Annotated in this window: 203 protein-coding genes, 4 tRNA genes and 7 pseudogenes (2 of these 214 only partly in view); 72 read left to right on the top strand and 142 right to left on the bottom strand. The window is 71.3% G+C overall.

Features of this window, described 5'->3' with window-relative positions; translation table 11 throughout:
* Positions 1-217, top strand: the 3' end of a protein-coding gene (locus tag AB5L52_RS29935) for an MFS transporter (protein WP_369367183.1). It extends 1,235 nt beyond the left edge of the window; 217 of the gene's 1,452 nt are visible here — the last part of the coding sequence; the start codon falls outside the window, past its left edge; it ends in the stop codon at positions 215-217.
* A gap of 168 nt (positions 218-385) precedes the next feature.
* On the opposite strand, the gene AB5L52_RS29930 is transcribed toward AB5L52_RS29935, so the two are convergent.
* Positions 386-1,264, bottom strand: a complete 879-nt coding sequence (locus AB5L52_RS29930) for a helix-turn-helix transcriptional regulator (protein ID WP_351020491.1) — start codon at positions 1,262-1,264, stop codon at positions 386-388.
* 161 nt (positions 1,265-1,425) lie between these two features.
* Here AB5L52_RS29930 and AB5L52_RS29925 point away from each other — a divergent pair, with 161 nt between their 5' ends.
* The 4 genes from AB5L52_RS29925 (at position 1,426) to AB5L52_RS29910 (ending at position 4,377) form a co-directional block, all read left to right on the top strand.
* On the top strand, positions 1,426-1,932 hold the full coding sequence (locus AB5L52_RS29925) for a hypothetical protein (RefSeq protein WP_369367182.1): 507 nt from the start codon (positions 1,426-1,428) through the stop codon (positions 1,930-1,932).
* A gap of 94 nt (positions 1,933-2,026) precedes the next feature.
* Complete coding sequence (locus tag AB5L52_RS29920; protein ID WP_369367181.1) at positions 2,027-3,454, top strand: MFS transporter; 1,428 nt, start codon at positions 2,027-2,029, stop codon at positions 3,452-3,454.
* Between the two features lie 136 nt (positions 3,455-3,590).
* Positions 3,591-3,815, top strand: coding sequence for a hypothetical protein (locus AB5L52_RS29915; RefSeq protein WP_023550947.1), 225 nt, complete (start codon positions 3,591-3,593; stop codon positions 3,813-3,815).
* A 133-nt stretch (positions 3,816-3,948) separates the two neighbouring features.
* On the top strand, positions 3,949-4,377 hold the full coding sequence (locus tag AB5L52_RS29910) for a hypothetical protein (protein WP_369367180.1): 429 nt from the start codon (positions 3,949-3,951) through the stop codon (positions 4,375-4,377).
* 18 nt (positions 4,378-4,395) lie between these two features.
* Here AB5L52_RS29910 and AB5L52_RS29905 read toward each other — a convergent pair whose 3' ends face one another.
* On the bottom strand, positions 4,396-4,992 hold the full coding sequence (locus AB5L52_RS29905; protein ID WP_369367179.1) for a TetR/AcrR family transcriptional regulator: 597 nt from the start codon (positions 4,990-4,992) through the stop codon (positions 4,396-4,398).
* Positions 4,993-5,018: 26 nt separating this feature from the next.
* On the bottom strand, positions 5,019-6,029 hold the full coding sequence (locus AB5L52_RS29900; RefSeq protein WP_351020481.1) for an aldo/keto reductase: 1,011 nt from the start codon (positions 6,027-6,029) through the stop codon (positions 5,019-5,021).
* Between the two features lie 172 nt (positions 6,030-6,201).
* Here AB5L52_RS29900 and AB5L52_RS29895 point away from each other — a divergent pair, with 172 nt between their 5' ends.
* A complete protein-coding gene (locus AB5L52_RS29895; RefSeq protein WP_369367178.1) occupies positions 6,202-7,335 on the top strand; it encodes a hypothetical protein in 1,134 nt (377 codons plus the stop codon).
* 76 nt (positions 7,336-7,411) lie between these two features.
* Here the strand turns inward: AB5L52_RS29895 and AB5L52_RS29890 are convergent, their stop codons facing one another.
* The gene (locus AB5L52_RS29890; RefSeq protein ID WP_351020477.1) at positions 7,412-8,794 is read right to left on the bottom strand and encodes a glycine--tRNA ligase; all 1,383 of its coding nucleotides are present in this window, start codon (positions 8,792-8,794) and stop codon (positions 7,412-7,414) included.
* 172 nt (positions 8,795-8,966) lie between these two features.
* On the opposite strand from AB5L52_RS29890, the gene AB5L52_RS29885 reads away from it, so the two are divergent.
* From AB5L52_RS29885 to AB5L52_RS29870, 4 genes are all read left to right on the top strand, one after another.
* Positions 8,967-9,926, top strand: coding sequence for a metal ABC transporter substrate-binding protein (locus AB5L52_RS29885; protein ID WP_351569558.1), 960 nt, complete (start codon positions 8,967-8,969; stop codon positions 9,924-9,926).
* Positions 9,927-9,946: 20 nt separating this feature from the next.
* Positions 9,947-10,714 (top strand): metal ABC transporter ATP-binding protein, encoded by a 768-nt coding sequence (locus tag AB5L52_RS29880; protein ID WP_351569561.1) that lies wholly within the window; start codon positions 9,947-9,949, stop codon positions 10,712-10,714.
* On the top strand, positions 10,714-11,616 hold the full coding sequence (locus AB5L52_RS29875; protein WP_351020472.1) for a metal ABC transporter permease: 903 nt from the start codon (positions 10,714-10,716) through the stop codon (positions 11,614-11,616). Before AB5L52_RS29880 ends, AB5L52_RS29875 begins: the two co-directional genes overlap by 1 nt.
* Positions 11,617-11,679: 63 nt before the next feature.
* The gene (locus AB5L52_RS29870) at positions 11,680-12,090 is read left to right on the top strand and encodes a transcriptional repressor (protein ID WP_351569564.1); all 411 of its coding nucleotides are present in this window, start codon (positions 11,680-11,682) and stop codon (positions 12,088-12,090) included.
* A gap of 19 nt (positions 12,091-12,109) precedes the next feature.
* Here AB5L52_RS29870 and AB5L52_RS29865 read toward each other — a convergent pair whose 3' ends face one another.
* The 5 genes from AB5L52_RS29865 to AB5L52_RS29845 are packed head-to-tail and all read right to left on the bottom strand — an operon-like array spanning position 12,110 to position 15,477.
* A complete protein-coding gene (locus AB5L52_RS29865; protein ID WP_369367177.1) occupies positions 12,110-13,447 on the bottom strand; it encodes a histidine-type phosphatase in 1,338 nt (445 codons plus the stop codon).
* A gap of 40 nt (positions 13,448-13,487) precedes the next feature.
* Positions 13,488-14,336, bottom strand: a complete 849-nt coding sequence (locus AB5L52_RS29860) for an isoprenyl transferase (RefSeq protein ID WP_351020466.1) — start codon at positions 14,334-14,336, stop codon at positions 13,488-13,490.
* 17 nt (positions 14,337-14,353) lie between these two features.
* On the bottom strand, positions 14,354-15,103 hold the full coding sequence (recO, locus tag AB5L52_RS29855; protein WP_351020464.1) for a DNA repair protein RecO: 750 nt from the start codon (positions 15,101-15,103) through the stop codon (positions 14,354-14,356).
* Positions 15,100-15,231, bottom strand: a complete 132-nt coding sequence (locus AB5L52_RS29850; RefSeq protein WP_369369093.1) for a hypothetical protein — start codon at positions 15,229-15,231, stop codon at positions 15,100-15,102. The genes recO and AB5L52_RS29850 overlap by 4 nt, the downstream gene beginning before the upstream one ends.
* Before the next feature lie 30 nt (positions 15,232-15,261).
* Positions 15,262-15,477, bottom strand: a complete 216-nt coding sequence (locus AB5L52_RS29845) for a hypothetical protein (protein ID WP_351020971.1) — start codon at positions 15,475-15,477, stop codon at positions 15,262-15,264.
* 212 nt (positions 15,478-15,689) lie between these two features.
* Between AB5L52_RS29845 and AB5L52_RS29840 the strand changes: the two genes are divergently transcribed.
* The 6 genes from AB5L52_RS29840 to AB5L52_RS29815 all read left to right on the top strand — a co-directional run bounded on the left by AB5L52_RS29840 (position 15,690) and on the right by AB5L52_RS29815 (position 23,749).
* The gene (locus AB5L52_RS29840; RefSeq protein WP_369367176.1) at positions 15,690-17,048 is read left to right on the top strand and encodes an AMP-binding protein; all 1,359 of its coding nucleotides are present in this window, start codon (positions 15,690-15,692) and stop codon (positions 17,046-17,048) included.
* A 218-nt stretch (positions 17,049-17,266) separates the two neighbouring features.
* Positions 17,267-18,895, top strand: a complete 1,629-nt coding sequence (locus AB5L52_RS29835) for an ABC transporter substrate-binding protein (RefSeq protein ID WP_369367175.1) — start codon at positions 17,267-17,269, stop codon at positions 18,893-18,895.
* Positions 18,896-18,899: 4 nt separating this feature from the next.
* Positions 18,900-19,856 (top strand): ABC transporter permease, encoded by a 957-nt coding sequence (locus AB5L52_RS29830; protein ID WP_351569580.1) that lies wholly within the window; start codon positions 18,900-18,902, stop codon positions 19,854-19,856.
* Entirely contained in the window at positions 19,856-21,820 is a 1,965-nt protein-coding gene (locus tag AB5L52_RS29825) for a dipeptide/oligopeptide/nickel ABC transporter permease/ATP-binding protein (RefSeq protein WP_369367174.1), read from the top strand. The genes AB5L52_RS29830 and AB5L52_RS29825 overlap by 1 nt, the downstream gene beginning before the upstream one ends.
* Positions 21,817-22,821 carry an oligopeptide/dipeptide ABC transporter ATP-binding protein gene (locus AB5L52_RS29820; RefSeq protein WP_369367173.1) on the top strand — a complete coding sequence of 335 codons (1,005 nt, stop codon included), beginning with the start codon at positions 21,817-21,819 and terminating at the stop codon, positions 22,819-22,821. The genes AB5L52_RS29825 and AB5L52_RS29820 overlap by 4 nt, the downstream gene beginning before the upstream one ends.
* 1 nt (position 22,822) lies before the next feature.
* The gene (locus AB5L52_RS29815) at positions 22,823-23,749 is read left to right on the top strand and encodes a dihydrodipicolinate synthase family protein (protein ID WP_369367172.1); all 927 of its coding nucleotides are present in this window, start codon (positions 22,823-22,825) and stop codon (positions 23,747-23,749) included.
* Positions 23,750-23,778: 29 nt separating this feature from the next.
* Here AB5L52_RS29815 and AB5L52_RS29810 read toward each other — a convergent pair whose 3' ends face one another.
* The 4 genes from AB5L52_RS29810 to AB5L52_RS29795 all read right to left on the bottom strand — a co-directional run bounded on the left by AB5L52_RS29810 (position 23,779) and on the right by AB5L52_RS29795 (position 27,149).
* Positions 23,779-25,071, bottom strand: a complete 1,293-nt coding sequence (locus AB5L52_RS29810; protein ID WP_369367171.1) for an exo-alpha-sialidase — start codon at positions 25,069-25,071, stop codon at positions 23,779-23,781.
* A 97-nt stretch (positions 25,072-25,168) separates the two neighbouring features.
* Positions 25,169-25,852 carry an ABC transporter ATP-binding protein gene (locus AB5L52_RS29805; RefSeq protein ID WP_369367170.1) on the bottom strand — a complete coding sequence of 228 codons (684 nt, stop codon included), beginning with the start codon at positions 25,850-25,852 and terminating at the stop codon, positions 25,169-25,171.
* Positions 25,849-26,067 (bottom strand): hypothetical protein, encoded by a 219-nt coding sequence (locus AB5L52_RS29800; protein ID WP_369367169.1) that lies wholly within the window; start codon positions 26,065-26,067, stop codon positions 25,849-25,851. The genes AB5L52_RS29805 and AB5L52_RS29800 overlap by 4 nt, the downstream gene beginning before the upstream one ends.
* Positions 26,064-27,149, bottom strand: a complete 1,086-nt coding sequence (locus AB5L52_RS29795) for an ABC transporter permease (protein WP_369367168.1) — start codon at positions 27,147-27,149, stop codon at positions 26,064-26,066. Before AB5L52_RS29795 ends, AB5L52_RS29800 begins: the two co-directional genes overlap by 4 nt.
* Before the next feature lie 268 nt (positions 27,150-27,417).
* Between AB5L52_RS29795 and AB5L52_RS29790 the strand changes: the two are divergent.
* Positions 27,418-28,629, top strand: a pseudogene (locus tag AB5L52_RS29790) (sensor histidine kinase); the annotation flags it as partial.
* 386 nt (positions 28,630-29,015) lie between these two features.
* Complete coding sequence (locus AB5L52_RS29785; protein ID WP_351020445.1) at positions 29,016-29,651, top strand: response regulator transcription factor; 636 nt, start codon at positions 29,016-29,018, stop codon at positions 29,649-29,651.
* 8 nt (positions 29,652-29,659) lie between these two features.
* Here AB5L52_RS29785 and AB5L52_RS29780 read toward each other — a convergent pair whose 3' ends face one another.
* The gene (locus AB5L52_RS29780; RefSeq protein ID WP_351020443.1) at positions 29,660-30,355 is read right to left on the bottom strand and encodes a TerB family tellurite resistance protein; all 696 of its coding nucleotides are present in this window, start codon (positions 30,353-30,355) and stop codon (positions 29,660-29,662) included.
* Between the two features lie 184 nt (positions 30,356-30,539).
* Entirely contained in the window at positions 30,540-32,261 is a 1,722-nt protein-coding gene (gene leuA, locus AB5L52_RS29775; protein ID WP_351020441.1) for a 2-isopropylmalate synthase, read from the bottom strand.
* A gap of 336 nt (positions 32,262-32,597) precedes the next feature.
* Here leuA and AB5L52_RS29770 point away from each other — a divergent pair, with 336 nt between their 5' ends.
* The 6 genes from AB5L52_RS29770 to AB5L52_RS29745 all read left to right on the top strand — a co-directional run bounded on the left by AB5L52_RS29770 (position 32,598) and on the right by AB5L52_RS29745 (position 38,900).
* Positions 32,598-33,659: a M4 family metallopeptidase gene (locus AB5L52_RS29770; protein ID WP_369367167.1), complete on the top strand. Its 1,062-nt coding sequence runs from the start codon at positions 32,598-32,600 to the stop codon at positions 33,657-33,659.
* A gap of 102 nt (positions 33,660-33,761) precedes the next feature.
* A complete protein-coding gene (locus AB5L52_RS29765) occupies positions 33,762-34,028 on the top strand; it encodes a protealysin inhibitor emfourin (protein WP_369367166.1) in 267 nt (88 codons plus the stop codon).
* Positions 34,029-34,086: 58 nt separating this feature from the next.
* On the top strand, positions 34,087-35,412 hold the full coding sequence (locus AB5L52_RS29760; protein ID WP_369367165.1) for a GH1 family beta-glucosidase: 1,326 nt from the start codon (positions 34,087-34,089) through the stop codon (positions 35,410-35,412).
* Complete coding sequence (locus tag AB5L52_RS29755; RefSeq protein WP_369367164.1) at positions 35,409-36,668, top strand: MFS transporter; 1,260 nt, start codon at positions 35,409-35,411, stop codon at positions 36,666-36,668. Before AB5L52_RS29760 ends, AB5L52_RS29755 begins: the two co-directional genes overlap by 4 nt.
* 169 nt (positions 36,669-36,837) lie before the next feature.
* Positions 36,838-37,692: a helix-turn-helix transcriptional regulator gene (locus AB5L52_RS29750; protein WP_369367163.1), complete on the top strand. Its 855-nt coding sequence runs from the start codon at positions 36,838-36,840 to the stop codon at positions 37,690-37,692.
* A gap of 86 nt (positions 37,693-37,778) precedes the next feature.
* Entirely contained in the window at positions 37,779-38,900 is a 1,122-nt protein-coding gene (locus tag AB5L52_RS29745) for an IS630 family transposase (protein WP_369362352.1), read from the top strand.
* 30 nt (positions 38,901-38,930) lie between these two features.
* Here AB5L52_RS29745 and AB5L52_RS29740 read toward each other — a convergent pair whose 3' ends face one another.
* Together AB5L52_RS29740 and era are read right to left on the bottom strand one after the other, a co-directional pair.
* Entirely contained in the window at positions 38,931-39,248 is a 318-nt protein-coding gene (locus tag AB5L52_RS29740; protein WP_369362351.1) for an Imm51 family immunity protein, read from the bottom strand.
* A gap of 631 nt (positions 39,249-39,879) precedes the next feature.
* Positions 39,880-40,833 carry a GTPase Era gene (era, locus tag AB5L52_RS29735; protein WP_351020429.1) on the bottom strand — a complete coding sequence of 318 codons (954 nt, stop codon included), beginning with the start codon at positions 40,831-40,833 and terminating at the stop codon, positions 39,880-39,882.
* A gap of 246 nt (positions 40,834-41,079) precedes the next feature.
* Here era and AB5L52_RS29730 point away from each other — a divergent pair, with 246 nt between their 5' ends.
* Positions 41,080-41,418: a P-II family nitrogen regulator gene (locus AB5L52_RS29730; RefSeq protein ID WP_351020427.1), complete on the top strand. Its 339-nt coding sequence runs from the start codon at positions 41,080-41,082 to the stop codon at positions 41,416-41,418.
* Here the strand turns inward: AB5L52_RS29730 and AB5L52_RS29725 are convergent.
* The 5 genes from AB5L52_RS29725 to AB5L52_RS29705 all read right to left on the bottom strand — a co-directional run bounded on the left by AB5L52_RS29725 (position 41,312) and on the right by AB5L52_RS29705 (position 45,873).
* Positions 41,312-42,343 (bottom strand): DUF916 domain-containing protein, encoded by a 1,032-nt coding sequence (locus tag AB5L52_RS29725; RefSeq protein ID WP_369367162.1) that lies wholly within the window; start codon positions 42,341-42,343, stop codon positions 41,312-41,314. The genes AB5L52_RS29730 and AB5L52_RS29725 overlap by 107 nt on opposite strands.
* 70 nt (positions 42,344-42,413) lie before the next feature.
* Positions 42,414-43,751, bottom strand: a complete 1,338-nt coding sequence (locus tag AB5L52_RS29720) for a beta-xylosidase (protein ID WP_369367161.1) — start codon at positions 43,749-43,751, stop codon at positions 42,414-42,416.
* 173 nt (positions 43,752-43,924) lie between these two features.
* A complete protein-coding gene (locus AB5L52_RS29715; protein WP_351020421.1) occupies positions 43,925-44,401 on the bottom strand; it encodes a hypothetical protein in 477 nt (158 codons plus the stop codon).
* A 229-nt stretch (positions 44,402-44,630) separates the two neighbouring features.
* Positions 44,631-44,984: a cytidine deaminase gene (locus tag AB5L52_RS29710; protein WP_351020419.1), complete on the bottom strand. Its 354-nt coding sequence runs from the start codon at positions 44,982-44,984 to the stop codon at positions 44,631-44,633.
* 28 nt (positions 44,985-45,012) lie between these two features.
* A complete protein-coding gene (locus tag AB5L52_RS29705; RefSeq protein ID WP_369368998.1) occupies positions 45,013-45,873 on the bottom strand; it encodes a helix-turn-helix transcriptional regulator in 861 nt (286 codons plus the stop codon).
* A gap of 110 nt (positions 45,874-45,983) precedes the next feature.
* Between AB5L52_RS29705 and AB5L52_RS29700 the strand changes: the two genes are divergently transcribed.
* A complete protein-coding gene (locus AB5L52_RS29700; protein ID WP_351020417.1) occupies positions 45,984-47,414 on the top strand; it encodes an MFS transporter in 1,431 nt (476 codons plus the stop codon).
* On the opposite strand, the gene AB5L52_RS29695 is transcribed toward AB5L52_RS29700, so the two are convergent.
* From AB5L52_RS29695 to AB5L52_RS29660, 8 genes are all read right to left on the bottom strand, one after another.
* Entirely contained in the window at positions 47,399-48,418 is a 1,020-nt protein-coding gene (locus AB5L52_RS29695) for a S66 peptidase family protein (RefSeq protein WP_351020415.1), read from the bottom strand. The two genes, AB5L52_RS29700 and AB5L52_RS29695, sit on opposite strands and share 16 nt — an antisense overlap.
* Before the next feature lie 40 nt (positions 48,419-48,458).
* Positions 48,459-48,818 (bottom strand): MmcQ/YjbR family DNA-binding protein, encoded by a 360-nt coding sequence (locus tag AB5L52_RS29690; RefSeq protein ID WP_351020413.1) that lies wholly within the window; start codon positions 48,816-48,818, stop codon positions 48,459-48,461.
* Positions 48,815-50,101: a hemolysin family protein gene (locus AB5L52_RS29685; RefSeq protein ID WP_351020411.1), complete on the bottom strand. Its 1,287-nt coding sequence runs from the start codon at positions 50,099-50,101 to the stop codon at positions 48,815-48,817. Before AB5L52_RS29685 ends, AB5L52_RS29690 begins: the two co-directional genes overlap by 4 nt.
* Positions 50,102-50,111: 10 nt before the next feature.
* Entirely contained in the window at positions 50,112-50,609 is a 498-nt protein-coding gene (gene ybeY / locus AB5L52_RS29680) for an rRNA maturation RNase YbeY (RefSeq protein ID WP_351020409.1), read from the bottom strand.
* 15 nt (positions 50,610-50,624) lie between these two features.
* A complete protein-coding gene (locus AB5L52_RS29675) occupies positions 50,625-51,698 on the bottom strand; it encodes a PhoH family protein (protein WP_351020407.1) in 1,074 nt (357 codons plus the stop codon).
* A gap of 134 nt (positions 51,699-51,832) precedes the next feature.
* Positions 51,833-52,972, bottom strand: a complete 1,140-nt coding sequence (locus AB5L52_RS29670) for a carbohydrate kinase family protein (protein WP_369368997.1) — start codon at positions 52,970-52,972, stop codon at positions 51,833-51,835.
* Positions 52,973-53,065: 93 nt separating this feature from the next.
* The gene (locus tag AB5L52_RS29665; protein WP_369367160.1) at positions 53,066-54,355 is read right to left on the bottom strand and encodes a glucarate dehydratase family protein; all 1,290 of its coding nucleotides are present in this window, start codon (positions 54,353-54,355) and stop codon (positions 53,066-53,068) included.
* Positions 54,352-55,248, bottom strand: coding sequence for a 5-dehydro-4-deoxyglucarate dehydratase (locus AB5L52_RS29660; protein ID WP_351020965.1), 897 nt, complete (start codon positions 55,246-55,248; stop codon positions 54,352-54,354). Before AB5L52_RS29660 ends, AB5L52_RS29665 begins: the two co-directional genes overlap by 4 nt.
* A 277-nt stretch (positions 55,249-55,525) precedes the next feature.
* On the opposite strand from AB5L52_RS29660, the gene AB5L52_RS29655 reads away from it, so the two are divergent.
* Positions 55,526-56,761, top strand: a complete 1,236-nt coding sequence (locus AB5L52_RS29655; RefSeq protein ID WP_369367159.1) for an MFS transporter — start codon at positions 55,526-55,528, stop codon at positions 56,759-56,761.
* Here AB5L52_RS29655 and AB5L52_RS29650 read toward each other — a convergent pair.
* From AB5L52_RS29650 to hrcA, 10 genes are all read right to left on the bottom strand, one after another.
* Positions 56,713-57,717, bottom strand: a complete 1,005-nt coding sequence (locus AB5L52_RS29650; RefSeq protein ID WP_351020401.1) for an adenosine deaminase — start codon at positions 57,715-57,717, stop codon at positions 56,713-56,715. The genes AB5L52_RS29655 and AB5L52_RS29650 overlap by 49 nt on opposite strands.
* A gap of 20 nt (positions 57,718-57,737) precedes the next feature.
* Entirely contained in the window at positions 57,738-58,643 is a 906-nt protein-coding gene (locus AB5L52_RS29645; protein WP_351020399.1) for a ribonuclease Z, read from the bottom strand.
* Between the two features lie 6 nt (positions 58,644-58,649).
* Positions 58,650-59,003: a histidine triad nucleotide-binding protein gene (locus AB5L52_RS29640; protein WP_351020398.1), complete on the bottom strand. Its 354-nt coding sequence runs from the start codon at positions 59,001-59,003 to the stop codon at positions 58,650-58,652.
* A gap of 49 nt (positions 59,004-59,052) precedes the next feature.
* Positions 59,053-62,196, bottom strand: coding sequence for a PDZ domain-containing protein (locus AB5L52_RS29635; protein ID WP_369368996.1), 3,144 nt, complete (start codon positions 62,194-62,196; stop codon positions 59,053-59,055).
* Positions 62,197-62,330: 134 nt separating this feature from the next.
* Entirely contained in the window at positions 62,331-62,885 is a 555-nt protein-coding gene (locus AB5L52_RS29630; RefSeq protein WP_351020396.1) for a hypothetical protein, read from the bottom strand.
* Positions 62,886-63,110: 225 nt separating this feature from the next.
* A complete protein-coding gene (locus tag AB5L52_RS29625) occupies positions 63,111-63,503 on the bottom strand; it encodes a VOC family protein (RefSeq protein WP_351020394.1) in 393 nt (130 codons plus the stop codon).
* A gap of 15 nt (positions 63,504-63,518) precedes the next feature.
* Positions 63,519-64,271, bottom strand: a complete 753-nt coding sequence (locus AB5L52_RS29620; RefSeq protein ID WP_351020392.1) for a 16S rRNA (uracil(1498)-N(3))-methyltransferase — start codon at positions 64,269-64,271, stop codon at positions 63,519-63,521.
* Positions 64,268-65,386, bottom strand: coding sequence for a nitronate monooxygenase (locus AB5L52_RS29615; protein ID WP_369367158.1), 1,119 nt, complete (start codon positions 65,384-65,386; stop codon positions 64,268-64,270). The genes AB5L52_RS29620 and AB5L52_RS29615 overlap by 4 nt, the downstream gene beginning before the upstream one ends.
* Before the next feature lie 112 nt (positions 65,387-65,498).
* On the bottom strand, positions 65,499-66,635 hold the full coding sequence (dnaJ, locus tag AB5L52_RS29610) for a molecular chaperone DnaJ (protein ID WP_351020388.1): 1,137 nt from the start codon (positions 66,633-66,635) through the stop codon (positions 65,499-65,501).
* Positions 66,636-67,652, bottom strand: coding sequence for a heat-inducible transcriptional repressor HrcA (gene hrcA, locus AB5L52_RS29605; protein ID WP_351020386.1), 1,017 nt, complete (start codon positions 67,650-67,652; stop codon positions 66,636-66,638). It abuts the gene before it with no gap.
* 162 nt (positions 67,653-67,814) lie between these two features.
* Here hrcA and AB5L52_RS29600 point away from each other — a divergent pair, with 162 nt between their 5' ends.
* Together AB5L52_RS29600 and AB5L52_RS29595 are read left to right on the top strand one after the other, a co-directional pair.
* The gene (locus AB5L52_RS29600) at positions 67,815-68,537 is read left to right on the top strand and encodes an MBL fold metallo-hydrolase (protein ID WP_351020384.1); all 723 of its coding nucleotides are present in this window, start codon (positions 67,815-67,817) and stop codon (positions 68,535-68,537) included.
* Between the two features lie 34 nt (positions 68,538-68,571).
* The gene (locus AB5L52_RS29595; protein WP_351569668.1) at positions 68,572-69,387 is read left to right on the top strand and encodes a DUF3097 domain-containing protein; all 816 of its coding nucleotides are present in this window, start codon (positions 68,572-68,574) and stop codon (positions 69,385-69,387) included.
* On the opposite strand, the gene AB5L52_RS29590 is transcribed toward AB5L52_RS29595, so the two are convergent.
* From AB5L52_RS29590 to lepA, 5 genes are all read right to left on the bottom strand, one after another.
* Positions 69,365-69,943: a Uma2 family endonuclease gene (locus AB5L52_RS29590; protein WP_351020380.1), complete on the bottom strand. Its 579-nt coding sequence runs from the start codon at positions 69,941-69,943 to the stop codon at positions 69,365-69,367. The genes AB5L52_RS29595 and AB5L52_RS29590 overlap by 23 nt on opposite strands.
* A gap of 99 nt (positions 69,944-70,042) precedes the next feature.
* Positions 70,043-71,275: a radical SAM family heme chaperone HemW gene (hemW, locus tag AB5L52_RS29585; protein ID WP_369367157.1), complete on the bottom strand. Its 1,233-nt coding sequence runs from the start codon at positions 71,273-71,275 to the stop codon at positions 70,043-70,045.
* Positions 71,276-71,302: 27 nt separating this feature from the next.
* A complete protein-coding gene (locus AB5L52_RS29580; protein ID WP_369368995.1) occupies positions 71,303-73,126 on the bottom strand; it encodes a SpoIIE family protein phosphatase in 1,824 nt (607 codons plus the stop codon).
* A gap of 180 nt (positions 73,127-73,306) precedes the next feature.
* Entirely contained in the window at positions 73,307-75,181 is a 1,875-nt protein-coding gene (locus AB5L52_RS29575) for an AMP-dependent synthetase/ligase (protein ID WP_351020376.1), read from the bottom strand.
* Positions 75,182-75,463: 282 nt separating this feature from the next.
* Positions 75,464-77,338, bottom strand: a complete 1,875-nt coding sequence (gene lepA / locus AB5L52_RS29570) for a translation elongation factor 4 (RefSeq protein WP_351020374.1) — start codon at positions 77,336-77,338, stop codon at positions 75,464-75,466.
* Between the two features lie 233 nt (positions 77,339-77,571).
* Here lepA and rpsT point away from each other — a divergent pair, with 233 nt between their 5' ends.
* Positions 77,572-77,838 (top strand): 30S ribosomal protein S20, encoded by a 267-nt coding sequence (gene rpsT, locus AB5L52_RS29565; protein ID WP_351020372.1) that lies wholly within the window; start codon positions 77,572-77,574, stop codon positions 77,836-77,838.
* 334 nt (positions 77,839-78,172) lie between these two features.
* On the opposite strand, the gene holA is transcribed toward rpsT, so the two are convergent.
* The 9 genes and pseudogenes from holA to leuS form a co-directional block, all read right to left on the bottom strand.
* Positions 78,173-79,162, bottom strand: coding sequence for a DNA polymerase III subunit delta (gene holA, locus AB5L52_RS29560; RefSeq protein WP_351020370.1), 990 nt, complete (start codon positions 79,160-79,162; stop codon positions 78,173-78,175).
* Between the two features lie 87 nt (positions 79,163-79,249).
* Positions 79,250-79,495: a hypothetical protein gene (locus AB5L52_RS29555; RefSeq protein WP_351020368.1), complete on the bottom strand. Its 246-nt coding sequence runs from the start codon at positions 79,493-79,495 to the stop codon at positions 79,250-79,252.
* 74 nt (positions 79,496-79,569) lie between these two features.
* The gene (locus AB5L52_RS29550) at positions 79,570-80,451 is read right to left on the bottom strand and encodes a YceI family protein (RefSeq protein WP_369368994.1); all 882 of its coding nucleotides are present in this window, start codon (positions 80,449-80,451) and stop codon (positions 79,570-79,572) included.
* A gap of 126 nt (positions 80,452-80,577) precedes the next feature.
* A pseudogene (locus AB5L52_RS29545) lies at positions 80,578-80,909 on the bottom strand (arylamine N-acetyltransferase); the annotation flags it as partial.
* Positions 80,906-83,650 carry a ComEC/Rec2 family competence protein gene (locus AB5L52_RS29540; RefSeq protein WP_369367156.1) on the bottom strand — a complete coding sequence of 915 codons (2,745 nt, stop codon included), beginning with the start codon at positions 83,648-83,650 and terminating at the stop codon, positions 80,906-80,908. The pseudogene AB5L52_RS29545 and the gene AB5L52_RS29540, both read right to left, overlap by 4 nt.
* Positions 83,647-84,942, bottom strand: coding sequence for a helix-hairpin-helix domain-containing protein (locus tag AB5L52_RS29535; RefSeq protein ID WP_369367155.1), 1,296 nt, complete (start codon positions 84,940-84,942; stop codon positions 83,647-83,649). Before AB5L52_RS29535 ends, AB5L52_RS29540 begins: the two co-directional genes overlap by 4 nt.
* Before the next feature lie 102 nt (positions 84,943-85,044).
* Positions 85,045-85,890, bottom strand: coding sequence for a DegV family protein (locus AB5L52_RS29530; RefSeq protein WP_351020362.1), 846 nt, complete (start codon positions 85,888-85,890; stop codon positions 85,045-85,047).
* 70 nt (positions 85,891-85,960) lie between these two features.
* Positions 85,961-86,695: a hypothetical protein gene (locus tag AB5L52_RS29525; protein ID WP_369367154.1), complete on the bottom strand. Its 735-nt coding sequence runs from the start codon at positions 86,693-86,695 to the stop codon at positions 85,961-85,963.
* 187 nt (positions 86,696-86,882) lie between these two features.
* The gene (gene leuS / locus AB5L52_RS29520; RefSeq protein ID WP_369367153.1) at positions 86,883-89,765 is read right to left on the bottom strand and encodes a leucine--tRNA ligase; all 2,883 of its coding nucleotides are present in this window, start codon (positions 89,763-89,765) and stop codon (positions 86,883-86,885) included.
* Between the two features lie 436 nt (positions 89,766-90,201).
* On the opposite strand from leuS, the gene AB5L52_RS29515 reads away from it, so the two are divergent.
* Positions 90,202-91,476: a cytochrome b/b6 domain-containing protein gene (locus tag AB5L52_RS29515; RefSeq protein ID WP_369367152.1), complete on the top strand. Its 1,275-nt coding sequence runs from the start codon at positions 90,202-90,204 to the stop codon at positions 91,474-91,476.
* Complete coding sequence (locus AB5L52_RS29510) at positions 91,473-93,083, top strand: NADH-ubiquinone oxidoreductase-F iron-sulfur binding region domain-containing protein (protein ID WP_351020354.1); 1,611 nt, start codon at positions 91,473-91,475, stop codon at positions 93,081-93,083. The genes AB5L52_RS29515 and AB5L52_RS29510 overlap by 4 nt, the downstream gene beginning before the upstream one ends.
* Positions 93,084-93,207: 124 nt before the next feature.
* Here AB5L52_RS29510 and AB5L52_RS29505 read toward each other — a convergent pair.
* The 11 genes and pseudogenes from AB5L52_RS29505 to AB5L52_RS29455 form a co-directional block, all read right to left on the bottom strand.
* Positions 93,208-93,280, bottom strand: a tRNA-Ala gene (locus tag AB5L52_RS29505).
* A 400-nt stretch (positions 93,281-93,680) separates the two neighbouring features.
* The gene (locus AB5L52_RS29500; protein WP_006136074.1) at positions 93,681-93,914 is read right to left on the bottom strand and encodes a hypothetical protein; all 234 of its coding nucleotides are present in this window, start codon (positions 93,912-93,914) and stop codon (positions 93,681-93,683) included.
* A gap of 3 nt (positions 93,915-93,917) precedes the next feature.
* Positions 93,918-94,091: a hypothetical protein gene (locus tag AB5L52_RS29495; RefSeq protein ID WP_351020352.1), complete on the bottom strand. Its 174-nt coding sequence runs from the start codon at positions 94,089-94,091 to the stop codon at positions 93,918-93,920.
* Between the two features lie 69 nt (positions 94,092-94,160).
* A pseudogene (locus AB5L52_RS29490) lies at positions 94,161-94,406 on the bottom strand (MFS transporter); the annotation flags it as partial.
* Positions 94,407-94,615: 209 nt separating this feature from the next.
* A tRNA-Ala gene (locus tag AB5L52_RS29485) sits at positions 94,616-94,688 on the bottom strand.
* A 92-nt stretch (positions 94,689-94,780) separates the two neighbouring features.
* A complete protein-coding gene (locus tag AB5L52_RS29480) occupies positions 94,781-95,449 on the bottom strand; it encodes a histidine phosphatase family protein (RefSeq protein ID WP_369367151.1) in 669 nt (222 codons plus the stop codon).
* Positions 95,449-95,892: a ribosome silencing factor gene (gene rsfS / locus AB5L52_RS29475; protein ID WP_351020346.1), complete on the bottom strand. Its 444-nt coding sequence runs from the start codon at positions 95,890-95,892 to the stop codon at positions 95,449-95,451. The genes AB5L52_RS29480 and rsfS overlap by 1 nt, the downstream gene beginning before the upstream one ends.
* A gap of 101 nt (positions 95,893-95,993) precedes the next feature.
* Complete coding sequence (locus AB5L52_RS29470; protein WP_369367150.1) at positions 95,994-97,718, bottom strand: LCP family protein; 1,725 nt, start codon at positions 97,716-97,718, stop codon at positions 95,994-95,996.
* 16 nt (positions 97,719-97,734) lie between these two features.
* Positions 97,735-98,421 carry a nicotinate-nucleotide adenylyltransferase gene (gene nadD, locus AB5L52_RS29465; protein WP_351020342.1) on the bottom strand — a complete coding sequence of 229 codons (687 nt, stop codon included), beginning with the start codon at positions 98,419-98,421 and terminating at the stop codon, positions 97,735-97,737.
* Positions 98,422-98,476: 55 nt separating this feature from the next.
* Positions 98,477-98,632: a hypothetical protein gene (locus AB5L52_RS29460; protein ID WP_351020340.1), complete on the bottom strand. Its 156-nt coding sequence runs from the start codon at positions 98,630-98,632 to the stop codon at positions 98,477-98,479.
* Between the two features lie 202 nt (positions 98,633-98,834).
* On the bottom strand, positions 98,835-98,999 hold the full coding sequence (locus AB5L52_RS29455; protein WP_351020338.1) for a hypothetical protein: 165 nt from the start codon (positions 98,997-98,999) through the stop codon (positions 98,835-98,837).
* Positions 99,000-99,100: 101 nt separating this feature from the next.
* On the opposite strand from AB5L52_RS29455, the gene AB5L52_RS29450 reads away from it, so the two are divergent.
* A complete protein-coding gene (locus tag AB5L52_RS29450; protein WP_351020336.1) occupies positions 99,101-100,192 on the top strand; it encodes a M48 family metallopeptidase in 1,092 nt (363 codons plus the stop codon).
* Between the two features lie 173 nt (positions 100,193-100,365).
* On the opposite strand, the gene AB5L52_RS29445 is transcribed toward AB5L52_RS29450, so the two are convergent.
* The 16 genes and pseudogenes from AB5L52_RS29445 to AB5L52_RS29370 all read right to left on the bottom strand — a co-directional run bounded on the left by AB5L52_RS29445 (position 100,366) and on the right by AB5L52_RS29370 (position 118,369).
* On the bottom strand, positions 100,366-101,439 hold the full coding sequence (locus tag AB5L52_RS29445) for a hypothetical protein (protein ID WP_351569713.1): 1,074 nt from the start codon (positions 101,437-101,439) through the stop codon (positions 100,366-100,368).
* A gap of 89 nt (positions 101,440-101,528) precedes the next feature.
* Positions 101,529-102,101 carry a hypothetical protein gene (locus AB5L52_RS29440; protein WP_369367148.1) on the bottom strand — a complete coding sequence of 191 codons (573 nt, stop codon included), beginning with the start codon at positions 102,099-102,101 and terminating at the stop codon, positions 101,529-101,531.
* A gap of 119 nt (positions 102,102-102,220) precedes the next feature.
* Positions 102,221-103,507 (bottom strand): glutamate-5-semialdehyde dehydrogenase, encoded by a 1,287-nt coding sequence (locus AB5L52_RS29435; protein WP_351020330.1) that lies wholly within the window; start codon positions 103,505-103,507, stop codon positions 102,221-102,223.
* Between the two features lie 72 nt (positions 103,508-103,579).
* On the bottom strand, positions 103,580-104,005 hold the full coding sequence (locus AB5L52_RS29430; RefSeq protein WP_351020328.1) for a hypothetical protein: 426 nt from the start codon (positions 104,003-104,005) through the stop codon (positions 103,580-103,582).
* A 168-nt stretch (positions 104,006-104,173) separates the two neighbouring features.
* Positions 104,174-105,280 carry a glutamate 5-kinase gene (proB, locus tag AB5L52_RS29425; RefSeq protein ID WP_351020957.1) on the bottom strand — a complete coding sequence of 369 codons (1,107 nt, stop codon included), beginning with the start codon at positions 105,278-105,280 and terminating at the stop codon, positions 104,174-104,176.
* Between the two features lie 78 nt (positions 105,281-105,358).
* The gene (locus tag AB5L52_RS29420; RefSeq protein ID WP_369367146.1) at positions 105,359-105,487 is read right to left on the bottom strand and encodes a hypothetical protein; all 129 of its coding nucleotides are present in this window, start codon (positions 105,485-105,487) and stop codon (positions 105,359-105,361) included.
* A gap of 302 nt (positions 105,488-105,789) precedes the next feature.
* A pseudogene (locus tag AB5L52_RS29415) lies at positions 105,790-106,695 on the bottom strand (hypothetical protein); the annotation flags it as partial.
* A 50-nt stretch (positions 106,696-106,745) separates the two neighbouring features.
* The gene (locus AB5L52_RS29410; RefSeq protein ID WP_369367144.1) at positions 106,746-108,293 is read right to left on the bottom strand and encodes an alkaline phosphatase; all 1,548 of its coding nucleotides are present in this window, start codon (positions 108,291-108,293) and stop codon (positions 106,746-106,748) included.
* Between the two features lie 275 nt (positions 108,294-108,568).
* Positions 108,569-110,017, bottom strand: coding sequence for a GTPase ObgE (obgE, locus tag AB5L52_RS29405; RefSeq protein ID WP_351569725.1), 1,449 nt, complete (start codon positions 110,015-110,017; stop codon positions 108,569-108,571).
* A gap of 155 nt (positions 110,018-110,172) precedes the next feature.
* Positions 110,173-110,427 carry a 50S ribosomal protein L27 gene (gene rpmA / locus AB5L52_RS29400; protein WP_023550764.1) on the bottom strand — a complete coding sequence of 85 codons (255 nt, stop codon included), beginning with the start codon at positions 110,425-110,427 and terminating at the stop codon, positions 110,173-110,175.
* Between the two features lie 14 nt (positions 110,428-110,441).
* The gene (rplU, locus tag AB5L52_RS29395; protein WP_009188585.1) at positions 110,442-110,762 is read right to left on the bottom strand and encodes a 50S ribosomal protein L21; all 321 of its coding nucleotides are present in this window, start codon (positions 110,760-110,762) and stop codon (positions 110,442-110,444) included.
* 232 nt (positions 110,763-110,994) lie between these two features.
* The gene (locus AB5L52_RS29390) at positions 110,995-115,410 is read right to left on the bottom strand and encodes a ribonuclease E/G (protein WP_369367141.1); all 4,416 of its coding nucleotides are present in this window, start codon (positions 115,408-115,410) and stop codon (positions 110,995-110,997) included.
* Positions 115,411-115,673: 263 nt separating this feature from the next.
* The gene (locus AB5L52_RS29385; RefSeq protein WP_351569731.1) at positions 115,674-116,450 is read right to left on the bottom strand and encodes a TIGR03936 family radical SAM-associated protein; all 777 of its coding nucleotides are present in this window, start codon (positions 116,448-116,450) and stop codon (positions 115,674-115,676) included.
* Between the two features lie 46 nt (positions 116,451-116,496).
* Positions 116,497-117,609: a hypothetical protein gene (locus AB5L52_RS29380; RefSeq protein WP_369368993.1), complete on the bottom strand. Its 1,113-nt coding sequence runs from the start codon at positions 117,607-117,609 to the stop codon at positions 116,497-116,499.
* Positions 117,610-118,111: 502 nt separating this feature from the next.
* Positions 118,112-118,209 (bottom strand): annotated as a pseudogene (locus tag AB5L52_RS29375) (peptide-methionine (S)-S-oxide reductase); the annotation flags it as partial.
* Positions 118,196-118,369, bottom strand: a complete 174-nt coding sequence (locus tag AB5L52_RS29370) for a hypothetical protein (protein ID WP_351569734.1) — start codon at positions 118,367-118,369, stop codon at positions 118,196-118,198. The pseudogene AB5L52_RS29375 and the gene AB5L52_RS29370, both read right to left, overlap by 14 nt.
* 29 nt (positions 118,370-118,398) lie before the next feature.
* On the opposite strand from AB5L52_RS29370, the gene AB5L52_RS29365 reads away from it, so the two are divergent.
* A complete protein-coding gene (locus AB5L52_RS29365; RefSeq protein WP_351569737.1) occupies positions 118,399-118,692 on the top strand; it encodes a hypothetical protein in 294 nt (97 codons plus the stop codon).
* A gap of 291 nt (positions 118,693-118,983) precedes the next feature.
* On the opposite strand, the gene AB5L52_RS29360 is transcribed toward AB5L52_RS29365, so the two are convergent.
* The 11 genes from AB5L52_RS29360 to AB5L52_RS29310 form a co-directional block, all read right to left on the bottom strand.
* The gene (locus AB5L52_RS29360; protein WP_369367138.1) at positions 118,984-120,945 is read right to left on the bottom strand and encodes a TIGR03960 family B12-binding radical SAM protein; all 1,962 of its coding nucleotides are present in this window, start codon (positions 120,943-120,945) and stop codon (positions 118,984-118,986) included.
* A gap of 70 nt (positions 120,946-121,015) precedes the next feature.
* On the bottom strand, positions 121,016-122,524 hold the full coding sequence (locus tag AB5L52_RS29355) for a CHAD domain-containing protein (protein ID WP_369367136.1): 1,509 nt from the start codon (positions 122,522-122,524) through the stop codon (positions 121,016-121,018).
* 191 nt (positions 122,525-122,715) lie between these two features.
* The gene (gene rodA, locus AB5L52_RS29350) at positions 122,716-123,912 is read right to left on the bottom strand and encodes a rod shape-determining protein RodA (protein ID WP_351026512.1); all 1,197 of its coding nucleotides are present in this window, start codon (positions 123,910-123,912) and stop codon (positions 122,716-122,718) included.
* Entirely contained in the window at positions 123,909-126,158 is a 2,250-nt protein-coding gene (gene mrdA / locus AB5L52_RS29345) for a penicillin-binding protein 2 (RefSeq protein ID WP_369367133.1), read from the bottom strand. Before mrdA ends, rodA begins: the two co-directional genes overlap by 4 nt.
* Positions 126,159-126,325: 167 nt before the next feature.
* Positions 126,326-127,003, bottom strand: a complete 678-nt coding sequence (gene mreD / locus AB5L52_RS29340; protein WP_369367131.1) for a rod shape-determining protein MreD — start codon at positions 127,001-127,003, stop codon at positions 126,326-126,328.
* Positions 127,004-127,015: 12 nt separating this feature from the next.
* Complete coding sequence (gene mreC / locus AB5L52_RS29335) at positions 127,016-127,954, bottom strand: rod shape-determining protein MreC (protein WP_351026518.1); 939 nt, start codon at positions 127,952-127,954, stop codon at positions 127,016-127,018.
* A gap of 165 nt (positions 127,955-128,119) precedes the next feature.
* Positions 128,120-129,139, bottom strand: coding sequence for a rod shape-determining protein (locus tag AB5L52_RS29330; protein WP_020940056.1), 1,020 nt, complete (start codon positions 129,137-129,139; stop codon positions 128,120-128,122).
* 313 nt (positions 129,140-129,452) lie between these two features.
* Positions 129,453-129,866: a nucleoside-diphosphate kinase gene (gene ndk / locus AB5L52_RS29325; RefSeq protein ID WP_351026520.1), complete on the bottom strand. Its 414-nt coding sequence runs from the start codon at positions 129,864-129,866 to the stop codon at positions 129,453-129,455.
* Positions 129,867-129,933: 67 nt separating this feature from the next.
* The gene (locus AB5L52_RS29320) at positions 129,934-130,296 is read right to left on the bottom strand and encodes a DUF4233 domain-containing protein (protein WP_369367128.1); all 363 of its coding nucleotides are present in this window, start codon (positions 130,294-130,296) and stop codon (positions 129,934-129,936) included.
* 9 nt (positions 130,297-130,305) lie between these two features.
* Positions 130,306-131,820 (bottom strand): folylpolyglutamate synthase/dihydrofolate synthase family protein, encoded by a 1,515-nt coding sequence (locus tag AB5L52_RS29315; protein WP_369367126.1) that lies wholly within the window; start codon positions 131,818-131,820, stop codon positions 130,306-130,308.
* A 189-nt stretch (positions 131,821-132,009) separates the two neighbouring features.
* A complete protein-coding gene (locus AB5L52_RS29310; RefSeq protein ID WP_369367124.1) occupies positions 132,010-134,640 on the bottom strand; it encodes a valine--tRNA ligase in 2,631 nt (876 codons plus the stop codon).
* Between the two features lie 137 nt (positions 134,641-134,777).
* Between AB5L52_RS29310 and AB5L52_RS29305 the strand changes: the two genes are divergently transcribed.
* Positions 134,778-135,776: a hypothetical protein gene (locus AB5L52_RS29305; protein ID WP_351569753.1), complete on the top strand. Its 999-nt coding sequence runs from the start codon at positions 134,778-134,780 to the stop codon at positions 135,774-135,776.
* Positions 135,777-135,911: 135 nt separating this feature from the next.
* Here AB5L52_RS29305 and clpX read toward each other — a convergent pair whose 3' ends face one another.
* From clpX to AB5L52_RS29280, 5 genes are all read right to left on the bottom strand, one after another.
* Positions 135,912-137,198, bottom strand: a complete 1,287-nt coding sequence (gene clpX / locus AB5L52_RS29300; protein WP_069780904.1) for an ATP-dependent Clp protease ATP-binding subunit ClpX — start codon at positions 137,196-137,198, stop codon at positions 135,912-135,914.
* Positions 137,199-137,369: 171 nt separating this feature from the next.
* Entirely contained in the window at positions 137,370-138,035 is a 666-nt protein-coding gene (locus AB5L52_RS29295) for an ATP-dependent Clp protease proteolytic subunit (protein WP_351026531.1), read from the bottom strand.
* A 69-nt stretch (positions 138,036-138,104) separates the two neighbouring features.
* Positions 138,105-138,710, bottom strand: coding sequence for an ATP-dependent Clp protease proteolytic subunit (locus tag AB5L52_RS29290; RefSeq protein ID WP_351026752.1), 606 nt, complete (start codon positions 138,708-138,710; stop codon positions 138,105-138,107).
* Positions 138,711-139,055: 345 nt separating this feature from the next.
* Entirely contained in the window at positions 139,056-140,444 is a 1,389-nt protein-coding gene (gene tig / locus AB5L52_RS29285) for a trigger factor (protein ID WP_369367121.1), read from the bottom strand.
* Between the two features lie 178 nt (positions 140,445-140,622).
* A tRNA-Pro gene (locus AB5L52_RS29280) sits at positions 140,623-140,699 on the bottom strand.
* Positions 140,700-140,860: 161 nt separating this feature from the next.
* Between AB5L52_RS29280 and AB5L52_RS29275 the strand changes: the two genes are divergently transcribed.
* Positions 140,861-140,931, top strand: a tRNA-Gly gene (locus AB5L52_RS29275).
* A 245-nt stretch (positions 140,932-141,176) separates the two neighbouring features.
* On the opposite strand, the gene AB5L52_RS29270 is transcribed toward AB5L52_RS29275, so the two are convergent.
* From AB5L52_RS29270 to AB5L52_RS29195, 16 genes are all read right to left on the bottom strand, one after another.
* A complete protein-coding gene (locus AB5L52_RS29270; protein WP_351026535.1) occupies positions 141,177-141,407 on the bottom strand; it encodes a hypothetical protein in 231 nt (76 codons plus the stop codon).
* Between the two features lie 192 nt (positions 141,408-141,599).
* Complete coding sequence (locus AB5L52_RS29265) at positions 141,600-141,872, bottom strand: hypothetical protein (protein ID WP_369367119.1); 273 nt, start codon at positions 141,870-141,872, stop codon at positions 141,600-141,602.
* Between the two features lie 35 nt (positions 141,873-141,907).
* Positions 141,908-142,102: a hypothetical protein gene (locus AB5L52_RS29260; protein ID WP_351026539.1), complete on the bottom strand. Its 195-nt coding sequence runs from the start codon at positions 142,100-142,102 to the stop codon at positions 141,908-141,910.
* A gap of 482 nt (positions 142,103-142,584) precedes the next feature.
* Positions 142,585-144,009 carry a DUF6177 family protein gene (locus AB5L52_RS29255; protein WP_351026541.1) on the bottom strand — a complete coding sequence of 475 codons (1,425 nt, stop codon included), beginning with the start codon at positions 144,007-144,009 and terminating at the stop codon, positions 142,585-142,587.
* Positions 144,010-144,047: 38 nt separating this feature from the next.
* Positions 144,048-148,025 (bottom strand): type VII secretion protein EccCa, encoded by a 3,978-nt coding sequence (gene eccCa / locus AB5L52_RS29250; protein ID WP_369367117.1) that lies wholly within the window; start codon positions 148,023-148,025, stop codon positions 144,048-144,050.
* Positions 148,026-148,073: 48 nt separating this feature from the next.
* Positions 148,074-149,447 carry a hypothetical protein gene (locus AB5L52_RS29245; RefSeq protein WP_369367115.1) on the bottom strand — a complete coding sequence of 458 codons (1,374 nt, stop codon included), beginning with the start codon at positions 149,445-149,447 and terminating at the stop codon, positions 148,074-148,076.
* A gap of 25 nt (positions 149,448-149,472) precedes the next feature.
* Entirely contained in the window at positions 149,473-150,828 is a 1,356-nt protein-coding gene (gene eccD / locus AB5L52_RS29240) for a type VII secretion integral membrane protein EccD (protein WP_369367113.1), read from the bottom strand.
* 13 nt (positions 150,829-150,841) lie between these two features.
* Complete coding sequence (locus AB5L52_RS29235; protein ID WP_023550737.1) at positions 150,842-151,135, bottom strand: hypothetical protein; 294 nt, start codon at positions 151,133-151,135, stop codon at positions 150,842-150,844.
* A gap of 62 nt (positions 151,136-151,197) precedes the next feature.
* A complete protein-coding gene (locus tag AB5L52_RS29230; RefSeq protein ID WP_351569776.1) occupies positions 151,198-151,650 on the bottom strand; it encodes an HD domain-containing protein in 453 nt (150 codons plus the stop codon).
* Between the two features lie 165 nt (positions 151,651-151,815).
* Positions 151,816-152,526 carry a DUF6508 domain-containing protein gene (locus AB5L52_RS29225; protein WP_369367111.1) on the bottom strand — a complete coding sequence of 237 codons (711 nt, stop codon included), beginning with the start codon at positions 152,524-152,526 and terminating at the stop codon, positions 151,816-151,818.
* A gap of 5 nt (positions 152,527-152,531) precedes the next feature.
* Positions 152,532-152,834: a hypothetical protein gene (locus tag AB5L52_RS29220; RefSeq protein ID WP_369367109.1), complete on the bottom strand. Its 303-nt coding sequence runs from the start codon at positions 152,832-152,834 to the stop codon at positions 152,532-152,534.
* Positions 152,835-152,976: 142 nt separating this feature from the next.
* On the bottom strand, positions 152,977-155,652 hold the full coding sequence (locus AB5L52_RS29215) for an ADP-ribosyltransferase (RefSeq protein ID WP_369367107.1): 2,676 nt from the start codon (positions 155,650-155,652) through the stop codon (positions 152,977-152,979).
* Positions 155,649-156,089: a DUF6507 family protein gene (locus AB5L52_RS29210; protein ID WP_369367105.1), complete on the bottom strand. Its 441-nt coding sequence runs from the start codon at positions 156,087-156,089 to the stop codon at positions 155,649-155,651. The genes AB5L52_RS29215 and AB5L52_RS29210 overlap by 4 nt, the downstream gene beginning before the upstream one ends.
* An 81-nt stretch (positions 156,090-156,170) precedes the next feature.
* Positions 156,171-156,485: a pore-forming ESAT-6 family protein gene (locus AB5L52_RS29205; RefSeq protein WP_351026754.1), complete on the bottom strand. Its 315-nt coding sequence runs from the start codon at positions 156,483-156,485 to the stop codon at positions 156,171-156,173.
* Positions 156,486-156,526: 41 nt separating this feature from the next.
* Complete coding sequence (locus AB5L52_RS29200) at positions 156,527-156,859, bottom strand: hypothetical protein (protein WP_351026556.1); 333 nt, start codon at positions 156,857-156,859, stop codon at positions 156,527-156,529.
* Between the two features lie 170 nt (positions 156,860-157,029).
* Complete coding sequence (locus tag AB5L52_RS29195; protein WP_351026557.1) at positions 157,030-158,208, bottom strand: PP2C family protein-serine/threonine phosphatase; 1,179 nt, start codon at positions 158,206-158,208, stop codon at positions 157,030-157,032.
* A 175-nt stretch (positions 158,209-158,383) separates the two neighbouring features.
* Here AB5L52_RS29195 and AB5L52_RS29190 point away from each other — a divergent pair, with 175 nt between their 5' ends.
* Positions 158,384-159,625: a GNAT family N-acetyltransferase gene (locus AB5L52_RS29190; RefSeq protein WP_369367103.1), complete on the top strand. Its 1,242-nt coding sequence runs from the start codon at positions 158,384-158,386 to the stop codon at positions 159,623-159,625.
* Positions 159,626-159,656: 31 nt separating this feature from the next.
* On the opposite strand, the gene AB5L52_RS29185 is transcribed toward AB5L52_RS29190, so the two are convergent.
* Both AB5L52_RS29185 and AB5L52_RS29180 read right to left on the bottom strand, forming a co-directional pair.
* Positions 159,657-160,466: a DNA-formamidopyrimidine glycosylase family protein gene (locus AB5L52_RS29185; RefSeq protein ID WP_351574770.1), complete on the bottom strand. Its 810-nt coding sequence runs from the start codon at positions 160,464-160,466 to the stop codon at positions 159,657-159,659.
* 219 nt (positions 160,467-160,685) lie between these two features.
* Positions 160,686-161,171, bottom strand: a complete 486-nt coding sequence (locus tag AB5L52_RS29180; RefSeq protein WP_351026561.1) for a ribose-5-phosphate isomerase — start codon at positions 161,169-161,171, stop codon at positions 160,686-160,688.
* 261 nt (positions 161,172-161,432) lie between these two features.
* Between AB5L52_RS29180 and AB5L52_RS29175 the strand changes: the two genes are divergently transcribed.
* Together AB5L52_RS29175 and AB5L52_RS29170 are read left to right on the top strand one after the other, a co-directional pair.
* Positions 161,433-162,860, top strand: a complete 1,428-nt coding sequence (locus tag AB5L52_RS29175; RefSeq protein WP_351026563.1) for an amino acid permease — start codon at positions 161,433-161,435, stop codon at positions 162,858-162,860.
* Positions 162,861-162,936: 76 nt separating this feature from the next.
* Positions 162,937-164,244, top strand: coding sequence for an FAD-binding oxidoreductase (locus AB5L52_RS29170; protein ID WP_369367100.1), 1,308 nt, complete (start codon positions 162,937-162,939; stop codon positions 164,242-164,244).
* A 24-nt stretch (positions 164,245-164,268) separates the two neighbouring features.
* Here the strand turns inward: AB5L52_RS29170 and AB5L52_RS29165 are convergent, their stop codons facing one another.
* Entirely contained in the window at positions 164,269-164,730 is a 462-nt protein-coding gene (locus AB5L52_RS29165; RefSeq protein ID WP_369367098.1) for a nuclear transport factor 2 family protein, read from the bottom strand.
* Between the two features lie 99 nt (positions 164,731-164,829).
* Between AB5L52_RS29165 and AB5L52_RS29160 the strand changes: the two genes are divergently transcribed.
* Positions 164,830-165,012, top strand: coding sequence for a hypothetical protein (locus tag AB5L52_RS29160; RefSeq protein ID WP_369367096.1), 183 nt, complete (start codon positions 164,830-164,832; stop codon positions 165,010-165,012).
* A 19-nt stretch (positions 165,013-165,031) separates the two neighbouring features.
* Here the strand turns inward: AB5L52_RS29160 and AB5L52_RS29155 are convergent, their stop codons facing one another.
* Complete coding sequence (locus tag AB5L52_RS29155) at positions 165,032-165,613, bottom strand: biotin transporter BioY (protein ID WP_369367094.1); 582 nt, start codon at positions 165,611-165,613, stop codon at positions 165,032-165,034.
* A gap of 509 nt (positions 165,614-166,122) precedes the next feature.
* On the opposite strand from AB5L52_RS29155, the gene AB5L52_RS29150 reads away from it, so the two are divergent.
* The 9 genes and pseudogenes from AB5L52_RS29150 to AB5L52_RS29110 all read left to right on the top strand — a co-directional run bounded on the left by AB5L52_RS29150 (position 166,123) and on the right by AB5L52_RS29110 (position 175,293).
* The gene (locus AB5L52_RS29150; RefSeq protein ID WP_369367092.1) at positions 166,123-167,322 is read left to right on the top strand and encodes an ROK family protein; all 1,200 of its coding nucleotides are present in this window, start codon (positions 166,123-166,125) and stop codon (positions 167,320-167,322) included.
* 205 nt (positions 167,323-167,527) lie between these two features.
* Complete coding sequence (locus AB5L52_RS29145; protein ID WP_351574755.1) at positions 167,528-168,571, top strand: ABC transporter substrate-binding protein; 1,044 nt, start codon at positions 167,528-167,530, stop codon at positions 168,569-168,571.
* On the top strand, positions 168,568-169,413 hold the full coding sequence (locus AB5L52_RS29140) for an ABC transporter permease (RefSeq protein WP_351026574.1): 846 nt from the start codon (positions 168,568-168,570) through the stop codon (positions 169,411-169,413). The genes AB5L52_RS29145 and AB5L52_RS29140 overlap by 4 nt, the downstream gene beginning before the upstream one ends.
* A complete protein-coding gene (locus AB5L52_RS29135) occupies positions 169,389-170,123 on the top strand; it encodes an ABC transporter ATP-binding protein (RefSeq protein ID WP_369367089.1) in 735 nt (244 codons plus the stop codon). Before AB5L52_RS29140 ends, AB5L52_RS29135 begins: the two co-directional genes overlap by 25 nt.
* Positions 170,120-171,454, top strand: a pseudogene (locus tag AB5L52_RS29130) (LLM class flavin-dependent oxidoreductase); the annotation flags it as partial. The gene AB5L52_RS29135 and the pseudogene AB5L52_RS29130, both read left to right, overlap by 4 nt.
* A gap of 27 nt (positions 171,455-171,481) precedes the next feature.
* Positions 171,482-172,378 (top strand): TauD/TfdA family dioxygenase, encoded by an 897-nt coding sequence (locus tag AB5L52_RS29125; RefSeq protein ID WP_351026755.1) that lies wholly within the window; start codon positions 171,482-171,484, stop codon positions 172,376-172,378.
* A 145-nt stretch (positions 172,379-172,523) separates the two neighbouring features.
* Positions 172,524-173,912 carry an amino acid permease gene (locus AB5L52_RS29120; RefSeq protein ID WP_369367087.1) on the top strand — a complete coding sequence of 463 codons (1,389 nt, stop codon included), beginning with the start codon at positions 172,524-172,526 and terminating at the stop codon, positions 173,910-173,912.
* A 120-nt stretch (positions 173,913-174,032) separates the two neighbouring features.
* Positions 174,033-174,680, top strand: coding sequence for a superoxide dismutase (locus AB5L52_RS29115; RefSeq protein WP_351026578.1), 648 nt, complete (start codon positions 174,033-174,035; stop codon positions 174,678-174,680).
* Between the two features lie 178 nt (positions 174,681-174,858).
* On the top strand, positions 174,859-175,293 hold the full coding sequence (locus AB5L52_RS29110) for a DUF3887 domain-containing protein (protein ID WP_351026580.1): 435 nt from the start codon (positions 174,859-174,861) through the stop codon (positions 175,291-175,293).
* Positions 175,294-175,501: 208 nt separating this feature from the next.
* Here AB5L52_RS29110 and AB5L52_RS29105 read toward each other — a convergent pair whose 3' ends face one another.
* Entirely contained in the window at positions 175,502-176,146 is a 645-nt protein-coding gene (locus AB5L52_RS29105) for a DsbA family protein (protein WP_351026581.1), read from the bottom strand.
* 161 nt (positions 176,147-176,307) lie between these two features.
* Here AB5L52_RS29105 and pepN (AB5L52_RS29100) point away from each other — a divergent pair, with 161 nt between their 5' ends.
* The 4 genes from pepN (AB5L52_RS29100) (at position 176,308) to AB5L52_RS29085 (ending at position 181,926) form a co-directional block, all read left to right on the top strand.
* On the top strand, positions 176,308-178,899 hold the full coding sequence (gene pepN / locus AB5L52_RS29100) for an aminopeptidase N (protein WP_369367085.1): 2,592 nt from the start codon (positions 176,308-176,310) through the stop codon (positions 178,897-178,899).
* A 227-nt stretch (positions 178,900-179,126) separates the two neighbouring features.
* On the top strand, positions 179,127-180,164 hold the full coding sequence (locus AB5L52_RS29095) for a hypothetical protein (protein ID WP_369367083.1): 1,038 nt from the start codon (positions 179,127-179,129) through the stop codon (positions 180,162-180,164).
* Positions 180,165-180,444: 280 nt separating this feature from the next.
* Positions 180,445-180,972, top strand: a complete 528-nt coding sequence (locus tag AB5L52_RS29090) for a GNAT family protein (RefSeq protein ID WP_351026586.1) — start codon at positions 180,445-180,447, stop codon at positions 180,970-180,972.
* Positions 180,973-181,116: 144 nt separating this feature from the next.
* Positions 181,117-181,926 carry an SGNH/GDSL hydrolase family protein gene (locus AB5L52_RS29085; protein ID WP_351574736.1) on the top strand — a complete coding sequence of 270 codons (810 nt, stop codon included), beginning with the start codon at positions 181,117-181,119 and terminating at the stop codon, positions 181,924-181,926.
* Positions 181,927-181,966: 40 nt separating this feature from the next.
* Here the strand turns inward: AB5L52_RS29085 and AB5L52_RS29080 are convergent, their stop codons facing one another.
* The 6 genes from AB5L52_RS29080 to AB5L52_RS29055 form a co-directional block, all read right to left on the bottom strand.
* The gene (locus AB5L52_RS29080) at positions 181,967-183,160 is read right to left on the bottom strand and encodes a glycosyltransferase (protein WP_369368992.1); all 1,194 of its coding nucleotides are present in this window, start codon (positions 183,158-183,160) and stop codon (positions 181,967-181,969) included.
* A gap of 152 nt (positions 183,161-183,312) precedes the next feature.
* Entirely contained in the window at positions 183,313-184,446 is a 1,134-nt protein-coding gene (locus AB5L52_RS29075; protein WP_351026590.1) for a serine hydrolase domain-containing protein, read from the bottom strand.
* 94 nt (positions 184,447-184,540) lie between these two features.
* Positions 184,541-186,304, bottom strand: a complete 1,764-nt coding sequence (locus AB5L52_RS29070; protein ID WP_369367080.1) for a TIGR03767 family metallophosphoesterase — start codon at positions 186,302-186,304, stop codon at positions 184,541-184,543.
* Positions 186,305-186,504: 200 nt separating this feature from the next.
* Positions 186,505-186,990, bottom strand: coding sequence for an NUDIX hydrolase (locus AB5L52_RS29065; RefSeq protein ID WP_369367078.1), 486 nt, complete (start codon positions 186,988-186,990; stop codon positions 186,505-186,507).
* 9 nt (positions 186,991-186,999) lie between these two features.
* Complete coding sequence (locus tag AB5L52_RS29060) at positions 187,000-187,983, bottom strand: pyridoxamine 5'-phosphate oxidase family protein (protein ID WP_369367076.1); 984 nt, start codon at positions 187,981-187,983, stop codon at positions 187,000-187,002.
* 2 nt (positions 187,984-187,985) lie between these two features.
* Positions 187,986-188,432, bottom strand: coding sequence for a VOC family protein (locus AB5L52_RS29055; protein ID WP_369367074.1), 447 nt, complete (start codon positions 188,430-188,432; stop codon positions 187,986-187,988).
* A gap of 109 nt (positions 188,433-188,541) precedes the next feature.
* On the opposite strand from AB5L52_RS29055, the gene AB5L52_RS29050 reads away from it, so the two are divergent.
* Positions 188,542-189,084 (top strand): CGNR zinc finger domain-containing protein, encoded by a 543-nt coding sequence (locus AB5L52_RS29050; RefSeq protein WP_369367072.1) that lies wholly within the window; start codon positions 188,542-188,544, stop codon positions 189,082-189,084.
* Positions 189,085-189,126: 42 nt separating this feature from the next.
* On the opposite strand, the gene AB5L52_RS29045 is transcribed toward AB5L52_RS29050, so the two are convergent.
* Positions 189,127-190,089 carry a hypothetical protein gene (locus tag AB5L52_RS29045; RefSeq protein WP_369367070.1) on the bottom strand — a complete coding sequence of 321 codons (963 nt, stop codon included), beginning with the start codon at positions 190,087-190,089 and terminating at the stop codon, positions 189,127-189,129.
* 1 nt (position 190,090) lies between these two features.
* Positions 190,091-190,642, bottom strand: coding sequence for a sigma-70 family RNA polymerase sigma factor (locus tag AB5L52_RS29040; protein WP_351026758.1), 552 nt, complete (start codon positions 190,640-190,642; stop codon positions 190,091-190,093).
* 367 nt (positions 190,643-191,009) lie between these two features.
* Here AB5L52_RS29040 and AB5L52_RS29035 point away from each other — a divergent pair, with 367 nt between their 5' ends.
* A complete protein-coding gene (locus tag AB5L52_RS29035; protein WP_369367068.1) occupies positions 191,010-192,029 on the top strand; it encodes an aspartate-semialdehyde dehydrogenase in 1,020 nt (339 codons plus the stop codon).
* Between the two features lie 413 nt (positions 192,030-192,442).
* Here AB5L52_RS29035 and AB5L52_RS29030 read toward each other — a convergent pair whose 3' ends face one another.
* Together AB5L52_RS29030 and pepN (AB5L52_RS29025) are read right to left on the bottom strand one after the other, a co-directional pair.
* Positions 192,443-193,063, bottom strand: coding sequence for a chloramphenicol phosphotransferase CPT family protein (locus AB5L52_RS29030; protein ID WP_369367066.1), 621 nt, complete (start codon positions 193,061-193,063; stop codon positions 192,443-192,445).
* Between the two features lie 104 nt (positions 193,064-193,167).
* Entirely contained in the window at positions 193,168-195,741 is a 2,574-nt protein-coding gene (pepN, locus tag AB5L52_RS29025) for an aminopeptidase N (protein WP_351026606.1), read from the bottom strand.
* 112 nt (positions 195,742-195,853) lie between these two features.
* On the opposite strand from pepN (AB5L52_RS29025), the gene AB5L52_RS29020 reads away from it, so the two are divergent.
* Complete coding sequence (locus AB5L52_RS29020; RefSeq protein WP_369367064.1) at positions 195,854-196,330, top strand: DUF1203 domain-containing protein; 477 nt, start codon at positions 195,854-195,856, stop codon at positions 196,328-196,330.
* 15 nt (positions 196,331-196,345) lie between these two features.
* Here the strand turns inward: AB5L52_RS29020 and AB5L52_RS29015 are convergent.
* From AB5L52_RS29015 to AB5L52_RS28995, 5 genes and pseudogenes are all read right to left on the bottom strand, one after another.
* Positions 196,346-196,435: pseudogene (locus AB5L52_RS29015) on the bottom strand (methyltransferase type 11); the annotation flags it as partial.
* A 79-nt stretch (positions 196,436-196,514) separates the two neighbouring features.
* On the bottom strand, positions 196,515-197,435 hold the full coding sequence (locus AB5L52_RS29010) for a LysR family transcriptional regulator (RefSeq protein ID WP_351765929.1): 921 nt from the start codon (positions 197,433-197,435) through the stop codon (positions 196,515-196,517).
* A 16-nt stretch (positions 197,436-197,451) separates the two neighbouring features.
* The gene (locus AB5L52_RS29005) at positions 197,452-198,300 is read right to left on the bottom strand and encodes a DMT family transporter (RefSeq protein ID WP_369368991.1); all 849 of its coding nucleotides are present in this window, start codon (positions 198,298-198,300) and stop codon (positions 197,452-197,454) included.
* 141 nt (positions 198,301-198,441) lie between these two features.
* Positions 198,442-199,383, bottom strand: a complete 942-nt coding sequence (locus AB5L52_RS29000) for an EamA family transporter (RefSeq protein ID WP_369367062.1) — start codon at positions 199,381-199,383, stop codon at positions 198,442-198,444.
* Positions 199,380-200,735 carry an MFS transporter gene (locus AB5L52_RS28995; protein ID WP_369367060.1) on the bottom strand — a complete coding sequence of 452 codons (1,356 nt, stop codon included), beginning with the start codon at positions 200,733-200,735 and terminating at the stop codon, positions 199,380-199,382. Before AB5L52_RS28995 ends, AB5L52_RS29000 begins: the two co-directional genes overlap by 4 nt.
* Before the next feature lie 107 nt (positions 200,736-200,842).
* On the opposite strand from AB5L52_RS28995, the gene AB5L52_RS28990 reads away from it, so the two are divergent.
* Positions 200,843-201,361 (top strand): MarR family transcriptional regulator, encoded by a 519-nt coding sequence (locus AB5L52_RS28990; protein ID WP_351574698.1) that lies wholly within the window; start codon positions 200,843-200,845, stop codon positions 201,359-201,361.
* 78 nt (positions 201,362-201,439) lie between these two features.
* On the opposite strand, the gene AB5L52_RS28985 is transcribed toward AB5L52_RS28990, so the two are convergent.
* A complete protein-coding gene (locus AB5L52_RS28985) occupies positions 201,440-202,432 on the bottom strand; it encodes an ArsR family transcriptional regulator (RefSeq protein ID WP_369367059.1) in 993 nt (330 codons plus the stop codon).
* A gap of 138 nt (positions 202,433-202,570) precedes the next feature.
* Here AB5L52_RS28985 and AB5L52_RS28980 point away from each other — a divergent pair, with 138 nt between their 5' ends.
* Entirely contained in the window at positions 202,571-202,960 is a 390-nt protein-coding gene (locus tag AB5L52_RS28980; protein WP_351026618.1) for a hypothetical protein, read from the top strand.
* Positions 202,961-203,166: 206 nt separating this feature from the next.
* On the opposite strand, the gene AB5L52_RS28975 is transcribed toward AB5L52_RS28980, so the two are convergent.
* Positions 203,167-204,675 (bottom strand): FAD-dependent monooxygenase, encoded by a 1,509-nt coding sequence (locus tag AB5L52_RS28975; RefSeq protein ID WP_369367057.1) that lies wholly within the window; start codon positions 204,673-204,675, stop codon positions 203,167-203,169.
* 143 nt (positions 204,676-204,818) lie between these two features.
* Here AB5L52_RS28975 and AB5L52_RS28970 point away from each other — a divergent pair, with 143 nt between their 5' ends.
* Positions 204,819-205,400, top strand: a complete 582-nt coding sequence (locus tag AB5L52_RS28970; protein WP_351574687.1) for a TetR family transcriptional regulator — start codon at positions 204,819-204,821, stop codon at positions 205,398-205,400.
* 164 nt (positions 205,401-205,564) lie between these two features.
* Here AB5L52_RS28970 and AB5L52_RS28965 read toward each other — a convergent pair whose 3' ends face one another.
* The gene (locus AB5L52_RS28965; protein ID WP_369367056.1) at positions 205,565-206,506 is read right to left on the bottom strand and encodes a helix-turn-helix domain-containing protein; all 942 of its coding nucleotides are present in this window, start codon (positions 206,504-206,506) and stop codon (positions 205,565-205,567) included.
* A gap of 248 nt (positions 206,507-206,754) precedes the next feature.
* On the opposite strand from AB5L52_RS28965, the gene AB5L52_RS28960 reads away from it, so the two are divergent.
* Positions 206,755-208,260 (top strand): MFS transporter, encoded by a 1,506-nt coding sequence (locus AB5L52_RS28960; RefSeq protein WP_369367055.1) that lies wholly within the window; start codon positions 206,755-206,757, stop codon positions 208,258-208,260.
* 83 nt (positions 208,261-208,343) lie between these two features.
* Here AB5L52_RS28960 and AB5L52_RS28955 read toward each other — a convergent pair whose 3' ends face one another.
* A complete protein-coding gene (locus AB5L52_RS28955; RefSeq protein WP_369367053.1) occupies positions 208,344-209,204 on the bottom strand; it encodes an immunity 49 family protein in 861 nt (286 codons plus the stop codon).
* A complete protein-coding gene (locus AB5L52_RS28950) occupies positions 209,201-212,137 on the bottom strand; it encodes a hypothetical protein (protein WP_369367052.1) in 2,937 nt (978 codons plus the stop codon). Before AB5L52_RS28950 ends, AB5L52_RS28955 begins: the two co-directional genes overlap by 4 nt.
* Positions 212,138-212,498: 361 nt before the next feature.
* Here AB5L52_RS28950 and AB5L52_RS28945 point away from each other — a divergent pair, with 361 nt between their 5' ends.
* On the top strand, positions 212,499-212,645 hold the full coding sequence (locus AB5L52_RS28945; protein WP_351026629.1) for a hypothetical protein: 147 nt from the start codon (positions 212,499-212,501) through the stop codon (positions 212,643-212,645).
* Between the two features lie 134 nt (positions 212,646-212,779).
* Here the strand turns inward: AB5L52_RS28945 and AB5L52_RS28940 are convergent, their stop codons facing one another.
* The 4 genes from AB5L52_RS28940 to AB5L52_RS28925 form a co-directional block, all read right to left on the bottom strand.
* Entirely contained in the window at positions 212,780-213,061 is a 282-nt protein-coding gene (locus tag AB5L52_RS28940; RefSeq protein ID WP_351026631.1) for a hypothetical protein, read from the bottom strand.
* Between the two features lie 4 nt (positions 213,062-213,065).
* The gene (malQ, locus tag AB5L52_RS28935) at positions 213,066-215,237 is read right to left on the bottom strand and encodes a 4-alpha-glucanotransferase (protein WP_369367051.1); all 2,172 of its coding nucleotides are present in this window, start codon (positions 215,235-215,237) and stop codon (positions 213,066-213,068) included.
* Complete coding sequence (locus tag AB5L52_RS28930) at positions 215,238-215,471, bottom strand: hypothetical protein (protein WP_351026634.1); 234 nt, start codon at positions 215,469-215,471, stop codon at positions 215,238-215,240.
* A 315-nt stretch (positions 215,472-215,786) separates the two neighbouring features.
* Complete coding sequence (locus AB5L52_RS28925) at positions 215,787-216,323, bottom strand: HNH endonuclease (RefSeq protein WP_351026635.1); 537 nt, start codon at positions 216,321-216,323, stop codon at positions 215,787-215,789.
* Between the two features lie 326 nt (positions 216,324-216,649).
* Between AB5L52_RS28925 and AB5L52_RS28920 the strand changes: the two genes are divergently transcribed.
* The 11 genes from AB5L52_RS28920 to AB5L52_RS28870 all read left to right on the top strand — a co-directional run.
* Positions 216,650-217,759, top strand: coding sequence for a mechanosensitive ion channel family protein (locus AB5L52_RS28920; protein WP_369367050.1), 1,110 nt, complete (start codon positions 216,650-216,652; stop codon positions 217,757-217,759).
* A gap of 137 nt (positions 217,760-217,896) precedes the next feature.
* A complete protein-coding gene (locus tag AB5L52_RS28915; protein WP_351026638.1) occupies positions 217,897-218,514 on the top strand; it encodes a Uma2 family endonuclease in 618 nt (205 codons plus the stop codon).
* Positions 218,515-218,727: 213 nt separating this feature from the next.
* Positions 218,728-219,939 carry an ROK family protein gene (locus AB5L52_RS28910; protein WP_369367049.1) on the top strand — a complete coding sequence of 404 codons (1,212 nt, stop codon included), beginning with the start codon at positions 218,728-218,730 and terminating at the stop codon, positions 219,937-219,939.
* Positions 219,940-219,990: 51 nt separating this feature from the next.
* Positions 219,991-221,334: an ABC transporter substrate-binding protein gene (locus tag AB5L52_RS28905; RefSeq protein ID WP_369367048.1), complete on the top strand. Its 1,344-nt coding sequence runs from the start codon at positions 219,991-219,993 to the stop codon at positions 221,332-221,334.
* Between the two features lie 3 nt (positions 221,335-221,337).
* A complete protein-coding gene (locus AB5L52_RS28900) occupies positions 221,338-222,279 on the top strand; it encodes a carbohydrate ABC transporter permease (RefSeq protein ID WP_369367047.1) in 942 nt (313 codons plus the stop codon).
* A gap of 2 nt (positions 222,280-222,281) precedes the next feature.
* A complete protein-coding gene (locus tag AB5L52_RS28895; RefSeq protein WP_369367046.1) occupies positions 222,282-223,175 on the top strand; it encodes a carbohydrate ABC transporter permease in 894 nt (297 codons plus the stop codon).
* A gap of 6 nt (positions 223,176-223,181) precedes the next feature.
* Positions 223,182-224,447 (top strand): 6-phospho-beta-glucosidase, encoded by a 1,266-nt coding sequence (locus tag AB5L52_RS28890; RefSeq protein WP_351574651.1) that lies wholly within the window; start codon positions 223,182-223,184, stop codon positions 224,445-224,447.
* Entirely contained in the window at positions 224,438-225,409 is a 972-nt protein-coding gene (locus AB5L52_RS28885; protein WP_351026648.1) for a BadF/BadG/BcrA/BcrD ATPase family protein, read from the top strand. Before AB5L52_RS28890 ends, AB5L52_RS28885 begins: the two co-directional genes overlap by 10 nt.
* Positions 225,410-225,556: 147 nt before the next feature.
* The gene (locus AB5L52_RS28880; protein WP_369367045.1) at positions 225,557-226,990 is read left to right on the top strand and encodes a hypothetical protein; all 1,434 of its coding nucleotides are present in this window, start codon (positions 225,557-225,559) and stop codon (positions 226,988-226,990) included.
* Positions 226,991-227,004: 14 nt separating this feature from the next.
* On the top strand, positions 227,005-228,036 hold the full coding sequence (locus AB5L52_RS28875; protein WP_351026651.1) for a glutamate ABC transporter substrate-binding protein: 1,032 nt from the start codon (positions 227,005-227,007) through the stop codon (positions 228,034-228,036).
* A gap of 41 nt (positions 228,037-228,077) precedes the next feature.
* Positions 228,078-229,168, top strand: the 5' portion of a protein-coding gene (locus AB5L52_RS28870) for a hypothetical protein (protein WP_369367044.1). 184 nt of this gene lie beyond the right edge of the window; 1,091 of the gene's 1,275 nt are visible here — the first part of the coding sequence; its start codon is at positions 228,078-228,080; its stop codon lies off the right edge, out of view.

Here is a 229,168-nt window from a genome sequence, read left to right as displayed (position 1 = left end):
GGTGCTGGCCGCCGGCATCAACTCCTCCGCCTACCGCGACACCTTCGTCCCGGCGGCCCGCCCCGGCTGGTGGATCCTCAGCGCCTGCGGCCTGTCCGTCCTCGTCCTCGGCCTCCTGACCAGCGGCCGCTGGGCACGCGACACCGCCGAGCGCACGGCGCAGAGCTTGTCGTCACCGGAGGTACGGGAAGCCGCGGGGACCGGGGCGCGGGCCTGAGGGCCGGGAGAGACGAGGCTGCCTGGACGCGGGAAGCGAGGCCGAACTCGGCCAGGAGCCGGGGCAAGTCGCCCGTCGCGGCGGGCGGGGACCGAGTCGTCCCCGCGCCCGCCGGCCACGCGAGGCCGCTCGTCCGCGACCGTACGAGTGGCTTCGCCCGTCGCGGACCTACCGCTGCGCCATCTCGTACAGCTTCTCCAGCCGCTCGCGGGACTCCTCGTCGGCGGGGGTGTACGTCACCATGCGGGCCCCCGACTCCGGGCCCAGCCAGAGGTCCGTGTGCTCCAGCCTGAGACGACCCACGAGGGCGTTGCGGAACTCCTTGGTCTTGGAGCGGCTGTCGACCACCTCGTAACGCTCCCAGTTCTCGCGGAACTCGGGGGACACCGTCTTCAGTCGCTTCAGGAGCATCTTCCAGGCCGGCTCGCCGAGATGACCGGCCATCGAGGCGCGCAGCTTGGCGGCCATCAGACGCTGGCTCTCCTCCAGGTGGACGACCGAGTCCTGCCACTCCCTGTTGGTGTACACGAGGAGCAGGCAGTTGAGGTCCTCCGCCGGCAGGGCGTCCAGGTCGCACAGGAGGCGGCCGTAGGTGCGGTTGTAGGCGAGGATGTCGTACCGGCTGTTCTGGACGCAGGCCGGGAGCGGCTCCAGCCGGCGCAGCATCTCGCGCAGGGCCGAGGTGACGCTCGGGCAACTCGCGGCGGGGGTCGGGTCGGTGGCGCCGGCCAGCTGGAAGAGGTGCGCGCGTTCGCTGGCGTCCAGCATCAGGGTGCGGGCGAGCGCGTCCAGGACCTGGACGGAGACCTGGATGTCACGGGCCTGTTCGAGCCAGGTGTACCAGGTGACGCCGACCGCGGAGAGCTGCGCGACCTCCTCCCGGCGCAGTCCGGGCGTACGGCGTCGGGCCCCGCGCGGCAGGCCCACCTGCTCGGGGCTGATGCGCTCACGGCGGCTGCGCAGGAACGCGGCCAGTTCGTGCCGCCGGATCTCCGAGCCCCGGACCGGCCGCGGGGCGGTCTCCTGAGCCATGGCCGTCGTCGTCATGGCTCCAGGGTGCCTTCCCTCTCATCCTGTTGCCAGGTGGTTCTGCTACCAGGATGAAGACGCGCCACGCAAAGGAAAGGAAAGGAGCGAATAAAGTAAAAGCAATGCGTCGCCATGCAGAGACGTCATACAGAGAGACGTCATACAGAAGGGATCACCAGGTGCCTCGCGCCTTCCGCTCCGCACTGGTCGCCTGCGGCCTCGTCCTCGCCACGGCCGCGACCGCCGGGGCCGCCGTGGCCGACGACTCGCCGCCCGGCCGGAGCGCGCCCTCGGCCACGCTCTCCGTCGACATGGGGAGACCGGGCAGCGAGGTCGAGGTCTGGTGGCTGGACGAGTGGAACTCTCCGCAGGACAAGGTCGAGGTGTCCTCGTCCGCCTTCGAACAGCCGGTCCGGCTGTCCTGGTCCGGGCGCCAGTACGGCGGCAAGGCCCGGCTCCGCGCGGCGGCGCCGACCGGCTCCGCCACGGCGCGTGTGGTGAGCCACGGCGGGCACGATGTCAGGGAGAAGCGGTTCTGGATAGCTGAGGAGCCGTCAGTCGCCGAGGAAGTGCGGCACGGTCTCACGGCTCACCCGCAGTGGGGGCTCGTCGGAGGCGTCGGCCTGCTGGGGGGCTGCTGTCTCCTCGCCGCCCGGATGCGGCGAAGGCCGGGACGGTCCCGCTGACGCGACCGCGCGCCGCATCCTGTTGCCAGGTAGTTCCGCTACCAGGATGAGGACACTCTGGTACCAGGCTCAGCGATGGCGCAGGCTCGGGGACATGAGTGAGACCGTCACCACCCGGGCCGTCCCCACGACGGCCGCACCGCCCGCACTCGGCGGGCTCGGACTGTTCACCGTTCTCCTGGCCGCGGCGCTGCCGCTGGTCGACTTCTTCATCGTCAACGTCGCCCTGCCCACCATCGGTGCCGATCTCCACGCGGGCGAGGCGGTACTGGAGCTGGTCGTCGCCGGGTACGGCGTCGCCTACGCCGTACTGCTGGTGCTCGGCGGCCGGCTCGGGGACCTGTTCGGGCGGCGCCGGCTGTTCCTCGGCGGGATGGCCGCGTTCGGGCTGACCTCACTGGCCTGCGGGCTGGCGCCCGGCGCCTGGAGCCTGGTCGCGGCGCGGGTCGCACAGGGCGCCGCGGCCGCCGCGATGCTGCCGCAGGTGCTCGCCACCATCCAGTCCGCGACGCACGGCGCGCGCCGCGCGAAGGCCATGAGCCTGTACGGCGCCACGGCCGGACTGTCCATGGTGGCCGGGCAGATACTCGGCGGGGTGCTCGTCGCCGCCGATGTCGCGGGCACGGGCTGGCGGTCGGTGTTCCTCGTCAACGTCCCTGTCGTCGTGGTCGGGTTGATCCTGGCCGTGCGCGTCATGCCCGAGACCCGGTCGCAGCATCCCGAGCCCGTCGACGGCCTGGGCACCGTCCTGCTCGCGGTGTCCCTGCTGACGCTGCTCGCCCCGCTCACCGAGGGCCGGGCGACGGGCTGGCCGCTGTGGACGTGGCTGTCGCTGGCCGCGTTCCCGTTCGCCGCCGGCGCGTTCTGGGCGGTGGAGCGGCGGGCCGACCGGGCGGGGCGGACCCCGCTGGTGCCGCCGAGTCTCATGGCGCTGGCCTCGCTGCGGCGCGGTCTGGTGCTGATGGTGCCGTTCTCGATCGGCTTCAGCGGGTTCATGTTCGTCATCGCGCTGGCGCTGCAACGGGGCGCCGGGCTGGGTCCGGTGCCGGCCGGGCTCGCGCTCGCGCCGATGGCCGTGGCGTTCCTGTTCGTCTCCCTCGCCGGGCCCCGGCTGATCGGCCGGTACGGCACCCGCGTCGTCACCGCGGGCTCCGCGGTCCAGGGTGTGGGCATCCTGCTGATCGTGCTGGCCGCCTGGCGGGACTGGCCGCATCTGGACGTCGGCTCGCTGCTGCCGGGCGCGGCCGTCGCCGGCGCCGGACAGGCGCTCCAACTGCCCAACGTCCTGCGGCTCGTGATGTCGGAGGTGCCGCCCGCCCGGGCCGGTGTCGGCAGCGGCGTGATGGTCACCACCCAGCAGTCCGCGCTCGCCCTCGGCGTGGCGACACTCGGCACCCTGTTCCTCACCCTCGTGCCTCACCTGGGCATGCGCGACGCGCTGATCACCACGCTGCTGCTCCAGCTGGCCGGAATCGCCCTGACCGGCCTGCTCAGCCTGCGCCTGCCCCGCCATGTCGGCTGAGCCGGAGGGTTCGGCGGTTCAGGTCGCGGGGCACGGCTTGGACAACTCCATGTGAAGCTCCCCCTGTTGATGTTCGTCTTGTTGCACACTCCTGTCCCGGTCGGGGTGTGCCCGACGCGAGGAGGCGCGAGGCGTCATGCCGCAGGGCAACAGCACGAGCAAGGTCAGCCGCTGGGACCAGCACGGCCGGGAGCACGTCGTGCGGGTGCACCGCACGGGAGTGCAGCGCACCATCCGGTGCGACACGTGCGGCTGGCGCCGGGGCGCCCAGTTCCTGCCGTGGCTGAAGGCCGAGGAGCATCTGGCCGAGGCCCATCAGGCGACGATCGACCCGGCGGCCGCCCGGCAGCCCTCAAGGTAAGAACATCGGCCCTCAACACCGCGCTTGATCTGCGCTCTTACCAACCGAGGACACGCTCCGTCACCTCTCGAGTGGCCGCTTTCCCCCGGCGGGTTCAGCCTGGGAGACGTCCATCGAGCGACAGGAGACACACATGACCTCGGTACTCCGCCATCGCTACGGCCGCGCGCTCGGCGCCGGTGCTCTCTCCGTGGCGCTACTCTCCGGCGGAACGGCCGGAGCCTTCGCCGCCACGCCCACACCGACACCGACCGCGACCTCCACGAGCCACATGGCCGCCAAGGCCTCGATCACCCTGACGGCCAACAAGACCTCGGTGAAGGCCGGCGAAGCGGTGAAGCTCACCGGGCGTACCAAGGGCCTGAAGGTCGGCAGCCCGCTGGCGCTCCAGCACCTGGCGTCCGGCAAGTGGACGAATCTGAAGGCGACCACGACGGTCAAGAAGGGCAGCTCGTACGCCCTGGTGGCCAAGCTCCCCAAGGGCACCCACCAGCTTCGGGTCGTGTCCGCGAACAAGACCGGCAAGGTCGTCTCGCCCACCGTCACGGTGAAGGTGAGCTGAGCCCCACCGGGCACACTCTCACCGCGAAGGTGACGCAAGTCCCCGTATCAGCAGGTCCACTACGGCCGTGAACTCCTCGTCGACGCCGGGAGCGGTCCACTCCCGGGCGTAACAGGGGTCGTGGAAGCGGCCGGTGGCCTGGAAGACGGCCCGGGCCGCGGCGGCCGGGTCGGGCACCGAGAAGGCGCCCGACCCGGCCCCTTCCGCGATGATCCGGGTCAGCTGCCCGGTCAGGTCGGCGAGGTGCTCGCCGACCGCCGTCCCGCTCTCGTCCGTCAGCACCGTGTAGGTGGCGAAGAGCTCCGGGTCGTCCCCCGCCTTGTGCCGCTTGGCCTCGAACAGGGCCGCGAGCCAGGCCCGCAGCCGCTCCTCGGGCGTGCCGTCCGCGGCGACGATCCCCGCGAGCTTGTGAGACGTCCGGTCCAGCCAGCGCTTGGTGACCGCCTCGCGCAGCGCCGCCTTGGTGCGGAAGTGCCGGTAGACACTGCCATGGCTGACGCCGAGCGCGCGGGCGACGTCCACCACGGTGGCCTTGGCCGGGCCATGGCGGCGCAGCACCTCCTCGGTCGCTTCGAGGATGCGCTCGGCGGTCAGTGTCTCGGTGGGCGGTGCCATGCCTTAGACCGTACCCGGCGCCACGGTCAGCGCTCGCTGTCGAGGTGCGCCAGCTGCGCGGCCGGGTAGCGGTCGCCGGCCGCCGCGTCCGCCGGTACGGCCTCCTCGATCGCCGCCAGATCGGCCGCGTCCAGGGTGACGTCCAGCGCGCCCAGCGACTCGGCGAGCCGCTCACGGGTGCGGGCGCCGACCAGCGGCACGATGTCCTCTCCGCGGGACAGCACCCAGGCGATGGCGATCTGCGCGACCGTGACGCCCTTCTGCTCGGCGATCTTGCGCAGGGCCTCGACCAGATTCAGGTTGTGCCGGAGGTTCTCGCCCTGGAAGCGGGGCGAGTGGGCGCGGAAGTCGGTCGGGGCCAGCTGCCGGTCACGGGCGAAGTGGCCGGAGATCAGCCCGCGGGACAGCACGCCGTACGCGGTGACGCCGATGCCCAGCTCGCGCACGGTCGGCAGGATGTCCCGCTCGATACCCCGGCTGATCAGCGAGTACTCGATCTGCAGATCGGCGATCGGAGCGGTGGCGGCGGCCCGCCGGATGGTCTCGGCGCCGACCTCGCTCAGGCCGACGTGCCGGACGTACCCCTTCTCGATGAGTTCGGCGATCGCGCCGACCGTCTCCTCGATCGGCACGTCCGGGTCGAGACGGGCGATCCGGTAGACGTCGATGTGGTCGACGCCGAGGCGCTGCAGGGAGTAGGCGGCGAAGTTCTTCACCGCTGCCGGGCGGCCGTCGTGGCCGCTCCAGTTGCCCTCCGGGTCGCGCAGGGCGCCGAACTTCACGCTGGTCAGGGCCTGTTCGCGCAGGGCGCCCGGGGCGGTGCGCAGGGCCTCGCCGATCAGCATCTCGTTGTGCCCCATGGCATAGAAGTCGCCCGTGTCCAGCAGGGTGACGCCCGCCTCCAGGGCGGCGTGGATCGTCGCGACGGACTCCGCGCGGTCGGCCTCGCCGTAGAGCGCGGACATGCCCATGCAGCCGAGGCCGAGGGCGGAGACGGTCGGTCCGGTCGTTCCGAGGTGTCGGGTTCGCATCGTCATGCCTTCACGATGCCATGACAGCTGACAGATTTCAATATCTGTCATTCCAACTTTGTCATTCACAGCCCGGCGCGGGCGGCGGCCACCTGTCACCGTCCCTGGTCTCCCGGGCCTGGCAGAAAACCTTGCCCTCCCGCGGACAACCCGCAGCGCAATTCCGGCATCTCCTCGTGTGACCGACAAGTGGGGGAACACGATGAACTGGTTCAAGCCCCTGGGCGTTGCAGCGGCCGGTCTTGCGCTGTGCGGGTGCGTCTCCTCGGCGGGCAGGGCCGGGGCCGAGCCGAGTGCCGCCGTGCCGGCGCACAACGCCGGGAGCACGGCGAGCGCTCCGATCGCGCCCGTGGCCACGCCCGGCAAGCCCCTCCTGATCCTGAACGGCCAGCTCGACGCCCGCCCCGGGCAGCTGGTCTCCCTCCTGCTCGACGGCGTCGGCCGGACCGAGGGGCACGACGCGGTGACCGCCGAGTCGCGTGCGTTCGGCAAGACCGTACGGCTGCGCTGGGACAAGGGCGACCACGCGTACGGGGCGGTGGCACCGCTCGCCATGACGGACCGGCCCGGCTGGTACCCGCTCTCGGTGGCGGTCGCGGGCCGCACCGTGGCCACCGACCGGATCCAGGTCGTCCGCTCCGTACGCCCGTCGTTCACGGTCGGCGTGGACTGGCGCGTGGCCCGGCCCGGTGAGCCGGTGGCGCTGCGCTTCGACGACCTGTACCCGGGCGAGCGCGGCACCGACTTCACCGTGCGGTCCCCGGCGCTGCCCCGGCCCGTGCGGCTCGTCCACGACAACCTGATCGACTACTACGACCCGCGGGCCTTCTCGGCCGTGCCGGCGCTCAAGCCCGGCCTGGCGGACGGCAGTTACGCCTTCGAGCTGTACGGCCCGCAGGGCCACCGCATCGCCGAGAAGCGTCTGAAGGTCAGGGCGGCCCGTCCCGGCGACCCCGACTACCTCGGCAAACCGCACGGCCCCGACTTCTACGACCCGGGCAGGGGCTACCCCGGCCAGGGGCACCACGAGATCAGGGTCCGCGCCGGCGGGCGGGTCGGGGTCATCTGGCACGACGCGTACCCGGACCCGGGCGAGGAGACCCGGCTGACCGCCACGTCCCCGGCGTTCGTCCACGCCGTCCGTCTCCACCGGGACACCAGCAAGGGCGCCGACGGCGACAGCGCGCGCTACTTCGACGTCGCCACCCTGCGTGCCGGTCTGAAGCCGGGCCGCTATCCGGTCACGATCGTCTCCCACCACGGCCGCGTGACGAGGACGGCGTATGTGATCGTGACGGCGGACAGGACATGAGGGCATGAGAACGCCCGCCCGCCGGCCGAGCGAGTCGGCGGGCGGGCGGGCGGAGGACGGCTGGTGCGCCGCGGGCTCAGCAGCCCAGCAGACGCTGCGCCAGGTACCCCTCGATCTGGTCGAGGGACACGCGCTCCTGCTTCATCGAGTCACGCTCACGCACCGTGACGGCGTTGTCCTCAAGCGTGTCGAAGTCCACGGTCACGCAGTACGGCGTGCCGATCTCGTCCTGGCGACGGTAGCGGCGGCCGATGGCGCCGGCGTCGTCGAACTCGATGTTCCAGTTCTGCCGCAGCGCCTGGGCGAGACCCTTGGCCTTCGGGGACAGCTCGGGGTTGCGGGACAGCGGCAGCACGGCGACCTTCACCGGGGCGAGGCGGTGGTCCAGGCGCAGCACCGTGCGCTTCTCCATCTTGCCCTTGGCGTTCGGCGCCTCGTCCTCGACGTACGCGTCGAGCAGGAAGGCCAGCATGGTGCGGCCGACGCCGGCCGCGGGCTCGATGACGTACGGCGTCCAGCGCTCGCCGGCCTCCTGGTCGAAGTAGGAGAGGTCCTGGCCGGAGGCCTTGGAGTGCGCACCCAGGTCGTAGTCCGTACGGTTCGCGACACCCTCCAGCTCGCCCCACTCGCTGCCGCCGAACTGGAAGCGGTACTCGATGTCGGCGGTGCGCTTGGAGTAGTGGGAGAGCTTCTCCTTCGGGTGGTCGTACCAGCGCATGTTCTCAGTGCGCAGGCCCAGGCCGGTGTACCAGTTCCAGCGCTGCTCCATCCAGTACTCGTGCCACGTCTCGTCCTCGCCCGGCTTGACGAAGAACTCCATCTCCATCTGCTCGAACTCACGGGTGCGGAAGATGAAGTTGCCCGGCGTGATCTCGTTGCGGAACGACTTGCCCATCTGGGCGATGCCGAACGGCGGCTTGCGGCGCGAGGTCGTCTGCACCTGGGCGAAGTTGGTGAAGATGCCCTGGGCGGTCTCCGGGCGCAGGTAGGCGATCGAGCCGCTGTCCTGCGTCGGGCCGAGGTGCGTCGAGAGCAGACCGGAGAACTGCTTGGGCTCGGTGAACTGGCCCTTGTTGCCGCAGTTCGGGCAGTTGATGTCGGCCAGGCCGTTCGCCGGGGCGTGGCCCTTCTTCTCCTCGTACGCCTCTTCCAGGTGGTCGGCGCGGAACCGCTTGTGACACGCGGTGCACTCGGTCAGCGGGTCCGTGAACGTGGCGACGTGGCCGGACGCGACCCAGACCTCGGAGGCCAGGATGACGGACGAGTCGATACCGACGACGTCCTCGCGCGACGTCACCATGTAGCGCCACCACTGGCGCTTGATGTTCTCCTTGAGCTCGACACCCAGCGGTCCGTAGTCCCAGGCGGCACGCTGTCCGCCGTAGATCTCACTGCACGGGAAAACGAAGCCACGGCGCTTGCTCAGGCTGACGATGGTGTCGATCTTGTCGGCGGCCACGGTGCTCTCTTCATGACGATTACGACGACGGGCGTTGAAGCGAGAAGCTTCCAGCTTGCGAATTGATTCAGGGTACCGGCGCAGGCTCCCCCACGGCCAAATCGGCCCCCTGCTCACGGCCCTCACCAGCCGTTGTTGACAACGGTTTCCATATTTGTTGAAAATGACTGTCATGAACGTACGACGACGCCTCATACCCGCCGCCGCGGCAGCCGCGGTCACCGCCCTCGGGATCGGCACGCTCTCCGCCTGCTCCAGCGACAGCGCGGCGGCGGCCGGCGCCGGCAAGTTCGACGTCGTCGCGTCGTTCTATCCGATGGCCTTCCTCGCCGAGCGGATCGGCGGGGACCACGTCCACGTCACCAGTCTCACCTCCCCCGGCCAGGAGCCGCACGACCTGGAGATCAGCCCCAAGCAGATCGCGCTGCTCCAGGACTCCGACGCGGTCCTGTACCTGAAGAACCTCCAGCCCTCCGTCGACGACGCGGTGGCCCAGTCCCCGGTGAAGACGAAGGTCGACGCGGCTTCCCTGACCACGCTGGAGCAGCACGGCAACGAGGTCGGCGGCCACGCGGCCGCGCACGACACCCACAAGAACGAGGAGTCGGCGGGCAAGGACCCGCACATCTGGCTCGACCCGGTGCGTTACGCCGAGGTCGCCGAGGGCGTCGGCAAGGCCTTCGAGAAGGCCGACCCGAAGCACGCCGCCGACTACAAGAAGAACACCGCGACCCTGGTCAAGCAGCTGAACGACCTGAACACGCAGTTCAAGGACGGCTTGGCGCACACGAGGACCAAGGTCTTCATCACCACCCACGCCGCCTTCGGCTACCTCGCCGAGCGCTACGGCCTCACCGAGGAAGCCATCAACGGCCTCGACCCCGAGTCCGAGCCGAGCGCGGCCCGGGTCAGGGACCTGGAGAAGATGGCCAGGGCCGACGGCGTCTCCACCGTCTTCTACGAGACGCTCGTCAGCGACAAGACCGCGAAGACCATCGCGGGCGACGCGAGCCTGAAGACGGACGTCCTCGACCCGATCGAGGGCATCACGGCCAAGTCCCGCGGCAAGGACTACTTCTCCGTCCAGGAGGCCAACCTCAAGGCGCTCCAGCAGGCGCTGGGCGCCAAGTGACCGACAGGGAAGGCAGGACCATGGGAGAACCCGTCATAGCCCTGCGCGGCGTCACCGCCGAGCTCGGCGCACGCCCGGTGCTGCGCGGCATCGACCTCACCGTCGGCCGCGGCGAGGTCGTCGCGCTGCTCGGCGCGAACGGCTCCGGCAAGTCCACGGCGATCCGCACGATCATCGGCCAGGTGCCGGCGAGCGGCGGCACGATCGAGCTGTTCGGCACCCCGCGCCGCGCCTTCCGCGACTGGGCGCGCGTGGGCTACGTACCGCAGCGGACGACGGCCGCGGGCGGCGTCCCGGCGACGGTCACCGAGATCGTCTCCTCGGGCCGGCTCTCCCGCACCCGCTTCGGCATGTTCCGCGGGGCCGACCGGGAGGCCGTGCGGCGGGCCCTGGAACTGGTCGGCATGGCCGACCGGGCCAGGGACTCGGTGAACGCCCTCTCCGGCGGCCAGCACCAGCGCGTCCTGATCGCCCGCGCGCTCGTCGCCGAGCCCGAACTGCTGATCATGGACGAGCCGATGGCGGGCGTCGACCTGGCCAGCCAGGAGATCCTCGCGCGGACGCTGCGAGAACAGGTCGGACAGGGGACGACGGTCCTGCTCGTCCTGCACGAACTGGGGCCCCTGGAGCCCCTGATCGACCGGGCGGTCGTCCTCCGCGACGGCTGCGTGCTGCATGACGGCCCGCCGCCCCGCGCGGTCGGCCAGCACGCCCTGCCCGGCCACGACCACGTACACCCGCACGCACCCGCGGGCGCCGAACCTCTCCGCACGGGACTGCTGAGCTGATGGACTTCCTCAACTACGCCTTCATGCAACGGGCGCTGCTCGCCGCCGTCCTGGTCGGCATCACGGCGCCCGCGGTCGGCATCTACCTGGTCCAGCGCCGCCAGGCCCTGATGGGCGACGGCATCGGGCATGTGGCGATGACGGGCGTCGGCCTGGGCTTCCTGCTGTCCGCCTCCCCGGTGTGGATGGCGACCGCCGTCTCCGTCCTCGGCGCGGTCCTGATGGAGCTGATCCGCTGGTACGGCAAGACCCGCGGCGACATCGCCCTCGCCATGCTCTTCTACGGCGGCATGGCCGGCGGCGTGATGTTCATCAACCTCGCGCCGACGGGCTCCAACGCGAACCTGACGACGTACCTGTTCGGTTCGCTCTCGACGGTCTCGCAGTCGGACGTCGTATCGATCTGTCTGCTGGCCGCGTTCGTGGTGCTGGTCACGCTCGGCCTGCGCCGTCAGCTGTTCGCGGTCAGCCAGGACGAGGAGTTCGCGCGGGTCACGGGCCTGCCGGTGCGCGCGCTCAACCTCCTGACGGCGGTGACGGCGGCGGTGACCGTGACCGTCGCCATGCGCGTGGTCGGTCTGCTGCTGGTGTCCGCGCTGATGGTGGTGCCGGTGGCGGCCGCGCAGCAGCTCAGCCGCAGCTTCAAGGCGACCTTCGTGATCGCCGTGGCCATCGGGGTGGCCGTGACCGTCAGCGGCACGATCACCTCCTACTACCAGGACGTTCCGCCCGGTGCCACGATCGTCCTGCTGACCATCGCCGCGTTCGTGGCCATGACGGCGCTGGCCACGCCGGTGGCCCGTCGACGCGCCCGTGCGGCGGCGGCCGCGCACCCGGCCGGGGACCCGACCGAGTGCACGATTCCGGCCACGAGAGGAGCCGGGGACAAGATCGGCGTCTGACCGCTGACAGCCCGGACTGGCACAATGGCCGCCCGGGCAGAAGCGAGACGTGAGGAGGCAACGGTGACGACCGCTGGACCGCCCGTGAAGGGCCGCGCGACCCGACAGCGGGCAGCCGTGGCAGCGGCCCTGGACGAGGTCGACGAGTTCCGCAGTGCGCAGGAGCTGCACGACATGCTCAAGCACAAGGGCGACTCCGTCGGGCTGACCACGGTCTACCGCACACTCCAGTCCCTCGCCGACGCCGGCGAGGTCGACGTCCTGCGCACCTCCGAAGGCGAGTCCGTCTACCGCCGCTGCAGCAGCGGCGAACACCACCACCACCTGGTCTGCCGCACCTGCGGCAAGGCGGTGGAGGTGGAGGGACCGGCCGTGGAGAAGTGGGCGGAAGCGATCGCGGCGGAGCACGGATACGTCAACGTGGCCCACACCGTGGAGATCTTCGGCACGTGCTCCGACTGCGCCGGAGGCTGATCGCCCGGGGGGTTGCCGCTCAGCTCCGGCCGAAGCAGCGCTCCAGTTCGTTCAGATCGTAGAAGGTGCTCCCCTTGCCGATCGGGTGGCAGCCGGTCCTGAACGGCGTCTCCCGCTCGTTGTAGAGCATGCGGACCAGGTAGCGGCCGTCCTTCTCGTACACGTCCCACTGGATGTCGGCGCCGAGGGGAGCGACGGACGCGCCGCGCCAGGGATTGTCGGCGTAGGTGTACGGCTCCCCCGGCGTCGCCGGGTCCGTGCTGCCCGGGAGGTGCATCAGGGCCGCCAGCGGGATGATCTCCTCGGCGTGGGTGAAGCGGAGTTCGGCGCCGAGGTCGCTGGTGCCGGCCCGCTTGGCCTCGACCTGCCGGAAGAAGTCGGCCAGCAGGACGTCGGCCATCTTGTAGGTGATGTCGCTGCCGGCGAAGCCGGGGCCCTTCTCGTAGAAGTCCTCCGCGTCACCGAGGTAGCCGAACCAGGCCGCGTCCGAGCGGGAGATGAAGCGGTCCATGTCCCAGCCCCTGCCGTCCGGGTCAGGGCTCTCCTCGCTCATCGCGGGGGCGATCGCGTACAGGTTGTAGACGGCCTGCGCGGCGCCGACCCGGTCACGGTCGCCGATCCGGTCGACGAAGGGTTCCGCGAACAGCCGGCGCAGGACGCCGTACGCGGCCTCGTACGTCCTCGGCCGGTCCTCGATCGAGGCCAGGGTGTCCTTGAGGCGCTGGTCGCCCGCGATGTAGTCGCGGTACGCCGCACCGCCCGCCGCCTTGTGGAAGTACAGCAGGTCCTTGTCGGTGCGGGTGGCCCCGATCAACGGCTCAAGCGCGGGGTCGGCCGAGGCCAGCGCGCCGGTGAACTCGCCCGCGCTGTCCACGGCCCGCCCCTGTCCTGAGCTGACCACGTCGATCTCCTCGCCCGCGTCGGCGATCTTCGCGAACAGCGTGGGCAGGCGCCGCTCCATCCGCGTCGCCGTGTCCCGCATCTCCTGTCGGCCGCGCCCGCTGAGGTTGCCGTACCCGACCCGGGACATGGCGGCCTGCAGGGCCCGCACGCGCGGCCCGAACTCCTCACCGGCATCGGTGAGTTGGCCCTGCTGCTGCGCCTTGTCCCACAGCGCGAGGATCAGGTCGCCGTCCGTGCCGTCGGTCGCCGCGCGCGAGCCGTGCCGGGAGACGTTCTCGGTGAAGACGGGCTCGAAGCCGGCCGGGGGCCGCTCGTAGCCGTCGGCGCTCTGCTGAGGCTCGTACGGGGCCTTGGTCCCGTAGCTCTCGCGGTGCGCGGGGCCGTCGGCGGCGTGCGCGGGCAGCGCGGTGAGCAGCAGGGCACCGAGAGCGAGGACGGGCGTGAGGCGTCTCATGAGTCCCGCATCCTCGACGGCCCCGGTGAACCGCCGGTTGCTATGAGGTGGAATCGCCCTTCATGGCGGCCTCCATGGCCAGCAGTTCCTCGTTCGGGACGGCGCCGCCGAACCGCCGGTCGCGGGAGGCGAACTCGACACAGGCCCGCCACAGGTCACGGCGGTCGAAGTCGGGCCACAGCACGTCCTGGAAGACCATCTCGGCGTACGCGCTCTGCCAGAGCAGGTAGTTGGAGGTGCGCTGCTCACCGCTGGGCCGGAGGAAGAGGTCCACGTCCGGCATGTCGGGGTAGTACAGGTACTTCTGGATGGTCTTCTCGCTGACCTTGGCCGGGTCGAGCCGGCCGGCCTTCACGTCCTCGGCCAACGCCTTGGCCGCGTCGGCGAGTTCGGCCCGGCCGCCGTAGTTCATGCAGAAGTACAGGGTGAGCAGGTCGTTGCCCTTGGTCTGCTCCTGGGCGACCTGCAGCTCCTTGGCGACCGACTTCCACAGCCTGGGCATCCGGCCCACCCAGCGCACCCGGATGCCGAGCTCGTCGAGCTGGTCACGGGTCTTGCGGATGAAGTCGCGGTTGAAGTTCATCAGGAAGCGGACCTCGTCGGGCGAGCGCTTCCAGTTCTCGGTGGAGAAGGCGTACAGGGAGATGTTGCGGACGCCGATCTCGATCGAGCCCTGCAGCACGTCGAGCACCCGCTCGGCGCCGACCTTGTGCCCTTCGGTGCGGGGCAGACCGCGCTCCTTCGCCCACCGGCCGTTGCCGTCCATGACGATGGCCACGTGGTTCGGGACCAGCTCGCCGGGGAGCTTCGGCGCGCGGGCACCGGACGGGTGCGGCTCCGGCGCCTTGTGCTCGCGCCGCTGGCGTCCCAGGATCCCGCGTACCACCATGTGTCTCTCGTCTCCCTCTACGTCTTTTCCACATACCTGAGCGAGCGCAGCCCCCGCTCCAGATGCCAGTGCAGGTAGGCCGACACCAGCCCGCCGCCCTCGCGGACGTACCGCGCCTCGCACGCGTCCGCCGTCTCCCAGTCTCCCGTAAGCAGCGCGCCGAGGAGTACCAGGGTCTGTGGCGAGGGTACGACGCTGCCGGGCACCCGGCAGTCGGCGCAGACGGAGCCGCCGGAGGCGACCGAGAAGAAGCGGTTCGGACCGGGCATGCCGCACTTCGCGCAGGCCTCGAAGCTGGGCGCGTAGCCGTTGACAGCGAGGGAACGCAGCAGGAAGGCGTCGAGGACGAGATGGGGGGCGTGCTCCCCGCGGGCCAGTGTCCGCAGGGCGCCGACGAGCAGCAGATACTGCTGGACGGCGGGCTCGCCCTCGTGGTCGGTGAACCGCTCGGCGGTCTCCAGCATCGCCGTACCGGCGGTGTAGCGGGCGTAGTCGGTGACGATTCCGCCACCGTACGGCGCGATGGTCTCGCTCTGTGTGCACAGTGGGAGCCCGCGCCCGACCAGCTCGCTCCCGCGCGCGAAGAACTGCACGTCGACATGGGAGAAGGGCTCCAGCCGGGCCCCGAACTTCGACTTGGTCCGCCGCACCCCACGCGCCACGGCCCGCACCCGCCCGTGACCGCGGGTGAGCAACGTGATGATCCGGTCCGCCTCACCCAGCTTCTGGGTGCGCAGCACGATGCCGTCATCCCGGAACAGACTCATCGCCGACCCCCGCCTTCGCCCGGCCGGGGGTCCGGGGGGTGTCCCCCGGGCAGGCACAGCATGATCCGGTCCGCCTCACCCAGCTTCTGGGTGCGCAGCACGATGCCGTCGTCGCGGAACAGACTCATGGCACCCATTCTCGCCCATGCGGGCAGCGGCTAGAGCGCCTCCCCGCGGCTTCGGGCATTGGCGTGCGCGGTCGCCGCCTTGAGCCGCTCGGCGGCGGTGGCGGTGCGCAGCGCTCCGGGTTCGGCGTCCCACTCCCGGCCCCCGCCGTACGGTCTCAGCTGGGCGTAGGGACCCTCGTACCCCATGACGATGCCGAGCCTGCCGGTACGGGTGTCCACCACATGGCTGCCGACGGCAGGCCGCAATTCCCTCAACATGTCCTCCGGCTCTTCGGCACACAGCGCGCCGCGCGGGTTGCGTCGCGCCTTGACCTGCTCCCCTTCCTTCCCGAGTTTCACGCTTCGCACATCCGGAGTGACGCTCCGCCTCTACAATCCGCAACCATCTGCGCGGATTTCGGATAGCGGAAAGATATGGCCGCTTTACGGAATACCTGGGTGGACTCTATGTTGCGGGGATGGCAGCGAACGGCTTCACCCCCTGGCCCGAGGAGACCGCCCTCGCCCACCGCCGCGCCGGCTACTGGCAGGGCCGTCCCCTGCCCGAGCTGCTGCACGACTGGGCGGCCGCGCACGGCCCGCGCACCGCGCTCGTGCACGGCGCGACCCGCCTGACGTACTTCCAGCTGGACCGGCGGGTGAACCGGATGGCCGCGGGGCTGCGGCTGCGCGGCATCGCGCCCGGCAAGCGGGTCGTGGTGCAGCTGCCGAACACCCCCGAGTTCGTCATCACGGTGTTCGCGCTGATGCGCGCCGGGGCGGTCCCCGTGCTCGCGCCGACCGACCGCCGGGAGCCGGAGATCGCCCAGCTGACGGCCGGGACCGAGGCCGTCGGCTACGTCGGCCCGGCGGTGCACCGCGGCTTCGACCACGCCGCGATGGCCGCCCGGATCGCCGCCGGGTCGACATCACTGCGGCGGATCCTCACCCTCGCCGCACCCGGCGAGCAGGCGGGCGGCTTCGCGGTGCTGCCGGGCGGCTGCCTCGCCTTCCCGCTGCACACCGTGGACGAGGCCCCCGTACCGGACCACCGCCTGGACGCCTCCGACGTGGCGTTCTTCCTGCTGCCGGGCGGTACGACGGCATCGTCGGGCGGTGCGCCGGCGCCGCCGCGGCTCGTCGGCCGCACCCACGACGACTACGCCTACCAGCTGCGCGCCACCACCGAGTTGCTCGGACTCGGCCCCGAGGACGTCTATCTGGCGGTACTGCCCGCGGAGTCCGCCCTCGCCCTCGGCTGTCCCGGCATCCTCGGCACCCTGGCCGCCGGCGGCACCGTCGTCCTGCTCGACGATCCGGAGCCGGACGCCGCCTTCGCCGCGATCGCACGGGAACGGGTGACCGTCACCTCGGTGACACCCAGCGTCGCTGTCCGCTGGCTGGACGCCCTCGACGGCGCCGAGGCCGACCTGGGCTCGCTGCGGGTGCTGCAGATCGGCGGCGCCCGCCTCCACCCCGGCCTCGCCGCCCGGGTCGAGCCCGGCTTCGGCTGCCGGCTGCAGCAGGTGTACGGCGGGGCCGAGGGGCTGCTGACCGCCACCCGCCTCGACGACCCGCGGGACGTGGTGCTCACGACCCGGGGACGGCCGCTCTCCCCGGCCGACGAGATCCGGATCGACGCCCCCGAGGGCGAGGCCGGCGAGCTCCTCACCCGCGGCCCGTACACCCCGCGCGGCCCCTACCGGTCCCCCGGGCACGACGCCCGGGCCTTCACCCCCGACGGGTTCCACCGCACCGGCGATCTGGCCCGGCTGACACCGGAGGGCAACCTGGTGGTGGAGGGCCGTGCCGAGGACCTCGTGATCCCCGAGGGGTGACCGGGCCCACGCCCACCCCCTGAACCCGATCGGCCCAACTCGCGTCGGCACCCGGGCATTTCGGGCCGCCCTCGGTGTGACCTCTGGCGGCTGGTCCATTCGTGTGCGCTGTCTTGACCGCCCCCACAGCCCCTCTTATGGTCGCGCTACCGACCGGACGTAGGACGTAGGACGTCGTATCTCCCACCCCCTCCCCCCACCGACTTGCTGGAGGACCCGTGCGCGACGACGTGACCCCCGACGCACCGGCTCCGCGCCGCCGGTCGTTCCTGAAGTTCACCGGTGCGCTGGGCGCGGCCGCCGCTCTGCCGCCGGTGCTGACCGGCTGCTCCGCCGGCCCGCAGTCCACGAACGACACCGGCGGCAGCGGCAGGAACCGGACACTGACCGCCGTGATCGGGTACGGCAACGACGGGACCTGGGATCCGACGCAGACGGCGTCGGCGTTCTCCATGGCCGCCAACAACCATGTCTACGAGGGGCTGCTGGACACCGACCCGATCACCCGGGTGCCCTATCCGGCGCTCGGCACCGGGGTACCGGCGGACCCGAACGCCACCACCTGGCGGTTCACGCTGCGCTCGGGCGCGGCCTTCCACGACGGCAGGCCGGTCACCGCCGACGACGTCGTGTTCGTCTTCGACCGGATCCTCGACCCGGGCACCCCGACGCTCGCCAAGGGCTTCTTCGTGAGCTGGCTGGACGGCGTGCGGAAGGCCGACGCGCGGACCGTCGAGCTGAGGCTCAAGTTCCCCTTCCCCGACGGGCTGTCCCGGCTCACCCTCGCCAAGATCATGCCGCAGCACGTCTTCTCCCGGCCCGGCGCCTGGGACGACGCCGTCAAGGGGCTCGCCGTGGGCTCGGGGCCGTACCGGCAGACCGCGCACCACCCGAAGTCCAACACCGTCTTCGAGGCGTTCGCCGCCTACAACGGGCCCCGCAGACCCGCCTTCCGGCGCATGAACTGGCTGACCATCGTGGACGCCGCTCCGCGCGTCGCGAAGATCTCCGGATCCGGCGCCGGGGCGCAGATCGCGGACAACATCCCGTACGCCAATATCGCGAGGCTGGAGCAGGGCGGCCTGACGGTCGCGGGCGGCGCCGGGATGAACAACCTGTTCCTGATGTTCAACACGAAGCACAAGCCGTTCGACGACGTACGGGTGCGGCAGGCGCTGCACTACGCCATCGACACCGAGAAGATGGTGCAGGTCGCCCTGAAGGGGCACGGGAAGCCCGCCTCCTCGTTCCTCAACGAGGGCAACCCGGCCCACCGGCGGGCCAGGACCGTCTACGACCACGATCCGCGGAAGGCGAAGGCGCTGCTGAGGGCGGCGGGCGTCACCGACCTCAAGGTCGACATCCTTGCCGTGAACGTCAGTTGGATCGTGGACTGTCTGCCGACCATCAAGTCCTCCTGGGACGCGGTCGGCGTCGAGACGACCCTGGCACCGCAGGAGACCACGGCCGTCTTCACCAAGATGGACCAGAAGCAGGACTACCAGGTCGTCGCCGCCGCCTCGAACCCCAATCAGTTCGGGCTCGACGCCGACCTGATCATGCACTACAACTACGGCCCGCAGAACCTCTGGATGGGGTACACCCGGTGGGCCGACAACCCTGTCGCCCAGCAGCTCTTCACGGACATGGACCGGGCGACCCGGGAGCCGGACGCGGCGAAGAAGAAGGCGATGATCCAGGACTACATCGACGTCGTCGCCGAGCAGGCCGTGCTGTACCCGGTGGTGCACAACGAGCTGATGACGGCCTGGGACCCGCGCAAGCTCACCGGGATAAGAGCACAGCCGTACCCGGGGATCAACGTGCTCCAGGCCAAGTGGGTCTGACGGCATGACGGCCGTCGTACGGATCCTGCTGCGCCGGGTCGCCCTGCTCGTGCCGCTCATGCTCGGGATCGTGCTGTTCGTGTTCCTGGTGATGCGCTTCTCAGACGTCGACCCGGCGTCCGCGTTCTTCCAGGGCTCGAACCCGACCCCGCGGCAGCTGCACGACTTCCGGGAGCGGGGCGGGCTGCTGGATCCGTTGCCCGTGCGGTACGTCCACTTCGTCGGCGACCTCCTGCACGGCAACCTCGGCACCAGCGCCCTGACCCGGGCGCCGGTCGTCGACCAGGTCACCACCGCGCTGCCGCTCACCCTCCAGCTGACCTTCCTCGGCCTCGCCGTCGCCGTGGTGCTGGCGCTGGCCGGCGGGGTCACGGCGGCCGTCCACCGGGACCGGATCCCGGACCAGGCCATCCGGGTCGTCTCGCTGATCGGGGTGGCCGCGCCCGGGTTCTGGCTGGCGCTGCTGATGATCCAGTATCTGGCGGTGGACCGGGGCTGGTTCCCGACCGGCGGCTACATCAACCCGGCCGACTCGGTCACCGGCTGGCTGAAGACCATGGCGCTGCCCGCCTTCGCCCTCTCCCTGCCGGTGGCCGCCCAGCTCACCCGGATCGTGCGGACCTCGGTGGTGGAGGAGCTGGACAAGGACTACGTGCGCACGGCGATCGGCGGCGGGCTGCCGCCCCTGGTCGTCGTCGGGCGGAACGTCCTCAGGAACGCCCTGGTCAATCCGCTGACCGTGCTCGGGCTGCGGGTCGGCTACCTCCTCGGCGGTGCCGTCGTCATCGAGACCATCTTCTCGCTGCCCGGCATGGGCAAGCTGATGATCGACGCCGTGCAGAACGGCGACCCGGCCGTCGTCCAGGGGGTGGTCCTCACCACGGCCACCGGGTTCGTCGTCGTCAACCTCGTCATCGACATCCTGTATCTGCTGGTCAACCCACGTCTGAGGGCGGCCTGATGGTCACGCGCGCGAGCCTTGCCGAACGGCTCTCCCGGCCCGGCGGCGTCCGGCTGCGCGGCTGGCGCAGACTGCCGCCGCTGTCCAGGATCGCCGTCTGCTTCCTGGCGCTCGTCATCCTCGTCGCCGTACTCGCCCCGCTGCTCGCCCCGGACGATCCGCTCGACCAGCAGGACCCGGTCGGCGGCAGCGGGCATCCCTCGGCCGCGCACTGGCTCGGGCAGGACAGCCTCGGCCGGGACATCCTGAGCCGGCTGATGTACGGCGCCCGCTGGTCGCTGGCGATCGGGCTGGGGGCGACGGCGCTCGCGCTGGTCGTGGGTGCCGTCATCGGGGCGGTGGCCGCCACCTCCCGCAAGGCGGTCGACGAGACGCTGATGCGCTGCCTGGACGTGGTCATGGCATTCCCGGGGATCGCGCTCGCGGCCGTGCTGGTCGCCGTGTTCGGCGGCGGCATCGGGGTGCTGATCTGCGCGATCGCCTTCCTGTTCACGCCGCCGGTGGCACGGGTCGTCCGGGCGAACGTGCTCGACCAGTACGGCGAGGACTACGTCACGGCGGAACGGGTGATCGGCGCCCGTACCCCGCACATCGTGCTGCGGCACGTGGCCGTCAACTGCGCTGCCCCGGTGCTGGTGTTCTGCACGGTGCAGGTCGCCGAGGCGATCGTGTTCGAGGCGTCGCTGTCCTTCATCGGCGCCGGGGTGCGGCCGCCGGACCCGTCCTGGGGCAGTGTCATCGCCGACGGCAAGAACATGGTGCTGACCGGAGGCTGGTGGGCGACCGTCTTCCCCGGGCTGCTGATCCTGCTGACCGTGCTGTCGCTGAACATCCTCTCCGAGGGCGTGTCCGACGCCTGGGCGGCACCGGCACCCAGGGAAGTGGACAGGCCCGACGACCGGCTGGAGACGCCGGAGCCCGGCAGCGGCGAGGTGCTGCAACTGCCCGGACTCACGGAGGCCGCCGCGCGCCTGCGCTCGCGGGCCCGGCCCCGCCCCGACTCCTCCGGCCGGCCGGTGCTGGCCGTGGAGAACCTCACCATCGGCTTCCCGGACCGGCACCGGGGCGTGGACATCGTCGCCGGGGTCGGCTTCGAGGTGTACCCCGGTGAAGTGCTCGGCCTGGTCGGCGAGTCGGGGTGCGGGAAGTCGCTGACCGCGCTCACCGTGATGGGGCTCCAGCCGCGGGACGCGCGCGTCGGCGGGCAGATCCGGTTCCGGCAGCGGGACCTGCTCACCGAGCCGATGCGGGCCCGGCGGAGGCTGCTCGGGCACGAGATGGCGATGGTCTACCAGGACGCCCTGTCCTCGCTGAACCCGGCGATGACCATCCGCGCCCAGCTGAAACAGCTCGTCCGGCGCGGCGGCCGGCGCGCTCCGCGCGAGCTCATGGAACTGGTCGGCCTGGACCCCGACCGCACCCTGCGCAGCCATCCGCACGAGCTGTCCGGCGGCCAGCGCCAGCGCGTCCTCATCGCCATGGCCCTCTCCCGCGAACCACGGCTGATCGTCGCCGACGAGCCGACGACCGCGCTGGACGTCACCGTGCAGGCCCAGGTGATGGAGCTGCTGCTGCGACTGCGCGCGGAGCTGGGCTTCGCGCTGATCCTGGTCTCGCACGATCTGGCGCTGGTCGCCGACGTCACCGACCGGGTGGTGGTGATGTACGGCGGGCAGATCGTGGAGAGCGGGGTGACCGCCGACCTGGTGGCCGCGCCGGCCCACCACTACACGCGCGGGCTGCTCGGCAGCGTGCTGTCGCTGGAGTCGGCCGAGGAACGGATGACGCAGATCAAGGGAGTCGTACCCGCCCCGGCGGACTTCCCGGCGGGCTGCCGCTTCGCCGACCGCTGCCCGCCGGCGACCCGGGTGTGCCACGACAGCGCGCCCGTCCTCACCGGTACGGCCACCCACAGGGCGGCCTGTTATCACCCGGCCGTACCCGTGGAGGAGGCTCTCCGGTGAACGCCGTCATCGAGGTCCGGGACGCCCATGTCGTGCACAAGGCCCGCAGCGGCGGACTGTTCCGCCGTGACCGGGTGTACGCCCTGACCGGCGCCGACCTCACCGTGGCCGCCGGGGAGACGGTGGGCGTGGTCGGCGAGTCGGGGTGCGGGAAGTCGACCCTGGCGCGGGTGCTGGTGGGCATCCAGCGGCCGGCCTCCGGGACGGTGGCGTTCCGGGCCCGTGACCTGTGGACGATGCCGCCCGCCGAACGCCGGGCCACGCTCGGCGCCGGCGTCGGCATGGTCTTCCAGGACCCGTCGACCGCGCTCAACCGGCGGCTGACGGTACGCCGGATCCTGCGCGACCCGCTGGACGTCCACGACCGTGGCACCCGGGCCGAACGGGACGAGCGCGTACGGGAGTTGATGGCCCTGGTCGGCCTCCCCCGGGCCCTGTCCGACGCACTGCCCGGACAGCTCTCCGGCGGTCAGCGGCAGCGGGTCGCCATCGCCCGCGCGCTCGCCCTGGACCCGGCCCTGGTCGTCGCCGACGAGCCGACCAGCGCCCTGGACGTGTCGGTCCGCGCCCAGATCCTCAACCTCCTGCTGGACCTGAAGCAACGCCTCGGTCTGGCCCTGGTGTTCGTCTCGCACGACATCCAGACGGTACGGCGGATGAGCGACCGGGTGATCACCATGTATCTGGGCCGGATCGTGGAGGAGACCCCGGCCGGCCGGGTCACCGAGGCCGCCCGGCACCCGTACACCCGCGCCCTGTTCTCCGCCACGCCCGGCCTGCTGGATCCCGTCGACCCGATCCCGCTGACCGGGCCGGTGCCGTCGGCGACCCGGCCGCCGAGCGGCTGCCCGTTCCGCACCCGCTGCTGGAAGACGGATCACCTGTGCGCCGAGGCGATGCCGGACTTCTCGGCCGCGTCACGACCCGGACACCGCTACCGCTGCCACCATCCTGTGGAGGAGGACCAGTCGACTCGCGACCCAGCACGGCAGGAGCCCTGAAATGCCCTTCCCCACCCCGCTCACCGGTGTCGTCCCGCCCGTCTGCACACCCCTGACGCCGGAGCGCGAGGTGGACGTGCCCTCGCTGCTCAGGCTGGTCGACCATCTGATGGACGGCGGGGCGCACGGGCTGTTCGTGCTCGGATCCTCCTCCGAGGCGGCGTTCCTGACGGACCAGCAGCGCCGGCAGGTGGTGGAGGCGGTGACCGCGCACGTCGGCGGCCGGCTGCCGGTCCTGGCCGGCGCCATCGACATGACCACCCCACGCGTCCTCGACCACGTCGCGGCCGTGACCGCGGCCGGCGCGCAGGCCGTCGTCGTCACCGCCCCGTTCTACGCCCGCACCCACCGCGCCGAGATCGTCCACCACTACCGCCGGATCGCGGCCGCGAGCGACGTGCCGGTCATCGCCTACGACATCCCCGTCGCCGTGCACACCAAGCTCCCCGCCGAGATGGTGCTGGGGCTGGCCGCCGACCGGGTGCTGGCCGGGATCAAGGACTCCAGCGGGGACCTGGGCGCCTTCCGGGAGATCGTCACCGGAGCCCGTACGCACCCCGGGTTCAGCGTGCTGACCGGCTCCGAGCTGCTGGTGGACGCCGCGCTGGCGATGGGCGCCGACGGGGCCGTGCCGGGGCTGGCCAACGTCGACCCGCACGGGTACGTGCGGCTGTACCGGATGTGCCGGGCGGGCGACTGGGAGGGCGCGCGGGCCGAACAGGAGCGGCTGTGCGCGCTGTTCGGGATGGTCACGGTGGGCGATCCGGCCCGGATGGGCGGCAGTTCGTCGGCGCTCGGCGCGTTCAAGGCCGCGCTGCATCTGCGCGGCATCATCGACTGCCCGGTGACGGCCGAGCCGCAGGTGCCGCTGTCCGGCGAGGAGACCGAGCGGGTCGGCAAGTACCTGGCGGCGGCGGGGCTGCTCTGACACGGCTGACCCGCGACCAGGGGGCCGGGTCAGGGCAGGGTCATGCGGCGGAACTCCAGGGTGTCGTAGGTGTGGGTGCCGGTCTCGTAGAGGATGCCGACCGTGTCGTGGCCGAGCAGGACGAGGTCGGAGTAGGCGGCTGGGAGGTCCGAGAGGGTGCGCAGCCGGGTGAAGGTGTGGCCGAAGTCCTCGCTGGACCAGATCGCCATGGCCCGGCGGGCGGTGGGCACGGAGGGGCCCGAGAACAGCAACGGCGCTCCCAAGCCAGGGAGTTGGAGGACGCTGCCCTGGACCGAGGGGACGTCGTCCAGGGTGGGCTGGGCGGCGTAGGGGCGGTTGAGGGTGGCGCCGCCGTCGGCGGAGTAGCCGCCGAGGCGGTGGCCGGGCGCGCTGCCCTTCTGGGCGCGGGCGCTGAAGTAGACGCGGCCGTCCGGGAGTTGGGCGGCGCTCGTCTCGTTGGCGTTGGTCACGCCGTCGTAGCGGTCGTTCGCGAAACCGAGGTGCCAGGTGCAGCCGCCGTCGTCGCTGTAGAGGGCGTGACCGCCGTAGTACTTCGCTTCCCGGCCGGTGTCGGAGGAGCCGGCGGGCGGCGGGCCGGAGTGGTTGGCCGGGACGAGCAGACGGCCGCGGTACGGGCCCCGGGTGAGGGCCAGCGCATGGCCGGGGCCGGTGGCGTACCAGCGCCAGCCGGGCCGCTTCACCTGCGCGGTGATGTCCACCGGGCGGGTGAAGTGGCGGCCGTCGTCCCGGCTGCGCTGCACGTACACCCGGCGGCCCCGGTCCGCGGGCACCTCGCCGCGCATGATCTGGCCCTCCGTCGCCGATCCGCTGTTGCCGCAGGTCACGAGGATGACGGCCCCGGTGCGCGGGTCCACGACCGGCGCCGGGTTGCCCCGGGTGTCCCCGTGCCCGGCGGCCACCACGGTCAGCGGACCCCAGGTGCAGCCGCCGTCGGTGGAGCGGCGCAGTACGACGTCGATGTCACCGGTGTCGCTGATGCCGCCTCGCCGGCCCTCGGCGAACGCCAGGACGGTGCCGTGCCGGGTCGCCACGACCGCCGGGATGCGGTAGGTGGCGTAACCGCCCTGTCCGGAGACGTACGGCAGGGAGGAAGCGCAGCGCGCGGGACCGGCCGTTGCGCCCGCGTGCCGCGGGTCCGGCCGGCCGGTCCGGGTACCCGGCCGGTCCGGGGCCGCCGGGCCGTTCGCGGTGCTCGGGTGGGCGGGGTGCGCCTGTCCGGGACTCGCCTGGGCCGGCATGCGGACGGTGAGCGAGGTGAGGAAGGCGAGGGCGGTGAGCAGGGCGCGGCTGAGCGGGGTCATCCGCTCATGTTCGCCTGGGCCGGCGGCCGCACCTCGTATCCCACGCCCGTGCCGACGGCGGACGGGCGTGCGGCGAACCCCTCGGCGAACGGGCCGGTCAGCGGGCCGCCGCGGGGAAACCGAGGCGTCCGTCGTGGACTTCGGCGATCCGGTCGGCGGCCGTCAGATGGGTGCGGTCGTGGGTGACCAGGACGGTGGCGGTGGCCCGCTCATGGGTCAGACGGGTGAGCAGATCGACGACGGCGGCACCGCGTTCGTGGTCGAGGGCGCTGGTGGGTTCGTCGACCAGGAGCAGGGTGGGGTCGTTCATCAGGGCGCGGGCGATGCCGACCCGCTGGCGCTGTCCGCCGGAGAGCTGGTGGGGGCGCCGTCCTGCCTGGGCGGCGAGGCCCACGGCGGCCAGCAGTTCCCCGGCCCGGCGGCGGGCCCCGCCCCGCGGGCGGCCGTCGATCCGGGCCATGACCTCCAGCTGCTCGGCCGCGGTGAGGGAGGGCAGCAGATGGGGCTGCTGGAAGACGATGCCGATCGTGTGGCGGCGCAGCTCGGTCAGTTCCCGGCGGCTCAGGCCGGTCGTGGTGACACCGTCGACGGTGACGGTGCCGGTGTCGGGGGTGACGAGGGTGGCGGCGACGGCGAGCAGGCTGGACTTGCCGGAGCCGGAGGGCCCGACGACGGCGGTCAGCGTGCCCTTGGGCACGTCCAGGGTGACCTGGTCGAGGGCGGTCAGCCGGTCCTCGCCGTCGGGGTAGGTGAGGGTGACGTCGGACAGGGTCAGGCTCATCGGGCGCTCCCCAGGGCGGTCAGCGGGTCCACGGAAGTGATACGGCGCACGGACAGGGCGGCCCCCAGCGCGCCGATCAGGACCATCACGGCGGCCGGCCCGAGGACAGTGGCGGGGGTGAGGAGGAACGGCACCACCTGGTGCAGGACGAGGGCACCGAGCACGGCGGCGACGCCGGTGCCGAGGAGGGTGACGTCGGACAGGGTCAGGCTCATCGGGCGCTCCCCAGGGCGGTCAGCGGGTCCACGGAAGTGATACGGCGCACGGACAAGGCGGCCCCCAACGCGCCCATCAGGACCATCACAGCGGCCGGCCCGAGGACGGTGGCGGGGGTGAGGAGGAACGGCACCACCTGGTCCAGGACGAGGACGCCGAGCACGGCGGCGATGCCGGTGCCGAGGAGGGTGCCGGCGACGAGCAGCACGGCGGCCTGGCCCAGGGCGTCCCTGAGCAGGTGTGCGGTGGAGGCGCCGAGCGCCTTGAGGACGGCGATGTCGCCGCTGCGCTGGATGGTCCAGACGGTGAAGAAGGCGCCGACGACGAGGGCGGAGATGGCGAACAGGAAGCCGCGCATCAGCTGCAGGGAGCCGTTCTCGGAGGTGTAGGAGCCGATCGCGGACAGCGAGGCGTCCTTGCCGACGGTCCTGGTGCCGATGGTCCGGTCGGCGGCCGTCAGGTCGGTGCCGGGGCTGGTGTCCAGGGCGATCACGGTCGCGGCCGGACCGTCGGCGCCGGCGGGGGGTGCCACCTGCCGCCAGTCGGTGAGGCTGGTCCAGATCACGGGGGTGTGGCTGAAGGAGGCGTCTCCCCGGACGGCCGCCACGGACATCGTCCGGCCGGCCAGGCGGAAGGTGCCGCCCGGCTCCAGGCCGAGGTCGTCGGCGGCCGTGCCGGACAGCACCGCCGTACCTTCGCGGATCCTGCCGCCGTCGGGGGCCAGGCGGGAGCCGGGCTGGACGCCGAAGGCGGAGACACCGGTGCTCCGGTCGCCCGCGGTGGCCTTGGTGGTGGTGATCCCGAGGGGTTCGGCGCGGGTGACGCCGGGCGTCGCGGCCCACTGCTGCCACTGCCCTGCGGTGACGGTGGAGTTGGTGTACGACAGGCTCTGCCCGTGGGCCGGGGCCTCGAAGGCGATGCGGTCGGCGGGCAGGCCGGTGATCGCGGAGATGTTCTGCCGGCCGAGGCCGGCGGTCAGTCCGGACAGCAGCCCGACGAGCAGCGTGATCAGGGTGATGACGGTTCCCATCAGGGCGAACCGTCCCTTGGCGAACTTCAGGTCTCTCCAGGCGACGAACACGGCCTCGGCTGCCCTCTGCGATTCTCGGCGTCGGTGGATGACGACGGTGGATGACGACGGTGGATGACGACGGTGGATGACGACGGTGGATGACGACGGTGGATACGGTGTGCCTCTACGGTCGCCGCGCCGGCCCGGCCCGGGCATCTGGCGGCGGAATGCACTTGGCGGACCGAAGGGCGGCGCACGGATTGCAACTTTCGGCAGAGGCCGCGCCGCGGGCGGCTTCTTTAGGCTGAAAGCGGACTCCGAACACCCTGGAAGGACCGTGAACACCGTCGCCCCCGCCCTGACCCCGACCACCCGGGCCCTGTCCTGGTGCCTGCACCTGCTGGTTGTCGGGCTGCTCGTGCTCACCGCTGCCCGGGCCCTGACCACCGGCGGGCCGCACACCGGGGCGACCGTCGCCGTGGCGGCGGTGTGCGCGCTGGCGTACGCGGTGGGTCCGCTGCTGCCGCGGATCCGTGGGGACCGGCGGGCCGCCGCCTGGTGGCTGGCCGCCGTCGGCGCGGTGTGGCTGGCGCTGCTGGCGCTGTCCGCCGACGGGGTGTGGGTGGCCTTTCCGCTGTACTTCCTCCAGCTCCATCTGCTGCCGCGCCGCGGCAGCCTGGCCGCGGTGGCCGCGACCGCACTCGCCGCGGTCGTCGCGTTCGCCGCCCATCAGGGCTCCTTCAGCGCGGCCATGGCGATCGGCCCGGCGCTCGGGGCCGCCGTCGCGGTCGCGGTGGTGTGGGGGTACCAGGCGCTGTACCGGGAGAGCGAACGGCGCCGGCGGCTGATCGAGGAGCTCACCGCCACCCGCGCGGATCTGGCCGAGGCCCAGCACACGGCCGGGGTGCTCGCCGAACGCGAGCGCCTGGCCCGCGAGATCCACGACACGCTCGCACAGGGGCTGTCCAGCATCCAGCTACTGCTGCGCGCCGCCGAACGGAACCTGCCGGGCGCCCCGGAGAACGCCGTACGCTACGTCGGCCAGGCCCGCCAGGCCGCGGTCGACAACCTCGCCGAGGCCCGCCGCTTCGTCGCCGCGCTCGCCCCGCCCGCGCTGGAGGGCACGACCTTGGCGGACGCGCTGGAACGCCTGTGCACGACCACGGGCGCCCGACACCGCCTCACGGCCCGCTTCAGCCTCACCGGAGCCCCGGTCCCCCTGCCGACCGCACACGAGGTCGCCCTGCTGCGCATCGCCCAGTCCGCCTTGGCCAACACCGTCCGGCACGCGCGGGCCACGACGGTGGACGTCACGCTGGGCACCCTCGGGGACCGCACCACCCTCACCGTCGTGGACGACGGCATCGGCTTCGACCCCGACCGGCTGCCCGTCCCCGACCCCGAGACGGGCGGCTTCGGCCTGACGGCCATGCGCACCCGCCTCCACGCCCTCGGCGGCACCCTGACCATCGAGTCCACCCCGGCCAACGGCACCACCCTGACCGCCCGCCTCCCGTTCACCCCACCCACGGGGCCGGAGACACCACCGGCTGAGACCGAGAACCCACCCACCGGAACCGAGACCGGACCGACCTCACCTGCCGACACCGGGACCCGGCCGACCTCGCCCGCCGGGACCGACGCCCAGCCAACCCTCTCCGCCGAGACCGACAGATCACCCGCCGGCACGCAGACCACCCGGTCGGCCTTGGCCGCCGAGACCGCCACCAGGCCGCCCCTGCCCGCCGACACCGGCACCCGAACGCCCCCGCCCGCCCACACCGGCACCCGGTCAACCCCGAACACCGGGACCGACAGACCACTCGCCGACGCCGACACCCACCCGACCCCGCCCCCCGACACCGCGACCCGGACGACCCCGCCCGCCCCCACCGCCACCCGGCCAACCCCGCCCACCCCCACCGAGGCTTGCCCATGACCGAGTACCCCGTCCGGCTCCTGCTCGCCGACGACCATCCCGTGGTGCGGGCCGGGCTGCGGGCCGTGCTGGAGACCGAGCCGGGTCTCGTCGTGGTGGCCGAGGCCGCGACCGCCGAGGACGCCGTCGTCCGTGCCGCCGCGGGTGACATCGACGTCGTGCTGATGGATCTGCAGTTCGGCAAGGGGATGGGCGGCGCCGAGGCCACGGCCGCGATCACGGCCCGGCCGGGCGCGCCCCGGGTCGTGATCGTCACCACCTACGACTCCGACGCCGACACCCTCCCGGCCATCGAGGCCGGCGCCACCGGCTACCTGCTCAAGGACGCCCCTCCGGAGGAACTGGCGGCCGCCGTACGGACGGCCGCCAGCGGACGTACCGCCCTGGCGCCCGCGGTCGCGGACCGGCTGCTGAACCGGCTGCGCGCGCCCGGCACTTCACTGACCCGGCGCGAGACCGAAGTCCTCGCCCTGGTCGCCGAGGGTCTGTCCAATCAGGCCGTCGGCCGCCGCCTCCACCTCACCGAGGGCACGGTCAAGTCCCACCTGGCCCGCGTCTACGCCAAGCTCGGCGTGGACTCCCGCACCGCCGCCGTGGCCACCGCCACCGACCTGGGCCTCATCCGCCGCTGAGTGCACGATCAGGACGGCGTCCGCGCCGCCGCCAGCAGGCGCGTCACGTCGTCCGCGCAGATGGTCAGGGCCGCGCCGACCGTCGTGAGGGCGTCGCGTTCGGCGGGGGTGTAGGGGCCGTCGGCGAGGGCGATGCGGGCGGCCTGGAGGAGGAGGGACTCGCGGCCGGCGGGGGCGAGGTGCGGGGCGAGCGGGTCCAGGGCCTCGTGCAGCTCTATGGTCAGGCTCGTGCCGCACTCCGCGCCGAGGACCCGGCCGGTGTCGGCGGCGAGGGCCTCGACCAGGGCGGCCAGCTGTTCCTCGGTACAGCCGTCGAAGCCGGCCGCGCGGACGGCGCCGGCGGCCGTCTCCAGGGCCGTACGGGAGGAGGTGCCACCCGCCGCGAGCACGGCGAGGGCGACGGTGTGCACGGCGTCGCGGAGCATCGCCGAGAAGCGGCGCGTGGTGGGGTGGTCCAGGACGTCCGTGCCATAGTGCTGGCGGCAGGCGGCGCACTCCACGACCGGTCCGGTGCTGCCGCGGGGCAGGAGCGGCACCCCGAGCAGGGTGAGCCGGCGGCGTCCGGTGAGCCGCTGGTAGTTGCGGTCGCCGCCGCAGCCGGGGCAGTAGAACTCGCCGTCCCCGACGGGAGTCCACGCGGTGCGGATGCGCACGATGTGCCCAGCCTTGGCGGCACGGCCGTCTCGTCCCCGTACTGGCAGCACGTCGCACCTCCGTAACCGCACGGCAACATCGCCGCGCTGGCGTGATGTTAGCCACATCCCGGAGGCTGAGTCAGTACCCCGGAAGAGACCTTTCTGTGACCTGGCCGGCCCCGTGGCCGATAAACGACGGGGCCCCGGCCGCCGTATACAGCGGTCGGGGCCCCGAAACTCCCGGTCAGAGCGGTCAGCGGGCCGCGCGGTTCACCGCGGAGACGACCGCCTTCAGCGACGCACGCGTCGTGTTCGCGTCGATGCCGATCCCCCACAGGATCTTGCCGTCGATCGCGCATTCGATGTAGGAGGCGGCCTGCGCGGAGGCACCCTCGCTCATCGTGTGCTCCTGGTAGTCCAACAGGCGTACGTCGATGCCGATGGACTCCAGGGCGTCGAAGAAGGCCGAGATCGGACCGTTGCCGGAGCCGGTCAGGACCGTGTCCTCGCCGTCCACCGTGGCCTCGACCGTCAGGGTGTCGACGCCGTCCGTGTCCGTCGTCGACTGGCCCGTCCTGACCTGGATACGGCCCCACGGGTTGCCCGGGTTCGGCAGGTACTCGTCCTGGAAGACCGCCCAGATCTCCTTCGGCGTGATCTCGCCGCCCTCGGCGTCCGTCTTGGCCTGGATGAGCTTCGAGAACTCGATCTGCATCCGGCGCGGCAGGTCCAGCTTGTGGTCGTTCTTCAGGACGTAGGAGATACCGCCCTTGCCGGACTGCGAGTTGACGCGGATGACGGCCTCGTAGGAGCGGCCGACGTCCTTCGGGTCGATCGGCAGGTACGGCACCGCCCACTCGATGTCGTCGACCGTGACCCCGCGAGCCGCCGCGTCGGCCTCCATGGCGTCGAAGCCCTTCTTGATGGCGTCCTGGTGGGAGCCGGAGAAGGACGTGTAGACCAGGTCGCCCACGTAGGGGTGGCGCGGGTGGACCTCCATCTGGTTGCAGTACTCCCACGTACGACGGATCTCGTCGATGTCGGAGAAGTCGATCTGCGGGTCGACGCCCTGGGAGAACAGGTTCATGCCCAGGGTGACCAGGTCGACGTTGCCGGTGCGCTCGCCCTGTCCGAACAGGCAGCCCTCGACGCGGTCGGCGCCGGCCATCAGGGCCAGCTCGGCCGCCGCCACCGCCGTACCGCGGTCGTTGTGCGGGTGGACGGACAGGCAGACGTGCTCGCGGCGGGACAGGTTGCGGTGCATCCACTCGAAGCGGTCCGCGTGCGTGGAGGGGGTCGAACGCTCCACCGTGGCGGGCAGGTTGAGGATGATCTCGCGGCCGGGGCCCGGCTGGTAGACGTCCATCACCGCCTCGCAGACCTCCAGCGCGAAGTCCAGCTCGGTGTCGGTGAAGATCTCGGGGCTGTACTGGTAGCCGAACTCGGTCTCGGGGCCCAGCAGTTTCTCGGCGTACTCCATCACCAGGCGGGTGCCGTCGACGGCGATCTGCTTGATGTCGTCCTTGGAGCCGCGGAAGACCACGCGGCGGAAGACGGGCGCGGTGGCGTTGTAGAGGTGCACGGTGGCGCGCTTGGCGCCCTTCAGGGACTCCACGGTCCGCTCGATCAGGTCCTCGCGGGCCTGGGTCAGCACGGAGATCGTGACGTCGTCCGGGATCGCGCCCTCTTCCTCGATGATCGAGCGCACGAAGTCGAAGTCGGTCTGGCCGGAGGCGGGGAAGCCGACCTCGATCTCCTTGTAGCCCATCTTGACCAGCTGGTCGAACATCCGGCGCTTGCGCTCGGGCGACATGGGGTCGATCAGGGCCTGGTTGCCGTCGCGCAGGTCGGTGGAGAGCCAGCGGGGGGCGGCGGTGATGCGCTTCTGGGGCCAGGTGCGGTCCGGGATGTCGACCTGCTCGTAGCGGCCGTACTTGTGGATCGGCATGCTGCTGGGCTGCTGGCGGTTCGCCATGGTGCGTGGGCTCCTCAGGGTGTCCGGATATCCGGATGTCCGGATGGACGGCCGACGACGCAACGCCAAAGCTCCGCGGGGAGGGAGTCGGCCTCGACTACAGGCCCTCGCCGCGGCAGCTAAGGAGAAGCAGCCCGAAACGCATGATGCGCAGCAGCCTAGCCGAGCCGCCCCGGACGCGGGACCGCGGTCCAGTATGCGGGACCGGCATTACAAAAGGGACAAAAAGTGCGCCGTACCACATCGTCACGGAGCGTCGCGGTTCCTGTCCCGGTATTTCACCAATCATGGTGGCAGCTAGTGACATCGACATCACACAATGCGATGGTGCGGGACATGACGACCAACGGGGGCTTCGAGCCCGTCTTCTGCACGATCGTGCCGCCCCATCTCCTGGACCAGCTGGCCCGGCACGACGACCCCGCCATCGCGGAGCGCGCGCAGCGCACCCTGGAGCGGGACGCCGCCCACCGCACCCATCGCCGGATCACCTCCGTCCGCACCACCGCCGCGCCCACCGGCACCCCCTCCGACCACCCGAACCGCACCATCTACGACGCCGGGCACCAGGAGACCCTGCCGGGCCAGAAGGTGCACGGCGAGAACGACGAGCCCGCCAAGGACGCGACCGTGAACCGCGCGCACGCGGGCCTCGGCGCCACCTTCGAGCTGTACCTGAACGCCTACGGCCGGCACTCCATCGACGGCGCGGGCCTGCCGCTGAACGCGACCGTGCACTACGGCGAGCACTACGACAACGCCTTCTGGAACGGCGAGCAGATGGTGTTCGGCGACGGCGACGGCACCACGTTCCTCGACTTCACCATCCCCGTCGACGTGATCGGCCACGAACTGACCCACGGCGTCACCCAGTACACCGCGAACCTGGAGTACTACGGCCAGTCCGGCGCCCTCAACGAGTCGGTCTCGGACGTCTTCGGCTCGGTGATCAAGCAGTACGCCCTCGGCCAGACCGCCGACCAGGCCGACTGGCTGATCGGCGCGGGGCTCCTCGCCCCGAGCGTCCACGGCACCGCGCTGCGCTCGATGAAGGCCCCGGGCACGGCGTACGACGACCCGAACCTGGGCAAGGACCCGCAGCCGGCGAGCATGGACCACTACGTCCACACCAGCCAGGACAACGGCGGCGTGCACATCAACTCCGGTATCCCCAACCACGCCTTCTACCTGGTCGCCACGGCGATCGGCGGCCACTCCTGGGAGAAGGCCGGGCAGATCTGGTACGACGTGCTCACCGGCGGCGAGCTGCCGTCCGACGCGGACTTCGCGGCCTTCGCCCGGCTCACGGCCGCCGCGGCCACGTCCCTCTACGGCGAGGGCAAGGAAGCGAAGGCCGTCCGCGACGCCTGGTCGCAGGTGAAGGTGCCGACTTCCTGATTCCGCACGCCATTCCGCACGGCATTCCGCACGGCATTCCACACGGCATTCCACACGGCATTCCGCACGACATTCCGCACCATCCGTACTAGACAGGGACCCATGCGTATTCAGGTACGGCGCACGGGCGGCTTCGCGGGCATCGAGCGCCGGGCCGAGGTGGACACCTCGGGCCGGCCCGACGCCCCCGCATGGCAGGTCCTGGCCGAACGCGTCCTCGCGTCCGGCCAGGACACCCCGTCGGCCGGCGTCCCGGACGGCTTCCGGTACGAGATCACCGTGGACGGCCGCACGGTGTACGCGGCCGATCCCCGACTCACCGAGGAACAACGGGAGTTGGTGTCACGGGTGCTGAAGGAAGGCGCGTAGCAACCGGTTGCCGCCGAGGCATTGACTTCCCTTACCGAGGGTAAGGATGATCCCGGCCATGGCGACTGACGCAGGCGATCCCCCATCCGCCCCGCTCCCCCGCTTCCCGGACGGCTTCCTGTGGGGTGTGTCGACCTCGGCCCACCAGATCGAGGGGGCGGCCGGGGAGCGCGAGCCCTCCGTGTGGGACGTGTTCACGGCCGAGCCGGGGCGGGTGAAGGACGGTTCGACGGCGGCGGTGGCCTGCGACCACTACCACCGCTATCGCGAGGACGTGGCCCTGCTCGCGGGTCTCGGCGTGGACGCGTACCGCTTCTCGGTCTCCTGGCCCCGGGTGAACTCCCCCGGCGGCCTGGACTTCTACGACCGCCTGGTGGACGAGCTGTGCGCGGCGGGCGTACGGCCGGTGCCCACCCTCTTCCACTGGGACCTGCCCGCCTCGCTGGACTGGCTGGAGCGGGACACAGCGGACCGGTTCGCCGAGTACGTCTCCGTGGTGGCGGAGCGGCTCGGCGACCGCGTCACCAAGTGGATCACCCTCAACGAGCCCGCGGAACACACGCTGCTGGGGCACGCGCTCGGCGCGCACGCCCCCGGCAAGCAGCTCCTCTTCGACGCGCTCCCGGTCGCCCACCACCAGCTCCTCGCCCACGGTCTGGCGGTACGCGCCCTGCGCGCGGCCGGGGCGGGCGACATCGGCATCGCCAACTCCCACGGCCCCACCTGGCCCGCCTCCGCCGAACCGGCGGACCGGGAAGCGGCCGGCTTCTACGACATCCTCCTCAACCGCCTCTTCGCCGAGCCGATCGTCCTCGGCGAATATCCGGAGGGAATGGGCGAGTTGATGCCCGGCGACGTGGCGGCCGACCTCAAGGTCATCGCCGAGCCCCTCGACTGGTACGGCATCAACTACTACGCGCCGACGAAGGTGGGCGCGCCCGGCGGCACGGACAGCGAGTACGGCGGTCTGGCCCTGCCCGCCGTACTCCCCTTCTCGGTGCGGGAGATCGAGGGCCGCCCGACGACCGACTTCGGCTGGCCGGTCGTCCCGGAGGGCCTCACCGAGCTGCTGACCGGTTTCCGTGACCGCTACGGCGACCGGCTCCCGCCGCTCGTGATCACCGAGAACGGCTGCTCGTACGAGGGCGTCGACGACCAGGACCGCATCGCCTACCTGGACGCGCACATCCGCGCCCTGCACACCGCCCTGGAAGCCGGCGTGGAGGTGCGCGGCTACTTCGTGTGGTCCCTGCTGGACAACTTCGAGTGGGCCGAGGGCCAGGCGCGCCGCTTCGGTCTGGTGCACGTGGACTACGCGACGCTGGAGCGCACCCCGAAGGCCTCCTATCACTGGTTCCGGGACGTGCTCCGGGCCCAGGGATGACCACGGTCGGCGGTCCGTCCGCCGCCGCCCTCGCCGAGCCGGCCGAACGGGTCGGCCGGGGCTGGACGGCGCTGCTCTCGCTGGCCAACGGGGCGATCTGGGTGGGCTGGTTCGGGCCGCTGCAGATCCTGCTCGCCTCCCAGGCCGGGGACTTCGCGCCCGGCACCGGGATGTCCAAGGAGACCGTGCTGGCCTGGGTGACCGGCGCCGGCGCGGTGGTCTCGCTGCTCGCCAACCCCGTCTTCGGTGCCCTGTCCGACCGGACGACGGCCCGTCGGGGCCGCCGTACCCCGTGGATCGTGGCCGGAACGGCCGGCGGCGCGCTGTCCCTGCTGCTGCTCGCCCGGGCGGGCGGGGTGTGGTCGATGGCGGCGGGCTGGTGCCTGGTGCAACTCACCCTGAACGCGGCGTTCGCGGCAGTGACGGCGGCCGTGCCGGACCGGGTACCGAGGCTCCAGCGGGGCGCGGTGGGCGGCTGGCTGGGAGCCGCGCAGATCCTGGGCGTGGTCGGCGGCACGGGCCTCGCGACCGCGGCGGGCGGGATCGGCGCCGGGTATGCGGCGTGCGCGGTGTGCACGGTGGCGGGTGTGCTGCCGTACGTCCTGCGCCACGAGGATGTCCGGCTCGCGAAGGAGGACCGGCCGGCCTGGTCCTGGCGGGCGTTTCTGGCCGGGTTCTGGCTGAGCCCGCGCCGCCACCCGGACCTGGGCTGGGCGTGGCTGACCCGGTTCCTGATCAACCTCAGCAATGCGCTGGTGCTGCTGTACTTGCTGTACTACCTCCGCGACCGCCTGCACTACGCCGACCCCGGCCAGGGCGTATTGATCCTGACGGCCGTCAGCAGCCTGACGTTGATGGCGACCGTCGTGGTGGGCGGGGTGTGGTCGGACCGGGTGGGCCGGCGCAAGCCGTTCGTCGTCTGGTCCGGGCTGCTGATGGCGGTGGCGACGGCGGCGCTGGCCGGCTGGCAGACCTGGCCGGGCGCGATCGTCGCGTCGGCGGTCCTCGGGGTCGGCTTCGGCGTGTTCACCTCGGTCGACTTCGCGCTGATGACGGACGTCCTGCCGACGGCACTGGACCGCGGCAAGGACCTCGGCGTGATCAACGTGGCCAACGCCCTGCCCCAGGTCGCGGCCCCGGCCCTCGCCGCGCCGATCGTCAGGTACCTGGGCGGCTACCGGGTGCTGTACCTGGTGGCGGCGGTGATCGGGGTGGCGGGGGCGGTGCTGGTGGGCCGGATCAGGGGCGTGGACTAGTCAGCCGTCGATCGATCGGTCGTCGATCAGTCGGCCCTCGATCGGTTGGTTGTCGATCAGTGCTGTCAGCTTCAGCTTCGGTCGAGGGGACCGGAGACCGGGAGAGACCTCCCGATCAGGGGATCGGCAGTGCCTGGATAAGCCGGGCGGGCTGCCGCAGGCTGGAGGGGTGAACCGGACCGAACTCGCCGACTTCCTGCGCCGCGGCCGGGCCCGCCTCGACCCGTCCGACGTGGGCCTCACCCCCGGCGCCCGCCGCCGTACCCCCGGTCTGCGGCGCGAGGAGGTGGCTTCCCTCGCCGGTATGTCCGTCGATTACTACACCCGGCTGGAACAGTGCCGGGGCCCGCGCCCGTCCCGCCAGATGCTCACGGCACTGGCCCGCGCGCTGCGCCTGACCGGCGACGAACGGGACCACCTCTTCCATCTGACGGGCGAGGAGCCGCCCCGCCGGGAGACCGCCTCCCCGCATGTCCGCCCCGGGCTGCTGCTGGTCCTGGACCGGCTGCACGACGCGCCCGCGATGGTGCTGTCGGACTGCGGCGAGGTGCTGGCGCAGAACGCGCTGTCGCGGGCGATGACCGGAGACGTGCTGAGCCGCCCGCCCCGGGAGCGCAACCTGGTCCGCCGGTTCTTCCTGGACCCGGCGGGACGCGCCGTGTTCCCGCCGGAGGACGGGCCGGACCACGCCCGTCGGCACGTGGCGAATCTGCGCGCTGTAGCCGCCGCCCGGCCCGACGACCCCGAGCCGGCCGCCCTCGTGGCCGAACTCCGCGCCGCGAGCGAGGAGTTCGCCCGCCTGTGGGACGAGCACGAGGTGGCGGTGCGGCGCAGCTCGACGAAGCGGTTCCGGCACCCGGTGGTGGGCCTGCTGGAGCTGGACTGCGAGGTCCTGCTGAGCGACGACCGGCGCCACCACCTGGTCCTGCACACGGCCCGCCCCGGCACGGAGTCGCACGAGCGACTCCAGCTGCTCAGGGTGGTGGGCCTGCAGGACATGACCCCGCAGGGAGCCGTCGGCTAGTGCTTTGACCGGGATGGTTCGCCGGATTGGTGCTGCGGGCGGTTGGATGTGCGGTGGCGTCCGTTGATCCGACTGCTGGGGGTGTGGTGGCAGAGCCTGTCCGTGTGCGCAGGTTGACCGACCAGGAGGGGCAGAAGCTGCAGCAGATCGTGCGCCGGGGCAGCACCAGTTCGGTGCGGTTCCGTCGGGCGATGATGCTGCTGGCCTCGGCCGGCGGGAACCGGGTCCCGGTGATCGCTCAGCTGGTACAGGCTGATGAGGACACCGTTCGCGACGTGATCCACCGGTTCAACGAGGTCGGCCTGGCCGCTCTGGACCCTCGGTGGGCGGGAGGCCGTCCCCGCCTGCTCAGTCCTGACGACGAGGACTTCGTCGTCCAGACGGCCACCATCCGCCCGACCAAACTCGGCCAGCCCTTCACCCGCTGGTCCATCCGCAAACTCGCTGCCTACCTGCGCAAAGTCCACGGCCGCGTGATCCGGATCAGCCGCGAGGCGTTACGGTGCCTGCTCGCCCGCCGCGGCATCACCTTCCAGCGCACCAAGACATGGAAGGAATCACCCGACCCCGACCGCGACACCAAGCTCGACCGCCTCGAAGAGGTCCTGGACCGTTTCCCCGACCGGGTCTTCGCGTTCGACGAGTTCGGGCCGCTCGGCATCCGCCCCACCATGGGCTCCGGCTGGGCCCGGGCCGGTCACCCCGAGCGGCACCCCGCGACCTACCACCGCACCCACGGCGTGCGGTACTTCCACGGTTGCTACTCGGTCGGCGACGACACCCTCTGGGGCGTCAACCGACGCAGGAAGGGCGCCGCGAACACGCTGGCCGCGCTCCGCTCGATCCGCGCGGCCCGCCCGGACGGCGCCCCGATCTACGTCATCCTGGACAACCTGTCCGCCCACAAGGGCGAAACCATCCGACGCTGGGCCAAGAAGAACCGCGTCGAGCTGTGCTTCACCCCTACCTACGCGTCCTGGGCCAACCCCATCGAGGCCCACTTCGGGCCCCTTCGGCAGTTCACGATCGCTAACTCGAACCACCGCAACCACACCGTCCAGACCCGCGCCCTGCACGTCTACCTGCGCTGGCGTAACACCAACACACGCCACCCGGACGTGCTGGCCGCCCAACGACGTGAACGCGCCCGAATCCGCAGCGAGAAAGGAATCCGCTGGGGCGGACGCCCACTTGCCACAGCAGCCTGAGCGAACCGGTGTCCCTGTCCGGTGGAGTTGCTAGTCGTCGAACTCGAAGCCCGAAGTCTCCGCCTGGGCGATGATGTCGCGGACCGCGTCGGTGCTCGTGATGACTGACTCAACGGCCGTCTTGAGTCGCGCGAGGTCACTCGGAGTCCCGACCGCGCAGAACATGCCGGCCTCGCTGTCGAAGTCGAGGCGCTTGGCAATGTCCGGCCAGGCAAACCGCACGAGACCTTCCCAGAAGTACCCGTTCGGCTCGTGACCTGCATCGGCTACTGCCGCGTCAGCAGCCAGGCCACCGACGTCCAACGTCAGCGAGTGTTCGCCGTCGAAGTCATGAAGCTGGATGGTCACGGCCGCGATCTTCTCACGGCCAGCTCGGGCGGCCGGATCCGCTCCAGCGCAGTCCGCTCCCTCGCCGCTCCTGACCCCGGTGAACCTTTGCGGTCACGGCACTAGAAACCGAGTTTCCGCAGCTGCTTGGGGTCACGCTGCCCGTCCTTGGCCACCTTCACATGCAGGTCGAGGCTGCATCGACATGCGGCTACCGCCGCGCGGCCGGCGTCCCCAGCAGCGCCTCGATCTGCTTACGAGACCTGATGCCGACCTCCCCCAGACACACGCCAAAGCAGCCACCACAGACCGAGGTCCGGGGCGAAACCCCCCGTGAAAGCATCTCTCAGCCGACCAAGACGGACGGGCGGACCAGCAGGAAAGAACTAGAAGCCCAGCTTACGAAGCTGCTTGGGGTCACGCTGCCAGTCCTTGGCCACCTTCACATGCAGGTCGAGGCTGCATCGACATGCGGCTACCGCCGCGCGGCCGGCGTCCCCAGCAGCGCCTCGATCTGCTTACGAGACCCGATGCCGACCTCCCCCAGACACACGCCAAAGCAGCCACCACAGACCGAGGTCCGGGACGAAACCCCCCCCGTGAAAGCATCTCTCAGCCGACCAAGACGGACGGGCGGACCAGCAGGAAAGAACTAGAAGCCCAGCTTACGAAGCTGCTTGGGGTCACGCTGCCAGTCCTTGGCCACCTTCACATGCAGGTCGAGGAAGACCGGCGTGCCCAGCAGTGCCTCGATCTGCTTGCGGGACTTGATGCCGACCTCCTTCAGGCGCTTGCCCTTGGGGCCGATGATGATGCCCTTCTGGCTGGGGCGCTCGATGTAGACGTTGGCGTGGATGTCCAGCAGGGGACGGTCGGCCGGGCGGTCCTCCCGGGGGAGCATCTCCTCCACCACCACGGCGATGGAGTGCGGCAGCTCGTCGCGGACGCCCTCCAGGGCCGCCTCGCGGATGAGTTCCGCGATCATGACCTGCTCGGGCTCGTCCGTGAGGTCGCCCTCGGGGTAGAGGGCCGGGCCCTCGGGGAGGAGCGGGATCAGCAGGTCGGCCAGCAGATCCACCTGCTTGGACCCCGCCGCCGACACCGGGACGATCTCCGCCCACTCGATGCCCAGCTCCTTGCCCAGCTGGTCGATCGCGATCAGCTGCGCGGCGAGGGCCTTGGAGTCGACCAGGTCGGTCTTGGTGACGATCGCGACCTTCGGGGACTTCTTGATCCCCGCCAGCTCCTTCGCGATGAAGCGGTCACCGGGCCCGATCTTCTCGTTCGCGGGCAGGCAGAAGCCGATCACGTCGACCTCGGCCCACGTGGTGCGTACGACGTCGTTGAGCCGCTCGCCGAGCAGCGTGCGCGGCTTGTGGAGCCCGGGGGTGTCCACGAGGATCAGCTGGGCGTCGGGCCGGTGCACGATCCCGCGCACCGTGTGCCGCGTCGTCTGCGGCTGGTTCGCGGTGATCGCCACCTTCTGCCCGACCAGAGCGTTCGTGAGGGTGGACTTGCCCGCGTTGGGGCGGCCCACGAAGCAGGCGAAGCCGGCGCGGTGGACGGTCTCGGCCGGCTCTTCGGATGACGGGGTACGAACGCTCATGCCGTTCATTGTCCCTGATCCACGAGGCCCGACCGCACCGTGAGGTTTCGGTGACGCTCGGACGACGAAACGTCACGGAATCGCTGCCCCCTGGCCGGCGAGGAGGAGCACACCGGCCCGGACCTTACGGTGCGCGCCGGGACGGCATACGATCGCGGCGATCTGGGCCACGGCGCCCCGGTCTCCCCCTCCGTCATCCCCCCTCCGTCCTCCCCCGGCCGGCACGCAGAAGGTCGACACGCAGGCATGAAGCTCATCACCGCCATCGTCAAGCCGTACCGCCTCGACGCGGTCAAGACGGCCCTGCAGGAGCTGGGCGTGCACGGTCTGACCGTGACCGAGGCGAGCGGCTACGGCCGGCAGCGCGGTCACACCGAGGTGTACCGGGGGGCCGAGTACCGGGTCGATCTGGTGCCGAAGGTGCGGATCGAGGTCGTGGTGGAGGACGCGGACGCCGACGCCGTGATCGACGCGATCGTCAGTGCCGCGCGGACGGGGAAGATCGGGGACGGGAAGGTGTGGGCCGTACCCGTGGAGACGGTCGTACGCGTGCGGACCGGCGAGCGCGGCGCCGACGCGCTCTGACCAGCAGCGCCCCGGCCGCCACGCCGGCCACGCACACCAGCGCCACGACGAGCCACGGCAGCGCGAGGAAGGCGGCGCTCGCCGACTGCCGGGTGCCGGGCGCGCTCGCGGTCAACGTCACCTCGCCCCGGTCGAGTTGGGGCGCCCCGCGCCAGGTCTCGGTGAGCCGGACCCGCTGCCCCGGCAGCAGCTCGGAGGGCACCCGGGTCAGCTCGCGGTCGAGCAGCGTACGGCCGAACAGCCCGCGCACCCTCAGCTCCACCTTCGGGTCGAGGGTGACGTTCCCGGTGTTGTGCAGGGTGTAGGAGACGGTGGCCGTGCCGGCGCCGAGGCCCGGGATCAGGGGCTGGTGGTGGCTGATGTGCACCTGCCCGACGGAGAGCGCGGGCAGCGTGGGCCCGCCGACCCGGAGATAGACGCGGGCGCCGACGGCCCGCCGCACCCCGAGCGCGAGCCGCCCGCTGCCGGGATCGACGTGCTCGTCCAGGGCGACGATGGCACCGGGATGATCCCCGGGCTCGGCCCCTTCCGGGACGTGGAGTGTGAACGGCACGGTGACGGTCCTGTGGGCCGGGACGCTGATCCGGGGGCTCGCGGGCTTCGCCCAGGCGCCGACTCCGCTCATCCGCTCGTTCAGCGTGCGGACGGCGAACCCGCCGTCGCGGGCGGTGTTGTAGGCGTCGGCCGCGTAGAGGCGGAAGGTGAGCGGCCCGCCGGTCTTGTTCTGGACCGCGACCTGGTCGGTGAGGGTCTGGCCGGGGTCGGCCGAGAGGTAGAAGTAGGGCCGCGCGGCGACCTTCGAGGCGACCGGGTAGACGGACCAGCCGCCGTTGTCGGCGGCGTGGGCGGGTGCGGCAGTGAGGCCGGGGAACAGGCCGAGGAGAAGGACGAGGAGGCCGAGGAGGAGGACGTACGGCTTGCGCATGGGTGCGGACCCCCACGGGCGGGAGACATGACGGGAGACAGGGGGACGGGCGGGTGCGGACGCCCCGCGCTCAGGTGAGCGTCAGTGTGAGGACACCGGAGTACGCGCCCGGAGGCGTGAACGCCGGTACGTCCAGGGAGAGTCCGGCGTCGACGGTGAACTCACCGCCGGTGAGCGTGCCGTCGGGGGTCTGTGCGAGGGTCGCGCCCGTGGCGCCCAGGGTGCCCGCCGAGCCGGCCTTGCAGGTGCTGGGGCTGCCGGGTTTGGTCGCACAGGCGGGGGTCCAGCTGAGCCTGCCCGCGTCGATCTTGGCGCCGGGGCCGCTGAAGTCGGTGACCTTGCCGGTGAGCGACCAGCCGGCCGGTCCGCCACGGAAGTCCTTGACGGTGACGGTCCGCAGCGCGCCGGTGGAGGCCCCGCCCTTGCCGAAGTCGACCGCCGACAGCGCGACGGAGTCCGCGGCCTGGGACAGGGACAGCGTGCCCGCCTTGACGGTGGTCGTCAGCTTCTGGCTGCCGGGCGGGACGGGTGAGTTGTCGTTGACGACGTAGGCGGCGGGTCCGGCGCCCTTGTCCGCGCTCCAGGAACCGCCCTCGTACGCCACGACCCCGGTGGTCGTCTTGTCCTTGACGACGAGGGAGCCGCTGAAGGCTCCCTGCGCGTCGGCCGTGGCCGTGGCGGTGTCGGCGGTCTGGTTGCCCCCGGCCCGCCCGGCCAGCGTGACGGTGGCGCCCGGCGTGAAGTTCGTACCGCTGACGGTGACGCTCGCACCCGGATCACCGGAGGCCGAACTCAGCGAGATGGCCCGGGTGTTGGCCGGAGTCCCGTCGGTCGCGGTGACGGTCTGCGACACCGGGGCGGGCGGGGTGGTGACCGTGCAGGGGGTGTCCAGCTCCAGGATGTAGCTGGTGTGGATGTTGTAGTCGCCGGGCGAGAGGGTGATCCGGCCGGGCTTGGTGACGGTGAACGTGCCGGTCATCGAGAACGACGGGAAGGCGGCCTTCCCCGGCACCGGCGGGTTCTTCTTGGGCCCCGCGACGGTCACGTCCCCCGTCTGCGCGCCGCCGAGGGTGACCTTTCCGGTCGGGGTCATGATGTCGGCCGGCAGGGCCAGGTCGGTGGGGTTGCTGGCGGCGGCGGTGACCACGGTGTAGGTCACGGTGACGGTGTCGCCGACCTTGGGGCTCACGTTGTCCACCGAGACGTTGGCGGTCGTGGTGCCGTCGATCGGCGGCAGGCCCGCCACGGCGGGCGGGATGCAGTGCGTGGCGAAGTCGACGTTCGTGCCGGCGGCACCGGCCGGGAAGGCCAGCGCGCCGCCCGCGGTGACCGCGAGCGCGGTCGCCCCGAACAGTGCGCTCCAGCGCCACCGTCGGGATCTTCGTGATCTTGGGGGTGTCGAACCCATGGGGCCCCCTCCTGAGGGTTGCGGGCGCAGCGGCTCATCTGCGCCGACAGGGGGCATTGAGGTGGAGCGGGGGTGAGAAGTCAATGGAGATGCCGCGGAAACCTGACGGATCATCAGTTTCCGCGGCATCCAGGGGACTTCCGGCCGGAACCGGAACAGATCGCTCAGTTCCGTCAGTCGAAGACGAAGGGGCCGGGCGACTGCGGGCCGTTCGCGGTGCAGTTCACGGTGACCCCGAAGATCACCATCTTCAGCGAGCCGCCATTGGCGTCGAGGCTGTCACCGGAGGCGACGGTGCCGGGGAGAGGGCCGACGCTGACCGGGTCGCCGGACTTCATGGCGGGGTTCTTCGTCCCGCTGAAGACGACGGAGCCGCCGCCGGCCTTGGCCATCGTGAGGGTGGAGGAGATGGAGTCCTGGGCCACCGCGACCGGCGCGCTGATCGCGGAGGAGCTGAGGGTGATGGTGGCCGAGGTGCCGCTCTGGGTGGCGGTGAGTGTGGCCGTACCGCCGCCGAAGGCGCCGCAGCTCGCGGTGATGGTCGCCGACTGTGGGGTGACGGCGACCGCGGAGGGTGCGAGGGCGAGTCCGGTGACCGCGAGGGCCCCGGCGGCCAGAGCCGCGCCCATTGCCGTGCGCTTGCCTCTCATGGAGATCCGCTTCCCTTCCCTGGGGGAGTGCCGTGTGGGGGGACACCGGCGGGCGAGGAGGCCCGAGCAGGCGGATGCGAACACGCTGCGTCGGCGGTGCGGATCTGACGGCCCGTCGGAACGTACGGCTTCATTGATGCGCAGGAGGAAGAAATCAACAAGGTTGAATTCCGGCCGACCTGCCGTTCGGCCGGTACCCGCTCGACGAGGTACCGGCACACGCGCCGGCTCAGCCCGCGGAAACGGTGAGCCGCACCACGCCGTCAGGGCCGGCCAGCAGCACCGGCGTCTGCGCACCGCCGAGGTCGGCAACAGCAGCCCGGTCCTCGTCAGGCAGGACCTCCGCCTCACTCACCACCGCCGCCGCCTCCAGGGACTTCGCCCCCGACGCCACGGCCATGGCCACGGCCGTCCGCAGCGCGCTCAGCCGCAGCGAGGCCAGCTCCACCGACCCGGCGGCATACGTCCGCCCGGTCTCGTCCCGTACGGCCGCCCCCTCCGGCACACCGTTACGGGCCCGCACCGAACGGGCCAGGGTCACGATCTTGCGGTCCTCAGGATCAAGCGCGTTGCTCTCGGTCATGCCCCGAGCATACGAAGCCCGGCCCCGTTCACCCCGCCACGGGGTACATCGCGCCCCGCCGGCCCTCCGGGGACGCCAGCCATTCCAGCTTCGCCGCGGTGTTCGCTTCCTCCAGCGGAGTGTGCAGCACGATCATCAGATCGGGCCGGGCCGGCACCTTCATCGCCGTCGACTCCACCACCAGCAGCCCGACCAGCGGATGCTCCAGTTCCTTGCGGATCTGCCCCTGGTCCTCGATGTCGCGCTCGGCCCACAGCTGAAGGAACTCGGGGCTGCGCTCGGACACCTCGGCGAGCACCTCCTGGAACCCCTCGTCGTCGGGCCGCGCCGCACACGCGGCCCGGAACTGCGCCACGACCGTGCGCGCGTTCCGCTCCCAGCTGTGGCTGCGCGAGCGGTACAGGGGATCGACGAAGAAGTCGATCAGGCAGTTCTGCGTGATGTCCGGCCGCATGCCGAGCACGATCGCGGCCGCGTCGTTGTACATCACGCAGTTGTAGTACAGGTCCATGATGTGCGCCGGATACGGCATCCAGGTGTCGATCAGCCGCCGCAGCCCGTCGCACATGTCCCGCTTCTCCGGCGCCACTTCGGGAGCCGGCGGGTTCATCTCGGCCAGCACATACAGATGCCGGCGCTCGGCGTCGCTCAGCCGCAGCACGCGGGCGACGGCGTCGAGCACCGACGGGGACACGGAGATCTCCCGCCCCTGCTCCAGCCACTGGTACCAGGAGGCGCCCACACCGGCGAGCACGGCGACCTCCTCCCGGCGCAGTCCGGGCGTACGGCGCCGGCCGCCGCCGACGGGCAGTCCGGCCTCCTCCGGGCTGACCCGGGCCCGCCGGCTCATCAGGAACTCGCGCAGCTCATTGCGCCGTTCACTCTTCATCGCCCCCGCTGCAGGCACGTACCCTCTCCTCCCCCGTCGTGTCTGGTGGTCCCACCACCACCATAAGTTCCGACTCCCCACGGGTATTCCGCACGCCCGAAGCTCAGGACATGGCGATCGACACCACCACCCAGACTGCCCCCACCACGGGCGCACCGCTCGACACCCCCCGACCGCCCCGGCTGTCGACGCGTGACAAGCTCGTCCTGTTCGTCCTGTGCGCGGCCCAGTTCATGGTCGCGCTGGACTTCTCCGTCCTGAACGTGGCCCTGCCCGAACTCGGCACCGACCTCGGCATGAGCCGCTCGGCCCTGCAGTGGGCGGTCACCGCGTTCGCGCTCCCGTCCGGCGGTTTCCTGCTGCTCTTCGGCCGCATCGGCGACCTGTACGGCCGCCGGAAGCTGTTCCTGACCGGCCTGGCCCTGTTCGGCGCGGCCTCGCTGCTTGCGACCCTGGCCTGGGACCCGGCGTCCTTCCTCGCCGGGCGGGCCCTGCAGGGCCTGGGCGCGGCGGCGATCGTGCCGACCGCCATGTCCCTGCTGACCACCACCTTCCCGGAGGGCCCGGCCCGCGACCGCGCCCTCGGCATCGCCGGCACGGTGATGTCGCTGGGCTACACGGTCGGCATGGTCGCGGGCGGGATGCTGACCGACGCGCTCGGCTGGCGCTCCACGATGGCCCTGCTCACCCTGTCCGCGCTGATCGTGCTGCCGCTCGCCCCCGGACTGCTGCCGGAGTCCCGCACCCCGGACCGCCCGCGCCTGGACCTGCCCGGCGCGATCACCGTCACCACGGGACTGCTCTCCCTGATCTACGCCCTGTCCACGGCCGCCGACCGCGGCTTCGGCCGCGCGGACGTCGTCGTCACCCTGGTCGCCGGACTGCTCCTGCTGGCCGTGTTCACGGTGGTCGAATCCCGCACCCAGGCGCCCCTGGTCTCGCTGCCCATGCTGCGCCGCCGCACGGTGGCCTGGGGCAATGTGGGCGGTCTGGTCACCTTCTCGATGATGTCGACGGTGATCTTCGTCCTGACCCTGTACCTGCAGGAGATCCTGCACCTGTCCGCGTTCCAGACGGGCCTGGTCTTCGGCGTCCAGGGTGTGCTGTCGGCGGTCGCCGGCTCGCTCGCCCCGAAGGTGATCGGCCGCTTCGGCGCCCGCCGCACCCTGGTCGGCTCGCTGACCGGCCAGGGCGCGCTGATCGCGGCCCTGCTCCTGCTGGACTCGCACAGCTGGTCGGTCTGGCTCGCCACGGCGGCCGTGTCCCTGGCCAGCATGTTCCACCTGGGCGCGATCATCTCGTACGGCCTGACCGTCACCTCCGGCGTCCCGAACGAGGAGCAGGGCCTGGCCACCGGTCTGGTGACCTCCACCCAGCAGGTCGGCATCACGGTCGGCATCCCGCTGCTGGGCGTGCTGGCCACCACGTCCCACGACCTGCTGAGCGGCGTCCACACGGTCCTCGCCCTGGACGCGGGCGTGGTCCTGGCCGCCGCCGTCCTGGTCGGCCTGGGCCTGCGCCGGCGTCAGTCCAGGATCTGAACGATCTCGCTCCGCGCGGCCGCGTGCACCACACGGCCGCGCGCGCCGTTGACCAGCGGGAGGAAGGGTGCGACATGCCCGCACTCGACATCGGCGACGATCGGCACCCCGAGCCCGCCGAGCGCGTCGAGCACGGCCTCGTGCTGAGTGAGAGTACGGCTGTTGGGGGCGTGGGTCCGGCCGACGAGGACGGCGGCGGCGCGGTCGAAGAACCCGGCGAGCCGCATGCCGTGCAGGTGGCGGCAGATGGTGAACGCGTTGTCCTCGCATGCCTCGACATAGACGAGCAGCGGCTCACCGGCGGCGAAGGACGAGGTGTTCAGGTACGGCGTCCCCGCGACGTTGGCGAGGGTCTCAATGCAGCCGCCGATCAGCCGGCCCTCGACGTCCACGTCACCGGTGGCGTCGAGCCGGGTCCAGGTGCCCTCGGCGTCCAGGGTGAGGTCCCGCACCTCCGGGTGGCGCTGCCAGTCGTCGTAGCCCCCGGACCGGTAACGCCCGGGCGGCGTCTGCGTGAACGGCTCCCCCTGCCGCCCGGCCACGATGTCCAGCCAGGACGTGAGGCCCTCGGGCATCCGGTACGGGGTGTCCATCAGGTTGTTGCCGTGCACGGTCGCGACCCCGGTGAGCAGGGTCAGCGGCGTGATGATCGTCGACATGTCCGAGTAGCCGACCACCCAGGTCGGCTCGGCCCGCCCGATCGCCTCGAAGTCGAGCAGGGGCAGCAGATCGATGGCGGTCTCCCCGCCCCATGGAGGCACCACGGCCCGGATGGCCGGGTCGGTCAGCAGCGCGGTCAGTTCGGCGGCGCGCTCGGCGGCCGGCGCGCTCACATGCGTCGAGCCATCCATGCACCGGCCGACGACCGCCTCGTACCCGCGCGCCTCGATCTCCCGGACCGCGACATCGAGCCGCCCCCTGAGGTCCTTGGCGACTCCGCTGGACGGAGAGGTCACACCGACACGGTCACCGGGGCGCAAGGGGCGCGGATATCTGATGGTCATGGGGACATCCGACCCCGTGCCGCCCGCCCCGGCAACGGGTTTACGGCCGGTCCAGCCGCAGCCGCTCCGCTCTCGGCAGACCCGCGACGACCAGGTCGTACGAGTCCTCGATCAGCTCTTTCAGCAGACGCTCGGGCAGCCCGCCGTCGACGGTCACCGTGTTCCAGTGCCGCTTGTTCATGTGATACCCGGGGAGGATCAGTCCCTCGTGCTCGCCCCGCAGTCTGACGGCGTCCTCGGGGTCGCACTTGAGGTTGATCGTCAGGGGCCGGGCGCCCAGGTTGGTCAGGGCGAACATCTTGCCCAGCACCTTGAACACCGACGTCTCCGGATTGAACGGGAAGTCCTCCACGGCCGCGTTGAAGGACAGGCAGAAGGCGCGCAACTCCTGAGGTGTCACTCGGGTTTCTCCTCCCCGGCGGGTTCGACCAGCACCGTCACGATCTTGTTCCGGCGTCCGGCCGCGGCCTCCGCGGTCAGCTTCAGCCGGCGTTCGTCGGGCAGTTCGACCTCGGCCGACGCGCCCGCGATGGGGACACGGCCGAGGGCCTTGGCGAGCAGTCCGCCGACGGTCTCCACGTCCTCGTCGTCGTACTCGTCCAGGCCGTACAGCTCGCCGAGGTCGGTGATGTCGAGGCGGGCGGTGACCCGGTAGCGGTCGTCACCGAGGTCCTCCACGGGCGGGAGTTCCCGGTCGTACTCGTCGGTGATCTCGCCGACGATCTCCTCCAGGATGTCCTCGATCGTGACGATGCCGGCCGTGCCGCCGTACTCGTCGATGACGACGGCGACGTGATTGCGTTCCTTCTGCATCTCGCGCAGCAGGTCACCGGCGTTCTTGGTGTCCGGTACGAAGACCGCCGGCCGCATGGCGGTGGAGGCCAGGTCGCTCTCGGCGTCCCGGCTGATGTGCGTCTTGCGGACCAGGTCCTTCAGATACACGATCCCGACGATGTCGTCCTCGCTCTCGCCGGTGACCGGGATCCGGGAGAAGCCCGAGCGCAGGGCCAGCGTCAGCGCCTGGCGAATGGTCTTGTACCGCTCGATGACCACCAGGTCGGTGCGCGGGACCATCACCTCGCGCACGAGCGTGTCGCCCAGCTCGAAGACCGAGTGCACCATGCGGCGCTCCTCGTCCTCGATCAGCGACTCCTTCTCGGCCAGGTCGACCAGCGCGCGCAGCTCGGCCTCGGAGGCGAACGGGCCCCGCCGGAAGCCCTTGCCGGGCGTGAGCGCGTTACCGATGAGGATCAGCAGCGACGGGATCGGGCCCATCACCCGGGCGAGGGGCAGGAGTACGTACGCCGCCACCGTCGCCGTGTTCAGCGGGTGCTGGCGGCCGATGGTGCGCGGGGACACACCGACGGCGACGTACGACACGAGCACCATGACCCCGATGGCGACCAGCAGGGCCTCCCAGGTGGCGGTGAACTCCTGCAGGCAGGCGTACGTCACCAGGGCCGCGGCCGCCATCTCGCAGGCGACGCGGACCAGCAGGGCCACGTTCAGATAGCGGGTGGGGTCGGCGGCGATCTGGGCGAGCTTGGCGCTGCCGCGCCGGCCGGACTTGACGGCCTCCTCGGCACGGAAGCTGGAGACGCGCGCGAGGCCCGCCTCCGCGCAGGCGGCCAGCCAGGCGACGACGACCAGCGCGATCGCGCCGGTCACGATCTGCGCAGACATCGCGGCCGCGCTACGAGACGGTGGGCGCCGGCGACGGCCCGGTCAGCCCGTGCTCTCCCCGCCACCCGTCGACGATGGCGGCCTGGAGCCCGAACATCTCGGCCTTCTCGTCGGGCTCCTCGTGGTCGTAGCCGAGCAGGTGCAGCACCCCATGGACGGTGAGCAGCTGAAGCTCTTCGTCCATGGAGTGCTGCGTCGGGGCTTCCGCCCCCTGCTTGGCGGCGACCTCCGGGCACAGCACGATGTCGCCGAGCAGCCCCTGCGGCGGCTCGTCGTCGTCCTTGCCGGGCGGCCGCAGCTCGTCCATCGGGAACGACATGACATCGGTCGGCCCGGGCAGGTCCATCCACTGGATGTGCAGCTGCTCCATGGCGTCGGCGTCCACGACGATCACCGAGAGCTCGGAGAGCGGGTGGATGCGCATCCGCGCGAGCGCGTAGCGGGCGATGTCGAGGATCGCCTGCTCGTCTACCTCGGTGCCGGATTCGTTGTTGACGTCGATCGACATGGTGGTGCCGTGTCTCTACTTCCCCTTGTGCCCGGACCGGCCCCGGCCGCCCTTGTGGGTGCCGTTCTCGGTGCCGTGCTTGGTGTCGTACTGCTCGTACGCGTCGACGATACGGCCCACCAGCTTGTGCCGTACGACATCGTGGGACGACAGCCGGGAGAAGTGGACGTCCTCCAGGCCCTCCAGGATCTCCTGCACCTGCCGCAGACCGGACTTGGTGCCGTTCGGCAGGTCGACCTGGGTCACGTCACCGGTGATGACGATCTTCGAGTCGAAGCCGAGGCGGGTGAGGAACATCTTCATCTGCTCGGGGCTGGTGTTCTGGGCCTCGTCCAGGATGATGAAGGCGTCATTGAGCGTGCGACCCCTCATATACGCCAGCGGCGCCACCTCGATGGTCCCCGCCGCCATCAGCCGCGGGATGGAGTCCGGGTCGAGCATGTCGTGCAGCGCGTCGTACAGCGGGCGCAGGTAGGGGTCGATCTTCTCGTAGAGCGTGCCGGGCAGGAAGCCCAGCCGCTCGCCGGCCTCGACCGCGGGGCGGGTGAGGATGATCCGGTTGACCTGCTTGGACTGCAGGGCCTGGACGGCCTTGGCCATGGCCAGGTAGGTCTTGCCGGTACCGGCGGGGCCGATGCCGAAGACGATCGTGTGCTTGTCGATCGCGTCGACGTACCGCTTCTGGTTGAGGGTCTTCGGGCGGATCGTGCGGCCCCGCGAGGACAGGATGTTCTGCGTCAGCACCTGAGCCGGGGTCTCCGGGCCATCGCTCGTCCCGTTCTCGCTCGCCTTGAGCATGGCGATCGAGCGTTCCACTGCGTCCTCCGTCATCGGCTGCCCGGTGCGGAGCACCAGCATCATCTCGTCGAACACGCGCGCAATGAGGGCGACATCGTTGGAGTCGCCGACCGCGCTGATCTCATTGCCCCGGACGTGGATGTCGGCCGCCGGGAAGGCCCTCTCGATCACACGCAGGAGGGAGTCGCCGGAACCCAGCACGGTCACCATGGGGTGCTGGGCGGGGACGGTGAACTGCGCTCTCGCCTGCTCCTGCGCGGGGGTGGTGTGAGCTGTGGGTGTCTGTGTCATGGGCCGGCTCTGAAGGCCTGCGCTTCCTCCTCGTCACGGCCGCCTGGCTGAGGGCGGCCTCGCGATTCCAGGGTACGACGGTGCACAGACAAGCCCGTAGGGCTTTTCAGAGGGGGACTTCTCCGCCGGGTACGTCAGCTGGAGCGGCGGAATCCGATCGTCGGTACCGCCCGCCGCAACGGCCAGGGCCGGTCCAGTTCCTCGGGCACCAGCCCCTCGAGGAACTCGTACCTCCGCAACGCCGCCTGATCCTGCCCGGGAAGGGCCTGCACCTGCCGCCACCACGCCCCGATCTCCGACCACCCCGGCGCCGACAACGACCCCCCGAACTCCTGCACCGACAGGGCCGCCGTAAGCCCCGCGAAGGCCAGCCGGTCCGCCAGCGGCCACCCCGCCAGGGACCCCGTCACGAACCCGGCGACGAACACGTCCCCGGCTCCCGTGGGATCCAGCGCCTCCACGGCGATCGCCGGCACCTCCGCCGCCTCCCCCGTACGCCGGTCCACCGCGTACGCCCCCTCCGACCCGAGCGTCACGACCGCCACCGGCACATGCTCGGTCAGGGCGTGCGCGGCGATCCGCGGGCACTCGGCCCCGGTGTACCGCTTCGCCTCCTCGGCGTTCGGCAGGAACGCCTCGCAGTGCTCCAGGTCGGCGAGCCCGGCGAGATCCCACGCCCCGGTGTCGTCCCAGCCGACGTCGGCGAAGATCCGGGTCCCCTCCCGCGCGGCCTCGGCGATCCACGGCTCGCGGGTACCGGGCGTCAGCGAGGCCACGGCCGCCCGTGCGCGGGGCGCCCGGTCCCGGGCCCGCTGCTGGAGGAACGCGGCCTCGGGCGGCGGCTCGTGCCCGTGCGACACCATCGTCCGCTCGCCCTCGTACGCCATGGACACGGTCACCGGCGAGTGCCAGCCGGGCACGGTCCGTGACGCCGACAGATCGATGCCCTCGCCGCGTTCGAGCGCGTCCCAGCAGTAGTCGCCGTAGTGGTCGTCCCCGAAGGCCGCCGCGAGGGAGGTCTTCAGACCGAGCCGGGCCAGGGCCGTGGCCATGTTGGCGACCCCGCCGGGGCTGGAGCCCATGCCCCGGGCCCAGGACTCGGTGCCGCGTACGGGCGCCGAGTCCAGGCCGGTGAAGATGATGTCGAGGAAGACCGTGCCCGTCAGACAGACGTCCCAGGGCGGGTCACCGGGCCCGCGCAGCGCCGCGAGCGGATCGACCTGGGCCTGACAGCGCGCGGCCCTGGTGAGGTGTTCCGGTTCCTCTCCGGTGATCGTGTGCGACGGGGTCACGGTGCGCTCCCTGGCGTGGTGCGGATCTGGCCAGTGTGCACCACTCGGCGTGCCGTGCAGCGGGTTAACAGATGCTTACCAGCGGGGCATCACCGGTTGCCGCCAGCCCGGTTCGGCCAGCCGCATCGCCGCCGCGTCGTCGCGGTCGCGCAGCGCGCCGTCGTCCTCGACCCAGCGCCGGTGCAGGCGGGCCAGCTCGTCCCGGTCCAGCTCGACGCCGAGGCCGGGCTCGTCCGGCACCGCGACGCGTCCCTCGGTGAACCCGGGCCGTTCGGTGAGGACGTCCTCGGACTGCCAGGGGTAGTGCGAGTCGCAGGCGTGGTGCAGTCCGGGGACGGTGGCCGCGACCTGGGTCATCGCGGCGAGGCTGATCCCGAGGTGGGTGTTGGAGTGCATCGAGATCCCGACCCCGAACGCGGCGCAGATCGCGGCGAGTTCCCGGGTGTTGCGCAGCCCGCCCCAGTAGTGGTGGTCGGAGAGGACCACTTGAACGGCGTCCTTCGTGAACGCCTCCTTGATCTCCCCGAAGGTGGTCACGCACATGTTGGTGGCGAGCGGGACGTCGGTCCCGGCGGCCACCTCGGCCATCGCGGGCGTCCCGAGCGTCGGGTCCTCCAGGTACTCCAGGACGTCGCCGAGTTCCTTCGCCACTTTCAGGGACGTCTCGACCGACCAGGCGCCGTTGGGGTCGAGGCGCAGCGGGTGTCCGGGGAAGGCCTCGGCGAGGGCCCGTACGGCGGCGATCTCCTCGTCGGGCGGGAAGACACCGCCCTTGAGCTTGAACGAGCCGAAACCGTGCCGACGCTGCAGCTCCCGGGCCTGTGCCACGATCCCGGCCGGATCGAGCGCGGCGCCCCAGTCGTCGGGCTCGGCCGCCACGCCCGCCGGGTGCCCGGCCGGCTTGTAGAACAGGTAGGCGCTGTACTCGACGGCGTCCCGCAGCTTGCCCCCGAGCAGGGCGTGCACGGGCAGTCCGAGCGCCTTGCCCTGGGCGTCCAGGCAGGCGACCTCGAAGGCGGACAGCACGGACAGCCGCAGTTTGTCGGCGCTCTGCACGCCGCGCAGCCCGCCGGCGTCCACCGCTCCCTGGACCCGCGACGCGTCGACACCGAGGTCGATCGCGAACAGTCCATTCACATCCATGACCGACCGTCCGGTGAGCCGTGCGGCGAGCGGGCGGGCCAGTTCCAGGTACTTGGTGTCGCCGTAGGTCTCGCCGAGCCCGGTGATCCCGTCGGCGGTGACGATCTCCACGATCAGCCGGGGGGTGTACGGCTGGTGCACCCCCTGGGTGTTGAGCAGCGGCGGGTCGGCGACCAGGATCGGCGTCAGCCGCACCTCGGCGATGGTCAGATCACGGGTCACAGGGCGGCTCCTACGAGGTCGAGTCCGGCGGTGAGCAGGGCCTTGAGGTCGGCGAGGTCGGCGGGTGCGGGGTCGGTGAGCGGGGCGCGCACGGGTCCGACGCGCTGTCCGCGCAGCCGGGCGGCCGCCTTGACCAGGGATACGGCATATCCGGGCGCGCGGTCGCGGATTTCGACGAACGGGACGTAGAACTCCCGCAGCAGTGCGTCGACCGTCTCCTGCTGCCCGTCCCGGAGCGCGGCGAAGAAGGCACCGGCGATCTCAGGGGCGAAGGCGTGCACGGCGGAGGAGTAGGCGGGGACGCCGACGGTGGCGTAGGCGCGGGCCTGGATCTCGGCGGTGGCGGCGCCGTTGAAGAAGAGGAAGCCGTCGGGGGCGGCGAGGGTGAGGCGCTGGAGCCGGTCGAGGTCGCTGTGCCCGTCCTTGACGCCGATGACGTTCGGGATGCGCGCGATGCGCCGCAACACATCGGTGCCGTAGGTGACTTGGCCGCGCTGGTAGGCGATCAGCGGCAGCCGGGTGCGCTCGGCGAGCCGCTCCAGCTGGGCGGCGAGGCCGTCCTGCGGGGCGTCGACCAGGTAGTGCGGCAGCACCAGCAGGGCGTCGGCGCCGGCCTCCTCGGCGATGCGTGCGAACCGGGCGGCCTGCGCCCAGCCGTACCCGGTCCCGGCCACGACCGGCACTCTCCCGGCCGCCGCCTCGACGGTGGCCTTGACGACGGTCCGGTACTCCTCCTCATCCAGCGAGAAGAACTCCCCGGTGCCGCAGGCCGGGAAGACGGCGCCGGGCGCGGCGGCGAGCCTGCCTGCGACATGGGTGCGGAACCCTTCGGGATCGAGCGAGCCGTCGTCACGGAACGCGGTCAGCGGGAAGGACAGCACCCCGCGCGCCATCCCCTCCCGCAGCCGCCGCGCCACACCCTCGGGATTCGGATCGCCGGCCACCTGATCATCTCCACTTATGAATGACGTCTATATATGAGAACGAACATAGCCGCTTTTACCCGGGCCCACACTCAGCAAACCGAAAAGTGACACAGATCGCACCGCCCGCCCTTCTTCCGGAAACCGCCTGCTTGATACAACTTGCTCGCGCGTTCCTGTCCGTCGACGGTCGTCGCCCCCTCCCCCTCTCTCTGAGCCCTTGCTCACGCCTGCCCCGGGAACGCCCGTGTCCGCCCCCCGCACCATGCCCTGGCCCCTCGTCGCCCTTTTCACGACCGGGTATCTCGCCCCGTACCTCCTCCCCACCACCGTCGGCAGACTCTCCGGCGGGCTGCCGCTGAGCGCCACCCAGGCCGGCGCCATCGGCAGTGCGCTGCTGCTGAGTTCGGCGACGGCGGGCTTTGTGCTGGCCTCCCGGGTCGACCGGATCGGCCCCCGCACGCTCGCCCGCGCGGGCCTCGCGCTCGCCGTCCTCGGCTACGGCACCGCGGCCCTCACCGGGTTCGTACCGGCCGTCGTCGCGGGCGCGCTCATCGGCGGCTTCGGGTCCGGCACGGTCACGGCGGTCGCCGCGAGCGGAATCGCCGCGCAGCACGACCCGCACCGGGTCACCACGCTCGGGCTGCTCGGTGTCTCCGGCCTCGCCGGCGCCCTGTATCTGACGATCCCGCACCTCGGCCCCGGCCACGGCCTGCCGCTGGCCGCCCTCGCGCTCACGGCACTCGCCGTGTGGCCGCTCACCGGCCGCCTGTCCGGCCGTACCGCACCGGCCCGTACGGCACCGGCGTACGGCCGGCTCCCCCGGCTCCGCGCCGGACTACTGCTGGCCGTCGCCATGCCGTGCTGGTCCCTCGCCCAGAACTCCCTGTGGGGCGTCAGCGGCCGCATCGGGCTCGCCCAGGCCCACCTCACCGAGGTCACCGTCGGTGCGGTGTTCGCGGTCGCGCTCGGCGCCGGGCTCGTCGGTGTCGTCGGCGCCGGTGCGCTCGGCCCCCGGCTGGGCCGCGCCCTGCCCATCGGCGCCGGTACGGCACTGATCGCGGGCTGTATCGCGCTCAGCGCGTCCGCGACCGACCTGCCGGCCTTCGCGGCGGGCGAGATCTCCTGGAACCTGCTCTACCCGGTCGTCCTGTCGTACGTCATCGGCCTCGCCGCCTCCCTCGACCCGCGCGGCCGCTGGGCGGTCCTGGTGGGCTCGGCGTCCTCACTGGGCACGGCGGCGGGCCCGCTGACGGGGAGTGTGCTGGCAGGGTGGGCGGGCTTCCCGGTGATGGGGACGCTGCTCGGCGCCGGGCTGCTGCTGATCGCCGTGCCGATGACGGCGGTGGCCCTGCGGGCGGGCAGGCGGCCCCTGCCGGTCATGCCGGTCGTGGAGGTCCCGGTGGAGTCGCCCGCCGTGCCCGTCCAGCGCGACTACGACACCGCGTCGCCGAACTCGTACGCCTCGACCTCGGCGATGTAGCGGGCCCGGCGCTCCTCGTCGTCCTCCAGGAAGGCGGCGAGGAAGGAGTTGCGGGCCAGTTCGCGCAGCCGGTCCTCGGACAGGCCCAGGGTGCGGTGCACGGCCGTGAAGTTGTCGCCCGCGTACCCGCCGAAGTACGCGGGGTCGTCGGAGTTGACCGTGCACATGAGGCCCGCGTCGAGCATGGCGGGCAGCGGGTGGTCGGCCAGTGTGTCGACGGTGCGCAGGCGGACGTTGGACAGCGGGCACAGGGTGAGCGGGATCCGCTCCCGGACCAGCCGCTCGACCAGCGCCGGGTCTTCCATGCAGCGCAGCCCGTGGTCGACGCGCTCGACACCGAGCACGTTCAGGGCCTCGGTGATGTACTCCGGCGGCCCCTCCTCGCCGGCGTGCGCGACCCGGCGCAGCCCGAGGCCGGCCGCGGCCTCGTACACCTCCCGGAATTTCACCGGCGGATGCCCGACCTCGGCCGAGTCCAGGCCGACCCCGGTGATCCGGTCCAGGTAGGGCGTCGCGGCCCGCAGCGTCTCCAGCGCGGACTCGGCGGACTCGTCGCGCAGGAAGCACAGGATGAGCTTCGTGGAGATGCCGTGGTTCTGCTCGCTGTCACCCAGCGCCCGCCACAGCCCCTCCACGACCGTCCCCATGGACACGCCCCGCGCGAGATGGGCCTGCGGGTCGAAGAAGATCTCCGCGTGCCGGACGCCCTGCGCGGCGGCGCGGGCCAGATAGGCGTTCGCCAGGTCGGCGAAGTCCTGCTCGGTGCGCAGGACGGCCATCAGCTCGTAGTAGAGGTCCAGAAACGACTGGAGGTCGTCGAAGGCGTACGCCTTGCGCAGCGCGTCCGTGTCCGGGTACGGGAGGGTCACGCCGTTGCGGGCGGCCAGCTCGAAGGCCAGCTCCGGCTCCAGGGTGCCTTCGACATGGAGGTGCAGTTCTGCTTTCGGGAGGGGCATCAAAGCATCGTACGGGTGCTCTATCGCCGTTTCGGAAGCGGCACTCGCTGCAGATCGTGGGCCACGGTCAGCTCGCCCGCGAAGCCGGCCGCCCGCGCCTGCCGCTCGAACTCCTCCGGATCGGAGTAGCGCTGGCTGAAGTGGGTGAGGACGAGGTGGCGCACGCCCGCGTCCCGGGCCACGGCGGCGGCCTGCCCGGCGGTCAAATGCCCATGCTCCACGGCCAGTTCGGTGTCCTCGTCCAGGAAGGTGGACTCGATGACGAGCAGGTCGCAGCCCTCCGCGAGGGCATGCACACCGGCGCAGAGCCGGGTGTCCATGACGAACGCGAACCGCTGCCCGCGCCGCACCTCGCTGACGTCCTCCAGCGTGACGTCCCCCAGCCGGCCCTCGCGCTGCAGCCGGCCGACGTCCGGGCCCTTGATGCCGAGCGCGGCGAGCCGGTCGGGCAGCATGCGGCGGCCGTCGGGTTCGATCAGGCGGTAGCCGTAGGACTCGACCGGGTGCGACAGCCTGCGGGCCTCCAGGGTGTACGACGAGGTCACCGCGAGGATGCCGTCGGCGGCGACCGGCGCCTCGGTGATGCCGACCGTCTCCCGGTAGGCGGTCGCGTAGCGCAGCCGGTCGAAGAAGCGCTGCCCGGAGCGCGGGTAGTGCGCGGTGACCTCGTGCGGCACCTGGTCGAGGTTGATCCGCTGGATGACGCCGGCGAGACCGAGGGAGTGGTCGCCGTGGAAGTGCGTGACGCAGATCCGGTTCAGGTCGTGGGCGGCGACCCCGGCGCGGACCATCTGGCGCTGCGTGCCCTCGCCGGGGTCGAACAGGATGCCCGTGCCGTCCCACCGCAGCAGGTAGCCGTTGTGGTTGCGATGTCGGGTGGGGACCTGGCTGGCGGTGCCGAGGATCACCAATTCACGTACGGACACGGTTCGTTACCCGGGGGGCCACTGCATGCCGCGGCCGCCGAGGAGGTGGGCGTGGGCGTGCCAGACGGTCTGGCCGGCGCCGGAGCCCGTGTTGAAGACGGTCCGGTAGCTGTCCAGCTTCTCTTCGTCCGCTACGGCCTGGGTCTCCCGCAGGACGTCGGCGGCGAGTTCCGGTGCCCCGGCGGCAAGGGCGGCCGCGTTCTCGTAGTGGGCCCTGGGGATCACCAGGATGTGGGTGGGGGCCTGGGGGTTTATGTCCCGAAAAGCGACGGTCGTGTCGGTCTCGCGCACGATCGTCGCCGGGATCGTACCCGCGACGATCTTGCAGAACAGGCAGTCGTCCTGCGGTTCGCCGGCCATGCGTGTGCCTCCTCACGCTGGTGATCAATACCGGTGCATCGTAGTCGTATCAGGTCGGCATGCCTGGTGGAGTCTTCGCGGGCCGCTCCTCCAGAGCCTCCAGCGCGAGCCTGATCGCCGCGTCCAGCTGGACATCTGTGCCCGCCGCCCAGTCCTGCGGGCGCTGGACGACCTCCACATCGGGATCGACGCCATGGTTCTCGACGTCCCACCCCTGCCCCTCCAGCCACATCGCGTATTTCGGCTGGGTGACCAGGGTGCCGTCGATCAGGTGGTAGCGGCTGTCGATGCCGATGACGCCGCCCCAGGTGCGGGTGCCGACGACCGGGCCGATGCCGAGGGACTTGATCGCGGCGTTGACGATGTCGCCGTCGGAGCCGGAGAACTCGTTGGCGACGGCGACGACCGGGCCGCGCGGGGCGTCGAGGGGGTAGCTCGTGGGGCGCATGCCGCGCGGGATGTCCCAGCCGATGATGCGGCGGGCCAGCTTCTCGACGACCAGTTGGGAGGTGTGGCCGCCGCGGTTCTCGCGGACGTCGACCACGAGTCCCTCGCGGGCGACCTCGACGCGCAGGTCACGGTGGATCTGGGCCCAGCCGGGGGCCTGCATGTCGGGGACGTGGAGGTAGCCGAGGCGGCCGGCGGAGGCGGCGTGGACGTGGGCTCGGCGGCCGGTGACCCAGGCGTGGTAGCGCAGGGGTTCCTCGTCGGCGATGGGGACGACGACGGTGTGGCGGGGTTCGCCGCCGGCTGCCGGGGAGATGGTCAGCTCCACCGGATGACCCGCCGTGCCGACGAGCAACGGCCCCGGGCCCGTCACCGGGTCGACCGTGTGACCGGCGACGGCGATGATCGCGTCGCCGGGGCGGACGGCGACGCCGGGCGCGGCGAGCGGGGAGCGGGCGTCCGGGTCGGAGGTCTCCGACGGGAGGATGCGGTCGATGCGCCAACTGCCGTCGGGGTGGCGGGAGATGTCGGCGCCGAGCAGTCCGTGGCGGGGGCCGCCGCCGGGGCCGCCGGCGGGGATGACGTAGGCGTGCGAGGTGCCGAGCTCGCCGTGCACCTCCCAGAGGAGGTCGACGAGGTCGCTGTGGGTGGCGAGGCGGTCCACGAGGGGGCGGTAGCGGGCGAGGACGCCGGTCCAGTCGGCGCCGCCGAGGTCGGGGCGCCAGAAGTGGTCGCGCATGAGGCGGCCGGTCTCGTCGTACATCTGCCGCCACTCGGCGGCCGGGTCGAGGGTCTGCCGGATGCGGGCGAGGTCGACACAGACGCTGGTGTCGCCGTCGTCGTCGGTGCCGGTACGGCGGTCGCCGGGGACCACCCGGAGCCGGCCGTCGCTCCACAGCAGGACGCGTTTGCCGTCGCCGCTGACCTCGAAGTGGTCGGCGTCGGCGGCCAGGTGCTCCAGGCGCCGCTGGGCGAGGTCGTAGCGCTCCAGCCCGGTGTGCGGGTCGGGGTCCTCGGGGTGGGCGCGGGCGGCGCCGAGCACGCCGTGCACGGGGTGGCGCAGCCAGAGCACGCCGTCCTTGGCGGCGCGGAGGCCGGAGTAGCGGCCGGCCTCGACCGGGAAGGGCACGATCCGGTCGGCGAGGCCTTCGAGGTCGATACGGGTGGCGGGGGTGCCCTCGCTGTCCGGGGTCTCGTCCTTGTCGGGGGTCTCGAAGGGGCGGCCGTGGCGCTGCGGGCCGAAGGGCGAGGGTGTGGTGGCGGCCAGGGTGATCAGGTGCGGGCGGGCGCCGACGACGAACGCGAGGTCGAAGACGTGCTCGTCGTAGACCGGGTCGAAGGCGCGGTTGGAGAGGAACGCGAGGTGTTTGCCGTCGAGGGTGAAGGCGGGCGCGTAGTCCATGAAGCGCAGCGGGGTCGCCTCGGTGACCGACAGGTCGGTGGTGTGGGCGAGGCGCAGCTGGGAGAGCGGGCGGGGGCCGGGGTGGGCCCAGGCGAGCCAGGCGGAGTCGGGTGAGAAGGCGAGGCCGCAGACCTCGCCGTCGTCGCTGCGGTCCACCTCGCGGACCTCGCCGGTCTCCCGCTCGACCAGGAGCAGGCGTCCGTCGTGGGCGGCTACGGCGGCCCGGCTGCCGTCGGGGGCCATGGCCAGCTCCAGGACCCGGCCGAGCTGTCCGGCGGCGAGCCGGCGCGGGGGCGCGCCGGGCACGTTGCCGGTCGCCGGGGCGAACTCCAGGGCGTCGTCGCCCTCCGCGTCCGTCACCCACACCACCCACTCCTCGCCCTCGGCGCGGAAGGCGCGCGGCAGCCGGGCGCGCACGCCGGGAGTGGCGGCGAGGGCGCGGGCGGGCCCGGAGCGGTGGGTGACCCAGTGGATCCCGCCGCGCACGCACACGGCGCTGCCGCGCGCGGTGTGGTCGGGGGACGCCTCACCGAACCAGTGGGTGACGGTCACCGGGCGGGGGCGCAGATCGGCGCGCGGCCCGCCGAGGCGCACGTCCAGCCGGCGCGGTTCGGCGCCCTCCAGGTCGTCCAGCAGCCACAGTTCACCGGCCGAGCTGTAGACGACCCGGGTGCCGTCGCCGGAGGCGTGGCGGGCGTAGAAACCGTCGAGTGCGGTGTGCCGGCGCAGGTCGGAGCCGTCGATGAGGGAGGAGTACAGGGCGCCGGTGCCCTCGTGGTCGGAGAGGAAGGCGATCCTCTCCCCGGCCCACACCGGGCATTCGATGTTGCCGTCGAGGTCCTCGTGCAGCCGGACGAACGCGCCGCCGCCGTCCCGGTCGATCCACAGCTTGCCCGCGGTACCGCCCCGGTAGCGCTTCCAGTAGGCGGCCTCGCGGCCCATCGGCGCGGACAGCAGCACGGTGGCCGGGCCGAACGCCACACCGCCGACGGGGCCGTACGGCAGGGTCTCGGCGGGGCCGCCGTCCAGCGGGACGGCGTGCGCCCAGGTGTGCCGGAAGCTGGCCCGGCCCTGCGCGCCGATCGCGAGCACCCGCCCGTCGGCGGTCCAACCACGCACCTCGGTACGGGAGTTCCCCCAGTACGTCAGCCGGGTGGCGGGGCCGCCGTCGACGGAGGCGACATGCACCTCGGGGGCGCCGTCGCGGGTGGAGGTCCAGGCGAGGGACCGGCCGTCCGGGGATATCCGGGGCACGGTCACCGGCATGTTGTCGGCGCTGACCCGCCAGGCCCGGCCGCCGTCGAGGGGCGCGAGCCACACGTCGTCCTCGGCGGCGAACGTCACCAAGTCGCCGTGTACATGGGGGTATCGGAGATAGGCGGAGGACGTCGTGGTTCGCGTCGGTGTACCCTGGGTCACCCCGTCACTGTACGCAGTGACCGGTGTACCCCGCGCCCCTTCCGATCACTTGCCCGCGGTCACTTTCCGGCGGCGGGCCAGCAGGTGGGGTCGCCCTTGCACCAGACCGTCTCGGTGACGGTGACCGTCACGGTGGGCCGCCCGCCGCCGGGGTGAGAGGTGGGCGGCGTATACGTCGGTCCGGGTGTGGCAGCGCAGTCGCCGAGCCCGTCGACGTGGAACACCTGCCTGCCGCCGACCTTCGCCGTGAGGTCACCGCGCACACAGGCGCCGTCGACGGCCTTGGTCACCTTCCCGGTGACGGTGATCTTCCGCCCGTCCCTGGTCCGGCCCTGGCAGTCGACGGAGACGACGGTGGTCTCGGTCGGCGAGGGCGTCCCGCCCGCCGCGCTGCCGCCGCCGTAGTCGCCGGTGCAGGTGAGCCAACTCACATCCACGTGCTGCCGTTTCAGCGCGGCCGTCGAGGTCGTCTGGGTGGTGTAGGCGGCGGTCGCGGAACCGAGACCCCCCGGCTGACACGCCACCACGGCCCCCGCACCCACCACGACCAGCCCGGCAACGGCCACCACCCGCGCCCCGCGCCGCCCGCGCCGAATCCATCCCAAAGCCCCCATGCTGGGCAGAGTGCCACCGGCGCGGGCGAGACGGAAGGCCGCATACGGCCACTCACCCGATTCGGGAGCGGCAGCGCCCCCGAAGGGGCGCGGGGCTGTATCGATATGCGGCTCCGCAGCGATGGGGGTGCCCCCGCTTGAGCGAAGCCGAGAGTGGGGTAGCGATCAGCCACAACGGCGCCACAGCCGCCGGATGGCATGTCGCGGCACCCCGGCAAGCGCCTGTCAGCCCCTCAGCAACAGCCACTCCTGGAGCTCGACCAGGTTGCCCTCCGGGTCCTTGAGATGGGCAACCCGCATCCTGTCGGTCATCGGCGCAGGCTCGCGCAGCATCGTCGCACCACGGCCGATGATCTCCGCGACGTAGGCGTCCAGGTCGTCGACGCGCAGGACGACCAAGGAGCGATGCCCGCAGGCGCTCTCACCCAGTTCGTCCAGGATCTCGGCCATCATGGCCCGGTCCTGCAGCGCGATCCCGGCGGAACCGGTGTGCGGGCTGAACTTCTCGTACGGGCCCTCGGTCGCCCCGGACTGCGGCTTGAGGCCGAGGACGTCGGCGTAGAAGCGGTAGCAGACGGCGAAGTCGGTGACCAGGAGCCGGACTTGGGCGAGTTCCACGATGTCCCCCAGGTGTCAGGACCAGCGGCCGGTGCGGCCCAGCAGCAGGGCCGCGGCGGCGGTGCCGGCGGTTGATGTACGCAACACGGTGGGACCGAGCACATACGCCCCGGCGCCCGCCTCCTCGAAGAGCGCCAACTCGTCCCGGGCGACGCCGCCTTCGGGGCCGACGACCAGCACGATCTCGCCCTGCGTGGGCAGTTCGGCACTCGCCAGCGGCCGGCTCTCGTGCTCGAAGTCGGAGTGCAGCACGCCCGCGAAGTCGGCGCGGGCGAGAAGCGCGGCCACCTGCTTGGTGGTTGCCGCGTCCGCGACCTCAGGGAAGCGCAGCCGGCGGGACTGCTTGCCGGCCTCGCGCGCGGTGGCCCGCCACTTGGCGAGCGCCTTCAGCCCCCGGTCGCCCTTCCACTGGGTGATGCACCGGGCGGCCTGCCAGGGCACGATCGCGTCGACGCCGGTCTCCGTCATCGTCTCCACGGCCAGCTCGCCGCGGTCGCCCTTGGGGAGGGCCTGGACGACGGTGATCCGGGGGCTGGGTTCGGGTTCCACCGGGAACTCGAAGGGCTCGACGACCATGTGGTCCTTGCCCGAGACGCTGACGACGACCCCGGCCGCGCCGCGCCCCCGGCCGTCCGTCAGCACCACCTGCTCGCCGGGCTGGAGCCGCCGTACCGAGACCGCGTGCCGCCCCTCGGGGCCGTCGACGTCGACGACCGAGCCGGGGCCCACGCCCTCCAGCGAGTCGACGACGAACACCGGCGCGGTCATCGCGGGCCGCCCTGGGCCGACAACGCTGTCCTGGCGGCGTCGAGTTCCTCGGCGAGCACCTCCACGAGCCGCCCGGCCGGCAGCTCGCGGGCCATCCGGTGGCCCTGGCCCGCCCACAGCGACAGGCCCTGCGCGTCCCCGGCCTTGGCGGCGGCCTTGCGCAGCGGCGAGGTCAGGTGGTTGATCTCGGGATAGGCGGCGGGCGCGTACGGGCCGTGCTCGCGCACGAAGCGGTTGACCAGTGCGCGCGCCGGCCGGCCGGAGAAGGCGCGGGTCAACTCGGTGCGCGCGAACAGGGGGTTGGTGAGCGCCTGCTTGTGCACGGCCTGGGCGCCGGACTCGGGGGTGGCGAGGAAGGCGGTGCCCAGCTGGGCCGCGCTCGCGCCGGCCGCGAGGACGGCGGCGATCTGGCTGCCGCGCATGATGCCGCCGGCGGCGACGACCGGGATGCGCACGGCCTCGCGGACCTGCGCGACCAGCGACAGCAGTCCGATGCCGGAGCCGTCGTTCGCGGGGAGGTCCCGGTGGGTGCCCTGATGGCCTCCGGCCTCCACGCCCTGTGCGATCACCGCGTCCGCACCGGCCTGCTCGACCGCGCGGGCCTCCTCGGCGGTGGTGGCGGTGACCAGGGTGAGGGTGCCGGCCCGGCGCAGCTTGTCGAGCACCTCACGGCTCGGCACCCCGAAGTGGAAGGAGACCACCGGTACCGGGTTGTCGAGGAGTACGGCGAGCTTGGCGTCGTAGCCGTCGTCCCGGCCGCTGTCCGGGTCGCCCAGCTCGGTCTCGTACCAGGCGGCCTCGCCGGCCAGCTGGTGGGCGTAGACCTCCACGGCGCCGGAAGGGGACGCGGCGTGAGCCGCTCCGGTGGAGCCGGTGCTTGCACCGGGGTACTCGGCTTGCGGCATGAACACGTTGACGCCGAAGGGGCGGCTCGTGAGCCCCCGGAGCTGCTTGATCTCCTGGTACATGCCGTCGGCGGTCTTGTACCCGGCGGCGAGAAACCCGAGGCCGCCGGCCTCGGAGACGGCGGCGGCGAGCTGCGGGACGGAGACGCCGCCCGCCATGGGGGCCTGCACGATCGGGAGGGGGAAGAGATCGGTCAGCGCGGAGGACATGACCGCATGTTGTCACGTCCTTTGAACAAGTCCGAATCCGGGCTTCCCACGGCATAGGACAGGGGCATACCGGGTGCCGGAGCACCGCCGTACGCCCCTGTCCGGCAACGGCTCAGCGACCGTTGAAGGCATCCTTCAAGCGCGAGAACAGCCCCTGCTGACCCGGCTGGAACTGGCCCTGCGGCCGCTCCTCGCCGCGCAGCTTGGCCAGCTCGCGCAGCAGGCGTTCCTGCTCGGGGTCCAGCTTGGTCGGCGTCGTGACCTCGACATGCACGATGAGGTCACCCCGGCCGCCGCCGCGCAGGTGCGTGACACCGCGGTTGTGCAGCGGGATCGACTGGCCGGACTGGGTGCCGGGCCGGATGTCGACCTCCTCCATGCCGTCGAGCGTCTCCAGCGGCACCTTCGTGCCGAGCGCCGCCGCGGTCATCGGGATCGTCACCGTGCAGTGCAGGTCGTCGCCGCGCCGCTGGAAGGTCTGGTGCGGCAGCTCGTGGATCTCGACGTACAGGTCACCGGCGGGACCGCCGCCGGGGCCGACCTCGCCCTCACCGGCGAGCTGGATCCGGGTGCCGTTGTCGACACCGGCCGGGATCTTCACGGTGAGCGTGCGACGGGAGCGGACCCGGCCGTCGCCCGCGCACTCGGGGCACGGGGTCGGCACGACCGTGCCGAAGCCCTGGCACTGGGGGCAGGGCCGGGAGGTCATGACCTGGCCCAGGAAGGACCGGGTGACCTGCGAGACCTCGCCGCGGCCGCGGCACATGTCACACGTCTGAGCGGTCGTGCCGGGCGCCGCGCCCTCGCCGTTGCAGGTGTTGCAGACGACCGCGGTGTCGACCTGGATGTCCTTGGTCGTCCCGAAGGCCGCCTCGTCCAGCTCGACCTCGATCCGGATCATCGCGTCCTGGCCGCGCCGGGTGCGCGAGCGCGGGCCGCGCTGCGACGCCGTGCCGAAGAACGCGTCCATGATGTCGGAGAAGTTGCCGAAGCCACCGGCGCCGAAGCCGCCCGCACCGGCGCCGCCCGCCTGCGAGAGCGGATCGCCGCCGAGGTCGTAGACCTGCTTCTTCTGCGGGTCCGACAGCACCTCGTAAGCGGCGTTGATCTCCTTGAACCGCTCCTGGGTCTTCGGGTCGGGGTTGACGTCCGGGTGCAGCTCGCGCGCGAGCCGACGGAACGCCTTCTTGATCTCATCCTGCGACGCGTCGCGGCGCACGCCGAGAACGGCGTAGTAGTCCGTGGCCACTTACGACTCCGCCAGGATCTGTCCGACGTACCGTGCCACTGCGCGTACCGCTCCCATCGTTCCCGGGTAGTCCATGCGGGTCGGTCCGACCACGCCGAGCTTGGCAACCGCCTCGCCGCCCGAACCGTAACCGACCGACACCACGGAGGTGGAGTTGAGTCCCTCGTGGGCGTTCTCGTGCCCGATGCGCACCATCACGCCCGGATCCTTCGCCTCGCCCAGGAGCTTGAGGAGCACGACATGCTCCTCCAGGGCCTCCAGAACGGGCCGGATCGTGAGGGGAAAGTCATGTCCGAAGCGGGTGAGATTGGCGGTTCCGCCGATCATCAGCCGCTCCTCGTTCTCCTCGACGAGTGTCTCCAGAAGGGTGGAGAGCACCGTCGAGACCGTACCGCGGTCCTCCGGCTCGAAGGCGTCCGGCAGGTCCTCGACCAGCCGCGGCACGTCGGTGAACCGGCGGCCCGCGACCCGGCTGTTCAGCCGCGCCCGCAGATCGGCGAGGGAGGTCTCGCCGAAGGGCGCGGGGCAGTCGACCATCCGCTGCTCGACCCGGCCGGTGTCCGTGATCAGCACGAGCATCACGCGCGCCGGGGCGAGCGAGAGCAGCTCCACATGCCGGACGGTGGACCGGGTCAGGGACGGGTACTGCACGACGGCGACCTGCCGCGTGAGCTGCGCGAGCAGCCGCACGGTCCGCGCCACCACATCGTCGAGATCGACGGAGCCGTCCAGGAAGTTCTGGATCGCCCGCCGCTCGGGCGCGGTCATCGGCTTGACGCCCGCCAGCTTGTCCACGAACAGCCGGTAGCCCTTGTCGGTGGGGATGCGCCCGGCACTGGTGTGCGGCTGGGCGATGAACCCCTCGTCCTCCAGGGCCGCCATGTCGTTGCGGACGGTCGCCGGGGAGACCCCGAGGTTGTGCCGCTCGGTCAGGGCCTTCGACCCGACCGGCTCCTCGGTGCCGACATAGTCCTGGACGATGGCGCGCAGCACCTGAAGCCTGCGTTCACTCAGCATTCGCGCGCACCTCCAGCACGTCGTCCCCTCTGCCTCGCGGTCCGTCCGCCTGGCACTCTTCACATGCGAGTGCCAGCGTTCCCGGGCCCAGTGTACGGCTGTCGGGTACACCCAGGGCAAGGTCGGTGCGGTCACGGCGGCTCGTGGAGCTAGCGTCGCGGTATGACGGTGACTTGGGAAGAGCTGGGCTGGGAACGGCTGGCCGACGGGGTCGGCCGGTGCCGGCTGCCGGGCTGGGACTGCACGGCCGGGCTGGTCCTCGGGCAGGGTACGGCGCTGATGGTGGACGCCGGCTCCAGTCTGGCCGAGGGCGCGCGGCTGCGGGCGCAGGCCGAGGCACTGGCCGACGGCCGTGTGACCCATCTCGCGCTGACCCACCCCCATTTCGACCATGTCTTCGGGGCGGCCGCGCTCGCGGGGGCGCAGACGTACGGGGCGGTGGGCGTCGACGTGGTGTTCGCGTACGAGCGCGAGGAGCTGCGCCTGGACGCCGTGCGCAACGGACTCGCGGTGGCCGACGCCGACGAGGCGGTGGACGCGCTGGTGCCGCCCGGCCATCCGGTCTCCGGCGAGTGGACGCTGGACCTCGGCGCCGGCCGCCAGGCGCTGCTGGCGAACGTGGGCCCGGGGCACACGGCCCACGATCTCGCGGTGCTGATCCCGGGCTCTCCGGAGGTGGTCTTCTGCGGCGACCTGGTCGAGGAGTCCGGCGAGCCCCAGGCCGGCCCGGACGCGGTCCCGTCCCGCTGGCCGGACGCCCTGGACCGGCTGCTGTCCCTGGGCGGCGAGGACGCGCTGTACGTACCCGGTCACGGAGCGGTGGTGGACGCCGCGTTCGTCCGACGCCAACGCGACGAGCTGGCCACTCGCTTCGGCGTGTCGTGAGCGCGGCCGTACGGCTTCTCCTATCGTCACTCGAATGCGCCAGTACTCCGCCGACCTGACCCCGCCGTGGAAGAAGCAGCAGCCGGTGCCGGAGGTACCGGCGGAGCCCGGCCTGGTGGTCGAGGAGCCTGGCACCGGCTTCTGCGGCGCGGTGATCCGCTGCGAGGCCGGCACGGTGACGCTGGAGGACCGCTTCGGCAAGCACCGGGTGTTCCCGCTGGAGCCACGCGGCTTCCTGCTGGAGGGGCGCGTCGTGACGCTCGTACGACCGCCCTCCGGCGCTCCGGTACGGCCCACCCGTACCGCCTCCGGCTCGGTCGCCGTCCCCGGCGCCCGCGCCCGTGTGGCCCGCGCCGGCCGCATCTACGTGGAGGGCCGGCACGACGCGGAGCTGGTGGAGAAGGTCTGGGGCGACGACCTGCGCATCGAGGGCGTGGTCGTGGAGTACCTGGAGGGCGTGGACGACCTGCCGTCGATCGTGTCGTCCTTCGCGCCGGGTCCGGACGCGCGCCTGGGCGTGCTCGTGGACCACTTGGTGCCGGGCACGAAGGAGTGGCGGATCGCGGAGTCGGTGACCAGCGCACACGCGCTGGTGGTCGGCCACCCGTACATCGACATCTGGGAGGCGGTGAAGCCGGCCGCGCTGGGGATCGAGGCGTGGCCGAGGGTGCCGCACGGCCAGGACTGGAAGACGGGCGTGTGCCGGGCGCTGGGCTGGCCGTCGGAGAACACCGGGGCGGTGTGGCAGGCGATCCTGAAGCGGGTGGGGTCCTACAAGGACCTGGAGCCGGAGTTGCTGGGGCGGGTGGAGGAGCTGATCGATTTCGTTACGGGTAGCGGTGGGGCCTGACGTCGGGGAAGGTTCCGAACTCGCTGGTTTTCAGCTCGACACCCAGGACATCCAGCATCAGCGGCCGGCCGAACTTCTCGATGTACTGCGCCCGGTAGTTGGCGTCCTCGCCCTTTCCCTCGGGCTTTGTGAACAGAACGCACTGCGCCATGATCGGATCGATGACGAGATAGGCGGGCACGTTGCCTGCGGCATAGATCGAACGCTTGACGGCGTAGTCGCGGTGCACGCTGTTCTTGGAAACGACCTCGACGACCATCGTGATCAGTTGGCACGGCAGCAGACGCCCCGAATCGGGCAGGACGTCACGCGCCACGACCACGAGGTCCGGAACCGGCTCACTCGCCTCGTCGACGAGGTCCACGTCCTGGGTCTGAAGCGGATACCAGCGATCCAACGGAATCTGCCGCTCCGTCAGCAGCACGATCAGGTTGTGCACCAGATCAGGGCTGGCCATCATCACGATTTCCCCCCGCAGAAGCTCCGCTTTGAGCCCGTCAGGCGGCTCAAAACCCTCGAAGAACTCTGCGACTCCACGTTCGTCCACAGCGGTCATCTCCGTGGCCTCTACATTCGCCGCATACTGTCAGCGGCAGCCTACGAACCAGGTTAGGGGCCGAACCGGCGTCCGGCTGTGATTCACCCGCCCGAGTGATCAATCCACCAGGTCCCTGACCACCGCATCCGCCAGCAACCGCCCCCGCAGCGTCAGCGCGGCCCGCCCCTCCTCGTACGGCCGCTCCTGGAGGAGCCCCTCCCCCAGCGCGCGCCGGGCGGCCGCCAGGCCCTCCTCCTTCAGCAGGGACAGCGGCACGCCCTCCCGCAGCCGCAGCTCCAGCAGGATCCGCTCCACCCGCCGGTCCTCGTCGGACAGGAGCTCACGCCCCGCCCCCGGTGAACGGCCAGAGGCGAGGGCCGCCGCGTACGCGCCCGGATGCTTGACGTTCCACCAGCGGACCCCGCCCACGTGCGAGTGGGCGCCAGGGCCCGCGCCCCACCAGTCGGCGCCGCGCCAGTACAGCTCGTTGTGCAGACAGCGGCCCGCCCGAGAGGTGGCCCAGTTGGAGACCTCGTACCAGTCGAAGCCCGCCGCGGACAGGGTTTCCTCGGCGATCAGATAGCGGTCCGCGTGGACGTCGTCGTCCGTCATCGGGACCTCGCCCCGGCGGATCCGGCGGGCGAGCTGCGTGCCCTCCTCGACGATCAGCGCGTACGCGCTCACGTGATCCGGCCCGGCCCCGATCGCCGCGTCCAGCGAGGCCCGCCAGTCGTCGTCGCTCTCCCCCGGCGTGCCGTAGATCAGGTCGAGGTTGACGTGCTCGAAGCCGGCCGCCCGTGCCTCCGCCACACACGCCTCGGGGCGGCCCGGGGTGTGGGTCCGGTCGAGCACGCGCAGCACGTGCCGCTTCGCGCTCTGCATGCCGAAGGAGATCCGGTTGAAGCCGCCGTCCCGGAGGGTGGCCAGGTAGGCCGGGTCCACCGACTCCGGGTTCGCCTCCGTGGTGATCTCCGCGTCGGGTGCCAGCCCGAACTCGTCCCTGATCGCCCCCAGCATCCGTACGAGATCGTCCGCGGCCAGCAGGGTCGGCGTACCGCCGCCGACGAAGACCGTGCGGACCTGGCGTGGGTCGTCGCCGAGCACCTTGCGGGCGAGCCGGATCTCGTCCGTCAGCGTGTCCGCGTAGTTGTCGCGGGACGCCAGCACGCCGCCCGTGCCGCGCAGCTCGGTCGCGGTGTAGGTGTTGAAGTCGCAGTAGCCGCAGCGGGTCGCGCAGTACGGCACGTGCAGGTAGAAGCCGAGCGGGCGGTCTGCGGCCCCGGCGAGCGCGTGCGCGGGCAGCGCGCCGTCGGCGGGGACGGGCTCGCCGTCGGGGAGTGCGGAAGGCATGCCTTCCATTGTCCAGCACCGGCGCGCCTACTCCGCTTGCAGCACCAGCAGCGCGAGGTCGTCCTCGGGCAGGCCGCCGCCGAAGTCGTGCACCAGGCGGCGGATCCTTTCGGCGATCAGCTCGGCGCTCAGGCCCGCGCAGCCGGACAGGGCCTGGGCGAGCCCGTCGGCGTCGTCGAACTGGCGGGAGCCGGAGCGGCGCTCGGTCACCCCGTCGGTGACGCACAGCAGGCTGTCGCCGGGCCGCAGATCGAGGGTCTCGCTGGTGTAGGTCTCGTCCTCGACCACGCCGAGCAGGGTCTGCGGGCGGGCGGCGGTGCGCACCGTGCCGTCGGGGCTGAGGACGAGCGGGAGCGGGTGGCCGGCGGAGGCGAGGGTGCAGCGGACGCCGCCGTCGTACGGGGTCAGCTCGCCGTAGAGGAGGGACAGGAAGCGGGTCTGCGGGCCGTCTCCGGGGGCCACGGGGCGGCCGCCGGCGGCGACCAGGGCGCGCGCGGCCGCGTCGGCGGCCTCGGTGGCGTCGTCGAGGAGGAGCTGGTTGAGGCGGTCGAGGACGTCGGCGACGCGGTAGCCCTCGCGGGCGAGGAGGCGCAGCCAGGGGCGGGCGAGGCCGATCACGACGGCCGCCTCCGGGCCCTTGCCCTGGACGTCGCCGACCGCGAAACACCAGCGGCCGTTGCCGGCCGGGAACAGGTCGTAGAAGTCGCCGCTGGGGCCGCCCTTGTCGCACGGCTCGTACACGAGCGCGCTGCTCATGCCGGGGATCTCGGCGACCGCGCCGGGCAGCAGGCCACGCTGCAGGACGGCGCTGATGGTGGCCTGGCGGGCGTACTGGCGCGCCGCGCCGATGGCGAGCGCCACCCGGCGGCTGAGGTCCTCGACCAGCCCGGTGACCTCGTCGGGGAAGCACGTGAGCCCGCACCGGCCGATGACCAGGGTGCCGAGTGGCCGGCCGCCCGCGATCAGCCGGTACGCCAGCGCCGTGCCGTCGGCGCCCTCCGCGCCGAGCGCGTGGCCGGGCCACGGGTACGGCTCGGGGCCGGAGCTCAGCCCCTCGGGCGGGCAGGGCGGCTCCTTCTCCAGGGCGCAGCGCAGTTCCTCGATGCGGTTCTCGCTGGCGTGCCAGACCCGGTCGGGGCCGCCGCAGGCGCGGCCGCGCACGCTCGCCTCGTCCTCCAGCCACACCGCGCACCAGTCGGCGAGCCGGGGCACGAGGAGCTGGCCGGTCAGGGCGGTCACCAGGTTCTCGTCCAGTTGTCCGGCGAGCAGGTCGGAGGCCTCGGCGAGGAAGGACAGCGCGCCCCGGCCGAGCCAGTCCCCGGCGGCCACGGCGCGGTGCGGCTGCGGGGCCAGGTCCTCGGCGACCGCCAGGGCCGCGTCCGGTGCGGGGGCGACCGGGTCCTCGACGCCGCCCGGGGGCAGCCGCGCCCAGACGGTCTTGGCGCCGGTGCGGTAGGTGACGCCCCAGGACTCGGCGAGGGTGGTGACGAGCCGCAGGCCACGCCCGTACTCGGGGGTGTCGTACGCCCCCTCGCCGCCGAGGGCGTCGCGCGGTGCGCGGGACGGATGCCGGTCGCAGACCTCCACGACGAACGCGCCGTCCTCCTCCAGCCGCCAGTCGACCTCCATGTCCGTACCGGCGTGTACGACGGCGTTGGTGACCAGTTCGCTGACGACGGCCATGGCGTCGTCGGCGAGCCGGGCCGAGACCCCGGGCGCCTCGGCCAGCGTGGCCCGCACCAGCGCACGGGCCGTGCCGGGTGCGACGGGGCTCCCGGGCAGCGTGGTCCGCCCCCGCACCTCCCGGGCCGGGGCCGCCTCGCTCTCCCGCTGCGTGGGTATGGCCGCCATGTCCATGCGGCCAGGGTGACAGGCCGGGGGCACCTATAAGCGCTGAGTCACTGAAGTGACCAGAAGACGGCCACTTTCGAACGGCGGTGGGCGCAACTTACCCAGTTATCCAGTGGCGTGGGGAACTGCGCGACAAGCCACGACGGACCCGCAGCTCCCCACCCACCGAACCGCCGTCCCCTACTTCTCCCTGGCCCCGGCGTACATCTCGTCGATGAGGTGCTTGTACTCGCGCTCGACCACGGGACGCTTCAGCTTCAGGCTCGGCGTGATCTCCCCGTGCTCCACGTCGAGATCCCGGGGGAGCAGGCGGAACTTCTTGATCGTCTGCCACTTCTGCAGCCCGGCGTTGAGCTGCTGCACGTACCCGTCGACCATCTCCACGGTCTGCGGCGCGGCCACGACGTCGGCGTACGACCGCCCCTCCAGCCCGTTCTCCTTCGCCCAGTCCAGGAGCGCGAGCTCGTCCAGGGCGATGAGGGCGGTGCAGTAGTTCCGGTCGGCGCCGTGCACCAGGATGTTGGAGACGTACGGGCACACCCCCTTGAACTGGCCCTCGACCTCGGCCGGTGCGACGTACTTGCCGCCGGAGGTCTTGATCAGGTCCTTCTTGCGGTCGGTGATGCGCAGATAGCCGTCGGGCGACAGCTCGCCGATGTCGCCGGTGTGGAACCAGCCGTCGGACTCCAGCACCTCGACGGTCTTCTCGGGCAGCCCGTGGTAACCCTCCATGATGCCGGGGCCGCGCAGCAGGATCTCGCCGTCGTCGGCGATGCGCACCTCCGTGCCGGGCAGCGGCTTGCCGACCGTGCCGGTGCGGTAGGCCTCGCCGGGGTTGACGAAGGAGGCCGCGGAGGACTCGGTGAGGCCGTAGCCCTCCAGGATGTGGATGCCGGCGCCGGCGAAGAAGTAGCCGATCTCCGGGGCGAGCGCGGAGGCACCGGAGACACAGGCGCGCAGCCGGCCGCCGAAGGCCTCGCGGAGCTTGGCGTAGACGAGGGTGTCGGCGACCTTGTGCTTGGCGGCCAGCCCGAAGGGCGCCGCGTGGCTGCCGGTGCGGCGGAAGTTGTCCTGGGTGACCTTGGCGTACTCGCGGGCGACCTCGGCGGCCCACTGGAAGATCTTGTACTTGGCCGGGCCGCCCTCGCGGGCCTTGGCGGCGACGCCGTTGTAGACCTTCTCGAAGATGCGCGGCACGGCCGCCATGTACGTCGGCTGCACCACCGGAAGGTTCTCGATGATCTTGTCGACGCGGCCGTCGACGGCGGTGACGTGCCCGACCTCGATCTGCCCGGACGTGAGGACCTTGCCGAAGACGTGCGCGAGCGGCAGCCACAGGTACTGCACGTCCTCGCCGGTGATCAGGCCGGTCGCGGCGATCGCCTTGGCCATGTACGCCCAGTTGTCGTGCGGCAGGCGCACGCCCTTGGGGCGGCCGGTGGTGCCGGAGGTGTAGATGAGGGTGGCGAGCTGGTCCCGGGTGATCGCGCCGACCCGCTCCTTGATCAGCTCGGGGTGCGTCTCCAGGTAGGCGGCGCCGCGCTGCTCCAGCTCGGCGAGGGTGGTCACCCAGTCGTTCGTCTCCACGCCGGCCGGGTCGATGGCGACGACCTTGGTCAGGTCGGGCAGCTCGGCGCGCTTCTCAACGGCCTTGGCGACCTGGGCCGCGTCCTCGGCGATCAGCACCCGGCTCTCGGAGTCGGAGAGGATGAAGGCCGACTCGTCCGAGTTCGTCTGCGGGTAGATGGTGGTGGTCGCACCGCCGGCGCACATGATGCCGAGGTCGGCGAGGAGCCACTCGACGCGGGTGGAGGAGGCGAGCGCCACCCGCTGCTCCGGCTGTACGCCCAGTTCGACGAGCCCGGCCGCGATCGCGTACACCCGCTCGGCCGCCTGCGCCCAGCTCAGCGACTTCCAGTCGTCGGGGCCCTGACCGGAGGCCGGCGGCACCGGATAGCGGTAGGCCTCGGCGTCCGGTGTGGCCGCCACGCGCTCCAGGAAGAGGGCCGCCACGGACGGCGGACGGTTCTCGATCAAGGTCTGTGTGTCGCTCACGACATCCTCCGGGCCCGCGACGGTGCGGCTGTACTCGGTGCGGCTGGACTGACTCACGGTGGGGGTTCGCGCTGCTGTCTCGCTGTTGTTTAACTCGCGAGTAACTATCGAGCAGGGATCAGAGTAAGCCGCGACCGGCCGCTGCGTAAGGGGCATCGGCCGGTCTGTTTCCTCGCATGCTCCACGGAGAGCGACGTTACGCACGCGTAGGGACCCACCGCACTTTCGTACGACGGGCCCCCATAGGTCCGCTTTGGCGGCGTAACCCGCTGTTACCGCTGGTTACTTCTTGCCCTTGGCCGACCCCGCGCTGTCATCGCTGGACAGGACGGCGATGAAGGCTTCCTGCGGAACCTCCACGGAACCCACCATCTTCATCCGCTTCTTGCCTTCCTTCTGCTTCTCCAGCAGCTTCCGCTTACGGGAGATGTCACCGCCGTAGCACTTGGCGAGGACGTCCTTGCGGATGGCGCGGATGGTCTCGCGGGCGATGACCCGGGAACCGATGGCGGCCTGCACCGGCACCTCGAAGTTCTGCCGCGGGATCAGCTCCCTGAGCTTCGCGACGAGCCGCACGCCGTAGGCGTACGCCTGGTCCTTGTGGGTGATCGCCGAGAAGGCGTCCACCTTGTCGCCGTGCAGCAGGATGTCGACCTTGACGAGGCTGCTCGACTGCTCGCCCGTGGGCTCGTAGTCCAGCGAGGCATAGCCACGCGTCTTGGACTTCAGCTGGTCGAAGAAGTCGAAGACGATCTCCGCGAGCGGCAGGGTGTAGCGGATCTCGACCCGGTCCTCGGAGAGGTAGTCCATGCCGAGCAGGGTGCCGCGCCGGGTCTGGCACAGCTCCATGATCGCGCCGATGAACTCGGTCGGCGCGAGGATCGTTGCGCGCACGACCGGCTCGAAGACCTCGTCGATCTTGCCCTCGGGGAATTCGCTCGGGTTGGTGACGGTGACCTCGCTGCCGTCCTCCATGATCACGCGGTAGACCACGTTGGGGGCGGTGGCGATGAGGTCGAGCCCGAACTCGCGCTCCAGTCGCTCCCGGATGACGTCGAGGTGGAGGAGCCCGAGGAAGCCGACGCGGAAGCCGAAGCCGAGGGCGGCGGAGGTCTCCGGCTCGTAGACCAGCGCGGCGTCGTTGAGCTGCAGCTTGTCCAGGGCCTCGCGCAGCTCGGGGTAGTCGGAGCCGTCGAGCGGATACAGACCGGAGAAGACCATGGGCTTCGGGTCCTTGTACCCGCCGAGCGGCTCCGTGGCTCCCTTGTGCTGGCTGGTGACGGTGTCACCGACCTTGGACTGGCGGACGTCCTTCACACCGGTGATGAGATAGCCCACCTCGCCGACGCCGAGGCCGTCGGCCGGCAGCATCTCGGGCGAGTTGACGCCGATCTCCAGCAGCTCGTGCGTGGCGCCGGTGGACATCATCCGGATGCGCTCGCGCTTGTTGAGCTGGCCGTCGATGACACGGACGTACGTCACGACACCGCGGTACGAGTCGTAGACCGAGTCGAAGATCATCGCGCGGGCGGGCGCGTCGGCGACCCCGACCGGGGCCGGGATCTCCTTGACGACCTTGTTCAGCAGCGCGTCGACGCCGAGACCGGTCTTGGCCGAGACCTTGAGGACGTCCTCCGGGTCGCAGCCGACCAGGTTCGCCAGTTCCTCGGCGAACTTCTCCGGCTGGGCGGCCGGCAGGTCGATCTTGTTCAGCACCGGGATGATCGTGAGGTCGTTCTCCATCGCCAGGTAGAGGTTGGCGAGGGTCTGCGCCTCGATGCCCTGGGCGGCGTCGACGAGGAGGACGGTCCCCTCACAGGCGGCGAGCGACCGCGAGACCTCGTAGGTGAAGTCGACGTGCCCCGGGGTGTCGATCATGTTGAGGATGTGGGTCGCGCCCTTGTCGGGTCCCTCGGTGGGGGCCCAGGGCAGACGCACCGCCTGGGACTTGATCGTGATGCCGCGCTCGCGCTCGATGTCCATCCGGTCGAGGTACTGAGCACGCATCTGCCGCTGCTCGACCACACCGGTCAGCTGGAGCATCCGGTCGGCGAGTGTGGACTTGCCGTGGTCGATGTGCGCGATGATGCAGAAATTGCGGATCAGAGCCGGGTCGGTACGGCTCGGCTCGGGCACATGGTTAGGGGTCGCGGGCACGCAGGGTCCTGATTCTTGAGGTATCCGCAGGGTAAGGGTCTCGGGTCGGATCGATACGTAGTCTCCATGGTCCCATGCGGAGGGAGCATGGACCGTTTTGGGCCGCTCGCAGGGCCACTGGTACTGTAGATGGCTGTGCCTCATGCCCTCTCAGCGCGAGGCACGTCCGAGAAATTTGGATCACCGGTACGGGACCTTCACGGCCCCGCACCTGAACCTGAAAAGGCTCCTTCGTGGCGAACATCAAGTCCCAGATCAAGCGGATCAAGACCAACGAGAAGGCTCGGCTGCGCAACAAGGCCGTCAAGTCCTCCCTGAAGACCGCGATCCGCAAGGCCCGCGAGGCCGCTGCCGCGGGTGACGTGGAGAAGGCCACCGTGGCGGCGCGCGAGGCTGCGCGCAAGCTCGACAAGGCCGTCTCCAAGGGCGTCATCCACAAGAACCAGGCCGCCAACAAGAAGTCGGCGCTTGCTTCCAAGGTCGCGTCCCTCAAGGGCTGAACCCCCTTTTTGATCTGACCGCCGGAAGGACCCAGAGCGGGCCCTCTCTCATCCGCTTCCGTCCGGCACCCCGAGCCTGTACGCGGCCTGCGTTCGCCACGCGGGTACGGGCTCACCAGCTTGAACCGAAGACCCCGGCACCTTGCCCTTCCCCAGGGCGGGTGGCGGGGTTTTCGGCTGCCTGCCCGGCTCACGGAGTGGCAGATGCGCCGCTCCGTACTTCCGGGCCGGGCAGTTCCTCGGCTGAGGAGCGCCCGGGACGGGTGAGTGCGGTGGGGCGACGGGTCCACAGGCAGAGCCCCTGGCGGGGTCTGGGGCAGAGCGCCAGGGCCGCCTAGCCGCGTCCGCGGGACCGAGCAGCCCGAGCGATCACCACAACGGCCTTCTCCAACGCGTACTCAGGATCATCGCCTCCGCCCTTGACCCCCGCGTCGGCCTCGGCGACAGCCCTGAGCGCCACCGCGACCCCGTCCGGCGTCCACCCCCGCATCTGCTGCCGCACCCGATCGATCTTCCACGGCGGCATCCCCAGCTCCCGCGCCAGATCGGCCGGCCGGCCGCCCCGGGCGGACGACAGCTTCCCGATGGCCCGCACGCCCTGCGCCAGCGCACTGGTGATCATCACCGGCGCGACACCGGTCGCCAGCGACCAGCGCAACGCCTCCAGCGCCTCCGCCGTACGCCCCTCCACGGCCCGGTCGGCGACCGTGAAGCTGGAGGCCTCCGCCCGGCCGGTGTAGTACCGCCCGACGACCGCCTCGTCGATCGTCCCCTCCACGTCGGCGACGAGCTGGGAGACCGCCGAGGCCAGCTCCCGCAGATCGCTGCCGATGGCATCGCACAGCGTCTGGCACGCCTCGGGCGTGGCCGACCGCCCGAACGAGCGGAACTCGCCCCGCACGAAGGCCAGCCGGTCCGCGGGCTTGGTCATCTTCGGGCAGGCCACCTCCCGCGCTCCCGCCTTGCGCGCGGCGTCCAGCAGTCCCTTGCCCTTGGCCCCGCCCGCGTGCAGCAGCACGAGCGTGATCTCCTCGGCCGGCGCCCCGAGATACGCCTTCACGTCCTTGACCGTGTCGGCGGACAGGTCCTGCGCATTGCGTACGACCACGACTTTCCGCTCGGCGAAGAGCGAAGGACTGGTGAGCTCGGCGAGCGTGCCGGGCTGCAACTGGTCCGGGGTGAGGTCGCGTACGTCCGTGTCGGCGTCGGCGGCCTTGGCGGCGGCCACCACCTCCTGCACGGCACGGTCGAGCAGGAGGTCCTCCTGGCCCACGGCAAGCGTCACCGGGGCGAGAGGGTCGTCATTCGCAGTCTTCCTGGCCATCCCTCAAAGCATCCCATGCACCACTGACAACGAGTCGGCCCGCGCACCCTGAGCGGTCCCCCAACGACCCCCGAGTCCGCTTCGGGGTCACGGCTCCTCCCGCCAGCCGTCCCACTCCCCCGCGAACTCGTCCAGCTCCGCCGGATCCAGCCGCTCGCCCTCGTCCCGCAGGACGATCAGCCACTGCGCGTCCTCGGCATCGTCCTCACCGGCCAGCGCGTCGCGGACGAGCTGCGGCTCCTCGGCCAGGCCGAACCGCTCCCCGAGCGCCTCGGCCGCCTCCTCGGCGGCATCCCGGTCGGGCAGCACCAGCACATGTCTCACATCGCTCACGGCCCCATTCTCCGGCACCCCACGAGCACCGAACCCCCCGGCCAGGGTGCGGGCAGACATGGAGCACGCCCAGGTCAGCCCCTGGGCACGATCTGCACATCGAGGTCGACTCGGATGCTCGGCCCGATGGCCGCGATGCCCCGCGCCAGCATGGACTGCCAGCTGATCGTGAAGTCGTCGCGATGCAGTTCGGTCGTGGCCCGGCAGGCCGCCCGCACCTCGCCGTCCATGCCGTTGCCGAGCCCGAGGTACTCGGTGTCGAGCGTGACCGTGCGGGTCACGCCGTGCAGCGACAGCGCTCCGGTGACCGCCCAACGGCTGCCGCCCTTGTGCACGAACCGGTCGCTGTAGAACTCCAGCGTCGGAAACCGCCGCACGTCCAGGAAGTCCGCCGACCGCAGATGGTCGTCCCGGCTCCGCACCCCCGTGTCGAGGGACGCGGCGTCGATCACCACGTGCATCGCCGACTGCTCCATCCGCTCGGCGATCCGCACCGCCCCGGCGAAGGACTCGAACCGCCCATGGATCCGCGCCAGCCCGATGTGCCGCGCCGTGAAAGCGATCGAGGAGTGGGCGGCCTCGATGTCCCAGTCGCCCGCCGCCGGCGGCTCCGGCGGATGCGCGACCTGGAGCGTCACGTCGCCCAGCGAGGCCAGCGAGCTCTCCCCGACCAACGCGGTGGCCCGGTAGGGCGCATAGCCCTCCGCCGACACCGCGAGGCGGTACTCCCCCGCGGGCAGCATGGTCATGAACGACCCGTAGGGGTCCGTACCACCGGCCACCACCTTGCGCCCCGTGGTGTCGCTGACCGCGAACTCGGCACAGGCGACCGGCTCGTTGACCGGGTCGAGCACACGGCAGCTGAGCACTCCGGCGTCCGGCGGCGTCTGAACCGCCGCCAGAGGACTCGCCCGTTGCATGCGGTTCGTGCGGTTACCCAGCCAGCGGCCGAACATGTACGACACCCCTGTACGCCTCGACATCACCTCTTGCCGAAGATTCATTCGATCACTGATGCGGCTTTCGACGCAAAACGAGAGCACATCGCAGGGATCCAGCGCATGCGCCGGAACTGAGTCGAATTAGGGGCTCAGATTCTGGTTTCGCACAGTCGGCACACGATCCAACGCGATCCCGAACCGCTCCCGGTACACCGCCAGCACCTCCTCGTCCGTCCCCAACACCAGCCGGTACTGCGGCTTGCCGTTCCGTACGACATCCAGGTCCCAGGCTCCGGCCCCGACCGAGCCACCGCCGCGCACCCCGGCCACGTCCGGCCCGGCCTCCACCACCCGGAACACCCCGCCGGGGTCGGCCTGCTCCCCGCGTTCCGCGTACGCGAGCGGGTAGTGGCTGTGCGCCCCGAACCCGACGTCCGCGAGCCAGGTGCCCCCTCCACCGTCCGCGTCCTCAGTCCCTCGTCACCGACACCTTCCCTCCCGGCCCGCCCGTCCCACCGACCGCCAGCCCTCCGTCCCGGTCGGTGCGCAGTACGAGCGCACCGCCCGCCCGGAGCGCGGCCACGGTCGCCGGTGCCGGGTGGCCATAGGGGTTGTCGGCACCGCAGGAGATGAGCGCCACCCGGGGAGCCACGAGCCGTATCAGGTCCGGATCCTGATAGGCGGAGCCATGATGAGCCACCTTCAGCACATCCACTCCGGCCAATTCGACCGCCGCCGGTGACCGCACCAACGCCTGCTGGGCCGGCGGTTCGAGATCACCCAGCAACAGCAGCCGCAGTCCGCCCGTGCGGACCAGCATCGCGACACTGGCGTCGTTCGGATCCTCGGGCTCCGGTACCGGTACCGGACCCGGCCACGCCGAGGCCTGTGGGTCCGCGAGCGGCCCGGTGCTCGGCGGGGGCCACAGGACCCGCCAGGAGACCGGTCCGGTGCGCCGTTCCTCTCCCGCGACGGCCCGCGTGACCGGGATGTGCCGTGCCGCCGCCTCCCTTGTGACGAACGCGGCCTCGTCGGCGGGTTCCTCGAAGCCCGTGGTCTCGATCGCGGCCACCGAACGGCCCCGTAGGACACCGGGCAGTCCCGCCACGTGGTCGGCGTGGAAATGGGTCAGGACGAGGAGCGGGATGCGCGTGATGCCCAGCTGTCGCAGGCAGTGGTCGACCAGGTCCGGATCGGGTCCCGCGTCCACGACCACCCCGGCTCCCTCACCGGTCGCCAGGACGGTCGCGTCGCCCTGTCCGACATCGCACATCGCGAACTTCCAGCCCGGCGGCGGCCAGCCCGTGATCACCCGGGTCAGCGGCGCCGGTCGCACCACCGCCAGCAGAAGCAGCACCCCGAGCAACCCTGACCACCACGGATGCCGTACCAACCGCCGGCAGGCCAGGACGACGGCCACGGCGACCGCCGCGAGCGCCAGCGCCCCCGGCCAGCTGCCCGGCCAGTCCACTCCCGCGCCGGGCAGCGCCGCCCCCGTCCGAGCGACTGCGGCGATCCACCCGGCCGGCCAACTCGCGCACCAGGCCAGCGCCTTGGCCGGCGCCATGGCCGCCGGCGCCGTCACGAGCGCCACGAACCCCAGCACCGTGGCCGGCGCCACCGCCACCTCGGCCAGCAGGTTGCACGGCACCGCCACCAGGCTCACCCGCGCCGACAGCACCGCCGTCACCGGGGCACACACCGCCTGTGCGGCGGCAGCCGCTGCCAGCGCCTCCGCGAGCCTCGGCGGCACCCGGCGCCGACGCAGCGCCTCGCTCCAGCCCGGCGCCAGGACGAGTAGCGCGCCGGTGGCCAGCACGGACAGCAGGAAGCCGTAACTGCGGGCCAGCCACGGGTCGTAGAGCACCAGCAGCAGAACGGCCGTGGCCAGTGCCGGGACCAGGGATCTACGGCGCCCGGTGGCCAGGGCGAGCAGTGCGATCGCGCCACAGGCGGCCGCTCGCAGCACACTGGGGTCGGGTCGGCTCACGACCACGAATCCCAGCGTGAGCACTCCGGCGGCCAGCGCGGTCGCCCGCAGCGAGAGCCCCAGGCGCGGGGCCAGACCACGGCGCTCGGCCCGCTGGGCCAGTCCGGGCGGCCCGATCAGCAGCGCGAGCAGGATGGTGAGGTTGCTGCCGGACACGGCCAGCGTGTGCGTCAGATCCGTCTCCTTGAACGCCTCGTCCAGCTCGGGCGTGATCCGTGAGGTGTCCCCGACGACCAGCCCGGGAAGCAGTGCCCGGGCGTCCCCGGGCAGACCGTCGGTCGCCTCCCGCAGCCCGGCCCTGAGCCGTCCCGCCAGCCGCTGCAGCCCGCTCGGGCCGGCCACGATCCGCGGCCCCGGCCGACCCCGCACCCGCAGCACGGCCGCGGTCCGATCCCCACCGGCCTGCGCGGGCGCCAGCCGCCCGCTCACCCGCAGCCGCGTGGACGGCAACACCCCGAGCCAGGCAGCACGAGCCCCCTGCCCGCCCTGGACAGCACTCCTGTCAGCTGCCGAACTCCCGCTCCGAGCGGTCTTCCGCTTCGGTGCCTGCGCATCGACGACCAGCAGCACCGGAGTCCGCGTCCGTACGCTCGTCCCGTCGCTCCGCTCGACGCGCCGCACCTCCGCCCGGGCCAGCACCGCCACCGGCGCCGCGTGATCGCCACGCACCCGTGGCCGGCTCAGCCAGGGATCACCAGTCACCTCGACCTCGGCCGTCACGGTCGCGTACCGCCGGGCCAGCTCGGGCACCGGTCCTCGCCGTACGTCCGCTCCGTGCAGCCCGGCCGACGCGGCCGCAGCGGCAACGCAGAGCAGCACTGCGGCGATCGAGGCTCTGGCCCACACAAACCGCCCGAGCACCCCGCCGCCTCGCCCCTCCGGTCCGGCCCGTTCAAGCCGTCCGGGCCGTCCGGGCTGCCCGGACCTCCGCACCGACAACAGCACGACCCCGCCCACCAGGCAGACGACCGCGATCCCGGCCGTCCAGACCGCCGGCGTGTCCAGCGTCAGGGCCGCCGTGGCCCAGGCGGCGAGCGCGGGCGGCACCAGGCGCAGGTCCACGGGCCCCGCCCGCTCACCGTGCGCAGGCCCGCGCTCCTCGATCTCGCGGCCCACGGCGCCGCCGGACCCCAGCTCCTCCAGCCCGTCACCTCCGCGCCCGGCACCCGCGCGTCCAACGGTTCTTCCGCGCCCCGACAGCCCGCCGTCGACCACGCCGCTCATGGCCGTACCAGGTTCCGCAGATCGCTGAAGCGGCGGTCGCCGATGCCGTTGACCTCGCGCAGTTCGTCCACCGAGCGGAAACCGCCGTGCTGCGTGCGGTAGTCGACGATGTGCTGAGCGAGCACCGGGCCGACTCCGGGCAGCGTGTCGAGCTGGTCCGCCGTGGCCGTGTTGAGAGAGACAGGCGCCGCGGGGGCCGACCCGGCGGATCCGGAAGCCCGCCCGGCCACCGGGCCGGGTGGAGCCATCGCCCCGGCGGGCCCACCGACGACGACCTGTTCGCCGTCGACCAGGAATCGGGCCCGGTTCAGCCCCTCGATGCTCACGCCCGGACGGACACCACCGGCCGCCCGCAGCGCATCGGCCACGCGGGAACCCGCCGGCAACCGGCAGATCCCCGGTTTGCGGACCTTGCCGCTGACATCCACGACGATCTGTCCACCCGGCGCCGACGAAGCACCCGCACCTGCCCCCGCAACCGCACCGGCCTTGGCTCCGCCGCCGTCTTGCTTCTTGGGGTAAGGCGTCTGCGTCTGCGCGCGCACCACTTGAGGGGCGCTCACGGACTCGGTCCGCCCGGCCCAGAAGTGCTGTACGGCCAACACGGCGGCGACCACGAGCACCACGGCGAGCGCGACGACTCCCCGCCGCTCCACACCGCACCGGGCCTGCAACCACACCGGCATCCGCTCCCGCAACGCCAGCCCGACCCGCTCCCGCCAGCCAGGACCCTCGGGCCCAGGCAGCTCCAACGGGCTTACGGCACTGGCTGGTTCGGGTGCTTCGGCCGTCATCACCATGCGCGCCGACGCCGGCTTGCGCGTCCGCCCGTCAGCCGGCACTGCACTCGGCGGCACGGTGCTCGACGGCATGGCCGGGTCAGGGGCGACGTCCGGTGGAACGGCCGGGTCAGGGTCAACGTCCGGTGGAAGGGTCGGTCCAGGGCCGGCGGCCGGCAGTACGGTCCGGCAGGGCACGGCCGTCGTGGCCGTAGCCGCCCTCGCCGCACTCAGTCCAGGCGCCCGACCCGTGCCCCATGCCGTTGCCGTGTCGGTTGCCCGATGTGTGGGACCCGCGTCCGGCGGTCCGTTCCCCGACTCCCGCCATCGCGCGGCTCGTTCGCCGAAGAGGAGTTCCGCGCGGCGGCGCAGTTCCTCGGCCGGTGCCGGCGGGCGGTGGCGGGTGCGTCGATGGCGGATGCCACGGCGGTGGCGGACACGGCCGTCGGAGGTGGGACCGCGGCCGGGGCCGCTGGTCGGAGTGGCTGTGCGTGAACGTGATCGAAGTGCCATGCGACGAGGATGGAACATCTCGCCGATTCGCGATGATCTTGGTCAAATCCCGGGGATGCCCGCCCGGTTGTGGATAACTCCGCCACCCACACGAGTGAGCGGTCAGCGCGGTGAGACCACCGCGCCGAGCAGCCCGGGACCGGTGTGTGCACCGATCACCGCCCCGACCTCGCTGACATGGAGGTCGGCCAGGCCCGGCACGCGTGCCCGCAGCCGGTCGGCGAGCGCGGCGGCACGGTCGGGAGCGGCCAAGTGGTGGACGGCGATGTCGACTTCGGCGCTGCCCGCCCGCTCGGCGGCGAGCTCTTCCAGACGTGCGATGGCCCTGGACGCCGTACGGACCTTCTCGAGCAGTTCGATGCGGCCGCCGTCCAGTTGGAGCAGGGGTTTGACGGCGAGTGCGGAGCCGAGGAGCGCCTGTGCGGCGCCGATGCGGCCCCCGCGGCGCAGATAGTCGAGGGTGTCGACGTAGAAGTAGGCGGACGTGCCCGCGGCGCGCTTCTCGGCGGCCGTGACGGCTTCGTCCACCGTGCCGCCGGCCTCCGCGGCCTCGGCCGCGGCGAGCGCGCAGAAGCCGAGGGCCATCGCGACCATCCCGGTGTCCACGACCCGTACCGGCACCGGTGCTTCGCGTGCCGCGAGGACCGCCGCGTCGTAGGTGCCGGACAGTTCGGCGGACAGGTGCAGGGAGACGATGCCGCTCGCGCCGGACTCGGCGACCCTGCGGTAGGTTTCCGCGAACACCTCGGGGCTCGGGCGCGAGGTGGTGACGGGGCGTCGTTTCTGCAGGGCCTGGGCCAGCGAGCGGGTCGAGATCTCGGTGCCCTCTTCGAGTGCCTGGTCGCCGAGGACCACGGTCAGGGGTACCGCGGTGATGCCGTGGCGCTCCATCGTCCGCGGCGGCAAGTAGGCCGTTGAATCGGTGACGATCGCGACATGGCGGGACATGAGCTGGAGGTTACCTGCCGTAGCGCTCGCGCGGCAGCCCGGCCCCCATGGTGCGGGCCGGGACCGGCCCTCAGGTGGTGCTCTCGGGCCGGGGCTTCTTCTGCCAGGGGTGGGCGACGCGCGGCGACGGCGGCGTGATCGCCTGGGGAGGCTGCTCCTCGGCCGAGCGGGACGTCCGGGAGCGGGCCTGCTGTCCCATCGGACCGTCGGCAGTCGAGGCGGATGCGCCGGCCCGCCGGCCCGGCTCCGGTGCAGGTCCGGCCGGGGTCCAGTGGCGCAGGGCGTCGGCCTCAAGGTCTATCTGGTCGCTGAGCGTGCCCAGGTCGTCTTCGACGAAGCGGCGCGCCCGGTCGCGGACGGCCCAGCGCAGCGAGTCCGCGGACTTGGTGATGCGTTCGGTGCGGCTGCGCAGTTCGGGCAGGCGAGCGGTGAGCTCGGCCCGGTCCGGCTCGGACTCCAGGCGCCTGAGGTCGGCGTCCAGTTCGTGTCCGTGCGCGCTGAGCCGCTCGAAGAGGCCGAGGGACTCCTTCAGCGACTCGTCGTCGGCCACACCCGTGCGCAGCGCGTCCTGGGTGGCGCGCATCGATGTGCGCAGTGCGAGCCGGAGCTGGGCGATCTCGGCGGCCGGGCCGACCTGGACGAAGGACTTGGCGCGCAAGGTGTGGTCCTCGACCGTGCGGCGGGCCTGCTCGATCGTCCGGTCCACTCCGCGCTTGGCGGCGCCGACCGCCTTGACCGTGGCGTACACGCCCAGGCCGACGAAGAGCAGGAAGAGGACAGCGAACACGGCGATCACGGCTTCCACGACGCTCCTCCTCGGACCGGTGCGGCACACGCCGCTGCGCTCTCCACGGTAAACGCAGCGGGCAGGCCCGGAGTTCCAGAAGAACCCCGAACCTGCCCGTAGGGGACTACCCCGATGCCGGTCGCGGCCGGCGTCCGGTCGTCACTGCGGAACGCGTCCTGTCATCAGGCGGGAACGCGTCCGGTCATCAGGCGGGAACGATGTTCACCAGCTTGGGCGCCCGGACGATCACCTTGCGGATGCCCGCGCCGCCCAGCGCCGCGACGACCTTCTCGTCGGACAGGGCCACCTTCTCCAGCTCCTCCTCGGAGATGGCCGGCGGCACCTCCAGACGGGCCTTGACCTTGCCCTTGATCTGCACGACGCAGGTCACGGTCTCGTCCACGACGTAGTTCGGGTCGGCGACCGGGAAGTCCTGGTGGACGACCGAGTCGGTGTGGCCCAGCTTGCGCCACAGTTCCTCGGCGATGTGCGGGGCCAGCGGGGCCGTCATCAGCACCAGCGGCCCGGCGACCGAGCGCGGCACCGGGCCACCGGCCTTGGTCAGGTGGTTGTTCAGCTCGGTGACCTTGGCGATGGCGGTGTTGAAGCGCAGGCCCTCCAGGTCCTGGCGCACGCCGTCGATGGCCTTGTGCAGGGCACGCAGGGTCTCCTCGTCGGCCTCGGCGTCGGTCACCGTGACCTCACCGGTCGTCTCGTCGACGATGTTGCGCCACAGCCGCTGCAGCAGCCGGAACTGGCCGACCACCGCGCGCGTGTCCCACGGCCGGGAGACGTCCAGCGGGCCCATGGCCATCTCGTACAGGCGCAGGGTGTCGGCGCCGTACTCGGCGCAGATCTCGTCCGGGGTCACCGCGTTCTTCAGCGACTTGCCCATCTTGCCCAGCAGGCGGCTGACCTTCTCGCCCTGGTAGTAGTACGCGCCGTCCCGCTCCTCGACCTCGGCGGCCGGCACCGCGATGCCCCGGCCGTCGCGGTAGACGTAGGCCTGGATCATGCCCTGGTTGAACAGCTTGTGGAACGGCTCGGCCGACGAGACGTGGCCCAGGTCGTACAGGACCTTGGACCAGAAGCGCGCGTACAGCAGGTGCAGCACGGCGTGCTCGGCGCCACCGACGTACAGGTCGACACCACCGTGCGGCCGGCCCTCGCGCGGGCCCATCCAGTACTGCTCGATCTCGGGGTCGACCAGCTGCCGGTCGTTGTGCGGGTCCAGGTAGCGGAACTCGTACCAGCAGGAACCGGCCCAGTTGGGCATGGTGTTGGTCTCGCGGCGGTACTTCTTCGGCCCGTCGCCCAGGTCCAGGGTGACGTAGACCCACTCCTCGTTGCGCGACAGCGGGGTCTCGGGCTGGGTGTTCGCGTCGTCCGGGTCGAAGGTGCGCGGGCTGTAGTCCTCGACCTCGGGCAGCTCCAGCGGCAGCATCGACTCGGGCAGCGGGTGGGCGATGCCGTCCTCGTCGTAGACGATCGGGAAGGGCTCGCCCCAGTAGCGCTGGCGGCTGAACAGCCAGTCGCGCAGGCGGAAGTTGACGGTGCCCTCGCCGATGCCCTTGTCCTGCAGCCACTCGGTGATGCGGGCCTTGGCCTCGGCCACGCCCATGCCGTCCAGGCTGATCTCGTCGTTGGACGAGTTGATGATCTTCGCGTCGTACGACCCGAAGGCGTTCTCCCACGTCGCGGTGTCGGTGCCACGGCCGTCGGTCGGCTCGACGATGCAGTGGATCGGCAGCTCGAAGGCGCGCGCGAACTCGAAGTCGCGCTGGTCGCCGCAGGGTACGGCCATGATCGCGCCGGTGCCGTAGCCCATCAGGACGTAGTCGGCGATGAAGACGGGCACCTGCTCGCCGCTGACCGGGTTGGTGGCGTACGAACCGATGAAGACGCCGGTCTTGTCCTTCGCCTCGGCCTGTCGCTCGACGTCCGACTTCGAGGCGGCCTGCGCGCGGTACGCGGCGACGGCCTCGGCGGGCGTGGCGTGGCCGCCGGTCCACACCTCGTGGGTGCCCTCCGGCCAGGCGGCCGGGGTGAACTTCTCGACCAGCGGGTGCTCGGGCGCCAGCACCATGTAGGAGGCGCCGAACAGGGTATCCGGGCGGGTGGTGAAGACCGTGATCCGCTCGCCGTCGATCGGGAAGTCGACGCGGGCGCCCTCGCTGCGGCCGATCCAGTTGCGCTGCTGCAGCTTGATGGCCTCGGGCCAGTCCAGCTCCTCCAGGTCCTCCAGCAGCCGGTCCGCGTAGGCGGTGATGCGCATGTTCCACTGGCGCAGCTTGGCCTTGAAGACCGGGTAGTTACCGCGCTCGGAGCGACCGTCGGCGGTGACCTCCTCGTTGGCCAGCACCGTGCCCAGGCCCGGGCACCAGTTGACCGGCGCGTCGGAGGCGTAGGCCAGGCGGTACTCGCCCAGGACGTCGGCGCGCTCGCGGGCGCTCAGCTCGCTCCACGCGCGCGTGGTGCCCGGAATCGCCCGCTCACCGGACTCGAACAGCGCGACCAGCTCGGAGATCGGGCGGGCCTTCCTCGCCTCCTCGTCGTACCAGGAGTTGAAGATCTGCAGGAAGATCCACTGGGTCCACTTGTAGTAGTCCGGGTCGATCGTGGCGAAGGACCGGCGCTTGTCGTGGCCCAGGCCCAGCCGGCGCAGCTGGGCCTTCATGTTCTCGATGTTGGCCTCGGTGGACACGCGCGGGTGCGTGCCGGTCTGCACGGCGTACTGCTCGGCGGGCAGGCCGAAGGCGTCGAAGCCCAGGGTGTGCAGGACGTTGTGGCCGGTCATGCGCTGGAACCGGGCGAAGACGTCGGTGGCGATGTAGCCCAGCGGGTGGCCGACGTGCAGGCCCGCACCCGAGGGGTACGGGAACATGTCCATGATGAACTTCTTGGGCTTGGCGACCAGCTCGGAGTCGCCGGCCAGGTCACCCTTGGGGTTCGGCGCCGCGTAGGTGCCGTCGGCGTCCCAGAAGTCCTGCCAGCGTGCCTCGATCTCGGCCGCCGTGGCGGCCGTGTAGCGGTGCGGCGCGGCCTCCGCCGACGTGGCGGCGGCCGCAGCGGGGTTCGTCTCGCTCATGATCCTCAAAGCTCCATCGATCGTCTCTGCCTGCGGCTGCGACATCCAAAGAAACGAAAAATCCCCTCGCACAGGAGGGGACGCCGCGCCGATGCCGACCTCACGGTTCGACCAGGGTCGGTACTGATCAGCGCGGCCCGCTAAGCAGAAGGCGTACGGCACGCATGGCGTTAGGGTACCGCAGGCCCTGAGCGAGCGGCGACGGCCTTGAGCAAGCCGCGACGCGCTTCCGTATCCCCTGTGGACATGCCAGAACCAGGGAGGAAGCTGAACCAAGCTCAACAATTTCTTCGCGTACCGTCCCCTAAGGGACACCCCGCAATCAGATCATCCGTTGATAACGACGGAATAACGCAAACCCCATACTGATCAGTATTGGCGCCACTTAGAGTTCGGCAGCGGGACCGCTTTCCCGAAACTGCTCGGAGTTGCCCCCATGAACCCTCGTCGTAGTAACCGCTCCCTCCCCAAACCGGGCCGTTCGGCCTATGGGGTGGCGTCGGCTGTCGTCCTGCTGCTCATACCCGTGGTCGTGCTGGTCGGAGGCAACCAGTTCCGCGACTTCCTGAACTTCGGCGCGGGCGTGCTGTCCCTGGTCTCGCTCAGCTGCTCGGTGATCTGGGGCCTGTTCGCGCAGGACCGGATCTTCCTGAACACACGGCAGCGGATCGTCGGCCAGGCGGTGCACCGGACCACCGCGGTCGCCTCGATCGCGTTCCTGCTGCTGCACATCACCACGAAGATCGCGCTCGGCCACACACAGCTGATCGCCGCGATCATTCCGTTCTCGCTGGGCGTCACCGGAATCGGCGGCCTGATCGGACTGGGCTCGCTGGCCGGCCTGCTGATGATCTTCGTGGGCATCACCGGCGCCCTGCGCAGCAATTTCGCCACCCCGGCCCCCGTCGCCGCCCGCTGGCGCGCCATGCACATGCTGGCCTACCCGGCCTGGTGCGCGGCGCTGGTCCACGGCCTGTACGCGGGCCGCGCGGCCAAGCCGGTCTTCGTGATCCTCTACAGCCTGTCCCTGCTCGGCGTGATGGGCGCCCTGGCGCTGCGCGCGGCTCCGCGCCCGGTCAAGCGCAAGGTCGCCGACCGGCTGGTGGCACTGTTCGGCAGCTCGGAGCGGCCGGGGCTCGAGGAGCTGGACGCGAGCCGCTCCCGGGTGGCCGAGCCGGCACCGGCGGGCTTCGAGGGCCGACCCGAGCCCCGGGCGGCGGCCGCCCCTGCCGCGCCGCTGTACCAGTCCCCCGTCGCCCCCGCCGCAGAGCCCGCGTCGGGCTTCGCGGCCGCCTACCGCGCCGTCTCCACGCCGCGCCGCTCCCGGCAGCCGTACCCGGATCAGACCGCCCGCATGGACCTGCCGCTGGACCTGCAGGCCACGGAGGCCGTCCCGCGCATGGACGGCCCCTCCGGCGCCGCGGGCAGCTGGCCCATCCCGTCCCCGCCGCCGGTCGGCGAGGCCCCGCCGTCGGCCTACGACCCGCTGCAGGACACCGGACACACCATCCCGGTCTATGGCAATTCAGACGCCTACGGGTACGGCGGCAGTGACATGTACGACAACACTGAGACAAACGGCCTCTATGGCACGTACAACGCCAGTGACACGTACAACGACGGTTCCGCCACCGAAACGCTGCCCGGCATGTCCTACGACACACCGAGTTCGGGCGAACCTTGGAACACGCCGTCCGGAGGCTTTAAGTGAACGAGGCCCTGCCCGACGTACCCGAAGTCCGCGTGGTCGGCCTTCCGCAGCTCACGTCGGGCTTCGACCTTGTGGAACGACTCGACCTGCCCATGCACCTGAAGGTGCACGGACCGCTCGACACGCTCGGCGGCGAGCAGCTCGCGCAGCTCGCCGAACGCATCAATCTCAAGGGCCGCGGCGGCGCGGGCTTCCCGTTCCACAAGAAGCTGCGCTCGGTCGCCGAGTCGGCGATCAAGCGCGGGGTGCGGCCGGTCGTCGTCGTCAACGGCAGCGAGGACGAACCGGCCTGCCGCAAGGACACGGTGCTGATCAACCGCGCCCCGCACCTGATCCTGGACGGCGCGCTGCTGTGCGCGGAGGCGCTCGGCGCGCGGACACTCGTGATCGGTGTCACGCGCGAGTCCACGCAGCGCTCCATGGAGGCCGCACTCGCCGAACGCGGGCTGAGCAACAGCCGTAGATCGGCGCTCCGCGCGTGGGTGCAGCGCAATCCGGTGCGCATGGTCACCGGCGCCGCCGCCTCCCTGATCCGCTCGATCGACGGCGGCCCGGCGATCCCGCCCGGCCGCAAGATCAGCGCCTCCCAGAGCGGCGTCGGCGGCGCGCCCACCCTGCTGTCGAACGCGGAGACGTTCGCGCAGCTGGCCATCGCCGCCCGCATCGGCCCCGAGCGCTACGGCAACACCGGCCTGTACGACGAGCCGGGCACCGTCATGCTCACCGTCTCCGGCGCGGTCGCCCGCCCGATGGTGATCGAGGTCCCCACCGGCGTGCCGCTGCGGTACGTGCTGCAGCTGGCGGGCGCCCCGCCGGTGCCGCAGGGCGTGCTGACCGGCGGCTACCACGGCAAGTGGATCGACGCGGCGACCGTCAACGAGGCGATCGTCTCCCGGAACTCGCTGGACGCGGTGGGCGGTTCGCTGGGCGCGGGCGCGATCCTGCCGATCAGCCAGGAGACCTGCCCGCTGGGCGAGTCGCTGCGGGTGGCGCAGTGGCTGGCCGAGGAGAGCGCCGGCCAGTGCGGCCCCTGCTACCTCGGACTGCCCGCGGCCGCGCGCGGCATGGAGGACATCCTCAACGGCGGCGGACCGGCCGCCCTGGAGGCGCTGAAGCAGGTCGCGAAGAACGTGAAGCGGCGCGGCGCGTGTTCGCATCCGGACGGCTCGGCGATGTTCCTGGAGTCGACCATCAAGGCGTTCACCGACGACCTGGCCGCACATGTCCTCGGAAACGGCTGCGGACGGCCCGTGGAGGGCGTTCTGCCGCTCTTCGAGGGGGGCAGGGCCGCTACGGGCATCCTGGGCGGCGAAGGGCCCGAGGAGACCGGCGCCAGCCGCCAGAAGATCTACGTCGACTGGACGCTGTGCCGGGGCCACGGACTGTGCGCCGACATCCTCCCCGAGGTGTTCGAACTCGGCGCCGACGGTTTCCCGACCGTCGCCCAGGCGCAGGTGCCGCGGTACGCGGAGGCGAAGGCGTTGCGCGCGGTGCGCCGCTGCCCGGCGCTCGCCCTGCGCCTGGAGGAGGACACGCGCGGGCAGGCGCCGTCCCGCAATCTGCCGGTCGTCTCCCAGGGCCGCGGCCGGCGCGCGCTCGGCCGCTGAGCACGCTGAGCACACGGGAGGGGCGGGTCACCCGAGCCGGGTGACCCGCCCCTCCGTTCAGCCACGCGTTTCCCCAACACGCCGAAGGCGGACCATCTTTCGGATGATCCGCCTTCGAATTCTGTGGAGCTAAGGAGAATTGAACTCCTGACCTCCTGCATGCCATGCAGGCGCTCTACCAACTGAGCTATAGCCCCTCGTTTTCTTGTTTCGCCCGGTTCCCCCGGCGACGTCGTAAACATTACAGGCCCGCGGACGCAGCGCCAAATCGGTTTCGCGTTCATCCCGACGTGTCCACTAATGTCGGATTTAGTGACCAGGCCTGACCACCCGCGCGGGACGGGCACGGGACGGGCGCGGGGCTGGGGCCGGCCTCGGTCGTCAAGCCGGGTTTGCGGCACGCGTGCGTACGTGTGTTCTGGCGCGCGTGCGCGGCGTACTGCCGGCGGAGTTGAACGGGCAGCGGGACCGGGCGGCCCGAACTGCACCAGCAAGTCGTGGAATTGCCGCTCTCGGCCCGTTACGAGGGAGTCGGCGCCCTGTTCCTCGTACTCGCTTGGACATCGTTGCCGCGGCGCGTGGGCGGTGCGGCGCGCGTCAAGCCGTCACGAAGGAGTAGAACCGCTTGAGTGTGCAGTGCTCTTCCAGGAGACGGCCGTAGATCGGCTCGCCCTCCAATTCGCGGTACGTCTCGATCGGGTCGCCCTTTATGATCAGCGCCCGCGCGCATTCCTCACACCAGTACTGGTAATCGGGGTTGATCGGCTCCATGTCACGGACGATCGGGGTACCGCTCCCGCACCAGTCGCACTTTCGCCTGTGTGCACCCATCGATCAGCTCCAGCTGTGGCCGCAGGCCGTGCACACGTAGGAGATTCCACCGTTGTCGCCGAGAACTTGGGCGACATGCGCGGAACCGCAGGAAGGGCAGCTCAGCCGGGTGGTCGTGCCCCGTATCAACGCCGCACCGAGGAGGTGGCCGACCTCCTCGAGGATGCTCGCAGGCATCGCTACTCCCTCCCGTCGGGCCACGCCCCCTTCCGGCCGTTTGATTCTGCCACGGCCGGAGCAATACGGTCAGCGACGCCTCAGTACCAGTCCGGACACGGCTCCCGTCGCGGCCGTTCCGGCCAGCGCCCAGGCACACCGAGAACGCCTCCGCAGAGGTATACGAGCGCAAAGCCCCCAGCGACTCAAGCCGGTTCGGGAACAGTGTGCCGAATGACGCACACCGATCAGCTGACCTGGCTGGGTGACCTCGTCATCAAGCCGCTGACGTCCGCCGCGTCGTCGGGCCACCGTGGCGAGCGCACCGGTGAGCGTCGAGCTGACGGTCGTGAAGGCGGCGGCGGCTGGGGCGAAGCTCAGGCCGGGTGACCTCGCAGTCGCTGTCCATCGGCGAGATGCCCGAGTGCCGGACCGTGATCTACGCCCCGGAGGACGTCCACCGCTGGAATGCAGAAAATCCCGCCCCCTGACGGGGACGGGACCTTCATCACCGATCTTCGACAACTCAACGGAGTGTCGATCAGTGGAGCTAAGGAGAATTGAACTCCTGACCTCCTGCATGCCATGCAGGCGCTCTACCAACTGAGCTATAGCCCCTCGCGTTCTTCCCGCTCGGCGGGGCGAACAAGAAGAACTCTAGCCTGTGACCTGCCAGAAAGTGAAATCCGGGGTCCGGGGGCGCGCTGGGCTCAGTCGTCGTCGCCGAGGACGGGCTCCGGCAAGGTGCCGGCGTTGTGTTCCAGCAGGCGCCAGCCGCGGGCGCCCTCGCCGAGCACGGACCAGCAGCAGTTGGAGAGGCCGCCGAGGCTCTCCCAGTGCCGGGCCTCCAGGCCGAGGAGCCGGCCGATGGTGGTGCGGATGGTGCCGCCGTGGCTGACGACGACGAGGGTGCCGTCCTCGGGCAGCTTCTCGGCGTGCCGCAGTACGACGGGGGCGGCACGGTCGGCGACCTCGGTCTCCAGTTCGCCGCCGCCCCGGCGGACCGCCTCGCCGCGCTTCCACGCGGCGTACTGCTCGCCGTAGCGGGTGATGATCTCCTCGTGCGTCAGCCCCTGCCAGACGCCCGCGTAGGTCTCGCGCAGGGCCTCGTCACGGGTGACGTCGAGGCCGGTGAGGGCGGCCAGCTCGACGGCCGTGTCCGAGGCCCGCTGCAGGTCCGAGGAGACGATCGCGTGGGGCTTCAGGGAGGCCAGCAGCCGGGCGGCGCGGCGGGCCTGGCCGATGCCGGTCTCGGTCAGTGCGACGTCCGTGCTGCCCTGGAAGCGGCGCTCGACGTTCCAGGCGGTCTGGCCGTGCCGCCACAGGATGACGCGGCGGCCGCGGTCCTTGCGGTCGGTGACCTCTCCGGTGGAGCTCATCACCACTCCCCGCCCGGCTCCCGCTCGGCCTCGGCGGCCTGCAGCTTGGCGTGCTCCTCCGCCTTGCCGCGGGTGGCCTTGGCGTCGGCGGGCAGCTCGAGCTCGGGGCAGTCCTTCCACAGCCGCTCCAGGGCGTAGAAGACCCGCTCCTCGCTGTGCTGGACGTGGACGACGATGTCGACGTAGTCGAGCAGAATCCAGCGGGAGTCGCGGTCTCCCTCACGGCGCACCGGCTTGGCGCCGAGTTCCTTCAGCAGGCGCTCCTCGATCTCGTCGACGATGGCCTTGACCTGGCGGTCGTTCGGCGCGGAGGCCAGCAGGAAGGCATCCGTGATCGACAGCACGTCGCTGACGTCGTAGGCGATGACGTCGTGGGCGAGCTTGTCGGCCGCCGCCTGGGCGGCGGTGTTGATGAGCTCAAGAGAACGGTCGGTGGCGGTCACAAGCAAGCTTTCGGTCGGCGGTCACTAGACCTCAAGGGTCTCACGGACCGCCCGGCGCACCCCACGTGATTACGGTGCCACGTGGGGTGCCCGGGACCTGGTCACGAGTTGCCGGGCTGATAGTCCCGGCCGAGGACGACCGAGACGTCGGCGCCCGAGGAGACCGTGCTCTGGGCCACGGAGCCGGCGGGCAGGCCGAGGGTCTTGGCGACCTCCGCGGCATCGGCTTTGTGGGAGGCGTTCGAGTAGACCACCTTGGAGGTGGCCTGGGTGCCGGAGGCGCTGCCGCCTTCGAGGAAGGTGAAGCCGCCGTTGAGCAGCACCACGCGGGCCTTTTCTGTGTCGTCCTTCACACCGGTGGCGTTCTGCACGGAGACACGGACCGCGGAGCCCGTGTCGGGGCTCTTGGCGGTGCCGCCGAGGATGTCCTTCACCACGCTGTCGCTGGTCTTCGCGCTCAGCGTGCCGTCGGGCTGCACGGGCAGCAGGGCGGTCTTGTAGGCGCCGCCCTTGGCGAGGTCGGCGAGCTTGGCGAGGAAGGTGCCGAGGTCCTTGTCGGTGAGCGGCGGGTCGAGGATCTGCGCGAGCGTCTGCACGGTGATCGTGGCCGCCGACGGGTCGGAGGACAGTTTGCGCAGCACACCCTGCATGACCTGGCCGAACCGTTCGAGCTGGGCGTCCTGGGACTCGCCGGGGGCGCGGTAGGTGGCGTAGGCGACGGCCATCTTGCCGCTGAGGGTCTGGCCGCTGCCCTTGTGGACGAGCGGCTCGGCGCCCTTCTTCTTGGTGTCCGGGTCGGGCACGTCGGTGTTGGTGTCGATGTCGATGTTGCCGACCAGGTCGACGAGGTTCTGCAGATAAGGGGTGTCGAGGCGCCAGGTGCCCTGGATGTTGGTGCCGAGGACGGTGCCGAGCTGGTCCCGGGTGCCGGAGGAGCCGTCGTCATCCACCGACTTGGCGAGGGTCGTGGTGGAGCCGTCGTCGGCGCTCAGATCCAGGGAGTTGGGCAGCAGCACGGTGCTGCCCTGCTTGGTGGTGGTGTTGTCGACCAGCAGCGCCGTGGAGGTGCCGCCCTTGCCGGTGTTGTGCAGGTGGACGACGATCACGTCGCGTTTCTGGGCGCCGACCGCCGTACCCGCTCCGGGCTTGGAGCCGGAGGAGGACAGGCCGGGCAGCTTTCCGGCGTACCAGAGGTAGCCGACGCCGCCGACGGCGACCAGGGCGAGGACGACGAGCAGGGCGATGATCCGGCTCCGGGCGCGGCGCCGGGCCTCCTCGCGGCGCTCGGTGCGGTTCTCGGTGAAGTTCAGCCAGTCGATGACGTCCTCGGAGTTGCCGTCCGGCTCCTCGACGAACGCGAACTGCTCGGTGTGGTAGTCCCGTTCGTCCTCATCCCGCCGCTCCTCTGGCCGTGCCGGGGCGTACGGTCCCTCCACCGGGCCGGCCTGCTGCGGGATGTAGGCGGTCTGCTCGGTGACCCGGGGCTGCTGCCCGCTGCTCGCGGCCTGCCCGTAGGGGTCGTAACCGGCGGTGTGCTGGGGGCCGGTGGCGTACGGGTCGTACGGGGCCTGGGCGCCGTAGGGGTCGTAGCCGGGTGCGGGCCGGCCGGAGTCGTAGGGGGGCACCGGCGGCTGCTGGCCGGTGGCGTAGGGGTCGTAGCCGTAGCCCTGCTGCTGGGCGTACGGGTCGTAGGTGGCCTGCTGGGCCTGTGGAGCCTGCTGTGCCGGGATCTGCCGGTACACGGGCTGGCCGTGCTCGTCGTAGCCGACGAGTTCGTACGGGCCTGCGCCGTAGCCGGCGTCACCCACGTCGTATCGGTTGTTCACCGGTGCCCCTCTCGGCTCACTCGCCGCGGTACAGCTCGCGCTTGTCGATGTAGCGCACGACTCCGTCCGGCACCATGTACCAGATGGGGTCTCCCTTGGCGACTCTCGCACGGCAGTCTGTGGAGGAGATGGCGAGCGCCGGAACCTCTACCAGCGAGACGCCGCCCTCCGGCAGACCCGGATCGGTCAGATGATGGCCGGGCCGCGTGACGCCGATGAAATGGGCGAGGGAGAACAGTTCCTCGCTGTCCCGCCAGGTCAGCAGTTGGGCGAGGGCGTCGGCGCCGGTGATGAAGAACAGGTCGGTGTCGGGGTTGAGGGCGCGCAGGTCGCGCAGGGTGTCCACGGTGTAGGTGGGACCGCCGCGGTCGATGTCGATGCGGCTGACGGAGAACTGCGGGTTCTCGGCGGTCGCGATGACCGTCATCAGATAGCGGTCCTCGGCCGGGGAGACCTTGCGGTGGGTCTTCTGCCACGGCTGCCCGGTGGGCACGAACACCACCTCGTCGAGGTGGAACTGCGCGGCGACCTCGCTGGCCGCCACCAGGTGCCCGTGGTGGATCGGGTCGAACGTACCGCCCATGACGCCCAGGCGACGCTTGCCCGTGTGGTCGGGGCTCTGGCCCGGCCGGTACTCCGGGTGGTTCACCGTGTCGTCGGCGCTCTCGTACGCCGGACCGGTAGGCATGTCCTGCTCTCCCATGCGTGCAGACCCTACCGGCCCGGCCTCGGGCGTCCGGCCGGGGACGGGGTCCGGCTCAGCGGTCGCGGTTGAAGCGGGTGGTGATCCACAGCAGGAGCAGCAGGATGGCGAGGGCCGAGCCGCCGGTGACGGCGGGGTTGAGGCTGTTGTGGTGGCCGCCCTCGGCTTCGGCGAGGGTGACCAAGTGGGCTGCGGTGCTGTGAAGGCTCATCTTCGGCAGGACCTAACGCGTGTGGGCGGGATAAAGATGTCGGCTCATCGTAAGCGGGCGGCCCTGCGGCGATCACGCCGACTCCGCCGTTGGGGACGGCAGCCGGCATGAGGCCGCCCGCGACGGGGACTTCCCGCCGCCGGCCGGCGAGACGCTGCCCGGGATCTTCCGCCGTCGCGCGGCGGGGAACTTTCGCCGGCCGTCAGTCGTCTTTCCGCTTGTAGCCGCGCAGCAGGAACCAGGCGGTCAGTGCACAGCCCAGGACCATGACGATCAGGATGATCCGGAGCAGATTCCCCGCCCCGTGCTGCTGGACGGCGCTCGCGGCGGCCTCGGTCAGCCAGGCGGCTGCGGGGTGATGCTCCATGCGTGGACTCCTTCGGCTGTACTGCCCGTCCACGGTATCTCCGCCTAGGCTGGGCTCCGCCTCGGGGGCACAGTGGCACTCACACGTACATGGGGGACGACATGTCCGACGACGGCCAGCAGGACACGGGGCACGAGCGCGTGCCGAGCAGGCAGCGCAGGCGGTTCCCGGGGATCTCCTCGCGTGCCTACGAGCATCCGGCCGACCGCTCCGCCCTGGTCGCGCTGCGCAAGCTGAGCGGATTCGACACCGTCTTCAAGGCGCTCAGCGGGCTGCTGCCCGAGCGGAGCCTGAGACTGCTGTTCCTGTCCGATTCGGTGCGCGTCTCCGAGCGGCAGTTCCAGCATCTGCACGACATGCTGCTGGACGCCTGTTACATCCTGGACCTGGAGAAGGTCCCGCCGATGTACGTCACGCAGGATCCGCAGCCGAACGCGATGTGCATCGGCCTGGACGAGCCGATCATCGTCGTCACCACGGGGCTGGTGGAACTCCTCGACGAGGAGGAGATGCGGGCGGTCGTCGGACACGAGGTCGGACACGCGCTGTCCGGGCACTCGGTGTACCGCACGATCCTGCTGTTCCTGACCAGCCTCGCGGTGAAGGTGGCCTGGATCCCGCTGGGCAACCTCGCGATCATGGCGATCATCACGGCGCTCAGGGAGTGGTTCCGCAAGTCGGAGCTGTCCGCGGACCGGGCGGGGCTGCTGGTGGGGCAGGACCTGCAGGCCTCGATGCGCGGCCTGATGAAGATCGCGGGCGGCAATCATCTGCACGAGATGAACGTGGACGCGTTCCTGGAGCAGGCCGAGGAGTACGACTCCGGGGGCGATCTGCGCGACTCGGTGCTGAAGATCCTGAACGTGCTGCCCCGCTCGCATCCGTTCACCACCGTGCGAGCGGCGGAGCTGAAGAAGTGGGCCGAGTCCCGGGACTTCCAGCGGATGATGGACGGCCACTACCCGCGGCGCGACGAGGACAAGGACGCCTCTGTCAGCGACTCCTTCCGTGAGTCGGCGGCCAGCTACGCAAGCGATGTGAAGGCCTCCAAGGACCCGCTGATGAAGCTGGTCACCGATCTCGCGGGCGGCGCGGGCGATCTGGGCGGCCGGGTCCGCCGCGGCTTCGACGGCTTCCGCACCCCGCCCCCGCCGAAGGAGGGCCCGACGGACGCTCCGCGGGACGAGGAGTAGGGCGCGGCAAACCCCACGGCGACGTCATCCCTCCGCAACGGCGCTCAGCCGCGACGGCGGGATGCGGCGGCGCCGAACGCACCTCAGCCCGAGACACCGATCCCGGGTGCCGGGAAAGACGCCTCGCCTTCACCCCGGCCGGCCAGCCAGCCGACCGGCGCCGAAAAGGCCGCTCAGACCTTCGGCTCGGCCCCAACGGCCAGCGTCCCGCACAGGGCCGTAGGGCTGTCCGTCTCGTACGGGTCGGTGCCCGCGGGGACGCCGGTGTGGGCCGTCTGGCCGGCCAGGAGGGGGCGGAGGTAGGCGCTGGAGTCCTCGACGCAGGCGAGCGGGCCCGCCTCGACGTAGGACGTGATCAGCTGGACCTGGTGGGTGCGCAGATCGTCGCGGGTGAAGCGGAAGGTCACCTCGCGGCGGACCGTGAACAGCGACACGGCGGCCCCGGCCGCGGAACCGGTGGAGCGCAGGGCGTAGACGAAGGTGTGGTCGGCGGTGACCTCCAGCGCGCTCGCGTCGCTCTCGACGGCCCGCAGATCGCCCCGGACGCGGATCCGGTCGTCGGCGAGCTGGGCGCGGGAGGGGTCGAGGCGGACCAGCCAGCCGGTGGCGGCGTGCCGGCCGTCCGTCGCGGGGTGGTCGACGAAGCTCTGGTCGAACTGGTCGAGCTGGTCGGCGTCGATGAGGGACCGGACGGGGCTGACCTCGCGGCCGGTCAGCACCTCGGGGTAGAGCGAGGAGCGGACTATGTAGTCCTTGGCGGTCGTGAGCGCGGTCACGACCTCGCTGTCGGAGAAGTGGGCGGTGCTGCGGGAGGCGGGCAGCGGTATGCCCGCGGCGCCGATATCGAACTGGGCGGCGGGGCTGTGCGCGAACAGGTTCTCGGCGTCGCCGGTGCCGGGCACCTTGCCCGTCGGGGCGAGCGGGATCACGGTCATCCGCAGCGGCTCGGCGGGGCGCCGGGTCTGCGGGGAGCCGTAGGGGTGGCGGACGCCCATGTAGATCGCGGTGCCGAAGGCGATGGCGAGCAGCACGACGAGGGCCAGGGCCTGCCGGGTGAGTCCGCGGTGCAGGGGCGGGCGGCGGCGTACGGCGGGCGCGTGGTCGGCCATCCGCTCCTCGGCGGAGTACTCCTGGAGGCGGGCAGCGCGGACGAACGACTCGTCGAACACGACGGATCGGTACTCGTCCTCGCCACCTCCGGGGCCGCCCTCGGGTGTGCCCTCCGGTGGGTCTCCAGGCCCGCCCATACTTTCAGAGTAGGTCTCGTGGGCCTCAGGTAAACGCCCTGCTACACGACAACTTCTGACAGGTGCTCACCAAGAGTGGAGGCGGGCACTCAGGGGGAACGCGGGGTGGCCGAGGCGGCCGGCTGGGAGGAGTCGGCGGAGGCGGAGGGCGCGCCGGCACTGCCCTGTTCCAGGCCGGTGGAGGCGGGCGTGGGGACCCCGTCGCGGGCGCCGGCGGAGCTGCCGCGGTAGACGGCGGCGAAGGCCAGGGCGACCATGCCTATGCCCATGACGACGGCGAGCACCCAGGCGACGGGGCGATGCCAGCGGACCTGTTTGCCGTAGGGGCCGAAGGGGCCGTGGCGCTCGTGGAGGACGTAGGTGTCGTCCAGCTCGTCGTCGTCCCGATCTTGGCTGAGATCGGTCCCCTCGGGGGAGTACTTGTCCTCGTAGCGCTCGCCTCGGGCGTGGGCGCGGCGGGCCTCCGCCTCGGAGGCCTCGGCTCTGGCCTGTGCGGCGGCCAGGAGGCGTTCGACGGCGGTCGGCTCATGGACCACGGCCGCCTGTACGAAGGCCTCGTCGAAGACCACGGAGGCGAACTCTTCGTCCGACACCCCGTGGTCGTGGTCGTCGTCGGGCTCCCAGCCGTCAGGGAACGGCATGCCCCCCACGTCCTCCGGCACGGATCCAGAGTAGACCTGGGGGGTCAATTTGGGCAGACGGTATGGAAATTCGTCTGACTGGTGAGACGCCTTTCAGCTGCCCGCCCGGATCACGGGACGTACGGCCGAACAGGTGAATCTCAGGGGCGCACGTGTCCGTCGCCGGTGACGATGTACTTCGTGCTGGTCAGCTCCGGCAGACCCATCGGGCCGCGGGCGTGCAGCTTCTGGGTGGAGATGCCGATCTCGGCGCCGAAGCCGAACTGGCCGCCGTCGGTGAAGCGGGTGGAGGCGTTCACGGCGACGGTGGTGGAGTCGACCAGCTGGGTGAAGCGGCGAGCGGCCTGCTGGGAGGTGGTGACGATGGCCTCGGTGTGCCCGGAGGTCCACAGCCGGATGTGCTCGACGGCCTTGTCCAGGGAGTCCACGACGGCGGCGGCGATGTCGTAGGAGAGGTACTCGGTCTCCCAGTCCTCGGCCACGGCCTCCACGACCGTCGCCTTGGAGTCCTTGGCGTGGGCCATGACCCGCTCGTCGGCGTGGACGGTGACGCCGGCCTCGGCGAGGGCGTCCAGGGCGCGCGGCAGGAACTCGGCGGCGATGTCCTGGTGGACGAGGAGGGTCTCGGCGGCGTTGCAGACGCTGACCCGCTGGGCCTTGGAGTTGATCAGGATGTCGATCGCCATGTCGATGTCGGCGGTCGCGTCGACGTAGACGTGGCAGTTGCCGGTGCCGGTCTCGATGACGGGGACGATGGACTCGCTGACCACGGTCTGGATCAGGGAGGCGCCGCCACGCGGGATGAGGACGTCGACCAGACCGCGGGCGCGCATCAGCTCGCGCACGGAGTCGCGGCTCTCGCCGGGCACCAGCTGGACGGCGTCGGCGGGCAGTCCCGCGCCGCCGACGGCGTCCCGGATGACACGGACGAGGGCGGTGTTGGACTCGTAGGCGGAGGCCGAGCCGCGCAGCAGGACGGCGTTGCCGGACTTCAGGCAGAGGGCGGCGGCGTCGACGGTGACGTTCGGGCGGGCCTCGTAGATGATGCCGACGACGCCGAGCGGGACGCGGACCTGGCGCAGGTCGATGCCGTTGGGCAGGGTGGAGCCGCGGACGATCTCGCCGACCGGGTCGGGCAGCTTCGCGACGTCGCGGACGTCGGAGGCGATGGCGCGGACCCGCTCGGGGGTGAGGGTCAGCCGGTCGACGATGGCCTCGCTGGTGCCGTTCTCCCGGGCCTTGGCGATGTCCTTGGCGTTGGCCTCGACGATCTCGCTGGTCCGGACCTCCAGGGCGTCGGCGATGGCGAGCAGCGCGTCGTCCTTCACGGCGCGCGGGAGCGGCGCGAGGTCGGCGGCGGCGGCCTTGGCCCGGTAGGCGGCCTGGGTGACCGGGGACATGGAGTCGTACGGCGAGAGCGTGGTCATGAGGGAAGGGTAGTGCGCGGCGCCGCGCACTCACCGCTCATCCCAAACCCCGAGACAAGCCCTCAGGATCACTCAAAAGGGATGTACTCCCACCGGGGTCGCCGGTGCCGGGCCGTATCCCTCGGCGATGCGGTGGTGATAGGTCTCGCGGTCGATGACCTCGAGGCCGACGATCTCCCAGGCCGGCAGGCCGGCGCTCTGCCGGTGCTCGCCCCACAGGCGCAGGGCCACGGCGGCGGCGTCGTGCAGATCCCGGGCCTCTTCCCAGTACCGGATCTCGGCGTGGTCGGTCGCGTATCTGCTGGTGAGCAGGAAGGGGTGGTCGTGGGCCAGCTGTTCCAGGGCCCGCCGCAGCTCGGGCAGGGGCACCTGCTTCCCGGAGACGCTGAGGGTGACGTGCCACAGCCGGGGCAGATCCGTGGGCTCTTGGTAGACGTCCCCGGCCGCGACGCTCGTCAGAGCACCGCGCGACGTCGCCCCAGGGCGCGCTCGTCTCACGACGGCCTCCTTCACGCTTGGCTCGCATGGCCCCTTGACGGAACGTGTTCCTTCACATGTCCCAGACACAAAGTTGAGCAGGCCTTAGGCCTCCGCGTGGTGGTTTTACGGAACGTCCCCCACCGGGGGCGGTCCTTACGCCCCGTTTTACGAGCGGTTTTGCGAGTGTCACGGGTGCAGGAGCACCAGGTCGTCCCTGTGTACGACCTCGCGTTCGTACGCCGGGCCCAGCTCGCGGGCCAGCTCGCGGGTCGAACGTCCGATCAGCCGCGGGATCTCCTTGGCGTCGAAGTTGACGAGCCCCCGGGCCACCGCGCGGCCCCTCGTGTCGCGCAGTTCGACGGGGTCGCCGGCGCTGAACTCGCCCTCCACGGCGGCGATTCCGGCGGGCAGCAGGGAGGTGCGGCGCTTCACGACCGCGTCCACCGCGCCGTCGTCCAGGGTCAGCGCGCCCTGCGGGGTGGAGGCGTGCTGCAGCCACAGGAGGCGGTCGGCGGAGCGTTTGCCGGTGGGGTGGAAGTAGGTGCCGGTGTCGCCGCCGCTCAGCGCGTCCGCCGCGTGCACGGCACTGGTGAGGACCACGGGGATGCCGGCGGCGGCCGCAATCCGGGCGGCCTCGACCTTGGTGACCATGCCGCCGGTGCCGACGCCGGCTTTGCCCGCGCTGCCGATCTCGATGCCGGCGAGGTCCTCGGGGCCCTTCACTTCCGCTATCCGCGAGGTGCCGGGCTTGCTGGGGTCGCCGTCGTAGACACCGTCGATGTCGGAGAGGAGGACGAGCAGGTCGGCGTGGACGAGGTGGGCGACGAGGGCGGCGAGGCGGTCGTTGTCGCCGAAGCGGATCTCGTCGGTGGCGACCGTGTCGTTCTCGTTGACGATCGGGAAGGCGCCCATGGCGAGGAGCTTGTCGAGGGTGCGGGAGGCGTTGCGGTGGTGGGCGCGGCGGCTCATGTCGTCGGAGGTGAGCAGGACTTGGCCGACGCGGACGCCGTAGCGGGCGAAGGAGGCGGTGTAGCGGGCGACGAGCAGGCCCTGGCCGACGCTGGCGGCGGCCTGCTGCCGGGCGAGGTCCTTCGGGCGGCGGCGCAGCCCGAGCGGGGCGAGCCCGGCGGCGATGGCACCGGAGGAGACGAGGACGATCTCCCGCTCTCCCCCGCTGCGGATCTTGGCCAGCACGTCGACCAGCGCGTCGACGCGGTCGGCGTCCAGGCCGCCGGCGGCGGTGGTCAGCGACGAGGAGCCCACCTTGACGACGATCCTGCGGGCCTCGCCCACGGCCTGCCTAGCCCTTGCCACCTTGCCCTCTGTTCCCTCGTGTTCCCGCGCGCGGTTGCCGGTCGCCTCCTTGGCAATCTACGCGAAGCGGATCGTGCCGTGCCCACCGGTCCAGCCTCCGGACGGGCGGTGCGTGGCCGTGCGCTCACGTGCGCTCACGATGCGCGTACGGCGCGAGGGCGTGGCGAGGGCGCACTGGTTGATCATGACTGACGGTCACACTTGCCCTTTACGTGGGACATTCCCCGTGATTTACCTTAATCGCAGCCCGTTACGCCTTCTTACCTTGCAAGCAGGTGCCCTCTACCAGGCCGGGAGTGGTCGGGCTCAGAAGAGGTAAGAGCTGCTCACCTTCGCTTGGTGGCTTCAGGTAAGAGCGATCTGGAGCAATTCTGAACGTAAGGCGAACGAAAAAGGGCCGGTCCGTGGGCCGGCCCTCTCTCACTCGCTTGCGGCCGTCCGTCAGCGGGCGGCGGCCTGGTCGCGTACGGCGTCCAGCAGGAGGATGCGGAGGATACGTCGGAGACCATCGCATCGGAGACGTCGAGGCAGTCGTACAGACGCGGCTCGGCGCCCGTGATCACGCGGTGCTCGTACGAGGGAAAGGCGTGCCAGTAGGAGGTGTTCCACTCGGCGCGCAGCTGGGCGATCTCCGTGTGCCGAGCCACGTCTCCGGTGCTGTCGCGGGTGGCCTCGGCCTCGTGGCCCTTGCTGTCGTCGCCCTTGCCGGTCAGTTCGTCGATCCGGGCCTCGATCCGGGCCAGGTCCGACTCCGCCGTGGCCTGGGGCGGCCTTGTCGGCGGTGAAGCGCGGATCGGCGGCGCGCTCGGGGCGGCCTTCTCGACCAGCACGGTGATCCGCCGGTGCGCGGCGCCGGCCTCCTTGCTGACAGTGCCGGTGAACGGGTGCGGCTTGTACAGGACGCGGACCGGCGGGTCGGCCGCGATCAGCTTCCGCACGATGTTCTCGCCGGCGAGAACGATCGAGGTGTTGCCCGGGTTGCCGTCCCAGACCTCCCAGGTCGGCGCGTACAGCACGGTCGGGCAGTGTCCGTCAGCGGCTTCGGGCGCGCCCTGCCAGGCCTGGATGGGCGCGAGCTGCGGGCGGCCGACCTCCACGATGTCGTCGTCGCGGACGCCGACGTCGGCGATGGCATGGCGGTCACGGCCGGCCCGACTGGCGGTCCGCACCTCGTCGTAGACCTTGCTGTACGGGTTGACGCTCGCGAGCTCGTCACTGTCGCCGTGGCCGATGAAGACGTGCTTCATGGTGGGCACGCGCAGCAGGTCCAGCTGCTCCATCGTCTCCAGCCACATGTTGACCTGGTGGCCAGCCGGCCAGTCGTCGACGGCGGCGGCGAGCACCGCATCGGCCTTCGGCGGGACCTTGCCGCGGATGTACGGCACGAGCACCAGATGGGGCCGGTCGTGCGCCGCCCCGCCGTCGCTGCCGTCAGACCATGCCGTCAGACCACCTGAACGCCGGGCTCGTCGCACTCCACCCGCAGCCGGGCCGGCGTGCGCGCCGTGGCCTGCGGTCGGACGACGGTGTCGACGACGCGGACCTGTGCGTCGATGCCGTCGCGGCGGATGTCGAAGAGGTGGTAGCCGCGGTGGCAGTCGATCATCTTCCAGTGCGGGTTGTCCGCCTTCAGCGGGTCCCACTGGGCGTGGAAGGCGGCCTCGTCCTGGTCGCCGTTGCTGGAGACGGACGTACCGACGAACTCGGTGCCGACGACACCCGCGTCGGGGTCGGCGAAGTCCTCCTTGAGATCGCTGATCATCGTCAGATGCCGGTCGCCGCTGAGCACGACCGGATTGCGGATGCCGGCGAACTCCGCCAGCAGGGCGTTGCGTTCGACCTGGTAGCCGTCCCAGGAGTCGTAGGACCAGAGCTTGCCGTCGCCGGGCAGCAGATCGGTCTCGGCCATCATGATCTGAGAGGCGATCAGATTCCAGCGGGCCGGGGAGCCGTGCAGCCCGTCCAGCAGCCACCGCTTCTGCCCGGCACCCAGCATCGTCATCGACGGCGCCTCGGCGCCCTGCTGCGTGGTCGCCTGGTCGGTGCGGAACTGCCGGGTGTCCAGGACGTTCAGCCGCGCCAGCCGGCCGAACTCCAGCCGGCGGTACATCCGGATGTGCGGGCCGTGCGGGACGGCGCTCGCGCGCACCGGCATGTGCTCCCAGTACGCCTGGAAGGCCGCCGTCAGCCGGGCCACGAACGCGTCGTGCGACTGCTTGTCCGGGTCCTGCGGGACCTCGCCGGCCCAGTCGTTGTCGACCTCGTGGTCGTCGAAGGTGACCACCCAGGGGGCGCTCGCGTGCATGGCGGCGAGGTCGGGGTCGGTGCGGTACTGGGCGTACCGGTTGCGGTACTCGACGAGGGTGTACGGCTCGCCCGCGCCCTCGTGTCGCCGTACCGCCGTCGAGGTGGGCGCCGTCTCGTAGATGTAGTCGCCGACGAAGAGCACGAGGTCGGGGTCCTGGGCCAGCATGTCGGCGTACGGCGTGAAGTAGCCGTGCTGCCAGTTCTGGCAGGAGGCGAGGGCGACGCGCAGCGCACCGCCCCGCTGGTGCGCGTGCGGCGCGGTGCGGGTGCGGCCGGCGGGCGAGAGCTGCCCGCCGGCCCGGAAGCGGTACCAGTAGGGGCGGTCCGGGCGCAGCCCGCGCACGTCCACATGGACGCTGTGGCCGAGTTCGGGCCGGGCCTGGGCGATCCCCCGGCGGACGGTCCGGCGGAACCGCTCGTCCTCGGCGAGTTCCCACTCCACGGGGCAGACCGCGTCGGGCATGCCACCGCCGTGCAGCGGGTCGGGTGCGAGTCTGGTCCACAGCACGATGCCGTCGGGCAGCGGGTCGCCGGAGGTGACGCCGAGAGTGAACGGGCTGTCCGGCAGCGGCGGGCCGGTGGCGCGGGCCGTGCCCGGCAGCCACGGCTGGGCACAGGCCGCGGCGCCGAGCACGGCGGCCCCGGCGGCCAGAAAGCGGCGGCGATCGGGCGATGGTGCGGTCATGCGCTGACTCCCTTGCCACGGTGGCCTCTGCGGACAGGGGGAAACTCCCATGGCCGCAGGGCCGGCGCACCGAACGAAACCAGGTGCGAGCATGACAAATGGCAGACAGCGCGGGAGGACGCGGAAGACCCGTCACGACACGAGAGAAATCCTCGAAAACCCTCGTGGCACAACGGGTCTGACGGTAGATCGGCTACGAGTCGGGGACCTGGGGGTGGTGGCCCTCAGGTCCCCGATACAGCCGCCCGCGGGCGGTCACAACAGCGCGCCGAACTTCACTCGAACGGATCGAACTCGTCGTACTCGCGCAGCGCCTCGTCCCGTTCGGCCTGCTTGTCCCGGCGGCGCTGGGCCGCGGGACGCTCCGCGTCGAAGCGGTGGTCCTCGCCACGGCGGCCGAGCATCTCCGCGCCGGCCATGACCGTCGGCTCCCAGTCGAAGACGACCGCGTTGTCCTCGGGGCCGATGGCGACGCCGTCGCCGTTGCGGGCGCCCGCCTTCATCAGCTGCTCTTCCACGCCGAGGCGGTTGAGCCGGTCGGCGAGGTAGCCGACGGCCTCGTCGTTGTTGAAGTCGGTCTGGCGCACCCAGCGCTCGGGCTTCTCGCCACGCACCCGGAACAGCGGCTCGCCGCCGATCTCCTCGCGGGTGACGGTGAAGCCCGCGTCGTCCACGGCCTTGGGCCGGATGACGATCCGGGTCGCCTCCTCCTTCGGCTTCGCGGCGCGCGCCTTGGCGACCAGCTCACCGAGCGCGAACGACAGCTCGCGCAGCCCGATGTGGGCGACGGCCGACACCTCGAAGACGCGGTAGCCGCGGGCCTCCAGGTCGGGGCGGACCATCTCGGCGAGGTCCTTGCCGTCCGGTACGTCGACCTTGTTCAGGACGACGATCCGGGGCCGGTTGTCGAGGCCGCCGTACTGCCGCAGCTCCTCCTCGATGACGTCGAGGTCGGAGAGCGGGTCGCGCTCGGACTCCAGGGTCGCGGTGTCCAGCACGTGCACCAGCACGCTGCACCGCTCCACATGCCGCAGGAACTCCAGGCCCAGGCCCTTGCCCTGGCTGGCGCCCGGGATCAGACCCGGCACGTCGGCGATGGTGTAGACGGTCGAACCGGCCGTCACGACACCGAGGTTCGGCACCAGGGTCGTGAAGGGATAGTCGGCGATCTTCGGCTTGGCCGCGCTCAGCACCGAGATCAGCGAGGACTTGCCGGCGCTCGGGTAGCCGACGAGCGCCACATCCGCGACGGTCTTCAGCTCCAGGACGACGTCCCGCAGGTCACCGGGCTCGCCGAGCAGCGCGAAGCCGGGCGCCTTGCGGCGGGCCGAGGCCAGCGCCGCGTTGCCGAGGCCGCCGCGGCCGCCCTGCGCGGCGATGTACGAGGTGCCGTGGCCGACCAGGTCGGCGAGGACGTTGCCCGCCTTGTCGAGGACGACGGTCCCGTCCGGCACGGGGAGGACCAGGTCCAGCCCGTCCTTCCCCGACCGGTTGCCGCCCTCGCCGGGCTTGCCGTTGGTGGCCTTGCGGTGCGGCGAGTGGTGGTAGTCGAGCAGCGTCGTCACCGACTGGTCGACGGTGAGGATGACGTCACCGCCCCGCCCGCCGTTGCCGCCGTCCGGGCCGCCGAGCGGCTTGAACTTCTCGCGGTGTACGGAGGCACAGCCGTGACCTCCGTTACCCGCGGCGACATGCAGTTCGACGCGGTCCACGAAGGTGGTCATGGTTCTGTGCCTCCAAAGATGTACGGGGGCGACACCATCCTTGAGTGATGCCACCTCTCTCTTAACACGCGAAAGGCGGACCCGCCTTCCCGACCGGGAAGTGAGGTCCGCCTCGCGAAACGCTCTACGGCGCCTGAGCCCTGAGGGGGCTGGTATCAGGCGACCGGAACGATGTTCACGACCTTGCGGCCACGGTGCGTACCGAACTCCACCGCACCGGCCTGCAGGGCGAACAGCGTGTCGTCGCCGCCACGGCCGACACCGGCGCCGGGGTGGAAGTGGGTGCCGCGCTGGCGGACCAGGATCTCACCCGCGTTGACGACCTGACCGCCGAAGCGCTTCACGCCGAGCCGCTGGGCATTGGAGTCGCGACCGTTCCGGGTGGACGATGCGCCCTTCTTGTGTGCCATGTCTCCTCAGTCCCTTACTTCGCAGCCGTGGGGATCGACGTGACCTTGATCGCCGTGTACTGCTGGCGGTGGCCCTGCCGACGGCGGTAGCCGGTCTTGTTCTTGTAGCGCAGAATGTCGATCTTCTGGCCCTTGTGGTGGTCCACGACCTCGGCCTGGACCTTGATGCCGGCCAGCACCCACGGGTCGCTGGTCACGGCGTCGCCGTCGACAACGAGCAGGGTCGAGAGCTCGACCGTGTCGCCAACCTTGGCGGTGGAAATCTTGTCAACCTCAACGATGTCGCCGACAGCAACCTTGTGCTGGCGACCACCGCTGCGCACGATGGCGTACACGCGGATCTCTCTTTCGCTCGTTCAGAACCGGCACCCCCGCAGGCCAGCCGCCCCACGACGCATGGGCGACCTCTCCCGGCCCGCCTTGCGTCCGGGAGGAATAGGTTTACGGGGATGTGGCGCGCTCAGTGACACGCCGACGGTCAAGGTTACGGGGCCGGGCCGAGGGGGTCAAACCGGGCCCCGGGGGTGTGCGGCCGGTCACTCGGGACCGGCCGCGCACCCGTGGGCGTCAGCCCTCGTCGCCGGTGGCGGAGACCGTGGTGGTCTTCTTCGCCGCCGACTTCGCGGCAGCCGTCTTGACCGCCTTCTTGGCCGTGGTCTTCTTCGCGGCCGTCTTCTTGGCCACCGCCTTCTTGGCCGTGGTCTTCTTAGCGGCGGCCTTCTTCGCCGTGGCCTTCTTGGCGGTCTTGCGGGCCGCCTTCTTGGCCGCCGGAGCGGCCTCCTCGGCCGGCACCTCGGCCGCCTCCGCGGCGACCGGGGTCTCCTCCGCCGCGGCCGACGGTACGACCATGACGGCCGCCTCCTCGGACACGGTCGGCGCGCCGACCTGGCGCACGGCACGACGGCGCGGGCGGGCCGGGGCGGCGCTCTCCGCGGGCGCCTCCTCGACCGGAGCGACCGGAGCGACCGGAGCCGGTGCCGCGGCCTCCGGCTGTGCCACCGGTGCCTCGGCCGCGGGAGCGGTCTCGGGCACCGTCACCACGGTCGCCTCGGCTCCCGCGGGGGAACCGGCCGGCGCCGACACCTTCCGGGTCGCACGACGGCGCGTACGGCCCTTGGGCGCGGCCTCCTCGACGGCCTCGGCCTGCGGTACCGCGGCCACCTCGGCGACCGCTTCCCCGGCGGTGGCCGCCGGGACGACAGCCCCTTCCTTCGGCGCCTCGGCGGCCGGCTCGGCCATGGCGACGGCCGCAACCGCGGCCTCGGCCTCGGCCTTCTCGGCTTCCTTCGCGGTCTTCTCGGCCTTCTCGGCCCTGGGAGCCCGCTCCGCCTTCGGCGCGCCCGCCGGAGCCGAGGCGCGGCGGCTCGCCCGACGGCGGGTACGGCCACGGGTGGCCGCCGCCTCCGCCTCGGCGACGCTGCTGTACAGCTCCTCGTCCGGCGCGAACTCGGGCGCGGGCAGGGCGGCCGGCGCGGCGACCTCGGCGGCCACCTCGGCAACCGTCTCCGCCTCGGGCTCGACGGCCTCGCCCGTCTCGACGGCCACGGCGGCGGCCTCGTGCACATGCTCGTGCACGTCACCGCCCCGGCCGCGCTTCTTGCGCTTGCCGCCACCACCGCCACCGACGGCCGTCGGCTGCTCCATGTGCACGATGACACCGCGACCGTTGCAGTGGACGCAGGTCTCGGAGAAGGACTCCAGCAGGCCCTGGCCCACCCGCTTGCGGGTCATCTGCACCAGGCCCAGCGAGGTCACCTCGGCCACCTGGTGCTTCGTACGGTCACGGCCCAGGCACTCCAGCAGACGGCGCAGCACCAGGTCGCGGTTGGACTCCAGGACCATGTCGATGAAGTCGATGACGACGATGCCGCCCAGGTCGCGCAGCCGCAGCTGACGCACGATCTCCTCGGCCGCCTCCAGGTTGTTCCTGGTCACGGTCTCTTCGAGGTTGCCGCCCTGGCCGGTGAACTTGCCGGTGTTGACATCGATCACGACCATCGCCTCGGTCTTGTCGATCACCAGCGAACCGCCGCTCGGCAGCCAGACCTTGCGGTCCAGCGCCTTGGCGAGCTGCTCGTCGATCCGGTACGTGGCGAAGACGTCGACCTCGGAGGTCCACTTGGACAGCCGCTCGGCGAGGTCCGGCGCGACGTGCGAGACATACCCGTGGACGGTGTCCCACGCGTCGTCACCGCTGACGATGACCTTGGAGAAGTCCTCGTTGAAGATGTCGCGCACGACCCGGACGGTCATGTCCGGCTCGCCGTACAGCAGCGTCGGGGCGTTGCCGTTCTTCGACTTCTTCTGGATGTCCTCCCACTGCGCCTGCAGCCGCTCGACGTCCCGGCGCAGCTCGTCCTCGCTCGCGCCCTCGGCGGCGGTGCGCACGATCACGCCCGCGTCCTCGGGGACGATCTTCTTGAGGATGGTCTTCAGCCGGGCCCGCTCGGTGTCGGGCAGCTTGCGGCTGATGCCGGTCATCGAGCCCTCGGGGACGTACACGAGGTAGCGGCCCGGGAGGGAGACCTGGCTGGTCAGACGGGCGCCCTTGTGCCCGATCGGGTCCTTCGTCACCTGGACGAGGACGGACTGGCCGGACTTCAGCGCGGACTCGATGCGGCGCGGGCCGTTGGCCATGCCCAGCGCCTCGAAGTTGACCTCACCGGCGTACAGGACGGCGTTGCGGCCCTTGCCGATGTCGATGAAGGCGGCCTCCATCGACGGCAGCACGTTCTGCACCTTGCCGAGGTAGACGTTGCCGACGTACGAGGTCGACTGCTCCTTGTTGACGTAGTGCTCGACGAGCACGCCGTCCTCGAGCACGCCGATCTGGGTGCGCTCGCCGTGCTGGCGCACGACCATCACGCGCTCGACGGCCTCGCGGCGGGCCAGGAACTCGGCCTCGGTGATGATCGGAACGCGGCGACGGCCCTGCTCACGGCCTTCCCGGCGGCGCTGCTTCTTGGCCTCCAGACGCGTCGAGCCCTTGATGGACTGCACCTCGTCGGACGGCTCGCTCGGCTTGCGCGGCTCGCGGACCTTGACGACCGTGCGCTCGGGGTCGCCTTCGTCGGGCTCGGTGTCCGCGGACGTGTCACCGGCCCGGCGGCGACGGCGACGGCGGCGACGGCTGCTGGAGCTGGAGCCGCCGGCCTCGTCACGGGCCTCCTCGGCGTCCTCTTCCTCCTGCTCGGCGGTGTCCTCGGCGTCCTGCTCGGCCTGCTCGGCGGCCAGTTCCTCGGCGTCCGCGCCCTCGCCCTCGGCGGCGTCACCGCGACGGCGGCGGCGGCCGCCACGCCGGCGACGGCGACGCGAACCGGACTCCTCGAAGCCCTCGGCGCCCTCCGTCTCCTCGGCCTCCTCGCCCTCGGCGAGGTCCTCGGCCGCCTCGGCGGACTCCTCGGCCTCCTGCTCCGCTTCCTCGGCGGCGGCCTCGACGGCGCGCGTCTCCTCGGCGGCGGCACCCTTGCGGCGACGGCGGCGACGCGAGCCGGCCTCGGCGCGCTCCTCCGCGATCTCCTCGGGCTCCTCCGGCTCGGCGGCCTCGGCGGCGGCCTCGGCAGCGGCGCGCTCCGGGGTCTGGAACTTCGGCTCGGCGAACACCGGCGCCTGGAAGACGGCGACGGCGGGGCGACGCGGACGACGCGGGGCCTCGGCCTCGGCGGCCTCGGTCTCGGCGCCCTGTGCGGGCTGCTGCGCGGGCTCGGAGAACCCGAACACCGGGCGCACGACCCGGCGCCGGCTGCGGCGCGGCGCGGCTTCCTCGGCAGCGGGCTGCGCCTCGGTGGCCTGCGGCTCCTGCGCGGCGGTGGCGGGCTCGGCGGCGGGCGTGCTGACGGGGACCTCCGGGGCGTGCGCCCCGGCACCGGCCTCGGCGGACTTCTCGGCCTCGGCGGCGGGCGCGGCTTCGGTCGCGGCGGACTCGGTGGCAGCCTCCGCGGCCCTCGACGCGCCGGCCGGCGCGGACGCCCGGCGGGTGGCCCGGCGGCGGGTACGCCGCGGAGTGGCCTCCTCGACGTCACCGCTCACCTCGGCGGCAGCGCCGGACTCGGCCACGGGGGCCACGACAGCGGGAGCTTCGGCGGCGACGGCCGGGGTCTGCGCGGCGACCGGCTCGGCGACGGCCGGGGTCTCCGCGGCGGCGGACTCGGCGGCCTTCGGCGCACCGGCCGGCGCGGACGCCCGGCGGGTCGCACGACGGCGCGGACGGGCGGCGGGCGCGGCTTCTTCCGCGACCGCGACGGCGGGCGCCTCGACGGCGGGCTGCTCCTGCGCCTTCTCGGCCTCGGCAGCAGCGGCCGTAACGGACGCTGCGGTGTCCGGGTGCGTTGTCCCGGCGGCCTCGGCGGCGGCCGGCGACGCGGCGGGCGCGGACGCGCGGCGCGTGGCCCGACGGCGCGGACGGGCGGCGGACGCGGCCTCGGCGGGCTCTTCGGTCACGGGGGTCTCTTCGGTCACGGGAGCCTCATCGGCATCGGAAGCGGCAACGGCAGCGGTCGGCGCTTCGGCAGCGGCGGCGGTCGGCGCGGACACGCTGCGCGTGGCGCGGCGGCGGACGCGGCGCGGCGCGGCACCCTCGCCGACGACGGCCTCGCCGCCCTCGGCGACGGCAGCGGGCTGCTCGGTCTCGGCGGCGGCGGACGCGGCCGGTACGACGGCCTCGGCGGCCGACGGCGACCCGGCGGGCGCGGACGCGCGGCGGGTCGCCCGGCGGCGCGGACGGCCGGCGGGCGCGGCTTCCTCGACGGCCTCAACCGTCGTCTCTTCGGCCTCTTCGATCTCTTCGATCGCTTCGGCCTCGACGAGGTTGTCGGACTCCGCGGCCGGTATGGCCGGCACGGTCACCTCGGTGGATGCCTCGGCCTCGGCCGCGGCCGGCGGACCCGCCGGGCGAGAGGAGGCACGGCGACGCCTGCGCGGCGGCAGGGTGTCGCTGGGAGTGTTCAGTTCGGAACCCTCAATGGGTTCGGTCGGCTCGAGCATGCGGGCGTTTCTCCCGTCAGGCTCCCGGGCGCCGCGCCTGGTCCGGCGTCGGTCTCGGTGGACCGTCCGCCGTTGACGTCCACGGCCCGCGTGATCCGCGATGGCCGCCGTCCGGGGCGCGGGCGCCGCACGGGAGCACTCTGTGTCCTGTCTCGCCGGTTCCGTACGCCTTGTCGGTACGGCCTGGCGAAAGTCTTCTGGTCGGTGCGCTGCCCGACCCAGGTGGCTCCCGAGTACGAGGGCGGCGCTTACGACGTCCGTCCCTACGCGGGACCTTCCGGCGTCGGCGCCGTCGCGACGGCGGCCGGTTGGGCCGTCAGGGCCCCGGCTGCCTCGCGGTCGGGCGCGAGCGGGTCGGTCACCGTGCCGGTCTCTTCATCGAGCAGCCCCTGCGCCAGCCTGGTCACCGCTGCGGGGACCGGCGGCGCCAGGTCGGCCACGGCGCGGAGACCGGACAGGACGTCGTCGGGTCGTACGGCAGGCGTCACGTGCCGAACAACCAGCCGCAGTATCGCACAGGGCTGGTCGGTCGGCCTATCAGCCGGTGAACCGTGCGTTTCCAGACTCACCACGGCGGGGCGGGCGTCGAAGGTACGGACGCCGTTCTTGGTCATCCGCTGGACCTCGACGGTCTCTGCCCCGTTGAAGGCCGCGACCGCGCGCTCGGCGTCGGCCGGGGCGACTCCGTCCAGCCGCAGCTCCCAGACGGAGGCCGTCAGCCGGTCGGCGAGACCCGAGGTCCGCGCCTCGACCGCGTCGACGATGTCGAGCCCGGCGGGCAGCGACTCGTCGAGGAGGACGCGCAGCGCCTCCGGGTCGCGCGGTGCGGTGAGCGCGATCTCCAGATACTCCGCCTCACTGCCCGTGCCGGTGGGTGCGGCATTGGCGTACGACACCTTCGGGTGCGGCGTGAACCCTGCCGAGTACGCCATGGGCACCTCGGCGCGGCGCAGCGCCCGCTCGAAAGCGCGCTGGAAGTCTCGGTGGCTGGTGAACCTCAGGCGGCCGCGCTTGGTGTAGCGCAGTCGGATGCGCTGCACCGCGGGTGCGGGCGGCGGGCCTTCGGGCTGTCGCTTGCCCAGTGTCCTAGTCCTTCGTGAGTGCGGTCGTACTGCTACCAAGAGTACGTGCCGCGGGCCCCTGAGGTTCCCGCCGGTCCACCGCGACCGGCTGCCGCGGCTCACCGAGCAGCATGCGCCGGAAGTCGGCCCGGGCCTGCCGTACCGTCTCGCGGGCGCCGGCCAGCGCTTCCCGGACGGTCCGGCCCACCACACGCGCGCCCTGGGCGACGGGCCGCAGGACGGCGTCGCGGACGGCGTGGCCGACCGGGATGAGGATCGTCCGGAACACCCAGCGCACCGGCTCCACGAAGATCCACCGGAAGACGGTCCCGAGCGCCCGGCCGACGGCCCGCGAGATCCGTCCCGCGATCCGCCACGCATGCCCGAGGGCGTCCCCCGCCTCGCGCGCCACGACGGCGAGAAGCCGGCCCACGGGAGTGAGGACCCAGCGCCACAACGCGAGGGCGGGCAGCGCGAACAGGACGCGGAGGGTCCAGTACAGGGCGAGCCCGATGCCGGTGGCGATCATGCCCAGCAGCCACCCCAGCCCCCGTACGCACCAGGCCACGGCACGCCCGACGGGCGCGAGGACCCAGTCGTACAGCCATCGCGCGGGGACGACGAGCAGATACCGCACCAGCCGGGCGACGGCCCTGTACACACCGATGCCGGCGGCGGCGAGGACCGCGCCGACGCCCTTCAGCAGCCAGGTGAGCGCGTGCCCGATCGGGCGGAGCACGTGCGCGTACACCCGGTCGAGCCCGGCCCCCACCCCGCGCGCGAGCCAGGCAATGGCGTGGCCGACCGGGGTGAGGACGTACCGGTGGAGCCACACGGCCGGTACGACGACGAGGACGGCGCCGAGCCGGGCGAGGCCCTTGCCGACGGGGACCAGCACACAGCGCCACAGACCCACGAACGGCCAGACGAACAAGGCCTTTCCGACCCACAGCAGCGCCCGGCCGAGCGGCCTGAGGACGGTGTCCCGCACGAGCCTTCCGGTGACGACGAGCGCGTCCCACACCACCCGCACCGGTACCACCAGCACCAGGACGACGATCCGCAGGGGAACGCGGATCGCGACGGTGAGGCACCCTTCCGGCTGCCGGGGCCGGGGAGGCGGGTTGTGCGGTTCCATACCGGAGTAGACGCCGGCCACGCCCGATCGGATCCTCACCGCGGGTGACCGCTCACCACGGGGGCGTTGGTGGCCGGCCGCAAAAGGGCAGCGGAAAGGTTTTGGCCGGTGCCCTGTCCGATCCTGAGGTCGAGCATGCGCCATAGGGCAACTCGGGCAGGATTCGGGCCTGCCCGCAGCGTGTCCAAATGGCCCCACCCTCGCGGCGTGCGGCAGTACGCGCCGGAGCGGAGCGCAGACAGGAGCGTCGGCGCAGCGCGGCGGTTGCGCGGCGCGAGCCGCAGGCGAGGGGCCAAAGCGCTGGCTGCAACCAGCGCAGCCACCACCTCGTCCTCGCTCACCACGGCCGAAGCCTCAACCACCCGATCGAGTGCCTAGCCCACCTCAGTGCGCGTGACCACTCGCAGCCGGCGCCGGACCGGCGCTCTTGACCGTCAGAGGCAGCAACTTCTTGCCGGTCGGGCCGATTTGGATGTGGGTGTCCATCTGGGGGCAGAAGCCGCACGCCGATCGGGCACGAGACGCCGATCTCGCCCAGCCCGCAGTACTCGGCAGGATGCTTGTCGAGTACTGCTGGTGGTGGCAGTCAGCCGCGTAGAAGTCGCCCCCTGCGGCGACGACCCGCCGTGCCGTCGCGGAAGCTGAGCCAGGCGAGCTTCCCGATCACGAGGAAGTCCCCGTCGTCGGCCTCGATGAGATCCGGACAGGACTGCCCCGTCGCACTGCCCCGCTCGGCGGGCGTCGATCCGATCCGGCGCATGAGGGCTCCTTGGTGACAGGATCGGTGCCATGGGCACCGAGAGGGTGTGGGCGTACCGAGTGGAGGAGCCACACGGCTCGCACGGCTGGCGCCCCCACGGCGGCCCTTCCCGCCTGTGGCGGGGAAGGGTCACCACCGAGTCCCGGAGCGAGGATGCCAAATACGTCGCCGCTCTCGTCGTCACCGACCTTGTGACCGAGTGGAAGGTGAACGGCATCAGCGAGCAGCACGTGCGCGTGATCGTGTGGGCGGGCGAAGAAGGCACTGGCCCCGAGGACGCGGTCTTCACGCTGGAGATCCAGCCCGGCGTCGACGGAAAGTGACCAATCGCGGCCGGATCCGCGCACTGCCGGGATACCGGCCCGGTCGTCGAGTCGATTTCCTGGTGTCCGGCCAGTGCAAGTCGACGCCCGATACCGCAGCGAGCTCAGACCCACTCCACCTCTGAGCGGATGCGCGAGGAGCCTGCCGGCTCCGGCAGGGGCGTACGGAGTCTCCGCTTCGGGGCCGCCGGACGACGTCCGGAAACGCCGACAGCAGCCAGCGCAGCCGCTACCTCCTCCTCACTCACCCCCGCCAGGGCCTCCACCACCCGATCGAGCGCCTCACCCACTTCAGTGCGCGTGACCACTCGCAGCCGGCGTCGGACCTGCGTTCTTGACCGTCAGGGGCAGCAACTTCTTGCCGGTCGGGCCGATTTGGATGTGGGTGTCCATCTGGGGGCAGACGCCGCAGTCGAAGCACGGGGTCCAGCGGCAGTCCTCGACCTCGGTCTCGTCGAGGGCGTCCTGCCAGTCCTCCCAGAGCCAGTCCTTGTCCAGGCCGGAGTCGAGGTGGTCCCAGGGCAGGACTTCCTCGTAGCCGCGCTCGCGGGTGGTGTACCAGTCGACGTCCACGCCGAAGGCGGTGAGGGCCTTGTCGGCGCAGGCCATCCAGCGGTCGTAGGAGAAGTGTTCGCGCCAGCCGTCGAAGCGGCCGCCGTCCTCGTACACCGCGCGGATGACCGCGCCGATACGGCGGTCACCGCGGGACAGCAGGCCCTCGACGATGCCGGGCTTGCCGTCGTGGTAGCGGAAGCCGATCGAGCGGCCGTACTTCTTGTCGCCGCGGATCTTGTCGCGGAGCTTCGCCAGACGGGCGTCCGTCTCCTCGGCGGAGAGCTGGGGCGCCCACTGGAACGGGGTGTGGGGCTTCGGGACGAAGCCGCCGATCGAGACCGTGCAGCGGATGTCGTTCGAGCCCGAGACCTCGCGGCCCTTCTGGATGACATGCGTCGCCATGTCGGCGATCTGCAGGACGTCGTCGTCGGTCTCGGTCGGCAGGCCGCACATGAAGTACAGCTTCACCTGGCGCCAGCCGTTGCCGTAGGCCGTCGAGACCGTACGGATCAGGTCCTCTTCCGAGACCATCTTGTTGATGACCTTGCGGATGCGCTCGGAGCCGCCCTCCGGGGCGAAGGTGAGGCCGGAACGGCGGCCGTTCCTCGTCAGCTCGTTCGCCAGGTCGATGTTGAACGCGTCGACGCGGGTGGAGGGGAGCGACAGGCCGATCTTGTCGTCCGTGTAGCGGTCCGCCAGGCCCTTGGCGATGTCGCCGATCTCGGAGTGGTCCGCCGAGGAGAGGGAGAGCAGGCCCACCTCCTCGAAGCCCGTCGCCTTCAGGCCCTTGTCGACCATCTCGCCGATGCCGGTGATCGAGCGCTCGCGCACCGGGCGGGTGATCATGCCCGCCTGGCAGAAGCGGCAGCCTCGGGTGCAGCCGCGGAAGATCTCCACCGACATGCGCTCGTGCACCGTCTCGGCCAGCGGCACGAGGGGCTGCTTGGGGTACGGCCACTCGTCCAGGTCCATGACCGTGTGCTTGGAGACGCGCCACGGGACGCCCGACTTGTTGGGGACGACGCGGGCGATACGGCCGTCGGGCAGGTACTCGACGTCGTAGAACCCCGGGATGTACACCGCGCCCGTCTTGGCCAGGCGGAACAGGACCTCCTCGCGGCCGCCGGGGCGGCCCTCGGCCTTCCACTCGCGGATGATCCGGGTCATGTCGAGCACGGCCTGCTCGCCGTCGCCGATGACCGCCGCGTCGATGAAGTCGGCGATCGGCTCCGGGTTGAACGCCGCGTGGCCGCCGGCCAGGACGATCGGGTCGTCCAGACCGCGGTCCTTGGACTCCAGGGGGATACCCGCCAGGTCCAGGGCCGTCAGCATGTTCGTGTAGCCCAGCTCCGTGGAGAAGCTGAGGCCGAAGACGTCGAAGGCCTTCACGGGGCGGTGGCTGTCGACGGTGAACTGCGGGACGCCGTGCTCACGCATCAGCGCCTCCAGGTCCGGCCACACGCTGTAGGTGCGCTCGGCGAGGACGCCCTCCCGCTCGTTGAGGACCTCGTAGAGGATCATGACGCCCTGGTTGGGCAGACCCACCTCGTACGCGTCCGGGTACATGAGCGCCCAGCGGACGTCGCACTCGTCCCAGTCCTTGACGGTGGAGTTGAGCTCTCCGCCGACGTACTGGATGGGCTTCTGCACGTGGGGGAGCAGAGCTTCGAGCTGCGGGAAAACCGACTCGACAGGCATCTCGCGAACCTTCATGAGCTGACAGGGGTGACCATCAAGCGTAACCCGCCCGACGGAGTCCCCCGTACGCTCAGCCGGCCGCCGGGGAGCCGATCTTCTTCCAGAGCCCGGGCAGCTCGGCCTCCGCCTGCGCCGCCCGTGCCTCCTCGCGCCCGTACAAGAGCCCGTAGGTGAAGGCGCTCTCCCCCGCCGCGTGCGCCGTCGCGGACAGCTCGCGCAGGGTCAGCCGGGTCATGACGCTGTCCTGGTGTTCCCCGAGGAGGGTGGTCAGGTTCTTCATGCCCTGGGTCAGGGACCGGGCCGGTTTGCCCAGGGCGGGGGTGGCCGCCTCGGCCGCGTACCGGGTGCGCTTGGCCTTCTTGCGGGCCTCGTGCACGGCAACGTCGCGTTCCTCGCCGGGCGGGGCGCCGAGCGCCTGCTCGACCAGGGCGGACAGGGTCGCCAGGTCCTTGTCCACGGCCTTGGCAATCACCTTGTCCGGCTGTTTTCCGGCGGCCTTGCGCAGCGGCGGGTCGGCGAGCAGGCCGTCCAGGGTGTCCAGGAGGGTGAGATAGCGGCGGGAGTCGAGCACGCCGGTCAGCTGTGTGTGGGCGCCGCCGTGCCCGGCCTCGGCCCAGGCCGCGAGGCGGTCTTGGACGGGGCCGGCGACCAGGTCGGGCGGGACGGCGTCGAGGGCGGCCCGCAGGCGCTCGGCCGTCACCTCCTGGTCGCGGTCGACGCCCAGCGCGCCCGCGAGCCACTTCAGCTCGGCGGCGACGAGGTCGGTGACGGTGCGGTCGAGGACGGCGCGGAAGCTGCGCAGGGTGCTGCGGGCGCGGCGGGTGGCGACCCGCATGCGGTGCACGGAGTCGGGCACGTCCCGGCGGACGGCCGGATCGAGCTCGACCAGTACGTCCCGCTGGGCGCGCAGATAGGCGAGCACATGGTCACCGGCCGTCACGGGCGGCGCGGGCTCGCCCTTCCTGCGGCTGCTACGGCGGGGTCCTCCCGTCTGCTCCAGGGCCCGGGCCAGCTTCGACGGCGACTTCGAGCGGCGTACGCCCGCCTTGCGAAGCCGTTTCTCCACCAGGTCGAGGAAGGCGGGGTCGCCGTCCTCGGCCAGTTCCACCTCGATCTCGGTCCACTGGGCGGCCTCTCCCCCGCCGCCGAGCCGCTCGGCGGTCACGGTGTCCACGCTCGCCTCGGCCAGCAGGGCGCCGTCGGCGTCGACCAGGTGGCGGACATCGCGGGCGGAGCGCAGCCGGACCAGCGGGATCAGCTCGGCGTCCCGGACCCGGGAGCGGACGAGGGCGGCGATCTCCTCGGGCAGGGTGTCGGAGAGCGGGGCCCGGATCTCGTCGCGCACGCCCGGTCCGACCGGGAACTTCAGATGCCAGCCGGCGTCCGAGCCCCCGGTGCGACGGCGCAGGGTGAGGGCGTCGGCGGCCAGGCGTTCATCGGCGGTGTCGTAGTAGGTGGCGTCGAGTTCCACCAGGCCCTTGTCCAGGACGGTCGCCACCCCGCCGACGCCCGTCAGGTCGGGCAGCCCACTGTCGTCGGACTCGTACTTGCGCTCGATCTCGCGCTTCGTATCCGCCATGAATTGAATCTAGTGGGCCGCGGAGCGACACGGCAGGGGCCGCCCCGGATGAATAGCAGGAAAATTCCACACATCCACCCGGTGAACGGCCACCCCGTCCGGGCCGTGTGAGCCGTCCAGGCCGTCCGGGTACGACCACCCGTCCAGCCCGGGGTACGGCTCTCCCCGATCGCGGCCGAGCTGCGGGAGGCCTACGCCGACATCGGTCTCTGCACCTTGATCGACTGCAGCAGTCCCACCGCGATCCACACCGCGAACATCGACGAGCCGCCGTACGACACGAACGGCAGGGGCAGACCGGTCACCGGCATGATCCCGAGGGTCATCCCGATGTTCTCGAAGGACTGGAAGGCGAACCAGGCGACGATCCCGGCGGCCACGATCGTCCCGTACAGCTCGGTGGAGTCGCGGGCGATCCGGCAGGCGCGCCACAGCACCACGCCCAGCAGGAGGATGATCAGGCCCGCGCCGAGGAAGCCCAGCTCCTCCCCCGCGACCGTGAAGACGAAGTCCGTCTGCTGCTCGGGCACGAACTGGCCGGTGGTCTGCGAACCATGGAAGAGACCGGCGCCGGTCAGTCCGCCGGAGCCGATGGCGATACGGGCCTGGTTGGTGTTGTAGCCGACGCCCGCCGGGTCCAGCGCCGGGTTGGCGAAGGCGGCGAAGCGGTTGATCTGGTACTGGTCCAGGACGTGCAGCTGCCAGATGGCGAGGCAGCCGAGCACACCGGTGACGAGCAGGCCGAAGATCCAGCGGTTGGAGGCGCCGGAGGCGAGCAGCACGCCCAGGATGATCGACACCATGGCCAGGACCGTTCCGAGGTCGGGCATGAGCAGCACGATCAGGATCGGCACCGCGGCCAGGCCGAGGGACTGCATGACCGTGCGGTGGTCGGGGTGCGGCTTGTCCCCGGCGTCGACCCGGGCCGCCAGTATCATCGCCATGCCCAGGATGATCGAGATCTTCACGAACTCGGCGGGCTGCAGCGAGAAACCGCCGCCGAACACGATCCAGTTGCGGCTGCCGTTGATGGTGGCGCCGAGCGGGGTGAGCACCAGCAGCACCCCGAACAGCGAGACTCCGTAGAGGATCGGCACCGCGTTGCGCAGGGCGCGGTGGCCGAGCCAGAGCGTGCCGATCATCAGGGCGAAGCCGATGCCGAGGTTCATCAGATGGCGGACCAGGAAGTAGTACTGGTCGCCCTGGTTGATCTCGGTGCGGTTGCGGGTCGCGGAGTACACCAGCAACGAGCCCAGCAGCGACAGCACGAGGGCGGCCAGCAGCATCGGCCAGTCCAGCCGGCGGGCGAGCGAGTCGCGGGCGAGGAGCCTCGTCCAGCCGGCCCGCTCGGGGCCGTACCCGGAGACGGAGAAGCTGTTGCCGGTCATGAGGGCATCCTCCGGCTTCCCCTCTTGCGAGGGCGCCTGCGGGTGTTGCGGTTGCCCGTGGTGGGCGACGCCGTGGCGGCGGGCTGCTGGCTGTCGCCGTTGCTGGGGTTGTCCTTCTGGGCGGCCTCGGCGTCCTTGGCCGGGTCGCCGGTGACCTTCGGGGCGTCGATCGTGCCGTCCGTGCGGACCTTCGGCAGGCCCTTCTGCGGCTCGGGCAGCAGTGCCTTCTTGTTGTCGATGGAGCCGTCGCCCTGGACGCCGTAGAGCGCGCTGTAGATGTTGCGCACGGCCTCACCGGCGGAACCGGAACCGGTACCGGCCTGGGAGATCGTCATGATCACCGAGTAGTCCTTGGAGTACGTGGCCAGCCAACCCGTGGTCTGCTTGCCGTACACCTCCGCCGTACCGGTCTTGCCGTGCAGCGGGATCTTGTTCTGCGGCCAGCCGTTGAACTTCCACGCGGCCGTACCGCGGGTGATGACGCCCGCGAAGGCGTCGTCCATGCCCTTGAGGGTGGCCTGGCTGACGGGCAGCTTGCGCTGCACCTTGGGCTTGATCTCCTGGACGGTCTTGCCGTCGGGGCTGACGATGGCCTTGCCGATGGTCGGGGCGTACTCGGTGCCGCCGTTGGCGACGGCGCCGTAGATCATCGCCTCCTGGATCGGGGTGACGAGGGTGTCGCCCTGGCCGATGGAGTAGTTGATCTCGTCACCCTCGCGCATCTTGTTGCCTTCGAGGCAGTTCTCGTAGGAGATCTTCTCGACGTAGCTGCCGTCCTTCTTGCCGGTCTTGCACCAGGCGTCCTTGTTGGCCTTCCAGTAGTCCAGCTTCCACTGGCGGTCGGGGACGCGGCCGGTGACCTCGTTGGGCAGGTCGATGCCGGTCTCCTTGCCGAGGCCGAACTGGTGGGCGGTCTTGAAGAACCAGTCCTTGGGCTGGCCCTTCTTGGGGTTGATGCCGCCGTCCTTCTTCCACTCGTTGTCGCCGAGGCCGTAGAAGACGGTGTCGCAGGAGACCTCCAGGGCGCGGCCGAGGGAGATCGGGCCGAAGTTCTCGCCCTCGAAGTTCTTGAAGACCTGGCCGCCGACCGAGTAGGAGCTGGTGCAGGGGTAGCCGCCGTCCCAGGCGTAGCCGGCCTGGACCGCGGCGGCCGTGGAGACCACCTTGAAGGTGGAACCGGGGGCCGCCTGACCCTGTATGGCCCGGTTGAGCAGGGGGTAGTCGGAGTCCTTGCCGGTCAGGGACTTGTAGTCCTTGGCGGAGATGCCGCCCACCCACACGTTCGGGTCGTAGGTCGGTGCCGAGGACATCGCGACGATCCGGCCGGTCTTGGCCTCCATGACGATGACGGCGCCGGAGTCGGCCTTGAAGTTCTCGCCGGTGTTCTTGTCGAACTGCTGGCGGGCGGTCTTCATCGCCTTGTCCAGCTCGTACTCCGCGACGCGCTGCACGCGGGAGTCGATGCTGGTGACGAGGTTGGCGCCGGGCTCGGCGGGGTCCGCCTTGGCCTTGCCGATGACCCGGCCGAGGTTGTCGACCTCGTAGCGGGTGACGCCGGCCTTGCCGCGCAGTTCCTTGTCGTACTCCCGCTCCAGGCCGGAGCGGCCGACCATGTCGGAGCGCAGATAGGGCGACGCGGTGTCCTTGGCCTTCTGGATCTCGTCGTCGGTGACGGGCGAGAGATAGCCGAGCACCTGCGCGGTGTTGGACTTGCCCGGGCCTGGGTAGCGGCGCACGGCCTCGGGCTCGGCGGTGATGCCGGGGAAGTCCTCGGAGCGCTCGCGGATCTGCAGGGCCTGCTTCGGGGTGGCCTCGTCGGTGATCGGGATCGGCTGGTACGGCGAGCCGTTCCAGCACGGCTGGGGGGTCTTGGCGTCGCACAGCCGGACCTTCTGGATGACGTCCTCGGGCTTCACGCCGAGGACCCCGGCCAGCTTGGTGAGGACCGCCTTGCCGTGGTCCTTCTGCTTGAGCAGGTCGGTGCGGGAGGCGGAGACGACCAGGCGCGTCTCGTTGTCCGCGAGGGGCACGCCTCGGGCGTCCAGGATGTCGCCGCGCACGGCGGGGTCGACGACCTGCTGGACGTGGTTGCCGGACGCCTCCTTCTGGTACTGCGCGCCCTCGCGGATCTGCAGGTACCACAGCCGGCCGCCCAGCGTGCCGAGGAGGGAGAGGACGAGGATCTGGATCACGATGAGCCGGATCTGGACCCGTGGGGTCCGACCGGTCTCGGGGATGTTGGTCACTGCGGCTGCCTCCCCCTCTCAGTGCATGGACGTCTGGGTGCGCGGCGCAGGTCTACGAACCGGCCGCGTGCGTACGAATGATGAACGACCAGCCTGTGAGCCCGCGTTCCGGGAGAGCTGCCCCGTTCGGGTGAACTCCGTGGGTCCCGCGGGCGCTTGACCGCGCTTCACAGCCGCTTGACCCCCTTGATCCGGCCGACCCGGGTGGAGCGGGTACGGGCCTTGGCCTTCAGCGCGCCGAGCCCGCCGCGCTGGCTGCCGATGCGCAGGCCGGTCCCGGAGGAGAGCCAGCCGCTGGAGATGTCGCCGGCCTTGGCGGCGGGGCCGGTCTCGGTGAGCGGGTCGTTGTCCGAGCGGCGGGCCAGCCACATGATCCCGGGGACCACGAACGGGGCGAGCAGCAGGTCGTACAGGGCCGCCGAGAACAGCAGCCCGGGCAGGCCGACATGGCGCGCGGCGGTGTCGCCGACCAGGGCGCCGACGCACGCGTACAGCAGCGTGGAGCCGATCGCGGCGGCGACCACGACGGCCATAGGACCGGTCGCCGACTTCAGGCGGCCGTTCTCCGGCTTGATGAGCCCGGCGAAGTAGCCGACGACGCACAGCACGAGCGCATAGCGGCCGGCCGCGTGGTCGGCGGGCGGGGCGAGGTCGGCGAGCAGACCTGCGCCGAAGCCGACCAGGGCGCCGCCGACATGGCCGTACACCATGGCGAGACCCAGGACGGTGAGCAGCAGCAGGTCGGGGACGGCGCCCGGCAGGTGCAGGCGGGCCAGGACGCTCACCTGGATCACCAGCGCCACGACGACCAGCGCGCTGGAAAGCAGGATCCGGTTGAAGCGCATGGGATTCAGCTCCTACTGCTGCTGGTGGTTGGGAGAGGCGTCGGCGGACGGGGTCACCGTGACGGTCACCGTCGGCGTCGGAACCGGCTTGGGCTGGGCCGGCAGGACCTCGTCGCGCGGGTCCTTCTTCGGGGCCTGGACGACCACGCCGACGACGTCGAGCTTGGTGAAGCCGACGTACGGGGTGACGTAGATGGTGCGGGTGAGGCCGCCGTTGGAGGGGTCGACGCGGGAGACCACGCCGACCGGCACGCCCGGCACGAACGGGCGGTCGGCCTCCGAACCGAAGGTGACGAGCCGGTCGCCCTTCTTCACCTCCGCCTTGCCGTTGAGCAGCTCTACGCGCAGCGGGCGGTCGCCCTGCCCGGAGGCGAAGCCGAGTTCGTCGCTGCCCTCCATGCGGGTGCCGACCGTGAAGTCGGGGTCGTTGGCGAGCAGCACGGTGGAGGTGTCGGGGCCGACGGTGGTGACCCGGCCGACCAGCCCGTCGCCGTTGAGGACGGTCATGTCGCGCCTGATGCCGTCGTTGGCGCCGGCGTCGATGGTGATGGTCCAGGAGAAACCCTGCGCCGCTCCTATGGCGATGACCTGGGCGCCCTTGATGCCGTACTGGCCCGCGCCGGCGATCTTCAGCATCTTGTCGAGCTGGTTGAGCCTGCTGCGGTTGTGGTCGTCGCTGCCGAGCTTCGCCTTGAGGGCCGCGTTCTCCTTCTCCAGTGCGGCGAGCCGGTCATGGCGGCTGCCGGAGTCCCGGATCGCGGAGACGGCGTTGCCGACCGGGTCGACCGCCGAGGACAGCCCGTTCTCGACCGGGCCGAACACGGCGGCCGCGGCCTGCCGGGCACCGTCGACCGGGGAGTTCCTGCCCCCGCGGATGTCCACCGTGATCAGCGCGAATGCGATGGCAACCAGCAGGACCAGGAGCAACCGGCTCTCTTTCGTGTCCCTCACGTGCGGCGGCCGTGCCCTTCCTCTAATAGGAATTCGGGAGCCCCTTCGCGGGCGCGATACGCGAAACGCAAACCCGAGGGGGCCATTTGTGGGAGCTTATGCCTCTAATCAACGATCCGCCGCACGAGAGGAGAACGTCTCGTACGGCGGAATGGAAGAGTTACGTCATCTGCGCGGCTGGGCGTCCAGGACCTGCTGCAGCGCCTCGAACTCCTCGACGCACTTCCCGGAACCGAGCGCGACGCTGTCCAGCGGATCCTCGGCGATGTGGATCGGCATCCCGGTCTCCCGGCGCAGCCGCTCGTCGAGCCCGCGCAGCAGGGCTCCACCGCCGGTCAGAACGATTCCTCGGTCCATGATGTCGCCGGACAGCTCCGGCGGGCACTTGTCGAGGGTCGTCTTGACCGCGTCCACGATCGCGTTGACCGGTTCCTCGATCGCCTTGCGGACCTCGGCGGCCGAGATGACCACGGTCTTCGGCAGCCCGGACACCAGGTCCCGGCCGCGGACTTCGGTGTGCTCGTCGGAGTCGAGGTCGTACGCCGAACCGATCGTGATCTTGATCTGCTCGGCCGTACGCTCCCCCAGCAGAAGGCTGTACTCCTTCTTGATGTACTGGATGATCGCGTTGTCCAGTTCGTCGCCCGCGACGCGGATGGACTGGGCGGTGACGATGCCGCCGAGCGAGATGACCGCGACCTCCGTCGTACCGCCGCCGATGTCCACCACCATGTTGCCCGTGGCCTCGTGGACCGGCAGGCCGGAGCCGATGGCGGCGGCCATGGGCTCCTCGATGATGTGCACCTGGCGGGCGCCGGCCTGGGAGGACGCCTCGATCACGGCGCGGCGCTCGACGCCCGTGATGCCCGAGGGCACACAGACGACGACCCGCGGCCGGGCGAGATAGCGCCGCTTGTGGATCTTCAGGATGAAATAGCGGAGCATCCGCTCGGTGATCTCGAAATCGGCGATCACGCCGTCCTTCAGCGGGCGGACGGCGACGATGTTGCCCGGCGTCCGGCCGATCATCTTCTTCGCTTCGGCACCGACCGCGAGGATGCCACCCGTGTTGGTGTTGATCGCGACGACGGACGGTTCGTTGAGTACGATCCCGCGACCCCTGACGTACACCAGCGTGTTGGCGGTCCCGAGGTCGACAGCCATGTCACGGCCGATGAACGACATTGAGTTCCCCATCCGGATTCATCTGGCCTTCCTGCGCTTTTGAGGGCATATCAGGTCGGCGAGGCGGGTGCTGTGACGTGAAGGCTTCCATCGTAAACGCGCCTGCACGGCCACTGCGCGAGGGTCTCCGCCATTGTCACCAGATGGCGGCCCGCCCCGCTTGTGGAGACGGTCCAACGGAGGCACGCGTTCCCCCGATCGGGAGGCATATGCCAAGGGACGGCCGGAAATATACGGCCGTCCCTGGTCAGGCGCCACCGAACCGAGCTGACGACCCATCAGAAAATTTAGCGAAAACTCAGCTCGCCGCGGATCACGCCCGGCCCGGGAAGAAGATCTTCACCTCGCGTTCGGCGGACTCCTCGGAGTCGGAGGCGTGGATCAGGTTCTCCCGGACGATCACGCCGTAGTCACCGCGGATGGAGCCCGGCGCGGCCGCGATCGGGTCGGTCGGACCGGCCAGCGCGCGCACGCCCTCGATGACCCGCTCGCCCTCGACGATCAGCGCGACGACCGGACCGGAGGACATGAACTCCAGCAGCGGCTCGTAGAAGGGCCTGCCGACGTGCTCGGCGTAGTGCTGCTCCAGCGTGGCGCGGTCCAGGGTCCGCAGCTCCAGCGCGGTGATCTGCCAGCCGGCCTTGCGCTCGATACGGCTGATGATCTCGCCGGTCAGGCCACGACGGACGGCGTCGGGCTTGAGCAGGACGAGGGTGCGCTGGGTCACGGGGTTACTCCTTCTGACGGACGTCTGCGGTGGTGGGACGAGGTTACAAGAGCGTGCCCTGCGGTTGTTACGCAGCGTCAGCTGTGGAGGAGCCGGACTCCACCTGGGCGGCGAAGCGGGCCTTGGCCTCGTCCACCTTTCTGCCGAAGTGCACCGACGCCCACCACAGCGCCGCGAACACCGCGCCCATGAAGTACATCGTCGGGACGAAGACCCCCGAGGCGATCAGGGCGATCTGCAGGGCCCAGCCGAGGGCCACCCCGCCGGGCCGGGTCACCATGCCGCACAGCAGCACGCACAGCAGCATGGCGATACCGCTGACCAGCCACACCGTGGAGACGGACAGGCTCGGGTCCTTCATGGCGACGAGCCCGGCGAACCCGATGACGAAGAACTCGCCGATCAGTGTCGAGGCACAGAGCGTACGCATCCTCGGTCCTCAGCCCTTCCCCAGCAGCAGCCGGGCCTCGCCGACGGTGATGACGGAACCGGTGACCAGCACGCCACCGCCCGCGAACTCGCCTTCCTCCTCGGCCAGCGTGATCGCGGCCTCCAGGGCGTCCGGCAGCCGCGGCTCGACCTGCACCCGCTCCTCGCCGAACACCTCGACCGCGAGCGCGGCCAGCTCGTCCGCGTCCATGGCCCGGGCGGTGGAGTTCTGGGTGACGACGACCTCGGCGAAGATCGGCTCGAAGGCCTCCAGCAGGCCCCGCACGTTCTTGTCGCCGCTCGCGCCCACGACACCGATCAGCCGGGTGAAGTCGAACGCCTCCTGGACCGCCTCCGCGGTGGCCGCGGCGCCCGCCGGGTTGTGCGCCGCGTCCAGCACGACCGTCGGAGACCGCCGTACGACCTCCATCCGCCCCGGCGAGGACACCGCAGCGAAGGCCCTGCGGACCACCTCGATGTCCAGCGGCTCGGCGCGCTGCGCGCCGACGCCGAAGAACGCCTCTACGGCGGCCAGGGCAACGGCCGCGTTGTGCGCCTGATGGGCGCCGTGCAGCGGCAGGTACACCTCGGGGTACTCGCCGCCGAGACCGCGCAGCGTGAGCAGCTGCCCGCCGATGGCGACCTCCCGGGCGACGACCCCGAACTCCAGCCCCTCGCGGGCCACGGTGGCGTCCACCTCGACGGCCTTCTTCAGCAGCACCTGCGCCGCGTCCACCGGCTGCTGCGCCAGGATCACGGTCGCGCCCTGCTTGATGATGCCGCTCTTCTCGCCGGCGATCTCCGCGGTCGTCTCGCCGAGCCGGTCGGTGTGGTCCAGGTCTATCGGCGTGATCACGGCGACGTCGGCGTCGATGACATTGGTGGCGTCCCAGGAGCCGCCCATGCCGACCTCGACGACGGCGACGTCCACCGGGGCGTCCGCGAAGGCGGCGTACGCCATGCCGGTGAGCACCTCGAAGAACGACAGGCGGTGCTCCTGCTGGGCGTCCACCATCTCGATGTACGGCTTGATGTCCTGGTACGTCTCGATGAACCGCTCGGCGGAGACCGGGGCGCCGTCCAGGCTGATGCGCTCGGTGATCGACTGCACGTGGGGGCTGGTGTAGCGGCCGGTGCGCAGCTCGAAGGCGCCGAGCAGGGCCTCGATCATGCGGGCGGTGGAGGTCTTGCCGTTCGTGCCCGTGATGTGGATCGAGGGGTACGACCGCTGCGGCTCGCCCAGCACGTCCAGCAGCGCGGCGATCCGGCCGATCGAGGGCTCCAGCTTGGTCTCGCCCCAGCGGGTGGCCAGCTCCGCCTCGACCTCGCGCAGGGCCCGGTCGAGCTCGGGGTCCTCCGGCCGCGCGGGTACGTCGGCGTACGGCTGCCCGCCCTGGGTGCGCAGGGTGCGGCTGCCGGCCTCGATCACCGCGAGGTCGGGGTCGCGGGTGGTCTCGGCTTCGATGAGTTCGTCGAAGCCCTCGAGGGGGTCGGGCTGGTCGTTCTCGTGCGGGAGGTCGCTCACGGGGCCAGTCTACGGAGCGGAGGTGACAACGGACCGGTTCGGGGTGGTTGCTCGCCCTTGCCGGGTGCGCGTCCGTTGTGGTGACTCGCGCCCACGCGGCGCAGCCGCATGGCAACACGGCCCGCGTCCCTGGGTCGGCGAAGGCCCCGGCGCCTCAAAGCACCGGGGCCTTCGGTCACGTAGAACTGCTTACGCCTGCGGCAGCCTGTCCAGCTGAGCCGTGATCCGCGCGATGTCCTCCTCCGCCTTGGCCAGGCGGCCCCGGATCTTCTCCACCACGTTGTCCGGAGCCTTGGCCAGGAAGGCTTCGTTGCCCAGCTTGGCGTTCGCCTGGGCCTTCTCCTTCTCGGCGGCCGCCAGATCCTTCGCGAGGCGCTTGCGCTCGGCCGCCACGTCGATCGTGCCGGAGAGGTCGAGCGCGACCTCGGCGCCGGCGACCGGCAGGGTGGCCGTGGCCGTGAAGGTCTCGCCCTCCGGCTGGAGGCGCAGGAGCTGGCGGATGGCGGCCTCGTGGGGCGCCAGCGCCGTACCGTCCAGGGTCAGGCGGGCCGGGACGCGCTGGCCCGGCTGCAGGCCCTGGTCGGCGCGGAAGCGGCGGACCTCCGTGATGACCGACTGGAGGGACTCGATCTCCTGCTCGGCGGCCGTGTCGCGGAAGCCACCGTCCTCGGGCCAGTCGGCGATCACGATCGACTCGCCGCCGGTGAGGGTCGTCCAGAGGGTCTCCGTGACGAACGGGACCACCGGGTGCAGCAGCCTGAGCGTGACGTCCAGGACCTCGCCCAGGACCCGCTTGCTGACCTCCGCCGGCTCGCCGCCCGCCTGGAAGACGGTCTTGGACAGCTCGACGTACCAGTCGAAGACCTCGTCCCACGCGAAGTGGAAGAGGGCGTCGGACAGCTTGGCGAACTGGAAGTCGTCGTAGTACGCGTCGACTTCGGCGACGACCGAGTTCAGCCGGGAGAGGATCCAGCGGTCCGTCGCCGACATCCGGGAGGCGTCCGGCAGTTCGCCTTCCACCGTCGCGCCGTTCATCAGCGCGAAGCGCGTGGCGTTCCAGATCTTGTTGGCGAAGTTGCGGGAGCCCTGGACCCAGTCCTCGCCGATCGGGACGTCGACACCGGGGTTCGCGCCACGGGCCAGCGTGAACCGGAGCGCATCGCTGCCGTACTTGTCCATCCAGTCCAGCGGGTTGACCGCGTTGCCGAAGGACTTCGACATCTTCTTGCCGAACTGGTCGCGGACCATGCCGTGCAGGGCGATGGTGTGGAACGGCGGGGTGCCGTCCATCGCGTACAGGCCGAACATCATCATCCGGGCGACCCAGAAGAAGAGGATGTCGTAGCCGGTGACCAGGACGGAGTTCGGGTAGAACTTCGCGAGCGACTCGGTCTGTTCGGGCCAGCCGAGGGTGGAGAACGGCCACAGGCCGGAGGAGAACCAGGTGTCGAGGACGTCCGTGTCCTGGTGCCAGCCCTCGGCCTCGGTCCCGGGCGGCTGCTCGTTCGGCCCGACGCAGACGACTTCGCCCTCCGGGCCGTACCAGACCGGAATCCGGTGGCCCCACCACAGCTGGCGGGAGATGCACCAGTCGTGGAGGTTGTCGACCCAGTCGAAGTACCGCTTCTCCATCTCCTGCGGATGGATCTTGACCTTGCCCTCACGGACGGCGTCACCGGCGGCCTTGGCGAGCGGGCCGACCTTGACCCACCACTGCATGGACAGGCGCGGCTCGATGGTGGTCTTGCAGCGCGAGCAGTGGCCGACGGAGTGGACGTACGGCCGCTTCTCGGCGACGATCCGGCCCTCGGCGCGCAGCGCGGCGACGATCGCCGAGCGGGCCTCCAGGCGGTCCATGCCCTGGAAGGGGCCGTGGACGGTGATGACGGCGTGCTCGTCCATGACCGTGATGGCCGGCAGGTCGTGGCGCTGGCCGATCTCGAAGTCGTTCGGGTCGTGGGCCGGGGTGACCTTGACGGCGCCGGTGCCGAACTCGGGGTCGACGTGCTCGTCGGCGACGACCGGGATGGAGCGTTCGGTCAGCGGGAGCCGGATGAGCTTGCCGACGAGGTGCTTGTACCGCTCGTCCTCGGGGTGGACGGCGACGGCGGTGTCACCGAGCATCGTCTCGGCACGGGTGGTGGCGACGACGATGGTGTCGTCCCCCTCGCCGTACTTCATGGAGACCAGCTCGCCGTCGTCGTCCTGGTACTCCACCTCGATGTCCGAGATGGCCGTCAGACAGCGCGGGCACCAGTTGATGATGCGCTCGGCGCGGTAGATCAGCTCGTCGTCGTAGAGCCGCTTGAAGATGGTCTGAACGGCCTGCGAGAGCCCTTCATCCATGGTGAACCGCTCACGCGACCAGGCGACACCGTCGCCCAGGCGCCGCATCTGACCGCTGATCTGGCCGCCGGACTCGGCCTTCCACTGCCAGACGCGCTCGACGAAGGCCTCCCGCCCCAGGTCGTGCCGGGACTTGCCCTCCTTGCCCAGCTCGCGCTCGACGACGTTCTGCGTGGCGATGCCGGCGTGGTCCATGCCGGGCTGCCACAGCGTCTCGTAACCCTGCATGCGCTTACGGCGGGTCAGCGCGTCGATGAGGGTGTGCTCGAAGGCGTGGCCGAGGTGGAGCGAGCCCGTGACGTTCGGCGGCGGGATGACGACCGTGTACGGCGGCTTGTCGCTCTTCGCGTCCGCCTCGAAGTAACCGCGCTCTACCCAGCGCTCGTACAGCGGGCCCTCTACATCGGCCGGCGCGTACTGGGTCGGCAGTTCGGAGTCGGGCGCGGGTGGCTGCTGCTGAGCGTTCTCGGTCACGGGGGTCAGTTTAGAGGTGTCGCGGGGTGGTCCCGAAACGCGATTGTTCTGTAACGGTGCGCCCCCCGGTGCCGTCTGGCTCCGAGGCCTGAGCCAGGATGTCAGGAACACATAAGCGTCCTAGGGGGAACCCAGAAATGAGCAACAACCAGCCGGGCCCGTACGGCCAGCCACCCCAGCAGCCGGGACCGTATGGTCAGCCGGGGCAGCCTGCTCCGTACGGCCAGCCGGGGCCCTACGGCCAGCCGGGCCAGCCGGGCCCGTACGGCCAGCAGCCGCAGGCTCCGCAGCCCGGCTACGGCTACCCCCAGCAGGCACCGCCGGCCGCGCCGCAGCCGGGTTACGGCTACCCGCAACAGGGCGTGCCGCCGCAGCAGCCGTACGGCCAGCAGCCCCCCTACGGCCAGCAGCCCTACGGCATGCCGCAGCCCCCGCAGCCGGGCGGCGGCAAGAAGAAGACGGGCCTGATCATCGGCGCGGTGGCCGTGGTGGCGGCTGTGGCGGTGGGGGCGTACTTCGCCTTTGGCGGGGGCGGCAGCACGAGCGTCGCGGACGACGGCCCGCACAAGCTGATCACGCCGGACTCGGTGATCAACGGGACTTACACGAAGCAGGCCAACTCGGCCTCCAGCGGCGAGGTCAGCCCGTCCGACCTCAAGGACTTCGAGAAGGCCGGTGTCAAGAACCCTCAGGGCGTCAGCGCCGGGTACCAGAGCGGCAAGGGCTTCACCGCGAAGAGTCTCACCTTCAGCGGCGTGTACGGCACGATCGCCAACCCCGAGGCGGTTGTCGACGGCGCGTTCGCCAAGGCCAAGGAGCAGTCCGAGAAGGACCAGAGCGACTCCAGCATCAAGGGCAAGATGATCGGCAGCCCCCAGCAGGTCACCCCGTCGGGCTTCTCCAACGGCGTCATGAAGTGCCAGGTGGTCGAGCTCGACAACGCCGGTTCGTCTTCGTCGTCCGGCGGAGGGGCGAAGACGATCAAGGTTCCGGTGTGCGTCTGGGCCGATCACAGCACGGTCGCCCGGGTCACGGCGTCCAGCATCGCCACCTTCACCACGGGTGACGGCGGCTCGATCAACGACACGGCAGAGCTGGCCGCCAAGCTGCGCAACGACGTGCGTGTCAAGGCCTGACACCGTCAGCCGGTACGACGAAGGGGCCCCGGTCGAGTGACCGGGGCCCCTTCACGGCAGGCGGCGGAGACAGAAGAGGGGCTTCCGGCGTAGTGCGTAGTTCTCGCCGGGAGCCCCTCGTACTCGTAGTACGGCCTACGCCGACTTCTGCTCGCCGGACCCCCGACCCCGCGCGTCCCGCGGAATCAGTGTCGGGTTGACGTTGGAGAGGACCACGTCCGCCGTGATGACCACGCGGGCCACGTCCTTGCGGGACGGGACCTCGTACATCACGCCCTGGAGGACTTCCTCCATGATGGCGCGCAGGCCTCGGGCGCCGGTCTGGCGGAGGATGGCCTGGTCGGCGATGGCCTCCAGGGCCTCGCGCTCGAAGTCCAGCTCCACGCCGTCGAGTTCGAAGAGGCGCTGGTACTGCTTGACCAGGGCGTTGCGGGGTTCCACCAGGATCTTGAGGAGCGCTTCGCGGTCGAGGTTGTGGACCGAGGTGATCACGGGCAGGCGGCCGATGAACTCCGGGATCATGCCGAACTTGACCAGGTCCTCCGGCATGACGTCCTCGAAGACGTCCTTGGCCTCCAGCTCGCGCTTGGAGAGGATCGTCGCGCCGAAGCCGATGCCCTTCGCGCCCGCCCGCGCCTCGATGATCTTCTCCAGGCCGGCGAAGGCACCGCCCACGATGAACAGGACGTTCGTCGTGTCGATCTGGATGAACTCCTGGTGGGGGTGCTTGCGGCCGCCCTGGGGCGGGACCGAGGCCGTGGTGCCTTCGAGGATCTTGAGCAGAGCCTGCTGGACGCCCTCGCCCGATACGTCGCGCGTGATCGACGGGTTCTCGCTCTTGCGGGCGACCTTGTCGATCTCGTCGATGTAGATGATCCCGGTCTCGGCCTTCTTGACGTCGTAGTCCGCCGCCTGGATCAGCTTGAGGAGGATGTTCTCCACGTCCTCGCCGACGTAGCCGGCCTCCGTGAGCGCCGTCGCGTCGGCGATCGCGAACGGGACGTTGAGCATGCGGGCCAGCGTCTGGGCGAGGAGGGTCTTGCCGGAGCCCGTGGGGCCCAGCAGGAGGATGTTGGACTTCGCCAGCTCGATGGCGTCGTCACGGCCGCTCGCGCCGCCGTTCTCGCCGGCCTGGACCCGCTTGTAGTGGTTGTACACCGCGACGGAGAGGGCCTTCTTCGCGGCCTCCTGGCCGACTACGTAGCCCTCGAGGAACTCGTAGATCTCGCGGGGCTTGGGCAGCTCCTCCCAGCGCACCTCGCTGGTCTCCGCGAGCTCTTCTTCGATGATCTCGTTGCAGAGATCGATGCACTCGTCGCAGATGTACACACCGGGCCCTGCGATGAGCTTCTTGACCTGCTTCTGGCTCTTGCCACAGAACGAGCACTTGAGCAGATCGCCGCCGTCACCGATGCGTGCCACGGTGTGCTTCCCCTTCGCCTGGGAGACGCCCGGACGCTTTCGAGTCCAGCGGCTCCTGGTGCTGCCTTATGTCCGACGGTACCTTGCCGGGCCCGGTGTTCGGGCCCCCCTTGGCAGGGTTCACTTTGACGTGCACCGTGCCAAGGGGGGCTCGGAGTATGCCGCTCCGCGTCAGCGGACCTCGGCGTTGTTCAGCTTGCGGGTGGAGATGATCTGGTCGACGAGGCCGTACTCCAGCGCCTCCTCGGCCGTGAGGATCTTGTCGCGCTCGATGTCCTCGCGGATCTTCTCGATCGGCTGGTTCGAGTGCTTCGCCAGCATGTTCTCCAGCTGCTCGCGCATCCGGGTGAACTCGTTGGCGATGATCTCCAGATCGGAGAGCTGGCCGCGGCCGGTGGAGCCCGCCGGCTGGTGGATCAGCACGCGGGAGTTCGGGAGCGCCATGCGCTTGCCGGCCGTACCGGCGGCGAGCAGGATGGCCGCCGCGGAGGCCGCCTGGCCCATGCAGACCGTCTGGATGTCGGGCTTCACGAACTGCATGGTGTCGTAGATCGCCGTCAGGGCGGTCATGTCGCCACCGGGGCTGTTGATGTAGATCGAGATGTCCCGGTCCGGGTCCATCGACTCCAGACACAGCAGCTGCGCCATGACGTCGTTGGCGGAGGCGTCGTCGATCTGGACGCCCAGGAAGATCACGCGCTCCTCGAAGAGCTTCGCGTACGGGTCGTACTCGCGGATGCCCTGGGAGGTGCGCTCGACGAAGCGCGGGATGACATAGCGGCTGTCGGGGCGAGGCCCCTCGTACATGCCGCTGGCGGCGCCGGGGAAGTTGCTCATGGGGTGTTCACCGTCCTGGTGGCGTTCTGGGGGCTTCGGTCTCGGCGGTGCTCGGCGTGGCCGGGCCGGTCAGGCACCGGTGCCGCCGCCTCCCGGAACACCCGAGGCGTGCGTGATGATCTCGTCAATGAGACCGTACTCCTTGGCCTCTTCCGGGGTGAACCAGCGGTCTCGGTCGGCGTCGCGAAGGATCGTCTCGACGCTCTGGCCGGAGTGCTGCGCGGTCAGCTCGGTCATGGTCTTCTTGGTGCGCAGCAGGTACTGGGCCTGGATCTTGATGTCCGAGACCGTACCGCCCAGGCCCGCGGAGCCCTGGTGCATCATGATGTCCGTGTGCGGCAGGGAGAACCGCTTGCCGGCGGTGCCGCCGGTGAGCAGGAACTGGCCCATCGAGGCCGCCATGCCCATGCCGATGGTCACCACGTCGTTCGGGATGTACTGCATGGTGTCGTAGATCGCCATGCCGGCCGTCACCGAGCCGCCGGGGCTGTTGATGTACAGGTAGATGTCCTTGTCGGGGTCGGCCGCAAGGAGCAGCAGCTGCGCGGTGATCTTGTTGGCGATGTCGTCGTCGACCTGCTGGCCGAGGAAGATGATCCGCTCGCCGAGCAGCCGGTTGTAGACCTGGTCGCCGAGGCCACCACCGATGGAAGGCTCGCCGGCGGCTGAGGGCATCAGATTCGTCACGTATCCACCTGCTCGTCTTACGACGGCGCCGGGCCGTCTCATTGTTCTGCCTTTCATGGACCCTAACGCCAGCGTCCCTTCGGGGAATCCCGGAGTGGCTGGTGTTCGCCGGGGGCGTAGCGCTCCGCGAGGGGGCCGGCGCGGTTCGTGGGGGGGTGGTGCGGTTGTCGTCGGGCTGCGGCTGAGTGGGGGGTGCTCGCGCCCACGCGGCGGAGCCGCATATCGATACAGTCCCGCGCCCCTTCAGGTCGGCTGCTCCCCCATACGACACGGGCCCCCGGGAGACACTCCCAGGGGCCCGTCGTACGTGCGTCAGAAGCGCCGCAGGGCCGCTCAGCCCTCGGTCTTCTCCTCGGCGGCGTCGGAAGCCTCGGCGGCCTCGACCGTCTCGATGGCGGTCTCGGTCTCGTCCTCCTCGTCCAGGTCGACGATCTCGCCGTTGGTGTCCTTCACCGTGGCGGCCTCGACCACGACGGCCAGGGCCTTGCCGCGGGCGACCTCGCCGACCAGGAGCGGCACCTGGCCGCCCTCGACGACGGCCTGGGCGAACTGGTCGGGGGACATGCCGGAGGAGGCCGCACGCCGCATGAGGTGCTCGGTGAGCTCCTCCTGGTTGACGTTGAGGTTCTCCTTCTTGACCAGCTCGTCGAGGACGAACTGGGTCTTGATGCCCTTGACCGCGGCCTCGCGGGTCTCGGTCTCGAACTCCTCGGCGGTCTTGCCCTGGATCTCCAGGTACTTCGCGAGGTCGAGGCCCATCTGACCGAGCTGGTGGTGCTCCAGGTTGTGCTTGCGGGTGTTGACCTCGTCCTCGAGCAGCTTCTCGGGGACCGGGACCTCGACCAGTTCGAGCAGCTTCTCCAGGACGCGCTCCTGGGCCTGGGTGGCCTGGTCGAACTGCTTCATGTTCGCGAGGCGCTTGCGGCTGTCGGCCTTCAGCTCGTCCAGGGTGTCGAACTCGGAGGCGAGCTGCGCGAACTCGTCGTCCAGCGCGGGCAGTTCACGGGCGGCGACCTGGGTGACCTTGACGGTGACCTCGGCCTCCTTGCCCGCGGCGGAGCCGCCCTTCAGCTCGGAGGTGAAGGTGGCCTCCTCGCCGGCGGACTTGCCCTTGACGGCGTCGTCGATGCCGTCCAGCAGCTCGCCGGAGCCGATGGTGTAGGAGACGCCGTTGGCGATGCCGTCCTCCAGCACCTCGCCCTCGACCTTGGCCTCCAGGTCGATGGTGACGACGTCGCCGTCCTCGGCGGCGCGCTCGACCGGGGAGGTGGAGGCGAAGCGCTCGCGCAGCTGCTCGACCGACTTCTCGATGTCCTCGTCGGTGACCTCGACGGCGTCGACCTCGACCTCGATGCCGGTGTAGTCCGGGATCTCCAGGGCCGGGCGGACATCGACCTCGGCGGTGAAGTTCAGCGTCTCGCCGTCCTTCAGCTCGGTGATGTCGACCTCGGGCTGGCCCAGCGGGCTCAGCTCGGCCTCGTTGACCGCCTCGGTGTAGAACTTGGGCAGCGCGTCGTTGACGGCCTCCTCAAGCACCGCACCGCGGCCGAACCGCTGGTCGATGACGCGGGCCGGGATCTTGCCCTTGCGGAAGCCCTTCACCGTGACCTGCTGGTTGATCTTCTTGTACGCCGCGTCGAGGCTGTCCTTGAGCTCCTCGAAGGGCACCTCGACAGTGAGCCGAACCCGGGTCGGGTTCAGGGTCTCCACGGCGCTCTTCACGGTTCGGTCTCCTTGTGGCTGACTGCTTGGGTTCTGCCGGAGCCAGACAGGTCCGGCGGATTCGCCGCCCGGAGGAGTACGTAGGCCATGAGGACCGAGACACACGGGCGCGCAGCTTACATAGTAACCGCAGGCGGTCAGCGCCCCAAAAGGCGATCATCACGACGTCGTGGGCAGGTGGTCGGGGTGGCGGGATTTGAACCCACGGCCTTCCGCTCCCAAAGCGGACGCGCTACCAAGCTGCGCCACACCCCGTCTGGTGCGAGACGTAGGGTACATGGCCCGGACGGTTACGTCGGCCGCATTCTTCGAGGCGACGCGCGCGGACCCTTCGCGGACCAACTCGTTGGCCTCGACGGCGGACGACCCGCTACGATGCCACCAGTGCCGCGGTCACCGACCTGCGGCGCACTGTTGCGGGCGTAGCTCAATGGTAGAGCCCTAGTCTTCCAAACTAGCTACGCGGGTTCGATTCCCGTCGCCCGCTCTCCATGATTCAGGGCCAGGTCAGAGGGTGATTCCTCCGCCTGGCCCTGATCGTTCCGGCCCTGATCGTTTCCGAGGCTGCGACCGGCCCGACGTGCGCCGTTCCCGGCGGCCGACCCGTTTGGGGCGGACGCCGAAGGCTCCCATCCCGTACACCATCGGCCCCGGGCAGGGCCGAGCGGACGCGGCGCATGGCGACGGGATGGGAGCTGGGGTGAGAGTGCTGCGTTGAGGGGATCGTGCGACCTAGATCGTCGGGTTGTCGAGCACGTTGCCGTTCGAGCAGTTGTTGGCGTGGACGGGGACGAAGTTGGTCAGAATTGGCAGCGCCGAGACGTCTGCCCCTTCCAGCCCGCAGACGGATGCCGGCGAGAAGGTCCAGTTGGTGAACGGCGTCGACTTGTTGTCCGCGTGGGCAGGAGCCGCCATGGCGATGGCAGCCACGGCCAGCGTGGCGGTCATGATGATCTTTCGCATGCTCGCTCCAACGACCACACCGATCACCGGACACGGCTCACCATGGGCATGTCCCCCGGGTGTCCGAACCAGCGGACATGCCGAGCAGTACGGCCTTGTGCGCCGGTGACCCGGTCGGTGCGCAGGTCGAGGGCGGCCAGCCCACTCTCAGCTTCGCTTGAGCGGGCAGTCCCCCATCCCGGCCGGTCCGGATCAGTTCGCGCAGCCGGTGCCGACGTCGATCACGTGCGGGCCGTCCCCGTCGAGCATGAGGTCGGCCTGTTCGAGGTCACGGTGGACCACACCGGCGCGGTGGACGTCGTGCAGGGCCTTGGCAAGGCCTGTCCGGTCCGGCGGGAGCGGCCGGCGGGCGTGGATGCCGGGGTCCTCGCCGGGGACGTAGAGCGTGGCCGTCCTGGGGCGCGGGGCATCGGCGTCCGCCATGGGCGCGGCGAAGGTGCCGCCGGCCTCGCGGGCGGCGGCCACCTCGCGGCCGGACCGGAGGCGGAACTCGTCGCCGGTCAGAATTTGATCGAGCTGATGGAGTCCGCTATCGAGTTCAGGAAGCGGTCGATGGACGGGGCCATGCCGGTCGAGGCGAGGAAGAAGCCGAAGAGGATCGCGACGATCGCCGGCCCCGCCTTGATGCTCCCTCCTCGTAGCAGGACCACCAGGATGATCGCCAACAGCAGCACCACAGACAGTGAAATGGCCACAACTGATCACAACCCTCGGTCGGTCCGCTCTCCCGGCCCGGAGGTACGGCCACCGCACCCCCGCCAGAACCATCGTGCCACCAACCCGGCCGCCTCATGCGGCTCGTGACACAACGTCGGCCACCGGACCTGCGCGGGCGATCCGCCGCACAGTAATTCGACGGCGCTTCCGCGCCCGACTTCCCAGGGAATTGCGCGACTTCATTTCGGCGTCCACACATTTTGTGCGCAGGCAATTCGAATTGATGACACGGAGGCATCGTATGCCCTATTTAGTAGGGATGAATCGGGACATCACGGGTGAACCGAGGGCCCCTGTGTGCGCATCATCACGTCAATGCCGGGCCCGAGTTCGGTAAATCGGGAGCATCCCGAGGCAATAACCAGGAATGGCTGACGCTCGCGATGATGGGCTGCTCGCTGCTGCTGACGGCCTGCTTCTTCGCCTGGGTGCCGCGCCCCAGCCGGCGTGATACGGCGCCTCAGTCGCCCTTGAGGTGCGTCACCAGGCGTTCGAAGTCCGCCCAGCCCGAGAGGTCCGAAGGGTCGCCCGGGAAGGAGTAGTACAGCGCCGGACGCCGCTTCGGGCCCAGCTCGCGCGGCGGCGAGGACAGCGGGGTGCGCCGGGCCCGGTCACCGGGCATCTCCCGCACCTCGTCGGCGCCGAGGACGAAGGCGTACGGGACGCCGGGGCCCTCGAAGCGCGGCGGTACGGACAGATCACGGCGGGCGCGGCGGACCTGGACCAGCATCGACTGCAGGTCGTGCCGGGTGGCGAGGACCTCCGCCGCCCGGATCACATCGGCGTCCGTGGGCACCTCCTCGCCGGGGCCGTAGCCGAACGCCAGCGTGACGTCCTCCTCCACCCCGCCCTCGGTGCGGCTGATCCGGACCGTCGCGAGGCCCGGGCGCTCCGGGCTGCCCACGACCACCAGCCAGGTCGGCTCGGGTGCCCGCTCGTACGCCACGTCCGTCAGCTGGCGCACCGACCAGGGCAGGTTGGCGGGCTCCTCGGTGCCCCAGCCGGCCGGCGGCTCACCGGTCAGCTCACGCCATACGGCTTCCAGGGCGCCGCCCAGCACCAGCCGGTCGTCCGCCGGGTGGATCGTCCGGAAGGACACGGCCAGTTGGCGTTCGCCGTCGTCCGCGACCACGGGGGCGAAGGAGTCGGCCATGGGGGTGCGGGGGTCGTCCGGCGTCGCCTGCGGGGACTCGACCGGCATGAACAGGCCGTCGACCCAGTGCAGTACGGCTCCGGACAGGCCGTCGTAGTAGCCGTCCTTCTCGTCCTGCACCACCCAGCGCGAGGGCCAGCCCGGCAGGTTGTTGCGGACCGCCGCGGACAGGCGGGTGCCGGCCGGGGTGACGATCTGCAGGCCGAGGTTGGCCTCGGCCACGGCCTGGAAGGCGTTCGAGAGCCAGGCGGTCATCGCGACCACCGGGCGGTCCTGGATCACCACGGCGACCTTGTCGGTGAGCACGTCCACGGCGGGCTGCGCCGCGGCCGGGGTCGGCGCCGCGCGCATCCCGTCGGTCTTGACCACCGCCAGCGACCGCGTCGCCTCCCGCGGCCACGCGGTGCCGCCGACCAGGGTGGCGATACGGGCCGCGAAGGCACCGGCGAGCTGCTCGGCCTCCTTGACGCCGGTGGTGGCACGGGCCTCGGTCCACCAGTACGGCACCTCGGGCTCGCTCGCCCCGAGCAGCCGCTGCGCCTCTCCCCTGACCTGCACCAGCAGGGGTGCCTCGACGGAGACGAGGGGGCGGCCCTGCTCGTCGCAGAGCTGCACCACCGCGCCGTCCCCCTCGACGCCCGCCAGCATGTCGGGGCCGCCGGCGAGCAGCCCGGCGAGCACGCTCAGCGGGTCGGGCATGGCCCTGGTGAGCGCGACGACATCCTTCGTCATGAGTTACCTCGGCCCCTTACCTGTTACCTGTTCCCCGCTCACCGGTTCCCCGTGTAAACGGTCTGGATGAGCCGGCTCGGCTCGCCCCTGCGGACCAGGACGCCGCGACCGGGCGGCTGCTGGCCGGCGTACACGCCGGGGAAGAGCTGGCCCTCGCTGCGGTCGCCCGCCATCACCAGCGCCGAGGCACCGGACTCGCGCAGGCTCTGCAGCAGCGGCTCGTACAGGCCGCGCGAGGCGCCCGCGACCCGGCGGGTGAGGACGAAGTGCAGGCCGATGTCCTGGGCCGAGGGGATGTACGGCAGGAAGGGGGCGAGCGGCTGCTGGCCGGCGGTGGTCAGGACGTCGTAGTCGTCGACCAGGATGACGATCCGCGGGCCCGATCCCCAGCTGCCCGGTTCCAGGTCCTCGCCGTCGGCGCTCTCGTCGGGCAGCCGCTTCTCCAGTTCGGTGGCGATGCCCGCGGACAGGCCCGCGCACAGCTTGGCGTTGTAGGCGTAGCCGCCCCGGTACTCCTCCGGGATGGCGCCGCGCAGCCCGCGCCGCGGGTCCATGACGCCGAAGACCAGTTCGTCCTCGCTGTAGCGCTCGATCAGGCCCTCGGCGACGGCCTTGAGCAGGTTGGTCTTGCCGCACTCGCTGTCGCCCATGATCACGAGGTGCTGGTCGTGCCGGAACAGGTCGAGCAGGACGGGTGCCAGCTGGGTCTGGTCCAGGCCGATCGGGACCCGGCGCGGTTCGGTCGCCGGGCCCGGCAGCAGATGCGGCTCCAGGACGTGCGGCAGCACCCGGACCGGCTGGGCGGTCTCGCCGGTCCAGGTGGCGCGGATCGTACGGGCCGTGCGCTCCAGGACCGCGCCGAGGTCGGCCGTGTCGGCGACGCCGTCGGTGCGGGGCAGGGCGACCTGGGCGAAGAGCTTGCCGTCGGTGAGGACGCGGCCCTTCTCCTCGGGCGAGAGGGTCTGGGCGAGCTTGCGCTCGATGCTGGACTCGCCGGGGTCGTTCAGCCTCAGCTCGACCCGGGTGCCGAACTGGGACTGGGCGGCGATGCGCACGTCGTTCCAGCGGAGCATGCCGGCGACCACGTGGATGCCGTAGCCGCTGCCGCGCTTGAGGATGTCGCCGACCGCGTCGTCGAGCTCCTCGAAGTCGTCGCGCAGGGCGCCGAAGCCGTCGATGAGCAGCACGATCTCGGTGGAGGCCAGCTCGGGGACGCGGCCCGCGGCGCGCAGGGTGCGCAGCTGCTCCAGGGAGTCGACGTTGTGCAGCCGGAACAGCTCCTCGCGCTGGTCCAGCATGCCGCGCACGGAGTCGATGGTGCGGGCGCAGCGCTCCCGGTCCGCCCGGCCGGCCACGCCGCCCACGTGCGGGAGCCCGGACAGCGCCTGCAGACCGCCGCCGACCAGGTCGAGGCCGTAGACGCCGACCTCCTGCGGGGTGTGGGTGAGCGCCAGGGACAGGGCCAGGGTGCGCAGCAGGGTGGTCTTGCCGGACTGGGGGCCGCCGATGACCGCCGCGTGGCCGCCCGCCACCGTGAGGTCCAGGTACCACTGGCCCTGCCACTGCCGGGTCGGGTCGTCCAGGACGCCCAGCGGCACCTGGAGCGGGCCGCGGCGCCGGGTGAGCTGCATGCCGCGCGGGCCCACCTCGACGGGACCGGCGACCTGGTCGAGGGCGACGCCGTCGGGCAGCGGGGGCAGCCAGATCTGGCGTACGGGCCGGGCGCCGGCGTCCTCCAGCTGCCGGACCATGACGCCCATCTCGGTCGGCCCGGTCTCCCGGCGCCGCATCTGCGGCTCGGCCGGGCCCGAACTCTCCTCCTGGCCCAGGGAGTTGTACGTCGTGTACTCCAGGGCCAGCGGCCCGGTGTCCTCGGTGTCGCGCTGGACGGGGCCGCGGTAGGCGCCGGAGACATAGCCGGCCTTGAACCGCTCGTAGTGGCTGGTGTCGACCTTGAGGTAGCCGAAGCCCGGCAGCGGCGGGAGGTGGAAGGCGTCCGTGGTGTCGAGGACCGTGCGGGACTCGTCGGCGGAGAAGGTGCGCAGTCCCAGCCGGTACGACAGATAGGTGTCCAGGCCCTTGAGCTTGCCGCCCTCGATGCGCTGGCTGGACAGCAGCAGGTGGACGCCGATGGAGCGGCCGATACGGCCGATGGACAGGAACAGGTCGATGAAGTCCGGCTTGGCGGTGAGGAGTTCGCCGAACTCGTCGATCACGACGAACAGGTGGGGCAGCGGGTCGAGGTCGGGGCGCTTCTCGGCGCGCAGGGCGGCGTAGTGGCCGATGTCGGCCACGTTGCCCGCCTCCTTGAGGACCTGCTGGCGCCGCTTGACCTCGCCGGCGAGCGAGGCGTGGACGCGTTCGACGAGACCGGCCTGGTTCTCCAGGTTGGTGATCACACCCGCCACGTGCGGGAGGTCCGCGAAGGGGGCGAAGGTGGCGCCGCCCTTGTAGTCGACGAGGACCAGCGCGAGGTCCTCCGGCGGGTGGGTGGCGACCAGCGCGAGGACGAGGGTGCGCAGCAGCTCGGACTTGCCGGAGCCGGTGGCGCCGACGCACAGGCCGTGCGGGCCCATGCCCAGCTCGGAGGACTCCTTCAGGTCGAGGAGCACCGGTTCGTGGCTGTCGCTGACGCCGATCGGGACGCGCAGGAAGGCGCGCTCGGCGCGCGGCGCCCACAGCCGGTCCAGGTCGAGCCGGGCGACGTCGTCGATGCCGAGCAGCTCCGCGAAGTCGACCGGGCCGGTCAGCGGGGCATCCACCAGGGACTCCGCGGACAGCCGCAGCGGGGCGAGCATCCGGGCCAGGCCCTCGGCGAGGGCGGTGCCGACCTCGTCGACCGTGCCGTGGGCGCTGATCGGCTCGGCCTCGCGCAGGTCCTCGATGACGATCCGGGCGCCGTCGACGGTGATGCGCACGCCGACGCTGCCGGGCTCCTGCACCCGCTCGTCGAGCAGGTGCAACACCGTGATGCCCATGTCCCGCAGGCCGACCGCGTCGTCGGGGCGCGGCAGGTCGACGGCGTCGTCGCCGTGCGCGTCGGCGAGGACGAGGAGCCGGGAGGTCATGGCGAGGGCGTCCTTGCCGGACAGGCCGCGGCGCACCTCGGCCGCGTAGGAGGCGCGGCGGCCCAGCTCACCATGGATCTGCCGGGCGAGCTGGGGCAGCGAGGGGGCGATCCTGCGGGCGGCGACCGGGCCGTCGAACTGCTCGGTGTCCAGCATGTGCGGCAGCCACTTGGCCCACTCCCAGTCGGCCACCCGGTCGCCGGGGGCCGCGACGGCCAGGGCCACGTCGTCGGGCGCGTGGGTCGCGGCGGCCTGGACGAGCAGCGCGCGGGCGACGCGCAGGGTGTCCTCGCGCGGGCCGATGACGCTGATGTTGCCGACGCGGTCGAGCGGGACGGTCAGCGGGAGTTCGGTGCCGGTGCTGAACCGGGCGGACAGCGCGGAGGCCTCGTTGAGCATGAACTGGTCGGGCGGGGTCAGCACGGACGAACCCTGCTGGGCGACCTTCAGATCGCGTACCGGCATCTGGCCGGTGCCGACGCGCACCCGCAGGAAGTCCCCGTCCACCCGGCGCCGCTCCCACAGCCGGGCGGGGTCGCGCACGATGTCGTACAGCGCGTCCGGCGGCGGATTGAGCACCTGGGCGCGCTCGCGCCGTTCGCGCTCCTCCTTGGCCAGCTGTTCGCGCAGGTCCTCCAGATAGGCCAGATAGGCCTCGCGCTGGGTGCGGCGGGTGCGCTGGGCCTTGCCGCGCTGGGAGAAGGCCATGGCGAGGGAGCCGGTCAGGGTGACGACGAGGATGATCGCGCCGAGCCCGGCGAACTGGCTGTTGCGCACGATGGTCATCATCACGACGGACGACATGACCCCGGCGACGGGCAGCAGCGAGTGCATGACGGAGCCGGCCTTGCCCTCGGGCAGGTTGGGCGGCGCCTCTATGGTGCGCGGCTCGGGGGCGGCCGGCGGCCGGGTGGTGCGCGCGGGGCGATGGATCAGTCGGGTGCTCATCTTCGTTGCCTCGTCCTCGAGTTCCTCGGGTCCCTTCCTGTCGGGCGGTCAGCGCTGCTTCTGGGAGAGCTGGAAGACGTCGGCGGCCAGGCGGGTGGCGGACTGCCGGGTGGCCCGGGCGAGGAGATCGGTGCGCAGCGGGCCGCCGGCCGCGAGATGGCGGTCGTAGGGCAGGACCGCCACGGTGACTCCGGCCCTGGTCAGTTCCTCGGTGGCCTTGTCGAGGTCGAGGCCGGGGTGCGGCGCGATCTCGGTGAGGACGACGACGGTGGAGGCCAGCACATGCCGGGGCAGGTTGCGCATCCACTCCAGGACGGCGCGCGTGCTGGCGACGCCCTCCAGCGTCGCGGGCACGGTGAGCACCCGGGCCTGGGCGGCGGACAGCGCGGTGCGGGCGACCTCGGCGGGCAGGGTCTCGCAGTCGACGACGGTGACCCCGAAGTAGCGGCGCAGCGCCACCATGACCCGCTCGTAGCCCTTGGTGTCGAGCATGGCGCCGACCTGGCCCTGGCTGCCGGGCAGCAGCCAGGAGTTGCCGGGGAGCTGGACCAGGTATCCGGTGACGTCGAGCAGCGACATCTGCGGTTCCACCAGTCCTGCGAGGTCGCCGGTGGTCCAGCGCAGGGTCTCCGCGCCGAGCCGCAGCGGCAGCGAGCCGAGCGCCGGGTCGGCCTCGACGGCGAGCACCGGGTCCTGGCGGTAGTGGGCGTAGGTGGCGGTCAGCAGGGCGGCGACGGTCGTCTTGCCGGAGCCGCCGCGGATGGAGGTCACCGCGATCTGGCGGCCGGTGGTGACCGCCTGCTGCAGCACCTCGGCGGTGGCCGCGGTGTCGGCGACCTCGCGGGCCGCCGAGGAGGCGACCGTACGGCGTACGGCGCGCAGGGCGCGGGTGCTGAACGGCTCACCGCGGCGCGGCTTGAGCGCGGCGGAGGCGATCCGCTTGTCGAGCACCGGCCGGGAGTCGGGGGTGCCGCGGCGGGCGGCGGGGGCCTGCTGCGGGTGGGCCTGCGGCTGCTGCCGGGCGGCGTACTGCTGCTGTTCCGCGTACTGCTGTTGCTGTTGCTCGGCGAACTGCTGCTGGGGCGCGTAGGCCTGCTGGGGCTGGGCGGGGTAGGCCTGCTGCTGGTACTGAGCGGACGGGTCGGCGTACGGCTGCTGCTGGGGGTAGCCGTACGCCGGGGCGGGACCCTGCGCGGGGGCGCCCTGCTGCGGTATCTGTTGCTGCTGGGCCGTGGACGGGTCGCCGTAGGCCTGCTGCTGCGGATAGCCGTACGCCGGCGCGGGACCCTGCGCGGGCGCGCCCTGCTGCCCCGGGTCGCCGGCCCCCTGCTGTTGCTGCTGCTCCGGTGCGGGCTGCTGCGGAGGCGTGCCGCCCCTCAGATCGCGCAGCACGTCGCCCTGCCAGTTGTCCCCGTTCGGCATGTCGCCCTTCACTCCTGCCCTGGCCTCAGAACTTGTTGAGCAGTTGCCCATAGATGCCGAACACCCCGACGGCGAGCGGGAAGAGCCCGATCACACCGACGGACTCGATCAGATCGCCGATCCGCCGCAGCCGTACCTGCACATGCTCGGGCGGCTGGATCGCGAGGACCAGCAGCGGCAGCGCGGCGGCGGCGCACAGCAGCACCAGCGCCCCGGCGCCGCCCGCGTGGTCCGCCCAGACCACCGCGAGCCGTACGACGAGCAGCGCGGCCCCGCCGAACAGCGCCACGACCTCGGCGACCAGCGGGAAGGCGCGGGCCCGGGACAGCAGCACGAGGGCGGTGAGCGAGGTGAGGGCCACCGCCCACACGGTCGGCCGTCCGGCCGTGGTCAGCAGCCAGCCGCCGGCGGCGGCCGAGACGACGGTGGCGATGGTGGCCAGCGCGAGCCCGCGGTGGGTCGCGGCGAGCGCGTTGGCGACCTGGTGGCGGCTGACCGACGCGCCCGAGGAGCGCTGGTCGTCGAGGCCCGTCAGGCCCGAGGCCATCAGCGCGAGGCGGGGCAGCAGGCCGAGCAGCACGACGGAGAACACGGCCATCACGGCGCCGAGCCGGTCCGGCCGGTCCTGTACGGCGGCGACGGCCTCCCACACCACGGCGATGCAGGCGGTCGCGCCGGCCCCGATGAGCGCGCCGCGGCCGAGTGGCGAGAAGTAGGCGAGCAGCACCAGAGTGAGCACCAGCGCCGCGACGACCCCGGCCAGCCGGGCCGGTCCGGTCCAGCCGTAGGCGTCGGCGGCGGTCCAGACGGCGAGCACTCCGAGCCCTCCGGAGGCGAGCAGCAGCACCGTGGCGAGCCCGCGGTTGCCGTCGCCAATCTTCGCAACGAGCGCGCCGGCGGCCAGGAACAGGGCGGCGACGGCCGCGAGCGCGACACCGACGGACTTGAGCGCGAACTCGTGCCGGGCCAGCAGGGCCGCGGCCACGGCGAACACCACGGTGGCCACCCCGGCGCTGGCCCGGCGGGCGGCGGGCCGCCAGCGCCAGGAACGCAGATCGAGGTCGTCGGCGACCTGGTCGGTGACGTCGTGCACGACGGGCGCGGGCGGCGCGGCATGGGCGCGCACCAGCTGGAGGACGGCGCCGTCGGGCACTTCGGCCGACGACAGGGTGGCCTCGTGCGGCAGTACCGAGCCGTCGGAGGTGATCAGCTGCCGGGTCATGGGCCGGGAGGCGGCCCGGTCGTCGAGCAACTGCAGGATGTCGGGCAGCAGATGGCCGATCGGGGTGTCCGACGGCAGGACGATGTCGGCGCGCCGACGCTCACCGACCAGCGTGACCCGGCTCAGTTGCGTCCGGGACGTCGTTGCTGTGCTCACCACTTACCGGAACCTATCATCGCGAAGTTGAGGCCGAGGATGCCGAGGACGGCTGTGCGGAGGGGGTGCCGTACTGCTGTTCCTGCTGCTGTTGCTGCTGCTTCTGCTTGGCCAGGGTGTGCTGCAGGAAGGACCATCCGACGCATCCGGCGCACAGTACGGCCGCGATGGCGATGCCCGCGAACACCTTGCCGAGCCGTTCGTCCGCCGAGCGCCGGGCGCGCTGCGCGCCGAAGAGCAGCGCGTCACGCATCCGGCGCCGGCGTACCGCCACCGACTCCAGCAACTGGCTGTCGTAGTCCCGTGCCATTGAGTTGGTCCTGTGCCTGTGCTCTCTGTGGGTCGGTGGGGGTCAGTGCGGGTCAGTGCGGGTCAGTCGTCGGAGGTTTCGGCGGTGAGGCCGAGGTACTGCCGCATGGTGGCGTACTTCTGCGTCAGCCGCCGTGCGGTGAGCTCGTCGAGGACGGCCAGCCGGTGCGGGTCGGCGTTGTGCGCGAGGTCGGCCGCCTTGACGAGCCGTGCGCCCGGGGTGGCCAGAATCCGCTCCGCGTACGCCCGCGGCTCCTCGTCCGGCCGTTTGGTCATGGCCCGTACGACGTCCTTGGTGCGCGGCGTGAGCGCGGCCGCGGCCAGCCACTCCTCGCTCAGCACGCCGTCCTCGACCGCGTCGTGCAGCCAGGCGGCGGCGACGAGTTCGTCACCGCCACCGCGGGCACGTACGCCTTCGGCGACGGCCTGCAGGTGTTCGGCATAGGGCCGGCCTGCCTTGTCCCGCTGCGCGGCGTGCGCGGCGCGGGCGACGGCCTCGACCTCGGCGAGCGTCATGACGTGAGTGGACGGCCCGTCGTACGGCATTCCAGAGTCCCCCTAACTTTGCCCGTGCAACATAGAGCATGAATGCGCGGGCGGCACACCCGGGGCGGCCGGGCTGACGGGAACGGCGGGGAAACCTCCGCAGAACCTGCACACCCGGGCCTGTGCGGCCAGGTCCTAGCTCTGCGCGGCGTGCCGGTCGAGGAGCGCGACGACCATGGCGTCGAACAGACCGGACCGCACGGCCTCGTCCACCGTCCCCTCGCTGATGCGCTCGCCGGCCGCGAGGAGGGTGGCGGCGCGTACGGCGTCCGCGGGCCGGAGCCGCCCGCGTGGCGGCGCCGTGGGATCGGGGCTGGCGCTCAAATGGTGCTCCGGGGTGACGGCACCGATGCCCCACAGTGCGGTGACGACCCGCCACAGCGGCCTGCTGTAGACCGGGAACGCCACCTGGATCGCCCCGTTCGCGTTCTTCTCGCCGCCGCCCCAGCGGACGACGCGGTCGTCGTCGGTGAGGGCGGCGTAGGCGTCGGCCAGTTCCTGCCAGGCCTGCGCGTTGCCGTGGTCGAGCTGGGCGAGCAGCCGGCGGTCGTCGGCCTCGGTGACCGCGCGGGCGAGTTCCTCGACCACGTCCGGGCCGGAGGCGTCGAGCGGGGGCCCGGTGCCGGCGGCGCGGGCAAGCTCGGTCAGCGCACCGGCCAGGGGGAGGCCCCGCTTGCGGACCTCCGCCACCTTCTCCGACCATTCCCGGCCGAGCCGGAACCCCTCGACGCCGGTCGCGACGCGCTGGGCCCACTCAAGGGTGCCTGCGGTGTAGTCGGCCCAGACGTACCCGACGACTTCACCGTCGGGGGTCTCGACCGCTACGTACTGGACGGGGTGGTTCACGCGGGTCAGGCCTGCTTGGCGAGGGCTTCGACCGCGGCGGCGTTCGGGGCGTCGGCGAGGGAACCTGGCAGAGGACGGCCCCTGCCACCGGGCTCCGGTCCGGCCAAGAACTCGATGAGAGCTTGGGACGGGCAAATACCCCGTGCCTTGGCTTCACGCAGCCGACTGATCCAGGACATGCTCTCGTTCGCCCCCACGGGACCGGCGGCCTGCCTTGGCACATACGCAGCGGCGTCGTCCTCGTCACTGCCCCATACATATCCGAGGACCGCGCCGTTCTGCTTGTCGACGACCGTGAAGTACTGCACCGGCTTGTCAGTCCTGTCCCGGTATCGCGCAGGACCGCCGGGCACCTCCACGAATCTCATGTCTTCGGCAAAGCGTGAATTGATCGGTCGTTCACCGCTCATGAAGTCACATTCCTCATATCTGTGCCTGCCGTCAGATAGGTTACGGCTTCGGCAGTACCTCTCCGTAGGCGTGGTACTGACCCGTCGTGTCTTGGAACACGCGCGTCACCCGGTAGTGGGTATCACGAGCGAGGAGCAACTCCCGCTCCCCCTTGTTCACAGAGATGTGGTCGATCCACAGAGCGGGTGCACCCTTCGGCACACGCAAGTGCAGGATCACGGGCTTGTAGTTGAAAGCCGCGTCCTTACCGAGCGACGTGGAGAGAAAGCCAGCGTCATGGTAGCTGTTGCCCACCATCTCATACGGCGAGGTCAGATCGAGGTGGTCGATACCGGTGCCTCGGACGACCATGATGTCTTCGGGCACAGGGCGGTCGCCCATGACCCGGTCCATGTTGTCGACCATGTCCTGGACGCTGGGCTCGAGAGCCGCAGCGGGGCCGTGCAGGTCGAAATCTCGCAGCTGGCCATTGATGTGCTTGTAGTAGAAACTACTGTACCTTTCCAGCGCATCCTTGGCCTTGGGGTCGAGGTTGTCCAGGAAGTCGTTCCAGTGCGCGTCGCCGTACGCCTTCCCTGCGCCATTACTACTGCTGGGCCAGGGGTTCGTCCCCCGCTCCAGTTCCGCCGTGGCCGCCGCATGCCGCTCGGCGTCGGTGGCCAGGTTGTTGAAGTCGTCGTCCGACATGGACGGCTTGTACTCGAACGGCTCCCCGGCCCCACCGTGCCCCGGCACCCCCGAGTGCCCCGGCGTAGCCGCGTCGGCGCCGTCGTGCCCGGCGATGTCCGCCGCGTCGTGGCCGAGGCCGCCGTGGTCGCCGACGTGCCCGGCGTCGTGACCAGTGCCGTCGTGACCCCCGTGGCTGGCGCCGTCGTGGCCGGCTCCGTGGTCCGGGTGGCCGCCGACGCCAGGGGCGTCGTGGCCGCCGGGGTGCGGGGCGGTCGGGGTGTCGTGCGGGGTGGTGTGCGGCAGATCGTGCGCGGGAGCCGTCGGGGCGTCGTGGTACCACGCCGAAGGCGTCGTACCGGCGTGCTCACCCGCGGAGAACCCGTCGCCCGCGCCGTGCGGGATGCCACCGTGAATGCCGCTGTCCGGGACATGCGGCATCCCACCGTGAATGCCGTTGTCCGGGACGTGGGGAACCCCGGCGTGGATCCCGTTGTCCGGCACGTGCGGGATGCCGCCGTGGATGCCGTTGTCGACGGGGTTCGGAATTCCGCCGTGGATCCCGCTGTCGGGGACGTGCGGCATCCCGCCGTGGACACCGTTGCTCACGGGCTGGGGAATCCCGCCATGGATGCCGTCGTTCGCAGCCGACGGCATGCCGCCGTATACACCGTCCGCCGTGTGCGGGAGGGCCCCGTGGCCGGCGCTGTCCGCCCCATGGGGTACGCCCACGGACGCCGGTTCCGAGGTCGGGAGGGTCCAGTGGGACGGGAGCCCGGGGGCGGCTCCCTTCGGGATCGTCGTCGTCTCGACGCTGCCGGTGTGGTCGAGGAGATTTCCGTTCGGATCCAGGACATGGCCGCCGGGCAGGTTCACGGAGCCCTCGGGGATGTGCACGGAGCCCTCGGGAAGGGTCGGGAGGTCGATCTTCCCGATGCCCTTGATGTTCTTGGCGATGTCGCCGATCTTGGACAGGCCGGCGCCGGCGCCCTTCATCACGTACGTCATCGGGTCGATGACCCTGCCGACCTTGCCCGCCACCGAGATCGCCTTGGCCACCGCGCCGGCCTTGCCCGCACCCGCCACCGCCGCACCCTCACCACCGGTGAACACCGTCGTCAGCACATTGAAGGTGACCCCACCCGCGGCGCGCGCGGGGTTCTTGCCCCACTCGTCCCACGCCAGCAACGCCTTACCGGTCTGCTTCATCGTGTTGCGCGACTCACGCAGCCAGGAGGGCATGTATTTGTCCGGCACCAGCAAGAACGCCGCCGCCGTCACCGGATTGGCCATGAACTCCAGCGCCGTCGCCAGCTGCGCCAGACCCTTCCAGGCCTGCTTCATCGCATCCCAGCCATCGACGCCGACCAGGGTGCCCAGGCCCTTGATCGTGCCCCAGATCCCGTCCACGCAGATGCCGTCCCACAGGAACGACTTCGCCCAGTGCCCGAACTCGTACCAGTGGTGCTTCTGCTCCACCGGATCACCCCACGGCAACCCCTTCGCACCCTTCAGGTCCGAAGCGTTGTAGCCGTACATGTCCGACTTGTTGGAGCCATCCCCGGCGATCATCTGCGTCCCGTGCCAGATCGCCGTGATCTTGTTGTGGCACGTCCGCTCCGCCGCCCAGAACGCCGCCACCGCCGCCGTCACATCATCACGGAGCTGGTTGTTCTTCTTGACCTTGTCCTCGTCGTACTCCCAGTCGTGATCACCCTTGACCGAGTCGACGAACGCCACCGCGTCATGCCTGAGCTGCTTCAGCTTCGCCACCAGCGGACGGATCTCCGCCGCATACCCCGACAACGCCGACGACACCGTCTCCAGATGCGTGGCGAACGCATCCGAACGGTCCGCCACCGGCCGCGTCGAGCCGAACAGCTTCTCCGCCTCCGGAGCCTGATAGAACCCCCGCAGCTTCTGGAACTGCCCATGCACATCCGCACCCGTGGAACGGACCAGCCCGGCATCCTTCTTCAGCGCACCGTAATCCTTCTCCAACTGCTCCAGATCACCAGTGAACTCAGGAATCTCCTCCGGCTTGATCACGCCTGGCCCACTCCCGGCATCTTCACCCCGGGCATCGACGCATCACGCTGCGCACGCGCGGCCATCGCCTCGTCCCCGTCCATGTACGCCTTCGTCGCATCCACCGCACCCTGCAACGACTTACCCGCCCGCGCCGCGATGAACTGCAAGTCCTTCGTCGCACGCTCCGCATACTGCGACAACGCCAACGCCACCAGACCGCCCGACGACTTCCCGCCGCCCTTGCCCTGACCGCCATGACCGCCATGACCGCCATGACCGCCATGACCACCGTGACCGCCGGAGCCGCCGTCCGCGGAGATCGTGCCCGCACTCGACGCCGCCGACTGCAGATGCTTACCGAAATCGTTCGCGTACGTCTCCAGATGCGACGCCGTCTTCTCCGTCGTCGTCAGCACATGATTGATGCCCTGCGGATGCAGATCCCAGCCCGTCATACCCACCCCCGTGAACCCGGCACCCAGCCGTCACGAACCATCAAGAACAAGCGATCAGGAACACACGGCCAAGACCGCCGTTCAGCCGATGTTGTCCACCGCGGACTTCGCCCTCGCCAGCGTCGAATGCGCCGTCGAGTCGTTCTTCTCCATCGTCGTCTTCAGCAGATGAATGATGTTCCGCACCTCCTGCGACGCATGATTCCAACGACGCTCCTTGCCGTGGTACTCATCCGCCACACCATCCGCCGTGAAGTCCGCCATCGCCTTCTTCACCTGCTTGTCCCGCGCCCCGATGACCGTCTCCAACTGAGCGATCACCCCCGCGAGATTCCCCTGCACATCCGCCGACGCCGACGTGTCGTACGACCGACGATCCGCATTCGCACCCGCCATCACACACCACTCCCCGAAAAAGTTCCGAAACGCACAGACACTCAGCGGCCCGAGAAACGCGCCGCGTCGAAGTTGGCCGAACCCATCTGCCGCTTCGCGTTGTCACCCTGCTCCTGGTCACCCGTACTGAACGCACTGTCCATCCCGGACTGACCACCCAGGATCGCCCCCAGCGACCCATTCAGCTCCTTCGCGATCCCGTCCGCCCGCGCCTTGAACTGATCGAACGCCGCACGACCCGCACCGTTGAACTTCCCCTCCAACGGCTCCGCCGCCTGCACCAACTGCCGGATCAACGTCCCCAGATCCTGACTCGACCCACGCGAATCACGCATCAACGTCGACAACGTCTGCGCACCCATGTCGAACTTCATATGACCTCCCCCGGTACGGGCTCACGCGGCCTGTGCCGCTCGTGTCGCATACGGAATCATCTGTATCAACTACGGAATCGGCCGGCCAAGCTGGGGTCCGCACTGTCACAAAGTCAGCAAACTTCCATGACCAAACCTTGGCGAAGAACCGCCTTGACGCCCGATGGGCGTCAGCGCGTCGCCTGGGCCGCCGACGCCTGGCGGCAGATCAGCAGGAGGGCCCGGTCGTCGTTGACGTCCCTGGCGACCGCCTCGATGAGATGCCAGGCGGCCCCGTGGAAGCCGCCGGCGACATAGCGGTCGGCCTCGCCGGTGAGCCGGTCGATGCCCTCGACGATGTCGCGGTCGGAGGTCTCCACCAGACCGTCCGTGAAGAGCATCAGAACGTCTCCCGGGCGCAGCGAGCCCTTCACGGGGTCGAACTGGGCGCCGTCGTAGACACCGAGCAGCGGGCCCTCGGCGGCCTTCTCCTCCCAGCGTCCGCTGCCCGCGCTCAGCTGGAGCCCGGGCGGATGGCCGGCGGAGTACAGCTCGTAGTCGCCGGAGTCGAGGTCCAGGACGAGATGGATGGAGGTGGCGAACCCCTCGTCCCAGTCCTGGCGCAGCAGGTAGCCGTTCGCGGCGGGGAGGAACGCGTGCGGGGCCAGGGAGCCGAGCAGGCCGCCGAAGGCGCCGGACAGGAGGAGGGCACGGGAGCCCGCGTCCATGCCCTTGCCGGAGACGTCCGTGAGGACGACCTCCAGGGTGCGGCCGCCGTTCGTGCGCGCGGCCACCACGAAGTCGCCCGAGAAGGACTGGCCGCCGGCCGGGCGCAGCGCCATCTCGTGGTGCCAGCCCTGCGGCAGCTTCGGCAGCTTGCTCTGCACCCGGATCCGCTCACGCAGGTCGAACAGCATGGTGCCGCCGCGCCGCCAGGGCACGCCGACCCGGCTGCGGAACTGGGCCGTGAGCAGGCCGAAGAAGCCGCAGGCCGCCACGACGAGGACCACGCCGGGGGTCACGCGGGAGGGGCCTTCGGTGTACGGGCCGAGCCGTACCGACTCCACGATGAGTGCCGTGGCCCCGGCCGCGTAGAGGCCGAGCAGGCTCGCGGGGCGCAGCAGCAGGCCGCCCGCGATGATCGGCAGTACCAGGGTGGCCGGGGAGCACCACACCGAGTCGACCAGAGTCATGGCCATGAGGAGCGGGATGGTGAGCAGCAGCCCGACGAAGGCGATCCAGTCGGAGCCGTCGCCCCGGAAGTAGTCCACGGCGCTTCTGCGCAGCCCGGTGCGGACCCGGTGCCACTGCATCTTGCACCGGGCCGTGAACGTCTCGGCCTTCGCGCGCCGCCCTCGTCCTGCTGCCATTAGTTCGGGACCCTATCCATCGGACCGGCTGCTTGGCACGGGAGGTCCCACTTGTCCCCCGTGCGAGGCTCCGCTCAGCGGTTCGTCCACACAGTGAACGGCACCGGAGGCCAGCGCGCGGCCCTCCGGGGGAAATTCACTGGCTCGTCCTGCAATGCCCTGATAGGCATGGCGTATGGGGACTGAACGCGTGAGCGAACCGACCGTGCTGGCACCGGAGGACTTCGACCGATGGTGGGACGGTGTGGTGCGTGCGTTCGGGGGCGGGGCCGCCTCGTCCGAGGAGCGCGAACTGGACAGGTCCCTCACCGAGTTCGACCGTACGCTGGCCGTGCAGGACGGGGACGAGATCGTCGGTACGGCGGGGGCGTTCAGCTTCCGGATGACCGTGCCGGGCGGAGCCGTTGTGCCCACCGCCGGTGTGACCATGGTCAGCGTGGCCGCGACGCACCGGCGGCGCGGGGTGCTGACGTCGATGATGCGACGGCTGCTGGACGACGCGCACGCCAAGGGTGAGCCGCTGGCCGCGCTGCACGCGTCGGAGCCCGCGATATACGGCCGCTTCGGGTACGGCGCGGCGACGTTCCAGCTCAACGCCGAGATCGACACCGCCCGGGTCGCCCTGGCGCTGCCCGAGGGCACCGACGAGGTGCGCGTGCGGTACGCGGCGCCCGCCGACGTCCTGCAGGAGTGCGAGGCGGTGTACGCGGCCCTGGTGCCCGGCCGGCCCGGCATGCTGGCCCGGCAGCCCGGCTGGGAGCGGCAGGCGCTGCTCGACCCGGAGAGCGAACGGGAGGGCGCGTCGGCGCTGCAGTGCGTGGTCGCGCAGCGGGACGGGGAGATCACCGGGTACGCCCGGTTCCGTACCAAGCTGGGCTGGGGGCCGAGCGGGCACGACGGGACGGTGACCCTGGAGGATCTGGCCGCGCTGGACCCGGCGAGCGAGGGGGCGCTGTGGCGTTTCCTGTTCGGCATCGACCTGATGTCGACGCTGGCGGTGCGCGGGCGACCGGTCGACGAGGCCTGGCAGCACCTGGTCTCCGACATCCGCCGCTGCCGGCCGCGCCTGCGGGACGCCGGGTACGTGCGTCTCGTGGAGGTGGGTACGGCCCTGTCGGCGCGCACCTATCTGGCGCCGGTGGACGTCGTGTTCGAGGTGGTGGACGCCTTCTGCCCCTGGAACGAGGGGCGTTGGCGGCTGACCGGCGATGCGAAGGGCGCGTCCTGCGAGCGGACGTCCGACCCGGCCGAAGTGTCGCTCTCGGTGAGGGAGTTGGGGGCGGCATACCTGGGTGGTGCGACTCTGCTGTCGCTGGCGGCGGCCGGGCGGGTACGGGAACTGCGGCGCGGGGCACTGGCGGAGGCGTCGGTGGCGTTCGGCTCTCCGGTCGCACCGTGGCTGTCCCACGGTTTCTAGGACGGGCGGCCCTGTACGACTGCCCTGCCGGTCAGCGCTGCTGGCAGGTGGGGCACCAGAAGAGGTTGCGGGCGGCGAGGCCGGCGGTGCGGATCTCGTCGCCGCAGATGTGGCAGGGCAGGGTGGCGCGGCGGTAGACGTACACCTCACCGCCGTGGTCGTCCACGCGCGGCGGCCGTCCCATCGCCTCGGGGGTGTGCTCGGGGCGCACGGTGTCGATGCGGTTGTTCCGCACGCCCTCGCGCATCAGCTCGACGAGGTCGGCCCAGATGGCGTCCCACTCCGGCGCGGTGACGTCCTTGCCCGCGCGGTAGGGATCGATGCCGTGCCGGAAGAGGACCTCGGCGCGATAGACGTTGCCCACGCCCGCGACGATCTTCTGGTCCATCAACAGCGCGGCGATCGTCGTACGGCTGCGGGAGATCCTGCGGTACGCCGCGCTCGGCTCGGCGTCCTCGCGGAGCGGGTCGGGGCCGAGGCGGTCGTGTACGGCGCGCTTCTCCTCGTCCGTGATCAGCGCGCAGGTGGTGGGTCCGCGGAGGTCGACGTACGCGGTGTCGGTCGCGAGGCGGAGGCGGACGGTGTCGGTCGGCGGGGGTGCGGGGGCGTCGCCGAAGCCGACCTTGCCGAAGAGGCCGAGGTGGATGTGGACCCAGTCGGTGTCGCGGAAGCGGAGGAAGAGGTGCTTGCCGTGGGCTTCGGTGGCCGTCAGCTCGGCCCTGTCCAGAAGCGCGGCGGCGTCGGAGAACTTGCCCTGGGGGCTGGTGACGCGAGGGGCCGCGCCCTGGAAGCACGCGGCGTAGTCCTGGGCCAGCCGATGAATGGTGTGCCCTTCCGGCAAGGCTGAGCTCTCCTTCCAGCATCGTCAGCGGGGCGCCATCAAGTCCGACCGAAAGTCCGGCCGAAAGTCCGACCGAGCCGGGCGGGCCACCACCGCGCCCGAAGTCCCCGTGCCCCCAGTCTCCCAGCCGAGCGCCCCGGCCTTCCGGCCACCTTCCCACCCACCGGCCGCCCGGTTGACCGAAAGGCAGACACGGGTGGCCGGGTGGGCGGGCGGAGCCTACGGCTGGGGGTGGTGGGCCGGGATCGGGGGCAGGTCGCCCGTCGTCTCGTAGGCCGACAGCATGTCGATCCGGCGGATGTGGCGCTCGTCACCGGAGAACGGCGTGTTCAGGAAGGTTTCGACGAACTTCGTCGCCTCCTCCGTGCTGTGCATCCGCGCACCCACGGCCACGACGTTGGCGTTGTTGTGCTGCCGCCCGAGCGACGCGGTCTCCTCGCTCCAGGCCAGCGCCGCCCGCACGCCCTTCACCTTGTTCGCGGCGATCTGCTCACCGTTGCCGGAGCCGCCGATCACGATGCCGAGGGCGTCGGGGTCCGCTGCCGTCCGCTCCGCGGCACGCAGGCAGAAGGGCGGGTAGTCGTCCTGGGCGTCATAGATGTGCGGCCCGCAGTCGACGGGCTCGTGCCCCGCCGCCTTGAGCCATTCGACGAGGTGGTTCTTGAGTTCGTAGCCCGCATGGTCGGAGCCGAGATACACGCGCATGCCATGAGTGTGACACGGCTGTTTCAGGGGAGCAGCCTCGGGTGGCGGCGCTCCCCCGGGCCTCGGAAGGCACCCGGACCGGCCCCGAAGAACCCCCAGCCAGGCCCCGGAAAATGTGAGTCAGACCATAGAACCTCAAGGGAACCTCAAGTAACGATACGGATTCAGAGGTTCCCGAATCCGTTCGCCTCGGATTCACTGGACCGACTCGTACACCGCTCATACGAGCTGCCCTCCTCCTGGCGCAAAGGAAATCCGTCCATGACCCCTGGTTCGGGCCTCCAAGCAGGACTCAAGAACCGCCATCTGTCGATGATCGCGATCGGTGGTGTCATCGGAGCCGGCCTCTTCGTCGGTTCCAGCTCCGGTATCGCCACCGCGGGACCAGGCATCCTCCTGTCGTACGCACTCGTCGGCACCCTCGTCGTCCTCGTCATGCGGATGCTCGGCGAGATGTCCGCCGCCAACCCCGCCTCCGGCTCCTTCTCCGCGCACGCCGAGCGCGCGATCGGTCCCTGGGCCGGCTTCTCCATCGGCTGGCTGTACTGGTTCTTCTGGGTCGTCGTGCTGGCCGTCGAGGCCACCGCCGGCGCCGGGATCCTGCACGGCTGGGTCCCGGGCGTACCGCAGTGGGCCTGGGCGCTCATCGTGATGAGCGTGCTGACCGCGACCAACCTGGTCTCCGTGGGCTCCTACGGCGAGTTCGAGTTCTGGTTCGCCGGTATCAAGGTCGTGGCGATCGGCGCGTTCATCGTCATCGGTCTGCTGGCCGTGTTCGGCGTGCTGCCGGGCGTGCACGCCGACAAGGCGAGCTTCGGGAATCTGACGAACCACGGCGGCTTCCTGCCGCACGGACCCGGCACCATTCTCACCGGCGTGCTGCTGGTCGTCTTCTCCTTCATGGGCAGCGAGATCGCCACCCTGGCGGCCGGCGAGTCGGAGGACCCGCAGCGCGCGGTCACCAAGTCCACCAACAGCATCATCTGGCGGATCGGCGTCTTCTACCTGGGCTCGATCCTCGTCGTGGTCTCGCTGCTGCCGTGGAACGACCCCTCCATCAAGAAGGAGGGCTCCTACGTCGCCGCGCTGGACTCCCTCGGCATCGCGCACGCCGGCCAGATCATGAACGTGATCGTGCTGACCTCGGTGCTGTCCTGTCTCAACTCCGGCCTCTACACGGCCTCCCGGATGGCGTTCTCGCTCGGCCAGCGCGGTGACGCCCCGAAGGCGTTCGCCCGCACCACCTCCCGCGGTGTGCCGATGGCGGCGATCCTGGCGTCGGTCGTCTTCGGCTTCGTGGCCGTCTTCTTCAACTACGCCTACCCGAAGACCGTCTTCCTCTTCCTGGTCAACTCCTCCGGTGCGGTCGCCCTGTTCGTATGGCTGGTCATCTGCTTCTCGCAGCTGCGGATGCGGAAGATCATCCAGCGCGAGTCGCCGGAGAAGCTCGTCGTGAAGATGTGGCTGTACCCGTACCTGACCTGGTTGACGGCCGCCTTCATCGTCTTCGTCCTCGGTTACATGCTGACCGACACGAAGGGCGAGAGCAGCGGTCGTACGACCGTGCTGCTGTCGGTGGGCGTGGCGGTGGTCGTGGTCGTCATCGCCCTGCTGAAGCAGAGGTTCGGGCCGAGCCGCGCGGAGAGCGCGCCCGTCGCCGACGCGGCCGAGAAGGTCACCACCGGCTGACGGCACCGCGCACAGCGGCGGACATGGCCGCATAACCTGACGGCACCTGTCAGGTTATGCGGCCATACTGCGTCCCATGACCAACGCCGCCTGTGCCTTCCTTCGCCCTGGTGACCGGGGCTACGACGACGAACTCGCGGGTTTCCAGCTCGGTTTCACCCAGCGCCCCGCCGTGCTCGTGCCCGCCCGCTCGGCCGCCGACGTGGTGGCCGCCGTACGGTACGCGGCCGCCGAGGGCCTGCCCGTCGGGGTGCACGCGACCGGGCACGGGCTGCCCGGCGGGTACGAGGGCGGGCTGCTCATCACCACCCGGCAGCTGGACGGGATCACCGTCGACGCCGAGGCCCGTACCGTCCGGGTGCAGGCCGGGGTGCGCTGGGGGCAGGTGGTCGCGGCGGCCGAGCCGTACGGGCTGGCGCCGCTGAACGGATCGGCGCCGAGTGTGGGCGCGGTGTCGTACACCCTGGGCGGCGGACTGGGCATCCTGGCGCGGGAGTTCGGGTACGCGGCCGACCATGTGCACCGGCTGGAGGTCGTCACCGCCGACGGAGAACTGCGCCGGGTCACCCCCGACTCCGACCCCGAGCTGTACTGGGCGCTGCTCGGCGCCGGGCAGAACCTCGGCGTCGTCACCGAGCTGGAGATCGGGCTCGTACCGGTGCGCACGCTGTACGGCGGTTCGCTCGCCTTCGACGGGCGAGCGGTGGACCCGGCGGCCCTGCTGCGCGCGTACGAGGCCTGGACGCGGACCGTGCCGGACGGGCTGACCTCGTCCTTCGCCGCCGTACCGTACCCGGACCTGCCGGCGCTGCCGCCGCAGCTGCGCGGCCGGTACGTGGTCTCGATCCGGGTCGCCCACACGGGCGACGACGGGGACGCGGTCGTCGCCCCCCTCAGGCGGCTGGGCCCGCTGCTGTCGGACTCGCTGCGCGAGCTGCCGTACGCCGAGAGCCACACCATCCACAGCGACCCGGACTTCCCGCACGCCTACTACGGCGACAGCGCGGTGCTGCGGGACCTGGACGTCGAGCGGGCCGGGGAGCTGCTGCGGGTGACCGGGCCGGAGGCGGAGCAGATGTGTGTGGTCCAGCTCAACCACCTGGGCGGGGCGCTCGCCCGGCCGGCGCCGAACGCGGTGCCGTACCGCGAAGGGCGGTTCCTGGTACGGCTGTTGACGGTCGGCGAGCGGGAGCAGGCGCGGGCGCTGCTCGACCCGGCGTTCGCGCTGCTGGCCGAGGACACCCTCGGGCGATCGCTCAACTTCGCCTTCGGGGCGGGCGACCGGGGCGCGGGCCTGTACGACCCCGATACGCGAAAGAGGCTCGCCCGGGTCAAGGAGACGTACGACCCGGCGAACCTCTTCCGCAGGAACTACGGCGTCTAGACGAATGAGTCCGAAGTCAGAGGCTCAAGGGCGGTCATTGAGGCCGGCGGCGATGGCCGTCAGTCGGCCCATGGCGTGGGCCACGCGCAGCCCGTCCATGTAGTCGCGCACGTGCAGGATCTGGCCGTTGCGGACCCGGATCACCAGGAGGCCCGGGAAGCCGAAGGGCCGGCCGGTCGTGGTCACGGTCCCGGTGACGAGCTGCTCGACGGTGATCACCTCTGGGTCGGTGCTCTGGTGCACGGCGACTTCGCGGATCTCCTGCGGCTGTGCCGGGCTTGCGCCCCAGAGGGCTCGGTAGCCCGCGCGGACCTCTTCGCGGCCCTGGTATCGCGTGGGCATGCCGGGGAAGAGGAAGGGGAACTCATGGACTGCATCGACCGCGTACAGGTCGGCCAAGTTGTCCGCGGACTTGTCGAGCATCGCCTGCTGGTAGCGGGTCAGAACCTCACGGGGGCCGGGAGCGGCGGAGATTGCGTCCGGCATGGGATTGGGCTCCGTTCGGTCAACGGCCGGCCGAGCTCATTCGAGTGAGAGGCCGGGGCTTCGGCGTGCGGACGTGGCGAGGGCCCCCAAGATCCGGTTGTGACGCCTGACTTGGAGACCCTCTCGACGGCACTGTACGAGAAGATCGACGACGAGATCGGAGGAATGCGCTGGACGGGACGCCCGTGCCTCCTCAGCGACTCCGAGCTCATCTGCCTGGCGGTGGCCAACTGCAGGATCGGCGCGCCGGTCACCCGTTCGCTGATCGCCTTCGACCACTGATCACATCGGACTCATTCGTCTAGCGCTTGTTCGCGAACTTCCAGGCGGTGGGCAGCGCGCCCATCGCCAGGGCGGCCTTGAGGAGGTCACCGATCAGGAACGGGGTGAGGCCAGCCGCGACCGCCTGGGAGAGGGACATGTGGGCGGCCAGGGCCAGGTAGGGCACGCCGACGGCGTAGATGATCGCCTCGCCGAGGACCATCGTGCCCGCCATGCGCACCGGGGAGCGGTCGGCGCCGCGCCGGGCCAGGGCGCCGACGGCGGCCGAGGCGAGCAGCATGCCGAGGATGTAGCCGAAGGAGACCGAGCCCGCGCCGGAGGTGCCGTCCGCGAACCACGGGACACCGGCCACACCGGCGAGCGCGTACAGGGCGAGGGAGAGGAAGCCGCGGCGGGTGCCGAGCGCGGTGCCGACGAGCAGCGCGGCGAAGGTCTGGCCGGTCACCGGCACCGGGGAGCCGGGCACCGGGACGGCCACCTGGGCCGCGAGACCGGTGAGCACGGCGCCGCCGACGACGAGGGCCGCGTCGCGGGCGCGGGACGTGGGGAGCAGGTCGGCGAGGACTGCGCCGGGGCGAGCGGTGGCGGTGGCGGTGCTCATGGGGACTCCGCGGGTGAGTGGGCAGGTGGGAACACGGCGACGCTATACCGCGCCGGTCGCGTCGATCACCGTCACCGATCGACAAAGGCTTGAGTCGAGCCTTGGTGCGCTTCATACAAAGGGTGTGAGTTACACCGGGTACGACGTGATACCGGTCACTGAGGTGGAGGCGCTCAGCTCACTCCTCTGCCCCGAACCGGAACTGTAGGGTCCCACCAAAGCTCCGCCGGAGCCCGGTCGATGCCCCGCAGGGCTCCCGCAGGCCCGTCTCGCCCGTCGGTCGCCGTCTGGGCAGCGCGGGGGCGGTTTGCTAGCTTCGAACGCATGGTTGCCCAGGCCCGGTTCTTCACGTCGCGTCGCTATGTCGACCTGCGACGCCAGGGCGCGGCCACCTGTCGCCGCCCGGGGTAGGGGCGGACCGCTCGGCACGCCTCTCAGCTCGAACCCTTCGAAGCTCCAGCCTTTCGAACTCCGAGACGTGTCGGCCCCGTTCCCGAGGACGGTTCTCCATGCCCCGTACCGCGGTATCCCCTCTTGTCTCGCCCGTTCCGCGTGCCGCCGACCGGGACCGGCGACGCACCAGCGCCAGTGTCGTGCTGCGGTCCGTGCTGGAGCACGGGCCGGTGGCGCGCAGCACCGTCGCCCGGCTGACCGGACTGTCGCCGGCGTCGGTGACCGAGCACTGCGCCCGGCTCACCGGTCTCGGTCTGATCCGCGAGTCCGCCGTACCGCGCCGCTCGAACGGGGTCGGACGGCCGCACGTCCCCATCGACCTGAACGACAAGGATTTCGTGGTCGGCGGGGTGCATGTGGCTGTGCCGTACACGACGGTCGCGCTGCTGGATCTGCGCGGCCGGGTGGTGGCCCGGCGCGAGCTGCGGCACGAACGGACCGATCCCGGCTGGGTGCTGGCGCGGGCCGCCGAGGGGCTCGCGGGGTTGCTCGCCGGGCTGCCGGGCCGTCGGCCGCTGGGGGTCGGGGTGGCGGTCGGCGGCTGGGTGGACCGGGAGACGGGCAGCGTGGTCGAGCACGAGCTGCTGGGCTGGCGCGAGGTGCCGGTGCGGGAGCTGCTCGGCGCCGGCACCGGGCTGCCGGTCCATGTGGACGGGCACGCGCGGGCGTTGGTGAACGGGGAGCGGCTGTTCGGGCGGGCCCGGGGCAGCGGGAGCGTGCTGCATCTGTTCGTGGGCAATGTGGTCGACGCGGCCTTCGCCACCCACGACGAGGTGCATCACGGACCGCGTTCGGCGGCCGGGGCGATCGCGCATCTGCCGGTGCCGGGCGGCACCGAACCCTGCCCGTGCGGCCGTACCGGCTGCCTCCAGGTGGAGCTGAGCGAGCGGACGCTCGGCCGACGGGCCCGTGCCGCCGGGGTGATCGGCTCGGCGAATCCGATGCATGTGGTGGCCGCCGCGGCGGCCGGGGACGCGGTGGCCCGGCGGCTGCTGGTGGAGCGGGCCCGGACGACGGGGCGGGCGGCCGGGCTGCTGCTGGACGTCCTCAATCCGGAGACCGTGGTCGTGACCGAGGTGGGCGTGATCCATTTCGAGGACTGCCTGAGCGCGCTCAGAGAAGCGGCCGGAATGCGTCGTACGGCGACCGTGCTGCCGACGAGTTTCTCCGATTCCGTGCTGGCCGTGGCGGGCGGTTCGGTGGCGCTGGACGTGCTGTTCCGGGATCCACTGGGCGCGTCACCTGAGGCTATTTAATTCAGAAACTCGGAATGTTGACAGGGGGCGATCGTGGCCGGGAACATGCTGGTCATGGACCAGCTCAGGAGCTGTCGCACTCTCTGTTGCTGACACATTGCCGCGCATGAAGCGCGTGTTTCCCGCTGCGTGAGCCTTTCTTCCTCCGGCCCGCCTGCCCGGAATTCCTGCTGCGTTTCCCCTCTTTTCCCCTGGGAGTTCTCCCATGCACCGTCGTGTTTTTCTCTCCTCCTTGCTGGGCGCGTCCGCGGCCGTGGCAGGCCTCAGCGGCTGCGCCAAGGGCGAGCCTTCCGCCGACACCGAGGGCGCCGCCACCAAGCCGCTCGCGGACAAGGTCCCGGCCGGGACCAGCCTGAAGATCGCCTCCTACCTGGGGCAGCAGCAGCTGCAGTTCAGGCTGGCGAAGCTGCCCGAGCTGCCGTTCACCGTGTCGAACTGGCTGAACATCGGCGCCGGTCCGGACGTCATCAACGCCTTCCGTGCGGGGTCCCTGGACCTCGCGAACAACGCGGGCATCCCGCCGATCCAGGCGCACTACCAGGGTTACGACGCGAAGATCGTGGCGATCGGCATCACGCGCAAACCCAACTACCTGTTCGCCACCAAGCCCGGCAGCGACATCCGCACCGTCCGCGGCTTCAAGGGCAAGCGGCTCGCCTTCTCGCAGGGCCAGGCGCAGGGTGTCGTCCTGCTGCGCGCGCTGAAGCAGGCGGGCCTGAAGTACGACGAGGTGACGCTGGTCCCGCTGACCAGCAACCAGTTCTTCACCGCGCTGCAGTCGGGGCAGGTCGACGTGGCCCCGCTCGCCATCAGTCAGGCCCCCGCGTATCTGAAGCAGTACGCGGCGAAGGGCGCCCACACCATCGCCACCGACGTCGTCGACCTGCTCAACCTGCTGTGGGCGCCGCAGTCCGTGCTGAACGACTCCGCGAAGGCCGCCGCGATCGCCGCCTACATCCCGCAGTGGGCCCAGGGCCAGGTGTGGGCCTACGAGCACCCGGACGTGTGGGACGAGGAGTTCTACGTCAAGACGCAGAACCTGACCCTCCAGCAGGCGCAGGGCATCACCAGGCTCGCCAACAAGCCGCTGTTCCCGCCCGGTTGGGACGAGGCGGTCAAGTGGGAGCAGGAGACCGCCGATCTGCTCGCCGAGGGCGGGTTCGTGAAGAAGTTCGACGTCTCCTCGCTCTTCGACCACCGCTTCGAGTCGATCGCCGCCAAGGCCGTACCCGAGGAGTACCGCACATGACCGCCATAACCGCGACGACCGCCGTCCCGGCGGCTCAGGCCGGGCAATTCCCCCAGGTCCGGCGGCGCCGCCGGCTCTCCCCCGGCCGCCGGCTGCCCGCCGCCCGGCTGATCGGCCCGCTCGTCCTGCTGTCCCTGTGGGCCGCCGCCTCGGCTGCGGGTGCGCTCGACACAGGTGCCGTACCGGCGCCCTGGACGGTGCTGCGGACGGCCGCTCATCTGTGGACCGACGGCACCCTGTCCACCGACGTCCTGACCTCCCTCACACGAGCCGGATACGGCTTCGCGATCGGCCTCGTCGCGGGCGTACTGCTCGCGCTCGTCTCCGGGCTCAGCCGGACCGGGGAAGCGCTGGTCGACGGGACCGTGCAGCTCAACCGGGCGATCCCGACCCTCGGTCTGATCCCGCTGTTCATCCTCTGGCTGGGCATCGGGGAGACGTTCAAGGTCGCCATCATCGCGATCGTCGTCTACATCCCGATCTATCTGAACACGCACGCCGCGCTCTCCGGCATCGACAGCCGTTACGTCGAACTCGCCGAGGTGCAGGGCCTGTCCCGGTTCGCCTTCATCCGGCAGGTCGTGATCCCCGGCGCGCTGCCCGGGTTCTTCGTGGGACTCCGGCTAGGGGTGACCGGCTCCTGGCTGGGTCTGGTGGTGCTGGAGCAGATCAACGCGACCAGCGGCCTCGGCTATCTGATGTTCCAGGCACAGAACTACGGCCAGACCGACGTCATCCTGGTCGGCCTGCTGATCTACGGCGTCTTCGGCCTGGTCTCCGACAGCGTGGTCCGCCTGATCGAACGGAGGGTGCTGTCATGGCGCCGCACACTGAGCAGCTGACCCGCCCGGCGGTACGGCTGCGGAGCCTGACCCGGTCGTTCGGCGACCGTACGGTGCTCGACGGCATCGATCTGGACCTGCCCGCCGGCCAGTTCACGGCCCTGCTCGGGCACAGCGGTTCGGGGAAGTCCACCCTGCTGCGGGCGGTGGCCGGACTCGACCACGGCGTCGCGGGCAGCGGAGAGCTCACCGCACCGGAGCAGGTCTCGGTCGTCTTCCAGGACTCCCGGCTGCTGCCCTGGCGCCGGGTGCTGGACAACGTCCTGCTGGGCGCGGACGGCAGGGACGACGTCGAGCGCGGCCGGGCCGCACTGGCGGAGGTCGGGTTGCAGGGCCGGGAGCGGGCCTGGCCGGGCGAGCTGTCCGGCGGCGAGGCCCAGCGGGCCGCACTCGCCCGCGCCCTGGTCCGCGAGCCCGGACTCCTGCTGGCCGACGAGCCGTTCGGCGCACTGGACGCGCTCACCAGGATCAAGATGCACCACCTGCTGCGCGATCTGTGGACGCGTCACCGGCCGTCCGTGCTGCTGGTCACCCACGACGTGGACGAGGCGATCGTGCTCGCCGACCGGGTCCTCGTCCTGGACCGGGGCCGGATCGGTCTCGACCTGCCCATCGACCGTCCCCACCCGCGTTCCTACCGGGAGCCGGTGCTGGGCGAGTACCGCGAACGGCTGCTGGCCGCCCTGGGTGTCACGGAGGACCACCGGTGACAGAGAGAAAGCTCCACCTGAACGCGTTCCTGATGAACACCGGTCACCACGAGGCCTCGTGGCGGCTCCCGGAGAGCGACCCGTACGCGCACGTCGACCTCCAGCACTACGTACGGCTCGCCCGCATCGCCGAGCGAGGCACCTTCGACTCCCTCTTCCTCGCCGACAGCCCCCAGCTGTGGAGCAACCTCGCCCAGCGGCCGGCCGGCGCCCTGGAGCCGCTCACCCTGCTGACCGCGCTGGCGACCGCGACCGAGCACATCGGCCTCATCGCCACCGCCTCCACCTCCTACAACTCCCCCTACAACCTGGCCCGCACGTTCGCCTCGCTGGACATCATCAGCGGCGGCCGGGCCGGCTGGAACATCGTCACCACCGCCGGCGCCGAGGCCGCCCGCAACTTCGGCCTCGACGCGGAGCCCGCACACGTCGAGCGGTACGCCCGGGCCGCCGAGTTCCTCGACGTGGCGCTGAAGCTGTGGGACAGCTGGGAGGACGACGTGATCGTCGGCGACAGGACGGCCGGCGTCTGGGGCGACGACAGCAAGATCCACCCACCCCGGCACCAGGGCAGGTACTTCAGCGTTGCGGGCGCCCTCAACGTCCCCCGTACGCCGCAGGGCTACCCGCTGCTGGTGCAGGCGGGGTCGAGCGAGGACGGCAAGGCCTTCGCCGCCCGGTACGCGGAGGCGGTCTTCACCGCGCAGCAGACCCTCGCCGCCGCACAGGCCTTCTACGCCGACCTCAAGTCCCGTACGGAGGCGGCCGGACGCGACCCCGAACACATCAAGGTGCTGCCCGGGATCGTGCCCGTCCTCGGCTCGACGGAGGCCGAGGCGCGGGCGGCGGAGCAGTTGCTGGAGGACCACATCGTGTACGACCACGGGCTGGACCGGCTGGAGGGGCTGCTGCAACTGCCCGCAGGAACCCTTGAGCTGGACGCACAGCTGCCCGCCGAGCTGCCGCCCGAGTCCGCCGTCGAGGGCGCCAAGAGCCGCTACACGCTCGTGGTCGAGCTGGCCCGGCGCGAGAAGCTCACCGTCCGCCGGCTGATCGCGCGGCTCGGCGGCGGACGCGGCCACCTCACCTTCACCGGGACGCCCGAGCAGGTCGCCGACCAGATCGAGACGTGGTTCACGCGAGGCGCCGCCGACGGCTTCAACATCATGCCGGCCGTGCTGCCCTCCGGCCTGGACGCCTTCGTCGAGCACGTCGTACCGATCCTGCGCGCCCGCGGCCTGTTCCGCACCGCATACGGCCCACGCCGGACCCTCCGGGAGCGCTACGGCCTCCCCCGCCCCGCCAACCAGTACCTGTCCCCCGCTCCCGTCCTCGTCAAAAACCCGAAAGGAACCGCCATGTCCCTCGAGATCACCAAGGTCACCGCACGCATCGGCGCCCGCGTCTCCGGTGTCGACATCACCGAGCCGCTCGCCCCGGAGCAGGTCACCGCGCTCCGCGAGGCCCTGAACGTCCACAAGGCCCTCGTCTTCGACGCCGGCGGGCTGGACGACGCCGGTCAGCAGGCCTTCGCCCGCCACTTCGGCGACCTGACCACCGCCCACCCGACGGTCGGCGCGGTCGACGGCGCCCCGAACGTACTGCCCGTCGACAGCGAGCGGGGCCGCGCCAACCACTGGCACACCGACGTCACCTTCGTCCTCAACCCGCCCCAGGCCAGCACCCTGCGCTCGATCACCGTCCCGCCGTACGGCGGCGAGACCCTGATCGCCAACGCGGCGGCCGCCTACCGCGACCTGCCCGAGCCGCTGCGCCGCTTCGCCGACACCCTGTGGGCCGAGCACACCAACGACTACGACTACGCGGTGCCGGACGAGGAGATCGACGCGGAACAGGCCGCCCAGCGCGCCCAGTTCACATCCATCACCTACCGCACGGCCCACCCGGTGGTCCGCGTCCACCCCCTGACCGGCGAGCGCGGCCTGTTCATCGGCGGGTTCGCCCAACGCGTCATCGGCCTGTCGACGGGCGAGTCCCGCAAGATCCTCGACCTGCTCCAGGCGTACGTCACCCGTCCGGAGAACATCCTGCGCCACCGCTGGGCGGAGAACGAGCTGGTGCTCTTCGACAACCGGATCACCCAGCACTACGCCATCGACAACTACGACGGACGGCCGCGCCGGCTGCACCGGGTGACCGTCGCCGGTGACGTCCCGGTCGGCATCGAGGGCAAGGAGAGCTACTCGATCGAGGGCGACGCCTCGCATTACACACCGGTGCTCGCGGCCGCGTAACCGGCCGCACAACGGCTCGCGTAACCGCTGGTTCACCCTGCGTACGCCAGATGTCCGGATACTGGGCAGCCCCTCCGCCCGAGCGGACGGGCCGCCCAGACTGGCGGGGTTTTTGCCCGCCCATTGCCCGGGGAGAGCCGCGCCCATGCCCACCAGCAGTACGCCGACCGAGACGCCGCCACAGCAACAGGACGGCCGCTCCCTCTCCCACGGCCTCAAGCAGCGCCATCTGTCGATGATCGCCCTCGGCGGGGTGATCGGCGCGGGTCTCTTCGTCGGCTCCGGCGCGGGCATCGCCGCCGCCGGCCCCTCCATCGTGATCGCCTACACGCTCTCCGGCCTGCTGGTGATGCTGGTGATGCGGATGCTGGGCGAGATGTCCGCCGCCTACCCCTCCTCGGGTTCGTTCTCGGCGCACGCCGAGCGGGCGATCGGGCCCTGGGCGGGCTTCGCGGCCGGCTGGTCCTTCTGGATCCTGCTGTGCACGGCCGTCGGCCTGGAGGGCATCGGCGCCGCGCACATCGTCTCCGGCTGGGTGCCCGGCACCCCCGAGTGGCTCTGGGTCGCGCTGTTCATGGTCGTGTTCTGCGGGACGAACCTGGCCGCCGTGAAGAACTTCGGCGAGTTCGAGTTCTGGTTCGCGGCGCTGAAGGTGGGCGCGATCTCCCTGTTCCTGATCCTCGGCGTGCTGGCCATCGCGGGCGTGCTGCCCGGCACGGACGCCCCCGGCACCGCGAACCTGAGCCACTTCCTTCCGCACGGCGGCAACGGCCTGATCGTCGGCCTGCTCGCTTCCGTCTTCGCCTACGGCGGTCTGGAGACCGTCACCATCGCGGCGGCCGAGTCGGAGAACCCGGTCAAGGGCGTGGCGTCCGCCGTCCGTACGGCGATGTGGCGGATCGCCCTGTTCTACATCGGCTCCATGGCGGTCGTCGTCACCCTGGTCCCGTGGAACTCCCAGGACGTCGTGACGAAGGGTCCGTACGTCGCCACGCTCGACCACCTCGGCATCCCGGGCGCGGGCCGGCTGATGAACGTGGTCGTCCTGGTCGCCCTGCTCTCCGCGATGAACGCCAACATCTACGGCTCCTCGCGCATCGCCTTCTCGCTGGTCGAGCGCGGCCAGGGCCCCAGGGCCCTGGCCCGGCTCTCCGGCGGCGTGCCGCGCATCGCCGTACTCACCTCCTGCGTGCTGGGCTTCGTCTGCGTACTGCTCAGCTACTGGCGGCCGGACGACGTCTTCAAGTGGCTGCTGAACATGATCGGCGCGGTCATCCTGGTCGTCTGGATCTTCATCGCGGTCTCCCAGCTCCGGCTCCGCCGCCGTATCGAACGCGAGGCCCCCAAGAAGCTGGTCGTCCGCATGTGGGCGTTCCCCTTCCTCACCTGGGTCGCCCTGGCAGGCATGGTCGCGATCTTCGTCCTGATGGCCCGCGAACCGGACACCCGCGTCCAGCTGTACTCGACGGGCGGGATGACGCTGACCCTGGCGGCCGTCGGTTACTTCTGGCAGCGGGCCCGCGCCAAGCGCTGAGCCCCGCACCGGCACCGGCCCCCACGTACGACACGTGGGGGCCTTTCTGTTGCCCTGACACTCTTATTGCTAGCGTGTAGTTGCAAGCCACTTGCAATAAGGTTCCGGAGGGGATCACGCATGCCCGTCTACACGTTGCCCGACCTGCCCTACGACTACTCGGCGCTGGCCCCCGTGATCAGCCCGGAGATCATCGAGCTGCACCATGACAAGCACCACGCGGCCTATGTGAAGGGCGCCAACGACACGCTGGAGCAGCTGGCGGAGGCGCGGGACAAGGAGAGCTGGGGCTCGATCAACGGGCTGGAGAAGAACCTGGCCTTCCATCTCTCCGGGCACATCCTGCACAGCGTCTACTGGCAGAACATGACCGGCCCGAAGGACGGCGGCGGAGAGCCGCTCGCCGCCGACGGGGTGGGCGAGCTGGCCGAGGCGATCAAGGAGTCCTTCGGTTCCTTCGCCGCCTTCAAGGCCCAGCTGTCCAAGGCCGCGGCCACCACCCAGGGTTCGGGCTGGGGCGTGCTGGCGTACGAGCCGCTGAGCGGCCGTCTGATCGTGGAACAGGTCTACGACCACCAGGGCAACGTCGGCCAGGGCGCCACCCCGGTCCTGGTCTTCGACGCCTGGGAGCACGCCTTCTATCTGCAGTACCGCAACCAGAAGGTGGACTTCATCGAGGCCATGTGGCAGGTCGTCAACTGGCAGGACGTGGCCCGCCGTTACGCGGCCGCCAAGTCTCGCGCCGACGTACTGCTGCTGGCTCCCTGAGCCTCCCGATCTCCTGGATCCCCCGATCCACTGATCCCCTGAGACGTCCTGCCTCGTGATCGTCTTCTCACCCTTCACGCAGGCAGGCGGATGAACGGAAGACCCCGCGAGGACGTGACTCGCGGGGTCTTCCTCTGCCCGGCATGCGCGGGGAGCGCGGGTGGCGCACGATGAAGGCATGTCCGACAACGGCATCGCGCGCGGCGGCAGGCGGCGCCTCGCCCGGGCGGTGGGCACGGTCGTGCTGGCCGCGTCCGCGCTCCTGCCGGCCCAGGTTTCCGCACTGGCCGCGTCTCAGGACGACACGATCGCACTGCAGACACTCGACGACATCGTGAAGGGCGACTACACCGCCGCCACCGCCCACTTCGACGCGACGGTGCGCAGACAGCTGCCCCCGGACGCGCTCGAGAAGGCGTGGCGGAACTACGAGGCTCAGTTCGGCGCCTATCGGTCGCACCAGAATCCCAAGGATGTCGCGGTCGGCCGGTTCACCGTGGTCAGCGTGCCCCTGCGGATGGAGCGCGGCCCCGGCGAGTTCCGCGTGAGCCTCGACAAGACCGGGGCCGTCGCCGGCCTGTTCTTCCTCAAGCCGGGCGCGCCGCTCACCTAGTGCCCCGGCAGGCAACGTTTGCCCATCAAGGAGCGGCGTCCGGTGCGTGCTCTCGGCGTGCTGGGTGCAAGTCCTCGTACTGGATGTACTTGGGCTTGTGCCCGGTGCGGCGAGTGGGGGCACCGCCCACGCCTTTAAGGCAGTGGGGGAGCGTGCCGGGCGTCGCGACGGGGCGAACGTTGCCTGTTGGGGCACTAGTCACCGGGACCTACAGGTTGCTGAAGTCCGGGCCCTTGGTGCGGGTGCGCTTGAGTTCGTAGAAGCCCGGGACCGAGGCGACCGCGACCGCGCCGTCCCACAGGCGGGCCGCCGCCTCGCCCTTGGGGGCGGGGGTGACGACCGGGCCGAAGAAGGCGATCTGCTCCCCGTCGGGACCGGGCAGCGCGATGACCGGGGTGCCGACGTCCTGGCCGACCTTGTCGATGCCCTCCTTGTGGGAAGCGCGCAGCTCGGTGTCGTAGGTGTCCTTCTCGCCGTACTCGATCAGGTCGGCGGGCAGGCCGGCGTCGGCGAGGGCGGCGGCGATGCTGTCGCGGTTCACCCCGAGGCCCTCGTTGTGGAAGCGGGTGCCGAGCGCGGTGTAGAGCCGGCCGACCACGTCGTCGCCGTGCAGCTGCTGGGCCGCGATCACCACCCGGACCGGCCACCAGGTCTTGCCGCCGGGCCGCATGTTCTCGGCGTACTCCTCCGGCAGCTCGTCCAGCCGGTTCTCGTTGAGCACCGACAGGCTCATCACATGCCAGCGGACCTCGATGTCGCGGACCTTCTCCACCTCCAGGACCCAGCGGGAGGTCATCCAGGCCCAGGGGCACACCGGGTCGAACCAGAAGTCGACGGGGGTCTTCTCCGACATGTCTCTCCTCAAGGGGAACGATTTCCCGTATTGGGGCGAGAACGCCGTTGTCCGCCCGGCCATTCCCTGGTGCCTCCTGTCAGGGGCGCATGGCAGGATCGGTCCTGTTCAGCCGTCTTCCACCAGCCGTCCTTGCACGCGACCACGAGGGAGTGCCGCCCGTGCCCGGTGAGAATCTGTCCCGCGACGAGGCCCGGGAGCGGGCCGCCCTGCTGTCCGTCGACGGGTACGACGTGTCCCTGGACCTCAGGTCCGCCGTCACCGGCGACGGGGACTCCAGGGGCGGGGCGCCGCGCACGTTCCGCTCGGTGACCACGATCCGCTTCCGCTGCAACGAGCCGGGGGCCACGAGTTTCGCCGATCTGATCGCCCCGAGCGTGACCTCCGTCTCGCTCAACGGCCGGGACCTGGACCCGGGCCAGGTCTTCGACGGCGCGCGGATCGCGCTGGAGGACCTGGCCGCGGAGAACGAGCTGGTCGTGGACGCGCAGTGCGCCTACTCGCGCACCGGCGAGGGCCTGCACCGCTTCGTCGACCCCGAGGACGGCGAGGTCTATCTCTACACGCAGTACGAGCCGGCCGACTCCCGCCGCGTCTTCGCGAACTTCGAGCAGCCGGACCTGAAGGCGCCCTACCGCTTCGAGGTGCGGGCGCCCGAGGGCTGGACGGTGTGGAGCAACGGCGCGGGCGAACGGGCCGACGGTGTCTGGAGGTTCGCGGAGACCAAGCCGATCTCGACGTACATCACGTGCGTGGTCGCGGGCCCGTATCACTACGTGACCGACTCCTACACGCGCACCTTCGAGGACGGGACCAAGCTGGAGATCCCGCTCGGCGCGCTGTGCCGCAAGGGGCTCGCCCCGCACTTCGACGCCGACGACGTCTTCCTGGTCACCAAGCAGGGCCTGGACTTCTTCCACGACCACTTCGACTACCCGTACCCGTTCGGGAAGTACGACCAGGCGTTCGTGCCGGAGTACAACCTCGGTGCGATGGAGAACCCGGGCCTGGTGACCTTCCGCGAGGAGTACATCTTCCGCGGCAAGGTGACGCAGGCGTCGTACGAGGCGCGGGCCAACGTCATCCTGCACGAGATGGCGCACATGTGGTTCGGCGACCTGGTCACCATGGAGTGGTGGGACGACCTGTGGCTGAAGGAGTCCTTCGCGGACTTCATGGGCACGTTCGGGGCCGTCGGCGCGACCCGCTTCACCGACGCCTGGATCACCTTCGCCAACCGCCGCAAGGCGTGGGCGTACCGCGCGGACCAGCTGCCCTCCACGCACCCGATCACGGCGGACATCCACGACCTGGAGGACGCCAAGCTGAACTTCGACGGCATCACGTACGCCAAGGGCGCCTCGGTGCTCAAGCAGCTGGTGGCGTACGTCGGCCAGGACGCGTTCCTGGAGGGTGCCCGCCGCTACTTCAAGCGGCACGCGTACGGCAACACGCGCCTCGGCGATCTGCTGTCGGTGCTGGGCGAGACCAGCGGCCGTGACATGTCCGCGTGGGCGCGCGCGTGGCTGCAGACGGCCGGGGTCAACTCGCTGACGCCGCAGGTGCTGCTGGACCCGGCGGGCCGGGTGGCCGAACTGGCGGTGGTGCAGGAGGCTCCGGAGTCGCACCCCGAGGAGCGCCCGCACCGGGTCGCGGTGGGCCTGTACCGCCGTACGCCCGACGGTGCGCTTCAGCGGTACGCGCGCGTGGAGACGGACGTGCACGAGCCGCGCACGGTCGTCGCGGACCTCGTGGGCGCCGAGGCCCCGGAGCTGGTGCTGGTCAACGACGACGACCTGACGTACTGCAAGATCCGCTTCGACGCCACCTCGCTGGCCACGCTCCAGGAGCACCTGGGCGCGCTGACCGACCCGCTGGCCCGTGCCCTGTGCTGGTCGGCGCTGTGGAACATGACCCGGGACGCGCTGCTGCCGGCGCGGGACTTCGTCGGTCTGGTGCTGCGGTTCGCGGGCCGGGAGTCCGACATCGGTGTGCTGCAGATGCTGCACGCGTGGGCGAACTCGGCGCTGGTGTACTACGCGGCGCCCGAGTGGCGGGAGACCGGCGGTGAGCTGCTGGCGGAGGGTGCGCTGCGGGAGCTGCGGACGGCCGAGCCGGGCAGCGAGCACCAGCTGGCCTGGGCGCGGTTCTTCGCGACCGTGGCCGCCGCCGAGCCGGACCTGAAGCTGCTGACGGACCTGCTGGACGGCACCACGGCGATCGACGGCCTGGACGTGGACCAGGAGCTGCGCTGGGCGTTCCTGGAGCCGCTGGCGGCGCACGGCGCGGCCGACGAGTCCGTGCTGGCGGCGGAGCTGGCCCGGGACGACACGGCGTCCGGCAAGCGGCACCAGGTCCGCTGCCTCGCGGCCCGCCCGTCGGCGGCGGTCAAGGCGCAGGCGTGGGCGCAGGTGGTGGAGTCCGACGCGCTGTCGAACGCGCTGGTGGAGGCGACGATCTCGGGCTTCGACCAGCCCTCGCAGCGGGAGCTGGCCGCGCCGTACGCGGAGAAGTACTTCGCGGTGATCGAGCGGGTGTGGCGGGAGCGGTCGATCCAGATCGGCATGGACGTCGTACGGGGCCTGTTCCCGGCGCTGCAGGACCGCCCGGAGACGCTTGCGGCGACGGACGCGTGGCTGGCGGCGCACCCGGACGCGGCGCCGGCGCTGCGCCGGCTGGTGCTGGAGGCGCGGGACGATCTGGCGCGGGCGCTGCGCGCACAGGCGTGCGACCTGGCGGCGATCGCCGGCTGACACCGGCCGACACCGACCGGCCTTTGGCCTGAGCTTGGGCCGCCGGTCACCGTTACGGAATTCGTTCCATCGGAACCGTAACCCCTGGTCCGCACCCGATCGGACCAGGGGTTTCCTCTCCCTACTCGGTATCCGAACACCTGACCTTTAGTCCCACCTTGTCCGCATTCATCGACGGCCCTGTAACAGCGGTTAATTGGGGGACCGGGCGTGGGAATCCCGACGCCATGACCCACAACACCCCGCTCTCCCCCCGCCCCCTCCGTCACCTCTCCGAGGTCCACCGCCGGGTTCTGACGGCGGCTCAGCTCCGCTCCCACGGTGTGACGTCGGCCGAGCTGAACGAGCAGTGCCGCCCCGGCGGCCCCTGGCAGCTGCTGCTGCCGAACGTGGTCCTGCTGCACCCCGGCCCGGCGACGAGCGAGGAGCGGCTGCACGGGGCCCTGCTGTACGCGGCCCGCGAGTCGGCGCCGGGCGTCCCCACCCAGCCGACGGCGGACGAGCCGCACCGGCCGGTGTACGCGGAGGCGATGATCACGGGCCTGGCCGCCCTCACCCTGTACGGCTTCTCGGCCACCCCGCCGCTGCTCTCCCTGGACCGCGTCGACGTCCTGATCCCGCGCCAGCGCCGGCTGCGCTCCGCGGGGTACGTCCGCGTCCTGCGCGCCCACGCCCTGCCCCAGCCGCGCGCGGTGACGGGCCTACCGGTGGCGCCGGTGCCACGGGCCCTGGCGGACGCGGTGGCGGAGCTGACGGACGCGCAGGCGGTACGGCGGCTGCTGACCGAGGCGGTGCGCGGCGGTCACTGCGAACCGGCTGCCGTCGTACGGGAGTTGACCCACGCCAAGCTCCTCAACCGGCCCCATGTGGTGGACGCGGTGGACGCGCTCCTGGCCGAGGGCCGCTCGATCGCCGAGGACCGCCTGTACCGGATGGTGAGCGAGTACGGGCTGCCCGACCCGGTCTGGAACGTCGACCTGCGGCTGCCCGGCGGCCCGTACCTCGGCGGCGTGGACGCGTACTGGCCCGACCAGGCGGTGGCGGTGGAGCTGGACACCCGCGCGCCCCGCCAGGACGAGGACGCGCTGTGGTCGGAGTACGCCCGCAAGCGCGAGCACCTGGAACGGCTCGGGATCACGGTCGTGTACATCACCCCGAAGAAGCTCAGGGACGCACGGGAACAGCAGGCCACGGTGGTCCGTACGGCCCTGATGGCGTCCGTCGACCGCGACCCGGCCGCGTACGTCGTGGTGCTCCCCCGGTAGTGACGGACCGGGAGGCATCAAGAGGGCCGAGGGGAGCCCTCAGGAGGGGAGAGGAGGGGCCACCGGACCGATTCCGGTGGCCCCTCCTCATGACGTCGGGGGGGCAACGGCCGTACGACGCAGGCGACTTCACGAGGACAACCCTTCGGCGGGTCGGGGGTTGGCTCATGGACTACGGTGGCCGTAGCCCCCGTACGAGTTCATTCGAAGACCCGTGCAGCACTGCGCCCCGAGGACACGCCCGACTTCCCGAACCGACTACCAGGAGAGCTGCAGGCCCATGCATCCACGCCCAACGCTCCGCCCCGTCGGCGAGGAGGACCTCCCCCTGCTGGAGCGCTTCCTCACCGACCCGGTCGCGGCCGGCCCCTTCCAGTGGTACGGCTACCCGGACCCCGGCCGGTTCCGGCGGCGCTGGGCGGAGAACGGGCTGCTCGGCGAGGACGGCGGCCAGTTGATCGTCACGGCCGACAGCGAGCCGCTCGGCTTCGTGGCCTGGCGCAAGGTCGTCGTCTCGCCGTCGACCCACTGCTGGAACATCGGCGCCCAGTTGCTGCCCGAGGCCCGCGGGCGGGGCATCGGCAGCCGGGCCCAGCTGCAGCTGGTCCGCTACCTCTTCGCCCACACCCCCGTGATGCGGATCGAGGCCGACACCGAGGCCGAGAACATCGCCGAGCAACGGGCCCTGGAGAAGGCCGGCTTCACCCGCGAGGGCGTGCTGCGCGGCATCGTCTTCCGGGACGGGAAGTGGCGGGACGGGGTCGCCTACAGCGTGTTGCGCGATGATCCGCTGCCCGCGCACCTGTGACCCGCACACGGAGGGGGGACGGATCCGGCGTGGCCCTTTGGCCCTTGCGTCGGGTCGTTCGTCACTCCGTGCAACCGTGGCACGTTCACCCGGACGGGTGCGTCCGGCGGGCGGTGGGTGAGCGGGGCACGGTAGACGGGAGGTATGCGACATTCCCGCTCAGTGGCGTGTTCGTCCGCTCTGCTGCTCGCCGCGGCCTGTCTCCTCGCCGCCCCCGCGACGGCCCAGGGCGCGCCTGCGACTGCGGGCGCGGGCTATGTGGCCCTCGGTGACTCCTACTCCGCCGGTGTCGGCGCCGGCGACTACCTTCCCGGCCGCAGGAGCTGCAAGCGCAGCAGCAGGGCGTACCCCGTGCTGTGGGCCGCGGCGCACGGGGCGACGGCCTTCGCCTTCCCCGCGTGCAACGGCGCCGGGGCGAAGGACGTCCTGACCGGCCAGCTCGGCACGCTCGGCCCGGGTACCCGGCTGGTCACCCTCACCGTCGGCGGCAGTGACGCGGGCTTCGCCGCCGTCATGACCAGCTGCGACCTGGGGGGCACCAGCCGGTGCCTGTCCGCCGTCGCCGGCGCCCGCTCGACCGTCGACGGGTCCCTCGTGCGCGACCTGGACCGGCTGTACTCGGCCGTCAGGGACCGGGCGCCCGCCGCCCATGTCGTGGTGCTCGGCTATCCGCACCTGTACCACCTCAAGGGCAGCTGCGAGGTCGGGCTGCAGGACCGGGCGCGCGCCGCCGTCAACGCCGGCGTGGATCATCTCGACGCCGTGATCGCCGGGCGCGCCACCGCCCACGGGTTCACCTACGCCGACGTCAGGGCCGACTTCGCCGGCCATGAGATCTGCTCCCGGAGCCCGTGGATGCGCGGCGTCGACGTGCTGGCCCCCACCGAGTCGTACCACCCGACGGCGCCGGGACAGGCGCGCGGCTACCTCCCGGCCCTCGACCGGGTCTCCTGATCCGGGACGGTGCGCGCCACGGCGACCACGGCGGGCCCGCCTACAGCGGGTCCGGGAGCGACGGCGCGCGGACGGCCTCCGCGTGGAGGCGGTCGAGCAGCGCCGCGTAGGCCGCGATCATCCGGGTGCGGCTGAAGCGCTCGCGGGCGGCCTCCAGGTCCGGGGCGAGATCCGCGCGGCCCGCGATCGCGGCCGTCCAGGTCAGGGCGATGGCGCCCGGGTCCGGCGGGGTGACGAAGCCGAGCCCGGCGACCATGGCCGCGCTGTCGCCGACGTCGGTCGTCACCGGGACCGCGCCGCACATCATGCCCTCGATCAGGCACAACGGCGCCGCTTCCCCGGAGACGGAGGTCAGGGCGACGACATCGGCGGCGGCGTACACGGCCGGCATGTCGTGCCGTACGCCGAGCAGATGCACCCGGTCGGCGAGGTCCGGCGCGTCCGCGAAGGCGGCGGCGAGGTCGGCGCGCAGCCCGGTGTTGCCCGGGGTCATCCCGGCCCCGCACATCACCACGTGCCCGCCGCCCTCGCGGGCGAGCCAGGCGCGGGCCGCGCGCAGCAGCAGCGGGACGTTCTTCATCGGGGCGTAGCGGGCCGCGAAGACGACCACGGGCGCCCGGTCCGCGATGCCGAGCGAGGCGCGCACGGCGAGCCGCGCCGCCGGGTCGGGGCGGAACCGGAGCAGGTCGACGCCGTTGGGGATGACGTGCAGCAGCCCGGCCGGGATGCCGGCGGCCTCGTAGGCGGCCCGCGTGGACTCGGCGCAGCACACGCACGCGGCCACCGTGCCGTCGGCGATGGCGGCCTTCAGCTCGTCCAGCGCGGGGCCCTGGTTCTCCGGGTCGGAGCGGTGCAGGGCGACCACGACCGGGCGGCGGGGCAGGCCGGCCTGGTTCAGCAGGGCCAGCGGCTGCTCCTTCAGGGAGAGGATCACATCCGCCGCGGCCATCGCCCGCGCGGTTTCGGCCAGCTCGGGCCCGCTGAAAACGTTCGCCGCGACCGCCCCGTCCACCAGGCCCGCGCTGCGGCCGAGCGAGGTGACGCCGATGCCGGCGGCGGTCAGCTCCCCGTAGCAGTGGTCGTCCTCCATGCGCTGCCGGGTGGCTTCGCGCAGGACCTCGCCATGGATGCTGAGGACGTGGTGGGACTGGCCGCCCTCGGCCAGTCCCCGTACGACGTCGGTGTGCACGATCCGGGCTCCTCCGGAGAAGAAGCCCTCGTAGACCGAGAGCACACGCAGCTCGTGCGTCGCGCGCACACGACCACCCGCCTTGCATAAAACGATCGAGAAGATCGAGCCATCCCCGTGAACTGCGGGTTAGCCGATATGAGGCGGTACGGACATTGCATACGCGTTAACACGAAACGACGCGTATGAAACGGTGGCTAACAGAATTCCCCTTCGAGTACGGACGTCGTGTCCCCGCTCCAGTCGCCGTTGAAGTTGACCGCCACGGAGTGCCGGCCGTCCGGCGTCGTCGCCACCTCGGACGAGGAGCCATGGATGCCGCCGGTGTGGCCCCAGACGTGAACGCCGCAGGTCAGCCTGGTGTCCATGAGGCCGAGGCCGTAGCGGACATCGGGTGCGATCCGCGTGTCGACCGTCGTCTTCATTTCCTTGAGCTGCTCGGGCGGCAGGAGTTTTCCGCCGAGCAGGGCGCCGTAGAAGCGGTCCAGGTCGGCGGAGTCCGAGATCATCTCGCCGGCGGAGGAGGCGATGGACGGGTTGAGCGTGGTCACGTCGTACGTGGGGCCGCTCGGGTCGCGGAATTTCGAGTAGGCCCGGCTGCTCGGCTGCGGGAGGGTGACCTTCGTGCCGGGCACGGAGGTCGCCGTCAGACGCAGCGGCCGGATGACGCGGCGGGAGATCTCGGCGGCATAGGGGCGGCCGGTCACCTTCTCGATCACCATTCCGGCGAGTACGTAGTTGGTGTTGGAGTAGGTCCAGGACGTGCCCGGTGCGAAGTCCGGCTTGTGCCGCATCGCGATCGCCACCAGGTCGCGCGCGTCGACGGTGTCGTAGCGGTGCTTCGAGAAGCCGTCCGCGGTGAAGTACGCGCGCTGGAAGTCGGCGTCGGCGAGGTAGTTGTAGATGCCGCTGGTGTGGTTCAGCAGCCGGCGGACGGTGATGTGACGGCCGTCGTGACCATGGCCCTCGACGACGCCGGGCAGCCACTTGTCCACGGTGTCGTCCAGGGACAGCCGGCCCTCCGCCTCCAGCTGGAGCAGGACGGTGGCGACGAAGGTCTTGGTGATGCTGGCGACGCGGTAGCGGTCGGCCGTCGAGCGCGGCTTGCCCGTGCGCAGGTCGCCCACGCCGGCGGTCGCGGACCAGGTGCCGTGGGCTTCCCGCACGGTGGCGGTCACCCCGGGCACCCCGGCCGCGACGGCCGCGTCGACGGCCTTGCGGGTGGCGTCGTGCCCGTGCCCGTCGTCCCCTGCGGCGAACGCCGCCGGCGCCGCCAGGGCCGCCGAGACGAGCAGGGCCGTTGCACCCACGAGAGTCGTGCGTACACGCATGTCTTCCCCCAACCTGTGGTGTTCGTGCGGTCGGGGGAAGAAACCGGTGCCGGGTGCGCGAAGGTTGCTCAGGGTTGCGCCGGTTGAGCGAAAATCAGCCCTTCTTCAGTACAAGCTCCGCATTGCGGTCGGCCGCGTTGCCCGCGAGGGCCTTGCTCGCGCCGGGGGCGTTGTAGGCCAGCTCGCGGTAGAGGGCGGCGAGGCCGGTCTGGGAGAGGTCGGCGAAGTCGGTACGGTGCGGGGCCGCGGACTCGATCAGCGTGGTGAAGACGGAGACCGTGCCGTCCTTGTTGTCCGCCAGCTCGACGATGCGGGCGAGGTGGGGGGAGTCGACGTGCGAGGCGGTGGAGATCTCCCAGAAGGAGTGGCCGCCGGACGCCTGGTGCGGGGTGATGACGTTCTCGTGGACGTGACCGTTCACCCAGGCCAGGACGTTGGTGTGGGAGGTCAGCAGCTGGACCACCTCGGCGCCGGTGTGCCGCCTTTCACCGGGGCGGGCCGGATCGGGCCAGGTGTTGTCCATCGTCGTGCTGGTGTGGTGGCTGAAGACGACGGCGTAGGAGTCCTTGTTGTCCTTCAGCGTCTTGTCGAGCCACTTCAGCTGGGCGGTGCCGATGGAGCCGTTGGGCATGCCACAGGCGTCGGTGGTGTCGAGGCTGATGCCGATGACGTCGGCGGAGATGCGGAAGGCGTAGTACTGGGTGCCCGCGTCGAGGTTCGCGGTGGAGTAGCCGTGTCCGACCGGGCCGTGGCCCTGGTAGGCGGGGTCCAGGTGGGCCTTGAGGTAGTCCGCGGGGGTGTACGGGGCGCGTTTCTCGTCCGCCGTGACCGGACGCATCGAGCGGGCGTGGGCCTTGAGCAGGTCGCGGTAGGCGACGCCGTGGGGGTCCTTGGCGTTCTTGACGGCGTCCTGGAGCTTCCTGGCCTCGGCGGCGGAGACGTCCATCAGCTTCTTGCCGCCGATCGCGGCCTCGGCGAGGTAGGGGTCGGCGTGGGTGCCGAAGCAGCCGAGGGCGAGGAAGTCGTGGTTGCCGACGGTGGAGTACCAGGGCAGATGGAGACCGGGGCTCTGTACCTCGCGGATCGCGGCGGCCAGGAAGCCGTTCAGGTGCGGGAAGCCGAGCGCCTTGTCGTTGTCGCGGGTGGTGGCGTCGGGCTGCCAGTACAGCTTCAGACCGCTGTTCTGCACGCCCTCGTAGTGCTTGGGGTCCCCGGTGTTGGGGCTGATGCGGCCGCCGCTCATCACCTGCATGAACCACTCCAGTTCGGAGTGGGCGTTGTTGTCGGTGTTGTCGCCGGTGGTCATGACGAAGCCGAGCGGCGCACCGGTGACGGGGGCACCCTTCAGCGCGTTGACCCGCTCGACGAGCGAGATGGCGCCCTGGACGGTGAGCGCCTCCTGGGGCCGCCAGGCGTGCACGGCGTTGGCGCGCAGGAACTCCGCGCGCAGCGGGTGCTGGACGTCCTGCAGATGCAGGTCGGTGAGCTGCACGAACGCGGCGAGGGTCGTACGGCGGCCCGCCCGGCCGGACTTGGCGGCGGCCAGCTCGCCGCGCACCACGCGGCTCCAGCCGGGGCCGTCGCCGAGCCGGCGGTAGCCGGAGCTGCCGCGCGGGGCGGCGACGGAGGCGAGGGTGGTGCCCTTGGTGTAGGGGGCGGACGGGGCCGCTCCGGTGGCCTGCCGGGAGTGGGCGACGGGCGCCTCACCGGTGCCGGCGGGGTTGGTGGCGGCCTCGCTGTCGGTCGGGCGGAGCGCGTAGCCGACGCCCGCGGAGAGCGAGACCGCTCCGGCGGCGGCGAGGACGGTACGGCGGCTGACCCCCAGAGCGGAGGTGGCGACAGAGCGTATGCGCGACATGGCGCGGTCTCCCCGGGTGCGAACGCGTCGGCAGTGGTCGCGGGCCGTCGCGGATGCGAACACCCCGCTCGCTCTGGATCGTTGGCACCGGGGATGACCCGTGCGTGAACACGACGGCAACGCGCAGCGCCCATCACCGTACGTGGTTCACTCGGTACCGGGCTCGGCCATGGAGTGGATTGCGGGCGTCCCAGGAGTGGTCACTCCGCGTTCAACTGCGGGGGTAGGGGAGGGTCTCCGGCGGTGAGACGGCCGTGCGCGGGGCGTTCCCGCCAGAGCCGGAGCGCGATGTCGACCAGCGACACCCGGTTCAGGTCCGGTACGGCCGAAAGGTCCTGCCATGCCGCGAAATCGGTGGATCCGCCGACCTCGTACCGGAGTTCGCCCCCCACGACCTCTCCCTCGTAGACGAGGCGCAGCCCGTGGTGGTCCGTACGGCGGCCGACGCGGGGGTGGCCGACCAGCCGCTGCGAGTGCACCCCGAGGAGACCGGTCACCTCGATGCGGTAGCCGGTCTCCTCGGTGACCTCGCGGCGGACGGTGTCGTACGGATCCTCGCCGTGGTCCATGCCGCCCCCGGGCAGCACCCACTCGGGAGTTCCGTCGGGACCCGGCGAACGGGCCAGCAGGATCTGTTCGTCACGGACGCACACGGCGTAGGCCGCCACCCTCAACTTGCGTTTCATCGGCCGACGTTAACCCGGCGGATTGGCCGGTGAATACTCCGGCGCGGACCAGCGCAGGGGGAGGGCGGCCGGGGTCCACAGCGCCTGGGTGAGCGTGAAACGGACACCTCCGGCGGCGATGTCGGCGTGTGCCTCGCCCGTGAGCTGGAGGGTGTCGCCGGTGGTCCAGTCGAGGAAGAGCAGTCCGGCCCGGGGGTCGGTGCGCAGGTTGCCCAGGGTGAGGAACATGGCGTTGCCTGGGTAGTTCGGCCAGGTCAGTCCGGTCGGTGACGCGACCTGGACGAAGCCGGGGTTACCGCCTCGGTGGCTGACGTCGGCTCCGCCGGGGTGGACCGTGGCGAGGAAGAAGGTGTCGGCGGACCGAATGAACTCCCTTTCGTGCGGGCCGAGTTCGGTGAGGAGCCGGGGAGTGCCGGGCGTACGGTCGGTGACCGTTTCGTACGACTCCCTGCGCTGGATGTATCTGGGGCAGTTGGAGAAGACCTGGTCCGCCTCGACGGCGAACCCTCGGGGTGTCGGCCGCAGCCGGCCGTTGAGGCGCATGCGGCGGCGGGTGCGGGGGTCCAGGGCGATGGTGCCCAGGTGGGTGCCGGGGGTTTTCAGCGCGGTCGCGAGGGGGTCTTGCAGGCCGTCGCGCGAGTGCGGGTTGCCGTGGGCGTGGGCTGCTCGCGCCCGCACGGCGGTGGCCGCACATCGGACACAGCCCCCCTCCCCTTCGGGTCGGCCACCCCGGCCGGTATCCGTATCCGTGACGACCGACATCTGCCGGAGCCCGGTCGCCCGGACGAAGCCCGGGGTGCCCGTGAGAGCCGAGGTCCACACCCTCCCCGTCTCCGGATCCGCCGCGCCCACCATCAGCAGTGGCTGCAGTTCCAGGAAGGCCGCCGCGACCGGCTTGATGTCCTGGCCCAGGGAGCGGCCCACGTGCTCGGCGCGGTCACGTACGCCCCTCTGTTCCTGCACGGCGAGCGAACCCGCGTGATAGGCGCCCATGGCTAGAAGAAGCCGCAGGTCGGGGCGTCGGTGTGGGGGGCCGGGGCGCCGTCGGGGCCGAGGGGGGCGGAGATCTCCAGGCGGATGCCGTCCGGGTCGTGGAAGAAGATCCCGCCCGACGTCCCGCCCTCCCGGTGGGCGACCACGCCCTCATGGGCGAAGTCGAACCCGGCCGCCCTCAGCGCGGTCTCGTACTCGCGGACCTGCTCCACGGAGTCCACCGTGAAGGCGAGGTGGTGCAGTCCGGACCGGCCACTGTCGTACGACCCCTGCGCCTGCTGCCAGAGGGTGACGAGCGGGGCGCCGCCGGTCTCCCCCAGCATTGCCCAGCGCTGGCCGTCCTCCTTGCCCTCGGCGAGCACGGCGAAGCCGAGGAGGTCGCGGTAGAGCGCGAGCGAACGGTCGAGGTCGGTGACGTTCAGGCCTGCGTGCGCGATGCGCGGAGCCATCGTGTTCTCCTTCAAGCGATCTAACCTTCATCACTAGATTAAGAGGTTAGGCGCGAGAAAGTCAACCGGTGACGTACGCTTCAATGGTTAGCCAGAGAAGGAGCGCCCGATGTCCGCCGCCCGCGATCCCCGCCCGCTCACCGGTGAGCCCCTCGCGCTCGACCTGCTCAACACCCGGTGGAACCGGGAAGGCGTCACCCAGGACCTGCTCGCCGACACCGACGGGCTGGCGGTGTGGCTCGCGAGCAACGGGCTGGGCGGTGCCCACCCGGCCGACGCGGAGGTGCTGCGCCATCTGCGGGAGGCCCGCGAGGCGCTGGCGGCCGCGGTGCACGGGTCACCGCGGGAGGCGGCGCCGCTCGTGGACGCCGTACTGGCGCACGGGCGGATCCGGGCCCGGCTGACCGCGGACGGCCCCGCCGAGGAGCCGGAGTTCGCCGATCCGTCCTGGGGGCCGGCCTGGCTCGCCGCCCGGGACTATCTGGACCTGCTCGGCCGGGCCCCGGAGCGGATCCGCACGTGCTCCGGCGGCGGCTGCATCCTGCACTTCTTCGACACGTCCCGCAACGGCACCCGCCGCTGGTGCTCGATGGCCGCGTGCGGCAACCGCGCGAAGGCCTCCCGGCATTACGCGCGCTCGAAGGAGGGGTGACCCGGAGCAGAGGGGCGGGTGCCCGCCCCTCTGCTCAGATGGTCAAAAGGCGCTGCCGGGGGCGCAGGTCGCGTGCCCGGAGTGCCCGGACCGGGGCAACGCCTCGGTGATCCATGCCCGGTTGACGCCGACACGGGTGTCTCCCACGACCCACAGGCTCGCGTTCTGAAGGCCCGCACCGACCGCGACGAGCACGTGCTGTCCCGTGCGCGGGGCCGGTCGCGCGCCACCGGCCAGCAGGAAGGTGACCTCCGCCGGGCCGTGGGCGGGTTTGTAGGAGCGGGTCACGGTGAGAGTGACCCGGCTCCATGGGGTCGGCCTCTCCGGCTCCACCTTGGCCACCGTGCCCTCGACGACCAGTCGGGAGCAGGCGAGTGCGCGTGCGGGGTCGGCCGGCGGACCGGTCTCCACCGCGGAAGCCCTGCCGCTCCTGTCGGCGGCACTCGCGGCCCCGCTGTCGTCGACCGAACCGGCGGAGTGCGTCACCATCCAGCCGAACCCGACGACCAACGCCAAGGCCGCGCAACCGGCGAGCGACCCGAGCGCGATACGCAGCACGCGGCGGGGGCCGGTGGGGCGGCCGGGACGTGGGGGACGTGGGGGGCGGGCGGTGCCTGCGGGGCGGCGGCCGACGCCGCGGGGACGGCGGGGTGACCATGAGGCCGGGACGGGCCGTACGGGTGCGGGTGCGGGTACAGGTACGGGTACGGCTACGGGCTCGCCGGGAGCCGACTCCTCGTCCGCCACCTCCCTGTCCGCAGTCTCCCCATCCGCCGTCTCCCCGGTCAACGCCTCTGCCAGCCAGGCCAGTTGTCCCTTCAGCACCGCCACATCGGCCTCGGCGGCACGGTGCTCGGCGAGGAAGGCGGGATCCCGTCGGGCCTCCTCCGGCAACGGTTCCCCGGTGATCGCGGCCATCAGCGCGTCCATACCGCCGTACCCCCTCGCGCCCCCCGCGCTCCCCGCACTCCCGGCGCCCCGCGCGCCCTCGTGTTCGGCGGTCACGTCACACCACCTCGTCCTCGTGCAGTCGGTCGCGCAGGGCGCGGACCGCCGTGTGCAGCCTGCTCTTGACGGTGCCCTCGGGGATGCCCAGTTCCTCGGCGATGGCCCGCACGGGCAGGTCGGCGAAGAAGCGCAGGACGAGCACCTGCCGCTGGGCGGCGGGCAGTTCGTCCAGGCCCCGGGCGACGGCGAGGGAGAGCAGGCTGGTCTCCTCGCCGGAGGGGTGTACGGGCTCGTGCAGCGCGGCCAGCCGCTCGCCCAGGCGCTCCTGGCGCCGCTTGGCCCGGTGCCAGTCCATGGCGAGGCGGGAGGCGACGACCGCCGCCCAGGCCGACACGTCCCGCGGCGCTTCCTGCCCGCTCGCGGTCCGCTCCAACAACCGCAGCCGGACCTGCTGCACCCCGTCCGGCAGGTCCGACTGCGGCACCCCGCCGAGCGCGAGCACCGCCCGCACCCGGCGTTCCTGGGCCGCGTCCAGCGGGTCGTCGCCGGTACGGTCGTCCGTACCGCCCGCGTACGACACCTGTCCGCGGCGCGCCTCTCCGCGCAGCACAAGCCACCCCCTCACGCGTTTCCCCTATGACGCCGGACCCGGTGAGAACGTTCGGCCGGATTTCCCACCGGTGTGCTCCGATTTCCCTCAGGTGTGCTCCGAGGCGTACGTCACACCGCCGTGTGGCCGTGGTCCGCACGGGCAGGGGCGGGACAGCACAGCTTGCGGTGCGGGCCCCCGGGCGAGGGAATTCCTCCAGCTCAGCGGGGTGAACGGCGCAGGTGTGGAACCGCCGGGCGGGGAAGACCTATCCCACACCTTGGGCACGTTCCGCAGAGAATTGGACAGGCGGACCGGGGTCGGCCGCATGATGGAAACGCCCCGGTCATGCGCCTGGCCATGGAAGAGACACAAAGAGGGAGTCACTGTGAGGGTCGGAATCGTCGGAGCCACCGGTCAGGTCGGCACGGTCATGCGCAGGATCCTCACGGAGCGGAACTTCCCGGTCACACAGCTGCGCCTGTTCGCCTCCGCGCGTTCGGCCGGCACCGTGCTGGACGGCGTGACGGTGGAGGACGCGGCGAGCGCCGACTACACCGGCCTGGACATCGTGCTCTTCTCGGCGGGCGGCGCGACCTCGAAGGCGCTGGCAGAGAAGGTGGCCTCCCAGGGCGCCGTCGTGATCGACAACTCCTCGGCCTGGCGCAAGGACCCCGAGGTCCCGCTGGTCGTCTCCGAGGTGAACCCGCACGCGGTCGCCGACCGCCCCAAGGGCATCATCGCCAACCCGAACTGCACCACGATGGCCGCGATGCCGGTCCTGAAGCCGCTGCACGAGGAGGCCGGCCTGGAGGCGCTCGTCGTCGCCACCTACCAGGCGGTGTCCGGCTCGGGCCTCGCGGGCGTGGCCGAGCTGCACGGGCAGGCGCAGAAGGTCGTCGCCGAGGCCGACAAGCTCACCCACGACGGCGCGGCGGTCGACTTCCCCGAGCCGCAGGTCTACAAGCGGCCGATCGCCTTCAACGTGCTTCCGCTGGCGGGCTCGATCGTCGACGACGGTCTGAACGAGACCGACGAGGAGCAGAAGCTGCGCAACGAGTCCCGGAAGATCCTGGAGATCCCGGGCCTGAAGGTCTCCGGCACCTGTGTCCGCGTCCCGGTCTTCTCCGGCCACTCCCTCCAGGTCAACGCCCGCTTCACCCGCCCGCTCTCCCCCGAGCGCGCGACCGAGCTGCTCGCGGGCGCCCCGGGCGTCGTCCTCTCCGACATCCCGACCCCGCTGCAGGCGGCCGGCCAGGATCCGTCGTACGTCGGCCGCGTCCGCCGCGACGAGACGGTGGACAACGGCCTCGCGCTGTTCATCTCCAACGACAACCTCCGCAAGGGCGCCGCGCTGAACGCGGTCCAGATCGCGGAGCTGGTGGCGGCGGAGCTGTCCGCCAAGTAGGGCACCCTTACGGCCCGTACGGCAGGGGCGGTCACGGTCACGTGGCCGCCCCTCTCCTCTCCAGGACCACCGCAAGCAGCGCGAGCACGCGCCCGCGACCAGCACGGCGGTCATCTCGGGCCCGTCCCCGAGCCGCCCGCCCAGGACGGCACCCAGCGCGATCGCGGCGTTGAACACCCCGGCGAACAGCGCGGACGCCGCCTCCGGAGCCTCCGGCGCGGCGGCCGACAGGGCACGCTGGGCCGACAGGGCGCGCTGGGCCGACACGGACACACCGCCGTACGCCAGCCCCCACCCCAGGAGCAGCGCGCCCGGGGCGGCCGTGGAGCCGGCGGCCGGGCGGACTGCGCCTTCGGCGAGCAGCGGCGGCAGGGCGACCGCGAGCCCGTCCGCGACCGTCCCACGGCCGCCCGTCACCCCCGCGAGGACGTCGCCCATGTTCCCGGGCCAGTGCTCCCGCCCTGGTGGTGGATCCGGTCGGCCGTCAGGTGGCGTCGGCGGAGGCGGGTGAAGGCGGTGGGGCTGGGGCGGTGCGGGAGGAACTCCTTGATCCGCTGCGCGCATTCGCGTGGGCTCGACGTGCTGGTGTCGCATTCCAGGTCGTAGTCGCCGTGGCTGTGGACCAGGTCGTACTGGTGCGCCGCGAGGCCCGGCGGGCGGTCGCCCCGGGCCAGTTCGCGGCGGGTCAGCTCGTCGAGCGGGCAGTGGACGCCGATGAACAGTACGTTCTCGGGCTGAAGCACCGTCAGGCAGTCGAGCAGCCTCCAGGGCTCGCTCAGCACATGGTCGACCACGATGTCGTTGCCCGCCTCCGCCATGGCTGCGATCGAGCGGTGGAAGCCCATCCTGGTCCGCCGCAGCGCGGCGTCGAGCTCATCGGTCCCGAGCTCCCGCTTGCTGCGCATCGCGTTGAAGCCGTCGACCGCCATGTGGAAGAAGACGCCGTCGTTCAGGATGTCCAGAAGCTCTCGGGCGATGCTCGACTTCCCTGAGCTGGAAGTGCCGTTGAGGAAAATGATCCGACCGGACGTCATGTCGACATGATCACACGGTGCCGCCCCGGCGCCGCGTTCAGGAGTGGGTGCGGTCGGCAGGGCGTCCGGTGTCGCACCGGACGCCCCCGTGACCGTTCGGGCCGCTACTCGGCCGCCGCGTCCGCCGCCTGGGCCTTCAGCGCCCGCTCGACGCCCGCGCGGGACTCCGAGACGAGGCGGCGCAGGGCCGCGTTCGGGTCGGCCGAGGTCAGCCAGGTGTCCGTCTTGGTCAGGGTCTCCTCGGAGACCTGGACCGCCGGGTACAGGCCGATGGCGATCTGCTGGGCGATCTCGTGCGAACGGGAGTCCCAGACGCCCTTGACGGCCTCGAAGTACTTGTCCGTGTACGGCGCCAGCAGCTCGCGCTGGTCGGTCTGCACGAAGCCGCCGATCACGGCCTCCTGCACGGCGTTCGGCAGCTTGTCGGATTCGACCACCGAGGACCAGGCCTCCGCCTTGGCCTCCTGCGTCGGGCGGGCGGCGCGAGCCGTCGCCGCGTGGCGCTCGCCGGCCGCGGTCTTGTCCCGCTCGTACTCCGCCGAGATCTCCGCCTCGTCGAACCGGCCGACCGCCGCCAGCCGCTCCACGAACGCCCAGCGCAGCTCGGTGTCCACGGCCAGGCCCTCGATGGTGTGGGTGCCCTCCAGCAGGCCCTCCAGCAGGTCCAGCTGCTCCGGGGTGCGGGCCGTCGCCGCGAAGGCGCGGGCCCAGGCCAGCTGGTGGTCGCCGCCCGGCTCGGCCGTACGCAGGTGGGCCAGCGTGGCGTCGGTCCAGCGGGTGAGCAGGGACTCGCGGGCGGCCGGGTCGGCGTACAGGTCGATGGCGAGCTTGACCTGGCGGTGCAGCGACTGCACGACACCGATGTCGGACTCCTTGCCGATGCCCGACAGGACGAGGGACAGGTAGTCGCGGGCGGGCAGTTCCGCGTCCCGCGTCATGTCCCAGGCCGAGGCCCAGCACAGCGCGCGCGGCAGGGACTCGGTGAAGTCGCCGAGGTGCTCGGTGACGAAGGCCAGCGACTGCTCGTCCAGGCGGACCTTGGCGTACGACAGGTCGTCGTCGTTGAGCAGGATCACCGCCGGGCGGTGCTTGCCGTTCAGCTGCGGTACGGCCGTCAGCTCGCCGTCGACGTCCAGCTCGACGCGCTCGGTGCGCACCAGCTTGCCGCTTCCGGCGTCGAGGTCGTAGAAGCCGATCGCGATGCGGTGCGGGCGCAGCACCGGCTCGCCCTTGGCGCCGGCGGGCAGCGCCGGGGCCTCCTGGCGCACCGCGAAGGAGGTGATCGAGCCATCGGCGTCCGTCACGACCTCCGGACGCAGGACGTTGATGCCCGCCGTCTCCAGCCACTTCTTCGACCAGGTCTTCAGGTCGCGGCCGGAGGTCTCCTCCAGGGCGCCGAGCAGGTCGGACAGGCGCGTGTTGCCGAACGCGTGGCGCTTGAAGTACGCCTGCACGCCCTTGAAGAACTCGTCCTCGCCGACGTACGCGACGAGCTGCTTGAGCACGCTCGCGCCCTTGGCGTACGTGATGCCGTCGAAGTTGACGAGGACGTCGTCCAGGTCACGGATGTCCGCCATGATCGGGTGCGTGGAGGGCAGCTGGTCCTGCCGGTACGCCCAGGTCTTCATCGAGTTGGCGAACGTGGTCCACGAGTGCGGCCAGCGCGAGCCGGGGGCGGCGGCCTGGCAGGCGATGGAGGTGTAGGTGGCGAACGACTCGTTCAGCCACAGGTCGTTCCACCACTCCATCGTGACGAGGTCGCCGAACCACATGTGGGCCAGCTCGTGCAGGATGGTCTCGGCCCGCACCTCGTACGCCGCGTCGGTCACCTTGGACCGGAAGACGTACTGGTCACGGATGGTGACGGCGCCCGCGTTCTCCATCGCGCCCGCGTTGAACTCGGGCACGAACAGCTGGTCGTACTTCGCGAACGGGTAGGCGTAGTCGAACTTCTCCTGGAACCAGTCGAAGCCCTGCCGGGTCACCTCGAAGATCGCGTCCGAGTCCAGGAACTCGGCGAGCGAGGGACGGCAGTAGATGCCCAGCGGCACGCTCTGCCCGTCCTTCTCGTACACGCTGTGCACGGAGTGGTACGGGCCGACGATCAGCGCCGTGATGTACGACGAGATGCGCGGGGTCGGCTCGAAGGTCCAGACGTTGTCCTTCGGCTCCGGCGTCGGCGAGTTCGAGACGACGGTCCAGCCCTCGGGCGCCGTCACGGTGAACTGGAACGTCGCCTTCAGGTCCGGCTGCTCGAAGGAGGCGAAGACCCGGCGGGCGTCCGGCACCTCGAACTGGGTGTAGAGGTACGCCTGCTCGTCGACGGGGTCGACGAAGCGGTGCAGGCCCTCGCCGGTGTTGGTGTACGCGCAGTCCGCGACGACGCGCAGCACGTTACGGCCCGCCAGCAGGCCCGGCAGCGCGATCCGCGAGTCCGCGAAGACCTCGGCGGGGTCGAGCGCGTCGCCGTTCAGGGTCACCTCGTGGACGGTGGGCGCCACCAGGTCGATGAAGGACTCGGCGCCGGCGCGGGCGACGTCGAAACGCACCGTGGTCACGGACCGGTAGGTACCGCCCTCCTGCGCACCGGAGAGGTCGAGAGCGATCTCGTACGAGTCAACGGTGAGCAGCTCGGCCCGCTGCTGCGCCTCTTCGCGAGTCAGGTTTGTGCCAGGCACGCGGTCATCTCCTCGTTATGTGTCGGTTGCGCCATCCTTCCATGGGATCCGCAGGGAACGCGATGTCCGGTTCCCGCCGGTGACCGGGGCGCCGGAAGCGGACGCTGGGCCCATGACGACCACGTACACGCCACGCCCGATCCCGTCCCAGGTCCTGAAGGAGCTGCGGACCACCGACGACGCGGGCCGCCCCACGACCCCCTTCACCGACGAGGAGGGCGGCGCCCCGCTGCGCTGCTGCCTGCGCCGCAGCACGCCCGGCGAGTCGATCGCCCTGGTCTCGTACGCGCCCCTGCGCCGCTGGGCGGCCGAGACGGGCGCCGATCCCGGGGCGTACGACGAGCAGGGCCCGGTCTTCGTCCACGCCGAGGAGTGCCCCGGCCCGGCCGATCCCGCCCCCCTGCCCTTCACCAACGCCCACCGCGTCCTGCGCCGCTACTCCGCCGACGGCCACATCCTGGGCGGCCACCTGGTGGACACCGACTTCCCGTCCGCCCTCACGGAGGCCTTCGCCGACCCGGAGGTGGCGGTGGTCCATGTGCGGGCGGTGGAGTACGGGTGCTTTCTGTACGAGGTGCGGCGGGCGTAGGACCGCGAGGCCGGCCGGGTCCAGTGCCCGGTGCAGACGCCGTTCCTCTGCCGGGTCGACCGTGACCATCGCGGGCACCCGGCCGCACAGTTCGGCGAGGTGCCGCGCCGGACATGACTGAGGGCTCCGGCGCGGTGCTGACCGGGCCGGCTGCGCACACCGTGGCCCGGTACTTCAGCGCGGATCAGCGGGGCGCGTCCCAGTGACCACTGGCAGCCGCCGCGTCCCTCAGGGCCTGCAGTACGTGCGCCACTGCCCGCCCCGTCTCGCCGCCCCTGCGTACCGCTGCCGTCACATGGCGGACCGGGCCGTCCGGGCCGAGGTCGCGCATGACCACCCCGTCGCGGCGGGTCGCGGCCATTCTGGGGATCAGGGCCACGCCCATGCCGGCCTCCACCATGGCGAGGATCGCGGTCCAGCCGGAGGCCGAGTGGCCCTGGTGGGGGCTGAAGCCGGCCGACTCGCAGGCGCGGCGGGTGATGTCGGACCAGGGGCCACTGCCGCCGAAGATCCAGGGCTCGGCGGCGAGGTCGGTCAGGGTCAGGGTGGGGGTCTCGGCCAGGGGGTGGTCGGGGGGCAGGGCCACGTCCAAGGGGTCGGCCAGGAGGGGGACTTGGGTGAAGCGGGGGTCGGCCGCGCTCGGGGCCTCCGCGGCGAGGGAGAGGGCCACGTCGACGTCGGCGGCGGTCAGGAGGTCGTAGGCCTCGGATGCCTCCGCCTCCCGTACGCGGACGGTGACTCGGGGGTGCGTGGTCCGCAGGGCGCGTACGGCCGGTACGACCAGGGCGGGGACCGAGGTGGAGAAGGCGCCGACCCTGACCTCGCCCGCCTCGCCCTGACCGTATGCCGCCAACGCGGCCTCCGTGCGCTCCAGTTGCTCGAAGACCGGCTCCGTGTGGGTCAGCACCAGGCGGGCCGCGTCGGTGAGCCGTACCCGGCGGCCCCGCGCCTCCAGGAGGGGCACGCCGAGTTGCCGGGAGAGATTGGTGAGCTGCTGGGAGACCGCGGACGGCGTCATGTGCAGGGCCTCGGCCGTCGCGGTCACCGTCCCCCGCTCGCGCAGAGTGCGCAGGATCTGCAGCTTCCGGATGTCCCACTCGGCCATGCCGGAAAGCTACACGTCACCCGCGGGACGCCGCGCCCAGCACCACCCCGCCCAGGATCAGGCCCATCGACAGCAGCTGCGGCCGGCCCGTCGTCTCGCCCAGGACGGCCCAGGAGAGTACGGCCACGCAGACCGGCTGAAGGTAGTAGACGATGCCGGCGCGGGTCGCGCCGATCAGGGCGATGGCCTTGTTCCAGGCGAAGAACGCGAGGGCGGAGGAGGCCACACCGACGTAGAGGAGTGGCAGGACCGTGCCGGAGGTCGGAGTGAAGCCGCCCTGGAGGGCCACGCTCGCGGCCTGGACGGGGAGCAGGAGGACGGTGCCGATCAGGAACGTCGTGAACAGGAAGGCCGTACCGCCCAGTTCGGCCGGCCTGCGGCGCAGCAGCGCGCTGTAGCCGGCGAAGCTGCAGGCCGCCGCGATCATCCACAGGTCGCCGGGGGAGAACTTCGCGCCGCCGACGAGGAAGGCCACGCCCGCGCAGGCGATGAGCAGTCCGGTGGTGCGCCGTGCGCCGAGCCGGGCCCCGCCGAGGCGTTCGAACACCGCCATGAGCACCGGCGAGGCGGCCATGATCATGCCCATGGTGGCGGCGGGGGTGGTCAGTCCGGCCTGGTTGACGAGGGTGTTGTAGACGGCCACGCCGAGGAGGGAGGCGAGGAGGACGTAGCGGGCGTGGCGGCGGAACAGGGCCCGCCGGCGCCAGGCCTGCCGGGCGCCGAAGGGGGCCACGGCGAACAGGGCGATGACCCAGCGCCAGAAGGCGTGCTGGAGGGGCGGGACGCTGTCGTGCAGGCCGCGGGACGTCACGAAGCTGCCGGACCAGACGACCGTCGCGAGGGCGGCACAGGCGAGGCCGAGCAAAGGGGCGGGAGAGGGGGTGGGAGAGGGAGTGGTGGAGGGGGTCGTCTTGGTGGTGGTCCTGTGCAGGACGGCGGGCACGGGGGTCCTTTCGGCGGGAGCGGGGGCAGGGGTGGCGGCGTGTGCGTGCTCCTACCGTCGCGGTCACCGACCTGTCAGGTCCATCGAAACTTTTCGATCGTTCTTTTCAGGAGAACTGAACGATTCGCCGCCCCCTGGCCCCCCTCGTCGTCCTCGCTCCCCGAGCTGTCCCGCCAGCGTCGCCGCGAAGGCCAGCGCCATGCCCATCACCTGCACCGGGGTCAGCGACTGGCCGAGTGCCGCCCAGCCGACGACCGCGGCGGTCAGCGGGGAGAGCGGGCCGAGGAAGGCGACCTGAGGTGCGGTGAGGCGGCCGATGCCGCGGAACCAGAGCCAGTAGGCCAGCGCCGTGTTGGCCAGAGCCAGGTAGAGGTAGCCGCCCACGGCGCGGCCGTCCAGAGCCGGCGGGGCGCCCTCGGCGAGGACGGCGAGGGGCGCGATGAGCAGGCCGCCCGCGGTGAGCTGCCAGCCGGTGAGGGCCAGCGGGCCGACGCCGTCCGGGCGGCCCCAGCGTTTGGTCAGCACCGTACCGGCGGCCATCGAGGCCGTGGAGGCGACGGCCGCCAGCACACCGGTCACGTCGAGGGCACCGGCGCCCTGGAGGACCACGAGGCTGACGCCCAGTGCGGCCACGACGCCCGTGACCAGGGTGCGTGCGGCCGGCCGCCGGCCGAGCAGCAGCGCCGAGAGGCCGACGACGAACAGCGGCTGGACCGAGCCGACGACCGCGGCCATGCCGCCGGGCAGCCGGTAGGCCGCGACGAACAGCAGCGGGAAGAAGGCGCCGATGTTCAGCGCGCCGAGCACCGGCGCCTTCCACCACCAGGCGCCTTTCGGCAGCACCCGGGCCACCGCCAGCAGGACGAGTCCGGCGGGCAGGGCGCGCATCAGGGCCGTGAACAGCGGGCGGTCCGGGGGCAGGAATTCGGTGGTCACCGCGTAGGTGGTGCCCCAGGAGACGGGGGCGAGGGCGGTGAGCGGGACGGTGGTCGCGGAGCGTTTCACGGCCGGGATCCTTCGGGTGCGGCGGGGACGGCGGGCAGGTGGGGCGGGGTCAGTGGCGTGCCCCCGGCGGCCGGCTTCGCCGGCAGCGGTCGTACCGCCTCCTCCGGCAGCCGGGACTCCACCCTGACGAGGAGGGCGGCGGCGAGCGCCGATGTCACGATCAGGACCGCCCAGGGCGCCCGGCCGTCCAGCGCGAGCAGGGTCGTGAAGAGGGACGGCGCGACCGCCTTCGCCAGCGACCAGGACATCTGGTACGCCGCCAGATAGCGGCCGCGCACCGCCTCGGGCGCCGCGGACACGGCGAGGACCTCGGCGGCGGGGCTGTGGATCAGTTCGCCGAGGGTGTAGACGACGATCACGGCGACCAGCGCGGCGCCGAGGACCGTGGCCGAGCTGGGCCGCAGCGTGCCGAGCACGATCTGCGCGGCGAACGCGGTCGCGAACAGGGATCCGCCCAGCGCCGCCGCCCGGGTGCGCCGGGCGCCCGCCCGCCGGACCCGCGCGCCGACGAAGACACCGGCGACCGCGCACAGCACGGTGTTGAGGGTGAACGCGGCACCGGTGAGCACCGCGGGCCCGTGCAGCCACTCCACCATGAACAGCGGGAAGAGCACCGAGAGGGCCGAATAGCTCAGCGCGTTCAGGAAGTTGGCGCCGGTGATGACCAGGAAGGGCCGGTCGGCGAGGACCAGCCGGTAGCCGGAGCCCGCCCGGCGCGGCACGGGAGCGCCGTCCGCCGCCCCGCCCGTCACGCGCACCGGCTTCAGCAGACGCAGCAGCAGGGCCGCGAGCGCGAAGGAGAGGGCGTTGCCCCAGGCCGCGTACGTGTAACCGGCGCTGCCCGCGAGCGAGATGACCAGCGTGGCCAGCAGCGCGCCGGCGCCGCTGCCGGCGTTCTGCAGCGCCCGTGTCGCCGCCTGCAGCCGGTCCCGGTCCGCACCGCGCGCCACCTCTCCGATCAGGGACTGCTGGGCGGCCGGGAAGGCCCGGTCGGCGGCCGCCGTGACCAGGGCCACGGCCGCGAACGCGGCGAGGGAGTGGGCGAAGGGGTAGAGGGCGAATCCAACGACCCGGACGGCGTAGAGCGCGTAGAGCACGCGCTTCGCGCCGTACCGGTCGACCGCCGTACCGGCGAGCGGGAGTACGCCGATGCCGGCCAGGCCGGTGGCCGTGAGCACGGCGCCGACGGCCGGGAAGGACAGCCCGGTCACGGCGTGGAAGAAGACCAGCGTGAACGGGACGTACATGCCGGTACCCACGCCGTTCACGGCGGCGGTGAGCGGCAGCACCCACTCCGCCGGGACCGCCCGCTCCCCCGGGACGCGCCCGTCCGCCCCGTGCTGTCGCCTCATCGTGCCGACCCCCTTGAAGTAGCTTGATAGAAAGTAGCTTAGCTCTAAGCTACTTTTTGGCAAGCTACTTTCTTGTGGGTGACTCGTAGGCGAGCGATACTCGGCACATGACTGAAGGCAGCCGGCAGCGCAGAGACCCCGTCGACGCGATCATCGACCAGTGGGCGGCCGTCCGGCCCGACCTCGACACCAAGGCGATGGAGGTCTTCGGGCGGATCTACCGCCTCTCGCGCGCCATGGGCGACCGCATGGAGAAGGCGTACCAGGCGTACGGCATCTCACGCGGCGAGTTCGACGTGCTGGCGACCCTGCGCCGTTCCGGCGAGCCGTACACGCTCTCCCCGCGCCGGCTCGCCGCGACTCTGATGCTCACCACCGGCGGCATGACCGGCCGGCTCGACAAGCTGGAGAAGGCGGGCCTGCTGCGCCGCTCCCCCGACCCGCACGACCGCCGGGGCCTCCAGGTGACCCTCACCGACAAGGGGCTCGACGTCATCGACCAGGCGGTCGGCGCGGGCCTCGCCGTCCAGACCGAGGCCCTGTCCTCCCTCGACGACCAGCAGGCCGACCAACTGGCCGCTCTACTGCGGGAGTTGCTGGCGGGGACCCGGGAGGCGGAGCACTAGGCCCCGGGGCGCCACACCCCAGCCAGCGACAGCCACCAACAGCCGCCGACAGTCACCGACAGCCGCCGGCGCGCCTGGTCACCGCGCCTGCCCTCGCGCGAACGCGTCACCCCGGCCCGCGCCTCCGGTCAGGAGCGCGCCGAGGGCCGTCAGCTCATGCCGGACCGCGCGGCCGTTGCGCGCCGTGTCGATCAGTCCCGCCTCGCGGAGGGCGGACGCGTGGACGGAGGCCGCGCCGGCACTGATGCCCAGGCGGCCGGCCAGCTCGCTGGTGCTCAGCGGAACGGTCAGCAGGCGCAGCGTGTGCGCCCGGGTGCTGCCGAGGACGGGGGCGAGCGCGTCCTCGCCCGCGGCGGCGGGCACGATCGGCAGGCCCGGACCGGCCGGGTAGACCACCAGAAGCGGCTGATCCCCGTGGTCGGCGACCAACGGCGCCATGGTCCAGTGGAACGTGGGCAACAGCATCAGGCCACGGCCGGCCGGCACCACGTGCCGCTGGTAGGGCGCGCCGAGCTCCCAGCGGCCGTCGGCCAGCCGGGAGCCCGGGCACAGTGCGGTCAGCGCGGCGGCGACCCCGCGCTCCGCCGCGTCGAGGGCGTAGCGGGCGAACTCGGCCTTGTGGCCGGCCGTCACGCGGGGCCAGCTCGCACCGAGCGCGGCGCCGTAGGCGTCGTGCAGGGCCTGGCACAGCCGCTCCCGGGACGTGACCTCGCCCTGGACCAGGTCCGTCAGCCACGGCGGCACGGGGCCCTTCCGGCCGGCCCAGACCCGTTCGACACCGGCCCGCACCAGGGCGGTGGGAGCGGACCTGACCGCCTCCAGGCCGGTCGGCAGATCCACGCTCAGCGGATCCAGGAACGCGGGGCCGCGGTACGGGGTGAGCAGGTCCCAGAGCGGGCGGGTGGTCGCGGGCAGCCGCTGCCGCAGTCCGCGCCGCCACCGTCCGAACGTCTGCTCCGAGTCCGGGCGCCGCAGCATCATCAGCGCGAGCTTGAGCTCGACGAGCGGGGCCGGCTGCGGTGCGAACCGGATCCGGGTGAGGTCCTGTTCCGACAGCTCGATGCACAGCATGCCCAACTCCCCCCGCTGGCAAGCCTTTTGGCGAGGACAGAAAGCATGGCCGACGAACCGCGGGCGCACCAGGCTGAATCTGCGTCAGTCATCCACAAGTCGTCCACATCACTGACGCCCGAGAGAGGGGAGCACCACATGAGGATGAGATTCGGACGCCGTACGGCGACACTCGTCGCGGCCGCGGCGCTGAGCGCCGGCGCGCTCCTGACGACAGCGGGGACCGCCTCCGCCGACGACATCGTCCCGCTCACCACCTCCCACTGGGTCGGCCTCTACAACTACCCCAACACCACCGGGGGCAAGATCGGGTGGGGGGACGTCCCCCCGGGCGGCGCGGTCTACGCCCAGTGCTGGACCGTCGGCGAGAGCATCGGCAACTACGGCGACACCTGGTACCGGGTGAACCAGGTGAACTACGGCAACGGGTGGTACTGGACCGGCAACGCCTACGTGTTCGCCGGATACGCCGACGGCAACGCCCACAGCGTCAACCGGGACCCCAACATCCCCCAATGCCGATCATGACGACGCCGGGCACTGACCGGAACACGGTGCTCGACCGGGCGTAGCGACGGCGGTCCGGCGGGCTCGTGTTCCATCGGCGGCTCCCCCGCGCGGGGCGCGCCCGGCCGCGACGGGCCCACGGACGACCGAGGGCCCGTCGCGGCACCACCAGGGGGTCCGTCGCCGCACCACCAGGGGGTCCCGTCGCGGCACCATCGGCGGAGCACTCAGGCTCCGACGTGTGCCGTCAGCGCCGCCTCGATTCCCTCCGTGTCCGCCGAGTCCGCCGCCCAGGCCGCATAGCCGTCGGGGCGTACCAGCACGGTCGTACGGCGGGCGCTCGCCCAGTGCGCGACAGTCAGCCGGCCGGCGCGGGCCGGACCCGTTTCGTACGGCTCCGGGGTGATCAGGACGAACCGGCCGCCGCGCAGTGCCTCGTAGAGACGGCCGCCGCCGGCCAGGGCGACGTCCGGGACGCGGGTGCCGGTGAGGCGGTGGGTGCCGTGGGGGGCCGGGTAGCGGTAGCCGATGCCGGTGACCTGGGCGGCGACCTTGCGCCGGGCGGGGCCTACGGCGTTCAGGAACGCGGTGAGCGCGGCGCGCGCGGCGAGGGTCCAGGGGCGCTTGGCCATGGCGAGGCGCACGATCCCGCCGCTGCTGCGCAGCACCGCCCGGCCCACGGGGTGCCGCTCGGCCTGGTAGGTGTCGAGCAGCGAGGGGTCCGCGTGGCCGGTGGCGACCGCCGCGAGCTTCCAGCTCAGGTTGGCCGCGTCCTGCAGCCCGGTGTTCATGCCCTGGCCGCCGGCCGGGGTGTGCACGTGCGCGGCGTCGCCGGCCAGGAAGACCCGCCCGACCCGGTAGGCGGGCGCCTGCCGTTCGTCGCTGTGGAAGCGGGACAGCCAGCGGGCGTCGTGCATCCCGAAGTCCCGGCCGAGGGCGAGGCGGGTGATCTCCTTGACCTCGGCCAGGTCCAGCGGCGCGTCGTCGGGGACGTCACGGCCGCGAAGCCAGCCGATCACCCGGTAGTAGCCGTCACCGAACGGCGCGAGGAAGGCGAAGGCGTCGCCGACGGCGTCGACGGTGAGCAGGGTCGGCGGCTTCTCGGCCAGCCTGACGTCGGCGAGGACCACGGAACGGATCACCGACCTGCCCGGGAAGGGCAGCCCGATCGCGTCCCGTACGGCACTGCGCATGCCGTCGGCGCCGACGACGTACGCCGCCCGCAGGCTCTCCGTGCGCCCCTCGGGCCCGCGCGCCTCGATGGTCACCCCGTCCGCGTCCTGGGTGAGCCCGGCCACCTCGGTCTCGTACCGGAGGTCGACGCCCGCCTCGACCGCGCGCCGCTCCAGGACCTTCTCGACCTCGTACTGCGGTAGGACCAGGAGGTGGTTGAACCGGGAGGGGAGCGCGGAGAGGTCGATGCCGAGCCGGCCGAAGAGGCGGAGGTGGTCGAGCGACCGGCCCACGGCCTCCAGGTCGTCGGCGAGGCCGCGCGCATCGAGCTGTTCGAGGGTGCGGGCGTGCAGGACGAAGGCGCGGGAGAGGTTGCTGATCTTGTGGGGGCGCTTTTCGAGAACGGTGACCGGGACGCCGGCGGCGGCGAGGTCACCGGCGAGGAGCAGGCCGGTGGGGCCGGAGCCGACGACGATGACGGTGTCGGCGCCGGTGCCGGTGCCGGGGGCGCCGGGCGTGCCGGTCACGGCAGTCGTGTCGTTGTTGCCAGTGGTGCCGGTCATGGTGGCCTCCTGGATGCCAACGCCTGTTGGTCAACGCTCGATGGCCAACGCCCGTTGGCCAACACCTGTTGACCACGGTAGAACCGGGCTGGGCGGGGAGTCAACACTTGTTGGCCCACGACTGTTGGCCTACGCTCGTTGGCATGACTGGCAGCAGCACCAGACCCACCCCCGCACGCCGCTCCGACGCCACCCGTACCGCGATCCTCGACGCCGCCCGCGAGCGGTTCGCCGCCGACGGCTACGAGCGGGCCACCATCCGGGCGATCGCCAAGGACGCCCGCATCGACCCGTCGATGGTGATGCGGTACTTCGGCAGCAAGGAGGGACTGTTCGCGGCGGCCGTGGCGCTGGATCTGCGGCTGCCCGATCTGACGCGGTTGGCGCGGGAGGACGTGGGGCGGACGCTGGTGGGCCACTTCCTCGACCTGTGGGAGGAGAACGAGGAGCTGACGGCCGTCCTCCGGGTCGGCGCCACCAATGAGGCCGGGGCCGAGCGGATGCAGGGCATCTTCCGGGACCAGCTGCTGCCGGTGGCCCGGCAGGTGTGCCCCGACCCCGAGCAGGTCCCGGCCCGGGCCGCGCTGTGCGCCGCGCAGCTGCTCGGGCTGGCTCTGACCCGCTATGTGCTGCGCATCCCGCCGGCCCGGGAGCTGGTCCGCGAGGAACTGCTGGCGTGGCTCGGGCCGACCGTGCAGCGGTACCTGACGGCACCGAGCCCCTGAACCACGCAAACGCCGAGGGCGCCGGCCCCGCCCGGACACGGCGTTGCGCGCGCACCGGCGGGACCGCGAGCGCATCACGTCATCACATCACCGCGTCACCACGTCTCTACGTCACCACGTCACCCGAGGGCGAGCCGTGATGAGGCGAGGCGGCGGACCGTGACTCAGCCGACGGAGGCGTGGGCCGAGGACGGCACGCCGGCGGGGCACGACTCGCCGGCCGGCTCCGGATGGCCCGGGGGCGCCGACTCCGGCCGGGCGTCCGCGGACTCCAGGCGGAGCATGGCCTGCTCGTCCGCGCTGCCGGGGGCCGCCTGGTAGACCACCACCCGCTGGCCGCCCGTCCGGGCCAGTCGCATGACCTCGTACGTCAGGGTGATCGGTCCGACCTTCGGATGCCGGAAGGTCTTCTGCCCGCCGCCGCGCTCGCAGACGTCGTACCGCTCCCAGAGTCGCGCGAACTCCGGTGACTTCAGGACCAGTTCGCCGACGAGCGCGGTGAGCTCCGGGTCGTCCGGGTCGGCCCCGGCGACCGCCCGCAGATGCGCCACCGAGAGCGCGACGTTCTCCTCCCACGGGTCGTAGAGCGCCCGGCCGACCGGGTGGAGGAAGACATAGCGGGTCAGGTTGCGCTGGTCCTCGGGCCAGTCCCAGAGCCCGGGCAGCAGTCGCCGGCCCGGCGGGTTCGCGGCCAGTACGCGGTTGTAGCGGCTCACCACATAGGCGGGCAGCGGGCGCACCGACTCCAGCATCTGCAGGACCGAGTCGCGGACGGCGTGGTCCGAGGAGGCCGGCAGCTCGGCGATCCGGCCGGAGGCCAGCTCCGCGAGCTCGTGCAGGCGTTCGTAGGCGTCGCCGCGCAGGCGCAGGGCGCGGCCGAGGGCGTCCACGACGGCGGGAGAGGGATTGGTCTCCCGGCCGCGCTCCAGGCGGATGTAGTAGTCGACGCTCACCCCGGCCAGCGCGGCCAGCTCCTCCCGGCGCAGTCCGGGAGTGCGGCGAAGCCCGGCGCCGGCCGGGAGGCCGACGTCCTCCGGGCGGACCTGTGCCCTGCGGGCCTTCAGATATCTGCCGAGCTCGGTGCCTCGCGCGTCTACTGCTGCCATTCGACCCATTGTGGCAGCCGGGCGAGGAACGTGGGGGGCCCTGTCAGTGCCTGGAACGCGGCGCCCCGGGAACAACGCGGTCTGCCGGACGGCCGCGCGGGGACGGAGAGTTGTTCGCAGCGGGCGGCCCGGCCGCCGGGGCCCAGGGGGTGCGAGACACCGGGCCGCGGCCCCGACGGGCTGAGGCCGCCCGCCCCGGCTTGCTCTGACGAGAAGTCAATTAGTCTCATTTCACCCAGGAGTTGACCATGCGAACCACCTCCCCCCTTGCCGCGTCCCGGTCCACCGCACCCGCCCACGGGCACGGCACCGAGACCGCGGCGCCCACGCTCCGGCGGCGCGGGCCGGACCGGGCCCGACCAGCCGCGCCACCCACTGGCGCCCCCACCGGCGCCCTTACCGGCGCCCCCGCCGCGCCACGGCGGAGCGGCGTCGCGCTGGTCGCTTCACTGCTCGGCTTCACAGTGATCACCATCGATGTCTCGGCCGTGAACATCGCGCTGCCCGCGATCCGGGACTCCCTCAGCGGCGGGATGGCCGGGCTGCAGTGGGTGGTGGACGCGTACACGCTGATGTTCGCGGCCCTGATGCTCTCCGCCGGCGCCCTCGCCGACCGGGCCGGCGCCCGCCGCGCCTACGCCTGGGGCATCGCTCTGTTCACCCTCGCCTCCCTCGGTTGCGCGCTCGCGCCCGGCATCGGCGTACTGGTGGGCGCGCGCGTGGCCCAGGGCGGTGCCGCCGCGGTCGTGATGCCGGCCTCGCTGGCGCTGATCCGGCAGGCGTACGAGGACGCCCGGGCGCGCGCCCGCGCCATCGCGCTGTGGACGGTCGGCGGCTCGGTGGCGATGGCGGCGGGTCCCGTACTGGGCGGGCTGCTCACCGACTCGGCCGGCTGGCGGGCGGTCTTCCTGCTCAACCTCCCGGTGGGCGCGGTGATCCTGGGTCTGCTGGTCCGGGTGGAGCGTTCCCCGCGCCGGCCCGCCGCGCTGGACGGCGGCGGCCAGCTCACCGCCGTACTGGCCCTGGCCGGGCTGGCCTTCGCGGTGATCGAGGGCGGCCACCTGGGCTGGACCAGCGGCCCTGTGCTGGCGGCCGGCGCGCTCGCCGTCGCCTCCGGGTACGCCTTCCGCGTGGTGGAGGGCCGGCACCGCCAGCCCATGGTTCCCCTGCACATGCTGACGGACCGCCGGATGGCCGTGTCGCTCGCGGTCGGTTTCGCCGTCAACGCCGCCTTCTACGGCGGGATCTTCCTCCTCGGGCTGTACTACCAGCAGCTGCGCGGGATGTCGGGGATCACGGCCGGGCTGATGTTCGTCCCGATGTCGGCGGTGGTGACGGTGACCAACCTGGTCTCGCCGCGGCTGGCGGAGCGGATCGGGCGGCGGCCGGTGATCGTCGCCGGTCAGGTGATCTTCGCCGGAGCGATGCTGGCCATGCTGCCGCTGGCCGCGCACACCCCGGTGTGGCTGGTGCTGATCCTGCTGCTGCCGCTGAGCATCGGCGGGGCACTCGCGGTACCCGCACTGACCGCGCTGCTGATGGACGCCGTCCCGGGAGAGCGCGCGGGAACCGCGTCAGGGCTGCTCAACTCCTTCCGCCAGACCGGCGGTGCACTCGCCGTCGCCCTCTTCGGCAGCCTGCTCTCCGGTCCCGGCGGCTTCTCCCTCCCGGGCATGCACCTGGGCCTCGTCACCGTCGCCGCCCTCCTCCTCACCACAGCCGCCCTCTCCCGCCTCCTCCTGCCACGCGGCTGAGCCGGGTCGATCGGCCCCGCTCCCCCGTGCCCCGGCCTGCATGGCGGTGCCCTCAGGCCTCGGAGGGACCGCTCTGCCGTGTGCTAGGTGGGGAACTCGCCCAGCCAGCCGCGCTGGAGCAGGTGCTTGGGCAAGTAGTCGGACTCCACCTCGATCGGCATGTCGCCGTCGTAGGCGAGGCAGGCGATGGCCAGTGGTGCGAGGGCGACCATGCCGGACGGATCATCCGTCCTGTCCTCGTCCGCGGTCCAGTAGGCCTTGTGCAGTTCCACGGCTTCCGCCAGGGCCTGGTTGAAGCCGGGGCCGTCCTGGCGCAGGAAGCGATAGAAGAGGTTGATCGGGGGATACAGGATGTTCTGCAGCAAGTCATGGGGCGTGATGCGTGCGACGTCGGGGTGGGAGCCCCGAAGCGCCGCGGTGAGTTCTTCCACCAGTCCTGGTCGCTGCAGCCAGTAGGCCTGCAGCGCCGCGACCCAGTGGTAGACGTACTCGTCGAACGACCCTTCCGGTGAACGCAGCCGTTCCAGGGGCACTTCGCAGAGCTCGGTCATACGCTTCTGGTCACGGCAGATCACGGCCAGCCAGAAGGCGTTGACCCAGTTACCCGCATCCGCATAAGACTGCGGGCCGATGACCGGAAGGGTTCGTACCTCGTGCGCAATACGGCACTGCACGGTTCCTTCGGTGGCGCTGGTCACTGCGAACAGCGCTGAATAGATCTGCATCGCGGTGACCACGGCCTCCCACGTCTCAAGCCTGGCTGCACGCGGATCGACGGTGCAGCGAGCCTGGACATGGAGCAAGGCTGTGCTCAACAACAAGTCCAAGGAGTCGGGCGACTCTTCGAGGTCCTGGACATCCTCGATCACGTTCTGTCCCAGATCCGCCGCATAGCCCTCGTCGTCGGGTCCCGGCGAGCTGTGACGTGGGATGATGACGGTCACGGAGCACTCCTCTTGGAGATGTCGAACTGGCGCATGCGGTAGCCAGCGTACTCGCCCGCGTTCTTCTCCCCCTTGACAACTATGTAGTCCAGTTTCCCTTCCTTCAGAGCCGTCTTGAGATTCCGTGCGAGCTTCCTTTCGGCTGCGTTGTGCTTTCCACGCTTCTCCATTTCACGGATGATGTCGAGGAAATACTCCCTGGTTCCCTGAGAAACCCGCTTTCCGCTGGGCAGGTTGCGCGCCCCCAATTCGGTGTCGACGCTACTCTTGGCCTCGACGACGACGTAGCCGCCGTCCTTGCGGCGCCACACCTGGTCGAACTGGTCGTTTCCGTTCAGCGGGCCGTGGAGTGGCTCAGGGGTGGCACCGCTGTAGCGCTCCGGGATGACGTGGTGTTCGGCTACCTTTTCGCCGAAATCCTCGGAAGCATCCCGCATGCGGATATGAGATTCCCGATATGCAGCTCGGCTCTCGTGCTGCTCCACCTCCGTTTCCCACGTCGGGTGCTGCTGGTGCGCATGCTTGGCATCCTGTTTCCAGGAGTCCATGGCGTGGTCGTGATGGATGGCGAAGTGGCGCTCTTCCGCCGCCTCGTTCAGCTTCGACAGCGGCTCCGGGTCCAGGCCGTCGGGGCCGCGTTTGATCCAGTCGCCGAGATAGCGTGGCCTCACCGGGGGCGGGGCGTCGTGGACCGTGACCCAGGGGTGGTTCGGCGACTCACGGGTCAGCTGTGGCGGTGTCCTGCCACTCTCGTCGTAGAACTCAAGGCTCTTCCGGTTTCCGTTCGACTTGTAGAAATCTTCGAAGTAACCGGGTTCGTGGTTGGCACGGTAGACCTGGATCTCACGGACCTGCTCCTCGCTGAGCGAGCCCGCAGGGCCGTACGGGTTGTCGCCGTCGTGCATGAAGCTGGGGCGGGCGGCTTCAGCGTCGTGCGGGGCCGTAGCGGGTTCGGGGGCGGTGTGCTTGCCTCCTCCGATGGCGTCGTTGCCGACCCCGCCCAGGTCGTCCGGGCCGCTTCCACCGACGGGCGGTTCGGCACGGTGGCCGGGCAGGTGGGTGTCGCCGCCGTGGCCCGGCAGCCCGTGGCCGGGGGTGTTGACGTCGCCGGTGTGGCCACCGGGCACGTGGTCGCCCGACCCGGGAGCGGGCACCGCGTGGTCGCCGGTGCCGGTGGGTACGTGGGTGTCGACGCTGTTCGTCGGCATGTGGGCGTCGGCCCGGCCGCCCGGCAGGTGGTCGGCGGTGCCGCCGGGGAGGTGGTCGCCACCGGCCTGGACCCCGGGTATCTCTCCGCCCGCGTGGACGGCGGGTGCCGTCGGGGCGTTCTCGCCGACGCGGCCGATGTCGTCGAGGCTGCTGCCCAGCTTGATGTGTTCGCCGGCGTGGGCTGCGGTGTCGGCGGTGTGGGCGCCCGCGCCGACCAGGGCCGGCTGCTTGGCCGGGGAGTCCACGTGCGGCAGGTCCGCGCCCGTGGCCTGGTGGCCGGGGGCCGGGGCGCCGGAGTGTCCCCGGTCCACGGTGTCCGTGGGGCCGGGCTCCCTGGTGTCCAGCAGCACGTTGCCCTTGTGGTCGACGATGTTGCCGTGTTCGTCGGCGAACAGCGGCGGCTCGCCCTCGGGCGTGTGGAGGGGTTCGGTGCCCGCGGGATGCAGTGGGGCGTTGTCGGGCAACTTGACGTTGCCGTTCGGGAGTTCGACGCCGCCCTTGGGGATGTCCACCCCTTCGGGGAGGTGGACGGTCCCGTCGGGCAGGTGCACCGTGCCCTCGGGCAGGGTGATCGCGTTGTCGGGGATCTTGGGGATGTCGATCTTCCCGGCGCCCTTCAGGGCCTTGCCGATGTCGCCGATCTTGGACAGTCCGGCGCCGGCGCCCTTCATCACGTACGTCATCGGGTCGATGACCCTGCCGACCTTGCCCGCCACCGAGATCGCCTTGGCCACCGCGCCGGCCTTGCCCGCACCCGCCACCGCCGCACCCTCACCACCGGTGAACACCGTCGTCAGCACATTGAAGGTGACCCCACCCGCGGCCCGCGCGGGGTTCTTGCCCCACTCGTCCCACGCCAGCAACGCCTTACCAGTCTGCTTCATCGTGTTGCGCGACTCACGCAGCCACGACGGCATGTACTTGTCCGGCACCAGCAAGAACGCCGCCGCCGTCACCGGATTGGCCATGAACTCCAGCGCCGTCGCCAGCTGCGCCAGACCCTTCCAGGCCTGCTTCATCGCATCCCAGCCATCGACACCCACCAGGGTCCCCAGACCCTTGATCGTGCCCCAGATCCCGTCCACACAAATGCCGTCCCACAGGAACGACTTCGCCCAGTGCCCGAACTCGTACCAGTGGTGCTTCTGCTCCACCGGATCACCCCACGGCAACCCCTTCGCACCCTTCAGGTCCGAAGCGTTGTAGCCGTACATGTCCGACCTGTTGGAGCCATCCCCGGCGACCATCTGCGTCCCGTGCCAGATCGCCGTGATCTTGTTGTGGCACGTCCGCTCCGCCGCCCAGAACGCCGCCACCGCCGCCGTCACATCATCACGCAGCTGGTTGTTCTTCTTGACCTTGTCCTCGTCGTACTCCCAGTCGTGATCACCCTTGACCGAGTCGACGAACGCCACCGCGTCATGCCTGAGCTGCTTCAGCTTCGCCACCAGCGGACGGATCTCCGCCGCATACCCCGACAACGCCGACGACACCGTCTCCAGATGCGTGGCGAACGCATCCGAACGGTCCGCCACCGGCCGCGTCGAGCCGAACAGCTTCTCCGCCTCCGGAGCCTGATAGAACCCCCGCAGCTTCTGGAACTGCCCATGCACATCCGCACCCGTGGAACGGACCAGCCCGGCATCCTTCTTCAGCGCACCGTAATCCTTCTCCAACTGCTCCAGATCACCAGTGAACTCAGGAATCTCCTCCGGCTTGATCACGCCTTGCCCAACCCCCGGTTCGTTCCCGCCTCTTGAGTGGACGGCCCCCACATCTACACGAAGATCCCATCATCATATAAATCAAGGTTCAGGTGGAGGCCGTCGCCCACGCGCTTCGGGGCCGCCGGAGCTCGCGGGCGGGCCGCTCCCTGGAGGTGGCGTCGCCGGATGTGTACCTCGCGACACGAGTTGGCACAGTCACGGCTCCGTGACTCGTCGGGCGCGAGCTGACGCTGGTCGCGGCGCTGGCGGACATCTGCGGTGTGGGGCCACAGATTGGTGTGGGCAAGACCGTCTGTGCGCAGTGGGGCTTCGGCCTCACCCTCTGCGGTGCCGATGCGCTCGCGCGCACGAGCGGCTGATGACCATGCCGTACGCGGACGGAAACGGTCCGCTCATCCCCAAGCCCGAGCTGACTCTGCCGGTGCTACGGCAAGCCGTTGCCATGGCCGTCCGTGAAGCCGGGGTGATCGTGCGTGCGGCACGCCGCGAGGTCGCGGGCCGCTGACATGTACGGGTGAGCTTGTTCGGCTGGCGTAGCCCGTGCCGGGCGGCGAAACGCCGAGGGCGCCGGTCTCGCGCAGGTACGGCTGTGCGTACCTGCGCGAGACCGGCGCCCCGGCGGAGGAACGTGGTGTCCGGTCAGGCCTTGGCGCTCGCGCCGGACTTCGCGCCGGCGTTGGACGAGGGCTTGATGGTCCGGATCTTGGACTTGTCCAGTGCCATCACCAGACCGGCGATGACCGCGAACAGGACGAGCGGAGCCAGCACGTAGAGGCCCAGCGTCTGGGCGACGTTCAGCCCGGGGCCGGGGTCGTCACCGTCGTCGCGGGTCAGCGCGAGCGCGGGGGACGACATCAGCAGCATCATCAGCGTCGTACCGGCGGCCAGGGCGCCGGCGCGCAGGGCGTTCTTCTTGTCCACGGTCTCAAGTTAGCGAATCACCCGGAAGGCCGCGCGCCCGGGGTCCCGTAGAGAGCGTTGACGCGTCTGCGACCTGCGTGAACACGGCGAGTAGTGCCCTCAGTCGGGTCATGCCCGTCAGTTCCTCCAGGGGCACCGGGCGGCCCTCGCGGTCGGCGACCGGCAACCGCCAGTTCGGGTACTGGTCCCAGGTTCCGGGCAGGTTCTGCGGGCGGCGGTCGCCGACGCCGTCCGGCAGCCAGACGCCGACCAGCCGGGCCGGGGTGCGCAGCAGGAAGCGGTGGACGGCGCGGATCTCCTCCTCCTCGTCCGTGCCGGGCGGCCCGGCGGCGGTGCGGTCCACCAGGCCGAGGCTGCCCAGCAGGGCGAGCCACTCGGCGGTGTCGGCGGTGGCCTCGGCGCGCTCCTCGGTCGCCGGGCGGGTGAGCAGGCCCAGGCGGTCGCGCAGGTCGACGTGGTCGCCGGTGAGCCGGGCGGCGGTGGGCGGCAGATCGTGGGTGGTGGCGGTGGCCAGACAGTCGGCGCGCCAGCGGTCGGGGGGCAGCGGGCGCCCGTCGCCCTCCCAGTCGCGCTCGAACCACAGCACCGAGGTGCCGAGCACCCCGCGCCGCTGCAGCGTCTCGCGCACCCCGGGCTCCACGGTGCCCAGGTCCTCGCCGATCACGACGGCGCCGGCGCGGCCGGCCTCCAGGGCGAGGAGGGCGAGCATCGCGTCGGCGTCGTAGCGGACGTACGTGCCCTCGGTGGGCGGGCTGCCCTGCGGGACCCACCACAGCCGGAACAGGCCCATGACGTGGTCGATGCGCAGGGCGCCGGCGTAGCGGAAGAGGGCGCGCAGCAGGTCGCGGTAGGCGGCGTGGCCGGTGGCGGCGAGCCGGTCGGGGCGCCAGGGCGGCAGGCCCCAGTCCTGGCCACGGGCGTTGAAGGCGTCGGGCGGGGCGCCGACGGACGTGCCGGCGGCGAACACGTCCTGCTGGGCCCAGGCGTCGGCGCCGGCGGGGTGCACGCCGACGGCGAGGTCGTGCACGATCCCGACCGGCATCCCGGCCTCCGTCGCGGCGCGCTGGGCGGCGCGGAGCTGGTCGTCGGTGAGCCAGGCGAGGCGGGTGTGGAACGCGACCCGGTCGGCGAGGTCGGTGCGGGCGCCGGCGGTGGCGGCCGAGCGGGGGTCGCGCAGCTCGTCGGGCCAGCTGTGCCAGTCGGAGCCGTGGGTCTCGGCGAGGGCGCACCAGGTGGCGTGGTCGTCGAGGGCCTGGCCGTGAGCGGCGCGGAAGTCGTCGTAGGCGGCCTGGCGGCCGGGGCCGAGGGGGACGGCCAGCACCAGCTCCAGGGCCTCGCGCTTCAGATCCCACACCGCGTCCCGGTCGATGAGGGCGCCCTTGTCGAGGACGGCGGCGCGCAGCCGCTCGGCCCGCTCCAGCAGTCCGCTCAGCCGCTCGCGGTCCGTGACGTACGCGAACTCGGGCACGGCCTCGACGCGCAGATGGACGGGGTCGGGGAAGCGGCGGGAGGACGGCCGGTACGGGGAGGGGTCGGTGGGCGCGCCGGGTACGGCCGCGTGCAACGGGTTGACCTGGACGAATCCGGCGCCGGCGGTGCGCCCGGCCCAGCCGGCCAGCTCGGCGAGGTCGCCCAGGTCGCCCATGCCCCAGCAGCGGCGCGAGAGCAGGGAGTACAGCTGGACGAGAAGGCCGTAGGAGCGGCCGGGCGGGGTGGGCAGCCGGTCGGGGGCGACGACGAGGTGGGCGTGTCCGGTGCGTCCGTCGGGTGCGAGGGCGGTCACCCGGTGCACGCCGAGCGGCAGCCCCTCGGCCGTCTCCCGCTCCTCCCCGTCCTCGGTCTCGACGCGCAGACGGGTGCCGGGCGGCAGTGCGGCGAGGGCGGCGGGGCCCTGCGGGTCGCCGGACCAGTGCACGACGGTCGGGGGCAGCAGGCGCTCACGCAGCTCGCGTTCCCGTGCGGCGAGCGCGGTGCGTACGGCGTCGGGGGCGGCCGCGTCGACGCCGAGCGCGGCCAGCGCGGCGACCACGGCGGAGGCGGGAACGGCGACCGTACGGCCCGGGGCGGGGCTGTAGGAGGTGGCGACGCCGTGCAGCTCGGCGAGCCGGGCGAGATCCCGGTCCTCGAAGTCCCCGAAGTCGCCGACGTCCCCGAGGTCCCCGAACGCCGCTGTCATCTACAACCCCGCACCGAAGGCGTCGGACTCGCTGGTCAGCGGGACGGTCTCGGCGAGCGGCGGCTCGCTGGTCAGGGGCTCGGCGTCGGGCAGCGGCGGCTCGCTGGTCAGCGGGGCCTGGGCGGAGGCGCTCTCGGCGCTGAAGACGCACAGCGATGCGTCGTCGGTCGCGGCGGACGGGTCCGCCTCGGGTTTCCACTGGGCCGGGATCGAGAGTCGAGTGGGGACGGCCACGCGGGTCTCCTTCGGGTCGGTCGAACAAGCCGGTCGGATGATGCGGCTTTGAACGGGTTACGGCAGACCTACCCCGAGACGGCGCCCGCACTCGCTCCCGTTTCCGCGGCGCCTGAAGGAGCGGCTGGCTGAGCAGCTGAAAGAGCACCTGAAAGAGGTGGGGCGGTACAGAGCACCTGAAAGAGGTGGGGCGGTATCGGCATATCGACATGCGGCCCGCCGTGTGGATGCGAGCGGCCACGACCGACCCGAGGCCGCCGCACCACAACCACCACGCCACGCCCTCAACGGGCGCGAAACAACACGGGCCCGGATCTAGGCAGAGATGCCGTCGATCCGGGCCAGAGCATCATCCGCGCCGTACGGCTGCAAATATGGCAGCCAGCGCGGATCCCTATGCCCGGTGCCGATGATGCGCCAGGCCAGCCCCGAGGGCGGAGCGGGTTTGTGCCGCAGCCGCCACCCCAACTCGACAAGGTGACGGTCGGCCTTCACGTGGTTGCAGCGGCGGCAGGAGGCCACCACGTTGTCCCAGACGTGCTTGCCCCCGCGGCTGCGCGGGATGACGTGGTCGACGCTGGTTGCGACGCCACCGCAGTACATGCACCGGCCCCCGTCGCGGGCGAAGAGCGCGCGGCGGGTGAGAGGAACGGGCCCCCGATAGGGAACCCGGACGAATCGCTTGAGCCGGACCACGCTGGGTGCGGGGACTGTGACGGTTGCGCTGTGCATAAAGGCGCCGGATTCCTCGAGGGAGACAGCCTTGTTCTCCAGGACGAGGATGAGCGCACGGCGGAGCGGTACGACGCCGAGCGGCTCGTACGACGCGTTGAGAACCAGGACATGCGGCACGGGTGCCTCCTTGGGCGTCGGCGGCGCGTGGCTCGCGCCGGGACGATCTGCAGTCAGTCTCCCCTCATGCCTGGTGGAAGCGCCACCATGTCCCGGTAACGGGCTGGGAGTGTTTTCGACCACATCGCATTCATCCCCCGGATCATGGCCTGTTCAAGCCAGGGTGAGCCCGGTCTCTCCTGGGCCCCTCCTTGGCGGATTCGCGCGGGGCACACACAATGCCCCGTTAGTGTGGTGTTCCTGTCCACCCGGTGACCTTCTCGTGACCTTGAAGACCTTGACCGCCCCACCGGTACGGACTGCGCAGCACGTTGGAGGTACCTGCCGTGTCGTCCTTGCCCGCCGCCCTCCTGGCCGCCGGTGCCTCGCCGACCCCGTCCCCTTCCCCCTCGGGGACGACACCCACCGTGCCGTCGATCCAGGACGCCCAGCAGAGCGCGACGAACGCCGCGAGCTGGGTCGAACAGAACTGGTCGACATGGCTCGCGATGGGGCTGCAGATCCTGCTGATCGTGGTCGTGGCGGTGGCGCTGCGCGCGGTGGTACGGCGGGCGATCACCAAGCTGATAGACCGGATGGGCCGTACCGCGGAGGCGGTGAACGGCACGGCGCTGGGCGGGCTGCTGGTCAACGCCGAGCGGCGCCGGCAGCGCTCGCAGGCGATCGGCTCGGTGCTGCGCTCGGTGGCGAGCTTCCTGATACTCGGCACGGCCGCGCTGATGGTGCTGTCCACTTTCAAGATCAATCTGGCGCCGCTGCTGGCGTCGGCCGGTGTGGCGGGTGTGGCGATCGGTTTCGGCGCCCGGAACCTGGTCACGGACTTCCTCTCCGGCGTGTTCATGATCCTGGAGGACCAGTACGGCGTCGGTGACGTGATCGACGCCGGTGTGGCCACCGGCGAGGTGATCGAGGTCGGGCTGCGCGTGACCAAGCTGCGCGGCGGGGACGGCGAGATCTGGTACGTACGCAACGGCGAGGTCAAGCGGGTCGGAAACCTCTCGCAGGGCTGGGCGACGGCGGGTGTCGACGTCACGGTGCGCTCCGGCGAGGACCTGGACAAGGTCAAGGAGACGCTGGACGTGGTCGCCGAGCGCATGAGCAAGGAAGAGCCCTGGAACGAGCTGCTGTGGGGCCCGATCGAGGTCCTCGGCCTGGACTCGGTCCTGATCGACTCCATGGTGGTGCGGGTTTCGGCCAAGACGATGCCGGGCAAGGCGCTGACGGTCGAGCGGGAGCTGCGGTGGCGCATCAAGCGGGCGTTCGACGCGGCGCACATCCGCATCGTGGGCGGCACGACGGCGGTGGAGGACGCGACCGACACTCCCGACCCGACGGCCACGGTCGCGGCTCCCTCGGCCTTCTCCAACGCGGACTCGGCGCAGGCGAAGGCGACGACGCCGATAGCTCCGCAGCAGCCGGAACCTCCGGTCAAGTAGCGAGCGGAACGGTTCAGCACACTCGTTCGAGTGAACAGGTGGGGCATTCCGGCGCCGGGGGCGTGCGGGGTGCCCCATCGTTCTCCCGGGGCACCCAGCGCGGGCTTAGCCTGGCATCAGCGTGACAAGGAGAAGCGATGAGCGCCGAACCGATCATGGAGCCGGTCATGACGCAGGACCCCATCGACCTGTTGAGCGCGATCGAAGAGGCGTCAGTAGCGCCGATTCGACCCGAGTACGTCGAGGGGACGGTCATCGTGCCGCCGCAACCGAACGACAGCCACAACCACGGTGCCGGGGAGTTGTTCTACCAATTCCGGACAGCCGGATTCGGCCTCGTGGGTTTCGGCAACGGCTATCGCGCCACCCACGAGGACGGCAGGACCATGGCCCTGATCGTTCCGGACTTCTACGTCCGCCGTCGCCGAGCGACTGAACTCGATGAGTCGTACCGCAAGACCAACAAAGGCTGGTACCCCATCGACATGCTCGCCCTCGTCGGCGAAGTCACCTCCACGAACCACGAAACGGACACCGGCCCCAAGTTCCGCACCTACGCAGCCGCCGGAATCCCCGCCTACGTCCTGATCAACCGCCACTCCCAAACGGCCCACTGCTACACCGACCCCGTCCTCCCCGGCGACGACCCCACCGAGGCGTACTACGACACCGACACCAAGGTGAGCCTCGGCAAACCCCTCCCCCTCCCGGCGCCGTACCCCACCCTCGACACCGCACCCTTCCTGGAGAACTGAGCGGCCCCGGCACCCACGACCCCGAGGTAACGACTCCGTCTCCTCGGGCCCGTTGTCTATTGACGCCCCCTTCGCCCTGGGCTTACGTTCCTCCCACCCGAATAGGAAACCTTCCTAACAGTGATCTACGGCGACCGGCGACCGGTGATCAAGACTGGACGTCCGGCCAGGTCACTGGGAAGCTGGGCGGCTGGAGAGGCAGGTGTCGACGCCATGGCAGGAACCGCCGGTACGCCGGGCACCCCACGCGTGCTGCGCGCCATGAACGACCGCGCCGCCCTGGACCTCCTGCTGGAGCACGGGCCGCTGTCGCGCACCCGGATCGGCAAGCTCACCGGCCTGTCCAAGCCCACCGCCTCCCAGCTACTGGCCCGCCTGGAGGCGGCCGGTCTGGTCCGGGTCACCGGCACCAGCGAGGGCCGGCCGGGCCCCAGCGCCCAGCTGTACGCGGTCAACCCCGCCGCCGCGTACGCCGCCGGGCTCGACGTCGCCCCCCACCGCATCCGCGCCGCCGTCGCCGACATCACCGGCCGCACCGTCGGCGAGTACGAACTGCCCACCCCGGGGCGGCATCCCGCAGGCCCCGTGGTCCAGCAGGTCACCGACGCCCTCGACGGTGCCGTGAAGGCGGCCGGGCTCGCGCGAGCCGATGTACACCGGCTGGTCATCGGCACCCCGGGCGCCTTCGACCCCAACACCGGGCGGCTGCGCTACGCCTCCCACCTGCCCGGCTGGCACTCCCCCACCCTGCTCGACGAACTCGCCGCCGCCCTGCCGATGCCGGTGGAGTACGAGAACGACGTCAACCTCGTCGCCCTCGCCGAACAGCGGCTCGGGGCGGCCAAGGGCCACGGGGACTTCGTGCTGCTGTGGAGCCAGGAGGGCCTCGGCGCCGCCCTGGTCCTCGGCGGCCGGCTGCACCGGGGCTGGACCGGCGGCGCCGGCGAGGTCGGCTTCCTGCCGGTGCCGGGCACGCCCCTGGTACGGCAGGTGACCAAGGCCAACAGTGGCGGCTACCAGGAGCTGGCCGGCTCCCAGGCCGTACCGAAGCTGGCCCGTGAACTCGGCATCCCCGACCTCCCCTCGGGGCCGTACACCGAGGTCGCCGCCGAACTCGTCGCCCGGGGCGCCGATCACGCCTCCGGCCCCTACCGGGAGCTGCTGCAGACCTACGCGACCCGGCTCGCCACCGGTCTCGCCTCGCTCGTCTCGGTCCTCGACCCCGAACTCGTCGTCCTCAGCGGCTCCGCGCTGACGGCCGGCGGCGAGGTGCTGCGCGCCCTCGTCCAGGCCGAGCTGGAGGAGCTGGCCGCGGCCCGCCCCCGGCTGGTCGTCGGGGACGTCCACGAACACCCCGTCCTGCGCGGCGCGTTGGAGTCCGCGCTCGTCACCACCCGCGACGAGGTCTTCGACACCTCGCGCTGAGCCCCGCAGCACCCCCTCCTTCCGTTCACCCGCCCCCTGGGAGACCTCGCCATGCCCGAAGTCATACCCTCAGCTGCCCGAAAGGCGGCTTTTGCCCTCACCGCCTCCCTCACCCTGCTCGCCACCGCCTGTACCGGACAGTCCGGCTCGGGTGCCACGGACGACGCCTCGAAGAACACGACGATCAACTTCTGGCACGCCTGGAGCGCGCCGAACGAGGTGCAGGCCGTCAAGTCCCTGGTCGCCGGCTTCGAGAAGGCGCACCCCAACATCCACGTGAACATCCTCGGCACCATGACCGACGACAAGATCAATCAGGCGCTGCGGTCGGGGGGCGACAAGGCGCCCGATGTGATTTCGTCGTTCACCACGAACAATGTGGGCAAGTTCTGTTCCTCGGGCGCGCTGGTCGACCTCAACCCCTTCTTCAAGAAATCGGGCATCGACCCGCAGACCACGTTCCCGAAGACCATGAGCGAGTACACCCAGTTCAACGGCAACCGCTGCACGGCGCCGCTGCTCGGTGACGCGTACGGGCTCTACTACAACAAGACGGCGTTCGAGCAGGCGCACATCGCGCATCCGCCGAAGACCTGGTCCGAGTTCGAGGCCGACGCCAAGAAGCTGACCATCGCGCAGGGCGACAGCTACCGGCAGCTCGGATTCATGCCGGACTACCACGGCTGGGAGTCCACCACCGAACACTATTTCGCGCAGTTCTCGCCGACGTACTTCGGCAAGGACGGCACGTCGAACGTGGCCAAGGACCCTGCCTTCGAGCAGGGATTCAGCCTTCAGAAACGACTCGTGGACGAACTCGGCGGATTCCGGAAACTGGAGAAGTTCCGGGCCACCCTCGGCGACGAATGGGGCCCCAAACACCCCTTCCACACCGGTCAGGTCGCCATGCAGCTCGACGGCGAGTGGCGGCTCGGGATGGCCGAGCAGGCGGGGCCGAAGTTCGAGATCGGCGTCGCCCCGCTGCCCGTGCCCGACGACCAGGTCGCGCAGTACGGCAAGGGGTACATCACCGGCACGATCGCGGGCATCGCCGCAGGCAGTCACAAGCAGAACGCGGCCTGGGAGTTCGTCAAGTACATCACCACGGACACCGACGCCGTGGTCGGCTTCGCCAACGACATCCACAATGTGCCCTCGACCCTGGCCGCGCTGAAGTCACCGAAGCTGAAGTACAACCCCCGGTTCAAGACCTTCCTCGGCATCGCCGCCGACCCGAATTCCACCACCTCTCCCGCCTCGGTCAACGGCGGTCAGTACCTGGTGACGATCCAGCAGCTCGGCTACGACTACGAAAGCGGCAAGGTCACCGATCTGAAATCCGGCCTGAAGAACGCGGCCGCGCAGATCGACACGGACATCGCGCAGGCGAAGTAGCCGATGACTACGGTCACTCTGGCCTCCAAGCGCCGCCGGTCGGCGCTTCGTACGGTCGCCTTCATGTCGCCCTGGCTGATCGGCTTCGCGGTCTTCTTCGCGTACCCGCTGATCTCGACGGTCTATTTCTCGTTCATGCACTACGACGGCTTCAAGCCACCGACGTGGAGCGGTGCGAAGAACTGGACGTACGTCTTCGAGCACTATCCGTACTTCTGGCCCGCGCTGCGCAACACCCTGTGGCTGGTCGTCGTGATGGTGACCCTGCGGGTCGTCTTCGGGCTCGGTATCGGGCTGCTGATCACGAAGATCAAGACGGGTACGGGCGTCTTCCGCACCCTCTTCTACCTGCCCTACCTCGCCCCGCCGGTCGCCGCGACCATGGCCTTCGCCTTTCTGCTCAACCCCGGTACCGGGCCGGTCAATTCGATCCTCGAAAAGGTCGGCATCCCGGCGCCGGGCTGGTTCAACGACCCGGCCTGGTCCAAGCCCGCGCTCACCCTGCTGGCGCTGTGGGGCATCGGCGACCTGATGGTCATCTTCATGGCCGCGCTGCTGGACGTGCCGACGGAGCAGTACGAGGCGGCCGAGCTGGACGGCGCCTCCGCCTGGCAGCGCTTCCGGTACGTCACGCTGCCGAACATCTCGCCGATCGTGATGTTCGCCGTCGTCACGGGTGTCATCCAGACCATGCAGTACTACACGCAGCCGCTGATCGCCGGGAAGGTCGCCTCCGGGGTGATCCAGGGCGCGGGCACCCAGTTCGAGCCCGGCTATCCCGACAAGTCCACGCTCACACTCCCCCAGCTCGTCTACAACCTCGGCTTCCAGCGCTTCGACTACGGCTCGGCCTGTGTGGTGGCCCTGGTGCTGTTCGCGCTGTCGATGGCGTTCACCGGGTTCCTGATGCGGCGCCGGGGCGGTCTCATCCAGGCAGGTGACTGACCATGACCCAAGTACTGGACCAGCCGGTCAGGCTCGCTCCCCCGGTGTCCGGGGCGGAGCGGACCGCCCGGCGCAGGGCGCTGATGGAGTGGATCGCGATCCACTCCCTCGGGGTCGCCGCCGCGCTCTTCTTCGTCCTCCCCTTCGTCTTCGTGTTCCTGACCTCGCTGATGAGCGACACCCAGGCACTCAGCCGCGATCTGATCCCACGCACCTGGGAGTGGGGCAACTACCGGAAGGTCTTCGACACACCGGGCTTTCTGACCTGGTGGAAGAACACGCTGGTCTACGCCGGCCTCGGCACCGTCCTGACCGTGGTGTCGTCGATCCCGGTGGCGTACGCGCTCGCCAAGTTCCGCTTCCGGGGCCGCAACCTGTCGCTGATGCTGGTGATCTCGATGATGATGCTGCCACCGCAGGTGATCATCATCCCGATGTATCTGTTCTGGGCGAAGCAGCTGGATCTGTCCGGCACGCTGTGGCCGCTGATCATCCCCATGGCGTTCGGCGACGCGTTCTCCATCTTCCTGCTGCGCCAGTTCCTGATGACGATCCCGAACGAGTACCTGGACGCGGCGCGGGTCGACGGCTGCGGGGACCTCAGGACCCTGCTGAAGGTGGTCCTCCCGATGGCCCGGCCCGGTATCGCCGCCGTCGCCCTCTTCCAGTTCTTCTACGCCTGGAACGACTATTTCGGCCCGCAGATCTACGCGTCCGAGAACCCGGGCGCCTGGACCCTGTCCTACGGCCTGGAGTCCTTCAAGGGCGCCCACCACACCGACTGGAACCTCACGATGGCCGCGACCGTGCTGGTCATGGCACCCGTGATCGTCGTGTTCTTCTTCGCCCAGAAGGCGTTCGTCGAGGGCGTCACGCTCACCGGAGTGAAGGGTTAACCCTGTATGAAACTCACCGTGGTCGGCGGAGGCTCGACCTACACCCCCGAACTCGTCGACGGATTCGCCCGCCTCAGGGACACCCTGCCGATCGAGGAACTCGTCCTCGTGGACCCGGCCGCCGAGCGCCTGGAGCTGGTGGGCGGTCTGGCCCGGCGGATCTTCGCCAGGCAGGGCCACCCGGGCCGGATCGTCACCACCGCCGACCTGGACGCGGGCGTCGACGGCGCCGACGCGGTCCTGCTCCAGCTGCGCGTCGGCGGCCAGGCGGCCCGGCAGCAGGACGAGACCTGGCCACTGGAGTGCGGGTGTGTCGGGCAGGAGACCACCGGCGCGGGCGGCCTGGCCAAGGCGCTGCGCACGGTGCCCGTGGTGCTGGACATCGCCGAGCGGGTCCGCCGGGCCAACCCGCGCGCGTGGATCATCGACTTCACCAACCCGGTCGGCATCGTCACCCGCGCCCTGCTCCAGGCCGGGCACCGGGCGGTCGGGCTGTGCAACGTGGCGATCGGCTTCCAGCGGAAGTTCGCGGGCCTGCTGGACGTGGCCCCGGCGGATGTGCATCTGGGCCATGTGGGCCTGAACCACCTCACCTGGGAAACTGATGTGCGCCTCGGCGGCCCGGAGGGCGAGAACGTCCTGCCCAAGCTGCTGGCCGAGCACGGCGACGCGATCGCCGGGGACCTGCGCCTGCCACGCCCCCTGCTGGACCGCCTCGGCGTGGTCCCCTCCTACTACCTGCGCTACTACTACGCCCACGACGAAGTCGTGCGCGAGCTGCGCACCAAGCCGTCGCGGGCAGCCGAAGTCGCCGCCATGGAACGGGAGTTGCTGACGATGTACGGCGATCCCGCCCTGGCCGAGAAGCCGGCGCTGCTCGCCGAGCGCGGCGGTGCCTACTACTCGGAGGCGGCCGTGGACCTCGCGGCGGCGCTGCTGGGCGGCGGCGGGAGCCCGTACCAGGTGGTGAACGCGTACAACGGCGGCACGCTGCCCTTCCTCCCGGACGACGCGGTGATCGAGGTCCAGGCGGCGGTCGGCCCGAATGGTGCGGCGCCGCTGCCCGTGCCGGAGCCTGACCCGCTGTTCTCGGGTCTGATCGCGAACGTGACGGCGTACGAGGACCTGGCCCTGGAGGCGGCGCTGCGCGGCGGCCGGGACCGTGTCTTGCGCGCCCTGCTCGCCCATCCGCTGATCGGCCAGTACGCGTACGCCGACGCCCTCACCGACCAGTTGATCGCACACAACCGGGAGCACCTCGCGTGGGCCTGACCTCGACCGTGCTGGGGATTGACGCGGGCAACAGCAAGACCGACGTGGCCGTGGTCAGCGCCGCCGGGGAGGTCCTGGCCACGGCCCGTGGCGGCGGTTTCCGGCCGCCCGCGGTGGGGGTGACGGCGGCGCTGGACGCGCTGGCCGCACCGGTCGCGCGCGCCTTCGCGGACGCCGGTGTCGGCTCCGTCTCCCATGTCTCGGCCTGTCTGGCCAACGCCGATCTGCCCGTCGAGGAGGAGCAGTTGGCGACGGCGCTCAAGGCGCGCGGCTGGGGCGCGTCGGTGGCGGTGCGCAACGACACCTTCGCGATCCTGCGGGCGGGCGTCGCCGAGCCGCGCGGGGTGGCCGTGGTGTGCGGCGCGGGCATCAACTGCGTCGGCATGCGCCCCGACGGCCGTACCGCGCGTTTTCCGGCGATCGGCCGTATCTCCGGTGACTGGGGCGGCGGCTGGGGCCTTGCGGAGGAGGCGCTGTGGTTCGCGGCCCGCGCGGAGGACGGCCGGGGCGAGCCGACGGCTCTGGCCCGCACGCTGCCCGGCCACTTCGGCCTGCCGACGATGTACGCGCTCATCGAGGCGCTGCACCTGGAGCACGTCGACCACGACCGCCGCCATGAGCTGACGCCGGTGCTGTTCGCGACGGCCGCCGAGGGCGATGCGGTGGCCCGTGCGATCGTCGCCCGGCTCGCGGAGGAGGTGACGGTCATGGCCACGGTGGCGCTGACCCGCCTGGACCTGCTCGACGAGGAGACACCGGTCCTGCTCGGCGGCAGTGTCCTGACCGCCGGCCACGCCCTGCTCGACGACGCCATCCGCGACCACCTGACCGCCCGCGCACCGAAGGCCGACGTCCGCGTGGTGACGGCGAGCCCGGTCCTGGGCGCGGCTCTGCTGGGCCTGGACCGGCTGGGGGCGGGGGCACGGGCACGGGAGCGGGCGCGGAGGCACTGGGAGGGGTAGCCGGCCCCGGGGGAACCGAACACCTGCGCAGGGCGTGTTCATGAGCAGCGGACGCTGCGATCCGATCAAGATCCAGTGAAGGCCGGTGCGGATGTCAGTCCGTGCGGCGATACTTGGCGGCGAACGGATGACCCTGGGGGAGGTCGAGTGACACACCCGCCGAAGAGCGCGGCACCGCCACCGGCGGGCCCCGTCATGCCCGCCGCCCCCGGTGTCCCCGCACAGCCCGGCCGCCCGGCGCCCGCCGGCTCCCCCGCGCCGTCCGCCCGGCGGACCGCGTTCGCCGAGGGTGTCGACCGGCTGCGGGCCGCGGCGACCACCGAGCCGGGCCGGCTGCGGATCATCGGGGCCGTCCTGGCGCTGCTGGTCGTGGCGTTCGGCGCGGTCACCGCCTGGCAGGCCAGCGGACGGGCGGCCGCCGCGGACGACGTGCTGCACCGCAGTCAGCCGCTCAGTTCCGGCGCGGCCGGCATCTACCGGTCACTGGCGGACGCCAACACGGCCGCGTCCAGCGGCTTCCTGGCCGGCGGGCAGGAGAGCGCGGACTCCCGCGACCGGTACGAGAAGGACATCCGTACGGCCGCCGCGGGACTCGTCACGGCCGCCGCGAACGCCGAGCCGGGCTCCGCCTCCGAGGCGGCGATCAGCAAGCTGAACACGCTGCTGCCCGAGTACAAGGGGCTGATCGAGCGGGCGCGGACCTACAACCGGCAGGGCTATCCGGTCGGCGGCGCGTATCTGCGCTACGCCAACGAGAAGATGCAGAAGGAGATGCTCCCGGCGGCGGAGGATCTCTACACCAAGGAGAACCAGCGCCTCGACGCCGACTACGGGAACGCGACGCCGTATCCGTGGCTCGCGATCGCGCTCGGCGTGCTCGCGCTGGCCGCGCTCGGCTGGGCCCAGCAGCGCACGTACCGGCGCACCAACCGCGTCCTCAACCACGGCCTGGTCGCCGCCTCCGGCGCCACCGCCGTCGCCCTGCTGTGGCTCGTCGTCGGGCACGCGGTGGCCCGCGCGGAGCTGAACGGCTCCTACGACCACGGCATCCGCTCGCTGACCGTCCTGCACGACGCCCGCATCGCCTCGCTGAAGGCGCGCGGGAACGAGAACCTGAGCCTGGTGGCGCGCGGCGCCGAGACCATCACGGTCGACGGCAAGACGTACGACACCTACTACTACGCCTTCGACCAGGACATGACCACGCTCGGCAAGGGCCTGACCCGGGCCGGGCAGCTCGCCGACGACCAGGGCGGCCGTACTCCGGTGAAGGCGGCCGAGGGCGACATGACGGTGTGGAAGCAGCGCCACGCATCCGCCCGCACCGAGGACGAGGACGGCAACTACCAGCAGGCGCTGGACAAGGTCATCGGCGCCAAGGGCGCCACCGGCGAGTGCTTCGACGGTGTCGACAGCGATCTCGCCCGGGCCATCGACCACGAGCAGACCGAGTTCCAGCAGGCCGCGGTCGACGGGCGGGACGCCATGACCGGGCTGCCGGTGGGCGCGGCCGCGCTCGCGGTGCTCGGCGCGGCCGGCGCACTGTTCGGCATCGGGCGCAGACTGTCGGAGTACCGGTGACAGGGGGCATGACGATGTACGCGCAACGTGTACGGGCCTCCCTGCGGGGCTGGGGCGGGGTCGGTGCGATGGCGGTGCTGTGCGCGCTGGCGCTGGCGTTCGTCCTGCTGCTGCCGCACACCCAGGCCGCCCGGCAGGCCGCGAGCACGTCCGGCCCGGGAGTGGCGACCGGCAGCCAGGCACGCGCCGAGGACTGCACGCCGTCCGAGGCACAGAACCAGACCCTGCCGCCGTCCGACGCGGACGGGCCGACGATCGACGCGATCAAGTCCCGTACGGGCGCCAAGCGCAAGCTGATCGTCGGCGTCGACCAGAACAGCTACCGCTGGGGCTATCGCAATCCGAACACCGAGGGCGCGGAGCTGGAGGGCTTCGACATCGACCTGGTGCACCGCATCGCGCAGGACATCCTCGGCGACCCGGACGCGGTGCAGTTCAAGGCGATCCCGACCAACCAGCGGATCTCCGCGATCCAGGACGGGCGGGTGGACATGGTCGTACGGACCATGACCATCACCTGTGAGCGGCTGGCGCAAGTCGCGTTCTCGGCGCCCTACTTCAAGACCGGGCAGCAGGTGCTCGCGCCCAAGTCGTCCTCGATCACCGGCTACAACTCCACGCTGGCGCACAAGAAGGTGTGCACGGCGGCCGGTTCGACGGCGTACACCAAGCTGGACGCCGACAAGAAGGCGGGCACCCTGCCCTCCTCCACCGACATCTCCACCACCGTCCCGAACCAGCTGGACTGTCTGGTCCGGCTGCAACTGGGCGAGGCGGACGCGGTGGTGACCGACGGCGCGCTCGCCGCCAGCCAGGCCGCGCAGGATCCGACGGTGGAGCTCAAGGGCGCGGCGTTCACGACCGAGTACTACGGCGTGGCGATGAAGAAGGACGCCTCCGATCTGGTACGCCGGGTCAATCGCGTTCTGGTGGGCTACCGCGCGAACGGCTGGCAGGCGTCGTACGACACCTGGCTGTCGGCGACACTGGGGAAGGACTCGGGCCCGTCCAAGCCGCCCGCACCGCAGTATCTGCGGACGAGTTGAGCCACATCCGACCGGGAAACACAAGCAGCGAGAGGTGATCGATGGGCGTCACGGACCCCGCCGGGCCGGTGATGGACCGGGACGAGGTGGACCGTGCGCTGGCGCGGCTCGGCCAGGAGCACGAGGCGATCGAGACCTCGCTGCTGGCCCTGCAGGACCACGCGGGCCGCAGACTCCTCGAAGGCGCCCGTCTGACCGGCGTCACCGGCGAACGCTGGCAGGCCACGGAGGCGCAGATCACCCTGTTGTGGGGGTACTTCGACGCCTATGCGGCGGCGCTGCGCTCCGCCCGGGAGATCCGCAGCCGGCGCCGCTGGTCCACCCGCGAGGACCTGGTGGAGCTGACCGAGCTGCTGCGCGGCGAGTCGGTGACCGTCGCCGGGAGCGGCCGGCTCAGCGAGACCTACTCGCTGACCGCGCTGGTGGACCGGATGAACGAGCTGTACGCGACGAGCCTGGACCTGGTCGTCACCGCCGACGCGGTGTGGTCGGCGCTGCCCGCCCGGATCGATTTACTCGCCGCGGAACTCCAGCGCACCCGCAAGCTCGCGCACTCCGTCGGCGTACGCCCCGGCGAGCACCCGGCGGGCGACGACCTGGAGCGGATCACCCGCACGCTGACCAAGCTGCGCGAGGACGTCGTCTCGGACCCGCTGGCCTTCTGGGTGCCGACCGAGGGCAGTTCGGCGCCGGGCGGCGGCCGCCCGGACACGACGGTGTACGACCGGGAGGCGCGCGCCCTGGAGGAGGTGCGCCGGGAGATCGACGCCGTGCTGACGGTGCGGCAGGACGCGGAGGCGCGGCTGATCCGGCTGCGGGACGTGCTCTCGCGCGCCGACCGCACCCTGGCCGAGGCCCGTACCGCGCGCGGCGAGGTGCTGGCGAAGATCGCGGCGACGGAGGTGCCGGTGGTCAGCGGCCCGCCGACGGTGCTGCAGGAGCAGCTGGCGACGGCGGCCGAGTACCGCAGGCAGGCGCAGTGGCACCGGCTCTCCCCGCTGCTGGAGTCGCTGGAGCAGAAGGCCGAGGACGAACTGCTGCGCGCCCGCGAGTCGTTGACCGCGGTCACCGCGCCGCTCGCGGTCCGCGCCGAGCTGCGCGGCCGCCTCGACGCGTACAAGGCGAAGGTCGC

The sequence above is a fragment of the Streptomyces sp. CG4 genome (assembly GCF_041080655.1).
In the GTDB taxonomy this organism is placed as follows: Bacteria; Actinomycetota; Actinomycetes; order Streptomycetales; family Streptomycetaceae; genus Streptomyces.
This window is presented reverse-complemented; position numbering and strand designations above follow the sequence as displayed.

Coding starts and splice junctions, on each gene's coding strand:
- AB5L52_RS29930 (WP_351020491.1), bottom strand. CDS start 1,264: ATGACGACGACGGCCATGGCTCAGGAGACCGCCCCGCGGCCGGTCCGG.
- AB5L52_RS29920 (WP_369367181.1), top strand. CDS start 2,027: ATGAGTGAGACCGTCACCACCCGGGCCGTCCCCACGACGGCCGCACCG.
- AB5L52_RS29915 (WP_023550947.1), top strand. CDS start 3,591: ATGCCGCAGGGCAACAGCACGAGCAAGGTCAGCCGCTGGGACCAGCAC.
- AB5L52_RS29910 (WP_369367180.1), top strand. CDS start 3,949: ATGACCTCGGTACTCCGCCATCGCTACGGCCGCGCGCTCGGCGCCGGT.
- AB5L52_RS29905 (WP_369367179.1), bottom strand. CDS start 4,992: ATGGCACCGCCCACCGAGACACTGACCGCCGAGCGCATCCTCGAAGCG.
- AB5L52_RS29900 (WP_351020481.1), bottom strand. CDS start 6,029: ATGACGATGCGAACCCGACACCTCGGAACGACCGGACCGACCGTCTCC.
- AB5L52_RS29885 (WP_351569558.1), top strand. CDS start 8,967: ATGAACGTACGACGACGCCTCATACCCGCCGCCGCGGCAGCCGCGGTC.
- AB5L52_RS29880 (WP_351569561.1), top strand. CDS start 9,947: ATGGGAGAACCCGTCATAGCCCTGCGCGGCGTCACCGCCGAGCTCGGC.
- AB5L52_RS29875 (WP_351020472.1), top strand. CDS start 10,714: ATGGACTTCCTCAACTACGCCTTCATGCAACGGGCGCTGCTCGCCGCC.
- AB5L52_RS29865 (WP_369367177.1), bottom strand. CDS start 13,447: ATGAGACGCCTCACGCCCGTCCTCGCTCTCGGTGCCCTGCTGCTCACC.
- AB5L52_RS29860 (WP_351020466.1), bottom strand. CDS start 14,336: ATGGTGGTACGCGGGATCCTGGGACGCCAGCGGCGCGAGCACAAGGCG.
- recO (WP_351020464.1), bottom strand. CDS start 15,103: ATGAGTCTGTTCCGGGATGACGGCATCGTGCTGCGCACCCAGAAGCTG.
- AB5L52_RS29850 (WP_369369093.1), bottom strand. CDS start 15,231: ATGAGTCTGTTCCGCGACGACGGCATCGTGCTGCGCACCCAGAAGCTG.
- AB5L52_RS29840 (WP_369367176.1), top strand. CDS start 15,690: ATGGCAGCGAACGGCTTCACCCCCTGGCCCGAGGAGACCGCCCTCGCC.
- AB5L52_RS29830 (WP_351569580.1), top strand. CDS start 18,900: ATGACGGCCGTCGTACGGATCCTGCTGCGCCGGGTCGCCCTGCTCGTG.
- AB5L52_RS29825 (WP_369367174.1), top strand. CDS start 19,856: ATGGTCACGCGCGCGAGCCTTGCCGAACGGCTCTCCCGGCCCGGCGGC.
- AB5L52_RS29815 (WP_369367172.1), top strand. CDS start 22,823: ATGCCCTTCCCCACCCCGCTCACCGGTGTCGTCCCGCCCGTCTGCACA.
- AB5L52_RS29810 (WP_369367171.1), bottom strand. CDS start 25,071: ATGACCCCGCTCAGCCGCGCCCTGCTCACCGCCCTCGCCTTCCTCACC.
- AB5L52_RS29805 (WP_369367170.1), bottom strand. CDS start 25,852: ATGAGCCTGACCCTGTCCGACGTCACCCTCACCTACCCCGACGGCGAG.
- AB5L52_RS29800 (WP_369367169.1), bottom strand. CDS start 26,067: ATGAGCCTGACCCTGTCCGACGTCACCCTCCTCGGCACCGGCGTCGCC.
- AB5L52_RS29785 (WP_351020445.1), top strand. CDS start 29,016: ATGACCGAGTACCCCGTCCGGCTCCTGCTCGCCGACGACCATCCCGTG.
- leuA (WP_351020441.1), bottom strand. CDS start 32,261: ATGGCGAACCGCCAGCAGCCCAGCAGCATGCCGATCCACAAGTACGGC.
- AB5L52_RS29770 (WP_369367167.1), top strand. CDS start 32,598: ATGACGACCAACGGGGGCTTCGAGCCCGTCTTCTGCACGATCGTGCCG.
- AB5L52_RS29765 (WP_369367166.1), top strand. CDS start 33,762: ATGCGTATTCAGGTACGGCGCACGGGCGGCTTCGCGGGCATCGAGCGC.
- AB5L52_RS29760 (WP_369367165.1), top strand. CDS start 34,087: ATGGCGACTGACGCAGGCGATCCCCCATCCGCCCCGCTCCCCCGCTTC.
- AB5L52_RS29755 (WP_369367164.1), top strand. CDS start 35,409: ATGACCACGGTCGGCGGTCCGTCCGCCGCCGCCCTCGCCGAGCCGGCC.
- era (WP_351020429.1), bottom strand. CDS start 40,833: ATGAGCGTTCGTACCCCGTCATCCGAAGAGCCGGCCGAGACCGTCCAC.
- AB5L52_RS29730 (WP_351020427.1), top strand. CDS start 41,080: ATGAAGCTCATCACCGCCATCGTCAAGCCGTACCGCCTCGACGCGGTC.
- AB5L52_RS29725 (WP_369367162.1), bottom strand. CDS start 42,343: ATGCGCAAGCCGTACGTCCTCCTCCTCGGCCTCCTCGTCCTTCTCCTC.
- AB5L52_RS29720 (WP_369367161.1), bottom strand. CDS start 43,751: ATGGGTTCGACACCCCCAAGATCACGAAGATCCCGACGGTGGCGCTGG.
- AB5L52_RS29715 (WP_351020421.1), bottom strand. CDS start 44,401: ATGAGAGGCAAGCGCACGGCAATGGGCGCGGCTCTGGCCGCCGGGGCC.
- AB5L52_RS29710 (WP_351020419.1), bottom strand. CDS start 44,984: ATGACCGAGAGCAACGCGCTTGATCCTGAGGACCGCAAGATCGTGACC.
- AB5L52_RS29705 (WP_369368998.1), bottom strand. CDS start 45,873: ATGAAGAGTGAACGGCGCAATGAGCTGCGCGAGTTCCTGATGAGCCGG.
- AB5L52_RS29700 (WP_351020417.1), top strand. CDS start 45,984: ATGGCGATCGACACCACCACCCAGACTGCCCCCACCACGGGCGCACCG.
- AB5L52_RS29695 (WP_351020415.1), bottom strand. CDS start 48,418: ATGACCATCAGATATCCGCGCCCCTTGCGCCCCGGTGACCGTGTCGGT.
- AB5L52_RS29685 (WP_351020411.1), bottom strand. CDS start 50,101: ATGTCTGCGCAGATCGTGACCGGCGCGATCGCGCTGGTCGTCGTCGCC.
- ybeY (WP_351020409.1), bottom strand. CDS start 50,609: ATGTCGATCGACGTCAACAACGAATCCGGCACCGAGGTAGACGAGCAG.
- AB5L52_RS29675 (WP_351020407.1), bottom strand. CDS start 51,698: ATGACACAGACACCCACAGCTCACACCACCCCCGCGCAGGAGCAGGCG.
- AB5L52_RS29660 (WP_351020965.1), bottom strand. CDS start 55,248: ATGGCGCGCGGGGTGCTGTCCTTCCCGCTGACCGCGTTCCGTGACGAC.
- AB5L52_RS29650 (WP_351020401.1), bottom strand. CDS start 57,717: ATGCCCCTCCCGAAAGCAGAACTGCACCTCCATGTCGAAGGCACCCTG.
- AB5L52_RS29640 (WP_351020398.1), bottom strand. CDS start 59,003: ATGGCCGGCGAACCGCAGGACGACTGCCTGTTCTGCAAGATCGTCGCG.
- AB5L52_RS29630 (WP_351020396.1), bottom strand. CDS start 62,885: ATGGGGGCTTTGGGATGGATTCGGCGCGGGCGGCGCGGGGCGCGGGTG.
- AB5L52_RS29620 (WP_351020392.1), bottom strand. CDS start 64,271: ATGACCGCGCCGGTGTTCGTCGTCGACTCGCTGGAGGGCGTGGGCCCC.
- AB5L52_RS29615 (WP_369367158.1), bottom strand. CDS start 65,386: ATGTCCTCCGCGCTGACCGATCTCTTCCCCCTCCCGATCGTGCAGGCC.
- hrcA (WP_351020386.1), bottom strand. CDS start 67,652: ATGCTGAGTGAACGCAGGCTTCAGGTGCTGCGCGCCATCGTCCAGGAC.
- AB5L52_RS29600 (WP_351020384.1), top strand. CDS start 67,815: ATGACGGTGACTTGGGAAGAGCTGGGCTGGGAACGGCTGGCCGACGGG.
- AB5L52_RS29595 (WP_351569668.1), top strand. CDS start 68,572: ATGCGCCAGTACTCCGCCGACCTGACCCCGCCGTGGAAGAAGCAGCAG.
- AB5L52_RS29590 (WP_351020380.1), bottom strand. CDS start 69,943: ATGACCGCTGTGGACGAACGTGGAGTCGCAGAGTTCTTCGAGGGTTTT.
- hemW (WP_369367157.1), bottom strand. CDS start 71,275: ATGCCTTCCGCACTCCCCGACGGCGAGCCCGTCCCCGCCGACGGCGCG.
- AB5L52_RS29580 (WP_369368995.1), bottom strand. CDS start 73,126: ATGGCGGCCATACCCACGCAGCGGGAGAGCGAGGCGGCCCCGGCCCGG.
- holA (WP_351020370.1), bottom strand. CDS start 79,162: ATGGCCAGGAAGACTGCGAATGACGACCCTCTCGCCCCGGTGACGCTT.
- AB5L52_RS29550 (WP_369368994.1), bottom strand. CDS start 80,451: ATGTTCGGCCGCTGGCTGGGTAACCGCACGAACCGCATGCAACGGGCG.
- AB5L52_RS29540 (WP_369367156.1), bottom strand. CDS start 83,650: ATGAGCGGCGTGGTCGACGGCGGGCTGTCGGGGCGCGGAAGAACCGTT.
- AB5L52_RS29535 (WP_369367155.1), bottom strand. CDS start 84,942: ATGGCACTTCGATCACGTTCACGCACAGCCACTCCGACCAGCGGCCCC.
- AB5L52_RS29530 (WP_351020362.1), bottom strand. CDS start 85,890: ATGTCCCGCCATGTCGCGATCGTCACCGATTCAACGGCCTACTTGCCG.
- leuS (WP_369367153.1), bottom strand. CDS start 89,765: ATGAGCGAGACGAACCCCGCTGCGGCCGCCGCCACGTCGGCGGAGGCC.
- AB5L52_RS29515 (WP_369367152.1), top strand. CDS start 90,202: ATGAACCCTCGTCGTAGTAACCGCTCCCTCCCCAAACCGGGCCGTTCG.
- AB5L52_RS29500 (WP_006136074.1), bottom strand. CDS start 93,914: ATGGGTGCACACAGGCGAAAGTGCGACTGGTGCGGGAGCGGTACCCCG.
- AB5L52_RS29495 (WP_351020352.1), bottom strand. CDS start 94,091: ATGCCTGCGAGCATCCTCGAGGAGGTCGGCCACCTCCTCGGTGCGGCG.
- AB5L52_RS29480 (WP_369367151.1), bottom strand. CDS start 95,449: ATGAGCTCCACCGGAGAGGTCACCGACCGCAAGGACCGCGGCCGCCGC.
- nadD (WP_351020342.1), bottom strand. CDS start 98,421: ATGGGAGAGCAGGACATGCCTACCGGTCCGGCGTACGAGAGCGCCGAC.
- AB5L52_RS29460 (WP_351020340.1), bottom strand. CDS start 98,632: ATGAGCCTTCACAGCACCGCAGCCCACTTGGTCACCCTCGCCGAAGCC.
- AB5L52_RS29455 (WP_351020338.1), bottom strand. CDS start 98,999: ATGGAGCATCACCCCGCAGCCGCCTGGCTGACCGAGGCCGCCGCGAGC.
- AB5L52_RS29450 (WP_351020336.1), top strand. CDS start 99,101: ATGTCCGACGACGGCCAGCAGGACACGGGGCACGAGCGCGTGCCGAGC.
- AB5L52_RS29445 (WP_351569713.1), bottom strand. CDS start 101,439: ATGGGCGGGCCTGGAGACCCACCGGAGGGCACACCCGAGGGCGGCCCC.
- AB5L52_RS29435 (WP_351020330.1), bottom strand. CDS start 103,507: ATGACCACGCTCTCGCCGTACGACTCCATGTCCCCGGTCACCCAGGCC.
- AB5L52_RS29420 (WP_369367146.1), bottom strand. CDS start 105,487: ATGATCAACCAGTGCGCCCTCGCCACGCCCTCGCGCCGTACGCGCATC.
- AB5L52_RS29410 (WP_369367144.1), bottom strand. CDS start 108,293: ATGACCGCACCATCGCCCGATCGCCGCCGCTTTCTGGCCGCCGGGGCC.
- obgE (WP_351569725.1), bottom strand. CDS start 110,017: ATGACCACCTTCGTGGACCGCGTCGAACTGCATGTCGCCGCGGGTAAC.
- rpmA (WP_023550764.1), bottom strand. CDS start 110,427: ATGGCACACAAGAAGGGCGCATCGTCCACCCGGAACGGTCGCGACTCC.
- AB5L52_RS29390 (WP_369367141.1), bottom strand. CDS start 115,410: ATGCTCGAGCCGACCGAACCCATTGAGGGTTCCGAACTGAACACTCCC.
- AB5L52_RS29380 (WP_369368993.1), bottom strand. CDS start 117,609: ATGGAACCGCACAACCCGCCTCCCCGGCCCCGGCAGCCGGAAGGGTGC.
- AB5L52_RS29370 (WP_351569734.1), bottom strand. CDS start 118,369: ATGCGCCGGATCGGATCGACGCCCGCCGAGCGGGGCAGTGCGACGGGG.
- AB5L52_RS29365 (WP_351569737.1), top strand. CDS start 118,399: ATGGGCACCGAGAGGGTGTGGGCGTACCGAGTGGAGGAGCCACACGGC.
- AB5L52_RS29360 (WP_369367138.1), bottom strand. CDS start 120,945: ATGCCTGTCGAGTCGGTTTTCCCGCAGCTCGAAGCTCTGCTCCCCCAC.
- AB5L52_RS29355 (WP_369367136.1), bottom strand. CDS start 122,524: ATGGCGGATACGAAGCGCGAGATCGAGCGCAAGTACGAGTCCGACGAC.
- rodA (WP_351026512.1), bottom strand. CDS start 123,912: ATGACCGGCAACAGCTTCTCCGTCTCCGGGTACGGCCCCGAGCGGGCC.
- mreD (WP_369367131.1), bottom strand. CDS start 127,003: ATGCGCTTCAACCGGATCCTGCTTTCCAGCGCGCTGGTCGTCGTGGCG.
- AB5L52_RS29330 (WP_020940056.1), bottom strand. CDS start 129,139: ATGTCGTTCATCGGCCGTGACATGGCTGTCGACCTCGGGACCGCCAAC.
- AB5L52_RS29320 (WP_369367128.1), bottom strand. CDS start 130,296: ATGCGTACGCTCTGTGCCTCGACACTGATCGGCGAGTTCTTCGTCATC.
- AB5L52_RS29305 (WP_351569753.1), top strand. CDS start 134,778: ATGAGCAACAACCAGCCGGGCCCGTACGGCCAGCCACCCCAGCAGCCG.
- AB5L52_RS29295 (WP_351026531.1), bottom strand. CDS start 138,035: ATGAGCAACTTCCCCGGCGCCGCCAGCGGCATGTACGAGGGGCCTCGC.
- AB5L52_RS29290 (WP_351026752.1), bottom strand. CDS start 138,710: ATGCCCTCAGCCGCCGGCGAGCCTTCCATCGGTGGTGGCCTCGGCGAC.
- AB5L52_RS29270 (WP_351026535.1), bottom strand. CDS start 141,407: ATGCGAAAGATCATCATGACCGCCACGCTGGCCGTGGCTGCCATCGCC.
- AB5L52_RS29255 (WP_351026541.1), bottom strand. CDS start 144,009: ATGACGAAGGATGTCGTCGCGCTCACCAGGGCCATGCCCGACCCGCTG.
- eccCa (WP_369367117.1), bottom strand. CDS start 148,025: ATGAGCACCCGACTGATCCATCGCCCCGCGCGCACCACCCGGCCGCCG.
- AB5L52_RS29245 (WP_369367115.1), bottom strand. CDS start 149,447: ATGCCGAACGGGGACAACTGGCAGGGCGACGTGCTGCGCGATCTGAGG.
- AB5L52_RS29235 (WP_023550737.1), bottom strand. CDS start 151,135: ATGGCACGGGACTACGACAGCCAGTTGCTGGAGTCGGTGGCGGTACGC.
- AB5L52_RS29230 (WP_351569776.1), bottom strand. CDS start 151,650: ATGACGCTCGCCGAGGTCGAGGCCGTCGCCCGCGCCGCGCACGCCGCG.
- AB5L52_RS29210 (WP_369367105.1), bottom strand. CDS start 156,089: ATGACGGGCTGGGATCTGCATCCGCAGGGCATCAATCATGTGCTGACG.
- AB5L52_RS29205 (WP_351026754.1), bottom strand. CDS start 156,485: ATGGCGGGTGCGAATGCGGATCGTCGGTCGTACGACACGTCGGCGTCG.
- AB5L52_RS29200 (WP_351026556.1), bottom strand. CDS start 156,859: ATGAAGTTCGACATGGGTGCGCAGACGTTGTCGACGTTGATGCGTGAT.
- AB5L52_RS29195 (WP_351026557.1), bottom strand. CDS start 158,208: ATGGCAGCAGGACGAGGGCGGCGCGCGAAGGCCGAGACGTTCACGGCC.
- AB5L52_RS29190 (WP_369367103.1), top strand. CDS start 158,384: ATGGGGACTGAACGCGTGAGCGAACCGACCGTGCTGGCACCGGAGGAC.
- AB5L52_RS29180 (WP_351026561.1), bottom strand. CDS start 161,171: ATGCGCGTGTATCTCGGCTCCGACCATGCGGGCTACGAACTCAAGAAC.
- AB5L52_RS29175 (WP_351026563.1), top strand. CDS start 161,433: ATGACCCCTGGTTCGGGCCTCCAAGCAGGACTCAAGAACCGCCATCTG.
- AB5L52_RS29170 (WP_369367100.1), top strand. CDS start 162,937: ATGACCAACGCCGCCTGTGCCTTCCTTCGCCCTGGTGACCGGGGCTAC.
- AB5L52_RS29165 (WP_369367098.1), bottom strand. CDS start 164,730: ATGCCGGACGCAATCTCCGCCGCTCCCGGCCCCCGTGAGGTTCTGACC.
- AB5L52_RS29155 (WP_369367094.1), bottom strand. CDS start 165,613: ATGAGCACCGCCACCGCCACCGCTCGCCCCGGCGCAGTCCTCGCCGAC.
- AB5L52_RS29150 (WP_369367092.1), top strand. CDS start 166,123: ATGCCCCGTACCGCGGTATCCCCTCTTGTCTCGCCCGTTCCGCGTGCC.
- AB5L52_RS29145 (WP_351574755.1), top strand. CDS start 167,528: ATGCACCGTCGTGTTTTTCTCTCCTCCTTGCTGGGCGCGTCCGCGGCC.
- AB5L52_RS29140 (WP_351026574.1), top strand. CDS start 168,568: ATGACCGCCATAACCGCGACGACCGCCGTCCCGGCGGCTCAGGCCGGG.
- AB5L52_RS29135 (WP_369367089.1), top strand. CDS start 169,389: ATGGCGCCGCACACTGAGCAGCTGACCCGCCCGGCGGTACGGCTGCGG.
- AB5L52_RS29125 (WP_351026755.1), top strand. CDS start 171,482: ATGTCCCTCGAGATCACCAAGGTCACCGCACGCATCGGCGCCCGCGTC.
- AB5L52_RS29120 (WP_369367087.1), top strand. CDS start 172,524: ATGCCCACCAGCAGTACGCCGACCGAGACGCCGCCACAGCAACAGGAC.
- AB5L52_RS29115 (WP_351026578.1), top strand. CDS start 174,033: ATGCCCGTCTACACGTTGCCCGACCTGCCCTACGACTACTCGGCGCTG.
- AB5L52_RS29110 (WP_351026580.1), top strand. CDS start 174,859: ATGTCCGACAACGGCATCGCGCGCGGCGGCAGGCGGCGCCTCGCCCGG.
- AB5L52_RS29105 (WP_351026581.1), bottom strand. CDS start 176,146: ATGTCGGAGAAGACCCCCGTCGACTTCTGGTTCGACCCGGTGTGCCCC.
- AB5L52_RS29095 (WP_369367083.1), top strand. CDS start 179,127: ATGACCCACAACACCCCGCTCTCCCCCCGCCCCCTCCGTCACCTCTCC.
- AB5L52_RS29090 (WP_351026586.1), top strand. CDS start 180,445: ATGCATCCACGCCCAACGCTCCGCCCCGTCGGCGAGGAGGACCTCCCC.
- AB5L52_RS29085 (WP_351574736.1), top strand. CDS start 181,117: ATGCGACATTCCCGCTCAGTGGCGTGTTCGTCCGCTCTGCTGCTCGCC.
- AB5L52_RS29075 (WP_351026590.1), bottom strand. CDS start 184,446: ATGCGTGTACGCACGACTCTCGTGGGTGCAACGGCCCTGCTCGTCTCG.
- AB5L52_RS29070 (WP_369367080.1), bottom strand. CDS start 186,304: ATGTCGCGCATACGCTCTGTCGCCACCTCCGCTCTGGGGGTCAGCCGC.
- AB5L52_RS29065 (WP_369367078.1), bottom strand. CDS start 186,990: ATGAAACGCAAGTTGAGGGTGGCGGCCTACGCCGTGTGCGTCCGTGAC.
- AB5L52_RS29060 (WP_369367076.1), bottom strand. CDS start 187,983: ATGGGCGCCTATCACGCGGGTTCGCTCGCCGTGCAGGAACAGAGGGGC.
- AB5L52_RS29055 (WP_369367074.1), bottom strand. CDS start 188,432: ATGGCTCCGCGCATCGCGCACGCAGGCCTGAACGTCACCGACCTCGAC.
- AB5L52_RS29050 (WP_369367072.1), top strand. CDS start 188,542: ATGTCCGCCGCCCGCGATCCCCGCCCGCTCACCGGTGAGCCCCTCGCG.
- AB5L52_RS29030 (WP_369367066.1), bottom strand. CDS start 193,063: ATGACGTCCGGTCGGATCATTTTCCTCAACGGCACTTCCAGCTCAGGG.
- AB5L52_RS29020 (WP_369367064.1), top strand. CDS start 195,854: ATGACGACCACGTACACGCCACGCCCGATCCCGTCCCAGGTCCTGAAG.
- AB5L52_RS29010 (WP_351765929.1), bottom strand. CDS start 197,435: ATGGCCGAGTGGGACATCCGGAAGCTGCAGATCCTGCGCACTCTGCGC.
- AB5L52_RS28995 (WP_369367060.1), bottom strand. CDS start 200,735: ATGAGGCGACAGCACGGGGCGGACGGGCGCGTCCCGGGGGAGCGGGCG.
- AB5L52_RS28990 (WP_351574698.1), top strand. CDS start 200,843: ATGACTGAAGGCAGCCGGCAGCGCAGAGACCCCGTCGACGCGATCATC.
- AB5L52_RS28985 (WP_369367059.1), bottom strand. CDS start 202,432: ATGCTGTGCATCGAGCTGTCGGAACAGGACCTCACCCGGATCCGGTTC.
- AB5L52_RS28980 (WP_351026618.1), top strand. CDS start 202,571: ATGAGGATGAGATTCGGACGCCGTACGGCGACACTCGTCGCGGCCGCG.
- AB5L52_RS28975 (WP_369367057.1), bottom strand. CDS start 204,675: ATGACCGGCACCACTGGCAACAACGACACGACTGCCGTGACCGGCACG.
- AB5L52_RS28970 (WP_351574687.1), top strand. CDS start 204,819: ATGACTGGCAGCAGCACCAGACCCACCCCCGCACGCCGCTCCGACGCC.
- AB5L52_RS28965 (WP_369367056.1), bottom strand. CDS start 206,506: ATGGCAGCAGTAGACGCGCGAGGCACCGAGCTCGGCAGATATCTGAAG.
- AB5L52_RS28960 (WP_369367055.1), top strand. CDS start 206,755: ATGCGAACCACCTCCCCCCTTGCCGCGTCCCGGTCCACCGCACCCGCC.
- AB5L52_RS28945 (WP_351026629.1), top strand. CDS start 212,499: ATGACCATGCCGTACGCGGACGGAAACGGTCCGCTCATCCCCAAGCCC.
- malQ (WP_369367051.1), bottom strand. CDS start 215,237: ATGACAGCGGCGTTCGGGGACCTCGGGGACGTCGGCGACTTCGGGGAC.
- AB5L52_RS28915 (WP_351026638.1), top strand. CDS start 217,897: ATGAGCGCCGAACCGATCATGGAGCCGGTCATGACGCAGGACCCCATC.
- AB5L52_RS28910 (WP_369367049.1), top strand. CDS start 218,728: ATGGCAGGAACCGCCGGTACGCCGGGCACCCCACGCGTGCTGCGCGCC.
- AB5L52_RS28905 (WP_369367048.1), top strand. CDS start 219,991: ATGCCCGAAGTCATACCCTCAGCTGCCCGAAAGGCGGCTTTTGCCCTC.
- AB5L52_RS28900 (WP_369367047.1), top strand. CDS start 221,338: ATGACTACGGTCACTCTGGCCTCCAAGCGCCGCCGGTCGGCGCTTCGT.
- AB5L52_RS28895 (WP_369367046.1), top strand. CDS start 222,282: ATGACCCAAGTACTGGACCAGCCGGTCAGGCTCGCTCCCCCGGTGTCC.
- AB5L52_RS28890 (WP_351574651.1), top strand. CDS start 223,182: ATGAAACTCACCGTGGTCGGCGGAGGCTCGACCTACACCCCCGAACTC.
- AB5L52_RS28875 (WP_351026651.1), top strand. CDS start 227,005: ATGTACGCGCAACGTGTACGGGCCTCCCTGCGGGGCTGGGGCGGGGTC.